Raw genomic sequence first — 225609 nt, 5'->3', positions numbered from 1 at the left:
GATGCGCAGGAACAGCTCGGTGTCGAAGGCGTTCGAGTGCGTGACGAAGGGTCGGGCCGAGGCGCCGCCGTGCTGGGTCTGCAGCATCGGGGTCTCGACCTCGAGGTAGTCGTGTCCAGTGAACGTCTGTCGCAGCGAGGACATCACGGCAGCACGGGCGCGGACGGTCTCGCGGGCCTGGTCGCGGACGATCAGGTCGAGGTACCGCTGGCGGACCCGGGTCTCCTCGTTCAGTTCGTTGTGCAGGTTCGGCAGCGGCAGGATCGCCTTCGCCGCGATCGCCCACTCGTCGACCATGATGCTCAGCTCGCCACGACGCGAGGAGATCACACGGCCGTGCACGAAGACGTGGTCGCCGAGGTCGACGAACTCCTTCCAGCGGGCCAGGGACTCGTCGCCGACCTCGGCCAGCGAGACCATCGCCTGCACGCGGGCGCCGTCACCGGACTGCAGCGTCGCGAAGCAGAGCTTGCCGGTGTTGCGGGAGAACACGATGCGCCCGGCGAGCCCGACGACGTCCTGCGTCTCCTCGCCCGTCTCGAGGTGCGCGTACTGCTCGCGGACGGCGGGGATCGTCGTGGTGATCGGCAGCTCGGCCGGGTACGCCTCGATGCCGGCGTCCAGCAGCTTCGCCCGCTTGTCGAGCCGCACCTGTCGCTGTTCGCTGGTCTCGGCGGCGGCGAGCTCCTCGGCGGAGGGGCCGTCGCCCGAGGGCTCGGTGGCGGATGCGGTCTCGTCGGTCATGCTGTGCGGCTCCGATGGGGTCGTGGGGATGCACCGATGGTACCGGCCGCTCCGCTCCCGCCCGTCCCCGTTCCGACCAGCGGCGTGCAGGGCCCGCCCGGTGTCGGCGGGGAGCGGGCGCTAGTGGCCCGCCTGACCGTCGGCCGCGGCGAGCGCGTTGTCGACGGCCGAGCGCACGAGGGCGCCGAGCACGCGTCCGGGGCGCTCGACGCCGATGCCGGACAGCGTCCCGGCGGACTGGTCCACGATGGCGGTCGAGAACGACACCGCGGCGCGCACGGCATCCGCGTACGCCGGCCGGTCCTGCTCGGACACGACGAACGGCTCCGCACCCATCTCGACCACGAGCGCCTGGGCGATCGGCAGCACGGGCGCCGGGGCGGTCACCGCGCAGTGGGCGTCCCGGAGCCGGGCGAGGTCGACGCTCGTGCCGGTGAAGGCCATCGCCGGGTGGATCGCGAGCGGGATCGCGCCGGCCGACAGGGCGGGCCGCAGGACCTCGACACCGTGGTCCGGACTGGTGTGCACGACGAGCTGGCCCGGCTGCCAGATCCCGGCGTCCGCCAGGCCCTGCACGAGTCCGGCGAGCTGGTCGTCCGGGACGGCGAGCAGCACGAGCTCGCTGCGCTCGACCAGGTCGGGGGTCGCGAGGACGGGGGCACCGGGGAGCATCGCCTCGGCGCGGTCGCGGCCCGCGTCGGACACGGCCGTCACACCGACGACGGCGTGCTCGGCGTTCGCCAGGGCCGCCCCGAGCACCGGTCCGACCCGGCCCGCGCCGACGATGCCGACGCCGAGTCGTCCGGCCCTCACCGGGGCGCTCCGGGCGGCGGCACGTCGGACCAGCGGCCGGGAGGCACGGCCTGCGTCCCCCCGTCGGCCCGCCACGTTCCCGTGGGAGCTGCGTCGGCGGCGGTCGCCACCACCTGTCCGTCCGGGGCGTGCGTGGCGGGGGTGCGGCGGGCCTCCCGGGCGCGCCAGCGGTGCGTGGTGTCGACCGCCGCGGCCTCGACGGCGCGGTGCGCGCTCTCCGACCAGAGGCGCTGGGCGTCGAGCGCGTCCAGCGCGCCGATCCGCGCCGAGACCGGACCGGACACGGTGTGGACGTGTGCGGTCGCGAGCCGGAGCACCCGCTCGAGCGGCCCCTGCTCGACCTTGACGCTCTGCACGCGCGGCAGCGGCACGATCACGAGCGAGCGCCAGACGGCTCCGAGACGGAGCAGCACCGCACCCTGCACGAAGCGGTAGCCGTTGCGGCGGAACGAGAACGGGCGGAGCCACGCGCCGCGCCGCGGGGAGTGCACGAACCCGCCGCGGTCCCCCGTCGTCGTGAGGCTGTCGTCGACGACGTTGACCGCCTCGGAGGAGCCCTCGCGGAGCTCCTCGCGCGACGCCGTCGGTCCGACGACCGCGGTGCCGACGAGCCCCGGCAGGATGATGTCGAGGACCTCGCGGACGTCCTCGGCGCGACCGACCGGCAGCACGATCGAGGACACCTGCTGGTTGTTCGACGCCCCGTTGCCGGCGTTCGTCGCACGGTTGATGCGGACGTCCCACCAGCCGAACGGACGCCAGAGCAGCGGCTGCGCGACGCTCACCGCGTGGATGCGCCCGGGCGGCAGCGTCTCGTTCGACGTCGAGACGAGACCGAAGCCGATCCGGATGCCGTCGCGGGTCTCGGCGATCGTGTACTGCAGCGAGCGCGAGAACTTCCGGATGGTGTAGCCGCCGGCGCCGATCACCACCGGGAACAGACCGATCAGGATGCCGTACTCGCCCGTGATCGCGATGCTGACGATCATCGCGACGATCACCACGACGAAGAACACCGTCGTCCCGGAGAGCAACATCGACGCGATCAGGCGTCCGGGGTGCACCTTGACGATGCGCGTCGCGTGCACGGCGGCCGGGTCGAGCTCCGGCGAGAAGAGCTCGCCGACACGGTCCTGCAGCACGCCGTTCGAGTCGCGGCGGGCCGTCTCCTCGTCGTCCTGCGCGCCGGAGGCGAGCACGAGGATGCGCTGCCGGAGGTCGTCGGCTGCCCGCGCACCGAGGTACGCGAGCTGCACGTTGGCGTCGTTGCCGGCCTGGGCGATCTCGAGCTTCGCCGTCCCGAAGATCCGCGGGACCACGGGCCGCGAGATGTTGATGCCCTGGATCCGGTCGAGCCGCGCCTTGCGGTGGCTGCGGAACAGCACGCCCGAGCGGACCTCGACCACGTCGCCGGTCACGCGGAACTCGTGCATCCGCCAGGAGACGTAGAAGAGTCCGATCAGCACGACCAGGAGCACCACGATCCCGAGCAGCACCCAGCCGACGGCGCCGTGCTCCCAGACGTAGCGGACCGGGTCGCCGTCGTCCTGCGGTGCGCCGCCCGGGACGAAGAACTCGAGGAGCTGGTCCCGCAGGTTGTTGAGCACGTACCCGAGGACCACGATGAGGAAGATGCCGCCCTTGAGCAGCGGCGTCAGCGGGTGCAGGCGGTGCCACTCGCCGTCGGTCAGCGGAGCGGCAGCGGCAGCATCGCCACGCCGCGGTGGTGCGGGCGGCGGCGGTCCGGGTCGGAACGTCACGACGACTCCCTAGAGCCCGGCGCGGCGGGACTCGGCGAGCTCGACGAGCCGGTCGCGCAGCTCCTCGGCGTCGGCGGCGGGGATGCCCGGGATCCGCACGTTGGTCGCGGCGGCCGCGGTGACGAACTTCAGCTCACTGAGCCCGAGGATCCGGTCGAGCGGTCCGCGGTTCACGTCGACGAGCTGCATGCGGCCGTACGGCACCGCGGTGAAGCGCTGCCACATGAGCCCGCGGCGCAGCACGAGGTCGTCGTCGCGCAGGGCGTAGCCGATCGCTCGGACCCGACGGGGCGTCAGGACGGCGGTGACCAGCGCGACGAGGGCGACCACGATCGCGACGCAGCTCCACACCGTGCCGGCGGCGCCCCCGAACCCGCCGAAGAGCACCGCGAAGAGCACGCACCCGGCGGTCACGACGACCCCGACCACGATCGTGCTGACGAGCTCCGTCCAGACGAGCTTCGGCGACACCCGCGTCCACGTGGTCCCGGTCAGGCCGAGGCCCGGCTCGTCGAGTCGTTCCAGCGGCATCACGGCCTCCTGCGGTCGTCGGTCAGTTCGCCGTCGTCCCACCCCGCGGCAGGTCGTCGTCGTCGTCGCCCGGTGGCGGCGCCATGCACATCCGCTCGGCGACGAGCGCACACACCACGAGCACGAGACCGCCCCCGACCGCGACGGCGTTCGGCAGGACCGAGCCTAGCGGCGGCAGGGCCGACCTGGTCAGGAGGTACAGCAACAGTCCGGCCGCGAACGCCCCGAAGAGCGCACCGGCCAGGCTCGAGGCCTTCGCCAGGACGACCACGCGCGTGGCGTAGAGCGGGTCGACGGGGTGCTGCCGGGTCGCGCCGTCGCGGGCGTGACGGCGCACGGGTCGGGCCATCGCGACGACCGCGACGCCGATCAGCGCGAGCGTCACGCCGAGGGGCGTCGAGAGCAGCAGGGTGGGCGCCTGGCGCGAGGCCAGGACGGCGTCGAGCGCGAACCCGGCGACGACGGCGACGACCGCGACGCTGATCAGGGTGGAGGCGCGGGTGGGGTTCACGCGGCGGACCCCGACCCGGGCACGGCGTCGAAGAGCCGGGGCTCGTCGACGCGCTCGGTGTCGTCGCCGAGTCCGTCGAGCAGGTCCGCGACGCGTCCGGCGCCGGGCAGGACCGCGTCCGGGTCGGCGTCGAGCCACGGTGCGAGCACGAACGCGCGCTCCCCCGCCCGCGGGTGCGGGACGGTGAGCGTCCCGGAGTCGATCAGCAGGTCGTCGACGGCGATCACGTCGAGGTCGAGGGTGCGGTCGCCCCAGCGGACCTCGCGGGTGCGTCCGTGGTCGTCCTCGATGCGGTGCAGGGCGTCGAGCAGGTCGTGCGGCGCCAGGTCGGTGTCGACCACGACGACGCCGTTGCGGTACCGGGGCTTGCTGTCGTCGAGCCCGCCGAGCGTCAGGGCGACGGACTCGACCTCGTGGCTCGACGCCACCGGCCGGATGCCCGGCACGGCCACGATCGCCTGCGCCGCGGCCCGCAGGGTGCTCCCGCGGTCCCCGAGGTTCGCACCGAGGGCGATGACCGCCCGGCTCACTCTTCTTCCTCGTGGGACACCGATCCACCGCGGGTGCGGCGGATCGTGATCGAGACGTCGGAGAACGGCACCGTGATCGGCGCCTGGGGCTTGTGCACGGTGACCTCGACCGCGAGCGCCGCCCGGTGGGTGAGGACCGCGGACGCGATGCGCTCGGCGAGGGTCTCGATGAGGTCGACGGGCCCGCCCTCGATCTCGGCCACGACCTGCTCGGCGACGACCCCGTAGTGCACGGTGTCGGCCAGGTCGTCGGACCCCGACGACACCCGGGCGTCGACCTCGACCGCGACGTCGACGACGAAGTCCTGGCCGTCGGCGCGCTCGTGGTCGAACACGCCGTGGTTCCCCCGGGCACGGACCCCGGTCAGTCGGATGGTGTCCCTCACGATCGTGCTGCCCTCCAGGCATCCCAGACGTCGAGCACCGCACGGGTCGGTGCGGGGTCGTGCACTCGCACCCCCCACGCGCCGCGTTCGGCGGCGAGCAGGCTGATGGCGGCGGTGGCGAGGTCGCGGTCGCGCGGCGGTGCACCGGCAGCACTGCCGACACCGTCGAGGAACCGCTTGCGGGAGGCGGCGACGAGCACCGGCAGGCCGATCGAGGCGAAGCGCTCGTACCCGGCCAGGATCTCCCAGTTCTGGGCGCCGTGTTTGGCGAAGCCGAGGCCGGGGTCGATGACCACCTGCTCCTCGCGGACCCCGAGGACGATCAGTTCGGCGACGCGGAGCTCGACCTCGCGTCGAACCTCCTCGACCGCGTGCGCGTACTCGGCGTTCCGGTGCATCCGGTCGCTGTGCCCACGCCAGTGCATCACGACGAAGCCGGCACCGGTGTCGCGCACGACCCTGGCCATGTCGTCGTCGGCGAGGCCGCCCGAGACGTCGTTGACGATCGCAGCGCCGGCCTCGACCGCGCGCTCGGCGGTCGACGCGTTCATGGTGTCGACGCTCACCGCGATGCCCTCGGACACGAGCTGGCGGACGACCGGCAGGACGCGCTGCTGCTCGACCGCCACGGGCACCCGGTCGGCACCGGGTCGGGTGGACTCGCCGCCGACGTCGACCAGGTCCGCTCCGGCGCCCACGAGGTCGCGGGCGTGCGCGATCGCGGCGTCGACCGCCAGGTGCAGGCCACCGTCGCTGAACGAGTCCGGCGTGACGTTGAGGATGCCCATCACCCGCGTGCGGTCGTCCGGTCTGCCGGCGCTGCCGCTCGACGCGCGGTCACGCCGACGGCCGGTCACGATCTCGGGCACCGGTGCCGGCGCACGGAGGTCGATCGCGACCGTCGGCGGTTCCGCCGCGGCGGTCCGCGCCTCGTGCTCGGCGGCACGGGCGCGGTCCGCCTCGGCGAGGCGACGGGAGCGTCTCGTCGGCAGGTCGGTCATGCCGGCCTACGCGGGGGCGATACCGGGGTTGCCGAACGGGCGACGACGGGGCTTCGACGACGACTCGGTGTCGCCCTGCTCCGCCGCGGTCGACGCAGCCTTGCCCGGGAACTCGATCGCGGGCAGGTTCGAGACCGGACGACGGTCGCTCGAGAGCCACTGCGGGCGCTCCGGGAGCTTGCGGACGTCCTTGAAGATCTCGACGAGCTCCGGCGCGTCCAGCGTCTCCTTGTCGAGGAGCTCGCCGGCCAGGCGGTCGAGGATGTCGCGGTTGTCGTTGAGCACCTGGTAGGCCTCGTCGTGCGCCGCCTCGAGCAGGGCACGGGTCTCGGCGTCGACCGTCTCGGCGATGTTCTCCGAGTAGTCGCGTCCGCTGCTGCCGCCCATCTCGCGGCCGACGAACGGCTCGCTCGAGCCCGACCCGAGCTTGACGGAACCGACGGCACGACTCATGCCGTACTCGGTGACCATCTTGCGTGCGGTCGACGTGGCCTTCTCGATGTCGTTCGACGCACCCGTGGTCGGGTCGTGGAACACGATCTCCTCGGCGACGCGGCCACCCATGGCGTAGGTGAGCTGGTCGAGGAGCTCGTTGCGGGTCACGGAGTACTTGTCCTCGAGCGGGAGCACCATCGTGTAGCCGAGGGCGCGACCACGCGGCAGGATCGTGATCTTCGTCACCGGGTCGGTGTGGCGCATCGCGGCGGCGGCGAGGGCGTGACCACCCTCGTGGTACGCCGTGATCAGCTTCTCCTGGTCGGACATGATCCGTGTGCGGCGCTGCGGGCCCGCCATGACGCGGTCGACGGCCTCGTCGAGGGCGCGGTTGTCGATGAGCTGCGCGTTCGACCGGGCGGTGAGCAGAGCGGCCTCGTTGAGGACGTTCGCCAGGTCGGCACCGGTGAAGCCCGGCGTCTTGCGGGCCAGGAGCTCGAGGTCGACGCTCGCGGCGAGCGGCTTGCCCTTCGCGTGCACCTCGAGGATCTGCTTGCGACCCTGCAGGCTCGGGGCGTCGACGCCGATCTGGCGGTCGAAGCGGCCCGGACGCAGGAGCGCGGGGTCGAGGACGTCGGGGCGGTTCGTCGCCGCGATGAGGATGACGTTCGTCTTGCCGTCGAAGCCGTCCATCTCGACGAGGAGTTGGTTCAGCGTCTGCTCGCGCTCGTCGTTGCCACCGCCGATGCCGGCGCCACGGTGGCGGCCCACGGCGTCGATCTCGTCGATGAAGACGATCGCGGGGGCGTTCTGCTTGGCCTGCTCGAACAGGTCACGGACGCGGCTCGCACCGACACCGACGAACATCTCGACGAAGTCCGAACCGGAGATCGAGTAGAACGGCACGCCGGCCTCGCCCGCGACGGCGCGTGCGAGCAGGGTCTTGCCGGTGCCGGGAGGGCCGTACAGCAGCACGCCCTTCGGGATCTTCGCGCCGACCGCCTGGAACTTCGCGGGCTCCTGCAGGAACTCCTTGATCTCGTGGAGCTCCTCGATCGCCTCGTCCGAACCGGCGACGTCGGCGAAGGTGACCTGCGGGTTCTCCTTGTTGTTCATCTTCGCGCGCGACTTGCCGAACTGCATGACCTTCGAGCCGCCACCCTGGGCACTCGAGAGCAGGAACCAGAACAGGGCGCCGATGATGAGGAACGGCAGGATGATGCCGAGGAGCGACAGGAACCAGTTGCCCTGGTTCACCACGTCGTTGTACCCGTCGGGCAGGTTCGCGTCGTTGACGGCCGAGACGACCTCTTCGCCACGCGGCGTGGAGTAGTAGAACTGCTCCTTCGCGTTGCCGTCCTTGAGGGTCAGGTCGACGCGCTGCTCGGTCGAGTTGACGACCACGGACGAGACCTTGCCGTCGGCGAGCTGCTCGAGACCCTTCTGGGTGTCGATCTGCTGCGTGCCGGACTGTGCGATCACGCTCCAGCCGATGAAGATGCCGACCAGCGCGATGAGCACGTAGAGGTACGGGCCGCGGAAGATGCGCTTGAAGTTCATGTGATCCGGGCGCGATGGCCCGACACCTTTCTCTGCCGGAGTTGCGTGGAGGTCAGCATACGGCGGTGACTCTGTGGCGAGAATGGGTGTCCTCTGCGGGCGAACTCCACCCGTGCCCGGAGGGAGCCGTACGGGCCGCCCGTGGTCCGGACGGCCCGGCGGGCCTCAGGAGTAGACGTGCGGCGCGAGGACGCCGATGCCGCGCAGGTTGCGGTAGCGCTCGTCGAAGTCGAGGCCGTAGCCGACCACGAACGCGTCAGGGATCTCGAAGCCGGCGTACTTCACGTCGACCTCGACCTTGGCGGCCTCGGGCTTGCGGAGCAGCGCGACGATCTCGACGCTCGCGGCACCGCGGGACTCGAGGTTCTGCTTCAGCCAGGACAGCGTCAGGCCGGAGTCGATGATGTCCTCGACGATGATGACGTCGCGGCCGTGCAGGTCGGTGTCGAGGTCCTTGAGGATCCGCACGACGCCGGACGACTTCGTGCCGGAGCCGTACGACGAGACCGCCATCCAGTCCATGCGCGCCTGCATCTTGAGGTGCCGCGAGAAGTCCGCCATGACCATGACGGCGCCCTTCAGCACGCCGACGAGCAGCGGGTCCTTCCCCGCGTAGTCACGGTCGACCACCGCGGCGAGTTCGGCGAGCTTCTCGTCGATCTGCTCGGGGGTGAAGAGCACTTCGGACAGGTCTGCCTGGACGTCGGAGAGTTCCACCAGAGCACTCTAACGGGCGGCGAACGCGATGCGCTCGCCCTCGCGCGACGCCCGGACCCCCGGCAGGTCGACCGGGCCCTGCCCGCGCCAGTCGGTCACGAGCCGGCAGACCTCGAGCGTCTGCGTGCGGGACAGCGTCACGCCGAACTCCCCCTCGACCGCCAGGCGGACGAGTCGCTGCCGGAGCGCCGGCGGGTTCGCCAGCAGCTCCGGCACGGAGAGCGAGATGCCTGCCTCGGAGTGCTCGGCGAGGTCCTCCGCCATCTCCTCGGCGAAGTGGTCGAGTGCCGCGGCGTCCTCGCGGAGCTGCTCGGCGGTGCGGGCGAGCGCCTCGGGCACCCCCGCACCGAGCTCCCGCTCGAGCGCCGGCATCAGCGTGTTCCGGACGCGCACCCGTGCGTACGCGGGGTCGTCGTTCTGCGGGTCGTCCCACGGCACCAGGCCCGCGGCGACCGCCGCCTGCCGGGTCGTGTGCCGGCGGACCCCGAGGAGCGGCCGGCCGTACGCCGGCCCGGTCGCGCGTCGCACGAGCGGCGGCATGCCGGACAGCGCGTCCGGCCCGCTGCCCCGCAGCAGGCCGAGCAGCACGGTCTCGGCCTGGTCGTCGAGCGTGTGGCCGAACAGCACCAGGGGTGACCCGGTGTCGGCGGCGACCTCCGCGACGGCGGCGTGCCGTGCCTCCCGGGCGGCGCCCTCCGGACCACCGTCCGTGCCGACCGCGACCCTGCGGACCGTCACCGGGTCGAGACCCACCGACGCGGCCGTCCGGGAGGCACGGCTCGCCACCGCCTCGCTGCCCGCCTGGAGCGCGTGGTCGACCACGACCGCGCCGGCCCGCAGGTCCTGCTTCGGTGCCTCGAACGCGGTGGCCGCGGCGAGCGCGAGCGAGTCCGCTCCCCCGCTCAGCGCGACCGTGACCAGGTCGCCGCGGTGCAGCAGCCCTTCGTCACGAGCCTGGGCGAGGAGCGTCCGGACCGCCAGCCGGGTCGCGGCGACGGCCGGGTCCAACCGGGGACGCGGAGTGTTCACCCGGTAACGTTAGCCGCGCTTTCTTCCCGCACATGAGACCAGGAGCGCACCATGACCGCGTACGACGTCGTCGTCGAGATCCCCAAGGGCAGCCGCAACAAGTACGAGGTCGACCACGAGACCGGTCGTGTGTACCTCGACCGCGTGCTGTTCACGTCCTTCGTCTACCCGACCGACTACGGGTTCTTCGAGAACACGCTGGCCGACGACGGCGACCCCGTGGACGCGCTCCTGCTGCTCGAGTACCCGGTGTTCCCGGGCGTCGGCGTGAAGGTCCGCCCCGTCGGTGTCTTCAAGATGAGCGACGAGGCCGGCAACGACGCGAAGGTCCTCGTGGTCCCCGCGAAGGACCCGCGCTGGCAGCACATCCAGGACATCTCGGACGTCGACGAGCAGACCAAGGCCGAGATCGCGCACTTCTTCGAGCGCTACAAGGACCTCGAGCCGAACAAGTGGGTCAAGGCCGACGGCTGGGGCGACGCCGCCGAGGCCGAGGCGATCGTGCAGGCCGGCCAGGCCGCGTACGTGCCCGCCGGTCACTGACGCTCGCACGCACGACGGCGCCCGCGCTCCCCTCGGGGAGCGCGGGCGCCGTCGTTCATCCCGGTCGCTCGGGCGCCGGTCGCTCGGGCGCCGGTCGCTCGGGCTAGAGTGAGCCGCTCGGGCGGGCGACGTACGGCAGGAGCTGGTTCGGCAGCCAGATGCCGCGCTCGACCACGCCGACACCGGGGCGGGCGGCCTCGACCATCGTGCCGTAGCTCGTGACGATGCTGTCGTGGTAGGCGCCGGAGACGCTGCCGTTCGACGAGTAGAAGAGGATGTCGCCCGGCTGGCGCTGCGACAGCGGGACGAGCCGGCCGATCGACGCGAAGTGGTTGTACTGCCAGACGACGTTGTGCCCGCCGGTCGCGATGCCCTGCGAGTTGTACGCCATCATCACCAGGCCGGAGCAGTCCCAGGTGCTCGGGCCCGCCCCGCCCATCAGGTACGGCTTGCCGAGCTGGGCGCGGGCGTACGCGATGGCACCGGCGGCCTTCGACGGGCTCGAGACCGGTGCCGGTGCGGGGGCCGGAGCAGGGGCCGGAGCAGGCGCGGGCGCCGGAGCCGGAGCCGGACGTGACGGGGTCGTGTTCGGCTGCGTCGTGCTCGGGCGCGACGGGCTCGTGCTCGGGCGCGAGGGGCTCGTGTTCGGCTGTGTCGTGCTCGGCTGGTTCGAGCTCGGGCGCGACGGCACGGACGGCGACGCGGGGTCGCTGCTGCCACCGGAGTCGCCGGCGCTGGGTGCCGTGTCACGGGAGGCGGCGGCGGTCCTCGCAGCGAGCTGCTGCTCGGCCCGCTTCGCCTGCTGCTCGTTCCAGTACGCCGTCTCGGTCGCCTTGCTCGTCCCCTTGAGGAACGCCAGCTGGTCGAGCACCTCGGACTGCTCGTCCTGCTGCTGCTGCACCCGGGCACGAGCCGAGGCGGACGCGTCGTTGGCGTCGTCGAGGGCACGCTCGGACTTCGTGGTGGCTGCGGCGAGGGCCTTCGTCGCCGCCGACTGCTGCGCGGCGATCGACTCGACGGTGTTCTGGTCGGTCTGTGCCTGCGCGAGCACACGGGCCGAACGCTCGGACAGGTGCGAGACCGTTCCCACGCGGTAGAGCAGGTCCTTCGCGTCCGAGGCGTCGACGAGCATCGAGGTCGACAGGTCGCCACCGCCCGTGCGGGAGAGCTCGACCACGAGCCCGGCGACCTGGGCCGCCGACTCGTCCGCCCGCCGCTCGGCGCGCTTCGCCTGCGCCGTCAGGTCGTCGAGGGACGCCTGCGCCTCCTGCTGCTGCGAAACCGCCATCGCGTAGTCCTGCGCCGCCTGGAGCTCGGAGACCTCGGCGCTGTCCGCGGCGTCCTGCAGCGTCTGCAGCCGGGCACTCAGCTCGTCCGCCGTCGTCTGGGCCTGCGCCGTGTCGGCCTTCGCCTGGCGCACGTCGTCCCAGCTCGGGGCCGAGGGAGCTGCCTGGGCGGGACCGGCGAGGACGACCGACAGACCGATGCCGAGGACGGCGACGACCGCGGTGCAGCCGGACAGGGTGGAGGACTTCATGTCTCGCTCAGGGCCTCTCGACGGCGCTGTTGCTCATACCGAGATCCCCCGCGCTGCCATGAAGGGGACCGGGTCGACGGCGGAGCCGTTCACCCGGGTCTCGAAGTGGAGGTGGCACCCGGTCGACCAACCGGTCGAGCCGATCTTCGCGATCTGCTGTCCGGCCTCGACGTGCTGCCCGACGGAGACGAGGATGCCGCCGTCGACGATGTGCCCGTAGGCGGTGGAGATGCCGCCGCCGTTGTCGAGGACGACCTCGTTGCCGTAGCCGCCGCCGTTGGCCGCGAACGTCACAGTGCCGGCGTGGGCTGCGTAGATCGGGGCGTAGCAGGCGGGCGCGAGGTCGACGCCGGCGTGCAGTGCCCGGTAGTGGGTGTACGGGTCGACGCGGTAGCCGTAGGGGCTCGTCTGGTACCCGCCGGCGGGACGGACCCACCCGGAGGAGTTCGGGGCCCCGCCGCCGGAGCCGCCCTGGCCCGTCGCGGCCGCCTGCTCGGCAGCCTTCGCGGCCGCCGCAGCCCGGGCCGCCTCACGGGCCTTCTCGGCAGCGACGCCCTTGTCGTACTCGGCCTCGACGTCCTTCGCGTTCGTGGTCAGCAGGGTGAGCTGCGCCTCGAGGCGGGCCTTGTTGTCCGCCTGCGCGTCGACCGCGGTCTGTGCCCGGTCAGCGGCGTCCTGGGCCGCCTGCATCTTCGCCTGGGCCGCGTCGGCGAGGGTGCCGAGGGCCTCCTTCGCCTGCTCGGCGCGGTCGGCGAGGCCCTGGGCGACGCCGCGGTCCTGCGAGGCCTGCGAGTAGATGCCGTCGGCCTGCTCCGTGAGCTTCGACATCGCGCCGAGCTCGTAGAGCAGGTCACCCGAGTCGGACGGGTGCGTGAGGATGTCGGTCGTCACGTCGTTCGCACTCGCGCGACCGAGCTGCGCGGCGAGCTGCCCGGCCTGCTCCTCCGAGCGCTTCGCCGTGCGGTCTGCTTCGTCCGCCTGGTGCTGCAGCGTCTGCTGCTCGAGCGTCGCCGCGTCGTACTTCGTCTGCGCCGTCTGGTACGCCGTGCCGGCCGCCTCGGACTCCTGCTGCGCGGCCGATGCCTTCGCGGTCAGGTCCTGCAGGAGCGCCTTGATCTCGGTGACCTTGGCCTGCTGGGCGTCCTTCGATGCCTTGGCCTGCTCGACGTCCGACCAGCTGGGGTACTCGGCAGCCGATGCCGCGGAGACCGGGCCGACGGCGGCGAGTGCCCCGGCGGAGAGCACGACGGCGACCGCGGCGGCGATCACGCGGCGGCGGGAGCGGGGGCGGGGGATGCGGTGGGGTGCAGGCGACATGGTCTCGGTTTTGTAACGGTGCGGCGAGGCTCGGGCACGCCACACTGTCAACAGACGCAACAGTAACAACACGGGTCACGGCAGGGACACCCCCGAGCGAGGGCCTCGGCCGCTCATGATGGTCGCACCGAGCGCCCGGCCGATGCGCATCAGGACAGCGCGACACGCCGGGGATGCACGCTCGGGGGCACTCGATTTGTGCATCACGCAGAGCGTCCGTATGCTTGACTCCCGGTAGCGCACGGCGCAGCTTGCGGCCCTATCGTTTAGTGGCCTAGGACACCGCCCTTTCACGGCGGCAGCACGGGTTCGAATCCCGTTGGGGTCACTCCACGTGAGTGAGCAAGCAGCAGTACGACACCGAACACAACACAATATGGCCCTGTAGCGCAGTTGGTTAGCGTGCCGCCCTGTCACGGCGGAGGTCGCGGGTTCAAGTCCCGTCAGGGTCGCCACGGCTGGATAGCTCAGTTGGTAGAGCGTTCGACTGAAAATCGAAAGGTCCACGGATCGATGCCGTGTCCAGCCACGGTGAAGAGCCCCTCACGAGAGTGAGGGGCTCTTTTGCGTTCCCGGGCGCGGGCTGCGGGGGCTCCCGCGCACGGTGCTCGGCCGCGCTCGTCATCCGGCGCTCGTCGCACTTCGGTGGCTCGATCTGCTCGCGCACAACGAGAAGCACGTCGCGCCACGGACTTCTCTGGCGCGACGTGCTTCCGGTTGTGCAGCGGGACCGCTGCGGCTTCGCAGCCTCAGGCCTCGCGGGTCTTCGGGCTGCTGTCGTTCGTCTTCGCCGGGTCGCGCTCGACGACCGACCCGAGGGTGTCGTCGATGCGGGACATCAGCTCGGCAGGGATCTGCACCCCGGCAGCGCCGGCGTTGTCGTGCACCTGCTCCGGACGCGAGGCACCGATGATGGCGGACGCCACGTTCTCGTTCTGCAGCACCCAGGCCACCGCGAGCTGCGCCATCGACAGGCTGAGCTCGTCCGCGATCGGCTTGAGCTCCTGCACCGCCGAGAGCGTCTCGTCGTTCATGAAGCGCTCGATCATCTTCGCGCCGCCCTTGTCGTCGGTGGCACGCGAGCCCTCGGGCAGCGGCTGACCGGGCTGGTACTTGCCCGTCAGGACCCCCTGGGCGATCGGCGACCAGACGATCTGCGAGATCCCGAGCTCCTGCGACGTCGGGACGACTTCGCCCTCGATGACCCGCCAGAGCGCCGAGTACTGCGGCTGGTTCGAGATGAGCTGGAACCCGAGGTCCTTCGCGAGCTCGGCCCCGGCCCGGAGCTGGTCCGCGGTCCACTCCGAGACGCCGACGTACAGGACCTTGCCCTGCCGCACGACGTCGGCGAAGGCCTGCATCGTCTCCTCGAGCGGCGTCTCGTGGTCGAAGCGGTGCGCCTGGTACAGGTCGACGTAGTCGGTCTGCAGCCGCTCGAGCGAGCCGTCGATCGACTCGAGGATGTGCTTCCGGCTCAGCCCGGTGTCGTTGTGCCCCTTCGGGCCGGTCGGACCGAAGACCTTCGTGGCGATCTCGAGGGACTGGCGCCGCTCCCCCTTGAGCGCCTCGCCGAGGACGGTCTCGGCCCCGGTGTTGGCGTAGACGTCGGCGGTGTCGAACGTCGAGATGCCGACGTCGAGCGCGGCCCGGACGCAGGCGATCGCCGCGTCGTTCTCGACCTGGGATGCGTGGGTGAGCCAGTTGCCGTAGGTGATCTCGGAGACCTTGAGGCCCGAGTTGCCGAGGTAGCGGTACTCCATGTGCGTGTCACTCCTGTCGTGGAGCGCGTCGGTGCGCCCCGACCCGTGACGGTACGCGGGCCGCGTGGGGCAGGATCGCAGGGGCGCGGTGCACAGCGGCACCGCCGGGAGCAAGGGAGCATCCATGTCGGGACCGAGCGTGCTGTTCATCGGCGGCAGCGGCATCATCAGCGCCGCGTGCGTCCGCGAAGCCGTCGAACAGGGGTACGACGTCACCGTGCTCAACCGGGGCACGACCGACAAGCGGCCGATCCCGGATGCCGTGACGCGCCTCCAGGCCGACGTGTCCGACCGCACCGCGCTGGAAGCCGCGATCGGTGACCAACACTGGGACGTCGTCATCGACTTCGTGGCGTTCACGCCCGACCAGGTGCAGCGGGACATCGAGGTGTTCACCGGTCGGACGAACCAGTACGTCTTCATCTCGTCGGCCTCGGCGTACCAGACGCCCGCGACGCACCTGCCGATCACCGAGTCGACGCCGCTGAAGAACCCGTTCTGGCAGTACTCCCGCGACAAGATCGCGTGCGAGGACCTGCTCACGAAGGCGTACCGCGAGGACGACTTCCCGATGACGATCATCCGGCCGTCGCACACCTACGACGAGACCCTCGTGCCGTTCTCGGGCGGGTGGACGGTGCTCGGACGGATGCGCGCCGGGAAGCCGATCGTCGTGACCGGCGACGGCAGCTCGCTGTGGACGATCACGCACGCGCGGGACTTCGCGGTCGGGTTCGTCGGGCTGCTCGACCGTGCCGAGGCGATCGGCGAGGCGTTCCACATCACCGGCGACGAGGCCCCGACCTGGGACCGCATCGCCCACGAGCTGGCGGCGGCCGCGGGGGTCGAGGACCTGCAGCTCGTGCACGTCCCGGCCGACGCGATCGACGCGCTCGACGCCGACTGGGGCGCGAGCCTGCTCGGGGACAAGGCGAACACCTCGGTCTTCGACAACACGAAGGTGCAGACGCTCGTGCCCGAGTTCGCGCAGACGACGTCGATCCGGCAGGGGGCGCGGGACATCGTCGCGTGGTTCGACGCCGACCCGTCGCGCCAGGTGACGGACGAGCGGCTCGACGCGCTGATGGACCAGCTCGTCGAGCGGTGGCAGGTGCGCTGACGCGGGGCGACGCGGGCGCGGCGCGCGCGGCGCACGGTGCGACGTGCCAGTGCACAACCGGCGGCACGTCGCGCCACGGAATCGCGTGGCGCGACGTGCCTCCGGTTGTGCAGACGGGTGCAGACGCGCGCGGTGAGCGACGCGGGCGCGGTGGGCGACGCGGGCGCGGCCGAGCGCAACGGACGGGAGGCGCGGCACCCGCTGGCACCGTGCCTCCCGTCCGTCGGGTGATCGCGTCTAGCGCGCGGCCAGCACCTCGCCGAGGGTCCCGATCGCCAGACGCACCTCGTCGTCGGTGACGACGAGCGGCGGCGCGAAGCGGATCGTCGACCCGTGCGTGTCCTTCACGAGCACGCCGCGGTCGGCCAGGTCGTGCGCGATCTCCTTGCCGGTGCCGAGCGCGGGGTCGATGTCGATCCCCGCCCAGAGCCCGGCGACGCGGTGCGAGACGACCCCGTGCCCGGCGAGCTCGTCGAGCAGCCCACGGAGCAGCGGTTCGCCGTCGAGCGCGCGCTGCTGGAACGTGCCCTCGCCGAGCATCGCGACGACCTCGGACCCGACGGCAGCCGCGAGCGGGTTGCCGCCGAACGTCGACCCGTGTTCGCCGGGACGCAGGACGCCGAGCACCTCGCGGGAGCCGACGACCGCGGATACCGGGACGATGCCACCGCCGAGGGCCTTGCCGAGCGTGATCAGGTCGGGCGTCACACCGACCCGCGAGACCGCGAGGGTGTGCCCGGTGCGCCCGAGTCCGGACTGGATCTCGTCGGCGACGAACAGCGCACCGAACTCGTCGCAGACCGCGCGGACCTCGGGCAGGTAGGACTCGGGCGGGATGACCACGCCGCCCTCGCCCTGGATCGGCTCGAGCAGGACGGCGACGACGGTCTCGTCCATCGCCTCCCGCAGGGCCGCTGCGTCGCCGTACGGCACCGTGCGGAAGCCCGGCGTGTACGGCCCGAAGTCCTCGCGCGCGGACGGGTCGTCCGAGAACGACACGATCGTGGTGGTGCGCCCGTGGAAGTTCCCGGACGCGACGATGATCGTGGCCTGCCCCGCCGGGACGCCCTTGACGCGGTAGCCCCACGCACGCGAGACCTTGATCGCGGACTCGACGGCCTCGGCACCGGTGTTCATCGGCAGTACGAGGTCGGTGCCGGTCAGCGCGGCGAGCGCCGACGCGAACGGGCCGAGCCGGTCGTTCACGAACGCGCGGCTCGTCAGGGTCACCCGGTCGAGCTGGGCCCGGGCGGCGTCGAGCAGCCGGGGGTTGCCGTGGCCGAAGTTCACCGCGGAGTACGCGGCGAGTCCGTCCAGGTAGCGCTTGCCGTCGACGTCGGTCACCCACGCACCCTGGCCGGACGCGATGACGACCGGCAGCGGGCTGTAGTTGTGGGCGAGGGAGCGGTCTTCGACGGCGAGCGCGGCGGCGGTGGCACCACCGGCTGCGGTGGCGTCGCCGGACGCGCCGGCACCCGCGTGGGTGCCGGCTCCGGTCGCGGTGCTCACGGTTACCGCGCGACCGAGGTGCCGGTGCCGACGGGGTGCAGGTCGAGCGTGCAGCACTTCACGCCGCCGCCGCCGAGCAGCAGCTCGGACAGGTCGACGCCGATCGGGTTGTAGCCCTTCTCGCGCAGCTGCTCGGCGAAGGTCGTCGCACGCGATGCGATCACGACGTTGTAGCCGTCGGAGTACGAGTTGAGGCCGAGGATCGCGGCGTCCTCCTCGGTCGCGATGACCGCGTCGGGGAAGCGCTCGCGCAGGATCGCCAGCGAGGGCTCGTCGAAGGCGCTCTCCAGGTAGGCGATGTTCGAACGACCCGACGCGTCGGGCTCCGGGTCGAGCACGGCGATGGCGGTGTCGAGGTGGTAGAAGCTCGGGTTGATGAGCTTGAGGGTGACGACCTCGCGGCCGTAGATGCGGGCGAGCTCCTCGTGCGAGGTGCTGTCGGAGCGGAAGCCGGTGCCGGCGAAGATGGTGTCGCCGATGAGCAGGAAGTCACCCTCGCCCTCGTTGGTCTCCTCGGGCTCGGCGACGGTGAGGCCGGCGCTCCGGAACCAGTCCATGTACGCGGGGCCCTCGGGCTGGCGCTCGGGGTACTGGAACTTCGCGCCGTACGCGACGCCGTCGAGCACGAAGCCGCCGTTGGCCGCGTAGACCATGTCGGGCAGGCCCTCGATCGGCTCGATGTACGAGATGTCGAAGCCGAGCTGCTCGTAGACGTCGACGAGCGACTGCCACTGCTCGACGGCCTTCGACGTGTCGGTCGGCTCCTCGGGGTGCATCCACGGGTTGATCCGGTAGCTCACCGTGTAGTGCGTCGGCTTGCACATCAGGATCGTGCGCTTCGTGGCGACACGGGCCGGTGCGGCCTGCGGTTCGGTTGCGGTGTTCGACATCAGTCCTCCTGGGACCGGGGCCCGAGCCTGCCAGGAACCACCACGGGTGAAGCACTCCGATGAGATGCAGGCTCACTCACCGCAGCGGACCAGGTCGACGCCAGCAGCAGTCTGACACGAACGGTCCGGTCGGTGCAGTACCCCGTCCACGAGCGCATGGCACCCGTTCGGGTGACGCACGATTCCTGCGTCGGACGCACCTGGCTCGCAAGAACCCCGCGTACGATCGACGAACATGGACACGCTCGACCACCGCATCCTGGACCAGCTCCGGGAGAACGCCCGAGCCGGCTACGGCGACATCGGGTCGGTGGTCGGTCTCTCCGCGTCGGCGGTCAAGCGTCGGGTCGACCGCCTGGTCGCCGACGGGGTCATCCAGGGGTTCACGATCAAGGTCGACCCCGCGGTCGAGGACCGTGGGACCGAGGCCTGGGTCGAGCTGTACTGCCGCGGCACCGTTTCCCCCGACGAGCTCCGCACGCTGCTCGACACCGTGCCCGAGGTCGTGGACGCCGGGACCGTCACCGGCAGCGCCGACGCCGTCGTGCACATGCGCTCCCGTGACCTGCCGGCGCTCGAGCTCGCACTCGACCGGGTGCGCCTGGCCCCGCAGGTCGACCACACCCGCAGCGCCATCGTCCTGTCGAAGCTCGTCTCCCGCGAGTCCGCGTAGCCCCCGTCTCCTCCGCGGAACGCAACGTCGGCGACGGTGCGCAGCGGCACAGCGGTGCGAGGGAGCGCGCACGTTGCGTCTTGCGAGCGTCCCGCGCGTAGGGTCGCGGTCGTGGGGATCGGGAGGACGGCCGGGAGGCGCGGCGCCACGCCCACGCGTCCGCCGGCGGCCCGCCGCCTGGTCGCCGCAGCCGCCGCCGCGTACGTCGCGAACTGCCTCTGGGGCACCGCGGTCGCGGTCCGCGCGATCCGCACGGAGAAGCTCCGCGTCGTGCACCACGGCCTCTTCGTCGTGACCGCGACCCTGACCGGGGTCGCCGCGACCACCCCGGCCTGGACACGGGACCGCTCCGCACTGTTCCTGCTGCCGGCGCTCGTCCCCCTCGCCCTCGCTCCACGCACGAACCCCCGCTCCGGAGCACACTGGAGAGTTGCGGTCGCCGCCGCACCGTCCTACCTGGGGGCGTTGCTCGCACGACGCTGACCGCGACGACGAGACACGAGGGATGCAGTGGAGCTCTTCGAGGCCATCCGACGCCGGCGCACGACCAACGGGGCGTTCCTGCCCGACCCGGTGTCCGAGGAGCACCAGCGGCTGCTGATGGAGCTCGCAGGACGTGCACCCTCGCAGTTGAACAGCCAACCGTGGCGCTTCGTCATCGTCGAGGAGCGCGACACCATCGACCGCATCGCCGACATCAGCGGCCGGTCGATGACGCAGACGATGGCCGAGGGATCGTTCTTCACGCGCTACCGCCCGTACTTCCGGTTCTCGCAGGCCGAGATGGACGAACGTCGGGACGGGATGCTGTTCGACAAGCTGCCGGGACCGCTCAAGCCCTTCACGAAGCAGGTGTTCACCACGCGCGGGCAGCTCCTCATGAACACGCTCCGGGTACCGCAGACCCTCGGCGAGGAGAACCGGAAGCTCGTCGCCGGGTCGCCGCTCCTGCTCGGGGTGATGCTCGACCGCGACGAGTACCGGAAGGAGGCGCGCAACGCCTTCTACTCCGTGTTCAGCATGGGCGCGGCGATGGAGAACGTCTGGCTCGCGACGACCGAGCTCGGCCTCGGGATCCAGTTCGTGTCCTTCCCGATGGAGGTCGAGGAGGCCTGGGCCGAGATCGAGCGGCTCCTCGCGGTGCCGCCGGAGCTCGAGCTGATGGCCGTCTACCGGATCGGCTACCTGCCGCCGGAGCGTCGACGTCCCGCCATCGACTGGGTGTCGAACGAACGGAAGCGCCCGTCGCAGTACGTGTTCCGCGGGACCTGCGCCACCCCGCAGCAGGGGTGGGACGACCTGCCGGACGCTGCCCGCGCGACCGACGGGACCGTCTCGTGACCGCCGGACAGCGGGCCGGGGGCGAGCCGGACCTCCCGGCCGTCTCGCCGGAGGCACCGCCCCTGCGCGGGACGCCGTGGATCTCGCAGGACTGGCTCGACGTGGTCTTCGTGCACTGGCGCGTCGACGTTTCGGCGGTGGCACCGCTGCTGCCCGCCGGAGCGCACCCGGACACGATGGCGCCGGACGGGACGGACGACGGCGTGACCACCTGGGCGGGCCTCATCGGGTTCCGGTTCACGGACACGCGCTTCCCGCCGCTCGGCGGGCTCGGACGGGCCGGCAGCGTCGGCGACTTCGTCGAGGTCAACGTGCGCGTCTACACGCGCGACGACCAGGGCCGTCGGGGCGTCGCGTTCCTGTCACTGGACGCCGGGAAGCTCCTGCCGACGATCGGCGCACGGGTCGCGACGGGCCTGCCGTACTGGTGGGCGCACGCGGCGATCCGGAAGACCGACGGCCGGGTGGGCTACGCGATGCGTCGGCACGGGACGCACCTGCGGTCGACCTTCGACGTCCGGGTGGGCGACGCGGTCGACGAGCCGACGCCCCTCGAGACGTTCCTGACGGCACGGTGGGGCATGCACGTGCGGCGGGTCGGCGCGACGCGCTACTGGCCGAACGAGCACGAGTCGTGGCCGCTGCACCGGGCGTCACTCGTGTCGCTGCGGGACGACCTGGTGGCGGCTGCGGGGCTGCCCTTCGGACTGTCCGGACTGGAACCGGACTCGGTGCTGTACTCGCCGGGGGTGACCACGCGGTTCGGGCGGGGACGCTGACGGTCGTGCCGATCGTGCCGGCCGGGAGGGGCGGGGCGGCTCCTGAGACCGTCACGGTGGGCGGTGGGTAGCCTCCTCCGCGTGACCGGTGGAGCGCAGCAGCAGGACGTCCGACGCCGAGCGGGATGGCTCCCGCAGGACCAGAGCGGGCTCGAGGCCTGGCTCCGCGGGCGTCGCGAACGCCACCAGGAGCGCGACCCCGACCGGGCCCTGCACCCGGCGGTCTCGGCCCTCCGCGACCTCGTCGAGGGCGACCCCGTGCTGCGGATGCACGCGCACCAGATGATCGAGCAGGTCCCCGCTGGTCGCGCGTACCAGGACCGGCACCTCGAGTCGTTCGGGGAGCTGCTCGAGCTCGTCGACGAGGTCATCACGACCGCGCCCGAGTACAGCGACGAGCAGATGGTGATGACGCCGCTCGACGGGGTGCTCGACTGGACGAAGGCGACCCCGGCGGGCTTCGCCTTCTACCGGGACCCGCGCGTGAACGACGCGCTCCGGACGATCCTGCAGGGGTGGTGCGACTTCCTGTCGAGCGACAAGTCCCTCGAGGTGCTCGTGGACGCACCCTCGGGGTGGTGCAGCGATGCCGCTCGTCGGGCGGTCGGCATGGACCGGTTCGAGCACGATGCCGATGCCGAGCACTGGGGCTTCGGGTCGTGGAACGACTTCTTCACGCGGCGCTTCCGGGACGGCGAGCGCCCGGTCACCTCGCCCGACGACGACGCGGTCGTGGTGAGCCCCTGCGAAGCCACCCCGTACCGGATCGCCAGTCGCGTCCACCGGCTCGACGCGTTCTGGGCGAAGGCGGAGCCGTACTCGGTCGAGGAGCTGCTCGCCGGCGACGAGACCGCCGACCTGTTCGTCGACGGAACCGTGTGGCAGGCGTTCCTCAGCGCACTCGAGTACCACCGCTGGCACAGCCCGGTCGCCGGGACGGTCCTGCGCGCCTGGGTCGAACCGGGGACCTACTACTCCGAGGCCTCGTCGCAGGGCACCGACGCCGCCGAGCCGCAGCTGTCACAGGGCTACCTGGCACACGTCGCCACCCGCGCCATCGTGCTCATCGACGCCGACGACCCCGCGATCGGGACGATCGCGGTCGTGTTCATCGGGATGTCCGACGTCTCCTCGTGCGTGATCGGCGAGGGGATCTCGGCCGGTGCGCACGTCGGCAAGGGCGACGAGCTCGGGTACTTCCAGTTCGGCGGGTCGTCGGTGTGCGTGCTGTTCGGGCCGGACGTCGTCGAGTCGTTCTCGCTGGGGGCGCTGCCGCAGGCGCCGGAGGAGGAGCCGGCGGTCCTGCCGGTGCGGTCGCACCTGGCGACGGCGCGGCGGCGGTCGTCCGACTGACGGCAAGACCCAGCGGTCACTCCAGCGCTGCACGGGCGACGGCACGGGACTGCAGGATCGCGACCACCGCCGTGAAGACACCGATGAGCGGAACGACCCGGGTCCAGACGGTCACGCGCCACTCGGGTACGGCGCCGGCTGTCAGACCGACGACCACCAGGACCAGGGACACCGCCGCGACGACGGCGCAGGTCACCGACACCGCCAGTCGGTCGAAGCGGGTCAGTGAGCGCGCAGACCACATCATGATGGGTAGCCCGCCGAGGGCGCCCGCGGCGACCCCGACCGTGCCGCCACCGATCATGCTCGCGACCAGCACCGCCGCGCCGCTCGCGCCACCCGTCACGACCGTGGTGCGGTGCAGGTCCCACGAGGCGCCGCGGGTCTGTTCCCCGTACGCACGCCATCCTGCTGAGGCCAGCGCCACTGCCCCGGTCGTCACGACGACCGCAGCCGTCGTCCAGACCACGCGCGCGAGCAGGTCCCCGGCTGCGATCCCCGCGACCATGACGAACGCGGCGACGGCGACCGCGACCAGCGGCAGGGCCCACACCTCGTACGTCCGTGTCGGGGTCCGCAACACCCAGCCGGGAGGTGCCTCCTCGGCCTGCGCCTGGTCACCCGTCTCCACCGCGCCATCCTGCCCCACGCCGTCCGGCGGCCGGGGGACAGCGGCTGGACCGGTGCGGACACGAGCCCGCGTACAACGGACAGCATGACGCGCGTGGCAGTGGTGACCGGTGGTTCGGCAGGGCTCGGACGGGCGACCGTCCGCGAACTCGCGGCCCGGGGGTGGGACGTCGCCGTCCTGGCCCGTGGACGCGACGGGGTCGACGCCGCGGTCGCCGAGGTCGAGGTCGCGGGACGCCGAGGCCTCGCGCTGATCGCCGACGTGGCCGACCGACAGGCCGTCGAGGCCGCCGCCGAGCGCGCCGAGCAGGAGCTCGGACCGATCGACCTCTGGGTGAACTGCGTGATGGTCGGGGTCTTCGGGCGCTTCACGGACACCGGCCCCGGCGACTTCGAGCGCGCTGTCGACGTCAACTTCCTCGGCTTCGTCAACGGCACCCGCGCGGCGCTGGCCCGGATGGTCCCCCGTGACCGTGGGCACGTCATCCAGGTCGGTTCCGCACTGGGCTTCCGGGGCATCCCCCTGCAGGCCGCCTACTGCAGCGCGAAGCACGCCATCGTCGGGTTCACCGAGTCGGTGGTGTCCGAGCTCACGGAACAGGGCAGCAGGGTGGCCGTGAGCCGCGTCGACATGCCCGCGCTCAACACGGTGCAGTTCAACTGGGTGAAGTCGCTCCTGCCGCACCACCCGCAGCCCGTCGCACCGATCTACCAGCCCGAGGTCGGCGCCCGCGCGATCGCCGTCACCGCGGAGCGGCCGCGCCGCCGCACGTGGGTGGGCGAATCGACGGTCTACACGATCCTGGGCAACCGGATCAGTGGACGCTTCGCCGACTGGTACGCCGCGAAGACCCTGGTCAGCGGACAGCAGGCCGAGCAGAAGGACGGACAGTCGCTGCCGACGAACCTGCACGAGCCCGTCCCGGGCGACCACGGTGCACACGGGGTCTTCGACGACTCCGCGCACGCCTGGTCGCCGCAGACCTGGTGGGTCGAGCACCGCAGGCTCGGCAACGGGATCATCGGAGCCGCCGTCGGCGTCGCGGGCGCGATCGCCCTGGCCGCGGGGAAGCGCCGATGAGCCGCCGCTCCCGCAGGGACCGCCGGCAGCGTGCGCGGTGGGTCGAGGGGCTCCGCGCCGGCATCGGCATCGCACACCTGCTTGCCTCGCGTGGGTCGACGGGCCGGGTGGCCGTGTTCGGTCGGGTGCTCGGCGCCCGGCAGCTCGTGCAGGCCGCACTGCTCACGCGCGCAGCGTCACCGGAAGCCCACGTCCTCGGCGCAGCGGTCGACGCCACGCACGGCGTCTCGATGGTGCCGCTCATCGCCCTCGACCGGCAGACACGGGGGTTCGCGGCACGGCAGCTCGTCGTCGCCGTGGCCCTCACCGTGCTCGAGGTCGGCCTCGTCGGCACGGGACACGGTCGCCCCGGCCGACGTTGACCGCCGCTGCCTACTCGACCTCGTCGTTCGGCTGCTCCTCCTCGACACCCGTCTCGTCCATCCGGTCGCGCAGGTGGTCGGCCATGGCGCCGGCGCCCTCGTGTCCGTGGTCGTGATCGACCTGCTCGACCAGCCCGGCGAGCTTCTCCTCGTTGGTCGCCTCGGTGGCACCGTCCATCACGGGGGCGGTCTGGACCTCGTCGTCGTTCGCTCGTGCGTTCATGCACGGGACGCTACGCCGCTCGGCCCGCGCGTCGGCGGCGGACGGTCAGGCACCGCCGCACAGCGGAGCGCGCAGACCCCGCTGCTAGCCTTGCCGGATGTCCGACCTCGGGATCGAGTCGCGGACCGGATCCGATCCCGCGCCGGTCACGCGCCGTCGCGCCAGGGGGCCCCGTCGCTCCCTGCTGGCCGCTGTCCTGGTGGGTCTGATCGCTGCAGCCGTGTCCTTCGCCGGCGCCTGGAGCACCCCGTCCGCGCTGGACGAGGCGGCCACGATGAGTGCCGCGAACCGGTCCCTGGTACAGCTGTGGCAGATGGCACAGCACGTGGACGGCGTGCACAGCCTGTACTACGCCCTGGTGCACGTGTGGCTCGACGTCGTGCCGTTCGAGTTCTGGACACTGCGACTGCCGGGTGCCGTGGGCATCGGGGTCGCCGCCGGGCTGCTGGTGGAGCTCGCGCGCCGTCTGGTCGACCTGCGGACCGGGATCGTCGCCGGGCTGGTGTTCGCGGTCCTCCCCCGGGTGACGTCGGCCGGCATCCAGGGGCGCTCGTACGCGTTGACGACCACCACGGCGGCCGCCCTCACGCTCGTCCTCGTCATCGCCGTGGACCGCTCTCTCGCCCGGCGGCGCAGCGCTTGGGCCTGGTGGTCCGCGTACGTCGTCGTCGGCGGACTGAGCACCTACCTCTTCCTCTACTCGGCGCTGCTCGTCGTCGCGCACGCCGTCGCGGTGGTCGTGTGGTTGCTCGTGCGGCGTCGGCGCTCCGACTGGATCGAGGTGGCCCTGCCCTTCGCGGCCGCGACGGCCCTGGTCGCTGCATCCACCGTGCCGCTCGCCCTCCTCACCTCCGGGCAGGCATCCGAACAGCTCTACTGGATGAGCTCGCGCCTCGCCCTCGACGGACGGCTCGCGGACTCGGTCTTCGTCCAGCAGTACTTCGCCCGGTCGCTGCCGCTCGCGCTGGTCGGATGGGCCCTCGCGGTCCTCGGGGTCGTCGCCGCGTTCGTCGACCGCCGGTCGCGCTCCCGACGGCCCGCAGTGTGGCTCGCCCTCTGTACCGTCGTCGTCCCGACCGCAGCCGTCATCGTCGTGTCGGTGGTCGTGCAGCCGTACTACAACTCCCGGTACCTGACCTTCGCCGCACCCTTCGTCGCCCTGCTCGTCGCCCTCGGCGCGACGTCCTTCCGCGCGCGGCTCGTGGCACCCTTGGCGGTCCTCGCCGTCGTGGCACTCGCCACGCCCGCGATCGTCGCGCAACGGGCCGGCGAGGGATCGCCGGGGGGCGAGTGGGAACGGGTCGCGGCGTACGTCGCCGCGGACCGGGCCGCCCACGACGACGGGGACGGCCTCGACGCCGTCTACTACGGACCGTTGCCCGGGCACCCGAAGCGGACGACGGAGTACGTGTCGTCCTCCTACCCGGCCGCCTTCGCCGGCATGCGCGACCTGACGGTGGTCCGCAGTGCTGCGAGCATCGGCCAGCTGTGGGCCGACCGACTCGCTCCGGGGGACGACCTGCCGCTCGAGGGTGTCGAGCGTGTCTGGTACGTCGGCGGACGGACGAGCGTTCAGCCCGCTGCTGCACGCGAGGCGCTCGCACGGGCCGGCTGGTCGGAGGACGACCGGGAGCGCATCGGCGACTTCTACGTGATCGCCTACACCCGGTGAGGCCCGGACGAGACGGTGGGTCGTCGACCGGACGGTAGGCTCGGCTCCGTGCGCCGATCCCTGACGACCAGGGACGCGGGATCGGACGACGTGTCCGACGTGCCCGCGTCCGACACCACCCGACCGGCCTGGCGTCACCCCGCGGTGCCGGCCTCGCTCGTCGGCATCGCGGCGTTCCTGGTCTCCTTCGCGGGGACGTGGGCTGCGCCGGCAGGGATCGACGAGGCCGCGACCATGTCGTCCGCGCGCCGCTCCCTGCCGGAGCTGTGGCACATGGCGCACAACGTCGACGGGGTGCACAGCACCTACTACGCGCTGATGCACCTGTGGTTATCGGTCGTGCCCTACGACATGCTCACCCTGCGGCTGCCGAGCGTGATCGCCTCCGCCGTCGCGGCAGCGCTCCTCGTCGAGCTCGGCCGACGGGTCGCCGACGCTCCGACGGGGGTCGTGGCGGGACTCGTGTTCGCCGTCCTGCCGCGCGTCACCTCCGCGAGCGGCCAGGGGCGCTCGTACGCGTTCAGCTTCACGTTCGCGGTCCTGCTCACCCTCGTCCTGGTCGTCGCCGTGCAACGCACCCGCGACCGTGTGCCGCGCGCCTGGGTGTGGTGGCTGGGCTACGCGCTCGTCGCCGCAGTCGGCTCGTACTTCTTCCTGTACTCGGCGCTGCTGGTCGTGGCGCACGGTGTGACGGTCCTGGTCTGGCAGCTGACCCGCCGTCGGCCCGCCGGGATCCTGCGTGCCGGGCTCTGGTGGCTCGGCGCTGCGGCGGTCGCGGGGCTCCTGGTGCTGCCCCTCGTCCGGATGACCTCGGGGCAGGCGGACAAGCAGCTCTACTGGATCGGCACCACGTTCGACTTCAACCGCAAGGTGGTGCAGTCGATCCTGGTCGAGCAGTACTTCGGCGACTCGGAACGTCTCGCACTGGTGGGGATCGTGCTCGCCGTCGTGGGCGTCCTCGTGACGGTCGCGGTCCCGCGTCTCCGCCGACGGGTCCGCGCCGTGGAGCTCGCGGTCCCCGCCGTCGTCGTGCCGCTCGTCGCGGTCCTCGCCGTGTCGATCCTGGTGAAGCCGCTGTACAACGCGCGGTACCTGACCTTCACGACCCCCTTCGTCGCTCTCGCGATCGCGCTCGCCCTCACCGCGTTCGGTGCACTCCTGCGCTGGCGTCTGACCCTCGCCCTCGCGACCGCGGGGGTGGTGGTCATCGCCCTGCTCGCCTACCCCGTCATCGCCGCACAGCGCGCACCGATCGGCAAGACGGGCACGCACTGGAAGATGGCGACGGACCACCTGGCCGCCGAGCGCGCGCAGGAGCCCGCCGGCAGCCGCGACGGCATCTACTACGGTCCGCTGCCGCGGCACGAGATCCGGACGACCGAGTACGTCTCCTCGGCCTACCCCGACGCGTTCGCGGGCATGCGCGACCTGACGCTCGTGCGCCCGGCATCGGAGATCGGCGAGCTGTGGGCAGAACGCGAGCCACGCGACCGCGAGCCCGACGTGTCGGGGCTCGACCGAGTCTGGTACCTCGGTGCCGAGACGAGCAGCCAGCCCGCGACGCTGACCGCGCAGCTCGAGGCCGACGGATGGCGGGTCGAGTCGCGGAAGTCCGTGCAGACGCTGGAGATCATCAGTTACGTCCGCTGACGGAGGTCGGCAGGCGCGAGGGCAGCAGGCCGAGGACGGCCGGCTGAGGACGCCCGCCGCACGCCGCTGGCCCGTCAGAGCCGGAGGCGGCTGACGACCCGGGAGACGTCACCGTGACGGTGCGCGGTGACGGACACCGTCTGCTCCCGCAGGAAGTGCAGCATCTCGACGATGCCGGACTCCACCACGGGGTCGTCGTGGATGGTCGTCTCGGTGCCGGCGCCCAGGGCCTCCTCGAGGGCACGGGCGTCACCGCCGAGCAGCCGGACGCGTGACCCGGGGCCGCCGAAGGCCGCGTGCCGTCGGGGCTCCGCTCCCTGCGCGAGCACCAGGTCGATCGGGTCGACCTCCGGCTCAGCGCCGTCCGACCACCCGTCCTGCAGCAGGGTGCCCGCCGCAGCCCGTCCCAGGAACGTGGCGTCGTCCTCGACGACCTGGTCGACCACGTCGAGGGGCGAGCGCGCCGTCGAGAACAGCGGCAGGAGCTCGGCGGGCAGCGGACGGGCGGTGCTGAGGAGCACGTGCGCGCGCGCTGCGGTCGCGGCGACGAGCACGCGGACGAGGTCGCCGGCGCCGACCCCCGAGGACTGCCGGACCACGACCGACTGCGGGCGGAACCGGATGACGTTCCGCTCGACGACCAGGTCGGCCGTGTCCCGCGATCGTCCGTACAACGATGCCCGGGCAGCGGCATCGCTCTCGGCCCCGGCACGGACGCGGTCGAACTCCTCGAAGGACAGTCCGGCCCGGGCCGCCTCGATGACGGCGGTGACGCGGTTGCCGAGTCCCTGCAGCTGGATGTTCCGGTGCGGCTGACGTCGGGTCGGGTCCCACCGGTCCGCCCCGATCACGGCCAGCGGCCCGCCGCGGTGCACGGTCGGACCGACCGCGGTCCCGCGCCACCCGCCGACGGGCTGGCGTCCCGGCCGGGCCCCGGTGGTCGGGCGGTCGACCACGAGCACGCCGGCCCGGGTCCGGTCGGACCAGGTCGCGACCTCGTCGGGGTCGAGGGTGTGGAGCGCCGCGACGGAGCCGCCGTCGACGGAGTGCTGCAGGGCGATCGCCTCGTCGAGGGTCTCCACGCGGACGACGTCGAGGACGGGTGCCGGCACGGCCGTCCGCGCGAGGTCGCCCGTGGCGCGGACGCCCTCCCGCACACCCGGCGACCAGAGTCGGCCGGTGTCGTCCAGCGCGACCGGTTCGACGAGCCAGGACTCCCCCGGGCGCAGCTCGGTGAGCGCGGTCCGGACGGCGCCGGTCGGCTCGGCGACGAGCGGCCCGACCTGGGCGGTCGCGTCCGTCGGCCACGCGGTGCGCAGGCCACGGACGGCATCGGCGAGCTGCTCGCGGAAGCGCGGGCTCTCCCCCACGGACCCGACGAGCACGAGCAGCGACACCGCCGACGACGCCTGTCCGGAGCGGGCGAAGGCGGAGGCGACGACGTCGCGCACCGCCTGGTCGAGGTCGGCCGAGGGGGTGACGACCGCGGTGACGACCCCGGTGAGCTCCGCCACGAGGGGCAGGTCCGCGCGCCACCAGCGGTAGGACCGAGCGGTCTCCGGGGTGCCGGTCAGGACGACGCGGTCGACGGCGGGGTGCGCCACGAGGTCGCGTGCGAGGTCGCTGCCGTCGAGGTCGACGAGCTGGAGCAGGGAGTGCGGGACACCGGCGTCCCAGAGCACGTCGGCGAAGACGGCACCGGTGCGTCGGGCGGCGGTGGCGGGCTGGAGCACGACCCCGCTGCCCGCGGCGAGCGCGGTGAGCACACCGTCGGCGGCATCGAGGAGCGGGGCGTTCCACGAGGGCACGACGACCGTCAGGCGTGGCGGGACCGGGACCGCCCCGTTGATGTCCTCGAGGTGTCGCGTGCGGTCCGCGGCGTGCGTGGCGGCGTCGACGGCCCGGCTGACCTCGCCGTCGGCGTCGGTCAGGGTGAGCCCGAGCTCGGCGATCATCGTCTCGACGAGTGCACCGCGGTGGGTCTCGAGCGCGTGGCCGATCAGGTCGAACAGCTCGGCACGGTCCTCCGGGTCCTGGCGGCCCCAGTTCACACCGGCCTGGGCGGTGCGGGCGACGAGACGCTCGAGGCGTCCGCGGTCGGTGATGCGGGCGGCACGGATCGTCCTGGTGCCGCGCTGCGACTCCGGTACCCGGGCGAGCACCTCGGCGGCCCACGCGCGGTTGCCCGGCGTGGAGGGGTCTGTGTCCTGCGTGTTCTCGGCAGCCGAGCGCAGCACAGGGTCACCCGGCGGCCGTCGGCGGTCCTGGATGCGGCGCGTGGGCGGCGCGGGACGGAGGAGCGCGGCCACGGCGTCGACGTGCTCGGCGGTGGCACGCTCGACGGCAGCGGTGTCGTCGGTCGAGCCGGTCGTGTCCGCCGCCGTCGACCCGGCCGTGGTCGAGCCGCCCACCGGGCGGTGGCCGGCGACCTCGCGCAGTCGACGAGCGAGGTACGGGACGGCAGCGTCGAACTCGTCGGGCCGCACCAGTGGCACACCGAGGACCACGTGGCCGAACGCCGTGCGCAGCACCTCGGCGTACCGCGTCGTGCCGAGGAGCAGCTCGGGTCCGACGACGTCGAGCACGCCGCGGCGCTCGGCGAGCACGTGCGCGGTCGCGAGGGCGAACGGGTCGTCGGTGGCGACACCGACGTGCACTGCGTCGGTCCGCTCGGGGTCGATCGCCGTGTCGAGCAGGCGCAGGAACGCGGTGTCCGTCGTGCGGGTGTCCGCGGTCACGGCGAGCGGCCGGCTCTCGAGCACGGCGTCGACCCCTTCGGTGGCGAGGAGCGTGCCCTTGGTGAAGCGGACGCGTACGGGTGCCCCGCCGGATACCCGACGCTCCCGTGCTGCGGTCGTCACCCGGTCGAGCAGGTCGAGCGACTCGGGGAGTTCGGCGGGCAGGGTCACCCCGAGGGTGAGCTCCCGCGTGCCGTCCTGCTCGAGCAGCGCGCACAGGACCGCGACGGCGCGTTGGACGCCTCGGGCCCGGCCGGACTGCAGGGTGACCACGGGCGGTGTCGGCCGGCTCGCCGCGGTGTGCAGGAGCGGTGCGAGGTGCCGGATCGCGTCGGCGACGGTGGCGTCGAGGTCCCACGGGGACACCGGCGGCAGCACGGCGTCGAGGTCGACGGTGACGGCGGCGACCTCGTGGTGGAGCAGGTCGTCGAGTGCCGCGAGCCGTCGGTCGCGACCGGCCGGTCCGAGCACGGCGGGGCCGAGGAGGTCGACGTCGAGTCGGGTGTCCGGCCCGCCGACCTTCGCGAGTGCCGCGGGGGTCCGGGCGGGCGTGGCGTCGACGACGAGGTGTCCCGCGAGTCGCCGGAGCACCTTCCGCGCGGAGGGGACGACCGCCCACGGCGCCATGGTCGCGAAGCCGCCGCCCACCGTCACCGCGCCGCGGAGGTACCAGGCGAGGTCGTCCGGTACCGCCCGGCTCGCACGCTCGAGGTTCCGGGCGACGACCTTCGGGTCCTCCGGCCGGACCACGACGTCGACGAACGCGCGGGCGAACTCGGCGCCACGGGGGTCGGCGAGCAGCTCGGCCAGACGTGCGGCCGCGGGCTCCGGCTTCACCCCGCGGGCGGCCTCGATCCACCCCTGTGCCCGCATGACCGCGTCGTCGGTGCAGTCTCGGAGGTGCGGGGTCGGCATGGAGTGATCGTATTCCGGGCGTCCGACGTGACCTCTGAGCGCGCCGAGTGCCGCCCTGGAGTCAGCCGAACGGATGATCCTCGGTCCCGCGGCACGCCCGCTGGTTACGCTGGCGGTCATGGCGGAGCAGGGCGGCGAGGGGCACGACTGGGCGACCTGGGACGCGTTCCACGACGTCTGGCGTCGGCTCGACCGGGCGCTCGACCAGGCCGTCCAGCAGGGTGCCGGCATCTCGATCCCCGAGTTCGAGATCCTGATCGGCCTGCACCGTGCTCCCGACCACCGGTTGCGGGTCCGTGACGTCGCCGCGGGCATCGGGTGGGAGAAGTCGCGCGTGAGCCACCAGGTCACGCGGATGGTCGGGCGCGGGCTCGTCGCCCGCGCGGACTGCCCGGCGGACGGGCGTGGCAGCTGGGTGACGATGACGACCGAGGGTCGGCGCGCGGTGCTCGCCGGCATCCGCGCGCACACCGCGGCACTCGAGGAGCTGTTCTGGAGGCCCGTGGCTGCGGATGCGGACACCCTGCGGTCCGTCTCCCACCGCGTCCTCGACGCACTCGGTCCGGTCGAGCCGGAGGCCTGAGGAGCGCCCGCTCGGCGGGACCGGCTCAGCTGGACCCTGCGAGCACCTCCGCGACGGCCGCGGCCGTCACGTCGGCACGCTCGTGGTCGTCCGCGGTGAGGGTGACGACGGCGTCGGCGACCGGGTCCAGGAGCACGAGCTGCCCGTACGCCCCGTGCAGGCGCCAGGTCCGCCCCGGGCCGCCCCAGCCCGCGAGGGCGTAACGGTCGTACGACGGTGACGACCCCGCCGCGACCCAGTCGGTGTGCATCGCGTCGACGACCGCAGCGGGCGCGAGCTGGCGCCCGTCCGACGCTCCGCGGTCCCGCAGCAGCCGGCCGATGCGCGCGACCTCGGCGGTGCGGAGCCACAGGCCGCCGCCGGCGACGACGTGACCGAGCGGGCAGCGGTCCCAGCGGACGTCGTCGATGCCGAGCGGGGTGAAGATGCGGTCCTGCGCGTACGCGCCGACGTCGCCGACCCGTGCCGCCAGGGCCCGCGCGGCCGTGTAGGTGCTGGCGTTCGCGTACCGGAACGACCGTCCGGCGGTCGGGCGTCCGAGGAACTCCCGTGCCAGGTCCGGCCAGTCCGTGGTCTGCGTCGGCGACCACGGCATGTCGATGCCGCTCGTCATGGTCAGCAGGTGTCGGAGCGTGACGTCCCGCACACCCGGTCCGAGCACGACGTCGGGCAGCAGCGTGCCGACGGACTCGTCGAGCGCGAGCAGCCCGTCGTCCACGGCGGTCCCGACGGCCAGGACGACCACGCCCTTCGCGACGGAGTGCACGTCACGGCGGACGTCGGCGGACCAGTGGTGCTCGGCGGTGTCGTCGCCGACCAGCACGTGCAGGCCGTGGGCGCGGAAACCCGTCCGCGCGACCGCGCGGACGACGTCGTCGAGCACTGGTGCGGCGCGGTCCACCCCGCCATCATCCCGTGTGTCGAGCGAGGTCGGTGCTCACCAGGGACCCGCGTTCGCCGCGCAGTCGGACCTGCACCTCGGCGATGTCGTCGCGCGGCACGTCCGTCGACGCCGACAGCCCGCGGGCCTCGGCCCCGGCTGCCGACCACGAGGCCACGGTCTGCACGGAGCCGTCCTTCCGGACCACCACGAGGTCGTACATCACCGAGCCGTCCGCCGACCACTCCCTGCCGCGGTACGAGCACCCCCAGTCGAAGCGCGTGCCCCACTGCTCGCCGCTCACGGCCAGGTCGACGTCGAGACCCTGCGACCCGGACATCGTGTAGCGGTCACCCGCGGTCGTCGGTGCGGACGCCGTGGGCGCGCCACCGGCCTGCACCGTCGCACCTCGTCCACCGGCCGTGCCGACGGCGAGCCCGCCGAGCACGGCGGCGACGACCGCCAGCCCCGCGGTCACGGCGACCCATGTCCGACGGCGGCGGCGGCGGTGTCGGACGCGGTGCGCGACGGCGGCGAGGGTGCTCTCGGGACGCGTGTCGGGCCTCCCGTCCGGTGCCGCGATCTCGACCGCCTGGTCGGCCGGGAGCTTCGCGAGCAGACCGGGCAGGCCGACGAGCTCGGCGACGGCCGCCGTGCAGCGGTCGCACGTCTCGAGGTGCCGCTCGTACTCGAGCCGCTCGTCGGGCGTGAGCGAGCCGAGGACGTACGCCGCGTCCCACTCCGCGTACCGGTCCTCGCTCATCGGGTCACTCCTCGTTCCTGCAGTGCGAGCCGGAGGGCCCGGAGCCCGTAGTGCAACCGCGACTTCGCGGTGCCCTCGGGGATGTCGTGTCGTCGTGCGATCTCCGGCACGGTGTGGCCGAGCCAGTAAGCGTCGACCACCACGCGGCGGTGGTCCGGGCTGAGCGACGCGAGTGCGTCCGCCACGACGATGCGGTCGAGCACGGCGTCGGTGCGGTCGGCCTCGGCACGGTCGACCGGGTGCTCGGACCCGTGCTCACGCCGGTTGCGTGCCGACCGGGCGTCGTCGACGACCAGGTTCCGGGCGACCGTGAAGAGCCAGGCCCGTGCGCTGTCGGGCGCCCGCTCGAGCACCGCCGGACGCTGCCAGGCGCGGACCATGGTCTCCTGCACGACGTCCTCGACGGTCGAGCCGTCCCGCGTCAGGTGCCGGACGTACCGGGTGAGCGCGTCGCCGTGCTCGCGGTACAGCGTCGCCAGCAGCTCGTCGGCGGAACGGCTCGTCACGGTCACTTCGCCAGGTCGAGGGAGAACTCGACCGAGCCCTTCCCGTCCACGGTGACGAAGCCGAGCGACGGGGCCTCGACCCCGTAGTCGGCGAAGGTGATCGGGACCGAGCCGACGACCTGGACGCCGCCGTCCTGCGTCACCGCGACCTGCGCGTCGGCCGTGACCGGCTTCTCGACGCCGTGCAGGTCCATCGTGCCGGTGAGCGTGACGTCCTGGGTGCTGCCGCCGAGGGCCTTCGAGACGTCGACCGGCTCCGTCAGCGCGAACATCGCCGTCGGGTAGCGGTCGGTCTGCAACGCGGTGCTCCGGAAGTACTCGTCACGGGCCGATTCGGGCGTCGTGATCGTCGCGACCTGCACCGTGACGGTCGCCTTCGTGAGCGAACCGCCGTCGACGGTCGCCGTGCCCTGCACGTCCTTCGTCCGACCGACCACGTCCACATCATTCCCCTGCAGGACCTCGTGCACGCGGTACCCGGCGTACGAACTGCTCGTGCTCGTCCAGGTGCCGTCGGCCTGGCGGGCATCGAGCATCCCACCGGAGCCGGACGGGGCGGCACTCAGCGAGGGGGCGGCGGCGGCCTGGCCGTTGACGGTGTTCGCGTAGATGACCGGGCCGGCGGTGACGGCTGCGGCGCCGATGACGACGACACCGGTGGCGATGCCGATGACGACCTTCGTACGTGTGCGGAGTCCCATGCCCTGACGACGAGACAGGGGACCAGATCGTTCACCCGGACGTGCGGAAGGCGCCGCTCCCGTGGTCGGGAGCGGCGCCTTCTCGTGGTGGTGCGGGTGCGGCGGGTGTGCCGCGGGGTGCTACTTGATCTGCGCGGTGATCGTGGCGGTGCCGACGAGCATGCCGCGCTTGACGGCGTCGGTGCTGAAGGTCTTGTTCAGCAGGCCGGCAGCGTCCTCGGAGATGTGGACGGTGGTGCCGGTCAGCACCGCGTTGTCACCCTCGAGCTGCAGCGGCTTGAGCGAACCACCCCAGAGCTCGAACAGGTAGGCGTTCGACGCGGCGACCTCGCCGTTGACGAGGACGTCACCGTAGAGCTTCGACGAGCCCGGGTTCACGACGAAGTTCTCGAGCGTGACCGTGGTGTCGCCGGCCTTGAGGGTCAGGCCCGAACCGTTGTGGTTCAGCAGGCCCTGCACGTAGGGGCGGTAGTCGCCGTCCGGGCTCCAGTAGGTGACCGAGCCGGCGGTGATCGGGAACGACACGGCGCCGTCCTCGAGCTTCGCGTCGCCCGAGACGCCCGGGGTCAGACCCAGCGAGGTCAGCGCGTCGGTGAAGCTGCTGTCGAGCGCGACCGAGGTGTCGCCACCGAGGACGTCCGGCACGGATGCGACCGGGGCGGGGATCTTCGACGCCTCGGACGAGGAGGACACCGTCTGCACGTTCGGGGTCGCGGCGTTCGCCGTGCTGATGCCGAACGCGGCACCACCGAGGACGAGGGCGCCGGTGGTGGCGAGGGTGATCGAGGTCTTGAGGGACTTGCGCATGAGATGCGTTCCTTTCGTCGTCGCGCTCGGCGCGGACACTGTGTGTGCGCCGAACACACCCCGGAAAGGGGTGGAGAACCAGCTACCTGCGGCTGGTGAGCGCTCCGGGTGTTTCCCGGTTGATGCAGGTGATTCGGGACCCTCCGCCGAAGGGTTTGGACGAGTTCTGAGTCGTTATCTCCCCGTTACAAACCCGGGGGACGCGCAGGAGCTCCGCGCCACAGAGGTACGCTCCGACCGTGCCCGAGATCATGGAGGTCCGCGACGTCCTCGCGGTGATCCGGCCAGCCGTGCTCGCGATGCTCCGCGAGCACGAGGCCGCCACGCTGCAGCTGTTCCTCATCGCCACGGGGGACACCGACCTCACGCCACTGGCGGAACACGACGTCGTCATCGAGAACGGCGCCATGGCGCGTTGGTCGGTCCTGGGCGAGGACGGCGGCTCGAGCTCGTTGTGGATCGAGGGCGGAGCGGAGCAGCTCGTGGCCGACGTGTAGAGCGACCTGCAGGACTTCATCGCCGAGAGCGGCTTCGCGTGGGGTGAACTCCGCCCGCTGCCTCCCCGATGACGACCACCGTGCTCGCGCGCAGCCGGACGGTGGTGGAGGCGCTCCCGCGTAGCGTACGCCACATGAGCGACCAGCAGCACGAGAACACCCCGACCGACGGCTCCACCGACGCCCCCGAGAGCGAGTTCCAGCGCACCGAGGACCTGCCCGACGGTTCGTCCACCGGCAACGCGACCGAGGACCCGCAGCAGGACAGCGACGTCGACTCGGGCGGCGAGCCCGAGTCGCCGGACAACGAGCAGGTCTGACAGCCGACGGCCCGGGCCCTCGCGCTCGGGCCGCTCCGACGCTCACCTGACAAGCTCAGGGCATGCAGCACCGCTCCCCCGTCGTCATCGCCGGCTGCGGCGACCTCGGTACCGAGGCCGGCCTGCGCTTCGCAGCGCTCGGCCACCCGGTCACCGGGCTCCGCCGTCGCGCCGAGCGCATCCCCGCCCCGATCACCGGCCGCAGCGTCGACCTCCGTCAGGAGGTCCCGACGATCGATCCGGAGACGGGCGTGGTCGTCGTCGCCTCCGCCGCCGGCTCCCGTGCCGTGGACGAGTACCGCGCGACCTACGTCGACGGCCTGCGGAACGTGCTCGACGGCATCGCGGCGTCCGGCGCCTCGCCCCGGCTGCTCGTCGTGTCCTCGACCGCGGTGTACGACGTCGACGACGGCAGCGACGTGACCGAGGAGACCCCGGCGCGGGCGAGCACCCCGACCGCCGGCGTCCTGCTCGAGGCCGAGGCGCTGCTGCGGGAGCGGGCACCCGAGGCCGTGCTCGTCCGGCTGTCGGGCATCTACGGGCCCGGCCGCGAGCGACTGATCGACCAGGTGCGGTCCAGGCAGGCCCGGCTGTCGTCCGGCACGTCACCCCACACGAACCGCATCCACCGGGACGACGCCGCCGCGGCACTCGTCCACCTGGCGGGGGTGGACGACCCCGCACCGACCTACATCGGTACCGACGACGAACCGGTCCGACTCGACGACGTCCTGACGTTCCTGGCGTGCGAACTCGGCGTCGAGCAGCTGCCGAGCGCCGAGCCCGAGGGGCGGCAGGCAGGCGGCGACAAGCGGCTCGCGAACGCCCTGCTGCGCTCGACCGGCTGGGAGCCGCGGTACCCGACGTTCCGCGAGGGCTACCGGGCCGTGCTCGCCGGCGAGGGCACCCGGCACCTGTGAGCGCCACTGCGCGGACGCCGGCCGGGAGGCACGTGGCGGCTCCGCCACGCCCCTCCCGGCCGCCGCCGGTCACGTCAGTGCCGCTCAGTGCTCGTCGTAGTGGTCCTCGTGACGCGCGTGCCGGTGGCCGTCGTGCACGAAGTCGACGTGGTCGCCGTGCTCGACGGTCTCGTGCTCGCCGCCGTCCTGCTCGTGGTCGTGGTCGGCGACGTCGTGCTCGGCGACGCGGTGCTCCTCGGCCTCGGCGGCGGGGGTGGTGTTCGGGTCCGACATGGTTCCTCCTCCGTGAGATCGGTTCTCACATGGAGCCTACGTCGCAGCTCCGGTCCTGTCCGGGCTCAGTGCCAGCGGTGGTCCTGGATCGTCATCCGCGGGCCGAACGTCGGCTTCCGGAAGCCCGAGCCCCCGATCAGTCGGACGATGCGCTCGCGGTGCCCGCGCCAGGGCTCGAGGAGCTCGAGCATCCCGTCGTCGTCGACGGGGCCGCCCGTCAGCGCCCACCCGACGAGGGCCGGCACGTGGTAGTCGCCCACGCTCGGTGAGTCCGGGTCCCCGTGCGCCCGCTGCGCCGTCTCGGCAGCGGTCCACTGTCCGATGCCCGGGACGGACTGCAGCCGCTGCGACACGACCGCGCCACTCCCAGCTCGGGGTCCGCGCCCACTGCTCGGGGGCCGGCGGGACGAACATCTCCGCGGGCGCCGGACCGGGTGCCGGCTCGCCGAAGCGCCGGAGCAGGTACCGCCACGCGCGCCAGGCCTGTCGCGAGGTCACCTTCTGCTCCGTGATCGCCGGCACGAGCATCGCCACGACCGTGTTCGTCCGGAGCAGCCGTTCCTACGGGCGTGGGTCCCCGAGGGGCGCGCTCATCTGCACCCGCCGCCCGTACCGATCGAGACCGTGCTGCGCCTCGACCTCGAGCAGCGACCGGTGGAAGGACGTGGCCGGCTCCTCCTCGAGGAAGCCGACCGTCGCGTAGAAGGGAGCGTTCCACGGCACGTCCGCGTAGGTGCGGAGGGAGATGCGTGCGTACCCACGCTCGCGGGCTCCGTCCTTCGCGGCCTCCACGAGCGCTCGGCCGAGGCCCCGCCGCGACAGCAGCGGGTGGACCGACAGCTGTTCGAGATGGCAGACACCGTCCACCTCCAGGACGTGCGCGAACCCCGCGACCTCGCCGTCGGCCTCGGCGACGAGCAGGAAGCCGGGTTCTGCGAGCCGCGCACCGCCGTGTGGAGCCGGAGACCAGACGTCGGCGCGGAGGCGGTCGACCAACAGCAGGTCGGCATCGTTCTCGATCCGCTCGACGGCCTCCGCGTCACTCGACCGAGCGGAGCGGATGAAGGTCGTCATGCGGCCAGCGTAGGAGGCCCGAGGCCGCACGGACGGCGGCGGGGAGGCACGTGGCGGCTCCGCCACCCCCCTCCCAGCCGCCGCCGGTGACGCCAGTGCCGCCCGGTGCTCGTCGTGGTGGTCCTCGTGGCCGGCGTGCCGGTGGCCGTCGTGCACGAAGCCTCCTTCGAGGACCAATGATGCACAGGACGAGATCGATGTGCCAGCCGGAGATCGAATCCACAAAGTGGGCGGAAGTGCGGACTTGACGCCTTCCATCAGGACCTATAAAGGCCAGATTTCATGTGATTGTCATCCTTGACAGGCATCGATTCCGCTCCTACGTTTTCTCCAACGAAGCCGAAAGGGGGGAACCATGAACATCGAGACCATCGTCCGCGAACTCCAGGACACCGCGGCAGTATTCAGCACCAGCCAGGTCGTCTGGCGCCACTGAAATCCAAAGCGGGTGCGGCGTGAGCCGCACCCGCTTCTCTTTCCCTGGAATAGTGATGATCCTCGAAACACCACTGACAGAACTGGCCGATGAACTCGCCTCTGCACCTGCGCATCTTGCCTTGCGAGAGCGTGCGACGATTGCCCGGTTGGCAAGAGTGCCGTTGACGCGGTCACACCGCGCGCCCAACCACGCAAGTGATCTCGGTCTACGGCGCAACGACGACCCCGCAGAATTCCTGCGAGATGCCGCCGCTGCTGTGGGTATCGACTCATCGCGTGCTTGTGCGTCGTACGATCCAAGCGCAGTCGCTGACGCGTGGATCGGAGACCAGATATCTGAAGCCGAGCTTGCGGGCCACATCGACGTGACCATCAACCTGGCTGGACTCTGGGACGCAGCCGGGCACATCGCCCGTGTACTCGTCGATGCGTCGAGGCTTCCGTCGCAGCCTCGGGCGCTCACCTACGTTGCAACCGCTCTCGCGGCCACTGGTGATGATCGAGCCGAAGTGATCTTCAAGACCTTGGCAGAGGGAACCACCGCCAGTGAAGCAGAATCAGCCATGGCAAGCGTGCGTCGCGCGGCATGGCTCACCAAACGCAGGGGGCAACACGAACGTGCCGCAGCTCTTCTGGTTGGACTTCGCGGAGACCTCGACAGGTACGCCGCTCAGCGTCGCATCGCGCCTGGTGATCGAGATGCACTCGCTGGAGTGACCTTCAACCTGGAAGCGTTGACCGCTGTGCGACGAGGACAGCATTCGCTCGCCGCGGAACTCCTGGACCAGGCGGTGCGGCTGTTGTCTGCGGGAGCCGTCGCCATGGTTGACGAGGATCAACGTCGACGGTACCTCGCGCAGGTACGCGTGAACGACGCGCAACTCACCGCGCAGGACCCCCACCGCTTGGAGGAAGCAAGCTCGAAGCTTGACGAGCACCTCGAATGGACTCGGGCACATCATCGGGAGTCCCTGTCAGAAGCTGTGGCCCTGTCCGGTTACCTCCACTACCGATGCGAACGCTGGAACAGCGCTGCGGAGCTGCTTCACGAAGCCGAGGGCTTGATTGCGGATGAGGGTGCGCCCAGTCGCCTCCTGAGTGTGCGGAAGAACCTCGTGGCGACCTTCGCCGGTGCTGGCAGTACGGCCGCTGCGGAAGACGTGATGGCGCGGATCTCCAAGGACCCGTCCGGCATGGACCCGCGGACCTCGTGACTCCAGCAACACTCGAGATGCGGGGCGTCCGGCGCGCCTTCCGAGCATCGGGCAAGGTTGTCGAGGCAGTCCGAGGGATTGATCTCACGATCAGTCGCGGCGAGGTCGTGGCCGTCCTCGGACCGAACGGAGCTGGAAAGACGACGACCGTGAAGATGGCGGCGACTCTGCTCGAACCCACAAGCGGAAGCGTCCGTGTTGCGGGCGTCGATGCCGTCCGACAACCGAGAGCGGCGCGACGACACCTGGGCCTCGTCCTCGGTGGCGACCGAGGGTTCTACATGCGGGCGACCGCCCTGCAGAACCTGCGTTTCTTCGGAGGACTCCAGGGCGTCAGCGGACCCAGAGCCCGTGCACGAACCGTTGCAGTCCTCGAGACAGTAGGTCTCTCCGGACGAGGAGACGATCGCGTCGAAACGTACTCGAGAGGCATGCGCCAGCGTCTGCACATCGCCCGCGCCCTCATGTCCGATCCCGAACTCCTGCTGCTCGACGAACCGTCGATCGGCCTCGACCCCGAGGGCGCGGAAGATCTTCGCAACATCATCCGCCGCCTACGGACGAATGGTCATGCCGTCCTTCTGACTACTCATCACCTGCGGGACGCGGACGATCTTGCCGACCGGATCGACATAGTTGCGGGGGGTCAGATCGTCGCACGTGGAACTTCGGCTGACATAGCCGCGGCAGCAGGGATAGGCACCGTGACGTCGCTCACGGTGCAGTCAAGGACAGACCCGTCGCCGCTCTTCCGATCACTTGCCGGTGTCGCGCATGTGCACAGCGAAGATCGCCGAGGGCTGTGGTGGGTGGACATTCTCTGGGCACATCGAGCTCCGCTCGTCGATCAGACCGACCTCGATGCCCTTGCGGACATTCGATCGGTCATTTCCCGGCCCACGACCCTGGAAGAGTCCTACCTCGCCTTCCTCCGCAACAACGACGGTATCGCGAGTGACCGATGACCGCGGTCCTGCGGATCACACTCTTCCATTGCTTCGCGCTACTTCGGACCCCATTCTTCGTGCAGCAGGCGATTGCCGCCCCTGTCGTATTCGTCCTGTTCCGACTCATCGGGGCGCTCGGTGCTGGGGCACACGTGCCAGAGGACCTCTGGCTCCACGGCTCGGTTGCGGGACTCTGGGCGTCGACGACGACCGCGGTGGGGATCATCGGCTACCAACGCTTTCAAGGAACCCTCGAGCACATGGCGATGAGTGTGCTCCGACCCGGTGTCGTCTTCGGCGGCCTCTGCGCTTCGGCCGCCATGATCGGACTGATCGGCGTGCCGGTTGCGCTGGTGCTGCAACTCATACTGACGGGCGGCTTGAGAACAGAACCAGCTGCTGCTCTGACACTCCTGGGTGCCCTGCTCGCGTGCGTGAGCTCTGGGTGCGTACTTGCCGCGGTCTTCGTCGTGAGCCGAGCAGCCACCGTCTTCGAACCACTTCTGCTCACCCCCATCTGGCTACTGAGTGGCATCGTCATCCCGTTCTCGTCACTGCCAGGTTGGGTTCTCCCAGTCGCATCCATCCATCCGCTCCTCGGCGCGGTTGCCTCGTACCGGACAGACGGCACCACCGACTGGTTCTGGTTGGGTCAGTCGGCCGTCATGTCGCTCCTCTGGACAGGCGGCGCTGCAGCCCTGCTGGGTGCTGCCCTACGGAAAGCTCGTCGCGATGGTTCGTTGGCGCTCGCATGAGTAGCTTGCTTCCCGCTTTCAGGTCCGGCGCCGCCGTTGCCTGGGCGACATTGCCGGAGTCGACCAGTACTGCGGTGCGTCTGGTGCGCCTGGGCCTGATCCCGCTGTTGACTTCCCTCTTCTACCTTGCAATCGCCTCCGGCGCCGGGCTGCGGGCGCCGACGACCGGCGATGCCGTAGCAGCCGCTCTGGCAGTTGGATCAGTGACAGCCAGCGTCGCAGTCGCAACGCTGATGGCTGAAGATCGATTCGAAGGTACGACGGCATTCCTGTTCATTGCGCACACGAACAGGATCGCCTCTTGGGTCGGGCGGTTCGTCGTCGTGTCCGGCCTCGGAGTCTTCGTCGCCTGCATCGGGCTCGTGCCCAGCCTCCTCGTGGTCGGTGTACCGCAAACCGGTTCGACGTGGATCGCGATCCTCCTCACGGTCAGCGCAGTCGCTCCGACTGCCGTCGGCATCGGATTCCTGCTCGGGGCAGTCAGCCTGTTCCTTCGGGACAGCCTCGTGCTCGCGAACCTGTCCGAGTACCTGATTCCACTCCTTGCCGGAGTGGTGGCACCGATCGAGATCCTCTGGGACCCCGTCGCCGCCGTGGCAAGAGCGATCCCGCTCACAAGTCTCATCGCATCTGCGCGGATCGGGGTCACCGCAGAGGGCCTCGCGGGAAGCTTCTGGCTGAACTACTCCGGTGCACTCCTCATGGGACTGCTCTGGGCCGGTGCCGCAGCCGTCACTTGGCACGCATCCGAGAAGAGCGCCAGGAGAGGCGGGACAGTCGACACGCTTCTCTTCTGACCGTCCCGCGACGACCGGAACGAGTCATCGGCTCGCGCGCTCAAGCGGCGGGGTGATCGGGTTCGGCGAGTGTCACCCATTCCTCATCCCGCACGTACCCGAGGCGGGCGTTCGCACCGATGATCGCGGCATTGTCCGCAGACCCTCCGGTGCGGAACAGCAACGCACCTTCCCCGAGCAGCGCCAGGATCGAGTACGCCTTCACTGCTGCTCCGAGACCGGTACGGCGGAAGCCCGCCCGCACCACAGTGAAGTCGGTGTCGACCACACCGCCCTCGACCTCGCCCTCGACCTCGACCTCGACGAACGTCATGGCAAGGAGGACCCCTTCCTTGTCCACAGCTCCGAATGCGCGTCGGCGATCCGTCGGCCGGGCTTCGTCAGCGGTCATCTGCTCGTGCTGCGTGGCGACGCTGCCCGGGTAGTCGTCAGCAGTGGCCTGATCGAGCTCGAGAATCATGTTCGCATCACCGGCATCGAGTTCCGTGAGCTGTACGGGGTCGCTGATCTTGCCGATCTGCTCCTGCAGGACAGTCTGATCCACGTCGGCAGCTTCGAGTCGCGCCCCGAAGGATCGCGCGATGACCACCCATCCCTCGCTCTCAAGCTCTCGGCGACGTGCATCTTCGGCTCGCATGACGACAACGTTCCCCATGCGGTCGATCCTGACACAGCAGAAGCAGGTGCATGAACAAGTGCCACTCATGGTCGAAACGGGCTCAGTGCCAGCGGTGGTCCTGGATCGTCATCCGCGGGCCGAACGTCGGCTTCCGGAAGCCCGAGCCCCCGATCAGTCGGACGATGCGCTCGCGGTGCCCGCGCCAGGGCTCGAGGAGCTCGAGCATCCCGTCGTCGTCGACGGGGCCGCCCGTCAGCGCCCACCCGACGAGGGCCGGCACGTGGTAGTCGCCCACGCTCGGTGAGTCCGGGTCCCCGTGCGCCCGCTGCGCCGTCTCGGCAGCGGTCCACTGTCCGACGCCCGGGACGGACTGCAGCCGCTGCGACACGACCGCGCCACCGCGACCGAGCCCCAGCGTCCGCTCGAGCGCGGGCGCGACCTTGACCGCCCGCATCACCGTCGCCGAGCGACCGGGCTCGATGCCCGCCCTGTGCCACTCCCAGCTCGGGATCCGCGCCCACTGCTCAGGGGCCGGCGGGACGAACATCTCCGCGGGCGCCGGACCGGGTGCCGGCTCGCCGAAGCGCCGGAGCAGGTACCGCCACGCGCGCCAGGCCTGTCGCGAGGTCACCTTCTGCTCCATGATCGCCGGCACGAGCATCGCCACGACGGTGTTCGTCCTGAGCAGCCGTAACCCCGGCTGCCGGTGTCGTGCCTCGGCCAGGAAGGCGTGCGCGCTGACGTCGAGGTCGGACCAGTCGTCCCCACGTCCGAGCAGGTCCGGTGCGTGCTCGACCGCCCAGGCGGCACCGGCACCCCACGCGGAGACCGCGACGGCATCGCTGCCCGCACGGCGCACGAGCACCGAGGCAGCCCCCGCCGGCGTGCGCAGCGCGAGCCACGTGTCGGACCCGACCACCTGGAAGGCGGGGTCACCGGAACCGCGCTGCAGGGGCCGGAGGGTCGCGCGGACGTCCACCGCGCCTCCAGGCCGATACACGGTGTCGACCCGGACCGCCGCAGCGGAGGTCTGGCCGGACCCGGAACCCCGGCCGGACGCACCCGGCCGCCGACCGGACGGACCGGATGCGACGGAGGACGGCAGGGACACACGGGGATGGTAATGCCACACCACCGTCAGACATGATGGGGAGGTCCCCGCAACCCGACGACGTTGGAGTCTCCGTGCGCATCGGCATCCTCACCTCCGGAGGCGACTGCCCCGGCCTCAACGCGGTCATCCGCGCCATCGTGCTCAAGGGCATCGCGATCCACGGCCACGAGTTCGTCGGGTTCCGCGACGGCTGGCGGGGCGTCGTCGACGGGGACATCGTGCCCCTCGGCCGCAAGGACATCCAGGGCATCGCCAAGCAGGGCGGCACCATCCTCGGAACCAGCCGCACGAACCCCTTCGAGGGGCCGAACGGCGGTGTCGAGAACATCACGAAGACCCTCGAACGGCACGGCATCGACGCCATCGTGGCGATCGGCGGCGAGGGCACCCTGGCCGCGGCGAAGCGCCTCACCGACGCCGGCCTGCGGATCGTCGGCGTCCCGAAGACCGTCGACAACGACCTCGGTGCCACCGACTACACGTTCGGCTTCGACACCGCCGTCGCGATCGCGACCGAGGCCATGGACCGCCTCCGCACCACGGGTGAGTCCCACTCGCGCTGCATGGTCGCCGAGGTCATGGGCCGGCACGTGGGCTGGATCGCGCTGCACTCCGGCATGGCCGCGGGCGCGCACGCGATCCTCATTCCCGAGCAGAAGACGAGCATGGAGCAGATCGCGGCGTGGGTGCGTGCCGCCTACGACCGGGGACGGGCGCCGCTCGTGGTCGTCGCCGAGGGCTTCGTGCCGGACCACGAGGACAACGCGCACACGGAGCGCGGCCTCGACGCGTTCGGGCGGCCGCGGCTGGGCGGGATCGGCGAGCGTCTCGCGCCGATGATCGAGGAGATGACGGGCATCGAGACCCGCGCCACGACGCTCGGGCACATCCAGCGCGGTGGGACCCCGACCGCGTACGACCGGGTGCTGTCGACGCGGCTCGGGCTCGCGGCGATCGACTCCGTGGTCGAGGGGCGGTGGGGTCGGATGGTCGCGCTCCAGGGCACGGAGATCGTGCACGTGTCGTTCGAGGACGCCCTGGGCGAGCTCAAGACGGTCCCGCAGGCGCGGTACGACGAGGCCGCCATCATGTTCGGCTGAGCGGCGCGGCGCAGTTCCGCGCGTAGGAGGCCGTTCCTTCCTGCTCACCATGCGCAGATCGTCCTTCCATCCTCCGTGCGATGGGTCGGAACGACGGCCGGGAGGCACGGGGTAGCGTCCGGTCCATGACGCGCGCAGTCCTCGTCTCCCGTTCGACCCCACCCGCGATCACGCAGGTCGACCTCCCCGACCCAACCGAGGGCGAGGCGTGCGTCGACGTCACGTACTCGAGCGTGAACTACAAGGACGGGCTCGCCCTGGCGGGCAACCCCGGCGTCGCCCGGATCGACCCGCTGGTCCCGGGCATCGACGTCGTCGGCACCGTGTCGGCGCTCGGCCCCGGGGTCCACGACGTCGCGATCGGTGACCGCGTGGTGTGCAACGGCGCCGGCCTGGGCGAGACGCGGCACGGCGGGTGGGCGGAGCACGCCGTCGTGCCCAGCGGTTCGCTCGTCGTGCTGCCGGACACGGTCGAGGACTCGTTCGCGGCGGCGATCGGCACCGCCGGCTTCACCGCGATGCTCTCCGTCCTCGCCCTCGAGCGGACGGTCTCCCCCGAGGACGGGTCGGTGCTCGTGACGGGGGCGTCCGGCGGCGTCGGCACGGTGGCGATCGCCCTGCTCGCCGCCCGCGGGTACCGCGTGACCGCCTCGACCGGGCGGCGGGCGAACGAGGCATCACTCCGTGCCCTCGGCGCGTCGGACGTGGTCGACCGCGCGGCGATCGCCGAGCTCGGCAAGCCGATGCAGCGCGCGACCTGGGCCGGCGCCGTGGACAGCGTCGGCGGCGCCACGCTCGCGAACGTCCTCGCCGCGACGAAGTGGGGTGGCGCGGTGACGGCGTGCGGCCTGGCGCAGGACTCCGCCCTGCCGACGTCGGTGATGCCGTTCATCCTGCGCGCGGTCTCGTTGCTCGGCATCAACTCGGTCGAGGCGCCGCTGCCACTGCGACAGCGGGCGTGGGAGCGGCTCGCGACCGACCTCGACCCGGCACTGCTCGCCGACGTCACCCGCACGGTCGACCTCGAGCACGCCGTCGCGGTCGGCGCCGAGGTGATCGCCGGACGGGTGCACGGCCGGACTGTGGTCGACCTGCGACGCTGATGCGATTCCCTTTCAGGTGATTTTCCGAACGCTTGCCAACTGACACGCTAGGTTTGGCACACAGAACATCCGAACCTGTGAGGAGCAGCCATGCCGGTACCCAAGTCGTCGATGGAGCCGTCCCCCCGGAAGCTCCTGCGCGATGTCGTGCTCGAGAAGATGCTCGCCGCGATCCAGGACGGCACACTGCAGGCCGGTGAACGCCTCAACGACGACGAGCTGGTCGCGTGGCTCGGCGTCAGTCGGACCCCGATCCGCGAGGCCATCGCGAAGCTCGTCGACTTCGGGCTCGTCGAGATGGAGGCGAACCGGTACACCCGCGTCGTGTCCCCGACCCGCGAGCAGTACGACGACGCGTTCCAGCTGCTCTTCGGCTTCGCCGAGCTCGCCGCCCGATGGGCCGTGCCGAACCTCGACGAGACCGCCGTGCAGCAGCTCGGCAAGCTCCTCGACCAGGCCCGTGAGCATGCGAACGCCGAGGACCGTGCCCTGAACGACGACGCCGGCGCGCTCATCGCGTTCCTGGTCGAGCACTCGGGCAACGAGCTGCTCATCAAGACGGCCGAGGGCGTCGTCAACCGCGCGAAGTTCGTCCGCCTCCAGCAGCCGGAGTTCGTCTTCTGGGACGTCGAGCACGGGCTCGAGTCGTTCCGCGCGGCGGCGAAGGCCCGCGACGGCGAGGCCGCCGGTGCCGTCATCCGCGGCATGTCCCGCGCGATGGCCGAGCACATGGCGGAGATCCGCGCCGCGAACGCCGACGCCGACGCGACCGCCTGAGACGGGCTGGCCGGGGTACCCGACCGGGCAGACTGGCCGGGTGACCGACGTCCTGCTCAGAACCGAAGCCCTCCGTGTCACCCGCTCCGGGCGGGACCTGCTGCACGACGTGGCGTTGACCGTCCGCAGCGGCGAGCACTGGGCGCTGCTGGGTCCGAACGGCGCGGGCAAGTCGACCCTGCTCGCCGTCCTCGGCGCGAACGGGCAGCCGACCGCGGGCACCGTCGAGCTGCTCGGGCGTCGGCTCGGCCGCGTCGACGTGCGGGAGCTCCGCGAGCACATCGGGCACGTCGACCCGCGGCACCGCATGCTGTCGCCGCTGACGGTCACCGAGACCGTCCTGACCGGGCTGACCGGCACGACGGACCTCATGATGCGGTGGGAGCCGACGCCGGACCAGCTCGAGACCGCCCGACGGCACGTCGCGGACGTCGGCCTCGCGGCACGGGCCGACGCCCGGTGGCCGGTGCTGTCGCAGGGCGAACGCGGGCGGACCCTCATCGCCCGGGCGTTGATGAGCGAACCGCGCCTGCTGCTGCTCGACGAGCCGGCCACCGGACTCGACGTCGCCGCGCGCGAGCACCTGCTCGAGACGGTCGACGCCCTGCGCCAGCGCCAGCCGGACATCGGCAGCGTGATGGTGACCCACCACCTCGAGGACCTGCCCGCGTCGACCTCGCACGCGATGCTGCTGCGCGACGGCGCCGTGGTGGCCCAGGGCCCGGCCGACGAGGTCGTCACGTCCGAGGCGGTGTCGCACGCCTTCGCCTTCCCGCTGGCCATCGAGCGGACCGCTGGCCGCTGGCAGGCGCGCCGCGCGGAGTAGCCGCACCGCGCCTCCCGTCCGCCACCTGGCCCGCGAAACGCAACGTCGGCGGCATCCCGCAGCGCTGTACTGCTGCGAGGAACCGCCGACGTTGCGTCTTGCGGAAGGGAGCGGGCGCGCTACGCCGTGGCGGCCGCCGCTGCCCGCGCGGCCGCGGGCAGCGCGTCGAGCACGCGACCGACGGCCTCGTCGTCGTGCGCCGCCGTGACGAACCACGCCTCGAACACGCTCGGCGGCAGGGTCACGCCCTGGTCGAGCATGCTGTGGAAGAACGGCGCGTAGCGGAAGGCCTCCTGCGCGCGGACGTCGTCGTAGTTCCGCGGTGCCTGCTCCACGAACGCGAACGAGAACAGGTTGCCGGCGTGCTGCACGGTGTGCGCGACCCCCTCGGCGGACAGCGCGGCGCTCGTGGCGTCGGCGATCGTCGCCGCGGTGCGGTCCAGGTGCGCGTACACGTCGGGCGTCGCGGCCCGGAGCGTGGCGGTGCCGGCCGCGACCGCGAGCGGGTTCCCGGACAGCGTGCCCGCCTGGTAGACCGGCCCGAGCGGGGCGAGGAAGTCCATGACCTCACGACGACCACCCAGCGCGGCGAGGGGCATGCCGCCGCCGATGACCTTGCCGAAGGTGACCAGGTCGGGCTTCCACCCGGTGCCCTCCGGGACGGTGCCGTCGGCCTCGAGGCCCCACCAGCCGGCCGGGCCGACGCGGAAGCCGGTCAGGACCTCGTCGACGATGAGCAGCGCACCCTGCGCCCGCGTGATCTCCGCGAGCGCCCGGTTGAACCCGGGCTCCGGCGCGAGGACGCCCATGTTGGCGGCGGCGGACTCGACGATCACGGCGGCGATGCGCTCGGAGTGCTCGTCGAACGCGGCGCGGACGGCGTCGAGGTCGTTGTACGGCAGCACCAGGGTCTGCGCGGCGGTCTCGGCGGTGATGCCCGCACTGCCCGGGAGCGCGAGCGTCGCGACACCCGATCCGGCCTCGGCCAGCAGCGAGTCCGAGTGCCCGTGGTAGTGCCCGGCGAACTTCACGAGGAGGTCACGGCCGGTGTACCCGCGAGCCAGGCGGATGGCGGTCATCGTCGCCTCGGTGCCGGTCGACACCATGCGGAGCTTCTCGATCGGCCCGTCGCCGTCGACCTGCACGCGCTGCTTCACGAGCTCGGCGAGCTCGGTCTCCCCCGGGGTCGACGCCCCGAAGGACAGGCCGCGGGATGCCGCCTGCTGCACGGCCTCGACCGTGCCGGGGTGCGCGTGCCCGAGGATCGCGGGGCCCCAGGACGCGACGAGGTCGACGTACTGCCGCCCCTCGGCGTCGGTGACGTAGGGGCCGTTCGCCGCGGTCAGGAACCGGGGCGTGCCGCCGACCGAGCCGTACGCGCGGACGGGCGAGTTCACCCCGCCGGGGATGCTGTCCTTCGCGCGGCCGAACAGCTCGTCGTTCGACACCGGAGCGGTGCCGGTGGAAGCGGTGGTGGTGGTCATTCGGGGGCCTTCCCGGTCGAGGCGACGCCGGACACCGCCGCGGTGCTGCCGGACGTGCGCAGGCCGGCCTCCTGGTTGAGCTTCCGTGCGATGTCCACGGCGAAGTACGTCAGGATCGCGTCCGCACCGGCGCGCTTGATGCCGACGAGGGCCTCCATCGCGGCGGCGTCCCGGTCGATCCACCCGTTCTGGGCGGCGGCCGTGATCATCGCGTACTCGCCGGAGATCTGGTACGCCCAGACGGGGACCTCGGAGACGTCGGCGGTGCGGGCGAGGACGTCGAGGTAGCTCATCGCAGGCTTCACCATGACGATGTCGGCGCCCTCCTCGATGTCGAGCAGGACCTCGCGCAGGCCCTGCCGGCCGTCGGCGGCGTCGATCTGGTACGTCCGTCGGTCGCCCTGCAGGGTCGATGCGACGGCCTCGCGGAAGGGACCGTAGAACGCGGACGCGTACTTCGCCGAGTACGCGAGCAGCGCCGTGCCGCTGTGGCCGGCGGTGTCGAGCGCGTCGCGCGCGGCGGCGATCTGGCCGTCCATCATGCCGCTCATGCAGACGAGCTCCGCGCCCGCCTCGGCCTGGGCCACCGCCATGTCGCGGTACCGCAGGAGCGTCGCGTCGTTGTCGACCGAGCCGTCCGCCGCCAGCACGCCGCAGTGGCCGTGGTCGGTGAACTCGTCGAGGCACAGGTCGGACTGCACGACGAGTGCGTCACCGACCTCCTCCTTCGCCACGCGGATCGCGACGTTCAGGATGCCGTCGGGGTCGGTCGCACCGGAGCCCTCGGCGTCCTTCGACGTCGGCACGCCGAACAGGTTCACACCGCCGACGCCCTGCGCCGCGGCCTCGTGCAACGCCCGGCGGAACGAGTCGAGCGAGTGCTGCTGCACGCCCGGCATGCTCGAGATGTCGATCGCATCGGTGGCGCCCTCGCGGATGAACATCGGCAGCACGAGCTCGGCGGGGTGGATCCGCGTCTCGGCGACGAGTCGTCGCATGGCGGGGGTGGCCCGCAGTCGGCGGGGGCGGACCTGGGGGAAGCGTCCGGTCACGATGACCTTCCTGTTCTGGGGTTCGGGTGGAGGGTCTCGACGACGGCGTCGAGCAGGGCTTCGGCGGACCGAGCGGCGGCGACCACGTGCACGGGGAGTCCCGCGGCACGGGCGGCGTCAGCGGTGGACGGTCCGATGCACGCGACGTGCGTGCTCGGGTCGAGCGGGGTCATCCGCGCTGCGACCTGTCGGGCGACGCTCCCGCTCGTCACGAGCACGGCGTCCGGTGGGGGGTCGAGGACGATCGGATCGTGGCCCGTCCCCACGGTACGGTACGCCACCACCTCCGACACGGCGATGCCGCGGGCGCGCAGTGCGTCGACCAGGGTGGTCGCGGCGATCTCGGATCGGGGGAACAGCACGGGTGCGGCGTCCGTCGGCAGGGCCGCGGCGAGCCCGGCGGCGGACTCCTCGTCCGGCACCAGGTCGACCGGCCACCCCGCCTGCCGCGCAGCACGCGCGGTCGCGTCACCGACGCAGGCCACGCGGACGCCGGCCGGGAGGCGCGGCACGCGCCCGGCGACCACGCGCACGGCCGTCGCACTGGTCACGACGAGCCAGGGGGCACCGGAGCCGGCTTCCCCGGGACGCGTGCCGACGGCGGGTGGTGCGTCGTGCCTCCCGGCCGGGGCGTCGACGACGGACGGTCCCGACGCGTGGTCGACGGACGGGGCGAGCGCGGCGTCTGCGAACCGGACGAGCGCCGCGTCGAGATCCGCCGGGTCGGCGGGCGGAGCGTCCGTGATGAGCGGGACGACGACGGGCGCGAGCCCGCGCTCCCGGGCCGCGGCGGCGACCGCGTCCCCCCACGCACCGCCGCGCGGGACGAGGACGACCGGGGGCCGTGCCTCGTCCGCGACGCGAGCGGTGTCGTCCGTGGTGACCGCCTAGGCCGTCGTCGTGGAGGTGTCGTCCGCCGGCTGCTCCGCGGCGGGGGTGGCGAGACCGGGCCCGGCGGAGTGGTCACCCTCGGCAGGGGCACCGGACACCGTCGACGCCAGGTCCGCCAGCTCGGCGGCACCGTTCTCGAGGAGCTCGGCGGCCACGCGACCGGCGACCTCGAGCGCCTCGTCGAGACGGTCCTGCGCAGACCCGTCGAGGTGTGCCGCGTGCGACGCCGTGCGGTACTCGGATCCGTCCGGGCGGTAGACCGTCGCGGACACGAGCAGCAGCTCGGCGTCGACCACGGCCGTGGCCCCGATCGGTGCCGAGCAGCCGGCCTCGAGCTTCGCGAGGACCTCGCGCTCGGCCGTCACCGTGAGGCGCGTCAAGGCGTGGTCGAGCTTGCGGAGCGCAGCGAGCAGGCCCTTGTCGGTCTCGTCCGCCCGGATCTCGACCGCGAGTGCTCCCTGGCCGGGCGCACTCGGCCAGAAGCCGAGGTCGAGGAGCTCCGTCGCCGCGTCGAGCCGATCGATGCGCCCGAGCCCGGCGGCGGCGAGCACCACCGCGTCGAGGTCGTCGTCGACGCGGCCCAGCCGGGTGTCGATGTTGCCGCGGATGTCCACGACGTCGAGGTCGGGACGCTTCGCCCTGAGCTGCGCGACGCGGCGGGGCGACCCCGTGCCGACCTTCGCGCCCTCGGGCAGGGTGTCCACCGTCGCGCCGTTCCGGGCGACCAGGACGTCACGGGCGTCCGCGCGCTTCGGCACCGACGCGATCGTGAGCCCGTCGTACGGAGCCGTGGGCAGGTCCTTCAGCGAGTGCACGAGCACATCGACCTCGCCGGCGACCAGGGCCTCGCGCAGGGCGCTGGCGAACACGCCGGTGCCGCCGAGGCTCGCCAGCGAGGCGCGGTTCGTGTCGCCCTCGCTCGTCACCGTGACGAGCTCGACCGGACGCCCCGCCGCCTTCGCCAGGCGGTCGGCGACGTCCTGCGACTGCGCCACCGCGAGCCGGCTGGCACGGGTGCCGAGCCGGATCGGGGCGGGACCGTCGGCCGCGGGACCGTCCGTCACGGGGCGACCCCGGCGGCCGCCGGCTTGAACCCGGCGCGGACGTTCTCGCAGCAGCCCGGGCGGCAGACGTCGTACCAGGGGCCGATGTCGGTCAGGTGCGGGCGCTCGGCCTTCGGCGTGCCGTTGACGCGCTCGAGCACGAGGTCGACGAGACCGGACACGTAGGCCGGGTCGACGCCGGGCGTCTGCGTGCGGAGCGACCAGAAGCCGAGTTCACCGGCGGTCTCGGTCGCCTCTTCGTCGAGGTCCCACATGACCTCCATGTGGTCGCTCACGAAGCCGAGCGGGACGATGAGCACGGCACGGGTCGGGCCGCCCTTGAGCTCCTCGTTCATGTAGTCGTTGATGTCGGGCTCGAGCCACGGCTGCGTCGGGGGGCCCGACCGCGACTGGTAGACGAGCTTCCACGCCGGCTTCGACGTGCCCTGCAGGTGGGCGAACTCCGGCTGCTCGAGCAGCTCGTTCCACGCCTGGTCGAGGACGACCTCGCCGACGGCCAGGTGCTGCGCCTCGTACGCACCGTGCTCGTCGAAGCCCCGGTAGTCCGGACCGGACTTGGCCGCGTCGGTCGACGGGATCGAGTGCGTCGAGAACAGCACGTGCAGCTCGGTGGCGACGTCGATGCCCTCGTTCTCGGTGATCGCGCGGGCCATGCCGTCGCGGACACCGTCGACGAACGGGCGGACGAAGCCCGGGTGGTCGAAGAACTGCCGGACCTTGTCGATCTGGATCGTGTCGATCAGCCCGGTCTCGGTCAGCACGCGGGCGTAGTCCTCGCGGTACTGCCGGCAGCTCGAGAACGACGAGTAGGCGCTCGTCGCGATGGCGATGAGCTTGGTGTACCCCTTGTCGGCGGCCTCGGTGAAGGCTTCCTCGAGGTAGGGCGCCCAGTTGCGGTTGCCCCACAGCACGGGCACGTCGATGCCGCGCTTCGCGAGCTCGCCCTCGAGCGCTGCCTTGAGCGCACGGTTCTGCGCGTTGATCGGGCTGACGCCGCCGAAGTGTCGGTAGTGGTGTGCGACCTCCTCGAGACGCTCGTCCGGGATGCCCCGGCCGCGCGTGACGTTGCGGAGGAAGGGGATGACGTCGTCCTGGCCCTCGGGGCCGCCGAAGCCGGCGAGCAGGATCGCGTCGTACGCGGTCGGGACCTCGACGTGCTCGGGGCCGTCCGCCGCGGCGGGGGTCGCGGCGAGGACCTTCCCGTTGGTGATCTGGCTGGTGTCGGTCACGACAGCACCTCCGGCAGTTCGGCGGTCGTCACTCGACGACCGGTGAAGAAGGGGACCTCCTCGCGCACGTGCAGGCGCGCCTCGGTGTAGCGCAGGTCGCGCATGAGGTCGACGAGGTCGACGAGCTCGGGGCTCTCGAGCGGCAGGATCCACTCGTAGTCGCTGAGGGCGAAGGTCGCGATCGTGTTGGTGAGCACGCGGCGGTACTTCGCGCCGGCGATGCCGTGGTCGCGGAGCATCTTCGAGCGCTCCTCCTCCGGCAGGAGGTACCACTCGAAGGACCGGACGAACGGGTACACCGTGATCCAGGCCTCGGGGTCCTTGCCGCGCAGGAACGCCGGGGTGTGGCGCTTGTTGAACTCGGCCTCGCGGTGCATGGCCATCGCGTGCCAGACCGGCTCGGCGTCCTGGAACAACGCCGTGCGACGGAGATCGCGGAGCGCAGCCTGGATCGCCTGCGCGTCGTCGCCGTGCAGCCAGATCATGACGTCGGCGTCGGCCCGGAAGCCGGAGACGTCGTAGAAACCGCGGATCGTCACGCCCTGGCCGGCGGCGCGGGCGACCGCGGCGTCGAGCTCGGCGACGGCGTCGTCACCGACGCGGTGGATCGGCCCGAGCGGACGCCGGAACACGGCCCACAGCGCGTACGCCGTGAGGAGGTTCGGGTCGATCCCGCTCGCCGGGTCGGTCTCGTGCGCCGGGCTGCCGCCGTGCGCGGCGGCGTTGTCGGGGACGTTCTCGTGCGTGGCTGCGTGCACGTCGGAGCTCATGGTTCCTCGTCTTGTCGGTTGCCTGGGTCGTGGCTGCGCGCCGCGTCCGGGAGACCACCGATCAGAGGCGGTCTACCGCCGTCGGAGCACCGCTACGACGATACTCCCGACCACCGCCACACCGGCTGCGAGGCCGGCCAGGTACGGCACCGGCTTCTCGTCGATCCCCTGCTTGACCCTGGACGCCGCGATGCCGAGCTGCTTCGGGACGTTGAGCTTGTCCTCGATGGCGTCGAGGGTCTCGAACAGCTGCGTGCGGGTCGCCGCGACGCGGTTCGCCAGGTCGTCGTGCTGATCGGTCACAGGGGTCCTCCGGTGGGGGTGTCGGTCGCCCCGCTCAGGAGCGGGTGATCCGGTCGTGCTGGCCGGGCTTGTTACCCATGCCCTTCACGGCGTTGATGTCGTCCTTGACGCTGTCGATCGTGCGCTTCGGGGTGAGGGGCAGGCCCTTCTTGAAGCGCTTCCAGCCGACGAATCCGAGGATGCCGGCCACGATGAGCATGACGACGGCGAGCAGCAGGGCTGCGAGCCACGCCGGCATCACGGTCGCGAGGCCCATCACGGCAGCGGTCAGCAGCACGCCGATCGCGTACAGCACGATGACGAGCGCGCCGATTAGGAGCCCGGCGGCGAGGCCGAACACCTTCGCCTTGGCGATCATCTCGGCCTTCAGCAGGTCGATCTCGCCCTTGACGAGGTTCTTGACCAGCTTCGGGATGTCCCCGACCAGACCGAACAACGATCGCGACTTGCGGTCGCGGGTGTCGGTCATGAGGTGGTCGAGTCCTTCTTCTGGCTGACCTTGCGGACGACCTTCTTGGTCTGCTCACCGACGAACTCGGCGACGTCCGGGCCCTTGTCCTGGATGAACTCCTCGGCCTGGTGCACGCCCTTCTGGACGTTGCCGTTGTTCCAGATCTTGCCGCTGACGGTCTTGATCTGCTCGTACCGCGCCCGTCCGGCTCGCGATCCCAGGACGTACCCGAGTGCGGCGCCGGCGACGAACAGGAGCTTGCCTCGCATGTGCGATCCTCCGTTGTTGAGGGTGTGCGGTGGTCATGCGCCGAACGGAATACGTCCGGCGTGGTCCACAGTAGCCCTCGGGTGCTCCTCGGTCCGCTCAGGATCCCAGGATGCGTGCAGCGGACGCGCGGGCGGCGGCGACGATGCCCGCCAGACCGCGGCCGGAGGAGGTCTCGCCGATGCCGACGACCCCCTCGGCCAAGCCGGCTGCGGTCAGGTCCGGCCCGTACCAGCGGACGCGGGCGGCGCCCTGCACACGGTCCGCGGTCACGGGGACGCCCAGGAGCGCGGTCGCGTCCCGGACGGCGCGGGCGCCGACGGTGTCCTCCGGGTCGACCGGGAGGCTCGTCCCCACCCCGTCGTCACTGGTCACCGGATCGTGGGGTGCGGTCGCGTAGCTGAGCCGCAGGACGTGGCGGCCCGCGGCCGCCTCGGCCAGCCAGGGCCACTTCACCGTCGCGTGCGTCAGGGCCTTCGCCCCGACCCCGGCGGCCTCCGGGTGCACGAGCATCCCGGTCCCGCGCGGCCCGGCGTCGAGCTCGGGCTGGTCGACGACCAGGGTGACGAGCTCGATGCCGGTGCGGTCGGCCGCCGCGGTCCGGCCCGGGTCGGCCGTCGACGCGAGGACGTGCTGTGCGGGCAGGCGCTCGCGGGTACCGTCCGCTGCCACGGTCTCGACGGCGAAGCGCTCGACCGCGGTGGCGCGGGTGCCCGTCCGGACGTCGACGCGGTAGGTCTCGAGGTCGGCCACGAGCTCGTCCACGAGCCGGGCGATGCCGCCGCGGATGCCCTGCACCGCCGAGCCCGCGGTGGACCGGGAGCGCAGGGCGAGCACGGCGCGGGCGAGGGAGCCCTCGCGCTGCAGGGCCGCACGGAGCCCGGGGGCGACGCGATCGGGGTCGAGCTGGTCGGGGTGCGTCGAGTACACGCCGCCCGCGACCGGGACGACCAGGTCGTCGAGCACGCGCTCCCCCATGCGCTTCCGCACGAGGGCGCCGAGCGACTGCGCCCGGGCACCGACGGGCGACGGCAGCAGCGAGTCCATCTGTGCGCGGAGGCCACCGCCCTGGCCGACCACCGCGAGGACGTCGGCGGCCATCGGGCTGCCCGGGATCCCGAGGAAGCCGGTCTGCGGGATCGGGGCCGTCCGGCCGTCTCGCGTCATCAGCCACGCACCGCGGGGGTCGGGCGACACGACGTCGTTCCCGAGGCCGAGCTCGGCCGCGAGCCGCTCGACGGCGTCGGTGCGGGTCGCGAAGGACTCCGCGCCCATGTCGAGGTCGAGCCCGGCGACGGTGTGCCGGCGGATCATCCCGCCCAGGCGCTCCCCGGCCTCGACGAGCACGACGTGCGCGCCGCCCTCGGCCAGGTCACGGGCGGCGACCAGGCCGGCGACCCCACCGCCGACCACGACGACGTCGGTCACGCCGCGGCTCCGGTCCCGTCGCCCCGGCCGTCGCCCAGCCCGTGGACCAGTTCGACCACGCGGGTGAGCACGGTCGGGTCGGTCTCCGGCGGGACACCGTGGCCCAGGTTGACCACGTGCGCCCGGGCAGCGCCGCCACGGCGGACGACGTCGCGCACGTGGGCCTCGAGCACCTCCCACGGGGCGGCGAGCATCGCGGGGTCGATGTTGCCCTGCACGGTGACGCCGGTGCCGACGCGGCGGACGGCCTCGTCGAGCGGGACACGCCAGTCGACGCCCACGGCATCGACCGCGACGGCGTCCGACGGGTCGCCGAGCGTCGTCATCTCGTGCAGGACCTCGCCGCTGCCGACGCCGAAGTGGATGCGCGGGACACCGAGGTCCGCCACGTGCGACAGCGCCGTCGCCGAGTGCGGGGCCACCGAGGCGACGTAGTCCCGGCGGGAGAGCGAGCCGACCCACGAGTCGAAGAGCTGCGCGGCCGAGGCACCGGCCGTCACCTGCGCACGGAGGAAGGCGCCCGAGACGCCGGCGGCCCAGTCGAGCAGCCGTGCCCAGGTCTCCGGGTCGCTGTGCATGAGCGTGCGCGCGCGGATGTGGTCCTTCGAGGGGCCGCCCTCGACCAGGTAGGCGGCGAGCGTGAACGGTGCACCCGCGAAGCCGATGAGCGGGGTGTCCCCGAGCTCGGCGACGGTGCGCTGCACGGCCTCGGTGATCGGCGCGAGGGCACCCGGGTCGAGCGGGGCGAGCGCGTCCACGTCGGCCGCCGTGCGGATCGGGGACCCGAGCACCGGGCCACGGCCGGGGACGATCTCGACGTCCACGCCCGCGAGCTTGATCGGCACGACGATGTCGCTGAAGAAGATGCCGGCGTCGACCCCGTGCCGACGGACCGGCTGCAGGGTGATCTCGGACGCCAGCGCCGGGTCGAGGCACGCGTCGAGCATCGCGGTGCCGACCCGCAGCTCCCGGTACTCCGGCAGTGATCGGCCGGCCTGCCGCATGAACCACACCGGCAGCGTCTCCGGACGGTCCCCGCGGAGCGCCCGGACGAGCGGTGACCCCGAGGTCCTGCCGGTCACGAGCGGGTGGCTGTCGGGCAGGGCGGCGGGTGCGGCGGAGGTCACCCGTCGATTGTCCCATCCGCGGCCGAGCACGACCCGCCCCGGACACGGGCGCCACCGCACAGTCTGCTGTGCACGCGGAGGGCGAACAGCCGGTGGCCCGAGCGCGAGTTACGATGGAAGACGTGCTCATCTGTCTCACGGCGTCGCACCGCAACGCCAGCTTCGACCTCCTGGAGCGACTGAGCATCGGCGCACCGACCGCCGCGAGCCGTCTGGTGACGGACTCCGACGTGCTCGACGGAGCCGTCGTCCTCGCCACCTGCAACCGCTTCGAGGCCTACCTCGACATCGCGGGCGACGACCGTGACTCCGCCGTGTCGGCCACCGTCGACGCCGTCGCCACAGCCAGCGACCTCGTCCCCGCCGAGGTCCTCGACTCCGTCAGCGTGCTCGGCGGCGGGGACGTCGTGCAGCACCTGTTCGCCGTGTCCAGCGGGCTCGAGTCCGTCGTCGTCGGCGAGACCGAGATCTCCGGCCAGGTCCGCCGGGCACTCGAGGACGCCCGCGCCAACGGCACCACGACGTCCGACCTGGAGCGCCTGTTCCAGGAGGCAGCGCACACCTCCCGCGGCGTCAAGACCCGCACCCGCATCGGTGCCGCCGGCAGGTCGCTCGTCCGTCTCGGGCTCGAGCTCGCCTCGTCGCGGATCACCGACTGGGCCCGGACCCGCGTGCTGCTCGTCGGCACCGGCAGCTACGCGGCCACCACCATCGCCGCGCTGCGTGACCGCGGCGCCGCCAACATCCAGGTCTTCTCGCCGTCCGGCCGCGCGCCCTGGTTCGCCGCGAAGCACGACCTGGTCGCCGCGACCGACCTGCGCCAGGCGATCGGCACGAGCGACGTCGTCATCACCTGCACCTCGAGCGAGGTCCCGGTCGTCGAACCGGCCGACCTCGCCGACGGCCAGCGCCGCATCGTCATCGACCTCGGGCTGCCCCGCAACGTCGACCCCGACGCGGCCCACGTCGAGGGCGTCGAGCTGCTCGACCTCGAGACGATCAGCATCCACGCGCCGATCGCCGAGCTGAACGCCGAGTCCGAGGCGCGTCAGATGGTCGACGACGCCGTGTCGCGCTTCCGTGCGCAGGCGCTCGAGCAGTCGACCACGCCGGCGCTCGTGGCCTTCCGCAAGCACGTCTTCGACATCCTCGACGACGAGATCGACCGCGCGAAGCGTCGCGACGGCGACCCGGAGTCCGTCGAGCAGACCGAACGGGCCCTCCGGCACCTGGTCGGGGTCCTGCTGCACCGCCCCTCGGTGCGTGCGCGTGAGCTCGGTCGCGCCGGTCGCGGCGAGGAGTTCGTCGGGGCGCTCGACGCCCTGTTCGGCGTGCACCCGGAGCCCGAGGCGGAGCTGCCGTCGCCGATCGTGCCGCTCGCGGAGCGCACCGCGCCCGAGTGCCCCGTCTCGACGGACCGCACCGGCGAGGCGGACGCGAGCTGAGCCTCCCGGCAGTCCCCCGCACGTTGCGCGTCAGCGCGCTGCTGCTGGTCCGTGACCGGCAGGTCCTGATGGTGCGTGCCCGCGGACGCGACGTGCTCTACCTGCCCGGCGGCAAGGCGGAGCCGCACGAGACCGACGTCGAAGCTGCGATCCGCGAGGCGCGCGAGGAGACCGGGCTGCACCTGACCGAGGCGGACCTCGAGCCGTTCGGCACGGTGACCGAGGCCGCGCACGGCCAGGGCGAGGGGACGATGGTCGCCATGGCCCTGTTCCGGGTCCGGCCGGGAGGCACCGCCGATGCCGCCTCGCCCGTCGCCTCCGCAGAGGTGGACGAGGTGGAGTGGGTCACCGCGGCGGACGCGGACCGGTGCCCGCCGGCGGGCGTCGAGACGCTCCGCCGGCTGGTCGCCGCCGATCTGGTCGACTGAGCTCCTGTCGCCTGAGGATCCGGTCAGCTCCGACCGGTGCCCCTCGGCGCCTCACTCGTCCTTGTCGACGTAGTGCCCGGCCTCGCCGTCCGGCGTGGGCTCGGCCTCGCCGGGGATGTCCGACTCGACGTACTCACCCTCGTCCGCGCCGCCCGCGCCCTGGGGCCGCGTCTCGCCGGGGATGTCGCTGGAGACGAACTCTCCCGCGGGCTCGTGCGACTCGACGTGCTGCTCGCCCGGGATCTCGCTGTCGGTGAAGGCGCCGGCGCGGGTGTCGACGCCGTCCGCCCGACCGTCCTCGCCGCGTGCCTGCTCGTGCTTGCCTGCCATGTTCCGACCTCCGTCGCTCGTGTTCCTGGCTGTGACGCGAGTGTGCCCGTGACGACTGGACGCTCACCGAGTCCCGAGGACCGCGGCGGGTGTTGCGTCGAGGCATGCACCGCAGCACACGTTCCGCCATCGTCCTCGCGAGCACCGGGGTCGTGCTCGCGCTCGCGCTCTCCGGCTGTTCGTCGGGCGGCCCGGGCCCGGCGCCGACGGCGACCCAGACCGTGACCGCGTCGGCCGGGGGCTCGTCGCCCTCCGCCGCGACCTCGGCTCCGTCCTCGTCGTCGGCGGCGTCCTCGTCGTCGGCGTCGTCCTCGTCGTCGGGCGGCTCGGCGGGTGGCGGGTCCGGCGGGGACGGTGGCCGGTGCACCACCGCGTCGCTCGCGGGCAGCGTCGAGTCCGGCAGCGGTGGGGCCGCCGGCAGCACGTACGTGCACCTCGCGCTCCGCAACACCGGCTCCACGACCTGCACGCTGCAGGGGTGGCCCGGGGTCTCCTTCGTCGGCGGCGGCTCGGGTGAGCAGATCGGCGCCCCGGCCACCCGTGACGAGGCATCGGCGCACCCGACCGTGACGCTGGCGCCCGGCGCGGTGGCCGTCGCACCGCTGAAGATCACCCAGGCGGAGAACTACCCGACGGCGACGTGCGACCCGGTGTCCGCGGACGGGTTCCGCGTGTACCCGCCCGGGTCGACCGAGTCACTGTTCGTGCGGGACTCCGGCATCACGGCGTGCCGGTCCACCGACGCGGGGCTGCTCAACGTGCAGGGCCTGGTGCCCGAGGGGCAGGCGGCCGACTGAGCCGTCGCGCCCGCCGGCGCCCGTCTGCGCCCGCCCGTCCGTGCTCGTCCGTGCTGGTCAGCGGCGGGCGGGGGTGTGCACGGCCTCGAGCACCTCGGTGCCCATCGTCCGCAGGGCCTCGACGACCGCGAGCCGCCGCTGCAGTGTGGCGTCGTCGAAGGTCACCGTGACCGCGTAGCTCACCGACGATCCGGGTCCCCGGAGGATGCCGGCCTCGGCGCGGACCCCGGTCGACGAGCCGGTCACGACGACGGCCTGCAACCCGTGGTCCAGCGCACGGTGCGCCAGGGGGTCGAGGCCGAACGAGGCCGCCACGAGCGTGGTGTCGCTGGCCAGGCTCAGCCAGCCGAGCACCCGGTTCGACACCGCCTCGTCGACGACCTCGCCGAGGGCCAGGCCGCGCATCAGCCAGGCGAGCTCGCCTGCCGGCGCCACGGAGGCGTCGGGGGCGTCGTCGGGACCGCGCCGGTCCCGCACGCGGTCGATGAGTGCCGTGCGGTCGATGCCGAGCGCCTCGGCCCGCTGCCGCACCGCGTCGATGCCGACGGTCGACAGCAGTGCGTTCATCGCCCACGCGTCCGCCGTCGCCCCGACCAGGGTCGCCAGGTCCGGCACCTGCATCGTCGGTTCCTGCAGGAACTGCCACAACCCGGCACCGGTGGCGGTGTCCCGTGCCATCCGCTGGAGCCGGTCGCCGTGCAGCCGGCCGTCCTCGAGCTGCGCCGCGACCTCGATGAGCAGGAGCACGCGACCGAGGCTCGCGACCGGCTGCACCAGGGTGTCGTCGACGGCGAGCAGGGCCTTGCCGGTCGACGTGTCGATGATCGACGCGCTGACGGCGGCACCGTCACGGGCGACCGAACCGAGGGCGTCGACCGTCGCGCCGAACCGCTCGTCGGCCCCGCCGCGGTGGCGTCCGCGCGCACGAGCGCCGTTCCCGCCGCCGACCTGGTGTCGGCGGCGGGGACGGCGGGCGGCACCGGTGTCGGCACCCGGCGCCTCGCCCGGCGCAGCGCTGGGCGTCCCGCTGTGGTCAGCGCTCGGCTCGGACGACGGAGCCGCGTCCGGCTCGGTCATCACCAGATCGCGACGCGCTCGGCCGGGTCGAGGTACATCGTGTCCGACTCGGTGACGCCGAAGGCCTCGTAGAAGCCGTCGATGTTCCGCACGATCTGGTTGCAGCGGAACTCGTTCGGCGAGTGCGGGTCGATGCTCAGCAGACGCGCTGCCTCCTCCGGACGGATCGCCATCCGCCAGGCCTGTGCCCAGCTGAGGAAGAAGCGCTCGGCGCCGGACAGCCCGTCCACGACCGGGGGCTCCTGGCCGTCGAGGGACAGCAGGTACGCCTTCCACGCGATCGACAGCCCGCCGAGGTCACCGATGTTCTCGCCGATGGTCAGCGCGCCGTTGACGTGCCCGTCCGGCACCTCGGTCGGCACGAGCGCGTCGTACTGGGCGATGAGGGCCTTCGTGCGCTCCTCGAACGCCGTGCGGTCGGCCTCGGTCCACCAGTTCTGCAGTCGGCCGTCACCGTCGTACTGCGAGCCCTGGTCGTCGAAGCCGTGTCCGATCTCGTGCCCGATGACGGCACCGATCGCGCCGTAGTTCGCGGCGGCGTCGCGCGACGCCTCGAAGAACGGGAACTGCAGGATCGCCGCCGGGAAGACGATCTCGTTGAACCCCGGGTTGTAGTACGCGTTGATCGTCTGCGGGGTCATGAACCACTCGTCGCGGTCGATCGGCTTCCCGATCTTGCCCAGCTCGCGGTCGACCGCGAAGCTCGCGACGGCCCGGACGTTGCCGATCAGGTCGTCGGGGCTGACCGACAGGGCCGAGTAGTCGCGCCACGTCACCGGGTAGCCGATCTTCGGCGTGAACTTGTCGAGCTTGTCGAGGGCACGGGCGCGGGTCTCGTCGGTCATCCAGTCGAGCGCGGTGATGCTCTGCCGGTACGCCTCGACCAGGTTGGCGACGAGGTCGTCCATCTCGGCCTTGGACGTCTCGTCGAAGTGCTCCTGCACGTAGATGCGACCGACGGCCTCGCCCATCGCGCCCTCGACCAGCGAGACGCCGCGCTTCCAGCGCTCGCGCTGCTTCGGCGCACCGGTGAGCGCCGTGCCGTAGAACGAGAAGTTCGTGGCGGACATCGCGCTCGTCAGGTACGCCGCGGAGCCGCGGATGACCTGCCAGCGCAGCCAGTCCTTCCACGCGTCCAGCGGCTGGGAGCGCAGGAGCTCGGCCAGGCCGGAGATGAACGACGGCTCGCGCACGACCACGGTCTCGAAGGCGCCGGCCGGGGCACCGATCGCCTGCCACCACAGGTGCAGGTCGGCGCCGTTCGCGAGCGCGGCGACCTCGTCCCAGGTCATCTTGTTGTAGGTCTTCTGGCTGTCGCGGGTCGTCACGTTGTCCCAGTGCGCCGCGGCGAGCGCCGTCTCCAGCGCGATGACGGCCTCGGTGCTCTGCCCGGCGTCGGCGAAGCCCGCGAGCGGGAACATCGACGCGACGAACTCGCGGTACTTCGACCGGATGTCGGCGAAGCGCTCCTCACGGTAGTACGACTCGTCGGGCAGGCCCAGGCCGGACTGCTCGAGGAAGACGACGTACGACTCCGGGTCACCCGGGTCGTTGTCGACGAAGAGCTGGACGAAGCCGGGCAGGCCCAGGCGCTCGAAGCGTCCGACCATCGCGATGACGTCGTCGGTGGTCTCGACGGCGTCGATCTCGCCGAGCAGCGGGTCGATCGGTCCGGTGCCGAGGGCCTCGAGTCGCTCCTCGTCGGTGAAGGACGTGTACAGGTCACCGACCTTGCGCTCCTCGGTGCCGGGTGCGGCCTGCTGGGAGCGCTCGACGATCTCACGCACGGCGACCTCGGCGTCCTCGGCGAGCACGGTGAACGAGCCGTACCGCGCCTTGTCGTCGGGGATCGGCGTCTGCGCGATCCACGTCCCGTTCACGTGCCGGTAGAGGTCGTCCTGCGGGCGGACGGCCGGGTCGAGCTCGTCGGTGTGGATCCCTGAGGTGCGTGCGACGTCGGTCATGCGCTCCACGATAGCCACCGGGTCCGCGTCGGGACGGAGCCAGCAGCCGCGCAGCCGCTACGGTGCTGCCATGGGACTCGGCTGGAAGCTGCACGGTGACGGCGCGACCGTCTCCTCCTCGACCATCGTGGCGCCGGACGAGCGCCTCTCCTGGGGTCGCACCATCGGGCTCGGCGTCCAGCACGTCGTCGCGATGTTCGGTGCCACCTTCCTCGTGCCGCTCATCACGGGCTTCCCGCCCTCGACGACCCTGCTCTTCAGCGGCGTCGGCACGATCCTCTTCCTGTTGATCACCGGCAACCGGCTGCCGAGCTACCTCGGCTCGTCGTTCGCCTTCCTCGCGCCGATCGGCGCCGCGACGAAGATCGGCGGCATCCCGCTCGCGCTGTCCGGGATCATCGTGGTCGGCGTGCTGCTCGCCCTGGTCGGCGCGATCGTGCACCTCGCCGGGGCCGGGTGGATCGACCGCCTGATGCCCCCGGTGGTGTCGGGAGCGATCGTCGCCCTGATCGGCTTCAACCTCGCGCCGGCCGCCCGCGACAACTTCGCGAAGGCCCCGGTCGTCGCGCTGGTCACCCTCGCGGCGATCATCCTGGTCACGGTGCTGTTCAAGGGACTGCTCGGTCGCCTGTCCATCGTCATCGGCGTCCTCGTCGGCTACGTCGCCGCCCTGCTCTCCGGCCAGGTCGACCTGTCGACGGTCAGCGCGGCCCCGTGGATCGGCCTGCCGACCTTCACCGCCCCGGCCTTCGACCCGGGCCAGCTCGCGATCTACCTCGGCTTCGTGCCGGTCGTGCTCGCCCTGGTCGCCGAGAACGTCGGTCACGTCAAGGGCGTCGGACAGCTCACCGGCCGTGACCTCACCCCGCTGACGGGTCGCGCGCTCTTCGCCGACGGCGTCTCGACCGTGCTCGCCGGTGCCGGCGGCGGTTCCGCCACCACGACCTACGGCGAGAACATCGGCGTGATGGCCGCGACCCGCGTCTTCTCGACGGCCGCGTACTGGGTCGCCGCGATCGTCGCGATCCTGCTGGGGCTGTCGCCGAAGGTCGGCATGGTCATCTCCTCGGTGCCGGCCGGGGTGCTCGGCGGTGCGACCACCGCCCTGTACGGCCTGATCGGCGTCATCGGCATCCGCATCTGGGTCGAGAACCGCGTCGACTTCGCCAAGCCGAAGAACCAGCTGACCGCCGGCATCGCGCTGATCATGGGCATCGCCGACTTCACGTTCTCGTTCGGCGGCGCGACCTTCGGCGGCATCATCGTCGGCACGGTCGCCGCGATCGTCGTCTACCACCTCATGGACCTGGTCGGGCGGGCCCGCGGCACGGACCCGGCGACGCCCCGGGCGTCGGACGAGGCGCGCGCCGCCACCGGGGCGATCCCGGCAGAGCCGCGCGCGGACTGACGGCGGGACCACCGGACGGGAGGCCCGTGGCGACCCCGCCACGGGCCTCCCGTCCGTTCCGTCCCCGGTCCGGTCCTGCGCGCACCCGCCCTGTCGGCCAGCGTCAGCGGAGACCGACCACGCCGACGGTGAGCTGGACCACCGCCAGGACGGCGAGCACCGCGACCAGTCCGACGGATCCCCACCGGGCGATGCCCGCGCGCATCGCGGCGAGCGGACGGCGAGCGCGACGACCGGCCGCGAGCACGAGGACCACGGGCAGCACCGTCGTCGACGCGGCGACCACGACGAAGGCTGCGCCGGCGAGCAGTGCCTCGCCGAGGTCGGGCTCGGCGCCCCCGAACGCGAGCCCCGCGGTCAGGGCGAGCACGACCGCCTTCGGGTTGCAGAACAGCAGCATCCCGAGCCCGAAGCCGTGCACCGGACCGACCCGCTCGACCACGTCCGCCCAGCGGGTGCTCGACGGGGAGCCGTCCGGCAGCCGGCGGACCGTCCACTGCCAGACCGCGAGCGCGGCGAGCACCACCCCGGCGACCACGGCGACGATCGCCTGGACGGACGAGCCACCGGCCGTCTGCACGGGGAGCCGCTCCCCCACCGCGACCGCCAGGACGAGCGCCGCGGCGACGGCCACGGTCCAGCCGGCGGCGCAGGCGACGGCCGGGGCGGAACCGCGACGGTGCCCGAGCAGGACGACCACGGACGCGACGGGCAGCGGGCTCAGGGCGATGCCGACGGCGCCGGGCGCGAGCGCGAGGAGGTCCACGCGCGCAGCGTACCGACGGCGGGACGGACCGGTGCTGCTCCGACTCCGGCAGGATGGTCCGGTGCCACGACCGACCTCGCCCGCCGCGACGACCGAGCGTCGGTCGGTCGACCGGGACATCGTCCGGCTCGCGCTGCCGGCACTCGGCGCGCTCGTCGTCGAGCCGCTCTTCCTGCTGACCGACACGGCGCTCGTCGGACACCTCGGGGCGACGGCGCTGGCTGCCGTGGGCCTCGCGAGCGTCGTGCTGCAGACGGTGACCGGACTGCTCGTCTTCCTGGCGTACTCGACGACCCCCGCGGTGGCCCGGGCGCTGGGCGGCGGCGACCGTCGCGGAGCGGTGCACGCCGGCATCGACGGCATGTGGCTCGCGCTCGGGCTCGGTGTCGTGCTCGCACTCGTCGGCTGGCCGCTCGCCGGACCGCTCGTCGAGCTGTTCGGCGCCTCGGCGGAGGTCTCGACCGCGGCGACCGCGTACCTGACGGTGTCGCTGATCGGGCTCCCCGGGATCCTGGTCGTGACGGCCTCGACCGGACTGCTGCGGGGCCTGCAGGACACGCGGACACCCCTCGTCGTGGCGACGATCGGCTTCGTGGCGAACGGGCTGCTCAACGCCGTGCTCATCTACGGTGCGGGCTGGGGCGTCGAGGGGTCTGCCGCGGGCACCGTGATCGTGCAGTGGGCGATGGCCGCCGTGTACGTCGTGATCGCCGTGCGTGCGGCCCGGGCATCGGGTGCACCGCTGCGACCGGGGGCGTCCGGCGTCGTGCGGGCGCTCCGGTCCGGGGCATGGCTGTTCCTGCGCACGGCGTCGTTGCGCGTGGCGATGCTCGCGACCGTGGCGACCGCCTCGGGCCTGGGCACGACCGGCCTGGCGACGACCCAGGTCGGTCTCACGGTGTTCTCGACCCTGGCCTTCGCACTCGACGCCCTGGCGATCGCCGGACAGGCGCTCGTCGGCCACGGGCTCGGCGCGCGCGATCCGGCCCGGGTGCGGCTGGTCACGCGCCGGCTCGTGCTGCTCGGCATCGTCGGCGGGACACTGCTCGGGGTTCTGACCCTCGCGGTGAGCGGACTGCTCGGACCGGTCTTCTCCGACTCCGCCGCGGTGCGCTCGGCCCTGCCGCTCGTGCTCGTCCTCATCGCCGTCGGGATGCCCGTCGCCGGCTACGTGTTCGTGCTCGACGGCGTGCTCATCGGTGCCGGGGACGCGCGCTACCTCGCCGTCGCCGGGCTCGTGAACCTGGTCGTGTACCTGCCGCTGCTCTGGTGGGTCGGCGGGACGCTCGCCGGGCTCTGGGCGGCCTTCGCGCTCGGCTACATCGGCGTCCGGGCGGTGACCCTCGGGGTGCGGGCGCACCGTCGGGGCTGGGTCGAACAGGCGCTGGCGCGGTGAGCGGGCACACGCGCGGGCGCGCGCACGGGCACGGGCGCGTCGCGTCGTCGGCGCTGCTCGCCACCGTCGGCATCGGCGTGCAGGGGCTCGCGAAGCTGCTCGTCACCGTCGTCGTCGGCCGGGTGTTCGGCACCGAGACCCTCGGGCAGACCACCGCCCTGCTCTCCCTGTCGGTCTTCACCGCGCTGCTCTGGCCGAACGCCGCGGGGAACACCGCGTCGAGGGTGCTGGCGATCGCTCTGCGCGGACGTCGCTCGGACACCGCGGTGAACCGGCTGCTCGGGGCCTCGATGGCGGTGTCGAGCGCCGTGCTCGCCGCCGTGACCGTGCCGGTCGCGCTCGCCTGGGGAGCGAGCCCGGGCATGGTCGTCGGCGGGGTCGGGGTCGTCGTCGGGTACGGCCTGTACTGCTACGCCCGCGGAGCGCAACTCGGGTACGACCGTGCGCCACGCGTCGCACTGTGGGACACGGTCACGAGCCTGCTCGCCCTCGGCCTGCTCGTCGCGGCGTGCGTCACCCGCCTCGAGCCGCTCGTGCTGCTGCCCCTGGCGATCGGCTACACCGTGTTCGCGATCGCCTGCTGGCCGCGGGGGAACCGCGCCGTCGGCGCACCGGAACCGACCGCGGGGGTGCTCGCCTTCGCGGCCTGGAACGTGCTCGCGGTCGTGACCTCGAACGGGCTGCTGCAGCTGACGATGATCTCGGCGCAGGTCTCCGTCTCGGCGCACGAGGCCGGTGTCTACGCGGCGGCGTTCACCCTGGCGACCCCGGCGTCGATGGTCGGCCAGGCGCTGGGCCAGGTCCTCGTGCCCGCGTTCGCCCACCGCTCGGACGGCGGGTCGCTGCGCTCACGCGGGGTGCTCCTGCTCGTCGGGGGCTTCACCGGCGGGACCGCCGTGGTGTTCGGGCTCGTGGCGTGGCTCGCCGGGTGGTTCCTGCCGCTCGTCTACCCCGCCGAGGGGGCCGAGGCCGTGTCGGACCTGCGGTACCTGATGGTCGGCGTGTGGGTGTTCACCGTCGGGCTCGTGCCCGCGGCACTGCTGCTCGCGTCCGGGCGGTCGCGGCAGGTGGCACTGGCGTCGGTCGCCGGGTTCGTCGTCGGGGTGGTGCTCATGGCGGTGCTCGCTCCGACGTGGGGCGTGGCCGGGGGCAGCACGGGGTTCCTGGTCGGGAGCGCGGTGAACCTCGTCGCCGTGGTCGTGCTCGGGCTGCGCGGGCCGCGGGTGGGAGGAGTGCGATAGATTGTTATGAAAGACGTCTTTCATAACAGATCATCGGAGGCCCATGCAGCCGAGCCCCTACACACCGGGTGAGATCGCCCGCACCGTTCCCGGGCGCGCCCTCCAACTCGCCGATCTGGACGAGCGCCTGTCAGTCCTGGTCGACCTCCACCGTCTGGTGGGTCGGATCCGGGTGGACCACGCCGCGCGAGGCTTCGGGAAGACGTCACTGCTCCGCGAGTACCAACGCCGGGCTTCTGCGCGCGGCGCGGCCACCGTGTGGGTGACGGCAGGTGAACCGCAAGGGCTCGTCGAGCAGATCCTCGACGAGTTGCGGCGGACCGTCGGAGCTACCGGCGCCCCGCACGGCAGGGCTCTCCGCGAGAAGGTCGAGTCACTCCGGCTCTCGCTCGGGGTGCCGGGCGTCGCCACCGCGACGGGGACCTTCCGCTCGAGGGCTCCGGAGGACGAGCGCGCTCGTGCGGGCGCCCGCGGCCTTGAGGACGTCATCCAGGCCGCCACGACGGAGCGCCCGCTCGTCATCTTCGTCGACGAGATCCAGTCAGCGGACGCGGCAGGCCTCCGCACGCTGGTCTACGCCTGGCAACACCTCCAGGCGGAGGGCACGGACGTCCCCGCCGCGGTCTTCGCTGCTGGACTGCCGAACGCGCCGGAGACCATCGCCGAGATCGTCACCTTCAGCGAACGCCTCGCGTACCGACCGCTCGGCCCCCTGCATCGTGATGCCGAGGAGATCGCGCTGGTCGGACCGGCTCGCCTCCTCGGAGTGCAGTGGACGCCGGAAGCCGTCGACCGCGCGTTGTCGATCGCGCAGGGTTACCCGTACTCCGTCCAGCTCATCGCCGACTCCGCGTGGGCGGCTGCAGGGCGGCCCGATCCGGGAGCGGTGATCGACGTCGGTTCGGTCGAGACCGGACACCGTTCCATGCAGGCCGACCTGGAGGCGCTCTTCCGGGCGAGGTGGTCGGCGTGCTCGACCTCGGAACGGCGTCTGCTGACGGCGATGGCACGGCTCGGCGACGGTCCGACTTCGCGGGCGTCGATCGCGGAGGCGCTGGGGACCGGGACGAACCAGCTCTCCACGCCGCGGGCGCGGCTCATCGACAAGGGACTCGTGCAACCAGCCGACCGGGGGATGCTCCAGTTCACGATCCCCGGATTCGCCGCCTTCATCCGTTCCGAGTACTCCTGAGCGACCGGCGGCCGGAGCCCTCGAGTGGCGAGCGAGCCGTCAGGACGCCGCGAGTCCCACGCGCGGCTCCAGCCACGCCATCCCGGCAGCGATGGCCGCGCGTGCCATCGCCCAGTCGTGCCCACCTCCCGGCACGATCCACCGCGTCACGTGCATGCCCGCCGCAGCAGCGTGCGCGGCGACCACGGGCATCGCCGGACCGTAGTGCCGGTCCAGCTGCGCAGCGGTGAAGAACGCGGACGTCCCGGTGTAGGAGCCGTGCTGGGCCATCACCGCGATCGGTTGCGCCGCACGCCAGGCCGCGACGCTGCCACCGAACCCGTGCAGGGTCTCGGCGCGGGTCAGCTCGGTCGGGCCCAGCTCACCGGAGACGTCGATCACGTTGCCGAAGCGCTGTGGGTCGCCCGCCCCGAGCTGGATCGCGCAGGTACCGCCCTGCGAGAAGCCGCCGACGGTCCACGCCGTGGCACCGGTCTGCACGCGCAGGTGACTCGTGATCCACGCGGGGACGTCCTGCTCGAGGTACGTCCGGCTGTTGCCGAGCGGCCCGTCGACGCACATCGGGTTGCCCGATCGTGGACCGAGCTGATCGGGCACGACGACGATCGGCGCGAGGCCGCGGTGCAGGCCGGCGAGCGCATCCATGGTGTGTGCGATGTGCCCGCCGGTCTCGACGTCGTCGGGGCCGGCGCCCCGTGACTGCCCCGACATGAGGACGGTGACGGGGAGTGGCGGCGGATCGGCGACCAGTGCCGCCGGTGGGAGCCAGAGCAGGGCGTCCCGCGCGACGAAGTGCGACCGGGTGCCCGGGATGGCGACGTGCAGCAGGCGCCCCTGCTGCGGGAGGTCGGCGGGCGGGGTCCACGTCGTCGCGAGGTCGACGCTCGACGGTTCGTGCGACGTCGGGCGCTCCGTGGCGGGGATGCCGCGGGAACTCGTCGGCACACTCCGGGTGCGCTGCGGCGCGATCAGCGTCGCGCTCGGTGCCGGAGCAGCAGCCGCCTGGTCCGACGACCCCACCGATCGCACGACGACGACGGTGAGCGCGACCGAGACGAACGCGACCACGAGGACCACGACGAGCCACACCAGGTCCCGGGAACGATCGATCGGCTGCACGTGACGGAGCGTAGGGAGCGCTCCTCGTGAGCAGTCGGTGGCAGGGGCCTGCGGCGCTGAGGAAACCCCCAACCGACACCCAGCCGGGGCCGCGCTCTGCCATCCGCTACCGTTGGGGCACGCGACAGCGGACTCGACGAGGGGGAACCGATGAGTGACGACCAGCACCCGGGCCAGGGGAACCAGGGCCAGCACCAGCCGCAGTACGCGCAGCAGCAGCAGTACGCGCAGGCACCGCACTACGGGCAGCCGACGCACGTGACGGTCGGCTACCAGCCCGCTCCGCCGCGTGGTCTGAGCATCGCGAGCATGGTGCTCGGCCTGGTGTCGATCGTCCTGGGGTTCACCTTCCTCGTGCCGCTGGTCGGGTTCGTCCTCGGCATCGTCGGCCTCCGGAAGGAACCCGCCGGTCGCGGGATGGCGGTCACCGGTCTGATCCTGAACGGGCTCTTCGTCGTGGGGTGGGCGCTGCTCGTCATCTTCGTGATCGGCATCGGCGCAGCAGGCATCGCCACCAGCGGCACCTCGGGCGCCTAGCCCCCAGCGCTCCAGCAGGAGGCGCGCGGGTCGCGGACCCGGGCGCTCAGTCGCCGATCGCCCGGCGCACCGGCCCCGTCGTGTCGCCCACGCGCAGCTCCGACCGGAAGGCCGCCGGCTGGGGCTCGTCGCCCTCGAGCATCGCGAGCGCGGCGCGTGCGGCGGCGCGACCCTTCTGCTCGAACGGCTGCACCAGCGTCGTGAGCTGCCGGATCGGCGAGCGGTGGAGCAGGCTGTCGTCGACCGTGATGCCGTCGAAGCCGACGACGCTGACGTCCTCGGGCACCCGGAGTCCCGCGTCGAGCGCTGCCGAGACCACCCCGACGGCGAGCAGGTCGCTCTGTGCGATCACCGCGCTCGGGACCGGTCCGTCGCCGGTGAACAGTGACTGTCCGGCGATCCGGCCCTCCTCGACGGAGCTGGCGGCGGCCTCGACCGCGACGGCGTCGGGGTAGACGCCGCGCACACCACGGAGACGCTCCAGGGTGGTGTGGGCGACCCCCTCCGCCTCGCGCGCTGCGTCGACGGGGCCGCGGCGGCGCTCGGCGTCGAGCGGGAGGGTGACGACGGTGACCGCGGTGTGCCCGAGCTCGCGCAGGTAGTCGGCGGCACGACCGGAGGCCTCGCGGTTGTCGAGCTGGACGGGGACCGCGCCCTCGATGTCGTCGGCCTCGATCGCGACGACGGGCATCTGCCGTCGGCGGAGCACGGCGACCGCAGGGTCGATCCGCACGTTGCACCCGACCAGGACGACGGCGTCCATCGGGGCGTCGACGATCGGCCCGGCGCCGTGCTCGTCGTCGAGGGGACTGCGCACGAGGAGCAGGGAGGCGCCCGCCTCGCCCGCGACCTCGGCGATGCCGTCGAGCGTCAGGACGTTGACCGGGTCGCGGAACGCATCGCTCAGCCGCTCGTCCATCACGACACCGATCACCCCGGACCGGCCCCGGCGGAGCGAGCGCGCCCGCGGGTCCGGGCCCCCGTAGCCGAGCTCGGCAGCGGCGGCGAGCACCCGGGCCCTCGCGTCCTCGGACACCGGGCCGGCACCGCTGAAGGCGAGGGAGGCGGTCGACGGTGCGACCCCCGCTGCACGGGCGACCGCGGCGAGCGTCGGTCTGGGCCCACGGCGCACGGGACCGTCGGCGTGGTCGCGGGGGTTCGTCGCCCCGGACGCGCCGGGTGCTGTTGCCGGGTGGTCCATCGCCCGTTAGCGTAGTCACATGAACCGGTCGAATCGATTCGACCGGACAGCCGCAGGCAGGAACCCGATCAGGGACGGCCTCGCCGGCGGCCCACGACACGACCAGCACGAGACCGGAAGCTCCGCATGACGACGACGTCCACCCGAACCGCCCCGACGACCCGCACCTGGATCATCGCGGTCTTCGTGGCCTTCACGCTGTCCGGTCTGGCCATCGCCACCTGGCTCGGCCGCATCCCCAGCGTGCGCGACTCCCTCGGTGCCACCACCTTCGAGATGGGGCTGCTGGTGCTCGGCATGGCGGTCGGTTCGATCGGCGGCCTGACCTTCGCCGGCCACATCGTCGCGAAGGTCGGCGCCCGCCGGGGCGTGCAGGTGGCGTCGGCTTGCCTGGCGGTCGGCCTCGTCTTCGCGGGCGTCGCCGTCTCCGCCGGCTGGGGCTTCGCCGCGATCTGGATCGGTCTCATCGCGTTCGGCTTCGGCAACGGACTGGTCGACGTGTCGATGAACGTCTCCGGCGCCGCCGCCGAGAAGGCCGGTGGGCGCACGATCATGCCGCTCTTCCACGCCGCGTTCAGCGTCGGCACGCTCGCCGGTGCCGGGCTCGGCGCCCTGACCGAGGCGCTCGACGTCCCCGTCGTGCTGCACTTCGCGGTGCTCGGCGTCGTGGTCTGCCTGGTCATGCTCGCGGCGGCGTCGCGCTTCGGGGACGAGCACCGGTACGAGGAACACGAGTCCACCGCGACCAGCCCGACCCCGGTGCAGCTGACGCGCTGGCAGGTCTGGGCACAGCCGTCGACGCTCCTCATCGGTGTGATCGTGCTCGGCATGGCGCTGGCCGAGGGCTCCGCCAACGACTGGCTGCCCCTCGCCATGATCGACGGGCACGGGCTCGACAACGCCGCCGGCTCCGCCGTGCTCACGGTGTTCCTCGCCGCGATGACCGCCGGACGCATCGCGGGCAGCCCGCTCATCGACCGGTTCGGCCGGGTGCCCGTGCTCCGCGTGAGCGCCGCCGTCGCCGTGGTCGGCCTCGGGCTGCTCATCTTCGTGGACGTGATCCCGATCGCGATCGTCGGTGTCGTCCTCTGGGGCCTCGGTGCGAGCCTCGGCTTCCCGATGGGCATGTCCGCCGCCGCCGACGACCCCCGCTCGGCAGCGCTCAAGGTCAGCGCCGTGGCGACGATCGGCTACGTGGCGTTCCTCGCCGGTCCGCCGCTGATCGGGTTCCTCGGCGAGCACATCGGCCTGCTCGGCGCGCTGCTCGTGGTGTTCGTGTTCATCATTGCCGCCGGCCTGGCATCGGGTGCGGCGCGCGAGACCGGCGCGGCGGCCGAGACGCTGCGGAAGCGGCGCGGACGCGACGACGGTGACCACGGGGCGGCACGCGACCAGCAGCCGGACGCGGCGCAGTCCGGCGGGGGCGAGCCGCGCCTCCAGACCGACCGCCCGCACCACGGGACGGACGACACGGTGGCGGACCCCGCCGCGTCCGGTGGGACGCGCACCGACCGTTAGGATCGCCGGGTGCGTCTCGTCATCGCCCGCTGCTCCGTCGACTACGCCGGACGCCTGTCGGCCCACCTGCCGCTCGCGACCCGTCTGCTCATGCTCAAGGCGGACGGCTCGCTGCTCGTCCACTCGGACGGCGGCAGCTACAAGCCGCTGAACTGGATGAGCCCGCCGTGCTCGATCGAGATGACCGAGCCCGACGAGGAGCAGGCGAGCGCCGGCATCACCCAGGTCTGGACCGTCACGCAGAAGAAGACGCAGGACAAGCTCATCGTCAGCCTGTACGAGGTCGTCGCGGACGAGAGCCACGACCTCGGCGTCGACCCCGGTCTGGTGAAGGACGGCGTCGAGGCGCACCTGCAGCAGCTGCTCGCCGAGCAGATCGAGCTCCTCGGCGACGGGCACACGCTCGTCCGACGTGAGTACATGACGGCGATCGGTCCGGTCGACATCCTGGCGCGCGACGACGCGGGCGCGAGCGTCGCGGTCGAGATGAAGCGCAACGCCAACATCGACGCCGTCGAGCAGCTCACGCGGTACCTCGAGCTCATGAACCGCGACCCGCACCTGCGGCCGGTGCAGGGCGTCCTGGCCGCGCAGACGGTCGCACCGCAGGCCCGCACGCTCGCCGAGGACCGCGGCATCCGCGTCCTCGTGCTCGACTACGACGCGATGCGCGGCATCGAGGGCGGGCACACCCGCCTGTTCTGACGGTCGCCTGGCGTGCTCGGCACGCGTTCTGCGACACCGCACCCGTCGATCGACGCGTGCGATGTCGCAGGACCGGCACCGAGCCGGGAGGCTCGCCCCACCGCCCTGCGCGCCCACCGGCCCGCCCCGTGGCCGGCCCCACCGCCGCGACTAGGCTGGTCAGGACATGACGCGCCCCTACACCGCCATCCTGTTCGACCTCGACGGGACCATCAGCGACTCCGCCCCGGGGATCCTCGAGAGCATGACGCACACCTTCCGCACGGTCGGCGTGCCCGTGCCGGACCACGCGACGCTGATGTCGTTCGTGGGCCCGCCGATCATGGACACCTTCCGGACGGCGATGGGCATGGACGACGCCGGTGCGGAGCGGACGCTCGCCGTGTACCGCGAGCACTACCTGTCGCACGGGGCCCTCGACTCGGCGATGTTCACGGGCGTGGACGTCGTGCTCCGCACCCTGCACGAGGCCGGACTGCCGATGTCCACCGCGACGAGCAAGCCCGAGACACCGGCCACGGTGATCCTCGACCACTACGGCCTGACCGGGTACTTCGACTTCGTCACCGGTGCGAGCGACGACGAGGTCCGGAGCGCCAAGGCCGACGTCGTCGCCGAGGCCCTGCGACGACTCGAGGCGGCCGGCCACGACGTCAGCCGCCCGGTGCTCGTCGGCGACCGGCTGCACGACGTCGAGGGCGCCCGCGTGCACGGCGTGCCGGTCGTCTTCGCCGAGTGGGGCTACGGCTCCCCCGCCGAGGCCGAGGGCACCGTCGCCCGTGCCGCCACCCCGCTCGACCTGCTGCCGATCCTGCTGCCGGACGCGGCGGCGTGAGCAGGGACCGGTGAACACCGTCGCCCGTCGCGGACTCCGCGGTGCGGCCTGGCTGCTGCCGGCGGCGATCGTCCTCATCGCCCTCAACCTGCGCGGGCCGATCGTGGCCCCGGCGCCGGTCATCGGCGACCTGCGCGTGGACCTCGGGCTGACCGCGACGATCGCCGGGCTCCTGACGACGATCCCGGTCCTGTGCTTCTCGCTGGCGACGCCGTTCGCCAGCTGGGTGATCGCGAAGGCCGACCCGGAGCGTGCGGTGTCGCTGGCGCTCGTGATCGTGCTCGCGGGCACGGTCGTCCGGTCGACCCCGTCGGCGGCGGCGCTCCTGGTCGGCACCGCGATCATCGGCATCGGCATCACGATCGGCAACGTCGTGATCCCGGTGGTCATCCGACGGGACACCTCGCCCGAGCGCGTCGGGCTGGTGACCGGCGTGTACACGTCGGCGCTCAACGTCGGGTCGATGATCACCTCGCTCGGCACCGCCCCGATCGCTGCCGCGTGGGGGTGGCCGGTCGCCATCGCCGTGTGGGCGGTGTTCGCCGTCGTCGCCGGGGCCGCGTGGACGTACGCGGTCGGGGCGCGCGCGGCGTGGCTCCGGCCGTCCCGGGTCGAGCCCGTGGTCGCGACGGGTCCGGTCGAGCTCCTGACCGAGACCGGGTCGATCCGCACGCTGCCGGCAGCGTCGGAGCCCGTCCGACCCGCGCGCCGGCTCATCACGTGGGGGCTGACGCTGGCGTTCGGCGGGCAGGCGTTCTCGTACTACGCCCTGACCGCGTGGATCCCGACGCTGCTGCACGACGAGATCGGCTTCTCGGCGGAGTCCTCGGGCGCGAGTTCGTCCGTGTTCCAGATCCTGGCGGTGGTCGGCGCGCTCGGCGTCCCGGTGCTCGCGACCCGCTGGGCGCCCCGCGCGATCATCGCCCTCGTCGCCTTCCTCTGGCTCGCGATGCCCCTCGGGCTGCTGTTCGCGCCGCAGCTCTGGCTGCTCTGGTCGGTGCTCGGCGGAGCGGCGCAGGGCGGCGGGATCACGGTCGTCTTCATCATCGTCGTGCGGATCGTCACGAGCGACGACGACGCCCGGCGGATGTCCGCGTTCGTGCAGGGCGGCGGGTACCTGATCGGCTCGGCGGGACCCCTCGTCGCCGGGGCCCTGCACGGCGCGACCGGGAGCTGGACGGCCCCGCTGCTCGTCGTGCTCGTCGCGGTGCTGACGCTCGGCGTCGCGGGGACGCTCGCGGCCCGACGCGTGCGCTGACGCGGCGCAGCGGCGCAGCGCGACGCGGCGGCGAAGCGCGGCGATCGGCCCGTACTCGAGGACGTGGTTCGACGCGCTCGCGAACAACCGACGGCACGTCGCACCACGGAAGGACGTGGTGCGACGTGCCTCCCGTCGTGCAGCAGCACCCGCAGCAGTACCCGCGGTCGACACGGCGGACGCGCCCCGTGCCTCCCGGCCGGGTCAGTCCGCCTGCAGCACCTCGCGCAGCGACAGCGGCCGACGGCCGGTCACCCGCTCGACGTCCGTCGAGACGTGCGCGAGCGCACCCTCGGCGATCGCCGTGTAGGTGCTCACCCACGCGTCCGCCTGCCACGGTTCCGGGTTCCATCGCGCACGCGAGGCGTACGCCTCCGCCACCGTCTCCGGCTGGTACGTCACGGCGCGGCCGCGCACCTCGGACACGGTGGCGGCCGCCTGGGCGAGGGTGATCGCCTCCGGTCCGGTGAGCTCGTACGTCCGGTCGACGTGGTCCGACGGGTGCAGCAGCACCTCGGTCGCGACGCGCGCGACGTCCGCCCGCGCGACAGCGGCCATCGCGCCGACACCAGCCGGTCCGCGGATCACGCCGTCCTCGCCGACCAGGTCCTCGACGAAGTCCAGGTAGAACGAGTCCCGCAGGAACGTGTGCCGCATCGAGGTCTCCTCGATCGCCTGCTCGGTCGCCCAGTGGTCGCGGCCGAGGGTGAAGGTGGCGTCCGGTGCCGCACCCACGAACGACGTGTAGACGACGTGGGCGACGCCCGCGTCCGCGACTGCGGCCACGAAGGCGCGGTGCTGGTCGAGGCGGTCCTGCGCCTCGGCGCCGGAGACCATGAGCAGCAGGTCGGCGCCCTCGAGCGCGGCGCGGGACGCGGTCGCGTCGGCGTACGAGGCGACCGCGACCTCCGCTCCCGGCAGCTCGGGTGCCCGGGCCGCGTCGCGGACGAGCATGCGGATCGGCGTGCCCGCCCGGGCGAGCGCGCGGGCGACGGCCCCGCCGATGTTGCCGGTGGCTCCGGTGATGGCGATGGTCATGGTCGCTCCTGTCCTTCGGTGCTGCTGGTCGGGTGGCTCGGGTCGGGCCGCCCTGGTCGTCCGGCTCCGGTCAGGTCCGGACCGTCCGGGAGGCTCGGGTCACCGTGGCAGCGACCCTCGCCGCGTTCACGCCGTCGACCTCGAGCGCCCAGGTCCGGGCCGACTCGTGGTCGCGTCCGTGCCGCACGTGTCGGCCCACCAGACGGTCGACGCGGACACGATCGTCCACGACGCACGCCCACGTCTCGGTGAAGAGGTCGGGCAGCACGGACCACGGCGCGTCGGTGTCGAGCAGGTAGTTGCCCTCGGAGACGACGAGCCGGGTGCTCCGCGGCACGGCGATGCTGCCGGCGACGGGCTCGTCGACGCGGCGGTCGAAGTCCGGCGCCCAGACGACGTCGTCGTCCGCGACGACCAGACGACGGACGAGGGCGACGTAGCCGGCCGCGTCGAAGGTGTCGATCGCGCCCTTGCGGTCGTGCCGGCCGAGGGCGTCGAGTGCCGCGTTCGCCAGGTGGAAGCCGTCCATCGGGACCTGCACCGCGGTGCCGGGCCCGTGCGCGGCGTCGACGGCGACGACGATCCGGCGTGCCAGCGTCGACTTGCCCGCCCCGGGCGCCCCCGCGATGCCGAGCACCGCGCGGCCGGGAACCGCGGCGAGCGCCACCGCCCGCTCGACGGCGGCGTCGACGGACAGCTCGGTCGGGGTCACCGTCCCATCCTGACAGGAGCGGTGGTTCACTGGCCGCATGGTCGATGCGACGACGGCGTTCAGCGGGTTCTCGGTGCGTGACGTCCCCGGGGCGCGGGCGTTCTACGAGGGCGTCCTCGGGCTGCCGGTGAGCGAGGACCACGGCATGCTCGTGCTGCACGTCGGCTCCGGCGCCGGGGTGCTCGTCTACCCGAAGGGGCCCGCGCACGAGCCGGCGTCGTTCACGGTGCTGAACTTCCCGGTGCCGGACGTCGACGCCGCCGTGGACGAGCTGTCGGTGAAGGGCGTCACGTTCCTGCGCTACGAGGGCGTGACCGACGAGCGCGGGGTGAACCGGCACGGCGGTCCGCTCATCGCGTGGTTCACCGACCCGTCGGGCAACGTGCTCAGCGTGCTCGAGGGCTGATCCGGTCCCACGCGTCGCGCACGGGGCCGGGTGGCAGCACCGCGGCGACCTCGGCGGTCAGGCTCGCCAGGGCTGTCAGGTGCTCGGGCAGGAGCAGGTCCCACGGCGGGGGTGCGACACGCTCGAGCGACCGGAGCGTGGCGGTGTCGGGACCGGTGCCCCACTGCTCGGCGAGGGCGTGCACGAGGACGTCCTGCTCCAGGCGCAGCTCGCGCAACCGGTCGAGCAGCCGGCGGACGCGGTCGGGGTCGGGGTCGGCCGCAGCGGTGACCAGGTCGCCGAGCAGCGCCCGCTCGTCCCAGAGCCGGGCGGACAGGTCGGTGGCCTCGCCGCTCACGGTCGTCGAGCCCAGCCGAGGGCGATCGGCACGAGCAGCCCGTGCCGCCGGTGGGGCAGCTCGGCGACCGGGACCCACGCGGCCTCGTCGGTCGAGCCGTCCGTCTCGCTGCGCAGCTCGCCGCCGGTGACGGTCACGCGGAACACGACCTGCACCGCCTTCATCGGCCGCCCGTTGTCGTGCATCCGGCGCTCCTTCGGCACGATGTGGTGCCGGACGCCGAGGAGCGGACCGCACGTCGCCTCGTACCCGGTCTCCTCGAGGACCTCGCGCACGACGGCCTGCTCGACGGTCTCGTCGAACTCGACCCCGCCGCCCGGCAGCGTCCACGTGCCGGCCTCGGGGACCCGCAGTCGGGCCAGGAGCACACGGTCGCCCTCGGTGATCACGCCGTAGGCGGCGAGCCGGGTGTCGTAGTCCGTGTACTCCATCCGCCGACCTTGCCAGGATCCCCTGGAGGGCACACCCAGACGCGCCGCCCTCCACCGTCCGGTGCGGGGACGGTGCGGTCCTCCGCACGGTCGGCGGACCACCCGGGCCTGGCCGCTCGGACAGCTCCGGACCGTCGGCCGGCCACCCCCCGTGCAGGATCGCTCAGGATCAGCCGGGAGACCGCCGGGGACGGGCTCCCCGCTGCCGGTCCGGACACCTCGGCTCGCTACCGTCGCTGGACCACGCCGCTCCTGTCCCGTCACCCGCCGGGTGCCCGAGAGCGTCCCGACCGTCGGACCCGCCCGTGACCACCCTGCCGCTCCTGTCCGCCCACGTGCTGCTGCCCGTCGACGCCCTGACCCTGGTCGCCGCCGTCCTCGTCCTCACCGCCGTCCGCCGCTCCTGGCGCTGGGCAGCCGTCGCGATCGTCGCGGGTGCGCTGGTCGGGACCCTGCTCTCGTGGTTCCTCGGCGACGTCCTCGACGTGCTCGGCGTCCCGCCGACCTGGGTCGACCGGGTCTGGACGGGTGTGGTGTGCGCACTGCTCGGGGTCGCGGTCGTCGGACTCGTCCGCGGTGGCCGGGCACCGCGGCGCCGGTTGCTGACCCGGGTGGTCGCCGCGCTGCTGGTCTCCCTCGCCCTGGTGTCCGGCGGACTGGCGGTGAACCGGGACGCCGGGCTCTTCCCCACGATCGCCGACGCACTGGGGCAGTCACACGTGCCGCCCCTCCGCCTGCCGGACGACCCGGCCCCGGGATCGGCCCCGGTCGACGCCGCGAGCTGGCGACCGCCGCGCGACATGCCGGCCCACGGCCGTTACGGTTCGGTACGGATCCCGGGCACCGTGTCGCACTTCCACGCCCGACCCGCGATCGTCTGGCTCCCCCCGGCCGCCCTCGTCGAGCACGCCCCGGAGCTGCCCGTCGTCGTGATGCTCTCCGGGCAGGGACCCGGCGCCGCTCCGGCGAACATCGTCGAGGCCGGCCGCATGGCGACCCGGCTCGACGCGATCGCCCACCGGCACCGCGGACTCGCACCGATCGTCGTGATGCCGGACCAGCTCGCCCGGGCATCGAACAACCCGATGTGCGTCGACGGTCCGCTCGGGAACAGCGCCACCTACCTGACGCGCGACGTCCCGACCTGGGTCCACGAGCACCTGCACGCTGCCGCCGGCGGGGCGGACTGGGCCATCGCGGGCTTCTCGCAGGGAGGCACCTGCGCCCTGCAGCTCGGGGCCGGCCGGCCCGACCGGTTCGGTTCGTGGATCGACGTCTCGGGACAGATCGGGCCGGTCCTGCAGGGTCGCGACGACACCGTCTCGAGGGGTTTCCGCGGTGACCGGGCGGCGTACGAGGCCGCGCAGCCGCTCCGAGTGCTCGCCGAGCGGGCGCCGTACCGCGACTCCGCCGCGTTCGTCGCGGCCGGTGCGGACGACAGCCGGTACGGACCGGTCGTCCCGCGGGTCGTGGCGGCCGCACGTGCAGCCGGCGTCACGGTGACGGAGCGCATCATCGAGGACGGTGGCCACGACTGGCACACCGCCGGTGTCGCCCTGGCCGAGGGCGTCGAGTGGTTCGTGCACCGTACGCACCTGGCCCGATGACGAGGACGTGACGGTGCCCTTCACCGTCAGCCACGCGGTCGTCGCCCTGGCAGCACGTCGCCTGCCCGTGCCGGTCGCCGCCGTCGCGATCGGTTCGATGGCGCCGGACACGGTGCTGTTCGCGCCGTTCCTGCCGCCCTACGAGGACGCGCACTCGTGGTGGGGCGTCCCGACCATCGACCTCGCCGTCTCCCTCGTGGTGCTCGCCACGTGGTGGTTCCTCGTGCGGCCAGCATGGTCACCGGTCGTCCCGGGGCTGCGTCGGCGTCTGCCGCGGGGCTGGGGTCGCCGGCCGTCGCTCGGTGCACGCGACGTGCTGCCGGTGGTCGTGGGCTGCCTGCTCGGCAGCGTCACGCACGTCGTGTGGGACAGCTTCACCCACGAGCACGGCTTCGTGGTCCGGGCCTGGCCCGCACTGCGGGACGCCGCCGTCGGCGGGTACCCGCTGCCCTTCCTGCTGCAGGACCTGTCGAGCGTGCTCGGGCTGCTCGCCCTGCTCGTCGTCGCGGCGGTGTGGTGGCGACGCGCCGACGTCCGGCCGGTCGGGCCCCTGCGCCCCGTCGAGCGGGTCGTCCCGGTCGCGGCCCTGGCCGTGGTCGTCGTCCTGGCGCTGGCCGTCGGGGTGCGGTCGTTCCTCGCCGGCGGCGGGATCGGTGGCGTGGTCACCGCGCTGGCGTTCCGGGTGCCGGCACTCGTCGCGGTCGCCCTGGTCGTGGGTGCCGTCGTGCTGCTCGTCGGGCGTGGACTCCGCGGCCACGGGACACGCGGGTCCTAGGACCCGGCACCGGCAGGGCGCTGCGTGAACGTCCGGGTGCCCGCGGGTACCGGCAGGGCGCTGCGCGAACGTCCGGTGCCCGCGCTGCCGGCTCCCCTCAGGCTGCGACGGCGGCGGCGGCGGCCCAGCCGGCCCGCATGCGTGCGACCGCCCGGTCCCACCCGGCGAGCAGGTCGGCGTCGTCGCGGAGCATCGCCTGCAGCTGCAGCCCCTCGAAGAGCGCGACGAGCTGCTCGGCGGCGTGCCGCGGAGCAGCCCCGCGGGACTCACGACCGGCGACGACGTCCCGCACGAGGGCGAGGGTCACGTCCTCGAAGAGCATCGTGTACTGCTGCCGGAACCACCCCGACGCCGGGTGGCCCGGGGTCGAGGTCGCGCTGAGCAGCGCGACGCGGACCCGCACGACCGCGGGGTGTCGGTGTCCGCGGTCGAGCCGGGCTCGGAGGTACGCGACGGCCCCCTCCTGCTCGGCGACCCCGCGGAGCGCATCGCGGCCGTCCTTGGTCCACCGGTCGACGACGGCCACGACGAGCAGCTCCCACGACGGGAACACGCGGTGCACCTCGGCCACCGTGACGTCGGCGGCCCGGGCGACGTCGTCCGGGCCGACCGTGTGGAAGTCGCCGTCACGGAAGGCATCGGCGGCACCGGAGACGATGCGGGCGCGGAGGTCGGCGTCGGGCATGTGGTCGATCCTGCCCACGGAGCGGTGTGCGCGCGACCTCCCGTCCGGGGGCGAGCGACGTCGGGAGCAGCAGTGAGCGCCCCACGTCACGGATCGTCACCGTCGGACACAGTGCGACACAACCCTTCCGCGGCGGTCCCCTCGCTGCCACGGTCGTCGCCATGGCGTACATCTGCTTGGTGCTCTCCGGAGCGGCACTGCTCATCAACGGGCTCACCCTGCTCGGTCGGGTCCCCGGCCGTGACAGCGGTGTGTTCAACGTCCTGATCGGCGGGCTGCAGCTCGTGCTGTGCACGGCCGTCTCCGTCACGGCCGACGGGTCACTGCCCGTCCTGCTCTCGATCGCGGAGACGTTCCTCTTCGGCCTCACCTACCTGTACGTGGGGATCGACGCGCTCGCGGGGCTCGGCTCGACGGGGCTCGGCTGGTTCTGCGGCCTCGTCGCAGCGATCGCCGTCGTCTTCGCGGTCACGAACGTCACCGTCGACCCGGTCCTCGCCGTGCTGTGGGCGACCTGGGCCGGGCTCTGGACGCTCTTCTTCCTCCTGCTCGCCCTGGGTCGTGACCTCGGCCGGTACACCGCCTGGGCCCTCGTCCTCGCCAGCCAGACCACCACGACCGCGCCGGCGCTCCTCGGGCTCTCCGGTCGGTGGCCGGCCGGGGCCGCGTGGACCGTCGGCGCCGCCCTGGTCGCGCTCGTCGTCTTCGTCGGCGCGGCCGTGCTCTCCCGACGCGGGGGTCGCAGAGCACCGTCGACCCCCGCCCAGCCCCAGGTCGTCACACCGACGGCCACCGCCTGAACAGCACACGCAACCCGGAAGGCACGACACCATGACCGACACCACGGCCGACCAGCTCGGCACCGCCCAGACCACCGCACCGGTCGACTACGAGACCCTTGCCGGTCGCTTCCGGCCGATCTTCGACCGCATCGCCGCCGGCGCCTCCGAGCGGGAGCAGGACCATCGGCTCCCCTTCGACGAGATCCGCGAACTCGCAGCCGCCGGGTTCGGCGCGGTCCGCGTCCCCGTCGCGTTCGGTGGCGCGGGCGCGACCCTCCCGCAGCTCTTCCGCCTGCTCACCGAGCTCGCCGCCGCGGACAGCAACATCCCGCAGGCCCTGCGCGGGCACTTCGCCCTCGTGGAGGACCGTCTCGTCGGGCGCTCCGGTGAACGCGATGCCTGGCTCGGACGCTTCGGTCGGGGCGAGATCGCCGGCAACTCCTGGACCGAGGTCGGGGCCGTGCAGGTCGGCGACGTCGTCACGAAGGTCACGCCGCAGGACGACGGCACCTTCCGCGTCAGCGGGCAGAAGTACTACTCGACGGGCAGCATCTTCGCGGACTGGATCGACACGTACGCGGAGCGCACCGACACCGGCGAGCGGGTCATCGCGATCGTCGACGCACACCAGCCGGGGGTCGCCCACTCGGACGACTGGGACGGCTTCGGCCAGCGGACCACGGGCTCGGGGACGAGCACGTTCACCGACGCCGTCGTGCAGGCCGACGCGGTCGTGCTGTTCGACGACCGGTTCAAGTACCAGACCGCGTTCTACCAGGCGGTGCTCCTCACCGTGCTCGCCGGCTCCGTCCTGGCCGCCGAGCGGGAGATCGCGCTGCAGGTCAGGAACCGCAACCGGGTGTTCTCGCACGGCAACGCCGACACCTTCGCCGCGGACCCGCAGATCCTGCAGGTCGTCGGCGAGGTGTCCGCGGCCGGATTCGCGGCGACCGCGATCGTCGACCGGGCAGCCGAGGCGCTGCAGGCCGCGTACGAGGGTGCTGCCCTCGACGAGGCAGAGGACGAGCGACGCAACGACCGCGCCGAGCTCGCGACCGCACAGGCGCAGGTCTCGCTCACGTCCCTCGCGACCACGGCGACGTCACACCTGTTCGACGCCCTCGCGGCCTCGGGTGTGAGCACGACGAAGAACCTCGACCGGCACTGGCGGAACGCCCGCGCCGCGGGGAGCCACAACCCGTGGGTGTTCAAGGCCCGGATCGTCGGCGACCACGCCGTCAACGGGGTCGAACCGCCCCGGGTCTGGGCGATCGGGGCGACGCGTCGCGGCTGAGCACCGCGACACCGCAGCACACCGTCGCAGGGGTCGGGGCCGAGTGCCCCGGCCCCTCGCGGTGCAGCCGGTGCGGGCCCGGTGGAGGTCACCCCCGGTCGAACACCAGCGTCTCGTCGTCCGCCGCCGTCACCCGTCCGGTCCGCGCGAACTCCGCCCAGACCGCCCGGAACGCCCGCCCGCGCCGTTCGACCTCCGGCCAGTCCCGCTCCGGCACGAAGCGACTGCCCACCCACGCCGACCGACCGCCGAGCAGCAACGGCAGGTCGCTCATGTGCACCGCACCGACCGGCGCCACGGACGGGTGCCGCAGCAACCGGTAGACCGTCGCCCGTCCACCGGCGGCCCGGTGACGGTCGGCGAAGCGCCGCGCATCGCGGCCGTAGATCACCTCGGACAGGGGCCGCACGAGCAGCCAGCGCAGCAGGGGTCGGACCAGGCGGGACCGCGCGGCCGTCCGGAGCCCCGGGACGAGCGGCACGTACATGCCCGCCTCGTCCGAGCCGGACCCGATGAGCACGTCGACCTCCGGTGCGACCGACCGCCAGGCCCGGTCGGTGTCGCGCTCGGCGGGCAACGGTGCGAACCCGTACTGCGTGCCGAACGGCATGCCGCCGGCCAGGCCGTACCGGCCACCGGCCTTCGTCGCGAGGGCCTGCCGCTCGAGGACCTCGTCGAGCGACGTGTCCGCCGCGACCGACCCGACGGCCCGGACCATCGCCCGGTTCATCCGCGCCCGCCCTCGCGAGAGCCCGAGCGGCGCGCTCTGCACGATCGCGCGGCGGAACAGGCCGCGGGCGCCCTCGCTGATCATGAGGTGCGCGATCGCGTCGGCTCCGGCGGACTGCCCGGACGCGGTGACGGAGTCGGGGTCCCCGCCGAACGCGGCGATGTTCCGCTGCACCCACCGGAACGCCTCGACCAGGTCGAGCAGTCCGAGGTTGGCCGGCACCGTCTCGCCGTCACCGAGGAACCCGAGCACCCCGAGCCGGTAGGTCACCGTGACGACGACCACGCGCTGCTCGGTCACCAGGTCGTGGGCGTCGTGGATCGGCAGGTCACCGCCGCCGAGCACGTAGGACCCGCCGTGCACCCAGACCACCACGGGCAGGAGCTCGTCGGGTCGGACGTCCGAGGGCACCGTGATGCTGAGTCGCTGGCAGTGCTCGTCGACCTGCAGGTGGTCCATCGACGGCAGGAGCTGGTCGACGAACTGCGCGCTCGGCTGCGGTGGGACGGGCGCCGGGGTGTCCGCGCGGAACGGCCCGCTGAACGGCGGTTGCGGCGACGGCGGCGCGAAGCGGTCGGCCTGCGCGTAGGGGATCCCGAGGGCGCGGGTCACGTCGCCGTCGACGACCGCCTCGATCGTGCCGGCCGGGGAGTCGAAGGAACGGGTGTCGGTGGAGCGCACCGACCCACGGTAACGACGCGACCTGCGGACCGACGGTGGACGCCAGACGAACGGACCGGAGGCGCGGTGCCAGCTGGCACCGTCCTCCCTCGCAGGCTCGGTCGGCGCGCCCCGCCCAACGCTTCGCGTTGCCGCTGAGCGGGGCGCGCCAGTCCGTCAGTGCGACGGGCGTCAGCGGACCCGCTTGATCGGGATGACCACCAGCGCACCGAGCAGGGCGACGATGCCGGCGGCCCAGCACATGAGCTCGTAGTTGTCCGGGTGGCTGCTGCCGATCTTCAGGAAGAAGAGCGAGATCGCGGGTGCGAGCGACTGCGGCAGCGCGTTCGCGATGTTGATCACACCGAGGTCCTTGCCCGGGCGGTCGGCGTTCGGCAGGACGTCCACGACCAGGGCCGTGTCGATGGCCGAGTAGATGCCGTAGGCGAAGCCCATGACGACCTCGGCGACGTAGAAGCCCGTCACGGTGTCGGCGTGGGCGAGGATCACCAGGCCGACCGCGAACAGCGCCGTCGATCCGCCGACGAAGACCTTGCGGCGGCCGATGCGGTCCGACGCCCAGCCGGAGAGTGCCGCGCTGACGAGCAGGGCGAGCGTGTAGAGGAGCACGCCGAACGCGACCGCCTCGGTGGCCTCCTTCAGGTCCGCGATCCCGAGGTGCTCCTGCATGTAGAGCAGGCGGTAGGTCGTGAACATGAACGTCGCCAGGATGATCAAGAACCGCGACCACCACGCGAACGCGAAGTCGGGGTTCTTGATCGGGTTCGTCCAGAACGACGAGATGAGGTTGATCCAGGTGAACGGCTTGAGCTTGTAGGTGGGCAGGTCGTCACGGGCGACCAGGGCGTACACGACGACCAGGACGATCGCCAGGATGCCGGGAGCGATGAACAGCACCGGCAGGTTCGCGACGAAGAACACCGACAGGTAGGTGCCGGCGAGCACGGCGATGTTCTGCGCCAGGGCGATGATGCTCGACGCCCGGCCGCGCTGGAGCTGCGGCACGTTGTCGGCGAAGCTCGCGAGCAGGGTGGCGAGCGTGGCGTTCGCGGCGAGCTGCGCGAGCAGCCAGCCGAGCGTCAGGTTGAGGACGTCGGGCGCGTAGGCGATCCAGGCGAGCGCGATCGCGAAGACGACGACACCGCCGAGCAGCCATGGGCGGCGGCGGCCCCAGCGCGTGCGGGTCCGGTCGGACAGCGCGCCGGCCAGCGGGTTCATGATGAGTGCACCGAACGCGCCGATCGGCAGCACGGAGCCGATGACGTTCGCCGCGTCGTCGCCGACCAGGGCCTGTGCCTTGATCTGCATGCTGACGTAGACCGGGGCCATGAGCGCCACGAACAGGCCGAACTGTCCGAGGAACAGGGCGACCTGGTAGCCGATCCCCACCTTGACGGTGCTGACGGGCTGGGTGATGCCCGCTTCCGGGTCCAGCAGTGCGGGGCTGCCGGGTTCGGGTGTGCTCATGACGCCTCCTTGAGTCGATCGGAAACCTTGTACTGCAAGGTTTTCCGTCGGCGAGCATACATCGCCCGAGGGGTGATCGACACGTGTCGTCCAGACGGCGCGCGAGTGCGGCACCGGCGACGCGCGACAAAAACTACACAGCGGGTGGTTTTTGGGGTAGCGTCGGTCTCGATCTCGCCGGGGAGCATCGATCCTCGACGGGCCCCGACAACCTGACAGGACCGAAGGAGCCCTCTGCCATGCCCACCACCTCTGTGCAGCTGTACTCGCTGCGCGACGCCATCGCCGAAGACCTCGACAAGGCCATCGCCCGGGTGCGCGAGATCGGCTACGAGAACGTCGAGCCGTACGCGTTCGTCGAGCGCGCCGCCGACCTCGAGAAGGCCTTCGCCGCCACGGGCCTGAAGGCCCCGTCCGGCCACGTCGCCGTGATCGACGCCGAGGACACCGCCCCGATCTGGGACGCCGCGGAGCGCCTCGGCATCCAGACCGTCATCGACCCGTTCATCCCGACCGACCGCTGGCAGACCGCCGACGACGTCGCGAAGATCGCCGAGCGCGTCAACGAGCTCACCGCCGAGGCCACCGCGCGCGGCCTGAAGTTCGGGTACCACAACCACCAGTGGGAGTTCACGAACAAGGTCGACGGCGGGACCGTCTACGAGCTCTTCGTGTCGCAGCTCTCGCCGGAGACCGTCCTCGAGGTCGACACCTTCTGGGCGACCGTCGGCGGCGCCGACGCCCCGGCCGTCCTGCAGTCGCTCGGCGACCGCGTCGTCGCCATCCACGTCAAGGACGGCAAGGTCGACGGTGACATCCTCACCGCGCTGCCCTCGTCCGAGAGCGCCCTCGTCGTGCCCGAAGCACTGCAGCGCGCCTTCGAGAACCAGACCCCGGCCGGCCAGGGCGACGTCGACGTGCGGGGCATCCTCGCCGCCGCACCGCAGGCCATCCGCGTCGTCGAGTTCGACGCGTACTCGGGCGACGTCTTCCAGGGCATCACCGAGTCGCTCGAGTGGCTGAAGGGCAACGACAAGTGAGCCGCGTCGGAGTCGGCGTCATCGGTGCCGGCAACATCTCGGACCAGTACCTGACCAACCTGACGCAGTTCGCCGACGTCGAGGTCCTGATGGTCGCCGACCTCATCCTCGAGCGCGCGGCATCGCAGGCCGAGAAGTACGGCGTGCCGTCGTCGGGCACGGTCGAGGAGCTCCTCGCCCGCGACGACATCTCGATCGTCGTCAACATCACGATCCCGGCCGAGCACGCGAAGGTCGGCCAGCAGATCATCGCCGCCGGCAAGCACACCTGGAGCGAGAAGCCGGTCGCCACCACGGCCGAGGACGCCCAGGCGCTCCTGGCCGCGGCTTCGGCCGCCGGTGTGCGGTACGCGACCGCCCCCGACACCGTGCTCGGTGCCGGCATCCAGACCGCGATCCGTGCCATCGCCCGCGGTGACATCGGCACGCCGCTCACCGCGACGACGATGTTCCACGTGCCCGGCCCGGACCAGTGGCACCCGGACCCCGAGTTCCTCTACGCCGAGGGCGCCGGTCCGCTGTTCGACATCGGCCCGTACTACGTGACGACCCTGCTCCACGCGTTCGGCTCGGCCTCGCGCGTGCAGGCCGTGTCGTCGAAGTCCCGCGAGACCCGCGTGATCGGCTCCGGCCCCCGTGCCGGCACCGAGTTCGCGGTCGAGGTGCCCACGCACCACGCCGCGCTCATCTCGTTCGCCGACGGGCAGTCCGCACAGACGACCCTGTCGTTCCAGCACGCCCTGCCCCGCAACGGCTTCGTCGAGATCAACGGTTCCGAGGGCACGATCGTGCTGCCGGACCCGAACGTCTTCGACGGCGACAGCACGCTGTGGACGCTCGGCAAGGACGAACCGACGACCCTCGAGCACAAGGGCTCGACCTGGGGTCGCGGCACGGGCGTCGTCGAGATGGCACGTGCGATCGCCGAGGGCCGCCCGGAGCGCGCCTCCGGTGCCGTCGCGTCCCACGCGCTCGACGTCATGCTCGGCATCCGGGACGCCGCCGACTCCGGCCAGCCCGTCGAGATCACCTCGCGCATCACGAAGCCGGAGCCGCTGCCGGAGGACTTCGACCCGGCTGCTGCGGTGCTGGCGGAGGGCGCGAACGCCTAGCCAGCCATCTGACCGGACGGGAGGCGCGGTGCCAGCTGGCACCGCGCCTCCCGTCCGTCCGCGTCGTGGGCGCGTCCGGCCCACCGAGCGGGCCAGATCCGTCACGTCCGGAGCCGCGCACCGACGTCCTCCGCCCTCCGGGCGGAGGACGAGCGGCGTGTCCTGCCGGCTCGTGCGGAGCGGAGCGGGACGAGCCGACCGGCCGACCGGCCGTCGGCTTCGTCCCGCAGGGGGATGCCGACGGGAGCGCTGCCATGTCAGGGTCGAGCAAGGGGGATCCGACCGCTGTCGAAGGAGGCGCCACGGCCACGACGCACGACCGAGCGCCACGACGACGGGTCCTGCCGGTCCTCGTGTCCGCTGCCGCGCTGGCAGTCCTCGCCACCGGGGCCGGCATCGGCGTGCACCTCGAGCACGCTGCCGAGACCGCGCGACGCCTCCCTCCGGCGGGTGCCTCGTCGGAGCAGGTCCTCCGCGTCTACCTCCGCGCAGCCGAGGCCCACGACTGCGCGGTGACCGAAGCCCTCACGGCTGCGCACGCACCGTCATCACCCGACCAGGCGTGGTGCGGGCAGCGGCAGCCGACGTCCTGGTTCGACGAGCACCCGGACCTGCTCGTCCACCGGAACGTCGGCGCCGTCGAGCGGATCCCGGCCGACGAGCGCGGCGGGGTCGCCGAGGAGTGCATCCCCGTCGACGTCACGGAGACGAACATGAGCGGCGCCGACCCCGGGACTCTCGAGGGGTGGCAGTTCTGCTTCCGCCACACCGCCGACGGGTGGCGGCTGTACGACGAGGGCTACGGGTGAGCGGCTCGTTGCACCGAGCGGCTGACCTCGGCGATCACTCTCCGCCGGTGACGAGCGCCGACAACCGTGCCATCAGTCCGCGCGGGACGAACCGGTGGGCGTTCGCCGTCACGGCGTTGCCGAGGCCGGACACCACCGTCGGGCCGCCCTGCCGAGCGAACGCCCGGAGCCCCACGGCCGCGACCTGCTCCGCCGACTGCCGCCCGCGTTCCATGACGCCCGCCGATCCCGCTCCCCGGGCGGCCTCGTCGAAGAAGCCCGTCGCGGTGGGGCCGGGGCAGAGTGCGAGGAACCGGACCCCGCTCCCCCGGTTCTCCTGCCACACCGCCTCGGTGAACGAGAGCACGAACGCCTTCGTCGCGCCGTAGACGGCCATCTGCGGCGTCGGCTGGAACGCGGCCGTCGATGCGACGGTCATCACGCCACCGAGCCGGCGCTCGAGCATCCCGGGCAGGAACGCGTGGACGAGGCGGACGACCGCGGTGCAGTTGAGGTCGACCTGGGTCCGGAGGCGCTCGTCCGTCGAGGCGGCGAACGGGCCGTGGTCGCCGACGCCGGCGTTCGCGACGAGGATGTCCACCCGGGTGCCCCCGAGACACGCGACGACCCCGTCGACGCCGTCCGCCGTCGCGAGGTCCGCGGGGAGCACCGTCGCCGCCACACCGTGGTCGCGGCGGATCCGCTCGGCGAGCGCGTCGAGCCGGCCCTCGGACCGGGCGACCAGCACGACGTCGGCGCCGGCTGCGGCGAGCCCGAGGGCGAGCGCCTCGCCGATCCCCCCGCTGGCGCCGGTGACGAGGGCGCGGAGGCCACGGAAGGGGCTGCGGGGACGGCTCATGGGTCCTGCGTACACCCGGTGGTGGCGCGGTCGACCGCGATCGCGGTACAGTCACGCCCAGAGGGAAAAATCCCGCTCCGCTCCGGCGGACGGGAGCGTGCACGCGTCTCACGGGAGTCGCCACTTCTTCATCGAAGGAGTGCACCCGTGTCTGCACACACCCCACCCGCCCGTCTCCGTGACGCGTGGATCGCCCTGTCCGGGCTGTCCGCCGTGTTCCTGTTCGAGATGCTCGACAACTCGGTCCTCACCGTCGCCCTGCCGACGATCGGTCGGGACCTCGCCGCGTCCACCGCCTCGCTCCAGTGGGTCTCGAGCGCGTACTCGGTCGCGTTCGGCGGGCTCATGCTCCTGTTCGGGGCGGTCGCCGACCGGTTCGGCCGTCGCCGCACGATGCTCGTCGGGCTGGTGCTGCTCGCCGCGGCGAGCGCCGCGACCGTCCTGGTGACCAGCGTGGAGCAGCTCGTCGTCGTCCGGGTCCTCACGGGCCTCGCCGCCGCGATGACCACGCCCGGCTCGATGGCCCTGACCTTCCGGCTCTTCTCCGCCGACGACCTGCGCGTCCGGGCGTTGACCGTGGTGTCGACCGCCGGGCTCGTCGGGCTGGCGGTCGGCCCGACGATCGGCGGGTTCGTGCTCGCGGTGGCACCGTGGCAGGTGCTCCTGGTGGCGAACGTGCCGATCGCCCTCGTCGCGCTCGTCGGCATCCGCTCCGGGATCGTGGCCGATCGGCCGGCGGACCTGCACCGGCAGCCGCTCGACCTCGTCGGCGCCGTGCTCGGCACGGCCGCCGTCGTCGGCGTCCTGGTGACCCCGACGCTCGCCGTGTCCACCACCGGCTGGCCGACCTGGGCCGCGGCGACCGCCACCGTCGCCGCCGTCGCGGGCTTCGTGGTGCGGGAGCGGACGGCCCCGCACCCGCTGCTCGACCTCACCCTGGTGGCACGGCCCCTCGTCGCGAGCGGTCTGGCGTACAAGGCCGCCGCCGGGCTCGCCACCGCCGGGCTGTCCTACGCGGTGACCCTGCAGCTGCAGGCTGCGTGGGGGTGGCCGCCGGCCCTCGCCGCGCTCGGCACCCTGCCCCAGGTCGTGGTGCTCCTCGCGAGCGGCCGCTTCGTCGGGCCCTTCGTCCGGCGGGTCGGGCTCGATCGGGCCGCGTGGACGAGCGCGACCGCCGTCGTCGTCGGGCTCGCCGTGTTCACCCTGTCCGGGCGCACCGGGTACCCGGCGGTCGCGGTCGCCCTCGTGCTCGTCGCGGCCGGGATGCGTGTCGTCGGAGCGGTCGCCGGGGCCAGCGTCCTGTCCGGGCTCCCGACGGACCGCACGTCGATCGGGGCGGCACTCGTCGACACCGCGAGCGAACTCGCCACGGCGGTGGGGATCGCTGCGACCGGGACGGTGCTCGCCGCGCTCGTCCCCGGCAGCGTGACCGTCGCCCGGACCACGGCAGCGCACGCTGCCGCCGTCGTCGGTGCGCTGCAGGTCGCCGGGGCCGTGATCACCGTGGTCGCAGCGCTGCTCGTCGCCGTCGGGGTGCTCCGCGCGCGACTCGGCGTCGGCACGCCGGAACCGACGCCGACCTCGACCTCGACCCCGCCGATGCCGTCCACGTCCTCTTCCTCTTCCTCTTCCTCTTCCTCGACCACTTCCACCGACCACCACCAGGAGTCCTCCCGTGCCTGAGACCACCACGCCCCGCCCGCCCTTCGACCCCGAACTCGGCGTCTTCCTCACCGCACTCGAGGCCCGCGGTCCCTTCACGATCGACGCCGCAGCCCTCCCCCGCATGCGTGCGCTCGAGATCACCGAGCACGAGCTCGACGACCGCCTGCGCGCCCGCGGGCTCGAGCGGCGGCGCGTCACCGTCCCCGGACACGGCGGTGACCCGATCGACCTCGCGGTCATCCAGCGCGCCGGCCGGACCGGTCCGACCACGGGCGTCTACACGATCCACGGCGGGGGCATGGTGATGGGCCACCACCTCGGCAACCTCGACTCGTACGACGACTGGCTGCTCGACCACGACGTCGTGCTGGTCAGCGTGGACTACCGTCTCGCCCCGGAACACCCCGACCCGACCCCGGTCGAGGACTGCTACGCCGGACTCGTCTGGGTCGCGGAGCACGCCGACGAGCTCGGCATCGACCCGGCGCGCATCGTCGTCGCCGGCCAGAGCGCCGGCGGGGGCCTCGCCGCGGGGACCGTCCTGCTGGCCCGGGACCGCAGCGGCCCCGAGGTCCTCGCGCAGGTCCTGGTCTCCCCGATGCTCGACGACCGCGACGCCTCCGTGTCGACCCGGCAGATCGACGGCGTCGGCGTGGCCGACCGCCAGGCGATGCACTTCAGCTGGGGCGCGTACCTCGGCGAGCGCCGGGGCACCGACGACGTCTCCCCGTACGCGGCACCGGCGCGCGCCGAGGACCTGTCCGGACTCCCCCGCACCTACGTCGACTGCGGCAGCGCCGAGGTCTTCCGCGACGAGACCGTGGCGTTCGCGAGCGCACTGTGGGCCGCCGGGGTCGACGCCGAGCTGCACGTGTGGCCGGGCGCGTTCCACGGCTTCACGAGCATGGTGCCGGGAGCGGCGGTCTCGCGGTCGGCGGTCGCGGCCCTCGCCGACTGGACGACCCGGCTGCTCGGGGAACCCGACCCGGCGCCGCGCACCTGACGCGCACGGACGGGAGGCACGGTGCGGGCCCGCACCGTGCCTCCCGTCCGTCGCGTCAGCCCTTCACCGCTCCCGCCGACATCCCCGAGACCAGGTTGCGCTGGATGATCATGAAGAACACCACGACCGGCAGCGAGAACAGCACGGACGCGGCCATCTGACCGGTGAAGTCGGTGCCGGTCGTCTGGGTGGTGAACGACGCGAGCCACACGGGCAGCGTGTAGTGCGCCTGGTCCTGCATGAACGTGTACGCGACGATGTAGTCGTTCCACGCGGCGATGAACGCGAAGACGCTCGTCGCGATCATGCCCGGCATCACCAGGGGGAAGAGCACCTTCGTCAGGACCTGCCACGTACTGGCACCGTCGATGCGCGCTGCCTCCTCGACCTCCATCGGGATCGCGAGGAAGAAGCCGCGCATGACCCAGATCGAGAACGGCAGCACCGCAGCCACGTAGGCCAGGATCAGCCCCGCGTAGGTGCCGGTGAGGCCGACCTGGTTGAAGATGAGGAACTGCGGGATGAGCAGTGCGGTCCCCGGCAGCATCTGGACGAGCAGGATCGTGACGAGGATCGTGCGACGGCCACGGAACCGGAACCGCGAGAGTGCCGCCGACGCCAGGATGCCCAGGGCCAGCGAGAGCACGACGGCCCCTGCCACGACGATGGTCGAGTTGCCCAGGTAGACCAGGAAGTCCGCTCGGGTGAAGGCCGTCACGAAGTTGTCGAGCGTGGGGTGAGCCGGAGCGAAGAGTGGGGTGCTGGTCAGGGCCTCGGAGCGGGGCTTGAAGGCCGTGTTGATCATCCAGTAGACCGGGAAGATCCAGACGACGCAGAACACGATCGCGATGGAGCTGCTGATCCAGCGCACGGGGCGCCGGCGACGGCGGATGCGTCTCGTCGCCGCGACGCCCTCGGGGGTGGGGGCGGCTGCGGGGACGTCGGCTCGGACGGGGACGCCCGTCGGCATCGCGGTGGTCACAGCTCTTCTCCCGATCGGACGAGGTTCCGGATGTAGAGGGCACTGAGCGCCATGAGGATCAGCGCCGCGATCACGGCGACCGCCGAACCGGTCCCGATGTCGTGCCCGACGAACGCGGTGACGTAGGTGAAGACACCGAGGGTGGACGTCGCACCGTCCGGACCACCCTGCGAGACGAGCCAGATCTGGTTGAAGACGTTGAAGTCCCAGATGATCGAGAGCATCGTGACGAGGAGCAGGGTCGGTCGGAGGTACTCGATCGTGACGACGCGGTACACCGTCCACTCGGAGCCGCCGTCGAGCCGGACGGCCTCCTTCACCTCGATCGGGATCTGCGTCTCGGCGGCGTACAGGGTGAGCGCGATGAAGGGCACCGCCTGCCAGACGACGAGCATCCAGATGGACGTGTACGCCAGGCCGGCGCTGTTGCCCCAGTCGGTGTCGGTCATGTCGCCGAAGACCCGGAGCTGCGTGAGCGCCCAGTTCACGACCCCGTAGCCCGGCTGGAAGAGCCAGTTCCACACGAGCGAGGACGCCACGTTCGGCATGCCCCACGCACAGATCAGGACGATCGTGACGGCGTAGCGGAGCACCACGCCCAGCCGGGTCATCAGGTGCGAGACGCCCGCGCCGATCAGGATGCTCCCGAGGACCATCGCCGCCGTGAACAGCACGGTGCGGACGAGCGATGCCCAGAAGGCCGGGTCGGAGAGGATCTGCCCGTACTGCGCCAGCCCGACGGCGTCGTACGCACCGGTGAAGAGCGAGCGCTGGTCGTAGTCGGTGAACGACGTGAAGACCAGGAAGACGATGGGGGCGACCGTCACGAAGACGAGCACGAGCCCTGCTGGGGTCAGGAGCCAGAGGGGGGCGAACGAGCGGGTTGCCCGGCGCTGCAGAGCGCCGCCGGGACGATCCCCGGGCGAGCGGTCGGGGCGGCTGCGGCGCTCCGTGCTCGGGCGGGTGGCTGAGACGGTCACGTCTGGCCTTTCCGGTCGGGGCGGGCGGTGCGGGAGCCGTCGCGTGACGACGGCGCCCGCACCGTCCTGGTGGGTCGTCCTACTGCTTGTTCAGGACGTCGTCGGCGGCCTTGTCGAAGGTCGCCGCGGCTTCCTCCGGCGTCTTCGAACCGGAGACGATGCTCGAGAACAGGGTGTTGATGCTCTGGTCACCCTCGAGGTCGGCCCACCGGGCGTTGGCCGGGGTCGCCTTCGAGTTCAACGCCGCGGTGAAGAAGGCCTTGTTGATCTCGCTCAGGCTGGAGTCGGCGGCCTTGATGCCCTCGGTGCTGTTCGGGATCCAGCCGTTGTCGCCGTAGACGTACTTGCTCTGGACGTCCGGGCTCGACGCGATCTCGACCCACTTGAGCGCCAGGTCGGTGTTGCCGGACTTCGCTGCGATGCCCCAGTCCGATCCACCGAGCATGACCGGCTGTGTCTTCCCGGACTTCCCCGGGAACGGGAAGGTGCCCATCGTGTCCGCCGTCATCTCCGGGTTCGCCTGCTCGATGAGGCCGAGCGTGCCGCTGGTGCTGAGGATGGCCGATGTCTTGCCGTCCGCGAAGACCTGGTTCATGTCCGGGCTGTCGGTGTTGAGGGTGGCCGAGGCCTTCGTCGAGTACGCGTTCGCGAACGCCCGGAAGTCCTCGAGGCCCTGCTGCGCCTTCGCGTCGCCGAACCCGGCCTTCCACGTCCCGCCGTCCTCGGTCGCGATGTCACCGCCCGCGTCCCAGACGAACTGCATCCCGGCGTACCAGTACTGACCGGGCATGTAGAAGGCGGAGAAGTCCTTCGCGGTGTTCGCTGCCTTGACCTTGTCGAGGTCGGCCGTCAGTTCCTCGTAGGTGGTCGGGACCTCCGTGATGCCGGCGTCCTTCCACATCTGCTTGTTGTAGATGACCGATCGGGCGCCGGCGAAACCGGGGACGCCGTAGAGCGAGCCCTCCACCGTGGCCGGGTCGGACAGGCCGTCGAGCCAGGTCTGCCCCTGAGCCAGGTCCGACTCGTACGGGGTGAGGTCCAGCAACGCGCCGTTCGCGGCGTAGCTCGCGACCTGCGTGTTGCCGAGGTCGAGGACGTCCGGCGGCGTGTTCGTGGCCAGCGCGGTCGAGACCTTGGTCGTGATGCCGTCCCACTGCTGGATCTGCACCTTGACCTTCGCGCCGGTCTCCTTCTCGAACTGGTCGTTGATCGCGGCGATGGTCTTGTCGGAGTAGTCCCCGGTCATCGCCCACACGGTCAGCGTCTTGCCGTCCCCCTTGACGTCCCCGATCTCCTTGGTGCCACCGCTGCCGCCAGCACCGGTGTTGCCGGCGCTGGAGCACGCGGTCACCCCGAGGGCGACGGTCAGGGCCACGGCAGCTGCTGCCGCGAACTTCTTCGTACGCATTGCTTCTCCTTGGTGGTCGTTCTGCTGTGTCGGATCAGCTGACCCCGAGCTCCGCGGCGAGCAGGAACGCTGCCCCGCCCCGGAGGATCAGGTCGCTGTTGGTGGACGTGGCCGTGACGGCGAGGTCGTCACCCACGCTCGCGAGCGTGCGGGCCGAGACGGTGTCGTGCACGGCTTGCACGAGGGGGCCCTCGACGAGGTCGGCGGGCCCGGTGACGACGATCTCGGTGATGTTCACGGCACTGACGATCGGAGCGAGCACCCGGCCGAGGGTGTCCCCCGCGGACCGGAGGAGGCCGGCACGGTCGCCGACGGGGGCAGCGTCGAGCCGCCGAGCCAGGTGGTCGGCCCCGATGATCACCTCGAGGCACCCGCGACGCCCGCAGGGGCACGGCTCGCCGTCCTCGTCGATCGTCAGGTGGCCGATCTCACCTGCCGCGTAGCGCTCACCGAGCACGAGTCGTCCGCCGAGCACCATCCCCGTCCCCACGCCGTGCTCGAGCGCGACGACGAGCACGTCCCGGGTCGGGTCGACCTCGAAGGCGTGGACGCCGAGCGCCGCGACGTTCGCGTCGTTGAGGACGTGCACCGGGAGCCGGAAGTGCTCGGCGAGCTGCCGCTGCAGGGGCAAGCCACCCCCGAGTGCGACCGAGTCGAGGACCGTGCCCGTCTCGTCGATGACACCGGGGCACCCGACGGCGATCCCGAGCAGGCGACGCGACGTCGTCGCCGCCAGGCGCTCGACGAGTCGGATGATGCGGTTGAGGGCCTGGTCCCCGACGGCACCGTCGACCTCGATCTTCGCGCTGTCGACGACGTCGCCACGCAGGTTCGTGACCGCCCCGACGAAGTGGTCGGGGACGGAGAGGTCCACGACGACGATGTGGAAGGCGTCGACGTTCAGGTTGATCAGGGTTGCGGGCTTCCCGACGCGCAGGTCCTCGCGGGGCCCGAGCTCGGTGACGAGGGCATCGGCCTCGAGTTCGGCGACCAGACCGGAGACGGTCGGCCGGGTGAGCCCCGAGTGCCGGGAGAGGTCCGCTCGGCTCATCGCGCCGTCGGTGAAGAGCGTCTGCAGGATCAGGGAGCGGTTGAGCGCCCGGCTGTGCTGCGGCAGGGCCTTGCTCCGTTGACGCCGTACCTGCGCCGCGAAGGGTGCCGGAGCATCCGTGTCGTTCGCCAATGGGGTTCCTCCCTCCGAGTGGTTGCCTTAGTAAAGGACCGTTCCTAATCCGATGTCAAGCACCGATCTGGAGCCGTAACAGCCCCGTGATCTCGCGGAAACACTGCTCGACACGCTCTTGCCAGCGTCGAGTTAGGCGTGTTTACTAACCCGCATGCGCAGCCTTGACGCCGCGTCCTCGCTGACGAGGCCGCGCACCCCCAGGACGGGAGCACCATGAGGATCGGCCTCGACATCGGCGGGACGAAGATCGACGCCGTCGCCGTCTCACCGGCGGGCGACGTGGTCGATCGGGTCCGGGTCCCGACCGGCTTCGGGCCCGACGCGGTGGTGGCCGAGACGCTCGCCGTCGTCCGGTCGCTCGAGGTCCGGACGCGCTCGACCGCGGACACCATCGGCATCGGTGTCCCCGGTCTGGTCGACCACGAGACCGGCTGGGTGCGACACGCTGTCAACCTCGGGCTCTCGGAGGTCGCACTCGGTCCGCTGGTGGCCGCTGCGACGGGCGCGGCGGTCCAGGTCGAGAACGACGTGAACGTCGCCGCGCTCGGTGCCGCGCAGGCGATGCAGCTCGACGGGCCGCACGCGTACCTGAACATCGGGACGGGACTCGCCGCCGGACTCGTCGTCGACCGGCGCCTGTGGCGCGGAGCACGGGGCAACGCCGGCGAGGTCGGGCACATCCCGGTCGTGCCGGACGGGCAGCCCTGCGTGTGCGGTCAGCGCGGCTGCCTCGAGACCCTCGCATCGGGGTCCGCCCTGGCAGTCGCGTGGCCGGGCCACGGCAGCTCCGCAGCGACGGCCCTGTTCGACTCGGCCGACGCGGGTGATCCCGCTGCCGTCGCCGTCCGCGACCGCTTCGTCTCGGGCCTCGCATCGGCCGTGCGCATCCTCGTCGTCACGGCCGACGTCGAGTCGGTCGTCGTCGGCGGTGGGCTCGCCACCCTCGGCGAACGCCTGCTCGCCCCCGTGCGCGCCGGCTTCGACGGCGCCGCGCGCACGTCCCCCTTCGCCGCCTCGCTCGACCTGTCGTCCAGGGTCCACATCGCCCCCGTCGACCGTCCGCTCGCCGCGCTCGGGGCCGCGTTCCTCGCGCCCGCGCCAGCCGTCTCGACCGCCTGACCGCGGTCGACCGGCCGCCCGCACCACCGAAGCCTCGAACCCACCGATCGCGTCCCGACGCAGCGGAAGTGAGCACGCCATGACCGGACCATCCCGTCCCTCCGACCACGACAGCCCCCGAGCGAGCGGCACGCTGACGCGCCGAGGGATCGTGCTCGGCGCCGCGGCGACCGTCGCGTCCGCCGCGGTCACGCTCGGCGCCCCGGGCATCGCCGCCGCGACGCCGCCGGCCGTACCGCGCGGGGGTGCTCGACCCCCGACCGGTCCGGTGTCGCACGCCCGTTCCCGCGACCTCGCCTACGAGTACCTCGACCTCCGCATGGACGAGTACGGCTCCGGCACGGAGCTCCGCCTCCCCCGCAGCTACTTCGGTGGGTACTTCGCGTCGCTGCCCACCGAGTTCGTGTCGTCGTTCGCCTACGACGATGCCCTCATGGTGCTGGCCTGGCTCGGCCGGGGCCGGCACCGCGACGTCCAGCGGGCCACGGTGCTCGGGGACACCCTGCTGGCGCTGCAGGCTGCGGACCCGATCGGCGACGGTCGGACCCGGGCCTCGTACCAACCCGACACCTTCCCCGTCGCGACGCCCCCGCGTCCGATCGACATCGGTTCCCCCGCCGCCTACACGGGGAACCAGTCGTGGGTCGGCATGGCGTTCTGCCGCTTGTTCGTGGTCACCCGGGAACGTCGGTTCCTCGACGGCGCGCTCCGGCTCGGCGCCTGGATCGAGACGAACGCCCGCGACGACGTACGGCAGCCCGCCGGGTACACGGGCGGACGGAACGCCGACGACCAGCCGATCACCTACAAGTCGACCGAGCACAACATCGACGTGACGGCGTTCTTCACCCAGCTCGCCCGGCTCACCGGCGACCGCACCTGGTCCCGACGAGCGACCCTGGCGGAGACCTTCGTCCGCGCGATGCAGGACCGGACCGACGGGCACCTCTGGACCGGCACCGACCCGGACGGCACGACGATCAACCGCACGCCGATCCCCGAGGACGTGCAGGTCTGGGCGTACCTCGCCACGCTCGATCGCCGGTACTCCGCATCGGTCACCTGGGTGCTCGACCACCTCATCGCCCACGACGGTCCGTACACCGGCCCGTCCTTCTCGGACACGGACGTCAGCAAGGTCTGGTTCGAGGGGTCCGGTCAGCTGGCGCTCGCCCTGGAGGCGCGGGGCACGCGAACGGACCGCACCCGGTCCGCCTCGGTCCTCGACAGCGTCCAGCTCGCGCAGCGCACGCAGGCGAACGGCGACGGGAAGGGCATCGTCTCGGCGTCGTCCGACGGACTCGACACCGGGTTCGGCGACCTCTACCACTCGAGCCTGCACACCGGTGCGACGGCCTGGTACCTGCTCGCCGTCACCCGCACGAACCCGTTCCGCCTCTGACCATCCCGATCCGTCCCCGACCACCCCGGAAGGACATCACCGCATGCTCATCCCCAGCCCCCGCTCCCGCGTCGACGGCGCCGGCTCGTTCACCCTCGACGAGCGGACCCGCGTCACCGCCGACCCCGCGGCCGAGCCGGTCGCGCAGTACCTGCAGCAGGTCCTGCGCGCCTCCACCCGTCTCCCCCTGTTCGGCGCCGCCGGCGCGACCGACGTCCCCCTGGTCGCCCTCCGGATCGCCGCCGATCCGAGTGACCTGCCGGAGGGCCCCGGCGGTGACCGCTCGGAGGCCTTCCGGCTGGAGGTCACCACCGAGGGCGTCGTCGTCACCGGCGGCGGCCCCGCCGGCGTCTTCTACGGCGTCCAGGCACTGCTCCAGCTGCTCCCCGCCGACGTGTACCGCCGCGGCCAGGTGCGCACCGAGGGGTGGATGCTCCCGGTGACGGTCGTCGAGGACGCCCCGGCCTTCGCCTGGCGCGGCGTGATGCTCGACGTCGCCCGGCACTTCCGCACGAAGGCGGAGGTCCTGCGCCTCGTCGACCAGCTCGCCGTGCACCGGCTCAACCGCCTGCACTTCCACCTGACCGAGGACCAGGGCTGGCGCATCGAGATCACGAAGTACCCGCGGCTCACCGAGGTCGGGTCGTGGCGCACCGAGTCGCAGGTCGGCGCACACGTGCCGGACGCGGACGGCACGCTCCGGGTCGCAGGGAAGGACGGACGCCCGCACGGCGGCTCCTACACCCAGGACGACATCCGCGAGATCGTGGCCTACGCGGCCGACCGGTTCGTCACGGTCGTGCCGGAGATCGAGACACCCGGACACGTCCGCGCCGCGCTGGCCGCGTACCCGGAGCTCGGCGTGCACCCGGAGCGGCAGCTCGACGTGTGGACCGAGTGGGGCATCGCGCACGACGTGATGAACGCCGAGGACAGCACGGTGCGGTTCTTCACGGACGTGCTCGACGAGGTCGTCGCGCTCTTCCCCTCCGAGTACATCGGCCTCGGCGGCGACGAGTGCCCGAAGGACCAGTGGGAGGACGATCCCCGCACCCAGGAGCGCATCCGGGAGCTCGGCCTCGCGGACGAGGAGCAGCTGCAGGCCTGGATCGTCGGGCAGCTCGCGGCGCACCTCGAGTCGCACGGACGCCGGGCGTTCGGGTGGGACGAGATCCTCGAGGGCGGCACGCTGTCCCCGTCGGCGACCGTCGTCTCGTGGCGCGGGTTGCAGGGTGCGATCACCGCCGCACGGCGTGGGCACGACGTCATCTCGACACCGGACGACCAGGTCTACCTCGACTACCGGCAGAGCGACCTGCCGAACGAGCCGATCCCGGTGTCGATCGTGCTCACCGTCGACGACGTGTACGCCTTCGACCCGGTGCCCGCGGAGCTCACCGAGGCGGAGCGGGCACACGTCATCGGTGGGCAGGCGAACATGTGGACCGAGCACGTCGACACCGTCGGCCGACTCGACTACCAGCTGTTCCCGCGCGTGGTCGCCCTGTCCGAGGCGCTCTGGTCGGCGGACGTCGCCCGCCCTCGCGACATCGAGGAGTTCCGGCAGCGGTTGACGCACCACCTCGCCCGGCTCGACGCGCTCGGCGTCGCGTACCGGCACGAGTCCGGCCCGCGCCCGTGGGAGGAACGGCCCGGTGTGCCGGGTCGCCCCCAGACGCGCGCGGAGCGCGCTGCGTACATCGACGCGGTCACCGCGAACATCGCGGACGGCGCGTCGACGCCGTAGTCGCGACCGGGCGGCGGACGGGAGGCTCGTGGCGGCACCGCGCCGCGCCTCCCGTCCGCCACGCGTCGAGACGGAGCCGTGGTCGCGTCGCCGGGACCGGCGTCAGTCCTCGGCTGCGGGGATGATCGACTCGAGCAGGCGGAGCACCCGCTCGCCGTCGACCGCCTCCGGGTCGAGCAGCCACTGCACCTGCAGGCCGTCGGACGCGGCGATGCCGAGGCTGGCCAGGTCGACCGGGTCCAGGTCGGCCCGGATCCGTCCGGCGGCCTGGTCCGCGGCGATCAGCTCGGCGAGGTCGGCGCGGAGCCGGGTGAAGCGCTCGCGCATGAAGTCGCGCGTTGCGGGGTGCCCCTCCTGCACGGCGTCGGCCGCAAGCGTCGTGTAGAGCTGCACGAGCCCGGGGACCGCGCGGTTCCGCGACGCGCTCTCCCGCATGTCGCCGATCGCGGACCGCAGGCGGTCCGGGGCGTCCTGCTCACGCACCTCGTGCTCGCGGTAGACGGCGAGCAGCAGTTCGTCGCGGCTCGGGAAGTAGTGCCGGAGCGCCGCGTGGGTGATCCCGAGCGCGTCGGCGACCGAGCGGAGCGACGACGCGTCGACGCCCTGCGCCGCGACCATGCGGATCATCTCGTCGAGGATCTGCGCACGGCGTTCGGCGCCCTTGCGGTACCCGCCGCGCCGGGGCGGGGTCGCGCCGTCCTCGTCGACCTCGTGCGTCATCCCCCCAACTTACCGCTGGAAGGTTTTCGCACCACCCTGCGGTCGCCGCTAGGAGTCGTTCGGCTCCGCAGCGCCGTCGGGGTCGACCGTGTACTCGTCGACGGGTGTCGGGGTCCCGACCGCGAGGGCATCGGTGATCTGCGACAGGCAGCGCGCGAGCACCTCGTTGTCCTCGCTCGACAGGTGGTCCATCACGCCGACCACGGCCTCGTGGAACCGGGCGTACGACGAGTCGATCTTCTCGGCGGCCTGCACCGTCGGCTCGAGCACCTGCGCCCGTCGGTCGGTGGGGTGCGGGACGCGGACGATGTCGCCCTTCGCCGCGAGCCCGTCGACGATCTTCGTGACCGACGCGTTCGAGACGTTGAGCATGACGGCGAGGTCCTTCGGGCCCATCGCCCGACCGTCCCGGTGCGCCTGCAGCATGTACCGCACCGTCAGGAACTCGTTCTTCGTCAGGCCGCTCTCGGTGCGGGCCTGCTCGAGCTGCTGCTCCTCGACGTGCTGCAGACGCAGGAGCGCGTCGACGGCGACCTTCGCGGCCTTCGACCGCGGCTCCCTGGCGTAGAGGTGGACGTGCTCACGGCGGACGACGGTCAGGGGCATCGGCTGGTGGGGTCTCTCTGTCGGGCGGATCCGGTCGGAGCGGGTGGCTACGCGGTGGGCGCCGTGAAGAAGTCAGCGTACGACGGTTCGCTGCGCGTCGACAGGAGCGACGGGTCCTGGATGCGCCGGGACACCCAGGCGTCGATCACGGCGGGGTCGGTCAGGCCGACCCGCGTGTGGGTCGCGGACATCCGTGTGGTGCGCGGCATCCCGGAGTACGTGCTGTGCATGACTGATCCCGCCTTCCTACGTCGTTGCCGTCCTGGTCGGACGACTGAACTGTTTCACGACGCGAACGATCAGTGCAACGAACCTTTCGCGTTCTGTACGGTTCGCGCGGCACTCGACCGGGCGAGGCCAGGATGGGTCCCATGTCCTACATCGCCGCGGACGACCGCTACGACTCCATGCCCTACCGCCGGACCGGCCGCTCCGGCCTCGACCTGCCACTGCTCTCGCTGGGTTACTGGCACAACTTCGGCGACGACAAGCCCTTCGAGACGCAGCGGGCGATCAGCCGCCGGGCGTTCGACCTCGGCATCACGCACCACGACCTCGCGAACAACTACGGCCCGCCCTACGGCGCCGCCGAGGTGAACTTCGGTCGGCTGATGCGGGAGGACTTCCGTCCCTACCGCGACGAGATGGTGATCTCGACGAAGGCGGGCTGGGACATGTGGCCCGGGCCGTACGGGCAGGGCGGCGGCTCGCGGAAGCACGTGCTCGCCTCGCTCGACCAGTCGCTCGAGCGGATGGGCCTGGACTACGTCGACGTCTTCTACTCGCACCGCCTCGACGCCTCGACCCCGCTCGAGGAGACCATGGGCGCACTCCACACCGCGGTCCAGCAGGGCAAGGCGCTCTACGTCGGGATCTCGTCCTACGACGCGGAGCGCTCCCGACAGGCCGCCGAGATCCTCCGCGACCTGGGCACGCCGCTCCTCATCCACCAGCCCTCCTACTCGATGCTCAACCGCTGGATCCAGGACGAGGGCCTGCTCGACGCCGCGGGCGACCTGGGCTTCGGCGTGATCGGCTTCACCGCGCTCGCGCAGGGCCTGCTCACCGGGCGGTACCTCGACGGCGTGCCGGAGGACTCGCGCGCCGCCGCCGGGAAGTCCCTCGACGCCGGGTCCCTGACGGACGAGGTCGTCGGACACCTGCGGGCGTTGAACGACATCGCGTCCGACCGCGGGCAGAGCCTCGCGCAGCTCGCACTCGCGTGGGCACTGCGCGACGAGCGGGTGACCTCGCTCGTCATCGGGGCGTCGCGCGTCGAGCAGCTCGAGCAGAACGTCGCGGCGCTCGGCAACCTGTCCTTCACGGACGACGAGCTGCGCCGCATCGACGAGCACTCGGTCGGCGTGCTCGACGTCGACCTGTGGTCGGGAGCCCGTTCCGGTCAGGTGAGCTGACCCCGGACCGGCTCCGTCCGGCCTGGCCCGGCGCGGATCACGGAACGCAACGTCGGCGGTCGCTCGCAGCGCTGTACCGCTGCGAGTTGCCGCCGACGTCGCGTCGTGCGGGACGGTGGCGTCAGCGCAGGCCGAGCCGCTCGTCCAGCAGCGCCAGGAGCCGCTCGCGGAAGGGCACCGAGGACCAGGCGTGGTCCGCACCGTCGACGACCGTGAGTCGCGCACCCGGCAGGAGGTCGGCGTACCGGCGACCGTACGACACCGGCACGATCGCGTCCTCGCTGCCGTGCACCACGTCGGCCGGTCCGCCGTAGCCCGACACCGGCCCGTACACGTCGAGGTCGTCCTGCACGTCGGCGATGAACGCGCCACCGAGGGGCATCCCGCCGAAGTCGAACCAGCCGCGCTCGCGCACCGGGGCGAGCGGCTGCCCCTGGATCACGTCGTGCTCCGTGATGTCGTCCACGACGACGCCGGCGGGCGACCACAGCGTGAGCGTCCGGACGAGCGAGGGCTCCCGCGCCGCGGCGAGCGCCGACTCGACGGCCCCCAGGCTGTGCGCGACGACGTGCACGCCCTGCCCACGGTCGGCGGCGCGGATCATCGTGACGACCTGCTCCACCTCGTCACGGATGGTGATGTCCGCGAACTCCCCGTCACTGACGCCCTGTCCGAGTCGGTCGTGGCTGCGGACGACCGCGCCTCGGGCGACCAGGTGCCGCGCGGTCTGCACGAACAGCTGGTGCCCGCCGAGCGCACTGTCGCTGAAGCCGTGCACGAGCAGCACGACGGGCGCATCCGCGGCCGCACCGTCCTGCGGCTCCCACTGCCATCCGCGGACCGTCCGACCGTGGTGGTCGAGCGTGGTCGGGGTGGTGCGGGGATCGGCGCCCCGCAGCGGCACGACGGACATCAGTTCGTCCGGTCCGCCCAGCCGGCCGGCAGGTCACCGGGAGCGGTGTCGATCACGGTCTCGTCGTCCGCGCCGACGTGCTCGAACAGCGTGATGTGCGCGAACTCCGGCACGACGTAGATCGGGTAGATCGGACCCTCGTCGCGGAAGCGCTGCATGTCGTCCAGGTGGTCGTTCTGGAACAGCACGGTCTTCTGCCCGTCGAGCTCGATCCAGCGCGGGAAGAAGATCGTGCCGTGCAGGACGCGCTGCTCCGGAACGACGTTGACGACGACGCTGGTGCCGGTCGGCTCGTTCCAGGACACCTTGTAGACGCCGGGGGCGAGGGCGACGAGGTCGACGGTCTGGTCCTTCACCCAGCGACCGCCGACGTGGCCGGTGTGGATGCGGTAGTCGATGGTCGTCGCGTTCTTGACGTACATCTCGTACTGCCAGCCGTTGGCGTACGTGTAGACGAACCGGTGGCCGACGATGCCGGTGAGGTCCTGGGGCGGTTCGGGGTGCTCGACGGAGGTCTGCGTGGTCATGCGTCGAGTTTGCTCCCGAACTGGTTTTGTTGCAAACAAACCTCGCTGCTAGGTTGCCGTGTGTGCAGGGTACGGACGGACCGGGCGGCACGACGCAGGTCGCGCGCAGGCTGAGCGACCGCATCGGCCCGTTCCGACGCGCCCTCCTCCGCACGTCGCGCGAGGTCGCCGACCTGCCGGACCTGCCCGACGCCCAGGTCGAGGTGATGCGGGCCCTGACGGGGACCACGACCACGCCCTCGGCCCTCGCCGGCCGACTCGGACTCGCTCGCTCGACGGTGAGCAACCTCGTGTCGGCGATGGAGACCGCCGGGCTCGTCGAGCGACGACTGGCAGCGGGTGACGGACGCCGGACCGAGCTCCGCCTGACCCCCCTGGCCGAGGAACGGCTCGCCGCCTACGACGACGCCTCGACCACCGTGCTCGTCGAGGCGCTCGATCGACTGTCCCCCGAGGACCGAGCCGCGCTGGCCGCAGCGCTCCCCGCCCTCGAGCACCTCCACCGCGAGATCGCGCACCGCGGCGACCACTGATCGTCGGCGACCCGGTGCTCCCAGCGCCCTCCGAGCGTTCTCTTGGCACTCCTGAGGGGAGAGTGCTAGAACATGACGCAGTTGAGTCGAAGGGACTCAACGAGGACCACGAAGGAGTTGATCTCGATGACGATGCAGTTCGACCCGTTCCGCGAGCTCGACCGACTCGCCGGCTCCCTGCTCGGTGCCGGCGCCGGTGCTCCCCGCTCGATGCCGATGGACCTGTACCGGACCGGCGACCACTACGTCCTCGACGTCGACCTGCCGGGCATCGACCCCGGATCGGTGGACGTGGACGTCGACGGCTCGGTGCTCACCATCCGCGCCGAGCGCACGCTCGGCGCCCCCGAGGGTTCGCAGTGGCTGACCCGCGAGCGCCAGCCGGGCACGTTCGTCCGGCAGCTGACGCTCGGTGACCACCTGGACACCGCGCGCATCAGTGCCGCCTACGACAACGGCGTGCTGAGCGTCACGATCCCGGTCAAGGAGTCCGCGAAGCCCCGGAAGATCGACGTCACCACCGGTGGTGGGGCGCAGCAGCTCGCGGTCGGCAGCGGTTCCGCCGAGTAGTCCGGGGGCGTGCGGTGACGACGATCATCAACGCCTTCCTCGCCGTCGCGGTCGTGACGGGAGCGCTGGTCGCGACGAGCCTGGACCGTCGGGTGGCCGTGCTCCTCGGCGCGGCCGGCAGCACGGTGGGGAACTTCCTCACCTGGCTGGTCGCGCCCGGTGCGTGGGCACAGGTCCCGCTCGTCCCCTGGCTCGCCGCGGTTGCCGGCACGGTCGCGCTCATCGCACTCTGGAGCGCGACGCGCCTCTGGTCCGGCATCTTCGAGCCACCGCGCGCACCGCGCGACGACGACACCGCCGCGCTGGCGACGGTGGGCGTGGAGTCGTGACGGCGTGACCACGTGACGGACGGGAGGCCCGGTGCCAGCTGGCACCGGGCCTCCCGTCCGTCTCCCGGTCGCGTCGGGTGGTGACGCCGCGCGACCGGCGGACCGTCACTCCTTGTTGAGCTTGTCCTGCACGAGCCCGGCGGTCTTCTCGACGACGTTCGGCAGCTCCGTCGTGCCGTAGAACCGCACGTCCGGGTGCGTGGGCGGCGGCATCGGCACCGACGACGTGGGGCCGTCGTGGTACGAGTACTCGCCCTTGCCGTCGAACGACGGGCCGCTCGCCCAGGGGCCGTCGCCGGCCTCCTTGCCGTCCGAGAAGTTGAGGTACTGGTAGCTGAACTCGGTGTGCTCCTTCGACTGCGGGAAGTTGCTCGGCACCGGGAAGCCCTCGACGCCCTTCTCGCGGAGCTCGGCTGCGGCGGTCGCCCACATGTTCTGGTGCATGGTGTCGCGGGCGATGAGGAACGACAGCAGGTCCCGCACGCCGTGGTCGTCGGTCATGTGGTAGAGCCGGGCTGCCTGGACACGGCCCTGCATCTCGGCGTTCTCGTTGGCCGTGAAGTCCGCGAGCAGGTTGCCCGACGCGGTGATGTAGGAGCCCTGCCAGGGGTTGCCGTTGCTGTCGACCGGACGGGCACCTGCACCCGCGACGATGGCGTGCTGCACGTCGGTGCCGCCGACGATCGCGGCCACGGTCGGGTCGTCCTGCAGCGCGTCCTCGGTGATGCCGAGCGGGCTCTTCTCGAGCAGCTGCGCGATCATCGTCGCGAGCATCTCGACGTGGCCCATCTCCTCGGCCCCGATGCCGAACACCATGTCGCGGTACTTGCCCGGGATGTGCATGTTCCACGCCTGGAACTGGTACTGCAGGGCGACGGAGATCTCGCCGTACTGACCCCCGAGCACCTCCTGCAGCTTGCGCGCGTACACCGCGTCGGGCTTGTCGGGGGTGGCCTTGAACTGGAGCTCCTGCTTGTGGAAGTACAACTCGTTCTCCTGTCTCGATGGTCGTCACGCCGTCGTGGTGCACGGCGGCGCGGCGGGGTCCGTCGTCGTGGCCGACGCTCCGCTCGGATGACTGGGCGGGCGTTCGGGGTGGACGGATCGCGCGGGTCCGTTGGCCGGATCGCGCGGACGACGTCCCGCTGCCCCCGGTCCGAGCGCGGGTGATCGGCCTAGCGTGTGGCGCATGGACCTCGAACTCACCGGCCGTGTCGCCCTCGTCGTCGGCGGACGGGGGTACATCGGCTCCGTCGTCGCCGAGACCCTGCGTCGCGAGGGCGCCCGGGTCGTCGTCGCGTCGCGGAACGCCGACGGGGACGACGCCGTGGCGATGGACACCGCGTCGCAGGAGTCGGTGGACGCCGGGGTCGCCCGCGTCCTCGACCAGCACGGACGCATCGACGTCCTCGTCGTCACCGCCGCGCCGGCGGCCGGGACCCTCGACCCGGAGCGTGCGTCGGACCCCGAGCAGGTCGCCGCGGCGATCGACGGCAAGGCACTGGGCTTCCTCCGGGTCGCGAACGCCGTGCTGCCCGTGCAGCGCGAGGCGGGCTTCGGCCGCGTGGTGGTGGTGAGCGGGCAGAACGCCTACCTGTCCGGCAACGTCACGACCTCGCTCCGGAACGCGGCGACGAGCATCATCGCGGGGAACCTGGCCGACCAGTCCGTCGGCACGGGGGTCACCGTGAACGTGGTGAACCCCGGTGCGGTGACGGACGAGCCCGCCAGGACGGTGCAGCCCGGGGCCGGTGGCGAGTCCAGCCCGCAGCAGATCGCCGACCTCGTCGCGTTCCTGTCGTCCCCGCGCTCGGTCGTCAGCGGGGAGTCGGTGTCGATCGGGCACCGCGTGCTGGGACAACTGACGATCTGACGGGTTCGTCCTGCAGGACGACCCCGTTCGTCCCTCCGCACGATGCCCGACGACCGGGTCGACCGACAGGCTCGGTGGCATGGAGAGCTCGACCAAGCACGTGATCGCCACCCTCGCCACCTGCGCGGCGATCATCGTCGTCACCGCGGTGGCCCTCGTCGCGATGTCCCCCGTGCCGTGAGCCCGCGTCGTGCGATGATCGAGCCGTGACGGACCGGCGCACGTTCCTCCGGCCGATGCGGACCCGGTCGGTCGTCGTCGACCTCCTCTGGGCGGGCCTCGCCGCGCTGGTGTCCGCCGCCCCGATCGACGTCGAGCTCGAGCACGCCAGCCCCCTCGCCGTCGCGATCGCCACCGTCGCCATCGCCGTCCGCCGCCTCTCGCCGAGCGCGGCGATGACCGCGACCGTCGCCCTGGGCGCGGTGCAGGTGGCCGGCGGCGAGCGACCGTCGTTGGTCGACCTCGCCATCGCCGTCGTCATCGGCACCGTCGCCGTCGTCGGGACGCGGTTCGAGGCCGTGCTGGCCGGTCTGCTCGCCGTGGTCGCCGGGGCTTCGGCGTCGATGTACCTCTCCACGACCGGTTACCGCTACGCACTGCTGCTGAACGGGCCGCGTGACCAGGTCGTCCTCGTCCTGGCCGCCCCGGCACTCGTCCTGCTCTCCTTCTGGGCGGCTGGTCTCGCCGGTCGGGCGATCCGGTCGCAGAACGCCGAGGCCGTCCGGCGCGCCGACGCCGAGGCCGCCGCCAGCCGGGCGGAAGCGGTGGCCAACCGTGCCGAGGCCGTGGCCACGCGCGCGGTCGACGAGGCCGAGGCGGAACGCATCCGTGCAGACATCGCCCGCGACGTGCACGACGTCGTCGGCCACTCGCTCGCGGTCATCATCGCGCAGGCTGACTCGGTGCCCTTCCTCGACGACGAGGCGCGGATCCGCGAGGTCAGCGCCACCATCGCCAGCACCGCCCGGAGCTCCCTGGTCGAGGTGCGACAGGTCCTCGGGCACATCGACGGGTCGGACACCGCGAGCGACCCGACGTCCTTCGAGGAGATCGTCCGCGGCATCCGCGACGCCGGGGTGGACGTCGAGCACGCCGTGCGCGGTGTCGCCCGACCGCTCGGCGCGGTGCACGGCACGGCTGCCCGCCGGGTCCTGCAGGAGATGCTCACGAACGCCCTCCGGCACGGGGCGCCGGGCGGTGCCGTCGAGGTCCGGGAGACCTGGCGGTCCGCCGACCTCGTGCTCGAGGTGGAGAACGCCGTCCCGTCGGACGCGCTGCCGGTCGGTCCCGGGCTCGGGCTCGAGGAGCTCGCCGCGGCGACCACCGGCGCCGTCCCCGTCCGCGCGACCGCGACCGCGACCGCAGGACAGCCGACCGCGACCGCCGAGCAGCCGACGGTCACGTCGACCCGTGGCTCCGGCCGGGGCCTGACCGGCATGCAGACCCGACTGACCACGATCGGCGGGTCGTTCGACGCCGCCGTGCTGGACGCCGTGTTCGTCGCGCGCGCCCGCATCCCGTTCGACGTCCGAGGGGGGACGACCCGATGACCGACCCGATCCGCATCCTGCTCACCGACGACCAGGCGCTCTTCCGGGCGGGCCTGCGCGTGGTGCTCGACGCGCAGCCCGACATGCAGGTGGTGGGCGAGGCCTCGGACGGCGCCGAGGCCCTCGACCGTGTCCGGGAGCTGCGGCCCGACGTCGTCCTGCTCGACATGCGCATGGCCGGGATGGACGGCGTCGAGACGGTGCGCCAGCTGTTCTCCGGCGCCGTCCCGGGGCCGCTCCCCCGCGTGGTGGTGCTCACGACGTTCGGCCTCGACCCCGCTGCCGCCACCGCAATCCGGCTCGGTGCGAGCGGGTTCCTGCTCAAGGACACGACACCGCCGTTCCTGTTCGCCGCGGTGCGGGCCGTGCACGAGGGTAGCTCGGTGATCGCCCCGAACGACCTGTCGCAGCTGTTCGGCGCCGACGTCGACCGTGCCCCTGCTCCCCAGCCCGAGGCGTTCCAGACCCTGACGGACCGGGAGCGCATCGTCTTCGGGTGGGCGTCCCGAGGGCTCTCGAACGCCGAGATCGCAGCGAAGGAGTTCGTCACCGAGTCGACCGTCAAGTCGCAGATCTCGAGCATCCTCGGCAAGCTCGAGCTCCGCGACCGGGTGCAGCTCGTGGTCTACGCGCACGACCACGGGCTGGCGGGCGCCCGGGAGGGGTGACCGGCGACCCGGTCAGGACGCCAGGGCCGCCGCCTCGTCGAGCACCGCACCGACCGCCGCGGGATCGTGCGCGAAGCGCCCGAGGAACAGTCCGCTGATCCGCCCGCGTCCCCGGGTGAGCAGCCCGGGTCCGGCGCTGCCCCCGTAGACCACCCGCGACCCGGCGAACGCCGGCCGGGCCGCCAGGGACTGCTCGATCCCCTCGAGGACCCCGACGACGTGCTCGTGCGGCGCCGGCTCGGCGGCGCCGATCGCCCACACGGGCTCGTACGCCACGGTGACCCGTCCGGTCGTCCCGGCCGCCGCGGCCACCGCCAGCGCCCGGTCGAGCTGCCCGGTGACCTCCGCCACGGCCTCCGCACGGGAGGCGCGGACGGCCTCACCGACGCACACCAGCGGTTCGAGGTGGTGCCGGAAGGCCGCGTGCACCTTGCGCGCGACGACCTCGTCCGTCTCGTGGAACCGGGAGCGCCGCTCGGCGTGCCCGATCTCGACGAGGTCGACGCCGATCTCGCGGAGCTCGGCGCCGGACACCTCGCCGGTGGACGCGCCCTCGTCCGACGCCGACAGGTCCTGGGCCGCGAGCCGGATGCCCGACCCGGCGAGCAGCTCGCGCACCGGGACGAGCGCGGGGAAGGTCGGCGCGACGAAGAGCTCCACCGCGCCGGCGGCGACCGCGGGGTGCCGCCGGGCGACGTCCGCCACCGCGCTCGCCCACGAGAGCGTCTGCGCGTGCGAGAAGTACATCTTCAGCGACACCCCGACGATCGTCATGCGCCCGGGTCCGTCCCGTCCCCAGGGGCGTCGGTACCGACCGGCGCGGAGCCGTCGTAGCCGCAGATCGCGGCGACCTTCTCCGCGCTCGCGCTCGACGGGTCGAACGTGTACCCGAGCCACTCCTTCGCCATGCGCCGGGCGACCTCGACACCGATCACGCGCTGGCCCATGCAGAGCACCTGCGCGTCGTTCGACAGCACCGACCGCTCGACGCTGAACGAGTCGTGCGCCGTGACGGCCCGGATGCCGGGGACCTTGTTCGCGCTGATCGCGACCCCGAGCCCGGTGCCGCAGACCAGGATCGCCCGGTCGGCCTCACCGTCCGCGACCATCCGGGCGGCGTCGACGGCGACGTGCGGGTACGCCGTGTGGCCGTCCGCGTCGACGCCCACGTCGACCACGCTGGCCACGCGGTCGTCGGCCTCGAGGTCCCGCTTGATGACCTCCTTGTAGTCGAAGCCCGCGTCGTCCGAGCCCACCACCAGTCGTAGCGTCATGCGTCCACTCCTTCCTCGTCGATCGTCGCCGTCAGGGTCTCGACGACGAGCGCGAAGGACACCGCGCCCGGGTCGGGGGTCCCGACGGCCTGTTCCGCGTGCGTCCGCGCGCGGCCCTTCCGCGGCAGCAGGTCCGCGCTCGCGTCCGCTGCCCGGCGGGCGGCGTCCACCGCCGTCCGCCACGCGGCGCCCAGGGCATCGCCGGCCTCGAGCCGGCGCCGCAGTTCCTCGTCGAAGGGGACGAGGGCGTCCACCATCGTCTTGTCGCCGGGCACCGCCCCGAAGGCCAGCACCGCCTCGGTGGCGGCCCGCACCGCGTCCGCGACCGTCGCCGACGTCGGACGCGCGTCGTCCCCGACGACGCGACCCAGCGCCTCCAGGGCGGCACCCCAGATCGCACCGGACGTCCCGCCTGCCCGGTCGGACCAGGCGTCCCCCGCGACCCGCAGGAGCGTCCCCGCGCCCGCACCCCGGGCGCGCGCGTCCGCGGCGGCGGTGTCCGCCGCGTGCGAGCCGCGCTGCATCCCGATGCCGTGGTCGCCGTCCCCAGCGACCTGGTCGATGCGGCCCAGTTCGTCGGCGTGGTCGTCGAGCACCGCGCGCACGGCGCTGATGCCCGCTGCGATGCGACCGGCCGCGGCACGCGAGTCGTCGCCCGCCGGACCGATCACGATGCCCTCCTCGTCGGCGGCGACCACGTCCTCGGCGACCCGCTCCTGCGGGACCGCCCCGCCCTTGCGGACGGCGGGCGTGTCCGCGGGTGCCGACCACAGCTCCTCGAGCTCGTCGTCGAGCCAGAACAGCGTCAGCGAGACCCCGGCCATGTCGAAGCTCGTGACGAGCTCGCCCACCTCCGGCTCCACGATCACGACACCGGCGTCCCGGAGCCGTCGCTGCACCGAGCCGTAGACGACGAAGAGCTCCTCGTACTTCACGCTGCCGAGCCCGTTGAGCACCGGGACCACCCGGGCGCCCTCGACCGTGACGCCCGCGGGCACCTCGTCGAGCAGCCGCTCGACGAGCAGCGCCGCCAGACCGTCGGCGCTCGGCACGTCGGTCTCGTCGATGCCGCGTTCACCGTGGATGCCCATGCCGATCGCCATCCGTCCCTCGGGCACCTCGAACAGGGGCTCCTCGGCACCGGGCAGCGAGCAGCCCGAGAACGCGACGCCGAAGCTCCGGGTCCGGTCGTTCGCGCGGGCCGCCACGGCGGTGACGTCGTCGAGCGGGCGCCCCTGCTCGGCCGCGGCCCCGGCGACCTTGAACACGCAGAGGTCGCCCGCGATCCCGCGCCGGTCGGCCTCGGAACCGGCCGGGGCGGACACGACGTCGTCGGTCACCCGGACCGTGCGGACGGGGATGCCCTCGTCCTCGAGCGTGCGGGCCGCGGCGTCGAAGTTCAGCACGTCGCCGGCGTAGTTGCCGTAGCTGAGCAGCACACCGCCACCGTGCTCGGCGGCACGGCAGACCGCGGCGACCTGCTGCGCGGACGGGCTGGCGAACAGGTTCCCCATCGCCGCGCCGGCGGCCAGCCCGTGCCCGACGAGACCGCCGAACGCCGGGTAGTGCCCCGAGCCGCCGCCGATCACGACGGCGACCGTGCCGTCCGGACTGGTGGTCGCGCGGGCGACACCGCCGTGCACCCTGCGGACCCATCGTTCGTTCGCCGCGACGAAGCCGTCGGTGGCCTCGTCGGCGAAGGCTGCCGGGTCGTTGTACAACCGGGTCATCGCGTCGTCCCCTTCGTCGAGGTGGTGGCCACGTGCGAGGTGTCGAGCAGCTCGTCGGCCTTCGCGCCCCGGAAGAACCTGGTGCAGGAGATCATCACGGCGGCGACGAACGCCAGGACGCCGAGCGACACGATGCCGAAGGCCCCGCTGTCGGTCGGGACCGCCTCGTTGATCGCGGTGCGCATGATCGGGGCGACGAAACCACCGAGGTTGCCGAGCGAGTTGATCAGGCCGATGCCCGCGGCCGCCGCCGCACCGGTGAGGAACGCCGTCGGGTAGGCCCAGGTGATCGGGCCGACCGCCAGGAAGCTCGCGACGGCGAGGGTGATGAACAGGATGCCGAGGACCGGCTGGCCGTTCGCACCCGCCCACGCCGACCCGAGGATCGACAGTCCGGTCGTGATGTAGAACATCGTCCCCCAGCGGCGGCGACGACCCACGGTGTCGGCCTTCGACCCGACGAGGTAGCAGGCGACCAGGCCGACGAGCCACGGGATCGCCGCGACGAGGCCGACCTGCCAGCCGACGTCCTGCCCGAGCAGCGACGACACCTGCTGCGGCAGGTAGAACGTCGTGCCGTACACGGCGACCTGCAGGCAGAAGTAGATGATCGTGAAGTACCAGACGCGGCCGCTCGCCATCGCCTTCCAGATGCCCTTCGGGCCGTCCTCGTTGCGGGCGGTGTCCTCACGGTCCATCGCCGCGGTGAGCGACTGCTTCTCCCCCGGTTCCAGCCACTTCGCCTGCTGCGGGCTGTTCGTCAGGAAGAACAGCGCCGCGACGCCGGCCAGCACCGCGAGGATGCCCTCGCCGAAGAACATGACCTGCCAGCCGTGGAACGGGGTGACCTGGTCACCGACGCTGATGAGCCCGCCGGACAGCGGTGCGCCGATCATCTGCGAGAACGGCTGCGCGAGGTAGAAGATCGCGAACATCCGCACGCGGACCTTGTTCGGGAACCACTCGGACAGGTACATGATCACGCCCGGGAAGAGTCCCGCCTCGGTCACACCGAGCAGGAAGCGCAGGACGATGAACATCGTGTCGTTCGTCGTGAACGAGAACAGTGCGGCGACGATGCCCCACGTGACGGCGATCCGGGCGAGCCAGAAGCGCGCCCCGAAGCGCTTGAGCAGCAGGTTTGACGGGATCTCGAAGATCGCGTAGCCGATGAAGAAGATGCCGGCGCCGAGGGCGAAGGCCGCGTCGGAGATGTTCCGGTCGACGCTCAGGGCCTCCTCGGCGAAGCCGACGTTGGTGCGGTCGAGGAAGGCGACGAAGTACAGGATGACCAGCATCGGCATGAGGTGCTTGGTCGCCTTGGCGATCGCGGACCTCAGTGCCGGGTCGTGGGTGGACCCCAGGGCGGGGCTGCTTGCGGACACGAATCGCTCCTTCGCGATCATGAGTGGTCGTTCTGGTGGTCGGAGCCGTCGGCTCCGGTGCGTGCCGTCGGGTTCAGTGCATGTAGAGGCCGCCGTCGACGTTCAGGGTCTGACCCGTCACGAACCCGGCGTCGGCGCTGACGAGGTAGGCGACCGCGGCGGCGACGTCCCGCGGCGTGCCGATGCGCGGCAGGACACCGTCGGCAGCCATCTCGGCCTTGCGCTCCTCGGAGAGGGTGCCGCCCATGATGTCGGTGTCGATCGGGCCGGGCGCGATGGCGTTCACCGTCACGCCGTGCTGCCCGAGCTCGCGGGCCATCCCGCGGGTGAGGCCGATCACGCCGGCCTTCGCGACCGAGTACGGCGTCTTGCTGAACGTCCCGCCGCCGCGCTGCGCGGAGACCGACGACAGGTTGACGATGCGGCCGTACCCGTTCCGCACCATCGACTCGGCTGCCCGGAGACCGGCGAAGTGCACCCCGTCGAGGTTGATGCTCAGCACCCGGTGCCACTCCCCCTCGGGCAGGTCGAGGTAGGCGTGCGCCGACGAGACACCCGCGAGGTTCACGAGTGCCGCGATCGGCGGGAGCCCGGCCTCGATGGTGTCGAAGGCGGCCCGGACGGCGGCCTCGTCGGCGACGTCCGCGCCCGCGCCGACGGCCTGCACGCCGTGCTGCTCGCGGAGCTCGGCGGCGACGGCCTCGCTCGCGGCCTGGTCGAGGTCGACGATCCCCACGTTCCAGCCCTGCTCGGCCAGGTGGTGGGCGGTCGCACGGCCGATGCCGCGCGGCGACGCTGCGCCGGTGAGGACGACGGTCTGCTGCTCGTTGCGCATCGTGCGCTCCTTCAGTGGATCGGGGCCGGGCCGAGCTCGTCGAGGAGCTCCTGCATGGCGACGTAGGCCTTGTTCCGGTACGCGACGAGCTCCGGCGTGCGGTCGGCGGGCACGTCGAGGTAGCCCGATCCGGTCTTCGTGCCGAGCTCGCCGGCGTCGACGTGCTGCTGCAGCGTCGGCGGGGTGGCGAAGCGCTCGGGCCAGCGGGTCTGCAGCGACTCGAAGCAGAACGCGTAGACGTCGAGTCCCGCCATGTCCGCGATCGCGAACGGGCCGAAGAAGGGCAGGCGGAACCCGAAGGTCGTCCGGACGATCGTGTCGATGTCGTCGGGGCTGGCGATGCCCTCGTCCGCGATCTTCGATGCTTCCTCGAACAGGGCGTACTGCAGGCGGTTCAACACGAACCCGGTCGAGTCCTGCACCCGTGCGGACTGCTTGCCGGTCGCCGCGACGACTGCTTCGCCGACGGTGACGGCGTGCTCGCCGGTGGTGGGGTGCGGGATGAGCTCGACACCGGGGATGAACGGCGCCGGGTTCGAGAAGTGCACCCCGAGGAAGCGCTCCGGACCGGTGACGGCCTCGGCGAGGCTCTCGATGAGGATCGTCGACGTGTTCGAGCCGATGACGGCGTCGGGTCGGGCGGCGGCGCTGATCCGACGCAGGGTCTCGTGCTTGATCGCGAGCTTCTCGGGGACCGCCTCCTCGATGAAGTCGGCGTCCGCGACGGCGGCCTCGATCGACTCGGCGGCACTGAGGTGCGCGGTGACCCGCTCGACGGCGTCGTGTGGGAACAAGCCGTCGGCGACGAACTGGCCCGTCTCCCGGATCAGCCGCTCGAGGTTCTGCTGCGCGATCTCGGCCGAGACGTCGGCGATGCGGACGGTGTGACCGGCGAGGGCGAGGACCTGGGCGATCCCGCCGCCCATGTACCCGGACCCGACGACGGCGATGTCGAGGGTGCTCATCGGACTGCTCCTCCGTGCTTCGTGCCGATGCTCGTCGTGGCGAGCACCGACCGGATGTACTGCTGGTTGGTGGCGCAGACGCCGAGGCTGTCCCCGCCGTACTGCTCGGTCATGACGATCCCGCGGAAGCCGTCGGCAACCGCGTCCCGGAGGACCTGGCGGTAGTTGATGAGCCCGGTCTCCATCGTGCTCGGCGCACTCGTCGCCCAGCTGCCGTCGCCCGCCTCGTCGCGCGTGTAGTTCTTCACGTGCAGGTAGTTCGTGTGGGGCATCGTCTTCGCGAAGAGCTCCCGCCAGTCCTCGACCGGACGGTGCAGACGGATGAGGTTCGCCACGTCGGCGTTGAGACCGACGGTGTCGAGCCCGATCTCCTCGACGAGCCGGACCGCGCTGTCCGCGGTGCCGAGGTAGGTGTCCTCGTACAGTTCGAGGGCCATCGGCAGGCCGACGCTCGCCGCGTGCTCCCCGAGTTCGCGGAGGCGACGGACGGCCGCGTCCCACACGTCGGGGTCCTCGGGGTCCTTCGGCCCGGGAGCCGTCCAGAACCAGAGCGCGCGCTGCTGAGCCTCCGAGAACGGCTGGTGCAGTCCGGTCGAGAACACCTGCATGCCCCACTCGGCCGCCGCGTCGATCGTGCGGTGGGCGTAGGCGAGGTTCTCCTCCTCGTGCCCGGGTTGGATCACGCTCCGACGCTGCAGGTGCACCGACGGGATCCCCACGCCGTGGGCCGCCGCGACCGCGAAGAGCTCGTCGCGCCGGGACCGTTCGAGGTCCGCGGGTCGGACGTGGCTGTCGGCCATCTCGGCGAGCGAGAACCCCGCTGCGGCGATCTGGGCGAACACGTCGTCCCACACCTCGGCGGGGGCGTCGTGGAAGGCGGCGCCGTCCCGGGTGACCCGGTCGAAGCCGTGCAGGCAGACGGCGATCGGCCACGTCCGGTCGGTCCAGCTGTCCGGGTCCCAGTCCTGCTCGACCCAGTCCTGCGGTGTGCTCACGGAATGCTCCCTTGCATGACGCGGTTCATCCTTGAACCTCTTTCCTATAGGAAAGATACTCGCGCTGAGCCAGAGCGCAACCCCGTTCTGTCAGGCGGAGTGTGACGCGTCGGCCCGGGAGCGCACCCGCACCGCGTCGATGTGGTGCCGCATCGCCGCCACGGCGGTGGGCGCGTCCACGGCGAGGGCATCGAGGACCGCACGGTGCTCGGCGACCGCCCGCTCGGTGTCGTCGTCCCCGCCCTCGACGATCTGCCGCATGCGGTGCACCCGCGTCGTGATGATCGCGGACATCTCCTCGAGGAAGGGGTTCCTCGTCGCGTCGAACACGAGCTGGTGGAACCGCCAGTCGGAGCGGAAGAACCGGGCCATCAGCTCCTCGGACGCACAGCGGGCACCGACCCGGGCGACCTCGGCGGCCACGGCCTCCTGCTCGGCGAGCGCCACAGCGAGCCGCTCCCGCAGCACGGCCACGTCCCCGCGTGCCGCGAGCTCGACCGCCCCGCTCTCGACGATGAGCCGCGCGTCGAACAGCGCCTCGAGCTGGTCGCCGGCGAGCGGCGGCGCGACGCGGTACCCCTTGTTGGCCTCGCGCGTGACCAGGCCGGTCCGCTCGAGCTGCACGAGGGCCTCGCGCACCGGGGTCGGGGAGACGCCGAGCGTCCGGGCGAGACCGTCGATCGACAGGCGCATCCCGGGCTCGACGTCGTGCCCCATGAGCACCTCGAGCACCCGGTCGTACACGCGGTCGCGCAACCCGATCTGGGTGATCCGCGCGGAGCCGAAGCCCGGCATCGTGCTCGTCATGCGGTCGATCCTAGAGAGTGCAGGGTCCTGCGACCTGCGCGTCGGGCGGCGGCGGTGGCCGGTGTGCGCCGGCGCCGGGCACCGGTGGCGATCGTCAGTACCGGGCGTCGATGCCCAGGGCGTCCCCGAGCCCGAGGCTGCGCTGGGCGACGTCGCACGGCGCGGCCGCGGGCTTCATGACGAGGGCCGACGAGGCTGCGGTGTGGCCGAGGCCGTACGCGTGGCCCCACTCGTGCGTCGCGACGCCGCGCAGGTCGTACCGGTTGCCGGAGCACGTCGCCGTGGACGACCACGCGTACCGGGTCGAGTAGCGCTGGTCCGCCTCGACCGCGATGCCGTCCTGCGACCACACGCACGTGGTCGCGAGCGTGCGCGTGGGCAGGGAGCCCCAGCCGGTGACGCTCCGACGGTCGGGGTCCCCGCAGCCCCCGGTGCTCGAGACCGCGGGGGTCTTCGCCGTCGTGCTGACCCAGGTGTTCGCCGCACTCGACGTGATCGAGCGCCCGCAGGTGCCGAGCCGTCCGCTCCACGCCGTCGCACCCGCACGGATCGCCGCACGGTCCGCAGTCTTCGCTCCCGTCGGGTTCGACCACCACCGGACGTCCCTCGTCCAGCGGTACGCCAGGAGCGTGTACGACCGGTCGGTGCAGCTCGAGGCCGCAGATCCGGTGCCGGTCGAGGCCGCACCCGCACCGGCGTCGTGCCCGGCGGCGATGCGGCCCTCACGCAGTGCGAGCACCCGCCGGACGGCAGCAGGGGCGCCGGACCAGCGCCCGTCGACCGCCACGGCGATGCCTGCCGCGCCGGTGTTCGTCACCGAGGCGTCCCCGGGATCACCACCGGTCGTCGTCGCCACGGGCAGCGCGGTCACCGTCGTACCGGCGTCGGGCACCGCGAAGACGCGACCGTCGGGGAGCACGACCGAGCCCGACGCGACGACGCAGCCACCCGACAGCTCGGCGACCGTGATCCGGTCACCGCGGCACGACGGCGCGGCGTGCGCGGGGGCGACCCCGACGCTGGTGGTGACGACCGCGACGAGCGCGGTCCCGAGTGCGACCACGGCAGCGGTCACGGACGACGTCCGCATGGGTCCTCCAGGAGCAGGCGCACCGGCCCGACCCGGTACGACGCCGATCAGTGTGCGGAGAGCGGCAGCGGAGGGGCAACCCCCAGAACGGGCAGGCCGGCGGTCGCCACCGGGTCGGTGTGCCGACCCGGTCGGCGCGCCGAGGGGGACCCGATCCGTGCACGGCTGCGGCCGACGGACGGAGGTGGGACGAGCCTCCAGGCCGGTCGTGGGGAGCGTCGCGCCGGAACGCGGAACGGCCCCCGGATTCCTCCGGGGGCCGTTCCTCATACCTGGTGCGCGAGGGGGGACTTGAACCCCCACGCCGTTTCCAGCACACGGACCTGAACCGTGCGCGTCTACCAATTCCGCCACTCGCGCCAGCCCGGCAACACTAGCACGCGACAGAGGGTGCCCGTGACCACGCACAGACGGGCACGAGCGCCACCCACTACCATGCAGTGGTCCCTGACCGACGAACACGGAGACACATGGGCCTCTTGGACAGCTTCGAGCGAGGGTTGGAGCGCGCCGTCAACGGCACCTTCGCGAAGACCTTCCGCTCCGGCGTGCAGCCCGTCGAGATCTCCAGCGCGCTGCGGCGGGAGCTCGACACGAAGGCCGCCGTGGTCTCCCGCGAGCGGATCCTCGTCCCGAACGAGTTCACGGTGCGCCTCGCGCCACCGGACCACACGCGGATGAACGACATCGGGCGCCCGCTCATCGACGAACTGTCGCAGATGGTGCAGCAGCACGCGGTGGCCCAGAACTACTCCTTCTCCGGACCGGTCTCGATCACGCTGCAGCAGGACGGCACGCTGTCCACCGGCATCCTGCAGGTCGACTCGTCGACGGTGCAGCGTGACGTCGCCTGGGTGGCCGTGCTCGACATCGGATCGCAGCGCCACCGGCTGCACCGCGGCCGCACCGTGATCGGGCGCGGCACCGACGCGGACATCACCGTCGCCGACACCGGGACGAGTCGGAAGCACGTCGAGATCATCTGGGACGGCAAGCACGCGCAGGCCAACGACCTCGGGTCCACGAACGGGTCGAAGCTGAACGGCGAACGCTTCCAGCAGGCCATCGTCGAGCCGGACTCCACCATCGAGATCGGTCGTACCCGTATGGTGTTCCGGGTGATCCCGGAGAACGACGGAGGTGCGCGATGACCACGGGCCTGACCCTGCTCGTCCTGCGCTTCGCCTTCCTCGCGGTGCTGTGGCTGTTCGTGTTCGTCATCGTCTTCGCCCTGCGGAGCGACCTGTTCGGCCAACGTGTCCGCACCATCCCGACCGACCCGAAGGCCGGGGCGTCCGCACCGACGACGCCGACCGTGCCCGCCACCGCAGCTCCTGCCGCCGCAGCGCCCGGCGCGTTCACGGAGCTGATCGGCCAACCCGCGGGCCCGACACAGCAGCAGTCCGGCTCCGCACCGCCGACCGGCGTCGCGACGCGCCTCGTCATCACCGAGGGCTCCCGCGAGGGCATGGAGATGCCCCTCGGCGGCGGTCCGATCACCATCGGACGCTCCAGCGAGTCGAACGTCGTCATCCGCGACGACTACACGTCGACCAACCACGCCCGCCTCGACCTCCGCGGCGAGGGCTGGGTCCTGTCCGACCTCGAGTCCACGAACGGCACGTTCGTCAACGGTCAGAAGGTGACCGGCCCCGTGACCATCGCGGAACGGACGCCGATCACGATCGGGACGACGACGTTCGAGCTGCGGCGGTAACCGGGACATGACGGCTCGCACGCTGAGCGCCGCTGTGTCCCACGTGGGGCGCATCCGCGCCAACAACCAGGACTCCGGCTACGCCGGCACGCACCTCTTCGCCGTCGCGGACGGCATGGGCGGCCACGCCGGCGGCGACGTCGCGTCCGCGATCGCCATCCGCCGCATCCGCGAGGTCGACCGCGAGTTCCCGTCCGCGCACGACGCCGAGTTCGCCCTGCAGTCCGCGCTCATCGCCGCGAACCAGCTCATCACCGAGACGGTGTTCGAGCACCAGGAACTCACCGGCATGGGCACCACGGTGTCCGCACTCATCCGGGTCGGCGAGCAGATCGCCATCGCGCACATCGGCGACTCCCGCATCTACCGCCTGCGCGACGGCGAACTGCAGCAGATCACGTCCGACCACACCTTCGTGCAGCGACTCGTCGACAGCGGTCGCATCACGCCGGAGGAAGCCGCCGTCCACCCCCGGCGCTCGGTGCTCATGCGCGTGCTCGGCGACGTCGACGCCGCCCCCGAGGTCGACACCGCCGTCATGGACATCCAGACCGGCGACCGCTGGCTGCTCTGCTCGGACGGTCTGTCGTCGTACCTGGCCGAGGAGCGGATCCGGCACGCGCTCGCGTCGACCATGGACGCGAACCAGGTGACGCAGCGCCTGGTCAAGGAGACGCTCGACCACGGTGCCCCGGACAACGTGACCGTCGTCGTGATGGACGTCACCGACACGGAACCCGAGGACGACGACGCCGCCGCCACCACGGTCGGTTCCGCCGCGGCACCCCTGACCTTCGAGGCGTCGACCGGTCGCAAGCCGATCCGCCTCCCCACGATCCTGCTCCACCCCCTCAAGGTGAGCGCCGTGCCGGAGGACTCCCACTTCGAGCCCGAGTCCGACCAGTACTTCGCCGAGCTCATCGCCGAGGACCGCCGTCGCCGCATCCGGCGTCGCGTGGCCTGGTCGATCGCGCTCGTCGTCGCCGTCGCAGCCCTCGTGGGGGCGGTGTTCCTCGGTTGGCGGATCACGCAGGCGCACTACTACGTCGGCACCGACCGCGGCACGGTCGCCATCTACCAGGGCGTGCAGCAGTCGATCGGGCCGATCGCGCTGTCGGACGTCTACGAGGACACCGACATCTCGGTCACGTCGCTCCCGGACTACACGCGCGAGAACGTGCGGTCGACGATCAACGCGACCTCGCTCTCCGACGCGCGCGACATCGTGGACCGGCTGCGGAAGGCCGCCGAGACCGGCCAGGACCAGGCCGGCACGGGCGGCGATGCGGATTCGTCGCCGTCGCCCACCCCGACCCGGTCGGGGTCACCGTCGGGCAGCGCCTCGCCGTCCGGCAGCGCCTCGCCGTCCGAGAGCCCGGGGGACGGCCGATGAGCACCGCGACCGCGCAGTCCTTCACGCAGGCGATCACCATCAAGCTGCGGGAGCCGGCCCGCGCCCGGAACCTCGAGCTCGTGCTGCTCGTCATCGCGTGCGGCATCTGCGCCGGCGCGATGGTGCTCGTCCAGCTCGGCACCAAGGGCCGCATCTTCGACACCGGTGTGCTCTGGGTCGGCGGCGGGATCCTCGGCCTCGCGCTCGTCATGCACGTGGTGCTCCGCGTCGTCGCGAAGCACGCGGACCCGTTCGTGCTGCCCATCGCCCTGGTGCTCAACGGCATCGGCATCGCCGAGATCTACCGCATCGACGTGCACAACGGCCTGACCGGCTGGGACGCCATCGGGGTGAAGCAGATCGTCTGGACGATGCTCGCGATGGTGCTCGCGACGATCACCGTCGTCGCGGTCCGCAACCACCGGTTCCTGCAGCGGTACCGCTACATCTTCATGTTCGCGACGATCGCGCTGCTGCTCCTCCCGATGCTCCCCGGGATCGGGGCGAACGTCGGGGGCGCCCGCGTGTGGATCCGCATCGGCCCGTTCTCGTTCCAGCCCGGCGAGCTCGCGAAGATCACGATGGCGCTGTTCTTCGCCGGGTACCTCGTCACCGCCCGGGACTCGCTGTCCATCGTCGGCAAGAAGTTCGCGGGCATGACGTTCCCGCGCGCCCGTGACCTCGGCCCGATCCTGGTGATGTGGGCGTCGGCCATGGCCGTCCTGGTGTTCCAGCGCGACCTCGGCACGGCGCTGCTCTACTTCGGCCTGTTCCTCGTGATGATCTACGTCGCGACCGCCCGGCTCGGCTGGGTCGTCATCGGCCTCGGGCTGTTCGTCGGTGGTGCCCTCGTCGCGCAGTCGGTCCTGGTCTACGTGCGGGGTCGCTTCGAGCAGTGGCTCGACCCGTTCGACCAGGCGATCTTCGACCGACAGACCCAGGGCAGCTACCAGCTCGTCCAGGGCCTGTTCGGCTTCGCGAACGGCGGGATCACGGGCACCGGCCTCGGTCAGGGCCGTCCGTACATCACACCCGTCGCCAACGCGGACTACATCGTCGCGTCGCTCGGCGAGGAACTCGGGCTGATCGGCGTCTTCGCGATCCTCGCCCTGTTCATCGTCCTGGCGTCGCGGGGCCTCCGCGTGGCCTTCACGGCGCAGGACGACTTCGGCAAGCTGCTCGGTGTCGGCTTCGGCTTCATCATCGCCCTGCAGGTCTTCGTCGTCGTCGGCGGCATCACCCGGATCATCCCGGTGACCGGTCTGACCACACCCTTCATGGCCGCGGGTGGCTCGTCGCTCATCGCGAACTGGATCATCGCGGCGATGCTGCTGCGACTGACCGACTCGATCCCCGCAGAACAGCGCGTCCAGCAGGGCGCGGTCCCCGCCGCCCGTGGCCGTTCCGGACGCGGTGCGACGACCAGGAAGGAGCGCACCCGGTGAACCGACAGCTCCGCGGAGTCTCGACCGTCATCGTGCTCATGTTCGTCGCGCTCTTCGTGTCGACGACCTCGATCCAGTTCTTCGCCGCCGACACCCTGCGTGCCGACTCGCGGAACTCCCGCACGATCCTGGACAGCTACTCGACCAAGCGCGGCGCGATCCTGGTCGACGGCAGCCCGATCGCCGAGTCGACCCCCTCGGACGACCAGTACCAGTACCAGCGCAAGTACACGAACGGTGCGCTGTACTCCGCCGTGACCGGCTACTTCACGATCGGCCAGGGCAACACGGGCATCGAGAGCGCCGAGAACGCCGTGCTCTCCGGCAACTCCGACGCATCGTTCTTCCAGAACCTCAACGCGATCCTCACCGGTCAGGACGTCCAGGGCGACAACGTCAACCTCACCATCGACCCGGACGTGCAGCAGGCCGCGTACGACGCACTCGGCGAGAACAGCGGTGCGGTCGTCGCGATCCAGCCCAGCACGGGCAAGATCCTGGCGATGGTGTCGAAGCCGGCGTACGACCCGAACGCCCTGACCTCGCACGACACCGCGCAGGTCAAGCAGCAGTACGACGCCCTGCTGCAGCAGACCCCGACCCCGCTGCAGAACCGCGCGATCGGCGGCGACCTGTACACGCCGGGCTCCGTCTTCAAGCTCGTCGTGGCCTCCGCCGCGCTCAAGGACGGCAAGTACTCGCTCGACTCCGAGTTCCCGAACCCGTCGCGCCTGCAGCTGCCGGGCACCAGCTCGTACATCAACAACGCCGAGGGTGGCTCCTGCGGTGGTGGCGACACGGTGAAGCTCCGGACGGCGATCCAGTTCTCGTGCAACATCCCGTTCGCCGAGCTCGGCCAGAAGCTCGGGTACGACCGGATCAAGTCCGTCGCGGACGAGTACGGCTTCGGTGACGCGATCGAGGTCCCGATGCGCGCCACCGCGAGCCAGTACCCCGACGTCGACTCGACCGCCCAGCTCATGCTGAGCGCGTTCGGGCAGGCCAGCGTGCGCGTCTCGCCGCTGCAGATGGCGATGGTGTCGGCCGGCATCGCGAACGGCGGCAAGGTCATGCAGCCCTCGCTCGTCGACTCGATCACCACGAGCGACCTGAAGACGGTCGAGTCGTTCTCGCCGAAGCAGTACAGCGACCCGCTGTCCGGCTCCGAGGCCGCCGACCTGACCGAGGCGATGCAGAGCGTCGTGAGCGGCGGGACCGGCACCAATGCGAAGATCGACGGAGTCGACGTCGCCGGCAAGACGGGTACGGCGGAAGGCGGTACGGGTGATCCGTACACGCTGTGGTTCACGGGGTTCGCCCCGGCGAAGAACCCGGAGGTGGCCGTCGCGGTCGTCGTCGGGAACGGCGGCGGACTCGGGCAGTCCGGCGTCGGCAACACGGTCGCGGCCCCGGTCGCGAAGAAGGTCATGGAGGCGGTGCTGAACAAATGAGACCCACCAGCGGACTCACCTTCGGTGGGCGGTACCAGCTCTCCTCGCGGGTCGCGATCGGCGGCATGGGTGAGGTGTGGCAGGCGACCGACCTCGTCATCGGCCGGACCGTCGCACTCAAGATCCTCAAGGACGAGTACCTCGGCGACCCGGGCTTCCTCGAGCGCTTCCGGGCGGAGGCGCGCCACGCTGCCCTCGTCAACCACGAGGGGATCGCCAACGTCTTCGACTACGGCGAGGAGGACGGCAGCGCCTACCTGGTGATGGAGCTCGTCCCGGGCGAGGCCCTGTCCACCATGATCGAGCGGGAGCACACGCTGCCGGTCGACAAGGTGCTCGACATCGTCGCCCAGACGGCGAACGCCCTGCAGGCCGCGCACGCCGTCGGCCTGGTGCACCGCGACATCAAGCCCGGGAACCTGCTCATCACGCCCGACGGCCGCGTGAAGATCACCGACTTCGGCATCGCGCGCATCGCCGACCAGGTCCCGCTCACCGCGACGGGCCAGGTGATGGGCACCGTCCAGTACCTGTCCCCGGAGCAGGCGAGCGGCCACCCGGCATCGCCGTCGACCGACATCTACTCGCTCGGCATCGTCGCGTACGAGTGCCTGGCCGGGCGTCGTCCGTTCACCGGTGAGTCCCAGGTCGCGATCGCGATGGCGCACATCAACGAGCAGCCGCCCGCGCTGCCCGGTGACGTGCCCGAGCCGGTCTCGGCACTCGTGCTGTCCTGCATCGCCAAGAAGCCGGCGGACCGTCCGGCGACCGCGGCGAACCTGGCCCGCGCGTCCCAGGCGCTGCGGCGCGGGGACGTCGCCGCAGCGACCGTCGCCGTCCCAGCTGTCGGCGGCGCGGGCACCGTCGCGTTCAACCCGCCGCAGCGTCCGGGCAACGACGCGGCGACCGCGCTCATCGGCACGCAGGCCGGAGCCGTCGCCGGCCCTCCCGGCACGCCGCGGTCACCGGCAGCGCCGGAGGACGAGGAACCGAAGAAGAAGCGCGCCTGGATCTGGTGGCTCGTCGGGGTCCTCGCGGTGCTGCTCATCGGCGGCGCGATCGCCGCGTTCGCGCTCGGCGGTCAGGGCGAACCCGACCCGGCACCGTCCTCGTCGCGGCCGGCTCCCTCGCAGTCCGCGCCGTCGTCGACCCCGTCGCCGACCGCGGACCGGGTGTTCATCAACAAGGGCGACTACGTCGGCCGCAGCGCCGACGAGGTCCGGAACGAGCTCCAGGGCCGCGGCTTCGAGGTCACCGTGCAGGACGGCAGCCCCGCGCCGACCGCGGAGCAGGCCGGCACCGTCGCGGACCTCACCCCGACGGGCAGCGTCGTCGAGGGCACCCTCGTGACGCTCACCCAGTACACGACCCCGCCGACGGCCAACAAGCCGAACACCCCGACCGCGGGGACGGTGTCCGAGTCCGGCCAGGTCACCTTCAGCTGGTCGGGCGCGACGTGCCCCGACGGCTACGACGTGTCGAAGTACACGTGGACGGTCACGGGCGGCAAGGACGCCTCGGGAGCCACCTCCGGGGACACCAGCTCGACGGCCGTCACCATCCAGGCGGACGCCGTGGACGACGAGGTCTCGTTCACCTACACGGTCACGTGCGGCTCGCTCGCTGCCTCTGAGTCGTCCGACGCCGCGACGGCGACGTGGGAACAGGCGGAGGACCCGACGCCCTCGGGCACCCCGACCCCGACCCCGACCGGCCCGCAGGACGCCAACTGATCGTCACCCGAACGGGGGCTGTCGACACCGTTGTGTAACGGTTCGTCGGCAGCCCCCGTCGTCAGCGTTCGGGCAGGAACCCCTGCCGTACACTTGCCCGGACGAACATTCGGAGGAGTACGTGCCAGAAGGTGTGACCGCGGGGATCACGCTCCTCGCCGACCGCTACGAGATCGGTGACGTCATCGGTCGTGGGGGCATGGCGACGGTGCACGTGGGCACCGACACGCGACTCGGTCGCAAGGTGGCGGTGAAGCTCCTCAAGCCGAGCCTCGCCTCGGACCCGACCTTCCGGATCCGCTTCCGGCAGGAGGCCCAGGCGGCGGCCCGCATGGCGCACCCGACCATCGTGCGCGTCTACGACGCGGGCGAGGAGACGGTCACCGAGCCCTCCGGCGCCCAGGTCCAGGTGCCCTACATCGTCATGGAGCACGTCGACGGTCGCGCACTCTCCGACGTGCTCGACGACGGCCCGCTCGACCCGGCCGAGGCGGTCCGCTTCACCGAGGGGATCCTCACCGCCCTCGAGTACTCGCACCGCGCCGGCGTGGTGCACCGCGACATCAAGCCCGCGAACGTCATGGTGACGCACAGCGGCCAGGTCAAGGTGATGGACTTCGGCATCGCCCGTGCCATCACCGACACGTCCGCGACGGTCGCGCAGACGACCTCGATCCTCGGGACGGCCTCGTACTTCTCGCCGGAGCAGGCCCGCGGTGAGACCGTCGACGCCCGGACCGACCTGTACTCGACCGGCGTGCTGCTCTTCGAGCTGCTCACCGGCCGCCCGCCCTTCGTCGGCGACTCCCCGGTGGCCGTGGCCTACCAGCACGTGAGCGAGCAGCCGGTCGCGCCCTCCACGCTCGTGCCCGAGGTGTCCCCGGCGCTCGACGCGGTGACGCTGCACGCCCTGGTGAAGGACCGCACCCGTCGCTTCCAGACCGCCGCGGACTTCCGGACCGACCTGCAGCAGGCCGCCGCCGGCAAGGTCCCGGTGTCCACGCGCACGCTCCAGCAGAACGCGGCACACGACGCGTCCACGATGCTCTTCGGCGTGAACCCCCGCACCACCTCGAACCCTGCGGTGGCGTTCCGCGAGCTCGACGACGACGCGGCCGACCACCGACCGCAGCGCACGCAGAACCGCCCTCCGGTCGCCTGGATCTGGCTCGGCATCATCCTCACCGCCGCCGTCATAGCGGGCGTTGTGTTCTTCGTCGCGAACCTGCAGCCCGGCAAGGCACCGGTGTCGTCGTCGGTGTCCGTACCGAACGTCGTCGGCGCCACGTGGGACTCGGCGCGGACCGAACTCGAGAAGCGGGACCTGAGTGCCGTCGAGGTCGGCGAGAACTCCGACGACGTCACCAAGGACACGGTCATCCGGACCGAGCCCGGGGAGGGCACGAACGTCGCCCGCAAGCAGAGCATCCGCGTCGTCGTCTCCCTGGGACCGGAGCAGGTCGCCGTCCCGGACGTCGCCAACCAGACGCAGGACGCGGCGGAACAGGCACTGAAGGACGCCGGGTTCGCGGTCGGAGCGATCAACAGCGACTACTCGAGCGACGTGCCCGAGGGCACCGTGATGAGCAGCGACCCGGGGAGCAGCACGCAGCTGACGAAGGGTTCCGTCGTCAACCTGACGGTCTCCAACGGCAAGGTGCAGATGCCGGACGTCACGCAGCAGCCGATCAGCGCCGCCAACGAGGCACTCGCGAACCTCGGGCTGAAGGTCGTGGCGTCCCCGACCTACACGTGCACGGGCAGCACCGTGGTGCAGCAGAGCGTGCCGCAGGGCGACGTCGCGCAGGGCAGCACCATCACGCTGACGTACTGCGCAGCTTCGGCACAGCGGCCGTCACAGGCGCCGTCCGTCCCCGAGCAGGGTGGCGACGACAGCAGCGGCAGTGACGGTGGCGGCGGCGGGGGCAGCGGGACCGTCCAGGGCGGCGGCGGACAGTAGTCCACTCCGTCAGGTCGGCTGCGGCGGGCTCCGTCCGTCGGCCTGGAGGCACGCGGCACCATCCCCGCGGGCGTCGCCTGCGCCGGTGGTCATCGGACGCGTCGGCGGTCGTACCGCTCCGGCGTCAGGACCGGTGTTCGGCGATCAGCGGGTTGAGCGCTGCGGCCCGCTCGGCAGCACCGGTCAGACCGGTGGTCTCGAGCCAGTTGCCGACCATCCGGTACCCGCCCTCGGTGAGGACGGACTCCGGGTGGAACTGCACGCCGTACACTGGGTGGTCACGGTGCTGCACGCCCATGATCACCCCACCTGCGGTCCGCGCCGTGACGGTGAGCTCGTCGGGCACCGTCCCGTCGACGATCGCGAGCGAGTGGTACCGCGTGGCGGTGAACGGGTGCGGGACACCGGCGAAGAGCACGCTGTCGTCGTGGTCGACCTGCGAGGTCTTCCCGTGCATGAGTTCCTCGGCGTGGGTCACCGTGGCACCCATGGCCTCGGCGATCGCCTGGTGCCCGAGGCACACGCCGAGCAGCGGGGTCTCGGCATCGACGGCGGCACGCACGGTCGGGATCGAGACACCGGCGTCCGCGGGGGTGCCCGGCCCGGGCGAGAGCAGCACTCCGTCGTAGTCGGCGATGCGCTCGGCGAGCTCGTCCTCGGGGAACGCGTCGTTCCGGACGACGTCGGTGTCCGCGCCGAGCTGCTGCAGGTAGCCGTTGAGCGTGTAGACGAAGCTGTCGTAGTTGTCGACGACGAGGATCTTGGTCATGGTCGGATCACCGTACTCGTGGGGGATGTGCGCGGGCTGCTGAGGGTCTTCCCACAGACGTGGTCACGGTAGGATACCGGCCATGGCCAAGGACAAGGACCGCACCAAGCCCGCCCGGAGGACCCGAGCCGACTCGGTCGACACGGCGGGCGACCAGCCCAACCCCGTGTGGTTCAAGCCGGTCATGTTCGGCTTCATGCTCATCGGCCTGGCCTGGGTCATCGTCTTCTACATCTCGAACACGACCCTGCCCGTACCGTCGCTCGGGTCGTGGAACATCCTGATCGGCTTCGGGATCATGTTCATCGGGTTCCTCATGACCACGCGGTGGCGCTGACCGCCGCCCAGCATCTCCCGACGCCCGTCGTACCGCCAGGTACGGCGGGCGTCGTCGTTCGTCCCGGCCTGCCGGGCCCGTCCCCGCCCGGCCCGTCCCGTCCCGTCCCGGATCGGATCCCGGCTCGCTCTCCACAACCCCGACAGCACCCGGACGCATCCGTCCACACCCGGGACCGCATTCTCCACAGTTGTCCACACTTTCCACACAACCATCCACACCGTGGCCCCCGAGTTGTCCACAGGCTCGTCCACAGTGGGGATAATCACACCCGTGTAACTCACCGAGTTGTCCCCAACTGTGGAGAACTCACCGGAGGGCTGTGGAGAGCGGCCTCTGGAGACGCAGAACGCCCCGCCCCACACTGTGGTGGGACGGGGCGTTGCGTGCGGCGGCGAACTCGTCAGCCGATCGCGTAGCCACCGATGCTGATGTACGCGGCGCCGATCCCAGCCACGAGCAGGACCGCTTCGGCGACGAGCAGCCCGATCTGCAGGCCACGCTGCCGGACGTTCCGGGTCTTCGAGAAGACGAAGCCCGTGAGGAACCCGAGCACGATGCCGCCGACGTGGGCCTGCCACGAGATGTTGGTCCCGGGCAGGAAGCCGACGACGAGGTTGAGCCCCATGATGACGAGCAGCTGGACGGCGTTGTAGCCCAGGCTGCGCTGGATCACGAAGAACGCCGCGAACAGACCGAAGATCGCACCCGAGGCGCCGACCACCGGCGTACCGGGGGTCAGCAGGGACACCGCGAGGTCACCGCCGAGGCCCGCCAGGAAGTACAGCGCGACGAAGCGCCACGTGCCGAGGAGGTTCTCGAGGATCCGCCCGAAGATGAACACCGCGAGCATGTTGAACCCGATGTGGAAGATCGACGAGTGGACGAACAGCCCCGTGACGAGGCGCCACGGCTGTGTCCCGACCAACGGTGTCCAGTAGCTGAGCCACTGGTTGACGACGCCGCCGGACAGCAGGTTCAGCAGCCAGATCACGACCGAGACGGCGATGATCACCGTGGTCGCCTTCTGGTCCATCATCGCGAACCGACGGCGGGCGACGGTCAGGCCGCCCGGGGCCCCGGAGGCACGGCGGTTCGCCTGGAACTGTGCGCGCTGTTCACGCACGCACTCCGGGCAGTGCACGCCGACGGCCGCCGGTGTCTGGCACTCGGTGCAGATCGTCCGCCCGCACCGCTGGCACAGGATGAAGCTCTGCCGGTCCGGGTGTCGGTAGCAGTAGTTGTCCCGCCCCGGGGCCTGGTCGGTCACCGGGTTCAGACGTCCTCGACGTCGATGCTCTCGATGACGACGTCCTCGACGGGCTTGTCGCGACCGTCGGTCGGGACGCCCTCGATCGCGTCGACGACCGCGCGCGACTCGTCGTCGGCGACCTCACCGAAGATGGTGTGCTTGCCCTGCAGCCAGGGGGTCGCCACGGTCGTGATGAAGAACTGCGAGCCGTTCGTGCCGCGCCCGCCCTGGATGCCGGCGTTCGCCATCGCGAAGATGTACGGCTCCTGGAAGGTGAGCTCCGGGTGGATCTCGTCGTCGAAGCGGTAGCCCGGACCACCGATGCCCTGACCGAGCGGGTCGCCGCCCTGGATCATGAAGTCCTTGATGATGCGGTGGAAGACGACACCGTCGTAGAGCTTGTCGGTCGAGACCTTGCCCGTGCCGGGGTGCGTCCACTCCTGCTTGCCGGTCGCGAGGTCGACGAAGTTCTTGACGGTCTTCGGGGCGTGGTTGCCGAACAGGTTGACGCGGATGTCGCCCTTGTTCGTGTGGATCGTTGCGACAGCGGTGTGCAGAGACATGTGTCGATTCTCGCATGCACTCCTGACGGTGACACCGATCACACAGCCGACGATCCGTGACCTGTCAGGGTGCTCGGTGGCAGGATGGGGTCACGCCGATCCGATGGAGGTACCAGATGACGACGATCGAGATCCCGCGCAAGCGTCGGAAGCAGATCAAGAAGCTCAAGGGCAAGACGGCCTCGCTCCTCGGCGAGCAGCGCAAGGTCCTCGAGCACGCGAACGCGATCCTCGCCGAGGCCCGCACGCACGCTGCTGACGCAGCCCGGAAGGACATCGCCCCCCGCGTGCAGAACGCGATCGACAACGGGATCCGTCCCGCCGTCGCGACGGGCGTGCACGCAGCGACCTCGGCCGCGCACAGCGCGTCGCACCGCTTCCAGACCGAGGTCGTCCCCGGCCTCGTGGCGACCGCTGGTTCGGTGATGAGCGTGAAGGACCTCGCGAAGGACCCGCGCGTCAAGAAGATCGTGAAGGACGCCCAGAAGAAGGGCAAGAAGGCGAAGAAGGCCGCGGCGAAGTACACGCCGGGGCAGCAGAAGAAGGGCCTCGGGTTCGGTGGGGTCGCCCTCATCGTCGTCGGTGTGGTCGCCGTTGCCGGTGCCGCGTACGCCGCCTACCAGACGCTCCGCGCCGACGACGACCTGTGGGTCGCCGACGACGCCGACACGGCGGAGAAGCCCGCCGCCTGACCTCCCGGTTCGTACGAAGGGCCCCGGCACCGCGCCGGGGCCCTTCGTCGTCCCCGGCTGTCCCGTGCGCCGCAGAACCTGCCCCTGGCCCCGTGCGCGTGCCACCTGCCCCGAGCCGCGAACGGGCGAAATACGGCCCGCTCACCGCCGAGACTCGACGAGAAGAACCCCCTCGACGCCCCGCTCGCGGCACGTCCTGCCCGCTCGCCAGCCCCAGCCTCAGCCTCAGGCACAGCACCGGTCCCAGCCTCAGGCACAGGCCCGGCCCCAGCCACCAACTGGAGGCATGCCCCCCGTCCCGTCAGCCGCTGATGCGCCGTCGCGCAACATGCCGCGGTCGCTCGCCCAGGTGCCACGACATGCCGCGTCGAAGCACCACAGACGGCAGGTCGTGCGCCAGCGCCGGGCCGAACGCCCGCAGTGGCGACACCTCACGCCCGAAGACCACCGAGGCGACCACCCCACAACGGCCACACCTCACGCCCGAAGACCACCGAGGCGACCACCCCACAACGGCCACGCCCGGAGGAAGACGACCATCGCGGAGCGGCGCGCCGGAGGCGCCGGCCAGCACAGAACGAAGCCCCCGCGAAGCGACGAAGTCGCGAGCAGGGGCTTCTCGAGTGGAGCCTGGGAGAATCGAACTCCCGACATCCTGCTTGCAAAGCAGGCGCTCTACCAACTGAGCTAAGGCCCCGTGAGGACCAGCGTACTGGTCCCGGTGGGAAGTGGTGGGGCTACAAGGACTTGAACCTTGGACCTCTTCGTTATCAGCGAAGCGCTCTAACCGCCTGAGCTATAGCCCCTCAGACCAGATGAAAGCCTACCGTACCGATCTCGGAGAACGAAATCGAGGGGCGACTGCCGTCCGGCCCGGGTGTGTCAGTTGTTCGTGAAGCCCACGAGCAGGCCGCCCGTGATCCGCACACTGAGGTTGTAGAGGACGCTCACGATCGCACCGAGCACGGTGCCGACGACCACGTTGAGGATGCCCACCACGACCGAGAACCCGAGGACCTGCCCGAGCGAGAACTGGTCCATGATCGAGTAGCTGTTCTGCCCGGTGACGTCCTTGAGCAGGGCGTCGATCTGGGTGAACACGCCGGTCTGGTTGAGGATGACCCAGACCAGCGCGGTCGCGACGATGATCACGATCGAACCGGCGAGCGCGATGAGGAAGCTCAGCTTCACCATCGACCAGAAGTCGAGGTACACCAGACGCAGGCGGACCTGCCGGGTACCGCTGGGACGTTTCGCCTTCTTCTGGAGCTTCTCGGCGACACTACTCATTGTTCGACTGGTCCTCTCCGGCCTCGTCCTCGACAGGCTCGGTGTCGGCGGTGTCGGCGGGGTCGGGGGCCGCTTCGTCAGGGCTCACCGTCTCCACCGGGCCCGCAGGCTCGATCTCGGGGTCGGCGTCGTCCTGGTCATCCAGGTTCCGCTCGCTGTTCCGGGCCACCGCGATGATCCGGTCGTTCTCCGCGAACCTCGCGAAGACCACACCCATCGTGTCGCGACCCTTGGCGGGCACCTCGGACACGGCAGACCTTACCACCTTGCCCGATTGCAGCACGACGAGCACCTCGTCGTCCTCGCCGACGATGAGCGCCCCCACGAGGTCGCCCCGATCGGCGGCCAGCTTGGCCACCTTGATGCCGAGACCACCGCGGCCCTGCACCCGGTACTGGTCGACCGAGGTGCGCTTGGCGTAGCCGCCCTCGGTCATCACCCACACGTAGCCGTCGTCCGACACCACACGTGCGGCGAGCAGTGCGTCGTCGCCGCGGAAGGACATGCCCTTCACGCCGGAGGTCGACCGGCCCATCGGACGGAGGGTGTCGTTGGTCGCGGTGAAGCGGAGCGACATGCCGTGCTTCGACACGAGCAGCAGGTCGTCGGTCTCGTCGACCAGCAGCGCCTGGCGGAGCTTGTCGCCCTCGCGGAGGTTGATCGCGATGATGCCGCCGGTGCGGTTGGTGTCGTACTCGTTCAGCGCGGTCTTCTTGACCAGACCCTGCTCCGTCGCGAGCACGAGGTACTGCGCCGCCTCGTAGTCGCGGATGTCGAGCACCTGCTGGATCTGCTCGTCGGGCTGCATGGCGAGCAGGTTGGCGACGTGCTGCCCCTTGGCGTCACGGCTCGCCTCCTGCAGCTCGTACGCCTTGGCGCGGTACACGCGACCCTGGTCGGTGAGGAAGAGCAGCCAGTGGTGGGTCGTCGTGACGAAGAAGTGCTCGACGATGTCGTCCGCGCGGAGCTGCGCACCCTTGACGCCGCGACCGCCGCGGTGCTGCGACCGGTAGTTGTCGCTCCGCGTGCGCTTGACGTACCCGCCGCGGGTGATGGTGACGACCATCTCCTCCTCGGGGATGAGATCCTCGATGGACATGTCACCGTCGTAGCCGAGCATGATCTCGCTGCGACGGTCGTCGCCGAAGCGGTCGACGATCTCGGCGAGCTCGTCACCGATGATCGTGCGCTGCCGGGTCTCCGACGCCAGGATGTCCTGGAAGTCGGCGATCTTGCGCTCGAGTTCCTCGGCCTCGTCGTGGATCTTCTGGCGCTCGAGGGCGGCCAGGCGGCGGAGCTGCAGCTCGAGGATCGCGCGTGCCTGGATCTCGTCGACGGACAGCAGGTCCATCAGGCCGGTCCGCGCCTCCTCGACGTCGGGCGACCGACGGATGAGCGCGATGACCTCGTCGAGGGCGTCGAGCGCCGCGAGGTAGCCGCGCAGGATGTGCGCGCGCTTCTCGGCCTCGCGGAGCCGGTACTGGGTACGGCGGACGATGACGTCGATCTGGTGGTCGACCCACGCCGAGATGAAGCCGTCGAGCGACAGCGTGCGCGGCACCCCGTCGACGATGGCGAGCATGTTCGCGCCGAAGTTCTCCTGCAGCTGCGTGTGCTTGTACAGGTTGTTGAGCACGACCTTCGCCACCGCGTCGCGCTTCAGCACGATGACCAGGCGCTGACCGGTGCGGCCGGAGGTCTCGTCGCGGATGTCCGCGATGCCGGCGAGCTTGCCGTCCTTCACGCCCTCGGCGATGCGGATCGCCAGGTTGTCCGGGTTCACCTGGTACGGCAGCTCGGTGACGACCAGGCACGTGCGACCCTGGATCTCCTCGACGTTGACGACCGCGCGCATCGTGATCGAGCCACGACCGGTGCGGTAGGCGTCCTGGATGCCCTTCGTGCCGAGGATCTGCGCGCCGGTCGGGAAGTCCGGGCCCTTGATCCGCTGCATGAGCGCGCCGAGGAGCTCCTCGCGCGTCGCGTCCGGGTGTGCGAGCGCCCACTGGGCGCCCTCGGCGACCTCGCGCAGGTTGTGCGGGGGGATGTTCGTGGCCATGCCGACCGCGATGCCCACCGATCCGTTGACCAGCAGGTTCGGGAAGCGCGCCGGCAGGATCGACGGCTCCTGCGTGCGGCCGTCGTAGTTGTCCTGGAAGTCGACGGTGTCCTCGTCGATGTCCCGGACCATCTCCATGGCGAGCGGTGCCATCTTGGTCTCGGTGTACCGCGGGGCCGCGGCGCCGTCGTTGCCCGGGGACCCGAAGTTGCCCTGGCCGAGCGCGAGCGGGTACCGGAGCGACCACGGCTGCACGAGGCGGACGAGCGCGTCGTAGATCGCGCTGTCGCCGTGCGGGTGGAACTGGCCCATGACGTCACCGACGACGCGGGAGCACTTCGAGAACGCCCGGTCCGGCCGGTAGCCGCCGTCGAACATCGCGTAGATGACGCGGCGGTGGACCGGCTTCAGGCCGTCACGGACCTCCGGCAGCGCACGTCCGACGATGACGGACATCGCGTAGTCGAGGTACGACCGCTGCATCTCGAGCTGCAGGTCGACCTGCGAGATGCGGTCGCCGGAGACCACGATGTCGCCTACCTCGCCGTGCACGATCTCGGGCTGCTCGTCGGCGCCGTTCTCGTTGTCGTCAGCCATGTGGCTTGGTCACCTTTCTGGTGGCCCTCCGGTCGTCGGCCGGGAGGCACTGGTTCCGTCGGTCGCGCCGGGCGCGACCACAGGGGGTCGGGACTGGTCGACGCGGTTGGCACCGCGCCTCCAGGCCGGTACTAGATGTCGAGGAAGCGGACGTCCTTGGCGTTCTGCTGGATGAACTGGCGTCGCGACTCGACGTCCTCACCCATCAGCGTCGCGAAGACGCTGTCGACCGCGGCGGCGTCCTCGAGCGTGACCTGCAGGAGCGTGCGGGTGTCCGGGTTCATCGTGGTGTCCCAGAGCTCCTTGTAGTCCATCTCGCCCAGACCCTTGTAGCGCTGGATCCCGTTGTCCTTCGGGATGCGCTTGCCGGCGGCGATGCCCGCCTGCATCAGGGCGTCGCGCTCCCGGTCGCTGAACACGTACTCGTGCGCCGCGTTCGACCACTTCAGGCGGTACAGCGGCGGCTGTGCGAGGTACACGTACCCGCGCTCGATGAGCGGACGCATGTAGCGGAAGAGCAGCGTGAGCAGCAGCGTCGTGATGTGCTGGCCGTCGACGTCGGCATCGGCCATCAGCACGATCTTGTGGTACCGGGCCTTGTCCGGGTCGAAGTCCTCGCCGATGCCGGCGCCGAACGCCGTGATCATCGACTGGATCTCCTGGTTGGCCAGGGCGCGGTCGAGACGGGCCTTCTCGACGTTGAGGATCTTGCCGCGCAGCGGCAGGATCGCCTGGGTCATGGGGTTGCGACCCTGCACGGCGGAACCACCGGCGGAGTCGCCCTCGACCATGAAGATCTCCGACAGCGTCGGGTCCTTCGACTGGCAGTCCTTGAGCTTGCCGGGCATGCCGCCCGACTCGAGCAGCCCCTTGCGCCGGGTGGTCTCGCGGGCCTTGCGGGCGGCGAGCCGGGCCTGCGACGCCTGGATCGCCTTCCGCACGACGTCGCGCGCCTGGGACGGGTTGCTCTCGAACCAGTGGGTGAGCTCGGTGCCGACGACGCGCTGCACGAACGACTTCGCCTCGGTGTTGCCGAGCTTGGTCTTCGTCTGGCCCTCGAACTGCGGCTCGCCGAGCTTCACGGAGATGACGGCGGTCAGCCCTTCGCGGATGTCGTCACCCGTGAGGTTGTCGTCCTTCTCCTTGATGATCTTGGTCTCGCGGGCGTACCGGTTGACCAGGCTCGTCAGGGCCGCACGGAAGCCCTCTTCGTGGGTGCCGCCCTCGTGCGTGTTGATCGTGTTCGCGAAGGTGTGGACGCTCTCCTGGTAGGAGGTGTTCCACTGCATGGCGATCTCGAGCGCGATCTTGCGCTCGGTGTCCTCGGCCTCGATCGCGATGACGTCGGGGTGGACGAGGTCGGCCTTCTTCTGCGCGTTGAGGTACTCGACGTAGTCGGGCAGCCCGCGCTCGTAGCGGAAGGAGTCACGGCGCGACTCCTCGCCCTCGTCCGGGGTGCGCTCGTCGGTGAGGTTGATGCGGAGGCCCTTGTTGAGGAAGGCCATCTGCTGGAAGCGCGTGCGCAGCGTCTCGTAGTCGAACTCGACGGTCTCGAAGATGTCGGCGTTCGGCCAGAACGTGATCGTGGTGCCGGTCACGTCGGTCTCCTCGTCCTTCGAGACGGGGGCGACCGGGACGCCGTCGGTGTAGCTCTGGCGCCAGACGTGGCCCTGGCGGCGGACCTCGACGTCGAGCTCGGAGCTCAGGGCGTTCACGACGGAGGAGCCCACGCCGTGCAGACCACCGGACACCGCGTACCCGCCGCCACCGAACTTGCCGCCGGCGTGCAGGACGGTGAGGACGACCTGGAGCGTCGAGACGCCCTCGGCCGCGTGGGTGTCGACCGGGATGCCACGGCCGTTGTCGACCACGCGGACGCCGCCGTCCTCGCGGATGGTGACGTCGATCGTGTCGCAGTAGCCGGCCAGTGCTTCGTCGACGGAGTTGTCGACGATCTCCTGCACCAGGTGGTGGAGACCACGCGGACCCGTCGAACCGATGTACATGCCCGGGCGCTTGCGGACCGCCTCGAGCCCCTCCAGCACCTGAATCTGGTCTGCGCCGTACGATGGTTCCGTCGGTGGAGCCTGCTCGGTCTCGTCCTGCGGGATCGTCCGGTCGTCGTCAGATTCTGATGCCATGTCGGGATTGCTCCTGCCTGCGCGCGGAACGCCCGCACACTGCACTCGCCAGTCTACCGCAGGAGCCCCTCTCCACGGGGCTCATCCGCCCGCTGGACGGGTGTTCTTCATCCCCGAGGACGATTTCGTCGCGTCAACCGTAGGTGTCGCGAGGACCACGCCCCTGGACGGTCCTGGGACCGCGTTTCCAGGTGGGGACGTCCGGGCCGGAAACCCGGATCGACTGCACGCCCGCTCCCGGGTGCCGTTCGGCGATCGTCGTCGTCACGGTCGCGCGCATCAGACGGAGCTGCGTCGCCCACGCCGTCGAGTCGCAGCGGATGACGAGCGTCCCGTCGTCGATCGTCATCGGGCGGGAGTGCTTCGCGAGTTCGTCGCCCACCACCGCGGGCCAGTCGACGAAGAGCTCCGAGCGCGCCAACGGCTCCGACCACCCGAGTTCCTGGGCCAGCGCGCCGACCACGTCACCGAGCCCCCGGGGTTCGCGACCCTTGCCGTACGGGACCGTGTCGGCGTCGAGCTCGCGGGACCGGCGGCGTCGAGCGTCGACGGTGCGGAGGGACGGGTCGCCGAACACGGCGCGCAGGTGCCGGTACACCCGCGAGGGCTCGGAGGGCTTCCACGGCTTGGGCATCAGGCGCGAGCCTCGTCCGTCACGATCGTGCCCGCCTCGATCCGGACGGTGTGGGCGGCGAGCTGGTCGGGCACGTCCCCGAACACCGCGGCGGTGATGAGCACCTGCTCGTAGTCGGCGACCGCCCCCGCGAGCCGTTCACGCCGTGACTCGTCGAGCTCGGCGAACACGTCGTCGAGGATGATGATCGGATCGCCGAGCGTCGACTCCGCCCGGAGCACCGCGGCGCCGGCGAGCTTGATCGCGAGGGCGAACGACCACGATTCTCCATGGCTGGCGTACCCGCGCGCAGGTAACCCGTTCAGCTGGAAGAGCACGTCGTCGCGGTGCGGTCCGACGAGGGTCAGTCCGCGGTCGAGTTCGTCCCGACGCCGACGCTCGAGCGCACCACGGAAGGCCTCGGCCGCAGCGGAGACGGACACCGGTTCGTCCGGCGTCCCGAGCACCGGGTCGGTCGCGGCAGCGTCCTCGGGGTCACCGCCGCGCACGCTGAGCACACCCGAGATGGTCGCCTCGTGCCGTTCGCCGGCGACCGTGGCGTAGGCCTCGGTGACGAACGGCGCGAGCCGACGGGTGAGGTGGTCACGGGCCGCGATGATCTCGGAACCGAACGCGACGAGCCGGTCGTCCCAGACGTCCAGCGTCGCGAGGGACCCGGACCGCGCACCGGTCGCCCGTGCCGACTTCAGCAGGGTGTTCCGCTGCTTGAGCGTCCGGTCGTAGTCGGCGAGCACGCCCTGCATCCGGGGTGCGATCTGGCCGAGCAGCTCGTCGAGCATGCGCCGACGGCCCGAGGGCTCACCGCGGACGAGGGCCAGGTCCTCGGGGGCGAAGAGCACGCTGGTGCAGTACCGCGGCAGTTCGCGGGGCTTGATCGCGGCCCGGTTGACCTGGGCTCGGTTCGACCCGGTGCGGTTGATCTGCACCTCGGCCAGGATGCTGCGGTCCTCGTGCGCCAGTCGAGCGCGCACGATCGCGGCGTCGCAGCCCTGACGGACGAGGGCGGCATCGGTCGGCACCCGGTGCGACCCGAGGGTCGAGAGGTAGCCGATCGCCTCGACCAGGTTGGTCTTGCCCTGTCCGTTCCGCCCGACGAACAGGTTCGGCCCGCGTGCGAGGTCGACGTCCGCCTCCCGGTAGTTCCGGAAGTCGGTGAGTTGCAGGTGGTCGACGTGCACGCGGGCCGGGACGAGCTCAGGTGGTGACCTGAACTACGCCTTCTTCACGGCGTGACCGCCGAACTGGTTGCGCAGGGCCGCGACGGCCTTCATCGTCGGGGACGCGCTGCCCTGACGCGAGACGAAGCGCGCGAAGATCGACGCGGAGATGGTCGGCATCGGCACGGCGTGCTCGATGGCCTCCTCCACCGTCCAACGGCCCTCGCCGGAGTCGTCGACGTAGCCCTCGATGGCGTCGAGCTTCGGGTCCTCGTTCAGCGCGAGGACCATCAGGTCGAGCAGCCAGGAGCGCACGACGGTGCCGCGCTGCCACCCGGCGAAGACCGCGGGGACGTCCTTGATGATGTCCTTGGCCTCGAGGAGCTCGTAGCCCTCGCCGTACGCCTGCATGATCGCGTACTCGATGCCGTTGTGGACCATCTTGGCGTAGTGACCGGCGCCGACGGGGCCGGCGTGCGAGAAGCCCTCCTCGCGGGGGCCCTCGGGGCGGAGCGCGTCGAAGACCGGCATGGCGAACTCGACGTCCTCGGGGGCGCCACCGACCATCAGGCCGTAGCCGTTGTCCTTGCCCCAGACACCGCCGGAGACACCGGCGTCCATGTACCGGATGCCCTTGGCGTCGAGCTGCTCGGCGTGGATCGTGTCGTCCAGCCACTTCGAGTTGCCACCGTCGATGACGAGGTCGCCCTCGCCCAGGACGCCGGCGAGGTCCGTGATCACGTCGTCGGTGATCTTGCCGTGCGGGACCATGACCCACACGAGCTTCTTGCCCTCGGGCAGTGCGGCTGCCAGGGCGCCGAGGTCCGCGACGTCGGAGACGGCGGGGTTCGCGTCGTACCCGGTGACCTCGATGCCTGCGTTGCGGAGACGGGCACGCATGTTGTTGCCCATGCGACCGAGGCCGACAAGACCGATGTGCATGATTTCCTCTTCTGTTCGTCGTCGCGCTGGTGGCCAGAGGCGCGTCAGCGCAGTGGTACGGCTGTTGCGCTATCGCAGCAGGAGATTGGGCTGCAGCAGGTACCGGTATCCGTCCGTCGCCGCGGCCTCTTGCGAGGTCTGCCCGGTGATGAGCACCGGACCCGGCTTGTTGGGGTTCTCCGTCTTGGTGAAGGAGATGCGGACGAACTCGGAGTGCACCGCGTTCAACCCGTCCAGGAGGAAGGCGGGCTTCAGCGAGACCACCGTTTCCTCCCCGGTCAGCAACGCACTGATCGACTCTGACGCCTGCGCTTGTTCGGATCCGATCGCCTCGAGCGTGAGCCCGTCGACCGAGAAGGAGAACCGGAGCGCCGCTTCGCGCTCCAGGACGAGGGAGACCCGTCGGACGGCCTCGACGAGTTCGGCGGTGTTGATCACCGCGTGGTCGTTCACCGTCTCGGGGAAGAGCCGGCGGACCGGCGGGTAGTTGCCCTTGATGAGCAGCGAGGTCACGGTCTTGTCGTCGGCGTGGAACGCGATGAGTTCGCGGTCCGACGACCCGCTGATCGAGACCGACACCGTGGACGCCGACCCGAACGTGCGGCCGACCTCCTGCAGGGTGCGGGCGGGGACGAGCGCGTGCAGCGGGTCGGATCCGACACGACCGGAGTCCCACGCGATCGTGCGGACCGCGACGCGGTAGCGGTCGGTCGCGATGAGCGACAGGTCGTTGTCGCCGACCTCGAGCTGCACACCCGTGATGACCGGGGTGACGTCGTCGCGGCTCGCGGCGACGGCCACCTGGGACACGGCCTCGGAGAAGGCGTCGCCGGGGACGACCCCGGTCTGCTCACCGATCTCCGGCAGCGTCGGGTACTCCTCGACCGGCATGGACAGCAGCGTGAAGTGCGCCGATCCGCAGGTGACGGAGATCTTCGTGTCCTCGGTGGTGAAGGTCACCGGGGCGTTCGGCAGTCGGCTCGAGATGTCGTTGAGCAGACGGCCGGAGACGAGCACGGTGCCCGGTTCGTCGATCTGCGCCGTGATCGAGGTCTGCGCCGAGACCTCGTAGTCGAACGACGACAGCGTGAGCCGATCGCCCTCGGCGTGGATGAGGACTCCGGACAGGATCGGGAGGGTCGTGCGCTGTGGGAGGAGCTTCACCGCGAAGGAGACGGCTTCGGAGAAGACGTCCCGGTTGACCTCGAACTTCACAGCTGGGACCCCTGTCGATCGGTGCGGACTGTCCGGCCGCCCCATTGTGGCACAGCGGAGCAGGGCCCGGATTTCTTGTCATCCCGCCGTCCACAAGGTTGGCCCGCGGAACTTCATCGTTAACCAGGATCAATGGTGTTAACGCCTGTGCACAGTGTGGATAACTCTGTGCATCCCGCTTCTCCACAGGGAACTACACACGTGTGAGTTGTGAGTCCCGTGTTGGCAGCGTCCGGATGAACAAATCTCATCTATCCGCTTCCATCCCCAGTCTCCACAGGTGGGTACAGAACTGTGAACAACCGGACCGCGTGTCCTCCACAGTTATCCACAGGCTTTCCACACTGGGGGAAACTCGGCGCATGGAACCGTCTCAGATGGTGGATGCGCGCCGAGGCGGGCCGATCCGGGGCCGTGGGGCGGGCCTCCCGGTCGGACACCGGTGCGACGGATGTCGGGTCGAGGGGAGACGACGGACGGGAGGCACGGTGCCGTGTCGCACCGTGCCTCCCGTCCGTCAGCTGCTCGCGTCCGCGTCCTGCTCGCGTCCGCGTCAGCGGTAGCGGCGGTCCTGCTTGATGCGGCTCGTCAGCTCGGTGACCTGGTTGTAGATCGACCGTCGTTCCTTCATCAGCTCGGTGATCTTCTTGTTCGCGTACATGACCGTGGTGTGGTCGCGGTTGCCGAACAGCTGCCCGATCTTCGGCAGCGACAGGCTCGTCATCTCACGGCACAGGTACATGGCGATCTGCCGCGCGGTCGCGATCGCCTGCGACCGGGACGAGCCGTACAGGTCGTCGACCGAGAGCTTGAAGTACTCCGCGGTGTGGTTGATGATGTCCGTCGGCGCGATCACGTTGTCGTCGTCGAGGGTGATCAGGTCCTTGAGGACCGTCTGCACCAGGGCCATGTCGACGGCCGTCCGGTTCAGGCTCGCGAACGCCGTGACGCGGATGAGCGTCCCCTCGAGCTCACGGATGTTGCTCGAGACCTTCGACGCCATGAACTCGAGGATGTCGTCGGGGACCTGCAGGTGGTCGGACTGCGCCTTCTTGCGCAGGATCGCGATGCGCGTCTCGAGGTCCGGCGCCTGCACGTCCGTGATGAGGCCCCACTCGAACCGTGAGCGCATCCGGTCCTCGAAGCCGGTCAGGTGCTTCGGCGCGACGTCCGACGTGATCACGACCTGCTTGTTGTGGTCGTGCAGCGTGTTGAACGTGTGGAAGAAGGCCTCCTGCGTGGAGTCCTTCCCCTGCAGGAACTGGATGTCGTCGATCAGCAGGATGTCGATGTCGCGGTAGCGCTGCTGGAACTGGTTCGACCGGTTGTTCGCGATCGAGTTGATGAAGTCGTTGGTGAACTCCTCGCTCGACACGTACCGGACGCGGATGCCCGGGTAGAGGCTCTCGGCGTAGTGGCCGATCGCGTGGAGGAGGTGCGTCTTGCCGAGACCGGAGTCGCCGTAGATGAAGAGCGGGTTGTACGCCTTGGCCGGAGCTTCGGCGACCGCGACCGCGGCGGCGTGGGCGAAGCGGTTCGACGAGCCGATGACGAAGTTGTCGAAGTTGTACTTCGGGTTGAGTCGCGACTCGGGGCGACCGCCGGTGCCAGGGGAGTCGATCTGGCTCGGGACGAACGGTGCCTCGATGTACTGGCGGGGTGCCGCGCTCTGCTCCACCGGCGCCTGCACCGGCTCGGCGTACTCGGGGACGTGGCTCGGGACGACCGCGTCGACCCGCGGTTCCGACGCCATGTCCGGGTTCACCGTGATGGCGAAGTTCGCGACCGAGTCGTCACCGACCCGCGAGACGGCCTCGGTGATCGGGACGCGGATCCGCTGCTCGAGCATGCCCCGCGTCAGGTCGTTGGGGACCTCGAGGTAGAGGGTGCCGGCGAGCACGCCCTTCGGTTCGACCAGGTTGAGGAAGCCGTGCAGCTGCGGGGTGATGCGGTCGTCCTCGGAGAGGAGGCCCAGGACGGAGGACCAGAGGTCCTCGACGGGGTCGGCCGGCATCGTCATTCGCGCTGGTCTCCTGGTCTGGTGTCGGTGTGCTGGTGTCGTGGTGCCGGTCCCGTGCCGTGGTGCTCGCTACGGCGGGACACGGGCGCGCCCGGTCGGTGCCGTTCCGCGAGCAGTGTCCGGCGCGGCCGATCCACGGGCCGGACCGCCGTCACGCCGTGGCGGTGATCCACAGGGTTGTCCACAGTCCTGTCCACGGTGGCCCGGCTGCGGACGGTGAGGTGACTCCCCCGTCGCTCCGCGGAACGGGCCGATCGATCACACCACTGTAAAGGGTCCGACCGAGTCGTACCGAACGCACGTTTTCCCCAATGTGGATGATGATCGTGCGCTCACCTCGGACGAGGGCGGCCGTCGCCGCCGTTTGACCTCACCGCCGCTGTCACGTACCGTTAACCAGTTGACTGCGGCCACCTGGTCGCGCCCATCGTGTCGTTCGGCCTCGTCGAGCGGCTGTCCAGACATACGTGTCGGCTCGCGCTGAGCCCGTCCTCGAGCGCAGCCGTGTGGAGATCATCATGAGCAAGCGCACCTTCCAGCCGAACAACCGTCGTCGTGCCAAGAAGCACGGCTTCCGCGCCCGCATGCGCACCCGTGCCGGCCGCGCCATCCTGGCCGCGCGCCGCGGCAAGGGCCGCACCGAGCTCAGCGCCTGATCGGGCTGCGCCCCTCGGGGCAGCGCCTGATCCGGTCCCGAATCGGAACCCGGTAGCGATCGTGTTGGCTCGCGCCAACCGCATCGTCCGCGGTGAGGACTACCGGTCCGTCGTGCGTCGTGGTCGCAGGAGCGCCACGGCGCACGTCGTCGTATCCGTGGTCCGTCGACCCGTCGGGGCCGAGCCCGGTCCGGACGACCCGACCCGCTTCGGGTTCATCGTCGCGAAGACGGTCGGCAACGCCGTCACCCGCAACACGGTGCGACGTCGGTTCAAGGCGATCGCCCACGAGCTGCTGACCGAGGTGCCGAGCGGCCACGACGTGGTCATCAGGGCCTTGCCAGCCGCGGCGCAGGCCGGATGGCCTAGCCTGCTCGGAGACGTCTCGCGCTCCTTCGCGCGCGGGGTGGAGAAGGCAGCATGAACCGCATCCAGTGGACCCGGCTGGCGTTGAACCGACTGGCCTGGGTCGTCGCGTTGCTCCCGCGCAACGTGTGCGTCGTCGTGCTGCGCGCCTACCGCGCGGTCATCTCTCCCCTGTACGGGAACGTCTGCCGCTACCACCCGTCGTGCTCACGGTACGCGCTCGAGGCCATCCAGCAGTACGGCGTCGTGCGCGGGTCGGCGATGGGGGCCTGGCGGATCGCGCGGTGCAACCCGTGGGCCGCAGGCGGGATCGACGACGTGCGTGACCGCCGCCGTCCCTACCGCCTGACCCGGTTCGGGTTCGTGCTCCCCCCGTCCCAGCTGCACCCCCAGCCGTCCGGCGATGCCCGTCGTCCGGTCCTGCTCCCCCAGCGCACTCGAAAGGCGTGACCGTCCTCATGGACTTCATCGGAACGATCCTCTGGCCACTGAAGTGGGTGGTCTCGGCGATCCTCGTGGCCTTCCACTGGATCTTCGAGTCGATCGGCATGGACCCGTCGGCCGGCATCACCTGGGTGCTGTCGATCATCTTCCTCACCTTCGTGGTGCGGGCCGCGCTCATCCCGATCTTCGTCCGGCAGATCAAGTCGCAGCGACGCATGCTCGAGGTGGCGCCGCAGCTGAAGAAGATCCAGGACAAGTACAAGGGCAAGAAGGACCAGTTCTCGCGTGAGGCCATGAGCCGCGAGACCATGGCCCTCTACAAGGAGACCGGGACGAACCCGCTGAGCTCCTGCCTGCCGCTGCTCATCCAGATGCCGATCTTCTTCTCGCTGTACTCGGTGCTGCACGAGGCGCAGATCAACAAGACCGGCATCGGTCTGCTCACGAACACCCTGGCGCAGGACTTCGGCAACGCGGCCCTGTTCGGCGCTCCCCTGCACGAGACCTTCACGAACGCCTCCGGGTGGGAGGTCCGGGTCATCGCGGGCTTCATGATCGTCGTGATGACCGCGTCGCAGTTCGTCACCCAGCTGCAGCTCGTGGCGAAGAACATGTCGCCGGAGACCAAGGCGTCGCCGATGTACCGCCAGCAGAAGATGATGCTGTACATCCTCCCGCTGGTGTTCGTGATCTCGGGTCTGAGCTTCCCCCTCGGCGTCATGTTCTACTGGCTGGCCTCCAACATCTGGACGATGGCGCAGCAGTACTTCGTCATCCGCAGCATGCCGACCCCGGGTTCCGAGGCCGCACTCGCCCGTGAGGCCCGCCTGGCCAAGAAGGCCCAGCGTCGCGGCACCCCGGTGCTCGCCGAGGCCGGTGCTGGCTCCACCGCGGTCGAGGTCGAGCCCGTCCGCGTGACCACGCAGCGTCAGCAGCCCGTCGGCAAGAACCGCTCCAAGAAGAACGGGAAGAAGTAAGTGACCGAGCAGGACACCGCACCCACCGTCGACGCCGCGGCGGAGACCGAGACCGACGAGGTCCGCGACGAAGCGGACATCGCGGCGGACTACATCGAGGAACTCCTCGACATCTGCGACCTCGACGGGGACATCGAGATCGAGGAGCGTGGCGGACGGGTGTACCTGTCCGTGAGCGACGAGGGCGGCGCGCTGCGGGTGCTCTCGAAGCCGGACACGGTGTCGGCCCTGCAGGAGCTGACCCGCATCGCCGTGCAGGCCGAGACCGGCGAGTTCAGCCGCCTCATCCTGGACGTCGGTGGGTCGCGTGACGCCCGAGCGACGGAGCTCCAGCGTCTGGTCGACACGGCTGTCGAGCGCATCGAGAGCGGTTCGTCGTCGGCGGCGCTCCCCCCGATGTCGTCCTACGAGCGCAAGCTCGTGCACGACCTGGTTGCCGAGAAGGGCTTCCACTCGGAGTCCGAGGGCGAGGGACGAGACCGCCACACGGTCGTCACGCGATGACCGACGAGGTCACGCCGGTCCTCGAGCGGGAGCCGGCTGCCGCTGCGGAGCTGTTCGGCGACCGGATCGAGGTCGCGCGGTCCTTCACGGCCGAGCTCGCTCGTCGCGGCGAGGAACTGGGCCTCATCGGACCCCTCGAACTCCCCCGCCTGTGGACGCGACACATCCTCAACTCTGCCTTGCTCGCGCCGCTCCTGGAGGCCGATGGTCGCGTCGCGGACGTCGGTTCCGGAGCGGGGCTCCCGGGCCTGGTGCTCGCGATCGCCCGTCCCGACGTCTCCTTCACGCTCATCGAACCGATGGAGCGTCGCTGCGACTGGCTGAACGCCGAATCCGAGCGACTCGGGCTGGGGAACGTCACCGTCCTCCGCGGGCGGGCTGAGGACGTCGCAGACTCGGTCGTCGTCGACCAGGTCACGGCTCGTGCGGTGAGTGCGCTGTCGAAGCTCATCCCGCTCACGGTCCCGCTGGTGCGGTCGGGTGGTCAGCTCATCCTGATGAAGGGTGCGCGGGTCGACGAAGAGATCGAGAAGGCTCGGAAGGTGATCCTCCGGAAGCGCCTGGCCGATGTCGAGGTGCTCGAGCTCGGAGACGGTGTGGTCGAGGAGACCACGCGAGTCTTCCGGGCTACAGTTGACTGACGCCGCGGCTGGGTCCGGCTGTGCTGGACCAGAGAGCCCGACGTTCCACGTGGAACACTGACCCGGGGAAGAGGTCTTCGTTGAGTTCATCGACCGACTACGACTCGTCGACGCCCCTGGCTCGCGAGATCGCTGACCTCAACCGGCGGCGGCGAGCGATCGCCACGCAGCAGTTCCCGCTCCCCGCGAAGACTCGCGTGTTCACCGTGTCGAACCAGAAGGGTGGCGTCGGGAAGACGACCACCACGGTGAACCTCGCGGCTGCCCTCGCGCACGGTGGTGCCCGTGTCCTGGTGATCGACCTCGATCCGCAGGGCAATGCTTCGACCGCGCTCGGGGTCGAGCACCAGGCCGAAGTGACCAGCGTCTACGACGTGATCGTGGACGAGGCGCCGATCGCCGATGCTGTTCAACGATCGCCAGAGTCCGAGACGCTCTGGTGTGTCCCGGCGACCATCCACCTGGCGGGCGCCGAGATCGAACTCGTCTCCCTCGTGGCGCGCGAGCAGCGGTTGCGCACGGCGCTCGACCAGTACCTGTCGTCGCTCGAGAAGCCGTACCACTACGTCTTCATCGACTGCCCGCCTTCGCTCGGCCTCCTGACGATCAACGCATTCGTCGCCGCGCAGGAGGTGCTGATCCCGATCCAGACCGAGTACTACGCGCTCGAGGGCCTCAGCCAACTCCTGCGGAACATCGAGCTGATCGAACGGCACCTCAACCCGAACCTCCGGGTGTCGACGATCCTGCTCACGATGTTCGACGGGCGCACGAACCTGTCCAACCAGGTTGCAGCGGATGTCCGTGAGCACTTCGGCGAGCAGGTGCTGAAGGCCGTGATCCCCCGGTCGGTGCGCGTCAGCGAAGCACCGAGTTACGGACAGAGCGTCGTGTCGTACGACGTCAACTCGTCGGGCTCGCTCTCGTACCTCGAGGCAGCCGCCGAGATCGCAGCACGAGGAGCGCAGGACTGATGGCACCCAAGCGAACTGGACTCGGACGAGGCATCGGCGCCCTGATCCCGACGGCGTCGGACCAGCAGGACCGGCCCGTCGACGTGTTCTTCCCCACGGGCGGCTCCCCGGCCTCGGCGCCCTCCGCCGGTGCGACCGCTGAGGACCTCGTCGCCGTTCCCGGCGCACGTCTGGCGAACCTCAATCCGCTCGACGTCGTGCCGAACGCACAGCAGCCGCGCAAGGAGTTCCGCGAGGAGGAGCTCCAGGAGCTCGTCCACTCGATCCGCGAGATCGGTGTGCTCCAGCCCATCGTCGTCCGTCCGATCGCCGGCGCATCCGGAACCGAGGCGCAGTACGAGCTCATCATGGGCGAGCGTCGTCTGCGTGCCACGAAGGAGCTCGGGCTCGCGACCATTCCCGCGATCGTCAAGGATACCCCTGATGACGCCATGCTTCGGGATGCGCTGCTCGAGAACCTGCATCGTGCACAGCTCAATCCGCTGGAAGAGGCGTCGGCGTACCAGCAGCTGCTCGCAGACTTCGGGATCACGCAGGAGCAACTCGCGCAGCGTATCGGCCGGTCGCGTCCGCAGATCACGAACACGATCCGTCTGCTCCGGTTGCCCTCCCCCGTTCAGCGCCGCGTCGCTGCCGGGGTGCTGTCCGCGGGACACGCACGTGCCATCCTCGCGGCGCCGGACGCCGAGGCGATGGAGTACCTCGCCGAGAAGATCGTCAACGAGGACCTGTCCGTGCGGGCCGCAGAGGCGATCGCGCAGCAGTTGTCGGCGAAGACGCCGGTGAAGCCGAAGGCGGAGCCGACGAAGCGACAGGCGCACTTCAACGACCTCGCCGAGCGCATCGGTGATCGGTTGAACACGCGCGTGAAGATCGCGGTGGGTGCTCGCAAGAGCTCGGTGACGATCGACTTCGCGAACGGCGATGATCTCAACCGCATCCTCGGCGAGCTGGGCATCAGCGACATCGCTGGCTAGTCGCGCTCGGAGGCCGTCGTTGGTGCAGGGACGGCGCCCTGTGGCCGTGTGCGGGGCGTACCGTGCGTCCCCGTCATCCAGTCCACGATCGGACCTGTTCGGCCGCCTGCGGGGCGTACGGCGGCGTTGACGAGGCGCCGAGGGCGACAGCTGCGCTCGCGCGTACGCCAAGGCCGTCCGAGGCAGTGTTCCACGTGAAACGTCTGGATCCGGTTGTTCAGGTCAGCCGTCTCGTCTCGCGAGGTTGCTCGGGCGCTCGCGGCCTGCACATCTCGACGATGTGACGATGTGCCTGCTTGCCTGCCGGTGGTCCCTGCAAGCTGGAGAAGGCTGCGTACGTCGCCGAGTTCCTCAGGTGCTACCGATCGGAGTCTGCGCCGGCGTACGGCTCGCGGAGTGCAGCTGGGGTGAGCGGGCGGCAGTACGCGGATCGCATGGTCGGTAAGCGATGAAGGGCCACCGGACGTGCTGGCAGCATCACTGCTCCATGGTCTCTCTCCCTCTTGTCCTCCGAGTGCGTCGGTCGTCGACCTCGACCACGATCCTCGTGTTCGCGGTACCGGCGGTGCGCCCATCCAACGAGTGGTCCTACGCGACAGAAACGGCTTGGTGCTCGGCCTCCCTGGCAACGGCGACGGCGACGGCGCAGCGATGCTTGTGACGGCGTTCGATCGGAACACCCGGAACGGGTGCGACGCCGGACCTCGGGCGGACGACGGCCGCGTGGCTTGGTGCTGAGACCCGACCTCACCCCGTAAGCGGGCAGCGCATCCTTCGTCCTCACGCTGGCGGCACGAGCGAGCGGGCGCTGTGGACTTCGAACTGAGTAGGTCGGCCCAATCCGGATGTGCGCAAGGTGTGACACCGAGCGGTCCGTCTGCGGCTACGGGTGGCACGGCTCCCTGGCCGTCGGCAGCACCGTCGGGCGCCGCGGACGGTCGGCGGTGGTGCGACGACCTCGACGGCGCCAGGTGATGCCTACCTCGCAGCCTGGTGACGGTAGCGGGACGTCCGGGATGAGGATGCAGATGCCCGGACCATCCACGGGAGGCGACCTGCGAAGGGTGTCGTGCGGATGGCCCGCATCCCGTGGCTGCGCTGCATCAGGGTCGGAAGGGGCTCGCTCTACTCGAACTCGTCCGCACTGATCGTTCTGCAGCGCCGCCCTCCCCCGCTCGGCCCGCGACGCGTGCGAAGTGAACCGGGCCGCGGGATACGGCTCTGGGCTGGCGGGGGTTCATCGAGGAGGACGAGGATCGCTGCGACCGACGGCATCGGCTCAGGTGAGGCTCGAGCCAAGCCGTTCGGAGGTGCGAGCGCGAACCCGATGCATCCTGCGACGCCCGTAGGCCACCGTCAGGGTCGACCAGGACCGGAGCGATGTGCGGCACCTGTGCTCCGGATGCACCAATTCACGACCGGCTTGCCCGTGGTGCACGAGGCGCCCTGAGTCCGCTCCTGAAACAATGCGAGGGTCGGGGCTGCACGAAGGGTCGAGGTTGGAGACTCGGCGGCGCGGTGCACCTCGACGACGCCGTCGTGCGAGAGCTGTCCGCACCCGGTCAGCAGCAGAGGGACCGATCGGCGCAATCTCCGCTTGGGAACCGGCAATGCAGTAGCCCTACCGCGCTGGCGAGCGTGACCGGCCTCCGCGCCCCTCGCCCGATGGAGATGACGAACGCACGCCGGCTCTGTTCACCGCGTCCGGATCACCTGGTTCGGCGCGCTCCCCGGAGACGTCCTCGTCAACCGTCCCACGACGGGCGACAGTGCATCCGGCGACCAATCGCCGGGGTGTTTCACGTGGAACGGCGCGTCCGCAGGAGCTTCCAGATTGCGACGGCGGCGAAGACCGGCTTCGCCCAGAGCATCTCTCCGACGCGATAGTCCAGCGCTGGGGCCAGTTTCGACGCCAGATTCGCGTCCTGGCGGCGGAGGTACGTTCGCCCCTTCGCGGCGTGGAGTCCGTTCGAGCAGATGACGACGCGGTCTGCGGCGGCGATCATCGGCCTCGCGTTCGCGATGTTCTCCCATGTGGAGACGCTGTCGCGGTCCTTCCTGACCGCACCGGTCCACCCGAGCCGGCGCACCGCATTCTCGAGCAGATCAGCCTCAGGGAACGCCCCGCGCACCGCTCCGCCGCAGCACACGATGATGGCCGTGTCACCCGCTGCTTCGTACCGCCGCGCGGTGCGCACGGCGATACGGGCGCGCCATCGGTTCACCGCGTTCGGGTCGGGGCCTGCATTCGCGAAACCGAGGACGACGATGGCCGTCACCGCTCCGGTGCCCGCTGTCCTCCCTGCGGTGCGAGTCCGAATCGTGCCGAGCGCGCGCCGCGCAGTCATCGCCGCCACAGCATGAGCAACCTCGCCGACGATCGCGGCAGCGCCCAACGGGACGGCCACAACGAGCAGGGGCAGTGTTCCACGTGGAACACTGCCCCTGCGTCGTACTGACATGGTCAGCTGCGGTGGTCGCGGATGGCCTGTTCCGCGAGCTCCGCGTAGGTCCAACCGAGGTCGAAGCCGGAGGCACTCAGCGCCTGCGGAACGAGGGAGGTCTCGGTCAGACCCGGGAGGACGTTGGCTTCGAGGAACCACGGCGTCCCTGCCGCATCGATGATCAGGTCGACGCGCGAGATGTGGCGGAGACCGAGCGCCGTGTGCGCTGACACGGCTGCGTCTGCGGCGGCGGAGGCGAAGTCGCCCGACAGTCGGGCGGGCGTGAAGAAGGTCGTCTCCCCCGCGTTGTAGCGCGCCTCGAACCCGTACGTCCCGCTCTTCGGGACGATCTCGACCGCCGAGAGCGCCACCGGGCCGTCACCCGTGTCGATGATCCCGACGGCGACCTCGGTGCCGCGGATGAGCTGTTCGACCACGACGTCGTCGCAGTAGGTGTACGCGCTGACCATCGCACGCGGGAGATCGTGTGCGTCCTCGACGAGCGTGACCCCCTGTGCGCTCCCGCCTCGTGCCGGCTTCACGGCGAGCGGCACCGGGTGTTCCGCGGCGATGGCGTCGAGGACGCCCACGGCACCGAGCTCGCGGAAGACGTCGTGCGACAACGTGACCGACCGAGGGGTCCGCACACCGGCCCGCGCGACGAGCGCGGACGAGGTGGGCTTGTCCCATGCAAGCCGGGCTGACGTGGAACGGGAGCCGACGAACGGGATGTCCAGCGCCTCCAGGATGCCCCGCAGCGCGCCGTCCTCGCCGGACGCGCCGTGCAGGGCCGGCCAGACGACGTCCGGGCGTGACTCGCGCAGCGCGGGCAGGAGCGACGCGTCGGCATCGCGCAGGTCGACCGTCCAGCCGTAACCGGTCAGTGAGTCGGCGACGCGTCGCCCTGACCGCAGGGAGACGTCTCGTTCGTGCGAGATCCCTCCCGCGACGACGACGACGTGACGACGGGTGAGCTCGGCCATGCGAGGGTCCTCCGGGAAGAGCGAACGGTGAAAGTGCTGATCAGGACACGTTCGGCGGCGGCGCGACGACGGTGGAGCGCGACTCGGACACCGCGCTCGGACGGGTTGTGTGTCCGAAGGTCTCGAGGAGCTCGAGCTCGTCGTTGATGACGGTGGCGAGGCGCTTGACGCCGACCCGGATCTGATCGGGGGTCGGGTAGCAGAAGGACAGGCGGATGTTGCCGCCGCCACGGCCGTCGGCGTAGAAGGCGGTCCCCGGTGTGTACGCGACGAGTTCCTTCACGGCACGGGGCAGCATGCCCTTCGAGTCGAGGGCGTCGGGCAGCGTCAGCCAGACGAAGAACCCCCCGTTCGGCTTCGTCCAGGTGAGGTCCGGCAGGAACTCCCCCAGGGCGGCCATCATCGCGTCCCTGCGCTCCGCGTAGAGGCCCCGGAAGGTGTCGACCTGCCCCTTCCAATCTGCGGCGTCCAGGTAGGCGTTGACGACGTACTGACCGAAGGAGTTCGGCGCGAGGACGGCCGACTCGTTGGCGAGCACGAGCTTCTCGCGGATGGCGTGCGGGGCGAGGGCCCAACCGACACGGAAGCCGGGAGCCAGGGTCTTCGAGAAGGACCCGAGGTACACGACGCCCTCGTCGTCGATCGATCGGATCGCCTGCGGAGCGGGCTCGTCGAACCAGAGCAGTCCGTACGGGTTGTCCTCGAGCACGAGGATGCCGTTCGAGCGGCAGATGTCGAGGACCTCGATGCGGCGCTCACGGCTCATCGTGACACCCGCCGGGTTGTGGAAGTTCGGGATCGTGTAGAGGAACTTGATCCGCTTGCCCTGCGTGCGCAGGTTCGCGATCGCCTCACGCAGCGCTTCGGGGACCAGGCCGTGCTCGTCGGTGGTCACGTGGACGGTCTCCGCCTGGTACGAGCGGAAGACGCCGATGGCGCCGACGTACGACGGCGACTCGGCGAGCACGACGTCGCCCGGATCGATGAAGAGCCGCGTGACGAGGTCGAGCGCGTGCTGCGAGCCGGTGGTGACCACGACGTCCTCGGCGCTGGCACGGATGCCCTCGAGGCTCATCACGTCGACGATGTGCTCACGGAGGGAGCGCAGGCCCTGCCCACCGCCGTACTGCAGCGCCATCGCGGCGTCCTCGGTCATCACGCGGTCGATGGACCCCGTGACGAGCTCCCGCGGGAGCGCCGAGACGTACGGCATGCCGCCGGCGAGCGAGACCACCTCGGGCCGCGATGCCACGGCGAACAGGGCTCGGACCTCGGAGGCGCTCAGCCCGGCGGTGCGCTGGGCGTAGGAGTCGTACCAGGGGTCGAGGCTGTTGCCGTTCGTCATCGTGTGCTCCGTTCAGTGGGACATTCCCGCCACACTACGACATGCGTTGCCGGATCCGCGGTGGGAGGCGGGGGCCGATCCTGAAGCTGTGGCCCTGGCGCGCGCAGCCGGCATCCGGGAACGGCGACGGCCCCGCCCTCCGAGGAGAGCGGGGCCGTTCGCGGTCTGTCGGTCGGACTACGCCAGGAACTCGGCGAGGTCGGCCTCGAGCGCCGGCTTCGGCTTGGCGCCGATGACGGTCTTGACGACCTCGCCGCCCTTGAACACCTTCATCGCCGGGATCGACGTGATCTGGTAGTTCATGGCCGACTGCGGGTTGTCGTCGACGTTGAGCTTGACGATCTCGATCTTGTCGGCGTGCTCCGCGGCGATCTGGTCGAGGATCGGGGAGACGGCGCGACACGGGCCGCACCACTCGGCCCAGAAGTCGACGAGGATGGTCTTGTCGGACTTGAGGACCTCGTCCGAGAAGGTGGCGTCGGTGACGGCCTTTGCGTTGGACATGTGTGCTCCTTCGAGAAGTTCAGTTGGTGCAACGGCTGGGCCGCTGCGGTATTCCGGTCTGGGTCAGGCCCGTGCGGCCTCGACGTCGATGATCGCCGGCCCCGCGGGCGTGACGCCCTCGGCCTGGTCGACCAGCGCGTCGTCGAGTTCGGCGAGGTACTTCTCCGCGTCGAGGGCGGCGACGGTACCGGAACCGGCTGCCGTGATCGCCTGGCGGTAGGTCGGGTCGATGACGTCGCCCGCGGCGAAGACCCCGGGGAGGTTGGTCTTCGACGAACGACCCTGGACCGCGATCGTGCCCTCGGGAGCGAGGTCGATCTGCCCGTGGATGAGGTGCGTCCGCGGGTCGTTGCCGATCGCGATGAACAGGCCGTCGAGCTGGAGCGAGGACTCCTCCCCGGTGACCGTGTCGCGGAGGGTGACGCCCTCGACCGAGGAGTCACCCGTGATGCCGGTGACCTCCTTGTTCCACGCGAACTCGATCTTCGGGTCGTTCATCGCACGGTCCTGCATGATCTTCGACGCGCGCAGGCTGTCCTTGCGGTGGATGACCGTCACCTTGTCGGCGAACCGGGTGAGGAACGTGGCCTCTTCCATCGCGGAGTCGCCGCCGCCGACGACGGCGATGTTCTTCTGCCGGAAGAAGAACCCGTCGCACGTGGCGCACCAGCTGACGCCGTGGCCGGAAAGACGCTCTTCGTCGGCGAGACCGAGGTGGCGGTACGCCGATCCGGTCGCGTAGATGACCGCGAGGGCCTCGTACGTCTCGCCGGACCCGACGGTGACCTTCTTGACCTCACCGGTCAGGTCGACCGAGACCGCGTCGTCGTACAGGACCTCGGCGCCGAACTTCTCGGCCTGTTCCTGCATCTTGATCATGAGGTCCGGGCCCTGGATCCCCTCGGGGAAGCCCGGGAAGTTCTCGACCTCGGTGGTCTTGGTGAGCTCGCCGCCGGTCTCGACGCTGGACGCGACGATCAGGGGCTTGAGCTCCGCGCGCGCGGCGTAGATGCCGGCGGTGAACCCGGCGGGACCGGAACCGATGATGATGAGCTGGCGCATGCCTCGCTGCCCTTCCGTTGAGTGCTGACCGGGTCAACACATGGTAGCGGCGGGACATTCCGGCCCACCGGTGAGCGGACAACCGATGAGCGGACAGCCGATGTGCGGACGATCGGCGGTCAGCGTCCGAGCCGCTTGCGGAGCAGCGCGACCGCGTTCGCGATCTCGCCGTTCTTCGACACGACCAGGGCGCCGAAGTACACGAGCGCCATGACGGCTCCGGTCAGCGCGATGGTGACGAGCGCGCCCGTCCGGTCGGACATGGCGAAGCCGTCGGGCGAGAAGGTCCCGAGGGCGGTGACGACGGCCGCCCCGGCGACGCCGGCGATGAGTGCCGCGATGACGAACTGCACGTGGGAGCGGGTGACCACGGGGCCCTCGATGCCGTTCAGGCGACGACGGACGAGCACGAGCGCGATGATCGTCTGCGCCGTGCCGGCGAGCGTCGTGCACGCCGCGATGGAGACGCCGACGATGCTCTGCGGGAACGTCGCGACGGCCAGGGCTCCGATGACGAACAGCACCGACTGCACGCACTGCATGAGGAACGGCGTGCGGTGGTCGTGCATCGCCCAGAAGACGCGCTGGATGATGAACAGCATGCTGAACAGCACCAGGCCGGGCATGTAGGCGAGGAGCACCGCGCCGATGGAGAGCGCCTGCTCGAAGGTGCCGGCGAACATGCGACCGAACGGCACGGAGACGACGATCAGCGCCACCGACGCGAACACCGTGAACAGTCCGACGATCCGCAGGGACAGCGACAGGTTGCGCCGGACGGCGTCGAGGTCGCCGCGGCCGGCGTCGTGGCTCATCCGCGTGAAGTACGCCGTCGCGATCGACACCGCGAAGATCGAGTGCGGCAGCATGAACAGCAGCCACGCGTTCTGCAGCACCGCGTTGCCTGCGGCGCCCGTACCGAGCGACGCGACGCGCGACTGCACGATGCCCGCCAGCTGCGTCACGAGGATCATCGCGAACAGCCAGCCGGCCGCCGTGCCCGTCGCCTTGAGGCCCACGCCGCGCCAGCGGAAGTCCGGGCGGAACGACAGGCCGGCGCGCCGCCAGAAGAACGGCAGGAACGCGGCCTGCGCGAAGACGCCGAGCGAGGCACTCCCCGCGAGCACCGCGATCTTCAGCGGTGTCCAGCCGTCGACCGAGGAGTTGACGTCCTGACCGCCGAACATCGCGATGAAGACGACGAGACCGGCGATGGCGATGACGTTGTTGATGAGCGGTGCCCACGTGAAGGGGCCGAAGACCTGCTTGGCGTTGAGGACCTCACCGAGGAGCGAGTACAGCGCGTAGAAGAGGATCTGCGGGAGGCACCAGAAGGCGAACGCCACGGCCAGGTCGGTCTGTGCCGGCGTGAAGCCCTTGCCGTCCCCGGTCGCCTGCTGGCTGTAGACGAACACGAGGAACGGCGCGAGGACCGTCGCGACGATCGTGATCACCACGAACACCGTCGCGCCGAGCGTGACGATCTTGTTGACGTAGGCCGTACCGCCGTCGCTGCTCTCCCGCATCGACCGGACGATCTGCGGGATGAGCACCGCGGAGAGCAGACCACCGGCGATGAGCGCGTAGATGTTGTTCGGCAGCTGGTTCGCGAGCGCGAACGCGTCGGCGCCGGGCGACTTCGCCTGACCGATCGCGTAGGCGAGCACGAACGTCTTGCCGAAGCCGAGGACCCGCGAGAGCATCGTGCCCGCCGCGAGCATCGCGCTCGCCCGACCGAGGTTCCGTTCGGCCGCGGGCTCCGCGTCGACGGCGGGTTGCTGCTGCGTGCTGATGGTCGGCTCCTCGGGATCTGGCGGGGTGTCGTCCTGGTCCGGACGGCCGGCCTGGAGGCGCGGCTCGCCGCCGTCGCGCACCGTCGCGTCCGCAGGGCGTGCACCGGCCTGCTGCGGTGCGACGCGCGCGGGACCGGACGCGCCAGTGGTGCCGACCACGGCGGCGGCGGGCGCCGCCTGTGCGACGTGGGACGGGCCTCCCGATCGGGCAGGGGCGCCGGGGGCATCGGGCTGGACCGCGAGCGGACGGTTCGGGTCGTCGTCGTCCTCGTCGTCGAGCTCGCCGTTGCGGCGGCGGATGCGCTTCCGGATGCTGCGGAAGATCCCGAAGCCGAAGATCGCGACGAGGCCGATCGCGGCCACCGCGGTGATCACGGTCTCCCACTGCGCCTGCACGTTGAGCTCGACCGTGGTGGGCTGCGACACGGTGACCCCGGTCGGCGTGGTCAGGGACATCGTCAGGTTGACCGTGCCGTTCGCGACCGACCGGACCGGGATGGTCGTGCGGGCGGAGGACTGCGGCTGGAGCTTCACCTCGATGTCGTTCCGCACGACCTGCAGCGCCGAGCTCGACGGCTGGACGTTGAGGCGCACGGTGACCGGGTAGTCCGTCCGGTTGCGGACCGACACGGGCAGCGACGATCGGTCCCCGAGCAGCGTCAGCGAGCTGGAGTCGGGGATGCTCACCTGGTCGGTGGTCTGCGTCCAGGACCGGGCCTGCCGGTCGACGGCGGTGGTGAGGGCGTCGGGTTCGTCCCGCCAGGCGTTCGACGCCAGGGCGAGCAGCTGGAGCCGCGCAGGGGCGGTGACGGTCGCGGGGTCGTCGACGGCCGATGCGAAGGCGACGAGCTCGCGCTCGCTGTCCACCAGGGTCCGCAGGCGGTCGAGGCGGGCGTCGCCGTCGTCGGCCGGCGCCAGGGTGAGCGAGCCGGCGGTCGCCTTCGCCGCGGTCGACAGGTCCGAGGGCGACACCCACGGGGTGTCCTCGAGCGCGTCGAGCACGGCGCTCAGTCGACCGGTCTCGGTCGGCCAGCTGCGGCCGAGGGTCAGGAGCACGGGGCTCTGCGCGGTACCGGCACGCGCCGCCGTCGCCAGGGTCGCGGTGAGCTCCGCCACGGACGCGTCGTAGGCGCGCTGGTCCGTGGCGTCGGCGGCGTCCCGCAGCAGGGCAGACATGCCCTGGTCGGCGACGAGGACCTTCTGGTCGCCGATGCGCTCGGCGGCGGAGACGGTGGTGTCCGGGCCGGCGGAGGTGTTGCCGCTCGCGATGATCGTCGTCTCGGTGCCGGCCTTCGCGAGTGCGGGCAGGTCGTCGGTGGCCACGGTGTTCTCGACCGGCCACGCGACGTCGTCGAGTGCGTACGGGAAGTCCAGCAGGCTGGCGGTGGTCGGCAGCGTCGTGGTCGTGCCGTCGGTGTCGTCCTGCCCCGAGCCGTCCTGACCTGTGCCGTCCTGGGTGCCGGCGGTCGCGTCGTCCGAGGGGGTCGGTGTCGCGTCCGGGGTCTCGTCGACGGGGGCACCCGCGCTGGCCGAGGCCGTCGGCGTCCCGGTGGCCGTCGGGGTCGGGGTCGGCGTGCTGGCACCGGGGAAGTTCTGCTCCTTGACCGCCTGGTCGAGCGAGATCACGCCCGGGATCCCGTCCGCGCCGGCCTGGCGCAGCCCGGTGACGTCGGCGTCGGCGTACGACAGCGCGAAGGTCTCGTTCCGGAGCCCCTCGAGCCGGTCGAGCCAGTTGCGCGCACTCGACGGGGCGTTCTCGCCGAGCAGCCGGATCGAGGCGATGATCCTCGGGTCGACGCCGACGGCCACGTTGTGGTCCACGGCGGCGTCGAGCTGCTGCGTGAGGGTGCCGTCCACTGCGGTCGCCGCCGCGAGGTCGTTGGCACCGATCACGCCGTCAGCCGTGCTCGGCAGGGTGATCGGCATCGCGACCGAGACACCGACCGGGGTCTGCTGGAAGTCCGGGTACCAGGTGATCGCGGACCGGGCGACGGCGAAGGTGTCGCCCGCGGTGTACTCGGCCGCGATGCGTCGGGCGCCGAAGGACGAGTAGCCGCCGAGTGCGACGTTGCCCGGCACGATGGTCACCGTCTGGGTCACCGAGCGGTGCGCCGGGACGATCGGGACGTCCGCCGAGTCCATCGGGGCGCCGAGGTAACCGGTCGTGGTGGTGTCGGACAGCCAGTCGGAGAGGACGTCGCGCGTGCTCTCGGAGCGGAAGATGTCGAGCTCGACCGACCCGGCGGGGACGTCCGTGTCGGTGTCGTTCGTCACCGTGACGCTGACCTGGAGGTCCTCGTCCCGTCGGACGATCCCGCGGTCGGCCGGGGCGATCGACACGGTGGTCTTCCCCTGGTCGGCTGCGGCCGGAGCAGCGGTGCGCGTCGTGGTGCGGTCGACCGAGGCGGCGTGCGCCGGGTCCGGACCTGCGGGCGTGACGACGAGGCCGACGGCGACGAGGGCCGTGGCAGCGGCGGCGAGCGTGGAGCGGAGGATGTGCATACAGGAGGGCCCGAGGGTCGGTTCCGGCCGAGCACGAGTGTACGAGGGGCGGACGGGGACGATCCCGTGCGCGCGGGCCGTGTGGAGAACTCGGCGCACCGATCTGGGAGGATGAGGTCCGTCATGCAGTCCGTTGCCCAGGCCGTCGAACGACTCGACGCACTCGCAGCCACCGAGCCCGTCGCCGTCCTCGCTCGGGCGTTCGCCGACGCCGGACACGAGCTGGCGCTGGTCGGCGGCCCCGTCCGCGACGCCTTCCTCGGCCGTGCCGTCACCGACCTCGACTTCACGACCGACGCCCGCCCCGACGACGTCCTGCGCATCGTCGAGCCGATCGCGAGCGCGACGTGGGACGTCGGTCGGCAGTTCGGCACCATCGCCGCCCGGGTCGCCGGCGAGCAGGTCGAGATCACGACCTACCGCAGCGACGTGTACGACGGCGAGACCCGCAAGCCCGAGGTGGCGTTCGGCGACACCATCGAGGACGACCTGCTCCGCCGTGACTTCACGGTGAACGCCATGGCGCTCCGCCTCCCCCAGCGTGAGCTCGTCGACGTGCACGGCGGGGTCGAGGACCTGCTCGTCGGGCGCCTGCACACCCCGCAGGCGGCGCCCGTCTCGTTCCGCGACGACCCCCTGCGCATGATGCGCGCCGCACGCTTCACCGCGCAGCTGGGCTTCACGGTGTCCGGCGAGGTGCGTGCCGCGATGACGGACCTCGCCGACTCGATCGACATCGTGTCGGCCGAGCGGGTGCGTGACGAGCTCGTGAAGCTGCTGAACACGTCCGAGCCGGTCCCCGGCATCCGTCTGCTCGTGGACACGGGGCTCGCCGAGCGCTTCCTGCCCGAGCTCCCCGCGATGCGGCTGGAGATCGACGAGCACCACCACCACAAGGACGTGTACGAGCACTCGCTGACGGTGCTGTCCCAGGCCATCGGGTACGAGGCCGAGCGGCACCCGGGCGAGGCCCCCGACACCGTGCTCCGGCTCGCGGCCCTGCTGCACGACATCGGCAAGCCGGCCACCCGCAAGCTCGAGCCCGGCGGTGCCGTCAGCTTCCACCACCACGACCTGGTCGGCGCGAAGCTCGCGAAGAAGCGACTGCGGGCGCTGCGGTTCGACAACGACACCATCGCCGCCGTCTCCCGACTGATCGAGCTGCACCTGCGGTTCTTCGGCTACACCGAGGGTGCCTGGACCGACTCCGCCGTCCGCCGCTACGTCCGGGACGCCGGCCCGCTGCTCGAGCGCCTGCACGAGCTCACCCGCTCGGACGTCACGACGCGGAACCGCCGCAAGGCCGACCGGCTCGGCTTCGCGTACGACGACCTCGAGGACCGCATCACGGCGCTGGCCGACCAGGAGGAACTCGACTCGATCCGTCCGGACCTGACGGGCGACGACATCATGCGGATCCTCGACATCCCGCCGGGGCGTGCTGTGGGCGAGGCGTACCGCCACCTGCTCGAGGTCCGCATGGACGAGGGTCCCCTCGGCACCGACGAGGCCGAGCAGCGCCTGCGCGCCTGGTGGGCCGAGCGCGACGCGACCACCTGACGGCGCGACCGCCTGACGACGCCGGCCGCTCTGCACGACCGGTGGCGCGCCTCCAGGCCGTGGGCTAAGCTACTCGAGTTGTCCACGCGCTCCTGCGCGTCCGGACACATGCATCAACCCTCCTGCTCCGGGAACCGCCCGGAGCCGCCGAGACCAAAGGAGGTGGGTTCCGCATGCACCAGTACGAACTGATGGCGATCCTCGACCCCGAGATCGACGAGCGCACCGTCGCTCCCAGCCTGGACAAGTTCCTCGCGGTCATCCGCAACGACGGTGGCACCGTCGACAACGTGGACGTCTGGGGCCGTCGTCGCCTGGCCTACGAGATCGCGAAGAAGTCCGAGGGCATCTACGCCGTCGTCGACTTCACCTCGACGCCCGAGGCCGCCAAGGAGCTCGACCGTCAGCTCGGTCTCTCCGAGGCCGTGCTCCGCACGAAGGTCCTCCGCGCCGAAGAGGCGATCGCCCAGGTCGCCGCGCAGAAGCAGCGCGACGAGGCCCGCGCGGCCCGCAAGGCCGCGAACGCGACCGCGAGCGCCGAGTAGCTCATGGCCGGCGAAACCGTCATCACGGTGGTGGGCAACCTCACCGCAGACCCGGAGCTGCGGTACACGCAGAACGGGCTCGCGGTGGCGAACTTCACCATCGCCTCCACCCCTCGCACGTTCGACCGTCAGGCGAACGAGTGGAAGGACGGCGACGCGCTGTTCCTCCGTGCGAGCGTGTGGCGCGAGTTCGCCGAGCACGTGGCGGGCTCGCTGACGAAGGGCTCGCGCGTCATCGCGCAGGGTCGTCTCCGTCAGCGCTCCTACCAGGACCGTGAGGGCCAGCAGCGCACGAGCATCGAGCTCGAGGTCGACGAGATCGGCCCGTCGCTCCGCTACGCGACCGCCCAGATCACCCGCGCTGCGGGTGGCTCCGGTGGCGGTCGTGGCCAGGTCGGCGGCGGCAACGCCTCCGGCGGTGGCCAGGGCGGGAACGGCGGCGGCGGCTGGAACAACAGCGGCGGCGGTCAGTCGGACGCACCGTGGTCGCCCCAGGGCGGCCAGCAGGGCGGCAACGCACAGTCGAACGACGTGTGGAGCCAGCCCGGCGGCTCGTACGACGACGAGACCCCGTTCTGATCCTCAGCGGTCTGACGGACACACAACTTCTTCTTCTCTAAGGACAAACAATGGCTGGAAAGAGCACCGGCGACCGCCGGAAGCCTCGCGGCAAGGGCGGCAAGAACGCCGCTCCCGCGAAGTCGATCAAGGTCGGCGTCATCGACTACAAGGACGTCGCGACCCTGCGCAAGTTCATCTCGGAGCGTGGCAAGATCCGCGCCCGTCGCATCACCGGCGTCTCCGTCCAGGAGCAGCGCCTCATCGCCCGTGCCGTGAAGAACGCCCGTGAGATGGCGCTCCTCCCCTACGCCGGCTCCGGCCGCTGATCAGGAGGATCACCATGTCGAAGCTCATCCTCACCCACGAGGTCTCCGGCCTCGGTTCCGCCGGTGACGTCGTCGACGTCAAGAACGGCTACGCCCGCAACTACCTCATCCCCCAGGGCTTCGCCGTCGCGTGGTCCAAGGGCGGCGAGAAGCAGGTCGAGTCGATCCGTGCGGCCCGTGCCGCTCGCGAGCTCGCCACCATCGAAGAGGCCCAGGACCTCAAGATGAAGCTCGAGAACGCGACCATCAAGCTGACCGTCAAGGCCGGCAAGGACGGCCGCCTGTTCGGCTCGGTCCGCCCGGCGGACGTCGCCGACGCGGTCCAGGCGCAGGGCGTCGGTTCGCTGGACAAGCGCAAGGTCGAGGTCCCCGCGACCATCAAGACCGTCGGTGACCACGAGGCCACCGTGCGTCTGCGCGAGGACATCACCGCGGTGATCTCCCTGCAGGTCGTCGCCGCCAAGTAAGCAGCGTCACCACGTCGAAGGGCGGGTCTCCTCCGGGAGGCCCGCCCTTCGTCGTGCGCGCGGCTCGCCGCGCGCGGGTGTTGCTGTGGGACAGGTGTTGCTGCGTTGGCCGGTTACCCCTCGCGCCCGTCCGGGCTTGCTGGGAACGAACCGAGAACGCTCCCCACAGGAGGGCCTGTTGTCAAGTCGTTTTACACAGTCGAAACGCCCCGAATCGGAACCTTCAAGGTGTACTTGAACCGCGGTTCTCCACACACGGTGTGGAACGGAAAAGCGCAGGTCAAGGGCAAGAACACGTGTTCGAACGCCGACTTGTCCACACGTCCATCCACAGTTGTGCACATGCGTGTCCGGCGTGTTCCGCATCCTCTCCACAGAGTTATCCACAGGGCCGTTTGCTGGGGATAACTCTGTCCCCGTAGCTTGGCCCAGCGACTCGGCGGAGGGCAGGGGATGTCGGTCGTCCGGGGTAGGAAAGCCGGTGTGGGCCGAGGCCCGCACCGTCACGACAAGAGGGAGTCCGTGTGTCGATCGCGCATCTCGATCCGTCCCCGCAGGACCTGTCCGAACGGGGTTCGGAACGGACGCCGCCGCACGACCTGCTCGCGGAGCAGTCCACCATCGGCGGCATGCTGCTGTCGAAGGACGCCGTCGCCGACGTCATCGAGACCGCGCGCGGGGTGGACTTCTACATCCCGAAGCACGAGGTGATCTTCGACGCGATCCTGTCGCTGTACTCGCACGGCGAGCCCACCGACGTGATCGCCGTCACGGACGAGCTGACCAAGACCGGACTGCTCTCCCGCGCCGGCGGTGCCGAGTACCTGCACAGCGTCACGAGCATGGTGCCGACCGCGGCGAACGCCGGGTACTACGCAGCGATCGTCGCCGAGAAGGCCGTCCTCCGCCGTCTGGTCGACGCGGGCACCCGCATCGTGCAGATGGGCTACGCGTCCGAGGGTGAGGTCACCGACCTCGTGAACAGCGCGCAGGCCGAGGTCTACAACGTCGCCGGCGGCGTGCAGACCGAGGACTACGTGCCCCTGACCGACGCCATCGGCGCCGCGATCGACGAGATCGAGGCCGCCAAGGGGCGCGACGGTCAGATGACCGGCGTCCCGACGGGGTTCAGCGGCCTCGACGCCCTGACGAACGGCTTCCACCCCGGGCAGCTCATCATCGTCGCCGCCCGCCCCGCGCTCGGCAAGTCGACGCTGGCCCTCGACCTGTGCCGCGCCGCAGCGCTCAAGCACGACCAGACCGCCGCGTTCTTCTCGCTCGAGATGGGTCGCGCCGAGATCGCGATGCGTCTGCTGTCCGCCGAGTCGAGCGTGCCGCTGCAGAACATGCGCAAGGGCACCGTCGACTCCCGTGACTGGACGACCATCGCGCAGACCCGCGGGCGCATCAACGACGCCCCGTTCTTCATCGACGACTCCCCCAACATGACCCTGGTGGAGATCCGGGCGAAGTGCCGCCGGCTCAAGCAGCAGCACAACCTCAAGCTCGTGGTCATCGACTACCTGCAGCTGATGACCTCGGGCAAGAAGGTCGAGAGCCGTCAGCAGGAGGTCTCGGAGTTCTCGCGTGCGCTGAAGCTCATGGCGAAGGAGCTCGGCGTGCCGGTCATCGCGCTGTCACAGCTGAACCGTGGTCCGGAGCAGCGCGCCGACAAGAAGCCGATGATCTCGGACCTGCGTGAGTCGGGCTCCATCGAGCAGGACGCCGACATGGTCATCCTGCTGCACCGTGAGTCGGCGTACGAGAAGGACAACCCGCGTCAGGGTGAGGCGGACCTGATCGTGGCGAAGCACCGCAACGGTCCGACGGACACGATCACGGTGGCGTTCCACGGGATGTTCTCGCGGTTCGTCGACATGCCGCAGTAGGGCGTCGTTGTTGTCGTCCGCCAGCTGACTTGTCCGACTGCCAGACAACGTGTCTGGAGTACGGATGTGGGCACGTTGTTCGGCAGCACGGAGCAGCCACGTCGACGAACGTCCAGCTCAGCGCTGGTGCGTCAAGAGGCGTCCGTACGGGGTGCGTGAACTGAGATGGTTCGCGGACCACCTATGTGAGACAGGGTTCGCACCGGAGTGGGTCCGTAGGGGTCCGAAGCTCCCGCAGGCGAGCCGTGACCCACTGGTGGACCGGCATTCGCACACGTCCTCGGGGTCTGGTGTGCGTATCCGCTCGCTGGTGCTGCGCGTCCATGATCGGTAGACAAGGAGCTACGGCCAACGAAGGAGTCGTCGATGCTGGTCCAGATCTGCGGGCTTCCCGGTGCAGGGAAATCGACGCTGTCTGCCGCGATCGCTGAGTTGACGCCCTCGCTGACCCTCCGCGTCGACGCGATCGAAGGCGCCATGTGGAAGTACGGTATCCCACGCGAGCAGTCCGGGATCGCCGCGTACTCGATCATGCATGCCATCGCAGTACCCAACCTGCGGCGAGGACAGACGGTCATCGCGGACGCGGTGAGCGGCGTAGCGGCCGCTCGGGCTGGATGGATGTCGACAGCAGATGCCGCCGGTATACCGCTTCGCGTGATCGAGGTCGTGTGCGCGGACGCCGACGAACACCGCCGCCGCGTGGAACAGCGTGCGAACGACCTGCCAGGGTTCACGTTGCCGACGTGGGACGAGGTACAGCGCACCGCCGACGAGTACGAGCCCCGCACGGACGAGCGGCTCGTCATCGACAGCACCCGTGCGCTCGAAGAAACGGTCCGCCAGGCACTCGACTACCTCGAACTCCGCGCCCGGTAGCCGATCAGCTGTCGGACACGGATCTCAGGTCGATTCCGCTCCGGCGCTGGTTCTGCGGACTTCTGCGCGGCGCACAACGAAAGAGCCGATCGTTGCAGGGACCGCGAGGAGCACGGAACTCAAGGAAGCGCCGGAAGCGATCACGAGGGACCGCTCGGCGCGCTCAGGGTCCTCCCCGGGGAGGTTGCCGATGACGGCGAGCAAGTAGATCGGCAGCGCAAGCGCGAGGAGCCAGAAGAATCTGGCGACGAGCGCCAGCACGAGTGCCAGGTTGGGCATGCGCGTGTTCGGTTCTCCGGGTTGTCGTCGCACAGTTCATCAAACCAGTCGGCAATGCAGGCTACGGCTCGCATCTCGACAGCCAATCCGTTCAACATGCGGCGAGTGCTTAGCGGTGGGTCAGGGGTGCGGGGCTGGTGGGGGTCTGGGGGTGCTGCTGGGGCACGGACAGGCTTCGAGAGTGATGGTGGCCGGCAGGCCCGAAAGGAGGGGTGACCCGAGCGGGAGTCGGCTCGGAGAAAGGGGTGTGGGACAGGTCGTGGGCCGCGGCGGGAAAGGGGGACCCCGCCGTGACCCATGCCGGGGTTTAGAAGGACGAGAGCATGTCCTTCATCTGGGTGATCTGCTCGGTCTGGCCCGACACGATCGACTTCGCCATTCTCACGGCGTCGATGTTCGCGCCCTTGGTGACTTCGGTCTTGGCCATGTCGACGGCGCCCTCGTGGTGCTGGACCAGCTGCTCGAGGTAGAGCTGTCCCGCGTTCTTCGCGGACGACTTGTCGAGGTCGCTCATGTCGGAGTCGGACATCATGCCGGACATGGAATGCCCCATCCCGAGGTGCCCCGACTCGGTCGGCTCACCCCAGCTCTTCAGCCAGCTGGTGAGCTGCTTGATTTCCGGGGACTGCTCGGCCTTGATCTGCTTCGCGAGGTCGGTGACGCCGGTGTCGACGCCCGAGCCCTTCGCGAGGAGCATGTCGCTCATCTCGACGGCTTGCTTATGGTGCGGCAGCATCATCTGCGCGAACATCACGTCCTGGTCGCTGTGCGCCGACGCCGACGCCGACGCCGACGCCGACGCCGTCGACGTCGACGACGAGGACGAGGACGAGTCGGCGTCGGAGCTGCTGCTGCCGGCGGAGCAGCCGGCGAGGGTGAGGCCGAGGGTCAGCGCGGCAGCGATAGCGAGCGTGCGCGTGGTGGTGGTGTGCATGATGATCTTTCCGTTCCCGTGGATGCGTCAGGTGTTCCGGGTAGGCGGACGCCTCCCGGATCTGGGCATGCGAGAGCCGCCCTTCGGGGGTGGGTTCCCGCAAGGGGCGGATCAGATGCGGATGATCTGCAACGCCGTCAGAGACGGTGGTTTCGGCGCCGCGATGCGGCGCGGCACCCGGTCAGCGAGCGCGAGCAGCCGCGCGATCAGGTAGAGGATGCCGCCGGTCCGTGCGCGCAGCAGCACCCACATGAACAGGGCGACCGTCAGCGCACACGCCATCCCCATCAGGGAGCACATCAGCGCGCACAAAGCGCTGTCACAGCCAGTATCGGTGAGGACGGTCATCACCGCAGTCACGGGAGCCGCGTGCTCGTCGTCGCCAGCGGCCGCGACGTGGCTGTGCTCGGCGGTGCCCGCGGGAGCAGCCATCGGGTGCTCGTGGCCAGCGGTGTGCCCGGCCGTCGAGTGCATCAGGACCGTGAACCCGACCAGGAGCAGCAACGCCAACGTCGCCGTGGGCTGCAACAGCAGCCGACGACGCGGAGAGGCGGTGGTGGCGAGCATCAATCTTTCAAGCAAACGGGTCGAATGAGCGCTTCCATGGTGCGGTACCCCAGACGGCGACGGCAACCCGGTGTCCGAATCTCACCGAACCCGCCGCGACCGGGCGGATCGGGAACACAGAAAAGAGTTCTGCGTTACAGCGCATGGTACCCCCCAGGGGTATCGGTGAACTGTTGGCGTCAGCCGCGTCAGATCGGAGCAGCATGGACACGCACGAGCACCACCAGATGAGCGCACACGAGCACGCCGACCACGGAACGACGACGTGGTCGATGGCAGCGCAAGCGACGCTGCACTGCCTCACCGGGTGCGCGATCGGTGAAGTCTTCGGCATGGTCATCGGCACCGCTGCTGGCTTCCACAACGCCGGCACCATCGTCCTGTCGATCGTCCTCGCGTTCATCTTCGGCTACGCACTCACCATGCGCGGCGTCATCAAGTCCGGCCTGACACTCGCAGCGGCGTTCAAGGTCGCTCTCGCAGCAGACACGGTCTCGATCGCGGTCATGGAGATCATCGACAACACGGTCGTGATCGCGATCCCGGGAGCAATGGACGCGCAGCTCAACCAGTGGCTGTTCTGGGGGTCCCTCGCACTCTCCCTCGCCGTCGCGTTCGTGGTCACCACCCCCGTGAACCGGTGGATGATCAGCCGCGGCCTCGGCCACGCCGTCGTCCACGGCCACCACTGATTGGGTCTCGATAGCCGATCGGTCAGCGAGACCGCTGCTCGGCATCGGCTGACGGCCAGACGGCCGCCGTTTCATCAGCCGATCGCTACGCAGTGTCCTTTCGGGGCAGGATCAGGAGTACTGCCGGGAGGGCGGCGGCGCAGATGATTGCCACACCGGTGATGTCGGAGCTCAAGCTCTGACCGGTCAAGATGTCGATCGGCTCGCCGATACAACCGAGGGCAACGATGAGTCCGAGGGGGATGAGCGCTGGAAGCCCCCTCGCGCCGCGCCATGCTCGGACGCTGCCCGTCATCAGCAAAGCAGCGCCGGCGATACACGCAACGATGAAGTACACGACCCCGCGAGACGCAGCGAGGCTGTGGAGGTGGCCGACGTTTCCTCGATGGAGGGCCCAATCCGTGGCGAGCACGATTGCCAGCGCGACGAGCGAGAAGCCGTACGCGGCGGCGAGCACCGCTGCGATCCGTACCGCCGGAGTCAAGCGAAGCGGTGCATTGCCATGCCCGGTACTCATGGGCTGAAGGTAACAGCGGTCTGACGGCCTGACGGTCGTCTGAGTCAACGAGAAGCATCCGCTCGCGCCGCCCCGAACGCCGGATCGAGATGCTGCGTCGCGCAGGGGGCGCTGCCCGGGGGGGGGGCGTGCTGGCCCGACTCCCGCCTGGTCGGCTCGCGAAGGTGTGAGCACCGTCGCACCGCAGGGCGCTCGGGGACCCGACGTCCGCGGACCGGTCCGCCCTGCCCGATGATGGGTCCGTGAACCGCACCGACCGCCTCTACGGCATCGTGGAGGAGCTCCGGGCCGCCGCACCCCGGCCGCGGAGCGCACGCCGTCTCGCGGAGCGGTTCGAGGTGTCCGTGCGGACCGTCGAGCGGGACCTGGCGGCGCTGCAGCAGTCGGGTCTGCCGATCTGGGCCGAGCCCGGCCGCACCGGCGGGTACGTCATCGACGCATCGGCGACGCTCGGCCCCGCCGGCTTCACGCCGGACGAGGCCCTCGCGGTGCTGATCGGCCTCGGCGCCCTCGGCAACAGCCCGTTCCGGCAGGCCGCCCGGACCGCGGCACGCAAGGTGCTCGCGGTCATGCCGGACCGCGACGCGGCTCGCGCTGGTGCCGCTGCGTCCCGGGTGCACTTCCTGGAGGCTGACGAGGACCCCGTCACGCCGGTCGCCTTCGCGGAGGCGCTGGGTGCGGACCGGGTGGTGCGCCTGCGGTACCGGGCTGCGGACGGCGCGGTCTCGATCCGGGACGTCGAACCGCTGGGATCGATCGAGAAGGACGGGCAGTGGTACCTGGTCGCGTGGTGCCGACTGCGTGACGGCGTCCGTGCGTTCCGCGCCGACCGGATGGTGGCGATCGAGGTCACCGACGAACGACCACCGAGGCGCGTGCTCCGGACCGAGGACCTGGGCATCGCGTACGGGCGGCTGCGCCCGGTCGTCGACTGACCGCGGCCGCGACCGCACGACGGGATCGCGCGGACACCGACGGGATCCCGCGAACACCGACAGGACGGTGTCGCGACCTCCGGTGAAGCTGGGCGCCGACCACAGCAGCACCATCACCACCGGAGGAACCCCTTGTCGTTCGCATCCATCCGCATCGTCACCGACGACCTCGACCGCCTCGTCGCCTTCTACGAGCGGGTCACCGGCCAGCGCGCCGAACGCCCCGCGCCCGTCTTCGCGCAGTTCACCGGACCCAGCGCGACCCTCGCGATCGCCGGTACCGCCACCGTCGCGATGCTCGGCGGGGCCCTGGCGCCCGCCACGAACCGGTCGGTGTTCATCGAGTTCGCGGTCGCCGACGTCGACGGCGCCTTCGCGGAGCTCCGGCTCGGACCGGAGGACGTCGTCCTCGAGCCGACCACGATGCCCTGGGGCAACCGCTCCGCGCTGGTCCGTGACCCCGACGGCAACGTCGTCAACCTGTTCAGCAGGCCGGCGCCCGACCGCGCCCGGTGACCACGAGGTCGGGCCGCGCCCCTCCCGGCGGACCGGCTACAGCGCCGGTCCGAGCAGTGCCCGTGCGGCTGCCGCTGCCGCCCGGGCCCACGGTCGGGACGGGTCGGCCTGCGCACTGGCCATGGCGCCGTCGTAGAGCAGGCAGAGCTGGAGCGCGGTGCCGTCGACGTCCGCGGAGCCGGCTTCTGCCAGGAGGCCGCTGAACAGTCCGCGCACCCAGTCGCGGTGCTCGAGCGTCACCTCGTGCGTGGGGTGTCCGGCGCCGTACTCGGCCTCGACGTTGATGAACGGGCACCCGCGGTAACCGGGCTCGTCGAACCACTCGCCGAGCAGCGCGAACACGGCGACGATCCGCTCCTGCGGTGTCGCCCCGCGCTGCGGGAGCTCGGTCGCGACGTGGTCCTGCCAGGCGGTGCTCCGGCCGCGCAGGTAGCCGAGCACGAGGTCGTCCTTCGTGCGGAAGTGCGTGTAGAGGCTCGCCTTCGAGATGTCCGCTGCTGCCGCGACCTGGTCGACCCCGACGGCGTGGATGCCCTGCTCGTAGAACAGCCGGTCGGCGGTCGCGACGGCGCGTTCGTACGCGGGACGGCGGCGTGTCTTGGTGGGCTCGGCCATGGTTTGACTTTACTGCACCGATCTGTACAGTTACCAGCACCACAAACCAAACAGATCTGTTCAGTTAGGACTGTCCCATGAGCACCACCGCCCTCATCACCGGTTCCACCAGCGGCATCGGCCGCGCGACCGCCGAGCTCCTCGCCTCGCGCGGCGTGCACGTCGTCGTGTCCGGCCGCAGCGCCGAGCGCGGCGAGGAGGTCGTCCGCGGCATCCGCGCGGCCGGCGGTACCGCAGACTTCGTGCGCGCCGAGCTCGGCGACGCGGAGAGCGCCAGGGCCCTCGCCGCTGCGGCGCTGCGCATCGGTGACGGTCGGGTCGACGTGCTCGTGAACAGCGCGGGCATCTTCCCGTTCGGCCCGACCGCCGACACCACGCCCGAGGGGTTCGACGAGGTCTACGACCTCAACGTCAAGGCGCCGTACTTCCTCGTCGCAGCGCTCGCGCCGGGCATGGCGGAGCGTGGCACGGGTGCGATCGTCAACGTGACCACGATGGTCGCCGAGTTCGGCGCCGCCGGCATGGGCCTGTACGGCTCGACCAAGGCGGCGCTGGTCCTGTTGACGAAGTCGTGGGCGGCCGAGTTCGGTCCCTCGGGCGTCCGCGTGAACGCGGTCAGCCCCGGACCGACCCGTACCGAGGGCACCGCGGCCATGGGTGAGGCACTCGACCAGTTGGCCGCGGCCGGTCCGGCGGGTCGCCCGGGCTCCGCGCAGGAGGTCGCCGAGGCGATCGCGTTCCTCGCGGCCGACGCGGCGTCCTTCGTGCACGGCGCGGTCCTGCCCGTCGACGGCGGCCGCATCGCCGTCTGACCCACCTGTCCACGGACGCGCGACGGCCCCGCTGCGTCCGGGAGGGACGTGGCGAGGCCGCGGGAGGAGCCTCCCGTCCGTCAGGTGGGCACCTGACGGACGGGAGGGACCGGGTCAGGAACGGGCGCGTCGACGACGCAGCGTGCGTGCGCCGATCAGGCCGGCACCGGCGACGAGCAGACCGAGTGCCCATGCGATCGGCGAGGTCTCGTCGGCGCCGGTGTAGGCGAGCCGGCCGTGGCCCTTCGGCGCCGACGCGGTGCCGTGCTGCACCGCAGCGGGGGTCGTGGTGCCGCCCGGGACGGCCGCGACCGGCGTCGGCGTCACCTGCACGTCGAACGCGGTGCTGAAGTCGGACGCGCTGACCGTCAGGCGGTGCACCGAGGCGTGCGGGAAGGTGACCCCGACGAAGCCCGAGTCACCGAGCAGGGAGTCCTGTTCCACGACGTCGGACGCGACGTTCGAGCGGACGTCGATGGTGGTCACGCCGAGGTCGTCCTCCTCGTCCTCGACCGCGTTGCCGAACTCGTCGACCAGGGTGCCGGACAGCAGCAGCGTGCCGCCCTGCGGGACGGTCGGGGTGCCGCCGGGGACCTCGTCGATGAACTCCGACCCGGCGAAGGGCGTCTGCTCCCAGTCGGTGTGCTCGGTGACGACCGACCCGTCGGCCTTGATGATCCAGGACCGGAGCGAGCCGGACTTCTTCGTCTCCTCGTCGTCGAACCAGCCGACCGGGAAGCCGGCCTTCGCGTAGTCGATGAAGTCGGCGCGGTCGACCGCGGTCGCCTCGAGCCCGACCGGTGCGGCGGCCTGCACGTCGAGCTCGACGGTCTGCGTCACGGTCTCGGTCCCGCTCGTCGCGGTGACGGCGAAGTCCCAGTACGAGGCATCGACGGTCGTCCCGCTGAGCACGCCGGTCGCCGGGTCGAACGAGATCCCCTCGGGCAGCTGGTCGGCCGGGGTCCAGCCGTCCGCGTCCTCGCCGTCCTCGGTGTTGTAGTAGTCGAGGGCCAGCACGGGCTTCGGCGAGCCGGTCGCGCGGAAGGTGTACGAGAACGCCTCGCCCGCGGTCGCGGTGAGGGCCAGGTCGCCCTCGGTCGTGGTGCCGTCGGTGACCGGCTCGCCGTCCTCGTCGACGAAGACCGGGGCCTGCGTGATCGGGTCGGTCTGGGCCGACTCGGACTCGACGGCGATCCCGCCCTGCGTGTTCGTGACGGTGACCATGACGACCTTGCCGGCGTCGGTGGGCTTCACCACGTAGCTCTGGCCCTGGCTGACGGACGTGCCGTCGACGGTCCACGAGTAGCTGAGGTTCGTCGGGGCGGTGAAGCCCGAGGGCTCGGCCGTGAGCTTCGACCCGACCGCGGCGACGCCGTCGATCGTCACGGTGCCGGCGGCCGCGGGGCGGTCGGCGGTCGTCGAGGAGCCGGTCGGCTCGTCGCCCTCGGACGGGGTCGGCGCGTCGGTGGCGGGGGTCTCGGTGGCGGGGGCGTCGGTCGTCGGAGCAGCCGTCGACGGTGCATCGGTGGCGGGGGCGTCGGAGGTCGGGGTCCCCGTCGCGGGTGCCTCCGTGCTCGGCGCGTCGGTACTCGGGCTGTCGGTGCTCGGGGCGACCGTCGACGGGGCGTCGGTCGACGTGGTCCCGCCGTCCGCGACGGCGGTGCTCGTCGTCGGCTCGACGGCGGAGGCCGACGTCGCGGTCATGATGCCGAGGCCGGTCGTGAGGCCGACGAGGGCGATGGTCGTGCCGACGGCGCAGGCGCGTCGGGCGGTGGAGGTGCTACGGCGCACGGGTTCCCCCAGGGGTCAGGTGACAGAACGGGAATCTGTCGGTTCGCGCAGAGTAGGAGGATCCTGGGCGCGCGGCTGGTCCCCCGCGCGAGGGGCAGAGGGGAAAGTCCCGGTCAGCACCGGTCGTTCCACCGTGGGCTGAACGGGGGCTCAGGCAAGATCCTCCGCGCGGATGACCCGGGTGGCCGGGTGGCGATGCGCGAACCGGCGCACCCGCACACCTCGGGACGACCTACCCTGTACGGATGCTCTCCCGCCGTGACGCCGCGATCCGGCTCGACATCCCCCTCGAGATGGCCGCTCGCCACGGCATCCCGTCGCACATCGGCGAGGCCGAGCTCGAGCGCATCGAGCAGGACCCGCCCGCCTGGCTGGTGCAGTCCCGGGGCAACCGCACGGGGACGAAGAAGGTCTGGACGCACCTGGAGTGCGCCGTCTGCGGGTTCTCCGAGCAGGAGCGGCCGAAGAAGTGGTGGCCGGACTGGACGCTGCTCGTGTGCGACGACCACGACCAGGTGCCGCCGCCCGCGGCCGGGACGACGCGGCACCTCGTGTACGGCGTCGGCAGCCGGTTCACCGCCCTGGTCGACGAGCCGTCCTGATCGTGACGAGTCGGGCTGATCGCGACGACTCCTCGGTCAGTCGTCGAGCGTGACGGCGTCCCACGCGAACGTCGTCACCCGACCCGTCTCCCAGTCCCGCCGGAGGACGCCGTACGCCACCGACGCCAGCGGTGCTCCGCCCTCGACCGGCCACGACTCCCGGTAGTGCGCCTCCTGCACCCACCCGGCGCGCAGGAACACGCGTCGCATCGCGGTGTTGTCCTCGCGCGTCTGCCCCTCGAAGCGCGTCACGTCGGGCATGGTGCGGAACACGTGGTCGGTCACCGCTCGGAGCGCCGGCACCCCGAGTCCCTGCCCACGGAACGCCGGGGCGAGCCGCAGGTCGAGCAGCGGTGCCGGGTCCTGCAGGTCCTCGAGCACGACCAGCCCGACGCGTCCGAGGCGCTCGTCGTCGAGCCACCACGAGTCGTGCTCGTCGTCGCGGAACGCACCGCGGTCGATCGCGCGCTCCAGGTCGACGCGGGTGGGCTGCGGACGGACGTGGAAGGGGAAGCGGGCCGACGTGTGGAAGGTGACCAGGGCCTCCCGGTCGGCGCCCTGCGGGTCGGTCCTGGTCAGCGTGATCGTCACGCCCCCACGGTACGACCCGGGGATCACCGTCCGGGTGGGGTCGCGAGCAGGAGCTGTGCGTCCAGCACCGGGTCCGCGACCGCGGTGCGCGCCAGCGCGTCCGCCGCCGTGCGCACGGCGGACCGCTCCTCGGGGGTCATCCGGCGCAGCGCCGCCCGGAACTCGACGGCCCGACGCGCCAGCACGTGCTCGACGAGCGCGAGGGCGTCGTCACCGGCGGTGACCAGGACCTCGCGACCGGAGGTCCTCCGGGTCACCCACCCGTCGCGGACCAGACGGTCCACCATCCGGGTGATGCCGGACGGGAGCAGCCCGAGCTCGACGGCCAGGTCCCCGGCCCGCAGCGGCCCACGGGTGGCCAGGAGGACGAGGATCCGGTACTGCTGCAGCGTCACCTGCTCGAGCGCGGGAGCGAGGGAGCGGAGCACGATGCCGAGCCCGACGACCGACGCGTCCACGACGGACGACTCCGTTCGTGACTGCTGCTCATCGTCGTCGCCCACCGGGCCAGCCTACGGCGACGTGGCCCGGTCGACGCTGCGGTGGTCGGGCCGGAACCCGTGGTCGGTCCCCCACAGCACCGCGTCGACCCTGGTCCGGGCGCCGATCTTGCTGTAGAGCGTGCGGATGTGGGTCTTCACCGTGTTCGGGCTGAGGTGCGTCAGGTCGGCGATCTCGTCGTTGCGCTTCCCCTGGGTGATCAGGGCGAGGATCTCGGACTGCCGGTCCGAGATCCCGAGCTCGCGGCCGGGCCAGTCGACACCCGGCCCGCTCGCCACCCGACGTCGCGGCTCGTCCAGCACCCGCTCGCCCGCCGCGACGCGGAGGAGCCCGTCGGCGAGCTGCTCGGCGGTCGAGCTCTTCGCGAAGTAGCCCGTCGCGCCACGGGACACGGCGGCGTCGATGAGGTCCTGGTCCATCTTCCACGTGAAGACGGCGACGGCCCGGATGCGGGGGTTCGCGGCCAGCCGGGTCACGTCCTCGTCGTCGGGCTGCGGCTGGGCGAACGTGTCGTAGAGCGCCACGTCGACGTCCACGGTCACCCGGTGGCGGGCGTCGAGCTGCACGACCTCGAGCCGGTCCGAGAACGGGGCGAGCAGGTCGGCGAGGCCGCGCAGGACGAGCTCGTAGTCGTTGACGAGTGCGACGCGGATGCGCTCGGACATCTGGATCCTCTCAGGACCACCCCTGGGGGTGAGACGGGCGCGATCGTGCCCTGGTTCGTTCGGGATCACCACGCTACGGACGGCGCTGTACCCCATCCGCAGCCGGGCCTGGGAACCGCGACGGTTGCCCAGGAGCAAGTTTTCCTGGTCGGCGGCGTCCCGCTGACCCTCGATCCCCCGGAAGGACCCCCATGTCGGATGCACTCGCTCCGTGGAACGCGACGCTGACGCTCGCGGAGCACACGCTCATCGTCTACGCACTCTCGGTCGCGGGACTCGCGCTCTTCGCGTTCTTCGTGAAGTCGTGGGTCTCGGTCAGCGAGGTCACCGGCCGGTACCGCAGCGGCGTGTACGCGGGGTTGTGCATCACCGGCATCGCGTTCCTGTCGTACGTCCTGCTCGTGCTCGAGTTCGCCATCGGCTACGACCGCAAGGGTGCGTCCTGGGTGCCGAACGCGAACGCGATCCTGTCCTGGGCGCCGCGCTACTTCGACTGGACCGTCACCGTGCCGCTGCTGGTGATCGAGCTCATCGCCGTCGCCACCCTCGCCGGTGCCGCGGCCCGTCGACTGCGTGCGGTGGGCATCGCTGCCGCGTTCCTGATGATCAGCACCGGCTTCGTCGGCGGCGTCGTCATCGACTCCGGCACGAACACGGGCGCGCTCTGGACCTGGGGCGTCATCTCCGGCGTCTTCATGGTGATCCTGTACGTCCTCGTCGTCTACGTCGTCGTCAAGGGCGGCCGTGACCTCACGGGGACCGAAGCCGCCGGGACGCTCCGCAACGCCGGGATCCTGCTCATCGTCACGTGGATGGCGTACCCGGTCGTCTTCGGCCTGCAGGGCTGGGGGCACGGGGGCGCGGTCATCACGTGGATGCAGATCGTCCTGTCGGCAGCCGACATCGTCGCGAAGGTCGGCTTCGGCTCGATGATCCACAAGATCGCCAAGCTCCGCTCCGCCGAGGACGTCCGCACCGGCGTCGACACCCTCCCCGAGGCGCTCTGGATCTCGTCCGAGAAGCTCTCCGACGGCACGCTCCCGAACACCGCCACGGCGCACCACTCGCAGCACGCCACCGCCCCCGGTGCGCAGCGTGCTCGTCGCTGACCCGACGGTCGCGACCAGCCAGGGGGTCGGAGCGCACGGCGTTCCGGCCCCCGGCCTCGTCCGTCCGGCCCTGCCCGGCACCGTCGACGTCGCGATCGTCGGGGCCGGCTGTTCCGGCCTGGCCACCGCGATCCGGCTCGCCGAGGCCGAGGCCGAGGCCGAGGCCGCGGCCGAGACCGGTGCCGGTGTCGGTGCCGGTGTCGGTGCCGGTGTCGGTGCTGGTGCCGAGGCCGGCGCACCGACCGTCCTCGTGCTCGAGGGGCGCTCGACGTCCGACCCGCGCTCGTGGTGCTCGTGGGACGACGGCAGCGATCCCCTGCCGGAGGCACGGTCGGCGAGCTGGGACCGGTGGGAGGTCCGCACGGACCACGGGACGAGCACCGGGACCGACCCCGCACACCCCTACGTGCTCGTCCGGGCCGCCGATCGTCGGGAGGCCGCCGAGCGACGGATCGCCGCGGGTGGCCACGACACCGCCGGGACCGTCCGCGTCGTCGGCGGTGCCCCCGTCTCGACGGTCGTGCGCACCGACGACGGGTGCGTCGTGACCTCCCGGCTCGGGACGGTGCGCGCACGGCAGGTGCTCGACGCCCGTGGCCCCCGGTGCCCGGACCACGTCGGAGCAGGCCGCGTGCTCCTGCACCAGCGGTTCGTCGGACACTGGGTGACCGCCGACCGACCCGTGTTCGACACGTCGACCGTGACGCTCATGGACTTCACCGGGCAGGACGCCGTCGGACCCGTCCGGTTCGTCTACGTCCTGCCGGTCTCCCCCACCGAGGCGCTCGTCGAGAGCACGGTCTTCACCCCGGACGCCGCCCACCCGTTCGACCACGAGGGCCACGTCGCCGCCTACGTCGGGCGACGGTGGGGGCTCGGTCCGGACGAGTGGCGCGTGGTCGACGAGGAACGCGGGTGCATCCCGATGACCGACGCACCGGCACGGCCCGACGCCCGGTGGTCGGCAGCGACCGCCGTCGTGGGGACGACCCGACCGAGCAGCGGCTACGGCTTCGCCCGGAGCAACCGGCACAGCGCCGTCGTCGCGCAGCACCTCGCCGCCGGGACCGCGGTGCCGCCGTTCGTCGACGGGTGGCGGACGCGCTTCCTCGACGCGGTGTTCCTGCGGTTCCTGCGGGACCGGCCGGAGCAGGCAGCGGAGGCGTTCCGGCGGCTCTTCGCGCTGCCCGGTCCCCTCGTCGTCCGGTTCCTGTCGGAGCGGTCGGGCCCGATCGACGAGCTGCGCATCGTCCTGGCGCTGCAGAAGCGCCCGTTCCTGGCGGCACTGGCGCGGACCGTCCGTGACGCGGCCGTCCGCAGCCGGACGGACCGGGACACGGTCGCCCGGACCCGGACGGACCGGGACGCGCTCGCCCGGACCCGGACGGACCGGGACACGGCCGTCCGGTCCGGGGGCCGATCGTGACCGCGGTGCCGGCGGGCGTCCTGCCCGACCGCGGGCTCGCAGCGCCGCCCGCCCTCCGCACCTGGGTCGCCGACCGCGTGCTCGCGCCGGTGACCGCGGTGCTCGCGCTCGTCGCACTCGCCTGCGCCGTCACGACGCTCAGCGGCGCTGCCGTCCCCGTGGCGGTGCAGCTCGTGCCCTTCGCGGTGAGCGTGCTGGTCTTCGGGCTCCCCCACGGCGCCCTCGACCACCTGGTCCCCGCGCGCCTGCGTCCGGGGACGAGCACCGCGCGGTCGGTCGTCACGGTCGTGGCGCTCTACCTCGTCGTCGGCGCGGCGACGGTCGCGCTCTGGACCACCGCACCGCTGCTCGGCTTCGCGGTGTTCGTCGGGATCACCTGGTTCCACTGGGGGCAGGGCGACCTGTTCGTCGACCGGCTGCTCGGCGACGGAGTGCCGGGTGCGCTCGGGTCCACCCTGACCGTGGCGGTGCGCGGAGCCCTGCCGATGACCGTGCCGTTCGTCGCGCAGCCGGGTGCCGCCGCGCACGTGGTCGTCGAGTCGGCGGCGGTGGTCGACGGCGGGCTCGACGGCGCCGTGCTCGTGGTGCCCGGCGCGGTCCGGCTCGCCGGCGCCGTCCTGGTCGCCGCGCTCGTCGTGCTGCACGTCGTGGTCGTCGCCCGTGCCGGCGGACCGCGCTGGCGGCAGGTCTCCGAGGACCTCGTGCTCGTCGCGTTCTTCGCCGTCGTACCGCCGGTGCTCGCGGTCGGCCTCTACTTCACGCTGTGGCACGCGGTCCGGCACATCCTGCGCCTCGAGCTGACCGAGCCGACGAGCGCGGGACAGCTGCACCGCGGGCGGCTGCTCGCGCCGTTCCTCCGCTTCGCCCGCCAGGCGTGGCCGATCACCGCGATCGCGGTGGCGATGCTCGTGGCACTCGCCGTCGTGGTCCGCCGAGCCGACCTCGGCGTCTACCTGGTCCTCATCGCGGCGCTCACCACCCCGCACACCGTCGTCGTCACGTGGATGGACCACGTGCAGCGCACCTGGGCCCGACGCACACCGGACCACGTGACGCACCCCCGTGCCGAGCGCTCGACCGCTCCCGCGGCACCAGCACCCCGAACGAAGGACACCCCGTGACCACCACACCCGCTCCCCGCCCGTCCGGCCTGCGCACGGGCGCGGTGTTCGCCGGTCGCATCCTCGTCATCGCGGCGGCCGTCGGTCTGGTCGGGTGGATCGCCTTCACCCTGTCGAACGTCGTGGTGCCCCTGCTCATCGGGCTGGTCGTCGCCGCGCTGCTCGTGCCCTTCAGTGCCCTGCTGCAGCGTCACGGTGTCCCGGGGTGGCTCGCGATCGTCCTCGCGCTGCTGTCGCTCGTCGTCGGGATCGCCCTGCTCGTCTTCCTGGTCGTCTGGCGCGTCAGCGAGCAGCTCCCGAGCCTCGAGGACCGCACGGTGGCGCTCATCGGCACCGTGCAGGACCTGCTGCGGCACCCGCCGTTCGGCCTGCCGTCGGTCGACCTCGACACGCTCTCGACGGACGCCAGGACCTTCGTCGAGCAGCACGCCGCCGAACTGCAGCAGGGCGTCGTCGTCGCGGGCGCCACCCTCGTGCACCTCGGCGAAGGGCTCTTCATCGTGACCTTCGTGACGATCTTCGCGCTCACCGGCGGGCGGCGGATGTGGGAGTGGGTCGTCTCGCTCTTCCCCCGAGCCGCGCAGCACCGGATCGGCGTCGCCGGCGAGGCGGGGTGGACGACCCTGACGCACTTCATCCGCGTGCAGGTCGTCATCGCGGCGACGGACGCGATCGGCATCGCACTCGGCGCGTTCCTGCTCGGGGTGCCGCTCGCCGGGCCGATCGGTGTCGTGGTGTTCGTCGGGGCGTTCATCCCGGTCGTCGGGGCCTTCGCCGCCGGGGCCGTCGCGGTGCTCCTGGCACTGCTGTTCAAGGGCTGGGTGGTCGCCCTGGTCATGCTCGGGGTCGTCGTGCTCGTGCAGCAGCTCGAGGGCCAGGTGCTGCACCCGTTCCTGACCGGGTCCGTCGTCGCCGTGCACCCGCTCGCGGTGCTGCTCGCGGTGATCGCCGGCACGACGATCGGCGGGATCGCCGGCGGGTTCTTCGCCGTACCGCTCGCCGCGACCGCGAACTCGATGATCCGGGCGGCCCGGCAGGACGACCCCGACGTCGAGATCGCCCTGCCGATCCCGCAGAGCGCCGAGCCCGCCGCCTGACGCGGCCGCCCGGTCAGCGCCGACCGACCACCGCGGCCCGGACGGTCAGCGCCCGCTGACCACCGCGTCCCGTCGCATCCGCACGAGGCTCGCACCGGTCGCGCCCGCCATCGCGACGAGGATCACCACGAGGGACACCCACGTCGGGATCTCCGGCGCCCACGAGAACCCCTCGCCCCCGTTGAGGAACGGCAGCTCGTTCTCGTGCAGGGCGTGCAGCACGAGCTTCACCCCGATGAACGCCAGGATGAGCGCGATCCCGTACTTCAGGTAGACCAGGCGCTCGAGCAGCCCGCCGAGCAGGAAGTACAGCTGCCGCAGACCCATCAGGGCGAACACGTTCGCGGTGAAGACGATGAACGCGCTCTCGGTGATGCCGAAGATCGCCGGGATCGAGTCGAGCGCGAACAGCAGGTCCGTCGTGCCGATCGCGATGAGCACGATGAGCAGCGGTGTGAAGTGCTTCGCCCCGTCCTGGGAGACGCGGAACTTCATGCCGTCGAACTCGTCCGTGATGCGCACCCGACGGCGCAGCAGGCGGACGAGGGCGCTGTCCTGCTGCTCCTCGTCGTCGTCCTCGCGGAGCTGCTGGACCGCGGTCCAGATGAGCCACGCGCCGAACAGGTAGAAGATCCAGGTGAAGTCCTCGATGAGCTGCGCGCCGACCAGGATGAACACCCCGCGCAGGACCAGGGCGATGATGATGCCGAGCATCAGCACCTCCTGCTGGATCGCCTTCGGCACGCTGAACCGCGCCATGATGATGACGAAGACGAACAGGTTGTCGATGCTCAGGCTGTACTCGGTCAGCCAGCCGGCGACGAACTGCCCCGCGGCGTCCCCGCCGGCGAAGACGAGCATGAGCACCGCGAAGACGAGCGCGAGCCCCACGTAGACACCGACCCACGCGCCCGATTCGCGCAGGCTCGGGACGTGCGGTCGGCGGGCGACGATGAGCAGGTCGACGAGCAGGATCGCGACGAGCGCGATGATGGAGCCGACCTCGAAGACGACGGGGAGCTGGGGCATCGTTCCAGTCTGGGGCATGCGGACGGGAGGCGCGCGGCGGGCCCGCGCCGTGCCTCCCGTCCGTCGCGTCCCGGTTCAGTCCCCGCGGACGCCGATCGCGTCGGCCGCCTGCTCGTACAGGCTGGTCGCCAGGGAGTTCAGCACCTCGTGGAGCTCGCCGCCGTGCGCGCCGTCGACGGCGCGCAGCATCGCGCCGTAGCGCGTGCGGTAGTCGTCGACGACGGCGTCGCCAGCCGGGAGCAGGCGCAGCAGGGACCCCCGTCGGTCCGCGGGGTTGGGTGCGCGCTCGATCAGCCCGGCGGCCGTCATGCGGTCGATCATGTTCGTCACCGCACCCGAGGTCAGCCCGAGGTAGCCGGCGACCTCGGTGGGGGTCGAGTACCCGGTGTCGCTGACGAGCACGAGCGCACGCAGGGCGTTCTCGTGGATGCCGGCGCGCGCGCTGAGCTGGCCGACCAGGCTCGTGTTCGCGCGGACGACCGCGGCGAACGCCGCCATCAGGTCGGCGTCGTCGGTGGAGGGGGCCACAGGACCTGCTTCCGTCGAAGGGGGGGACACGGGGCGTCCCCCGCTCTGGGGTAAGTATACGAGTGGTCAAATTGGTGAACAACTGACTATCTTGATCATTGAAGCAAGTGAGCCCGAACCTCTTGCTCCGACTGCCCGCACCACCACCGAACGATGAGGTACACCGTGTCCACCAAGCTCCGCACCTCCGCGATGAAGCGGATCCGTTTCGCCCCCGTGGCACTCCTCGCCGGCATCTTCGCCGCCGTCCTGCTGTCGCTCTCGCTCACCGGCACCCTCTCCGGGTTCGCCGCGAGCATCACCAACTCGAGCAACACCGCCGCGACCGGCACGCTGGTCATGCAGGAGCAGAACGCCGGCGCGACCGTCACCTGCCTCAGCACCGACGGTGGTTCGGTCTCCACGAACGCGGCGACCTGCTCCACCATCAACAAGTTCGGTGGCAGCACGACGATGACGCCCGGCAACACCGTCAACACCGCGATCTCGATCAAGAACACCGGTACCGCGAACGCCGCGACCTTCACGCTGACCCCGGGTGCGACCTGCACGCAGTCGGCCAACGGCACGCAGAACGGCACCGCGACCGACCTGTGCGCGAAGATGAACCTCGTCATCACCTCGGGCTCGACCACCGTCTTCAGCGGCACCCTCGCCAGCTTCAAGGGTGCGCCGGCCTCGTCCTTCACGATGCCCCAGGCCCCCGCCGCCGGCGCCACCGTGCCGTTCAACTTCGCGGTCACCCTCGACCCGTCGGCCGGCAACACGTACCAGGGCCTCGCAGCGTCCGTCCCGATGACCTGGACCTTCACCGCCTGACCCGCAGGGAGCGAGCCGGCGTGACGCCCTGATCCCGTCCCGCCGGCACAGCACCCCCCGCTCCCAGACCGAACTCCACAGACCGACGCCCCTCGACCGGCCTCCCCCCCTTCCGGCCGGGTGACGTCACCCCCGGCGCAGTCCGACCGTCATCCCCCCGTCCGGTCGGACGCGTCCACCCCGGCGGCGCTCGGACGTCCCCCCACGCCCGAGCGCCGCCCCCCTTCCCCACGCACTCCCCGCACCCGCACCACCCGCCGTCCCTCCGGGGCGGCCGACCCCATCGGAGCAGCAGATGAGCCAGACCGCAGCGATCCCGCTCAGCGGCACGCTCGACCGTCCGGTCCTGCGTGGTCGTGCCGTCAGCCGCTCCGAGACCGTCCTCGCCTGGACGGTCGCCGCGGTCGCCGCCGTGCTGCTGACGGCCGCGGTGCTGTTCCTGTCCGCCGGTGGTCGCTGGTTCGTCGTCGAGACGCCCTCGATGGGCGTGGCCGCCCCGGTCGGCACCCTCGTGCTCGACATGCCGGTCGACGTGGACACGCTCGCGGTCGGCGACGTCGTCTCGTTCGCGACCGATGCGAACCCCGGCGTCGTCTACACGCACCGCATCATCGGCATCGACGCGCAGGGCCTGCACACCCGCGGGGACATCAACGGTGCCACCGACCCGTGGACGCTCACACAGCACGACGTCATCGGCGCACCGGTGCTCCTCGTGCCCCACCTCGGCTGGCTGTTCCGCGCCGCACCGATCCTGCTCGTCGGCACCCTGCTGATCTGGACGCTCACCAGCGCCTTCACCGACCGCGTGACCCGCACCTGCCTGCGCATCGCCGGTGGTGCCCTCACGACCTCGTACGCAGCCTTCGTCCTCAAGCCGTTCGTGAACGTGACCACGATCACGAACACCTCGAGCCCCGAGGGTGTCGAGGCGACCATCGTCTCCTCCGGGATGTTCCCCGTCCGCGTCGAGGCCCACGGCGGCACCACCGTGCACCTGGTCGACGGCCAGGTCGGACGCGTCGTCATCCACGAGCTCACGGCGAACGGGCACTACCAGCTGACCTCGAACATCCACCTCGACCCGGTCGGCTGGGCTGCGCTCGTCCTGGTGTGCCTCGTGCCGCTCGTGCTCTGCCTGGCCGTCGGCCGTGTCGAACCGGTGCGTGCCTCGTGAGGGCCCTTCGCCTCCGCGACGGCCGGGTCGTCGCCGCACTGCTCGTCGTCGCCCTCGCCGTGGTCGTGCTGCTCAACCAGTTCGCCCCGACGCGGTCCGCGTACAGCGCGACCGTCACGAACAGCGGCAACACCGCGGCGACCGCGCCGTACTTCACCTGCGGTGCCGCAGCGCTGGCCGACGCCTCCGGCGCGCTGTTCGCCTACGACCTCGACGAGGCTGCCGGCGCGAAGACCGCGGCGGACTCGTCGGGCAAGGGCAACGCCGGCACCTACCAGGGGTCGATGACCACGACCGCGAACCCGGCAGCGTGCTCCCGCGACGGTGGTCCGGCGTACACGCTGAACGGGTCGACGAGCTTCGTCTCGACGCCGCGGGCCTACGCGAACCCGACGACCTTCAGCGAGGAGGTCTGGTTCCGCACCACGGTGGCCGGTGGACTGCTCATCGGCTTCGGCAGCAACCAGGTCGCCACCTCGGGGCAGCACGACCGGCAGATCTACGTCAACACCTCGGGGCAGCTCGTGTTCGGCTCGTACAACGGCACCACGCAGGTGATCACGTCCCCGAAGGCCGTCACCGACGGTGCGTGGCACCACGTCGTGTCGACGATGTCGCCGACGAACGGGATGCGCCTGTACCTGGACGGCACCCTCGTCGCGTCGAACACCGCGTTCAAGGCCCCGGAGAACTACACCGGGTACTTCCGCATCGGGTACGACACCATCAGCGGGTGGCCGGGGGCGCCGTCCAGGGAGTACTTCACCGGGTCGATGCGGTACGCCGCGGTCTACTCGACGGAGCTGTCCGCGACGCAGGTCGCGAACCACAACGCCGCCGGTCGCTGACCCACCGACACGGCGGACGGGAGGCGCGTGGCGGGGTCGCCGCGCGCCTCCCGTCCGTCCGTGGGCGGGTGGGGGAAACCCCCACCCGATCGTGCGGTCACCACCGTCGAGCGGTGCTCGCGTCCGCCCCTACTGTGAAGCCGTGCAGAAAGCGATCGCCCTCTGGAGCTCCGCCGTGGACCTCCTCCTCGACGCGTTCCTCGGCCTCGTCTGGACCGTCCTCCTCGTCACGTTCCTCGCCACCTCGATCGGCAGCATCCCCGCCGCCGGGGTCGGGGTGCTCCTGCTGGTGGCCACGACCCTGACGGCCCGGTGGGCCGCCGAGCTCGAGCGCCGCCGCGCCGCGGCCCTCCGCGACGTCGAGATCCCGCGGCCGATCCGCCGGACGACCCGCACGACCGGGCTCTGGCGTCCCGTGGTGCAGGCGTTCGTCGACCTCGCCGACCCGGTGACCTGGCGGGCGCTGGCGCACCACCTGGTGTCCACCGTCCTCGGGTGGGGGTTCCTCTCGCTCGTGACGCTCGCTCCGTTCATCGTGACGACGGCTCGATCCGGTCCCCTGCCGGGACTGCTCCCCGGTGGCACGGCCGGTGGTGTCACGGCGAGCGTGGTGCTCCTCGTGGTGACCGTGCTCTACGTGTGGGGCGCCGGCAGTCTCGACCGGGCGCTCGCACCGCTGCTCCTCGGCTCCAGCCGGACCGCGGCGCTGCAGGACCGCATCCACGCCCTCGCCGACGCCCGGCAGGGTGCGGTCGACGCCGCGACCACCGAACGACTCCGCATCGAGCGCGACCTGCACGACGGCGTCCAGCCCCGGCTCGTGGCGCTCGCGATGACCCTCGGCATGGCCCGGTCGCGCTTCGACAGCGACCCCGCGGCCACCCGGGAGCTCCTCGACCAGGCGCACCGCGACGCGAAGGACTCGATCACCGAGCTCCGACAGCTCGCCCGAGGCATCCACCCGGCGATCCTCACCGACCGGGGGCTCGACGCCGCGCTGTCCGCCGTGGCCGCACGCAACGCCGTCCCGACGACCGTCGACGTGGTGCTCACCGGTCGACCGCGGCCCGAGGTCGAGGCGGTCCTCTACTTCGCCGTCGCCGAGGCGTTGACGAACGTCGCGAAGCACTCCGGTGCCACGCGGTGCTCCGTCACCGTCGACCAGGTGCCCGGCGGTGTCCGGACCGTCGTGTGGGACGACGGGGTCGGTGGCGCCGGCACCGACGGTCACCCCGGCGGCGGACTGAGCGGGATGCGCGACCGCGTCCGCGCCGCCGGCGGCACCCTGCTGACCGAGAGCCCCGTCGGCGGCCCGACCCGAGTGACCGTGGAGCTCCCGTGCGCATCGTGATCGCCGAGGACGCCGTCCTCCTGCGGGCCGGACTCGTCCGCCTGCTGACCGACGCCGGGCACGAGGTGACGGCGGCCGTCGACACCGCTCCCGCCCTCCTCGACGCCGTCGCTGCCGACCGCCCCGACCTGGCGATCGTCGACGTACGGATGCCCCCGACCTCCACCGACGAGGGGGTGCGCGCCGCGGTCCTCATCCGCGCGCAGCACCCCGGGGTCGCGGTGCTCGTGCTCTCCCAGTACGTCGAGGAGCGCTACGCGGCCGACCTCATCACGAGCGACACCGCAGGACTCGGGTACCTGCTCAAGGACCGCGTGGTCGAGGTCGACGAGTTCCTCGGCGACGTCGCGCGGGTCGGTTCGGGTGGCACCGTGTTCGACCCCGAGGTGGTCGCGCAGATCCTCGCTCGCTCGCGCCGCACGGACGGCATCGACACCCTGTCCCCGCGGGAGCTCCAGGTCCTGCAGCTCATGGCCGAGGGTCGGTCGAACAGCGCGGTCGCCGCTGCGATGCACATCACCGAGAGCTCGGTCGAGAAGCACGTCTCCGCCGTGTTCACGAAGCTCGGCGTCCCGGCCGAGGGCACCGGCAACCGCCGCGTGCTCGCCGTGCTCCGCTACCTGTCCGAGGCCGCCGGCCGGGGACGCTGACCGCGCACCCGCCCCGCCCGCCCATCCCGCACCAGCACCCGAAGGAACGAGATCCCCGTGACGACCACCGCCCCGCCCACCAGCTCCACGCCCCCACCGGCTCCCCGACGTCCCCGCACCCTGCGGACCGTCCTGCTCGTGGTCGGCTCCGTGCTGCTCGTCGCACTGCTCGCCGTCGTCGTGGTGCAGTCCGTCGCCGCCAGCGACCGGCAGGACCACTCACGGACGAGTGCCGTCGACGAGTCCTTCGACCGCATCCGGATCGAGACCGGAGCCACCGACGTCCGCGTCGAGCGGGTCGACGTGGACCGCACGGAGGTCGTCTTCGTCGCCGGTGACACCCGACTCCGTGAACGGCACGCGGTCCGCGACGGGGTGCTCGACCTCACGGTGTCCGGTCCGGCGTGGAGCATCGTCGACCTCTCCGTCGGGGTCCGACAGGGCGCCCACCTGACCGTGCGGGTGCCTGAGGACGCCGCGGACGTCCCGGTCGAGGTCGACGCCACCGCCGGCGACGTGCTGCTCGCCGGCAGCTGGGGTGACGTCGCACTGACGAGCACCGCCGGTGACGTCACGCTCGACGGGCGGGCGGACGCCCTCGCCGTCGAGGCGACCTCGGGCGACGTGCAGCTCACCCTCGCTGCGGCGCCGCGGAGCATCACGGTCGAGACGACGTCGGGCGACCAGGTGGTCAGCCTGCCGGACGGCGACTACCGGATCACCGCCGAGGCCACCGTCGGCGACGTCGACAACGAGCTCGGTACCGATCCCGGTGCCGCGCAGCAGTACCGGTTCACGGCGGTAGCGGGCGACGTCGAGATCCAGCGCGGGACCGACCGCTGACCGGTCGGCGGACGGACGGGAGGAGCGTGGCGGGGTCGCCACGTTCCTCCCGTCCGTCGCCACCGTCGTTCGCCGATCGGACAGCGTGTCCCTCGGACACCCGGGTCGTTCCGGGGTGTCCGGCGTAGCCATGACCCTCACCGTCCGACCACGGGAGGAACCCACATGACCAAGGACGCGAACGCCGCCACGCAGGAGAAGCTCGGCGGGATCCTCGAGGCCCGCGACTGGGGTCGCATGCACGAGGCCTGGCACGAGGACGTCGTCGACCACGACCCCGCACCCGGGCAGGCGCCCGGACTCGCCGGCATCGTCGACTTCTGGACGGAGTTCACGACGGCGTTCCCCGACGTCACGCTCGAGGCCGACCCGCTGATCGTCACCGACGACTTCGTCACCGCGGTGTTCACGATCCACGGCACGCACACGGGTCCGTTCCAGGGGCACGAGCCGACCGGACGCTCGTTCACCGTCCGTGGCATCCAGGTGTCGAAGTTCGTCGACGGCAGGATCGCGGAGCGCTGGGGCTCGACGGACCAGCAGGGCATCGAGGAGCAGCTGCAGCTCGGCTCGTCCGACGTGCAGTTCGTCAGCAAGGGCTGACCGGGCCGCTCTGCCGGACGCCCCGGGTACGCTCGGGGCGTCCGGTACCAGCCGGGTCCGCCCTCGTCGAAAGGCACCCGTGCGTCTCCGAGCCCTCCTCGCCACCGTCGTCGTCGCAGCGCTCGCGCCCGTCCTGTTCGTCGCCGGACCGGCATCGGCCCACGACGTGCTGGTCGCGTCCGACCCGGTGGCCGACGCGACGGTCGCGGGTGACCTGGACCGCATCACCCTGACCCTCTCCGAACCGCCGCTCAGCGGCCTGCAGACCGGCATCGTGATCAGCGTCACCGACGCCCAGGACGCCGAGCACACGTCCGGCGAGGTCACGGTCGAGGGCAACACCATCGGCAAGGACCTCGACATCTCCGAAGCGGGGTCGTACTCGGTGCGGTGGCGGAGCGTCTCCGTCGACGGGCACCCGATCTCCGGCGAGTACCGGTTCGCGTCGAGCGGCCCGGCAGCGCTCGACTCCTCGACGACCTCGGGCATCGCGGAGACGCCGACCCCGACCGCTGCTGCGTCCTCCGCAGCGCCGACCGCGACGGCGACGGCGGACGCCGCGTCCGGCACCTCCGACGAGGTGTCGGCCACCCAGGCGGCCGCCGCCCCGGTCGACCACCGACACCACACGATCCTGCTGCTGATCGTCGCGCTGGTCGTCGTCGTGTTCGCCGGCGTCGTCGGCGTCCGCGCCCTGCTGGCCCGTCGGAACGGTGTCCCCGCCGCGGGACCGGACGTCGAGGACGGCACCGCCGGGCACGACTCCGGCGAGCACGGCACGGTCGGGCACGGCACGGACGAGGGCGGCGCACGGCGGTGACCCGGGCGGCGCAGGTCCCGCTGGCCGACGCTGCCCGCGCGGCGCTCGCCGCCGTCGCCGGTCCCGACGCCGCCCCGTTCGTGCCCGCGATGCCGAGCACGCCGGACCCCCGGGCGGCGGCCGTGCTCATGCTCTTCGGTGTGCTCGACCGCACCCCGAGCACACGCCCCGCCGTCGCCGACGCCGTGCACCGTGACCTCGACGTCCTGCTGCTCGCCCGCGCCTCGACCCTCCGCTCGCACCCGGGCGAGATCGCGTTCCCCGGCGGGCGCATCGACCCGGACGACGTCGACGCGCCCGCTGCGGCCCTGCGGGAGGCCCGCGAGGAGACCGGGCTCGACCCGTCCGGTGTCGAGGTCCTCGGCGCACTGCCCGCCGTACCGCTCGCGCACTCGAACCACCTGGTGCGGCCCGTGCTCGGGTGGTGGCGCGAACCGACGCCCGTGCGGGTCGTCGACGAGCGGGAGTCCGCCGCCGTCTTCCGGACGCCCGTGGCCGACCTGCTCGACCCGGCGAACCGCGGGGTGACCGTCCTCCGCCGCGGCGGCCGGGAGTGGCGGGGGCCGGCCTTCACGGTACGGTCGGACCACGGCGTGCACACGCTCTGGGGGTTCACGGCGATGCTGCTCGACGCGCTCTTCGACCGGCTCGGCTGGACGGAGCCGTGGGACGCGGCGCACGAGCTCCCGCTCCCTGCGCACCGAAGGACCTGACCCCTGCTCTCCACCCTGCTCGTCGAGGTGCCCTGGCTCGCCTTCGGCGTCCTCGTCCCGGTGGTGTTCCTGGCCGGGCTGCGCACCGGCCGGCCACTGCTGACGGCGGCTGCCGGCATCGGCCTGTCCGCCGGTATCGAGGCGGTGCAGGCGTTCGTGCTCGGCATCGGCCGGGCCTGCGACACGAGCGACCTGGTCACGAACGGCATCGGCGCGGTGATCGGCGGCCTGCTCGCGGCAGCGGCGCTCGGGCTCGTGCGACGCCGGGCCACGCGACGTCGCTGACCGGACGTCGTAGGGTCTGGGCATGACCGTCGTCGCCCTGGTGCTCGCCGCCCTCGCCGCGCTCCTGCACGTCTGGATCTTCGTGCTCGAGTCCGTCCTCTGGACCACCCCGCGTGCGCGGAACACCTTCGGCACCTCCGAGCAGGAGGCCGCGGCCACACGCTCGCTCGCGTTCAACCAGGGCTTCTACAACCTGTTCCTCGCCGTGCTCGTCCTGGTCGGCATCGTCGTCGTCGCGTCCGGTGGCACCGCCGTCGGCCTGACCCTCGTCGTCGCCGGCACCGGGAGCATGCTGGCCGCCGCGCTGGTGCTGTTCACGAGCGACGCGACGAAGCGCCGTGCCGCCACCACGCAGGGCGCGCTGCCGCTCCTCGCGCTGCTCCTGCTCGGGATCGCCGCGCTGGTCTGAGTGAGCGGTCGCGGCGCTGGTCTAGAGCAGCTCGGCGAGCAGGGCCTCGACCCGGCGGCGGACCTCGTCGCGCACCGGGCGCACCTGGTCGATCGGCAGGCCGGCCGGGTCGGTGAGCGCCCAGTCCTCGTATCGCTTGCCCGGGAAGACCGGGCACGCGTCCCCACAGCCCATCGTCACGACGACGTCCGCCTGGTGCACCGCGTCGGTGGTCAGGACGGCGGGCTGCTCCCCCGCGATGTCGATGCCCTCCTCGGCCATCGCCTGCACCGCGACGGCGTTGATGCGGTCGGCGGGCTCCGACCCGGCGGAGAAGACGTCGACGCGGTCGCCGCCGAGGTGCCGGAGCCACCCCGCTGCCATCTGCGAGCGGCCGGCGTTGTGGACGCAGACGAACAGGACGGCGGGCTTCTGGTCGGGCACGGTGACTCCGGGGGTCGTCGGGACGGGGTGGGGTCATCCTGCCGCACCGAGGTGGACGAACGGGCCCGGCGGCGGACGGGAGGCCCGTGGCGGGCCGGCACCGTGCCTCCCGACCGTCCCGTGGCGCGTCCAGATCGTGACCCACCCGAGCGGGTGCGGTAGCGTCCGCGGGGTGATCGTGTGGATCAACGGCACCCACGGAGCCGGCAAGACGACGACGGCCCGCCTGCTGCAGCCGATGCTGCCCGACGCCCACGTGCTCGACCCGGAGAAGATCGGCGAGGTCCTGATGGACGTCCGACCGGCGCTGCCCGACCACGGGGACTTCCAGCACTGGGCCCCGTGGCGCCCCCTCGTCGTCGAGACCGCGCGACGGGTGCTCGACCACATCGGCGGCACCCTCGTCATGCCGCAGACCGTGCTGGTCGAGGCCTACTGGCGGGAGATCGCCGACGGGTTCGCGCAGCACGGGATCCCGGTGCGGCACGTCGTCCTGCACGCCGATCAGGACACCCTGCGCCGACGGATCGAGGACGACGCCGTCGTCGGCTACTCGACCTTCCGGATGAGCCGCCTCGCCCCGTACGCCGAGGCGGCGGACGGCTGGCTGCACGAGGCCGCCGAGGTCGTGTCGACCGTCGGACGCACGCCCGAGCAGGTCGCCCGCGCCATCGCGGACGGTCAGCCCACGGCGGTCCCGACGAGCCCGACCGCCGCGGGCTGACAGCGGGGACACCACCAGACGCGTCGGGGCGCTGAGCCGACCACCTCGACGTCGTCGCGGGCGCGCACCCGCGTGCCGCAGCGCAGGCACGGTCGCCCGGCCCGCCCGACGACCCAGTGGCGCTCCCCACGACGGAGCACCCCCGTCGTCACCTGGTAGGCGTCCGGTGTCGTCGCCGAGTGGCGGAGCATCCGCTGCGCGGTGTCGAGCAGGGTCCCGACGTCGACCGTGCCGATCGGTCGGTCCGGGTGCAGCCCGCGGACGAAGCCGAGCTCGTTCGCCCAGAGGTTGCCGAGCCCGGCCACGCGCCGCTGGTCGAGCAGGACCGTGCGCACGGGCAGGTCCGGGTCGGCCGTGCAGCGTCGGACGGCCTCGTCGCGGTCGAAGTCCTCGTGGAGCAGGTCCGGTCCGAGGTGTCCGACCGCCAGGTACTCGTCGCGGGTGGGGAGCAGCTCGACCACGGGCAGCGCGATCCCCCACACCGTCCGTCCGTCGTCGAGGGCCATGCGCACCCGGGCGTCCTGCGCGGCGCGGACCGGCAGCCGCTTCCCCGCACCCGTCGTGGTCCACGAACCGGTCATCCGCATGTGGGTGTGGAGAGTCGTGCCGTCGTCGAACCGCGTGAGCAGGTGCTTGCCGTGCGTGGCGTGCTCGACGATGCATCGACCGCCGAGCGGGGTGCCGGCGTCGGCGCCGCCGCGGAGCTCGCCGCGGGCGACCAGGGCCCCGTCGACGGCACGGAGTCGAGCTGCCAGGCGGTGGACGGAGTCACCCTCGGGCATGCCCTCACGCTAGGCGGGGCCACCGACAGCGTCGGCGTCCCTCAGGCCGCGGCGGCGTGCTCCCGGAGTGCCGGACAGTGCTCGGGCGTCGGGTGCTCGGTGATCGCGATGACCTCGTCGAGCCGGTCGCGGGCGGTCTCGAGCTCCGCGAGCTGTGCGGTGATCCGGTCGCGCTCGGCGACCAGCAGCGCGAAGGACTCCGGCGTCGCCACCCCCGCGTCGACGCACGGCAGCAGCTGCACGATGGTCCGGCTCGGGAGTCCGGCGGCGAAGAGCTGCTGCACGAGCTGCACCCGTTCGACGGACGCCGCCGCGTAGGACCGCTGGCCACCCGCGGTCCGCTCCGCGCTGAGCAACCCCTGCTCCTCGTAGTACCGCAGCGAGCGCACGCTCGCACCCGTCGCCGCAGCGAGGTCACCGATCCGCACGTCGTCTCCGATCCACACTTGCACCTGACACCGATGTGAGGTCCTACCGTAGCCGAGCCGCCGCGGGAAGTGCCCGCCCGGCAGGAGGACACCATGGACATCGCCGGATCCGTCGCACTCGTCACCGGGTCGAACCGGGGCATCGGCCGCCGCTTCGTCACCCAGCTGCTCGAGCGCGGCGCGACCAAGGTCTACGCGACCGCTCGCCGCCCCGAGCTCGTCGACATCGACGGCGTCGAGGTGCTGCCGCTCGACATCACCGACGAGACGTCGGTCGCCGCTGCGGCTGCCGCCGCGCAGGACGTCACGCTGCTCGTCAACAACGCCGGGATCGCCGGGACCGGCTCGCTCCTGCGCGACGACCTCGCCGACGCGCACCGGCTGCTCGACACCCACCTCTGGGGCACCCTGTCGATGCTGCGGGCCTTCGCACCCGTCATCGAACGCAACGGTGGTGGCGCGGTGGTCAACGTGCTCTCCGCGCTCTCCTGGTTCGCGTACCCGGGGTCGGGTGCCTACGGGGTGGCGAAGGCCGCGGAGTGGAACATGACGAACGCGGTCCGGCTCGAGCTGCGCGACGCCGGGATCACGGTCCAGGGGCTGCACCTCGGTGCGGCCGACACCGACATGATGGCCGGGTACGACGGCCACATGACCGACCCGGCCGACGTCGCACGCGCGTCGCTCGACGGGGTCGAGCAGGGGCTCGCGGAGGTCGTCGTCGACGAGTGGAGCGCGATGGTCAAGGCGTCGCTCCAGCAGACGCCGGACGTGCTCGCGGCGCAGCTGGGCTGACGGCAAGACGGACGGGAGGCGCGGTGCCAGCCGCCACCGCGCCTCCCGTCCGTCACCCGGTCGCGTCAGGACCCGGGCCGCTCCTCCGGTCGGCCAGCGGACGTCTCCGCGGGTGCCGGGTCGAGGGTCGCGTCGACACCGGGGTCCGCCGAGACCGTGTCCGTGTGGGCGACCGGGGTGTCCGAGGTCGCCGTGCCGCCCCCGTTCGGCTCCGACTCCACCCGGCCGCGCAGTCGGCGGCGCAGCGCGCGGAGCGGGCCACCCCCGGCGGTCCGTTGCGCGGGGGCCTCGACCTCGAGGCCGTAGTAGGCGCCGACGTGCTCGAGCAGCACCTCGCGCTCGGCCCGGTCGTAGGCACGGCGCTCCCGTCGGAAGGCGATCACCATCGACCAGCAGGTCAGCAGCAGCACCACGCTGAAGGGCAGCGCCGTCGTGATCGCCGCGGTCTTCAGCGCGTCGAGCCCGCCGGTCAGGAGCAGGGCGATGGCGAGCAGGGCGGTCACGAGTGCGAAGAACACCCGGAGCCAGTTCTTCGGCTCGAGGTCACCGCCCGAGGCGATCATCGCCATCACGAGGGACCCTGAGTCGGACGAGGTGACGAAGAAGATGCCGATGAGGATGATCGCGCCGAAGGTCAGCACGACACCGGCGGGCAGGTCCTGGAGCAGACCGAACAGTGCCCCCTCGACGTCGACGGTGCCGTCGGCTCCGACCAGACCGCCCCGGCCCGAGACCTCGCGGTTGATCGCCGCACCACCCAGCACCGAGAACCACAGGAAGGTCAGCAGGGTGGGGACGAGCAGCACGCCGAAGACGAACTCGCGCACCGTACGGCCCTTCGACACCCGGGCGATGAAGATCCCGACGAACGGGGCCCACGACATCCACCAGCCCCAGTAGAACGTGGTCCAGGCGCCCTGCCACTGTTCGCCGGCGGCACCCTGCTGGGCGGTGACGTTGAAGGACAGGCCGACGACGTTCTGCAGGTACGCGCCGATCGACTGCACGAAGTCGCGGAGCAGGTACTGGGTCGGTCCGACGATCAGGACGAACACGAGCAGCGCGGCGGCGAGCAGCAGGTTGACGTTCGACAGGATCTTCATGCCCTTCGCCACACCCGTGACGAGCGACACGATGGTCAGCGCGGTGATCACGGCGATGATCGCGATCTGGCTGACGGTGCTGCTCTCCGCGATGCCCGCGCTCTCGAGGCCGGCGCCGATCTGCAGCACACCGAGGCCGAGCGACGTCGCGACGCCGAACAGCGTGCCGATGAGCGCCACGACGTCGATGACGTTCCCCCAGCCGCCGCGGACGCGGTTGCCGAGCAGGGGTTCGAGGGCCCACCGGATCGACACCGGTCGGCCGCGGCGGTGGATCGCGTACGCCAGGGCCATGCCGAGGACGACGTAGATCGCCCAGGCGTGCAGGCCCCAGTGCAGGAAGGTCTGGGTCATGGCCTCCTGGGCCAGGTGCTGCTCCGACCCGGAGACACCGGGACGCGGATCGGCGAAGTGGCTGAGCGGTTCGGAGACGCCGTAGAAGACGAGGCCGATGCCCATGCCGGCGGCGAAGAGCAGCGAGAACCACGACCGCGTGCTGAACTCCGGCTCGTCCTGGTCCTTGCCGAGCTTGATGTCGCCGTACCGGCTGAAGCCGACGAAGAGCGCGAACGCGACGAAGAACGCCGCCGCCAGCACGTAGTACCAGCTGAAGTTCCGCACGATGCCGGCCTGCAGGGTGGTGAAGACGGCCTCCGCCGATGCCGGAGCGACCAGCGTCCAGGCCACGAACGCGAGCACGATGACGGCGGCGGGCCAGAAGACCCAGCGGGAGAGCCCCGGCGTGGTCCGGACGGGCTCTCCGGGGCGGAGTTGGTCGGCGGCGGGTGCGGGTGGTCTCGTCGTGGCCATCCGTCCATGGTGCCCGACGACCTGTGGGACCGTTCAGCCAGGCGTACCCGGACCGCGGTCGGCGTGGTGCGGGCGCATCGTCGCGACGAGTCCGCGCCGCGGCTGGGACGCCTGCTGCTCGAGCCGATCGGCCAGCCTGTCGGCGGCACGCTCGACGAGCGGCTGCCCGGCGCCGTAGTGGCCGACGGTCGCGAAGAGGCCCGCCACGAGGTCCTCCGGTGCCGGCCAGTGCTGCAGGACCCGCGGCGCTCCGTCCGGTCCGAGCAGTGCCGTGACGGCCGCCCGGTCCCGCCAGAGCGGCACCAGGACGGGCGTCGCCATGTCCAGGGCGCTGACCGCGGTGTACGGGTCGTTCGATCCGGAAGCGAGCCCGCGGACGGCGATCTCGACCAGCTGCTGCAGGGCGAACTCGACGTCCTGCACGGGCGTCCTGGCGGTGCCGAGGACCACCGCGGCGCGCAGCGTCCGAGCGGTGGCGGTGTCGACCGTCGGCCTGCTGCCCCCGTCCGCGCGGACGCGGACGACGACGTCGCCCTGGATCACGTACCGGCCCGGGGTCGCGACGACGTCGACCAGACGGTCGTTGCGGCCCGCCCAGGCCGTCAGGGCCCGCCACTCCACCGACTGCACGGAGCCGTCGGCCGCAGCCCGGACCGCGGACCACCCGTCCTCGGGCACGACGACGGGGGCGATCGTCCGTCGATCGTCGTCGCCGTCCCGGTAGGCCTCGTCGACCGCTGCACGCAGGTCGGTCTGCACCTGCCGCTGCAGCGACGTGATCTGCGTGCTCGACGCGATGTGGTGGATGAAGAAGACGAGCACGCCCACGTCGAGCACGGCGAGCAGGACCGCGACGTGGATCGCGACGACGGGGACGAACGGGTCGCCGTCGTCGACGTCGGTGTGCACCGTCCGCAGCACGACCATCGCGTAGAGGAACGTCGACGTGAACGCCGCGAGCACGAGCTGGTTCGCCCGGTCGGCCGTGAAGTTCCGCACGAGCCGCGGGCCGTACGTCGAGGACGTGGTGGCGAGGACCGAGATCGTGATCGAGAACGACGTCCCGGCGACCGTGAGCATCGCCGTGCCGATCGTCGTCAGGATCGACCGACCGCCCCCGGCGCTCAGCGCGTCGAGGAACGGCACCGCGGGGACCCGCCCGTCGAGGACCTCGCGGTCGAGGGTGACGAGCAGCTGCGCGGCGACGATCGCCACCACACCGAGCACGGCCGGCAGGAACCAGAAGGACTCCCGGATGCGGACGAGGAGAGCGTGCATGGACTGGTCCGTTCGTCCCGGTGGTCAGGAGTCTCGCGACGTTTCGGTGACGGGGCCCCCGATCCGTCGGAGGTGGACGCGCCGCACGAGCCGGATGACCAGCTCGTGGTCCCCGATCTCCAGCGTGAGCGACCGGGGGGCGTCCGCCACGCGGTCAGCCCCGGAGGAAGTCGGCGATCGCCGTGTCGCCGCCGTTGAAGCGGATGGTCCGACCGGCCGTCGACGGGTCCTCGAGCACGTCCGCGACCACGTGGGCCACGTCACCGCGCGGGACCTGCGACGCCGAGCCGTCCCAGTCGACCGAGCCGGTCGGCTCGTCGTCGGTCAGGGTGCTCGGCGCGACGACCGTCCACTGCAGCCCGGAGTCCCGGAGCACGGCGTCGGCGATCATCTTCGACTGCGCGTACGCGAAGAAGTCCTGGTCCTGGGGGATCCCGTGGTCGAGCTTCGACCCGGACCACGAGACCATCACGTAGCGGTCGACCCCGGCCTGCGCGGCGCCCTGCACGGACAGGACGGCGGCGTCGCGGTCGATCGCCCAGGTGCGGTCCGCGGAACCGCCGCCGGCACCGGCCGACCAGACGACGGCGTCGTGCCCGCGGACCAGGTCGGCGAAGTCGGTGAGCGACTGCTCCTGCACGTCGGCGACCCGGGGCTCGCCGCCGTGGGCGCGCACCTCGTCCTGCTGGTCGGGGTCGCGGATCACGGAGGTCACGCGGTGCCCGCGCTCGGTGAGGATCCGGGTGGCGAGGAGCGCGACCTTGCCGTGGCCGCCGAACAGGATGACGTTGCTCATGGCCCGGACGGTACGCGGTGCGGCTCGGAAGGGCGGGAGCGGGTCCGTCCCCCAGCGCCCGGCGAGTACCGTCCGGTGCGACACGACGGGAGAACCGATGAGCAAGCACGACGAGCAGCACACCCTGGTCCGCACCCTGGCACTCGGGTTCCTCAGCGGTGGACGGAGCAGCACCCCGCTGGCCGTCCTCGCGCTGAACCACGACAACAAGGCCGTCAAGGGCGACTGGCAGCAGTGGAAGGCCTTCAGCTCGCCGCTCGGCCGCGGCCTGCTCGTCGCGTCCGCCATCGGCGAGCTCGTCGGCGACAAGTCCCCGAAGGCCCCCGCCCGCATCTCGCCGCTCGGCCTGGTCGGCCGCATCGGTGCCGGTGCGTTCGCGGGTGCGGCGCTCGGGACGACCGGTCGGCGGGACCTCCGACTCGAGGGCGCGATCCTCGGAGGCGTCGGCGCGATCGTCGGCAGCTTCGCCGGGTGGGCCGCCCGCAAGCTCCTCAGCAGCTCCGGCCTGCCCGACCCGGTCGGCGCGCTCGCCGAGGACGCGGCGGTCATCGCCGGCTCCGTCAAGGTGGTCAGCGGGTCCTGACCGGACCGACACCGGACGGGAGGCACCTGGCGGACCCGCCACGCGCCTCCCGTCCGTCCGGTGTCCGGTCCGTCGCCGTCCCGCCCGCCGGGGAGCACCGGCAGGGCCTGCCGCACACGGGGACGCGCGCCTAGCGTGGCCCGCATGGACATCGTCGTCATCGGAGCCACCGGCCACATCGGCACCTTCCTGGTCCCCCGCCTCGTGCGCGCCGGGCACCACGTCAGGGTCGTGACGCGCGGCACCAGCAGCCCGTACGCGGAGGCTCCCGAGTGGGAGCAGGTCGAGCGGATCACCGCCGACCGCGAGCAGGAGGACCGGGACGGCACGTTCGGCGACCGGATCGCCGCTCTCGGCGCCGACGCCGTGGTCGACCTCGTCTGCTTCACGCTCGGGTCGGCCGAGCAGCTCGTCCGGGCGCTCCGCGGCAGCCGGACCCACCTGGTCCACTGCGGGTCGATCTGGCGCGCCGGCGTCTCGCACGTCCTGCCGATCACCGAGGAGACCGCCACGCCGCCCTTCGGCGAGTACGGCACGCAGAAGGACGCCATCGCCCGGATGCTCCTGCAGGAGACCGCCGACGGCGGGGTCGTCACGACGTCGATCCACCCCGGGCACATCAGCGGTCCGGGCTGGATGCCGATCGGTCCGCTCGGCAACCTCGACCCCACGGTGGTCGAACGGCTCGCCGCGGGCGAGGTCGTCGAGGTCCCGGGCCTCGGCGCGGAGTCGATGGCCCACGTGCACGCCGACGACGTCGCGCAGCTGTTCCAGCTCGCGGTCGAGCAGCGGGACGCCGCCACCGGGCAGGACTTCTTCGCGACCGCCCCGACGGCGCTCACGGTGCGCGGGTACGCCCACCTGGTCGCGTCGTGGGCCGGCCGGGAGGCACGGCTCGAGTCCGTCGACTGGGACCGGTTCCGGCAGACCACGGCTCCGGAGCACGCCGACGCGAGCTGGGAGCACCTGTCCCGCAGCCAGGTGTTCAGCACCGAGAAGCCGCGGCGGGTCCTCGGGTACGCACCGGCGTACACGGCGTCGGCGACGGTGCGCGATGCGCTGCGGTGGCAGGCGGAGCACGGCGACCTCGACGTGCCGGAGTCGTTCCGCCCCTGATCCCGCGGCGCGCCGACGTCAGCCCGGGCGCTCGGCCCTCAGTCCGCCTCGGTGAGCGGCACGGACAGGATCCGGTCGTCGCCGTCGCGTGGGTCGCCGCGGCCGTCGGTGTTGTTCGTCACGAACCAGAGGGTGTCGTCGGGGCCGGGCAGCACCGTGCGGATGCGCCCGTGCTCGCCCGGGAAGTACACCGTCGAGCTCGACGGGTCGGAGACCGGGACGGCGCGGACGGACTCCCCCTTGAGGTTCGCGACGAACACGGTGTCGCCGATCACGGTCAGCCCGCTCGGCGAGGCCTCGTCCGTCGACCACTGCTGCACCGGGTCGACGAACCCGCGGTCCTCGCCGCCGGTGCCCTCGACCTCGGGCCACCCGTGGTTCCCCCCTGGCTCGATGACGTTGAGCTCGTCCCAGCGGTTCTCCCCGAACTCCGCGGCGAACATCGTGCCGTCCTCGGCCCAACCCATGCCCTGCACGTTCCGGTGCCCGAGCGACCACACCGGCGAACCGTCGAGCGGGTTGTCGTCGGGTACCTGGCCGTCCGGGGTCAGCCGCAGGATCTTGCCCGCCAGGGAGCCGCGGTCCTGCGCCTCGGACCGCTGCCCCGCGTCGCCGACGCTCGCGTAGAGCATGTCGTCGGGGCCGAACGCGATGCGCCCGCCGTCGTGGAAGGTGTTCGCGGGCAGCCCGTCGATGACCGTCGTCACCGCACCGAGCCGGTACGAGCCGGTGTCCCCGGTCAGGTCGTACCGCTGGATCCGGTTGCCGTCGTCGGCGGTCGAGTAGACGAACAGGTCTCCGTCGTGCAGGGCGAGGCCGAGGAGTCCGCCCTCGCCGCCGTGCCGGACCCCGTCGACGGTCCCGACCTCTCGCGTCGACCCGTCCGCGCGGAGTTCGAGCACGCGCGCCGAGTCCCGCTCGCTGACGAACGCGTCGCCGTCGTCGCCGACGGGGACCACCGACCACGGCGCCTCGAGGCCCGAGACGACGTCCGTGGTCCGGCCGTCCGGCGCCAGCTGGCCGGCAGCGAGGTCGGCGGGCGGGCTCGCGGTGCTGCCCTGCCCGGCGGGGTCGCCCGGACCGGTCGGCGCGCGGTCGTCCGAACAGGCGGTCAGGCCGAGGGCTGCCACGGCGGCCAACCCGAGGGCGGACCAGGTGCGGCGGCTGCGGCGTGTGCGGGTGGTGTCCACGGTGATCCTCCCGGGTCGTGCCCCGAGTCCACACGGCCCCGTCGGGAAACGGCTGGGGGTTCCCGGCGGAACCCCTCACCGCTGCGCGCCGCGGCCTACCGTCGGCGCCACACCCACGGAAGGACCACCGCATGACCACCATCGCCATCGTCGGCGCCGGCAAGGGCCTCGGGCTCGCCGTCGCGGACCGCTTCGGCCGCGAGGGCTTCGACGTCGCCCTGATCTCCCGCAACCAGGACCGGCTCGACGCACTCGCCGCCGAGCTCCGGTCGTCGGGGTACCGCGCGCAGGGCTTCGCCGCGAACGTCCGCGACGGGGACTCGCTCCGCGCCGCGCTCGAGGCCGCCACCGAACAGCTCGGCCCGATCGAGGTGCTGCAGTACAGCCCGCTGCCCGCGAAGGAGTACATGCGCCCGGTGCTCGAGACCACCGCCGAGGACCTGGTCGGCCCGGTCGAGTTCTCGGTCTACGGCTCGGTGAACGCCGTGCGCCAGGTGCTCCCGGGCATGCGGGCGATCGGGACGGGCACGATCCTCTTCGTCAACGGCGGCAGCGCGGTCCGACCCGGCGCCCGGGTGACGGGCACGTCGGTCGCGTTCGCGGGCGAGAGCGCCTACGCGCAGCTCCTCCACGACGCGGTGGCCGACGAGCACGTGCACGTCGGTCAGCTGATCATCCCGTTCGGCATCGACGACGGACAGGACGACCACTCGTCGGCTGCGGTCGCCGAGCGGCTCTGGAGCATCCACACCGAGCGCGGGGACTTCCGGACCTACGCCGAGCCGCTGCCGGAGTGAGCGACGACGGACGGGCGCGGCCCGCTGAGCGGTGACGCGCCAGCGTCACGCGGGCCGCGCCGACCGAGCCTGCGAGGGAGGCCCGTGGCGGGATCGCCACGGGCCTCCGTCCGCCGCACGGTGCGTCGCTGCGCCCGAGCCGGCAGCGTCAGCGCGCGGTGCGCTCGATCGCGTCGGCCATCGCCGCGGCGACCGAACGGTTCGCCTCGGCCGTCGGGTGGATGCCGTCCGGCGTCGTCCCCGCCACGTAGGCTCCGTCGGCCGCCCGGAGCGAGCGGAACGGGTCGACGAACGCCCACCCGTGGACGTCGGCATCCGCGTGCAGCGCATCGGTCAGGACGATCTGACCCGAGCGACGGTCGGCACCCCACCGGCTCCACGTCCAGTCGGAGGGCGGACCGGCGACGACGAGGACCCGCGCCGCACCGACCTTGCGGACGATCGCGTCCACACCGGCGATCGTCCGGTCGAGCGGGACGGCCTGGTTGACGTCGTTCGTGCCGACCTCGACCACGAGCACGCGCGCCTGCGGGACCGGACCGATCTCCGCGAGGACCTGGTCGGCACGGTACCCGCTGTGCGCGTAGCCACCGACGGCGCGCAGCCGGTCGTCGGACTCCAGCTCGTGCAGCCACGAGTCGGGTCGGGCGGTGATCGAGTCGCCGGCGTACGCGAACGGCACGGCGTCCGGCAGCGCCGGGGTGCTGAGCGCTCCGGAGACCACCTGGTCCGGCGTGCTCGGACGAGCGAGGTCCGTGGTGCCGCGTTCGACGCGGGTGTCGGCTGCTGCGGCGACGGGGCGGTCCTCGGCGCTCGCCGTGTGGGGTGCGGCGACGACGAAGACGCCGGCCCCGACGAGGCAGACTGCGGAGACGATGCTCGCGACGACGGCGAGACGGGTGGTGCGGGTCACGGGTACAGGTATCCTCCGGATCGCCCGCCGGGACCAGGCCCCAGACCTGGGGAACGCGCAGCGTCGCTGAGGGTCCTCGCGGCCGTTCTCAGGTTCGGGCTCACGGGGCACGGCGCACCACCGGGCGGGAGCTGCGTCCGGCGGTCGCCCAGGTGCCCGCCGTCACGACGAGCGGGAGGCCGAGGGCGAGCAGCGCCAGCACCGGCCAGTCCGCCACGAACGGCAGGTGCGTGGTCCCCGTCGGGCCGCCGTCGAACCGCAGGGTGAGCGCCCGGATCGGCAGCAACCCGAGCAGCGTGCCGACGACCGCGCCGACCGTGGTGAGGATCGCCGCCTGCCACGCCGACACGCGGCGCCGCAGGACCGGTTCCGCCCCGATCGCGTCGAGCACCTCGTCGTCCCGGCGTCCGTCGGAGCGGGCGAGCCCGACCGCGACGGCGGTGGCACCGATCGTGACGGCGGCGGCCAGTGCGAGGACGAGGGCCTGCACGGCGGCCTGGTCGTCGACCGGACCGCGCTCGTAGGCGAAGCCCGGACCACCCCACCGTTCCCGGTCAGCGCCGCCACCGCTCTGCCACGCGGACGACAGCGCGTCGTACTGCGCCGGGGTCAGGTCCTGCGGCAGGTGCATCGCGAGCAGGCCGTCGACCAGCGGGACCCCGTGGGCCGCTGCCGTGTCCCGGGTCATGAAGACCCCGACCTTGATCCGTGGCGTCTGCACGTCGACGACGGCCGGGATCGTCGTCGAGGCATCGGGGCGGGTGTCCTCGAGCTGCGCGGTGTCGTCGATCGTGCGGTTCCGGAAGGTGTCGATGCGGACCGCTCCGTCGCGGACGTACTCGGGCCAGAGCGACACGGCCTCGCCGTCCTCGAGCGCCCGTCGGACCTCGGCGGACGGACGGTGCCCGGTGAGCAGGGCGTAGTCGTCGACCGTCCCCGCCGCGATGTGCGGCTCGCCGCTCCCGACGCTCTGCAGGAACTCGGCGCAACCGGTCGTGTCGTACGTCTGGCAGTCCCGCTGCACGAAGTCGTGCGGCGTGGTGATCGTGGTCGGACCCTTCCCCGGATCCTCGCGGTCCACGGCGAGCACGTGCAGCCGGACGCCGTCCAACGCTCCGGAGAGCACGCGCGCTGCCCGGTCGGTGACGGCGGCGTCGTACCCGTCGCTGTACCCGTCGCGGTCGGTCAGCGAGACGTTCGCGGTCGCGACCCCGACGGCGGTCGTGTACTCGTACCCCCGGACGAAGCGGGCGTGCTCCGAGGCGCTCCACGTGATCACGACCGAGGCGACGAACACGACGCTCATCACGCTCGCGAGCACCGGGACCGTGCGGACCGGGTTGCGTCGAGCGTCCCGCGCGGCGATCCGGGCGGACAGGCCGAGGCGCGCCGAGAGCCGTGCGACGCCGGCCAGGACCCACGGCGACGCGAGGGCCACACCGAGCTGCACCAGGCACGGCCCGAGCGCGACCCCGACACCGGCGAGCACGGCCCACCGGTCCTGCTGCACGGGTCGGTCGTTGAGCAGGAGCACGCCGACGCCGCACGCCAGTGTCATCGCCGTCCCGCTGACGACCAGCACGGGGACCCAGGTCCGCCGCCGCCGTTCCGCTCGGGGACGGGGTGCAGCGGGGCGCAGGGACCCGCGGAGGGCCGCGAGGACGTCGATCCTGGTCGCTGCACGTGCCGCGACCAGGGCCGCCACGAGCCCGGCGACGACGGCGACCGCCGCGATCGTGACGAGGGCGAGTGCCGGCACGTGCAGCCCCGGCCAGGTCCCGACGTTGCCGTCGTCGAGCAGGTGGAACGCCAGCACACCGATCCCGGTGCCCAGGGCCGTCCCGAGCACGGCGCCGACGAGACCGAGCACCAGCCCGGAGCCGGCGACGACCGCCCGCACGAAGCCGCGCTCACCGCCGAGGCTCGTGACGATCGCGTACGTGCGGGTGTCCGCCCGGGTGCCGACCAGGAACGCGGCACCGGCGAGCAGTGCGACCTCGAAGGCGGCGAACACCCCGACCAGCGCCAGGGCACCGAGGTACGCGTTCACGGTCGTCCCGGTCGGGACGCCCTCGAGTCGGTCCGCCGGCGGGTCGAGCACGACCGGACGGGACTCGACGACGATCCCGTGCGCGTTGAGCGCGCGGATCTCCGACCACGTCGGGGCGACCTCGGGCAGGTACACGGTCGTGTCCGACCCACCCCGCTGCACGGAGTACGGGAGCTCGGCCGGCAGGGACCCGGGCGGCAGGAACACCCCCTGGGCACCCGGGCCTGAGGCGGCGTCGCGCATGGTGCCCGTGACGGTGAACCGCTCGCGGACCGGATCGGTCACCGTCAGGGTGTCGCCGACGGACAGGTGGAGGCGCTCGAGCGTCGCGGGGGTCAGCATCGCCTGGTCGGGGGAGGTCGGTGCACGGCCGGACAGCACGTGCCAGTGTCCGTCGAGGGCGGGCGACCACGTCGCTCCCTCGTCCGCGGAGACGGCGACGGGGACCCCCGGGCCGGCGACGACGACCTGCGTGGTCCGGACCGGGATCGCCTCGGCTCCCGCCGGCACGTGGTCGAGCAGGTCGGCCCAGGGGGAGTCCTCGTCCGCCCTCGTCACCGGGCTGTCCCGCGCCGAGTCGGTCAGCTGCCACTGCAGGGGGTCCTGCCGCATCCCGGGCAGGTCCGGGCCGGACAGGCGCATCTGGGCGGCTGCGTGGCCGAGGTCGTACCGGAGTTGCTCCTGCACGGTGGGCAGTGTGGACTGGATCACCACGGCCGCCGCCGCGAACCCCGCGGTGGGGATGCCGATGAGCGACACGATCAGCACCGCGCGGCCGATCTTCGCGAAGGCCAGGCGGCGACCGAGTCGGAGCGCCGGCCAGAGCCTCACGAGGCTGCTCGGCCGACGAGCGACTCGACGCCGGCGTAGACCGTCTCGTCGACGACCCGACCGTCGCGCAGGAAGACGACCCGGTCCGCCCAGGCGGCGTGCCGTGCGTCGTGCGTCACGAGCAGGGCGCCCGCTCCGTTGTCGACGTGCCGGCGGAGCATCCGGAGCACCACCTCGCCGGTCTGCGAGTCGAGCGCACCGGTCGGCTCGTCCGCCAGCACCAGTCGCCGGTCACCGACGACGCCACGGGCGATGGCGACGCGTTGCTGCTGCCCGCCGGACAGGTCGTCGGGGAAGGCGTCGGCGCGGTCACCGAGCTCGACGTTCTCGAGCGCGAGTTCGGCCGCGCGGCGGGCCTTGCTCGCCTTCCACCCGTCGAGCTCGAGCGGGAGGGCGACGTTCTCGACCGCCGTGAGGGACGGGATGAGGTTGAAGTCCTGGAACACGAACCCCACGAGGCGTCGGCGCAGCGCCGCGAGCTCCCGCGCCGGGCGGTCGGAGACCCACTCGCCGCCGATGCGCACCTCGCCGCTGGTCGGCGGCAGCAGCGTTCCGGCACACGCGAGGAGGGTCGACTTGCCGGACCCGGAGGTCCCCATCACGGCGACCATCTCTCCTCGTCGGATCGTCAGGTCGACACCCGCCAGTGCGGTTACGGACCTTTCACCGGAGCCGTACTGGACGCTGACGGCATCCAGGGTGAGGAGCGCCTCGGTGTCGACGGCGCTCATCGGACGCCCTCGTGTGCCGTGTCGGCGATGGACTCGACCGGTGCCTTCGGTAGATGTGCCGCCGACGGCATGTACCGCGCGACGGAACTCTCCACGTGGTCGAGCCACCGGACCTCGGCCTCGGCCTGGAAGACCATCGACTCGAGGACGAGGGACCACGCCAGGTCCTCCGCCGGGTCGGCGGAGCGCTTCAGCCGCGTCAGGTCCTGCAGTGCATGCATCGCCGAGGCGCGCTGCACCTGCACCAGTCGAGGGACGTCGATGCCGGGGACCGTGACGGCCAGCGCGCACTTGATCGCGAGCTCGTCGCGACCGCGCTTCGCGGGCACCGGCTCGCTGAACCAGCGTGCGACCTCCTCGCGGCCCGCGTCGGTCGCCGTGTAGACGACGTGTCCGTCGTCGTCGGCGTCGCCGCGGGCCACGAGTCCGTCCCGTTCGAGACGGTCGAGCGTCGTGTAGACCTGGCCGATGTTGAGCGGCCAGCTCCCCCCGGTGCGGTGCTCGAACTCCCCCCGGAGCTGGTACCCGTACCCGGGTCCTCCCACCAGCAGCGCGAGTACGCCCATCTTGACGCTCATCGTGACTCCCCCGCCTCGGTCCCTCTCGGACATACCGAGTATGCACATACCGGGTAGCCCCCGACAAGCCCAGACGGGTCACGAAGTGGTCACGAGACGTGACGGGAGGCCCGTGGCGGTGTCGCCACGGGCCTCCCGTCCGGTGCCTGGTGGGGTCACTCCCCCAGCTTCGACAGCTCCGCGAACTCCTCGTCCGTGAGCTCGATCGTCGCGCCCTGCATGTTGTCCTCGAGGTGGTCGACGCTCGAGGTGCCCGGGATCGGCAGCATCACGGGCGAGCGCTTCAGCAGCCACGCGAGCGCGAGTTGTGCCGGCGTGGCGCCCTTGCGCTGCGCGATCTCGGTGAGCGGCGAGTCCTCGCCGGTCAGTCCACCGGTCGCGAGCGGGAACCACGGGATGAAGCCGATGCCCTGCTCCTCGGACCAGTCGAGGAGCTCCTCGGCGTCGCGCTTCTGCAGGTTGTAGAGGTTCTGGACGGTGACGATCTCGGCGTGCTCCTGCGCGGCCTTCACGTCGTCGACGGAGACCTCGGACAGGCCGATGTGGCGGATCTTGCCCTCGTCCTGCAGCTTCTTCAGCTCGCCGATCTGGTCCTCGAGCGGGACCTTCGGGTCGATGCGGTGCAGCTGGAACAGGTCGATGCGCTCGAGGCCGAGGCGGCGGAGGCTCATCTCGGCCTCCTGGCGGAGGTACTCCGGGCGGCCGACCGGCGGCCACTCGTTCGGGCCGGTGCGGGTCAGGCCGGCCTTGGTCGCGATGACGATGTCGTCGCCGTAGGGGTGCAGGGCTTCACGGAGCAGCTCCTCGGCGACGTACGGGCCGTAGGAGTCGGCCGTGTCGAAGAAGTCGACGCCGAGGTCGACCGCGCGCTTGAGGACACGGACGGCCTCGTCGTGGTCCTTCGGTGGCCCCCAGACGCCCGGGCCGGTGAGCTGCATGGTGCCGTAGCCCAGGCGGTGGACCTCGAGGTCACCGCCGATGCGGAACGTGCCCGAGGCGGCGGCAGGACGGTTCGTGGTGTCGGTACCAGTGGTCATGACCCCGGTCTACGCCCGTGGAGTGACCCGTTGCTGGATCGGTGTCCCCCTGGCGCGTGCGACGGGCAGCGCGGGCGCCCTGGTCAGCGACCCGGGCGTGGGTACGGCGTCTCGCCGGTCGCGAGCCCGGCGACGAGCTTCGCGATCCGGTTCGCCCGTGCGGAGACGCTCGGTGCCGTGACGACCCGGTGCAGCACGGCGTACCGGTTCGTCGCGTCGAGCTCGGCGAACAGCGCGGCCGCAGCGGGTGCGGCGTCGAGCGCGGCCCGCAGGTCGTCGGGCACGGTGGCGGTCGCCGCTCCGGCGTAGGCGCGGTCCCACCGTCCGTCGCCCTTCGCGCGGTCGACCTCGGCGCGACCGCGTGGGCGCATGCGGCCGGCGTCCTCGAGTGCCGCGACGAGCCCGATGTTGCGCTGGGACCAGAGCGACGCCCGGCGGCGCGGGGTGAAGCGCTGCCGGAAGGTCGCCGTGTCCCGGCCGCGCTTCTGCCCGTCGATCCACCCCGAGCACAGGGCCTCGTCGAGCGCCTGGTCGTACGTCAGCGACGTCGGCTCCGTCGTGCCCTTCTTGGCGAGCACCAGCCAGACGCCGTCGGGATCGTCCTCGTGCTCGTCGAGCCAGGCACGCCAGGCGGCTGCGTCGGGGAGCACCAGGTCGTCGTCGTCCACGCCGTCATCGTAGGACGGGCACCGCGGCCGCGGGCGGACCGGTCAGCGAACGCCGCCGCCGCTGCTGATCCGCACGGCGTCGGCCCACTCGTGCACCCAGCCGGGCAGCGTGAGGTCACGCGCCGCGCCGCCCGCCGCGGCCACCACGTCGTCGGGTGTCACCTGGCCGCCCTCGCGCCGCAGGAACCGTGCCTGGACGACCGCCCGAGCGACGACCGCGCCCTGCCGGACGAAGGTCTGCTCCATGTACACGGCGCGCTCGTCGACGCCGAGCACCCGGGTGTGCAGGGTGAAACGTTCCCCGAGCGTCAGGGAGCGCTTGTACGTGATCGTCTGCGCAGCGACGACGGCGTACCAGCCGCGGCGGGCGGACTCCTGCCAGAAGCCGGACCCGTACAGCAGGTCGTAGCGGCCGAGGTCCATCAGCGTCAGGTACCGGCCGTTGTTCACGTGCCGCAGCGTGTCCAGGTCCGTCGGCAGCACGCGGAAGGGCGTGCGGGCCTCGTCCCACAGCGAGGGGCGCCGCCCCGGTCGCAGGGCGGCCAGCCGGAGGCGCAGACCGAGGAGGAAGAGCCGGAGGTACAGGTTCACGGGTCGATCACACCAGTGCCGGGCTGTGCGTCCGATCCCGTTGGAGGAACCGCACGAGCGCGTCCGGTGTCGAGTGCAACACCGTGCAGCGGAACCTGCAACCGCCTGGTCGGGGCGGTTCAGCCGAGCGGGCCGCCCCCGGCGCCGCTGATCCCCGGGTGCGCCGACTTCGCCACGCCTTCGATGATCGCGTGCTCCCCGGATGCCTCGGACATCGCGCGCTCCCCGACGCGCGGGTCGACGGGCTCCAGGTGCGCCAGGGCCTTCCGACGCCGGGCGTTCTGCACCTCGAGCACGACGAGCAGGGCGCCGACGACCACCACGAGGCCGATGACGATCCAGACCACGGTCATGACGTTCCCCTTCCGTCGCGGACACTGTCCGTGCCCTCAGCGTAGCCGTGCCGGTACCTCCCTGACGAGGTGCCGGCAGGAGTAGACCTGCACCCATGCAGACACGCAAGCTCGCAGACCTCGAGGTCGGTTCCGTCGGCCTCGGCACCATGGGCATGAGCGCCTTCTACACGGGCGCCGGCACCGACGACGACGAGTCGATCCGCACGATCCACCGCGCGATCGACCTCGGCGTCACGCTCTTCGACACCGCCGAGGCCTACGGCCCGTACACGAACGAGGAGCTCCTCCGTCGTGCCCTCGGCGACCGCCGCGACCAGGTCGTGATCGCCACCAAGTTCGGCCTCTACCGGCACGAGGCCGGCGAGCAGACCCCCACGCAGCAGCGCGGCATCTCCAGCGCGACCGAGTCCGTCCGCGAGGCGCTCGAGGGCTCGCTCCGCCGCCTCGGCACCGACCACATCGACCTCTACTACCAGCACCGCGTCGACCCGGCCGTCCCGATCGAGGACGTGGTCGGACAGCTCGCCGGCTTCGTGCAGGAGGGCAAGATCCGCCACATCGGGCTCTCCGAGGCGAGCGCCGCCACGATCCGCAGGGCGCACGCCGTGCACCCGATCACCGCGCTCCAGAGCGAGTACTCGCTGTGGACGCGCGACCCGGAGGGCGACGTGCTCGACACCCTCCGCGAGCTCGGCATCGGCCTGGTGCCGTACTCGCCCCTCGGCCGCGGCTTCCTGACCGGCGCCATCACCAAGCCGTCCGACCTGGACGAGGACGACTTCCGCCGCCAGAACCCCCGCTTCGCGGAGGAGGCGTTCGCCGAGAACATGCGGATCGTCGACGCCGTCACGGCGATCGCCGACGAGGTCGGCGCGAAGCCCGGGCAGGTGGCGCTCGCCTGGCTGCTCGCGCAGGGCGACGACGTCGTGCCGATCCCCGGCACCAAGCGGGTCTCGCGGCTCGAGGAGAACGTGGGCGCCGCCGACGTGACGCTCTCCGCCGACCAGCTCGCGCGCCTGTCGGCGCTGCCCGTGCCGACCGGTGACCGGTACCCCGACATGTCGTCCATCGGTCGCTGACGCGACCACGAGACGGACGGGAGGCGCGATGTCGGCCGACACCGCGCCTCCCGTCCGTCACGGTGTCGGCGGTCACTCCGGAACGCGCGTTCCGGGGCGGCGGTGCGTGATGCGCGCGACCCGTGCTCGTCACGGGGCGGAAACAGGGGCTCCCTAGCGTCGAGGTGACACGTGACCGGCACCGCGACGGGGGCACCATGACCAGCACGACACCACCACGCACGACCACCGGACCGGACGGGGTGGACACGGTCCCGCCGCTCGGTCGGCTCCTGCCGCTGGGCCTGCAGCACGTCCTGGCGATGTACGCCGGGGCGGTCGCCGTCCCGCTCATCGTCGGTGGGGCGCTCGGGTTCGACCGGGCCGACCTGGCCTTCCTGATCAGCGCCGACCTGTTCGTCGCCGGGCTGGCGACCATCGTGCAGTCCGTCGGCTTCTGGCGCTTCGGGGTCCGCCTGCCACTCGTGCAGGGCGTGACCTTCGCCGCCGTCGGTCCGATGATCGCGATCGGCAGTGCGCACGGCATCACCGCGGTCTACGGGGCGACGATCGCCTGCGGGGTGTTCATGGTGCTCGTGGCGCCGTGGTTCTCGCAGCTCGTGCGGCTGTTCCCGCCGATCGTCACCGGCACCGTGATCCTGATCATCGGCGTCTCGCTCACGAGCGTCGCCGCCGGGTGGATCACCGACGGTGGGGAGGACGGCGCTGCCGATCCGCTCGACGTGGCCTTCGCGGCCGGCGTGCTGCTGGCCGTCGTGCTCGTCGAGCGCTTCGCACCGCGCGGGCTGGCCCGGGTCTCGGTGCTGTTCGGGCTCGTCCTCGGCACCGTCGCGGCGCTGTTCGTCCCCGGCATGGTCGACGGGTCGGGGATCGGTGACGCCGCCTGGTTCGCCGTCGTCACGCCGTTCCACTTCGGGCTGCCGACGTTCGACCTCGCGTCGATCGTGTCGATGCTCGTCGTCGGGCTCGTCATCATGACCGAGACCACGGGGGACATGGTGGCCGTCGGCGAGGTCGTCGACCGTCCGGTGTCGCGCCGCACGCTGGCCGACGGACTGCGGGCCGACGGCCTCGGCACCGTGCTCGGCGGGGTCTTCAACACGTTCCCGTACACGGCGTTCGCGCAGAACGTCGGGCTGGTGGCCCTGACCGGGGTGCGCTCCCGGTACGTGGCGACGGCCGCCGGCGGCATGCTCGTCGTGCTCGGACTCGTGCCGAAGGTCGCAGCGGTCGTCGAGGCGGTGCCGCACGCGGTGCTCGGCGGTGCCGGGGTCGCCCTGTTCGGCATGGTCGCGGCGAGCGGCATCCGGACGCTCTCCAAGGTGCGGTTCGACAACCGGAACGTGCTCGTCGTGGCGCTGCCGCTCGCGATCGCGCTGCTGCCGACCGTCGCGCCGGAGATCTACGGGGCGTTCCCGACGTGGTTCACGCTCGTGTTCGACTCGGGCATCTCGGCCGGAGCGATCGCCGCGATCCTGCTCAACCTGCTGCTCGGGTCGCGCGGGCTGCGGGAGCGCTACGGCGCCGACCCCGCCGTGGGGTCGTACGACGCGGTGCGCTCGACGGCGCCGGTCGCGACGGTCGGCGACGGCCGGTCCTGACGCGCGGCGCGCCGCGCGGGCGTGCCGCCGCCGCGCGCGCCGCCGCCGCGCCGGGCGCGCCGCCGCCGCGCCGCGCCGCCGCCGCGCCGCGCCGCCGCGGCTCCCGCGAGACTCGGCTCCGCGGACACGTTCGCGGTCGTGGGACCACGAACGTGTCCGCCTGGGCGAGACTCGGCGCCGGGCGCCGGGCGACCGCCTGGTCAGCTGCCGCGGTAGGTGCTGTGGGCGAAGGGGCTGAGCAGCAGCGGCACGTGCAGGTGGTCGGTCCCGGTCACCGTGAACGCGACGACGACGTACGGGTGGAACGTCGGGACCCCGGCGGCGCGGTGGTGGGCGCCGGTGTCGAACCGCAGCTCCAGGTCCCCACGGGGCAGCACGTCCGGCCCGAGCCCCGCACGCCCGTCCGCGTCCGTCTCCCCCGTGGCCAGGACCTCGCCCTCGGGGGTGCGCAGTGTCAGCGCGACACCGACGGCCGGGGTGCCGGTGCGGGCGTCGAGCACGTGCGTGGTCAGGTGCGGGACGCCGAAGGTCGCTCGGATCCGGTGCACGGCGATGTCGGCCAGGGCAGCGGTGGCCTCGGTCACCTCGGCGTCCGGCTCCCCCGCGAGGCGCCGCTCGAGCTCGGCGAGGAGTTCCTCCGGCGTCCGCCCGGCGGCACGCACGAGGAACACCCGGCCGAACCGGTCCTCGTACGCGGCGTTCCCGCGGGCGATGGCCGCTGCGACGTCGTCCGCCGCCGTCGCCATCGCGCCCTGCTCGCGGGCCGACGACGCCTCGGTGGTGCGCTCGCCGATGCGGGGGTGCTCGGCGAGGGCGGTGTCGAGGTCCGCCGCGGTCCACTGCGCCGCCGCCTCGGTGGCCGCTGCGACCAGGGCCGGCACGGTGCGGAACGGTCGAGCGGCCACCAGGGCGTCGGCCCACGCCGTCACCGCTGCCCAGTGCAGGGCGGTCCGTCGGGCGTCGTCGGCGGGGGCGGAGTCGAAGTCGCGGAGGTCCACCCGCCACACCCTAGGGACCGCGCGTTACGCCGGCGTTTCCCGCGGCTTCGGCGGGCTCAGAGGTCGGCGGCGAACGAAGCCGCGCGGAGCTGCAGGTCCTCGATCCGGCGGACCCGGGCGGCCTCGACGTCGTAGCCCTCGTACGCCGGGGGCACCGGGCGTCGGACGTTGCGGGAGCACTGGAAGTCCTGGCAGACGAGCGTGCCGACGGTGTTGCCGTTCCGCCCGGCCTTCCCCGAGCGCTTGGCGGCGTAGAAGACGACGTCGTTGGGCAGCTTGACGTCCTGGCACCACGAGCACTGCGCCCGTGCACGCGGCGACGCCTCGGCCTGCCGGAACAGGATGCCGACGAGGTCGCCCTCGAGCGTCGGGACGACGGCGTAGGCGCGGCGCGCGGTCTTCGGGTCGCGCCAGCCGAGGAAGTCGAGCGACTCCCAGTCCAGCGTCTCGAGGTCGGTCGGCAGGGTCAGGTCGGTGACCTCCTTGCGGGAGGCGTTGACGAAGGACGAACGGATGGTCTTCTCGCTGATGGGCAGCACGGTGTGGTCGCTCTCGACGGGCCCGGGCGCGGGTGCGCGCCGCACGGGCGGAGGTGTGGTCAGGGTTCGACGGACGCGGCCGTGCCGGACGGCACAGCCGGGGGCGTCACGCCCTGATGCCGGCGCTCTGCGCGCCGACCACCTCCTGCTGACTCACGGTCCCAGCCTACGACGGCGTGTCAAGCCGGGCGTGTCACGTCGTCGACCTGGTCGGGGAGTCGCCGTCGCTCCGGTCGGGGAGTCGTCGTCGACCCGGTCAGGGAGTCACGGAGTGGGCCGCAGCAGGACGACCGACCCGTCGAGCGCGGGCCGCCGGCGGAGTGCCCCGTACCGGCTGTCCCACTCGCCCGACGCGAGCGCGCTCCGCAGGGCGGCGACCGATCGGCGAGCGGTGAGGTCGTCGACCAGGCTCCACGCCGGGTCGGCGGCGCGGACATCGGCGTCGAGGAGCCGTTCGGGTCGCGCGTAGTAGCCCTCGCCGAAGCCGTCCACGCAGGTGAACGGCACCGGGAGGCGCACGACCTCGACGGACGGCCCGACGAGCGTCGCCAGCCGCTCGACCGTCGGCAGCGTGTCCGCCTCGGCGGCGACCACCGCGGACGCGTACTCGGCGAGCCAGCCGGTGCGGAGCCGGTCCGGGTCGCGCGCGAGCACGACGACCCGGCCGTCCTCGGGCCGTGCGAGCCCGGCGACGGTGTCCACGCTCGGGAAGGTCAGCAGCACCGCGTCGGCGTCCCCGTCGGAGACGACCTGCCGGTCCGCGGGCACGTACGAGACCGGACCAGGCCGTTCCTCGCGCACGGTGCGGGCATCGGCCAGGGACCCCGCGACCGCACGGACGAACGTCGGCTCCGGGCGGCGGTGTCGTCGCAGGAACGCCGCTGTGTCCTCGTCCACCGGCATCCTCGTCACGGCCCCACCCTACGAACGCTCCCTGCTAGCGTCGTCGCATGGTCTCCGGGGGATTCGCCGTCGTCAGCATCGTCTACCTGGCGGTCGTGCTGCTGTTGCTCGTGCTCGTCGTCGCACTCATCGTGCTCGTGTTCGCCGCGATCCGCGTGCTGCGGTTGACCGCGACCGAGAAGGAACTGCGCATCGACCGGCTCCGCGTGGACTCGCTCGTCGACACGCTCGGGAGCGACGACGTCACCGACGGCACCGACGCCACCGACGGCACCGACGGCACCGACGGCGCCGACGGCGCCCCTCGCCCCGAGGGACCCGCAGGACCGACCGCGCCGTGACGACCGACCGCTGACCACGGCGGTCGTCCGGGCGGCCCGTCAGTCGTCCAGCTCGGCCTCTCCCGCGCGCACGGCGGCGAGCCGCTCGGACCGCTCCGTCGCGGCCCAGGTCCCCAGCAGCGCGAGCGACCGCTCGGACTCGCTGCCCGGCTCCGCCGAGTAGGTGAACATCGTCAGGCCCGGGTCGGCGACGAGCTCGAGCGCCTCGAAGTCCAGCTGCAGCTCCCCGACGACGGGGTGCGCGATGCGCTTGCCGCCCCGTCGGTGCACCCGGACGTCGTGGGCAGCCCACCAGCCACGGAACTCCTCGCTCCGTGTGGAGAGCTCGCCGACGAGCGTCACGAGACCGGGCTCGCAGGGGTTCGCGACGGCCGCGGCGCGGAGGACGGCGACGGCCTCGCGCGCGGTGGCCGACCAGTCGGGGAAGAACTCGCGCGCGGCCGGGTCGAGGAACGTGAACCGTGCGGTGTTCACGGGGCGCCCGGGGCCCGCGAACATCGGCGCGTACAGGGCCCGGCCGAGCTCGTTCGTCGCGACGACGTCGCCGCGCTCGTTCCGCACCCACGCGGGCGCGCCGGTGATCGCGTCGAGCAGGCGCTGCACGCCCGGTCGGACACGCGTCGGTACGTTCCGGTGCATCACCTTGACGCCGGCGTTGGCCAGACGGGCGAGGTCGAACAGGTGCGTCCGTTCGTCCTCGTCGAGCTGCAGCGCGCCCGCGAGTCCCTCGAGCACGCTGTCCGAGACGCCCTTGAGCGAGCCGCGCTCGAGCCGCGTGTAGTAGTCGACGCTCACCCCGGCGAGCATCGCGACCTCGTGCCGACGCAGACCGGGCACCCGGCGGACGCCGCCGCCGAACGACGGCATGCCGACCTCGTCGGGGGTGAGCCGCGCCCGCCGCGAGGACAGGAAGTCACGGATCTCGTTGCGCACGTCGATACCCATGGCACGAGCGTACGTGGCGGCACCGTCGCGACGACAGGCACCGGCGGTACCCGTGACGGACGGGAGGCGCGGTGCGGGTCGGCACCGCGCCTCCCGTCCGGTGGTGGCCCGGCTAGGAGACGGGCGGGACCGCGTGCACCGGCTCGGTGGCCGCCGGCGCCGCCGTGGCGGCGTCCGCCGCTCGGGGAGTGACCCGCACACGCGCCACCCGGTGCCCGTCCATCTCGGTGACCTCGAGGCGGTGCTCGCCGGTCTCGACCACGTCACCGACCTCGGGCACGCGGTCGAGGTGCACCTGCACGAGCCCGCCGACGGTCTCGTAGTCGCCGTCCGGCAGCAGCGGACCGCCGTCGGCCGCGAGGTCCTCGAGCACGGTCGCACCGTCGATCCCGTCGGACTCGGCGGCCGGCGGGTCGTACTCGTCCCTGATGCGGCCGACGAGGTCCTCGAGCAGCGCCTCGAGCGTGACCATGCCCGCACTGCCGCCGTACTCGTCCACCACGAGCGCGATCTGGTGTCCCTCGGTGCGCATGTCCGCGATGGCACTCGACAGCGACTTCGTCTCCGGCAGCGCGAGCACGGGGCGCACGAGCGTCGAGACGGGTGCCGTCGGGTCGGTCGGGCGGAGCAGGTCGCGGAGGTGCACGAAGCCCGCGACGTCGTCCCGCGAGCCCTCGGTGACCAGGTACCGGGTGTGGCCGACCTCGATGGCGTGGTCGGTCGCGTCGGCGATGCTGAGCGAGGCGTCGATGGTCGAGACGTCGTACCAGGGGCGCATCGACTCGCGGAGGATCCGGTCACCGGCGTCGAGGGCGCTGCGGGCGATGCGGCGGCCCTGCGCGTCGATGGCGTCGTGGTCCTCGACCAGACCGCGGAGCTCCTCCGTGCTCATCGACTCGCTGCGGGCGTCCGGGTCGCCACCGAGCAGCCGGACCACGCCGTTCGTGGTCTTCGACAGCACCCAGATCACCGGGCGCATCGCGGTCGCGAACCGGTCGAGCGTCGGCGCGACGGCCATCGAGAAGCCCTCGGCGCGCTGCAGGGCGAGGCGCTTCGGCACGAGCTCGCCGAACACGAGCGACAGGTAGGCGATGACCAGGGTCATCAGGACGAGGGCGACGGCCTCGGCCGCCCCCTGGTCGAGTCCGAGGCCGGACAGCAGCGGCGCGACGTCCGGCGCGATCGACGACGCACCGTACGCGGCCGAGAAGAACCCGGCGACGGTCACGCCGATCTGCACGGCGGACAGGAAGCGGTTCGGGTCACGCCCGAGCGCGGCGACCCGGGCTCCGCGGGAGCCACGTCGCTCGAGCTGCTGCAGCTGTGACTCGCGGAGCGAGACGAGGGCGATCTCCGCCGCGGCGAAGACACCGCCGACGAGCACGAAGAGGATGACGAGCCCGAAGGCGATCCAGGTGTCGGCGTCCATCAGCGGGACACCACCGTGGGTCGGCGACGGGCGGGCGGTCTGTGGTGATCGTCCATGCTGTGATCCTGTACAGCCATGCTGGGACGCCGCCGCGCCGGTGCTGCACGAGTGCTGTGGGTCCGGGGTGCACGGACCGGGACGTCAGCGGTCCCGACGATCCGCCGGGTCGCCCGGGTCGGATCGAGCCCGGGTCGGATCGTGCTCGGGCCGGGTCGTGCTCGGGTCAGATCGTGAGCGAGCGGCCGATGCGGGCCTCGAGCCAGGCCTCGGGGTCGATCGGCGTGACGCCGTCCATCAGGACCTCGAGGTGGAGGTGTGCGCCCGTCGAGACGCCGGAGGAGCCGACGCTGCCGATGAACTGGCCGGCCTCGACGGTGTCGCCGGCCCGCAGCGGCGACGACCCGGGGATCATGTGCCCGTACAGGGTCGAGACCCGGCGGCCCTCGATCACGTGGTCGATGATCACCGTCGTGCCGTACGAGAAGTACGTGCCCGAGACGCGGACGGTGCCGGCGGCGACGGCGCCGATCGGGGCGCCCATGCCCGGGTTGAAGTCGAGACCCTGGTGGAGCGAGGAGCACGCGGCGCACGGAGCGGAGCGGTACCCGAACCCGGAGCTCATGCGCACCGGGCCGGGGAACGGCGAGCGGACCTCGCCACCGTACGACACCGCGCCCTCGGCGCCGCCGTCACCGGCGACGACGACCTGCTGCCCGCCGCCGACCGTGAAGTCGTCGCGGTCGAGGGCGGCCGCCGTGACCGCCTGGGTGACCGCGTAGTCCTGGGTGCGGACCTGCGGCGCGAGCGTGGACGTCGCTGACGAGGTGCCGGCGCTGGCGTGGGCGGGCATCGCGGACGCGGCGAACATCGCGAGTGCGGCAGCGGCGCTGGTCAGCGTGATGCGGCTCGCGCGGTGCGAGCGGGACGGGCGCGTTGCACGTGCCGCGGGCGTCGCGGCGACCGGCAGCGCGGCACTCCGTCGACGGACGACCCGGGTGATCCGCGCGTCGACGTGCTCGGTGGTGGCCCGGGCCTCGGTGGTGCGACGTCCCGACCGCGCAGCGACCGGGACGGTGTGCGGAGCCGGAGCCGGAGCCGGAGCCGGAGCGGCCGACGACTCGGGCGTGCGTCCGGGCGCCGGTGCGGGGGAGACGGTCGCGACCGCCGGGGCCGCGTCCGAGCGGGACGGGCGGGGAGCGCGGGTGCGACGCGCTGCCTTGCCAGCCGCTGCGCGCTCGGCCTCGAGGGCAGCGCGACGGGACAGGTGCACGACCGGGGTCTCCGGCTGCTGCTGGTCGGTGTCGTGTGTCGTCGTCATGGCCGCAGACCATTCTGCACGAGTCTGTCGCTTTGTACAGGGGTGATCGTGATCTTCCCGTTACCGAACGGCTGGCAGTCCGCTGACGTGTCACCGCGGTTGCGTGCCCGCTGGACGTTGCGTCGGTAGTGTCCGAGACCAGCGACCGGAAGGACCTGCGCCATGGCCCGAACGCCGCGGGAACGCCACGAACCCATCGACCTCGCGACCGCCGAGGTCGTGCTCGCCGGCACCCAGGAACTGCTCCCCGTCCTCCGGGCGTCGGCCGTCCGTGCGGGCGTCGACGCCGCCAGGATGCGGGTCGTCGGGGTGGACGACCTCCCCGATCCCCACGAGCACGCCGATGCCGACCTCGCGGTGATCGCGATCCGCCGACCGGGCGACGACCCCGCGTTCCACCGGGCACAGGAGGCCGCGGAACTCATCGCGCCGCTGCTCGCACCGAACGCCGTGCGCATCGTCATCACGGTCTCGGGGGTGACCCGGCTCGCCCCGAAGGTCGAGCGGACGCTGACGTCCGAGGTGCTCCACCAGATCGGCGTGGCCTCGGCCCGCTCGGGCTTCAAGCGCCCCTTCCGGAGCATGCGGACCCGCCTCGGCACCGCCGGACTGCGGGCCGCCGGGGTGCGGGTGTTCCGGATCACGATCTGACCCGACCCCACGGCAGTGCCCGACCGGGTATCTTGACGTCGAGAGAAACCGCGCCGCGAGTACCGTGGACGGACCGAGGTCCGGCACGGTCGAACAAGGGAGTACCCGCCAGCATGGCCAAGATCATCTACACGCTCACGGACGAGGCACCGTTCCTCGCCACCCACTCGTTCCTGCCGGTCGTCGAGGCGTTCGCGCGCACCGCGGGGGTCGACGTCGAGACCCGCGACATCTCGCTCTCCGGTCGGATCATCGCCCAGTTCCCGGAGCGGCTCACCGACGAGCAGCGCCTGGACGACGCCCTGGCGGAGCTCGGCGAGCTCGCGGGGACGCCCGAGGCGAACATCATCAAGCTGCCGAACATCTCGGCGTCGATCCCGCAGCTCAAGGCGGCGGTCAAGGAGCTCCAGGCGCAGGGCTACGACCTGCCCGCCTACCCCGACGAGCCCACCACCGCCGAGGAGCGCGACGTCCGGGCCCGCTACGACCGCGTCAAGGGCAGCGCCGTCAACCCGGTCCTGCGCGAGGGCAACTCCGACCGCCGCGCGCCGCTGTCGGTGAAGAACTACGCCCGCAAGCACCCGCACCGCATGGGCGCCTGGAGCCACGAGTCGCGGACCAACGTCGTGACGATGGGCAAGGACGACTTCCGCTCGAACGAGCAGTCGTGGATCGCCCCCGCCGACGACACCCTGACGATCGAGTTCGTGGCCGCCGACGGCGACACCACCGTGCTCAAGCAGTCGATCCCCGTCCTCGCGGGCGAGGTCGTCGACGGCACCGTCCTGCACGTCCGCGCGCTCGAGGCGTTCCTGCAGGACCAGATCCGTGCCGCGCAGGACCAGGGCGTCCTGTTCTCGGTGCACCTCAAGGCCACGATGATGAAGGTCTCCGACCCGATCATCTTCGGCCACGTCATCCGGGCGTTCTTCCCGACCGTGTTCGAGCGCTACGGGGCCGACCTCGCCGCCGCCGGCCTGAACCCGAACGACGGCCTCGGCTCGATCCTCGCCGGGCTCGACAGCGTGCCGAACGGCGCGGAGATCACGCAGGCGTTCGCCGACGGGATCGACGCAGGCCCCGAGCTCGCGATGGTCGACTCGGACAAGGGCATCACCAACCTGCACGTGCCGAGCGACGTCATCGTCGACGCCTCGATGCCCGCGATGATCCGCACCTCCGGCCA

At 71.7% G+C, this 225609-nt stretch carries 230 protein-coding genes, 6 tRNA genes and 2 pseudogenes (2 of these 238 cut by a window edge); 112 read left to right on the top strand and 126 right to left on the bottom strand.

Translation table 11 applies throughout. The features are described from left to right. From lysS to tilS, 11 genes are all read right to left on the bottom strand, one after another. Positions 1-744, bottom strand: the beginning of a protein-coding gene (gene lysS / locus ACIQFY_RS12590; RefSeq protein WP_400340332.1) for a lysine--tRNA ligase. The gene continues 792 nt to the left of window position 1, outside the view; the window shows 744 of its 1536 coding nt (coding positions 1-744); it begins with the start codon at positions 742-744; its stop codon lies beyond the left edge, outside the window. 120 nt (positions 745-864) lie between these two features. Then, positions 865-1557 carry a Rossmann-like and DUF2520 domain-containing protein gene (locus ACIQFY_RS12585; protein ID WP_400340331.1) on the bottom strand — a complete coding sequence of 231 codons (693 nt, stop codon included), beginning with the start codon at positions 1555-1557 and terminating at the stop codon, positions 865-867. Further along, entirely contained in the window at positions 1554-3317 is a 1764-nt protein-coding gene (locus tag ACIQFY_RS12580) for a PH domain-containing protein (RefSeq protein ID WP_400340330.1), read from the bottom strand. The genes ACIQFY_RS12585 and ACIQFY_RS12580 overlap by 4 nt, the downstream gene beginning before the upstream one ends. Positions 3318-3326: 9 nt before the next feature. Further along, complete coding sequence (locus ACIQFY_RS12575) at positions 3327-3848, bottom strand: PH domain-containing protein (protein ID WP_400340328.1); 522 nt, start codon at positions 3846-3848, stop codon at positions 3327-3329. A 22-nt stretch (positions 3849-3870) separates the two neighbouring features. After that, positions 3871-4359, bottom strand: a complete 489-nt coding sequence (locus tag ACIQFY_RS12570) for a DUF3180 domain-containing protein (RefSeq protein ID WP_066651410.1) — start codon at positions 4357-4359, stop codon at positions 3871-3873. Further along, positions 4356-4889 (bottom strand): 2-amino-4-hydroxy-6-hydroxymethyldihydropteridine diphosphokinase, encoded by a 534-nt coding sequence (gene folK, locus ACIQFY_RS12565; RefSeq protein ID WP_400340327.1) that lies wholly within the window; start codon positions 4887-4889, stop codon positions 4356-4358. Before folK ends, ACIQFY_RS12570 begins: the two co-directional genes overlap by 4 nt. After that, positions 4886-5275 (bottom strand): dihydroneopterin aldolase, encoded by a 390-nt coding sequence (gene folB / locus ACIQFY_RS12560; RefSeq protein WP_066651406.1) that lies wholly within the window; start codon positions 5273-5275, stop codon positions 4886-4888. Before folB ends, folK begins: the two co-directional genes overlap by 4 nt. Further along, the gene (gene folP, locus ACIQFY_RS12555) at positions 5272-6276 is read right to left on the bottom strand and encodes a dihydropteroate synthase (RefSeq protein ID WP_400340325.1); all 1005 of its coding nucleotides are present in this window, start codon (positions 6274-6276) and stop codon (positions 5272-5274) included. The genes folB and folP overlap by 4 nt, the downstream gene beginning before the upstream one ends. A gap of 6 nt (positions 6277-6282) precedes the next feature. Further along, complete coding sequence (ftsH, locus tag ACIQFY_RS12550; RefSeq protein WP_066651404.1) at positions 6283-8271, bottom strand: ATP-dependent zinc metalloprotease FtsH; 1989 nt, start codon at positions 8269-8271, stop codon at positions 6283-6285. Between the two features lie 165 nt (positions 8272-8436). Then, a complete protein-coding gene (gene hpt, locus ACIQFY_RS12545; RefSeq protein WP_031272831.1) occupies positions 8437-8988 on the bottom strand; it encodes a hypoxanthine phosphoribosyltransferase in 552 nt (183 codons plus the stop codon). Positions 8989-8997: 9 nt separating this feature from the next. Further along, entirely contained in the window at positions 8998-10017 is a 1020-nt protein-coding gene (tilS, locus tag ACIQFY_RS12540; protein WP_400340322.1) for a tRNA lysidine(34) synthetase TilS, read from the bottom strand. A gap of 51 nt (positions 10018-10068) precedes the next feature. Between tilS and ACIQFY_RS12535 the strand changes: the two genes are divergently transcribed. Next, on the top strand, positions 10069-10560 hold the full coding sequence (locus ACIQFY_RS12535; protein WP_066651400.1) for an inorganic diphosphatase: 492 nt from the start codon (positions 10069-10071) through the stop codon (positions 10558-10560). Positions 10561-10663: 103 nt separating this feature from the next. Here ACIQFY_RS12535 and ACIQFY_RS12530 read toward each other — a convergent pair whose 3' ends face one another. Next, a complete protein-coding gene (locus ACIQFY_RS12530) occupies positions 10664-12097 on the bottom strand; it encodes an NlpC/P60 family protein (RefSeq protein ID WP_400340320.1) in 1434 nt (477 codons plus the stop codon). A 33-nt stretch (positions 12098-12130) separates the two neighbouring features. Next, positions 12131-13414, bottom strand: a complete 1284-nt coding sequence (locus ACIQFY_RS12525; RefSeq protein ID WP_400340318.1) for a peptidoglycan DD-metalloendopeptidase family protein — start codon at positions 13412-13414, stop codon at positions 12131-12133. Between the two features lie 255 nt (positions 13415-13669). Between ACIQFY_RS12525 and ACIQFY_RS12520 the strand changes: the two genes are divergently transcribed. The 3 genes from ACIQFY_RS12520 (at position 13670) to ACIQFY_RS12510 (ending at position 13943) form a co-directional block, all read left to right on the top strand. After that, positions 13670-13742: transfer RNA gene (locus ACIQFY_RS12520), tRNA-Glu, on the top strand. A gap of 50 nt (positions 13743-13792) precedes the next feature. Further along, a tRNA-Asp gene (locus ACIQFY_RS12515) sits at positions 13793-13869 on the top strand. Between the two features lies 1 nt (position 13870). Further along, positions 13871-13943: transfer RNA gene (locus ACIQFY_RS12510), tRNA-Phe, on the top strand. Between the two features lie 220 nt (positions 13944-14163). Here ACIQFY_RS12510 and ACIQFY_RS12505 read toward each other — a convergent pair. Beyond that, complete coding sequence (locus tag ACIQFY_RS12505) at positions 14164-15174, bottom strand: aldo/keto reductase family protein (protein ID WP_326497119.1); 1011 nt, start codon at positions 15172-15174, stop codon at positions 14164-14166. Between the two features lie 124 nt (positions 15175-15298). Between ACIQFY_RS12505 and ACIQFY_RS12500 the strand changes: the two genes are divergently transcribed. Beyond that, positions 15299-16294 carry an SDR family oxidoreductase gene (locus tag ACIQFY_RS12500; protein ID WP_400340316.1) on the top strand — a complete coding sequence of 332 codons (996 nt, stop codon included), beginning with the start codon at positions 15299-15301 and terminating at the stop codon, positions 16292-16294. Positions 16295-16531: 237 nt separating this feature from the next. Here ACIQFY_RS12500 and rocD read toward each other — a convergent pair whose 3' ends face one another. Next, the gene (rocD, locus tag ACIQFY_RS12495; protein ID WP_400340315.1) at positions 16532-17803 is read right to left on the bottom strand and encodes an ornithine--oxo-acid transaminase; all 1272 of its coding nucleotides are present in this window, start codon (positions 17801-17803) and stop codon (positions 16532-16534) included. Between the two features lie 2 nt (positions 17804-17805). Continuing rightward, positions 17806-18693: a dimethylargininase gene (gene ddaH, locus ACIQFY_RS12490; RefSeq protein WP_326497116.1), complete on the bottom strand. Its 888-nt coding sequence runs from the start codon at positions 18691-18693 to the stop codon at positions 17806-17808. 235 nt (positions 18694-18928) lie between these two features. On the opposite strand from ddaH, the gene ACIQFY_RS12485 reads away from it, so the two are divergent. The 5 genes from ACIQFY_RS12485 to ACIQFY_RS12465 all read left to right on the top strand — a co-directional run bounded on the left by ACIQFY_RS12485 (position 18929) and on the right by ACIQFY_RS12465 (position 22839). Further along, a complete protein-coding gene (locus tag ACIQFY_RS12485; protein ID WP_058729711.1) occupies positions 18929-19366 on the top strand; it encodes an Lrp/AsnC family transcriptional regulator in 438 nt (145 codons plus the stop codon). Between the two features lie 111 nt (positions 19367-19477). After that, positions 19478-19849: a hypothetical protein gene (locus ACIQFY_RS12480; protein WP_400340313.1), complete on the top strand. Its 372-nt coding sequence runs from the start codon at positions 19478-19480 to the stop codon at positions 19847-19849. 27 nt (positions 19850-19876) lie between these two features. After that, on the top strand, positions 19877-20707 hold the full coding sequence (locus ACIQFY_RS12475) for a nitroreductase family protein (protein WP_400340311.1): 831 nt from the start codon (positions 19877-19879) through the stop codon (positions 20705-20707). Then, positions 20704-21486 (top strand): YqjF family protein, encoded by a 783-nt coding sequence (locus ACIQFY_RS12470; RefSeq protein WP_400340310.1) that lies wholly within the window; start codon positions 20704-20706, stop codon positions 21484-21486. Before ACIQFY_RS12475 ends, ACIQFY_RS12470 begins: the two co-directional genes overlap by 4 nt. Positions 21487-21567: 81 nt before the next feature. Further along, the gene (locus tag ACIQFY_RS12465) at positions 21568-22839 is read left to right on the top strand and encodes a phosphatidylserine decarboxylase family protein (protein ID WP_400340308.1); all 1272 of its coding nucleotides are present in this window, start codon (positions 21568-21570) and stop codon (positions 22837-22839) included. Positions 22840-22855: 16 nt separating this feature from the next. Here the strand turns inward: ACIQFY_RS12465 and ACIQFY_RS12460 are convergent, their stop codons facing one another. Further along, the gene (locus ACIQFY_RS12460) at positions 22856-23470 is read right to left on the bottom strand and encodes a hypothetical protein (protein ID WP_400340306.1); all 615 of its coding nucleotides are present in this window, start codon (positions 23468-23470) and stop codon (positions 22856-22858) included. Positions 23471-23554: 84 nt separating this feature from the next. On the opposite strand from ACIQFY_RS12460, the gene ACIQFY_RS12455 reads away from it, so the two are divergent. Both ACIQFY_RS12455 and ACIQFY_RS12450 read left to right on the top strand, forming a co-directional pair. Further along, on the top strand, positions 23555-24550 hold the full coding sequence (locus ACIQFY_RS12455) for an SDR family oxidoreductase (protein WP_326497112.1): 996 nt from the start codon (positions 23555-23557) through the stop codon (positions 24548-24550). Beyond that, entirely contained in the window at positions 24547-24912 is a 366-nt protein-coding gene (locus ACIQFY_RS12450) for a hypothetical protein (RefSeq protein WP_326497111.1), read from the top strand. The genes ACIQFY_RS12455 and ACIQFY_RS12450 overlap by 4 nt, the downstream gene beginning before the upstream one ends. A gap of 10 nt (positions 24913-24922) precedes the next feature. Here the strand turns inward: ACIQFY_RS12450 and ACIQFY_RS12445 are convergent, their stop codons facing one another. Continuing rightward, positions 24923-25135: a hypothetical protein gene (locus tag ACIQFY_RS12445; protein ID WP_066651373.1), complete on the bottom strand. Its 213-nt coding sequence runs from the start codon at positions 25133-25135 to the stop codon at positions 24923-24925. Between the two features lie 97 nt (positions 25136-25232). Here ACIQFY_RS12445 and ACIQFY_RS12440 point away from each other — a divergent pair, with 97 nt between their 5' ends. After that, positions 25233-26807 (top strand): glycosyltransferase family 39 protein, encoded by a 1575-nt coding sequence (locus tag ACIQFY_RS12440; RefSeq protein WP_326497110.1) that lies wholly within the window; start codon positions 25233-25235, stop codon positions 26805-26807. 48 nt (positions 26808-26855) lie between these two features. Further along, a complete protein-coding gene (locus ACIQFY_RS12435) occupies positions 26856-28457 on the top strand; it encodes a glycosyltransferase family 39 protein (protein ID WP_400340304.1) in 1602 nt (533 codons plus the stop codon). Positions 28458-28531: 74 nt separating this feature from the next. Here ACIQFY_RS12435 and ACIQFY_RS12430 read toward each other — a convergent pair whose 3' ends face one another. After that, positions 28532-32110, bottom strand: a complete 3579-nt coding sequence (locus ACIQFY_RS12430) for a proline dehydrogenase family protein (protein ID WP_400340303.1) — start codon at positions 32108-32110, stop codon at positions 28532-28534. A gap of 118 nt (positions 32111-32228) precedes the next feature. On the opposite strand from ACIQFY_RS12430, the gene ACIQFY_RS12425 reads away from it, so the two are divergent. Continuing rightward, the gene (locus tag ACIQFY_RS12425) at positions 32229-32693 is read left to right on the top strand and encodes a MarR family winged helix-turn-helix transcriptional regulator (RefSeq protein WP_158407717.1); all 465 of its coding nucleotides are present in this window, start codon (positions 32229-32231) and stop codon (positions 32691-32693) included. 25 nt (positions 32694-32718) lie between these two features. On the opposite strand, the gene ACIQFY_RS12420 is transcribed toward ACIQFY_RS12425, so the two are convergent. The 5 genes from ACIQFY_RS12420 to ACIQFY_RS12400 form a co-directional block, all read right to left on the bottom strand. Then, a complete protein-coding gene (locus ACIQFY_RS12420; RefSeq protein WP_326497107.1) occupies positions 32719-33594 on the bottom strand; it encodes a serine hydrolase in 876 nt (291 codons plus the stop codon). A gap of 7 nt (positions 33595-33601) precedes the next feature. Beyond that, positions 33602-34336 carry an anti-sigma factor family protein gene (locus tag ACIQFY_RS12415; RefSeq protein WP_400340300.1) on the bottom strand — a complete coding sequence of 245 codons (735 nt, stop codon included), beginning with the start codon at positions 34334-34336 and terminating at the stop codon, positions 33602-33604. Next, the gene (locus ACIQFY_RS12410; RefSeq protein ID WP_326497105.1) at positions 34333-34848 is read right to left on the bottom strand and encodes a sigma-70 family RNA polymerase sigma factor; all 516 of its coding nucleotides are present in this window, start codon (positions 34846-34848) and stop codon (positions 34333-34335) included. The genes ACIQFY_RS12415 and ACIQFY_RS12410 overlap by 4 nt, the downstream gene beginning before the upstream one ends. Next, a complete protein-coding gene (locus tag ACIQFY_RS12405) occupies positions 34845-35543 on the bottom strand; it encodes a YceI family protein (RefSeq protein WP_400340298.1) in 699 nt (232 codons plus the stop codon). Before ACIQFY_RS12405 ends, ACIQFY_RS12410 begins: the two co-directional genes overlap by 4 nt. Before the next feature lie 120 nt (positions 35544-35663). Continuing rightward, complete coding sequence (locus ACIQFY_RS12400; protein WP_326497103.1) at positions 35664-36350, bottom strand: hypothetical protein; 687 nt, start codon at positions 36348-36350, stop codon at positions 35664-35666. 239 nt (positions 36351-36589) lie between these two features. On the opposite strand from ACIQFY_RS12400, the gene ACIQFY_RS12395 reads away from it, so the two are divergent. The 3 genes from ACIQFY_RS12395 to ACIQFY_RS12385 all read left to right on the top strand — a co-directional run bounded on the left by ACIQFY_RS12395 (position 36590) and on the right by ACIQFY_RS12385 (position 38087). Continuing rightward, positions 36590-36847, top strand: coding sequence for a hypothetical protein (locus ACIQFY_RS12395; protein ID WP_400340296.1), 258 nt, complete (start codon positions 36590-36592; stop codon positions 36845-36847). Between the two features lie 134 nt (positions 36848-36981). Then, positions 36982-37167, top strand: coding sequence for a hypothetical protein (locus ACIQFY_RS12390; RefSeq protein ID WP_058729353.1), 186 nt, complete (start codon positions 36982-36984; stop codon positions 37165-37167). A gap of 62 nt (positions 37168-37229) precedes the next feature. Further along, a complete protein-coding gene (locus ACIQFY_RS12385; protein WP_400340294.1) occupies positions 37230-38087 on the top strand; it encodes an NAD-dependent epimerase/dehydratase family protein in 858 nt (285 codons plus the stop codon). 84 nt (positions 38088-38171) lie between these two features. Here the strand turns inward: ACIQFY_RS12385 and ACIQFY_RS12380 are convergent, their stop codons facing one another. The 3 genes and pseudogenes from ACIQFY_RS12380 to ACIQFY_RS12370 all read right to left on the bottom strand — a co-directional run bounded on the left by ACIQFY_RS12380 (position 38172) and on the right by ACIQFY_RS12370 (position 39434). After that, positions 38172-38360 carry a hypothetical protein gene (locus tag ACIQFY_RS12380; RefSeq protein WP_058750533.1) on the bottom strand — a complete coding sequence of 63 codons (189 nt, stop codon included), beginning with the start codon at positions 38358-38360 and terminating at the stop codon, positions 38172-38174. A gap of 65 nt (positions 38361-38425) precedes the next feature. Continuing rightward, positions 38426-38918, bottom strand: a pseudogene (locus tag ACIQFY_RS12375) (DNA-3-methyladenine glycosylase family protein); the annotation flags it as partial. A gap of 3 nt (positions 38919-38921) precedes the next feature. Next, positions 38922-39434: a GNAT family N-acetyltransferase gene (locus ACIQFY_RS12370; protein WP_400340292.1), complete on the bottom strand. Its 513-nt coding sequence runs from the start codon at positions 39432-39434 to the stop codon at positions 38922-38924. 488 nt (positions 39435-39922) lie between these two features. Here ACIQFY_RS12370 and ACIQFY_RS12365 point away from each other — a divergent pair, with 488 nt between their 5' ends. From ACIQFY_RS12365 to ACIQFY_RS12350, 4 genes are all read left to right on the top strand, one after another. Then, complete coding sequence (locus ACIQFY_RS12365) at positions 39923-41086, top strand: hypothetical protein (protein ID WP_400340291.1); 1164 nt, start codon at positions 39923-39925, stop codon at positions 41084-41086. Positions 41087-41103: 17 nt separating this feature from the next. Continuing rightward, entirely contained in the window at positions 41104-42051 is a 948-nt protein-coding gene (locus tag ACIQFY_RS12360; RefSeq protein ID WP_326497315.1) for an ABC transporter ATP-binding protein, read from the top strand. After that, positions 42048-42788, top strand: a complete 741-nt coding sequence (locus ACIQFY_RS12355) for an ABC transporter permease (RefSeq protein ID WP_326497312.1) — start codon at positions 42048-42050, stop codon at positions 42786-42788. Before ACIQFY_RS12360 ends, ACIQFY_RS12355 begins: the two co-directional genes overlap by 4 nt. An 83-nt stretch (positions 42789-42871) precedes the next feature. Continuing rightward, positions 42872-43585, top strand: coding sequence for a hypothetical protein (locus ACIQFY_RS12350; RefSeq protein WP_400340288.1), 714 nt, complete (start codon positions 42872-42874; stop codon positions 43583-43585). 40 nt (positions 43586-43625) lie between these two features. Here ACIQFY_RS12350 and ACIQFY_RS12345 read toward each other — a convergent pair whose 3' ends face one another. Beyond that, complete coding sequence (locus ACIQFY_RS12345; protein ID WP_400340286.1) at positions 43626-44240, bottom strand: acetyltransferase; 615 nt, start codon at positions 44238-44240, stop codon at positions 43626-43628. Positions 44241-44304: 64 nt separating this feature from the next. Beyond that, a complete protein-coding gene (locus tag ACIQFY_RS12340; protein WP_400340389.1) occupies positions 44305-45204 on the bottom strand; it encodes a DNA-3-methyladenine glycosylase family protein in 900 nt (299 codons plus the stop codon). A 185-nt stretch (positions 45205-45389) separates the two neighbouring features. Here ACIQFY_RS12340 and ACIQFY_RS12335 point away from each other — a divergent pair, with 185 nt between their 5' ends. From ACIQFY_RS12335 to ACIQFY_RS12320, 4 genes are all read left to right on the top strand, one after another. Next, positions 45390-46418 carry a 6-phosphofructokinase gene (locus tag ACIQFY_RS12335; RefSeq protein WP_251154335.1) on the top strand — a complete coding sequence of 343 codons (1029 nt, stop codon included), beginning with the start codon at positions 45390-45392 and terminating at the stop codon, positions 46416-46418. A 125-nt stretch (positions 46419-46543) separates the two neighbouring features. Continuing rightward, positions 46544-47521, top strand: a complete 978-nt coding sequence (locus ACIQFY_RS12330; protein ID WP_400340285.1) for an MDR family oxidoreductase — start codon at positions 46544-46546, stop codon at positions 47519-47521. A gap of 90 nt (positions 47522-47611) precedes the next feature. Further along, positions 47612-48298, top strand: coding sequence for a GntR family transcriptional regulator (locus ACIQFY_RS12325; RefSeq protein WP_400340283.1), 687 nt, complete (start codon positions 47612-47614; stop codon positions 48296-48298). Positions 48299-48338: 40 nt separating this feature from the next. Next, positions 48339-49124: an ATP-binding cassette domain-containing protein gene (locus ACIQFY_RS12320; protein ID WP_326496091.1), complete on the top strand. Its 786-nt coding sequence runs from the start codon at positions 48339-48341 to the stop codon at positions 49122-49124. A 119-nt stretch (positions 49125-49243) separates the two neighbouring features. Here ACIQFY_RS12320 and hemL read toward each other — a convergent pair whose 3' ends face one another. The 11 genes from hemL to hemE all read right to left on the bottom strand — a co-directional run bounded on the left by hemL (position 49244) and on the right by hemE (position 59190). Further along, the gene (gene hemL, locus ACIQFY_RS12315; protein WP_251154343.1) at positions 49244-50608 is read right to left on the bottom strand and encodes a glutamate-1-semialdehyde 2,1-aminomutase; all 1365 of its coding nucleotides are present in this window, start codon (positions 50606-50608) and stop codon (positions 49244-49246) included. Continuing rightward, positions 50605-51660, bottom strand: a complete 1056-nt coding sequence (hemB, locus tag ACIQFY_RS12310) for a porphobilinogen synthase (protein WP_326496090.1) — start codon at positions 51658-51660, stop codon at positions 50605-50607. Before hemB ends, hemL begins: the two co-directional genes overlap by 4 nt. Beyond that, positions 51657-52406 (bottom strand): uroporphyrinogen-III synthase, encoded by a 750-nt coding sequence (locus ACIQFY_RS12305; protein WP_400340387.1) that lies wholly within the window; start codon positions 52404-52406, stop codon positions 51657-51659. Before ACIQFY_RS12305 ends, hemB begins: the two co-directional genes overlap by 4 nt. A 141-nt stretch (positions 52407-52547) precedes the next feature. Beyond that, the gene (hemC, locus tag ACIQFY_RS12300) at positions 52548-53615 is read right to left on the bottom strand and encodes a hydroxymethylbilane synthase (RefSeq protein ID WP_400340280.1); all 1068 of its coding nucleotides are present in this window, start codon (positions 53613-53615) and stop codon (positions 52548-52550) included. Further along, positions 53612-54844 carry a ferrochelatase gene (locus ACIQFY_RS12295; RefSeq protein WP_400340278.1) on the bottom strand — a complete coding sequence of 411 codons (1233 nt, stop codon included), beginning with the start codon at positions 54842-54844 and terminating at the stop codon, positions 53612-53614. Before ACIQFY_RS12295 ends, hemC begins: the two co-directional genes overlap by 4 nt. Next, the gene (gene hemQ / locus ACIQFY_RS12290; protein ID WP_326496087.1) at positions 54841-55614 is read right to left on the bottom strand and encodes a hydrogen peroxide-dependent heme synthase; all 774 of its coding nucleotides are present in this window, start codon (positions 55612-55614) and stop codon (positions 54841-54843) included. Before hemQ ends, ACIQFY_RS12295 begins: the two co-directional genes overlap by 4 nt. Positions 55615-55686: 72 nt before the next feature. After that, on the bottom strand, positions 55687-55917 hold the full coding sequence (locus tag ACIQFY_RS12285) for a DUF3618 domain-containing protein (RefSeq protein ID WP_066651325.1): 231 nt from the start codon (positions 55915-55917) through the stop codon (positions 55687-55689). 34 nt (positions 55918-55951) lie between these two features. After that, the gene (locus ACIQFY_RS12280; protein ID WP_066651323.1) at positions 55952-56386 is read right to left on the bottom strand and encodes a phage holin family protein; all 435 of its coding nucleotides are present in this window, start codon (positions 56384-56386) and stop codon (positions 55952-55954) included. Continuing rightward, positions 56383-56637, bottom strand: a complete 255-nt coding sequence (locus ACIQFY_RS12275) for a hypothetical protein (protein ID WP_066651317.1) — start codon at positions 56635-56637, stop codon at positions 56383-56385. Before ACIQFY_RS12275 ends, ACIQFY_RS12280 begins: the two co-directional genes overlap by 4 nt. Before the next feature lie 97 nt (positions 56638-56734). Continuing rightward, positions 56735-58063 (bottom strand): protoporphyrinogen/coproporphyrinogen oxidase, encoded by a 1329-nt coding sequence (locus ACIQFY_RS12270; RefSeq protein WP_400340276.1) that lies wholly within the window; start codon positions 58061-58063, stop codon positions 56735-56737. Next, complete coding sequence (hemE, locus tag ACIQFY_RS12265) at positions 58060-59190, bottom strand: uroporphyrinogen decarboxylase (protein WP_326496082.1); 1131 nt, start codon at positions 59188-59190, stop codon at positions 58060-58062. Before hemE ends, ACIQFY_RS12270 begins: the two co-directional genes overlap by 4 nt. A gap of 122 nt (positions 59191-59312) precedes the next feature. Between hemE and ACIQFY_RS12260 the strand changes: the two genes are divergently transcribed. Together ACIQFY_RS12260 and ACIQFY_RS12255 are read left to right on the top strand one after the other, a co-directional pair. Then, a complete protein-coding gene (locus ACIQFY_RS12260) occupies positions 59313-60635 on the top strand; it encodes a glutamyl-tRNA reductase (RefSeq protein WP_066657578.1) in 1323 nt (440 codons plus the stop codon). 23 nt (positions 60636-60658) lie between these two features. Continuing rightward, a complete protein-coding gene (locus ACIQFY_RS12255; RefSeq protein WP_326496080.1) occupies positions 60659-61063 on the top strand; it encodes an NUDIX domain-containing protein in 405 nt (134 codons plus the stop codon). Between the two features lie 51 nt (positions 61064-61114). Here ACIQFY_RS12255 and ACIQFY_RS12250 read toward each other — a convergent pair whose 3' ends face one another. Then, positions 61115-61393 carry a hypothetical protein gene (locus tag ACIQFY_RS12250; RefSeq protein ID WP_209684668.1) on the bottom strand — a complete coding sequence of 93 codons (279 nt, stop codon included), beginning with the start codon at positions 61391-61393 and terminating at the stop codon, positions 61115-61117. A gap of 104 nt (positions 61394-61497) precedes the next feature. On the opposite strand from ACIQFY_RS12250, the gene ACIQFY_RS12245 reads away from it, so the two are divergent. Continuing rightward, positions 61498-62190, top strand: coding sequence for a DUF4232 domain-containing protein (locus ACIQFY_RS12245; protein ID WP_326496079.1), 693 nt, complete (start codon positions 61498-61500; stop codon positions 62188-62190). Between the two features lie 57 nt (positions 62191-62247). Here the strand turns inward: ACIQFY_RS12245 and ACIQFY_RS12240 are convergent, their stop codons facing one another. Beyond that, the gene (locus tag ACIQFY_RS12240) at positions 62248-63267 is read right to left on the bottom strand and encodes a serine hydrolase (RefSeq protein ID WP_400340273.1); all 1020 of its coding nucleotides are present in this window, start codon (positions 63265-63267) and stop codon (positions 62248-62250) included. Beyond that, a complete protein-coding gene (locus ACIQFY_RS12235) occupies positions 63267-65231 on the bottom strand; it encodes a M13-type metalloendopeptidase (protein WP_326496077.1) in 1965 nt (654 codons plus the stop codon). The genes ACIQFY_RS12240 and ACIQFY_RS12235 overlap by 1 nt, the downstream gene beginning before the upstream one ends. Before the next feature lie 70 nt (positions 65232-65301). Between ACIQFY_RS12235 and ACIQFY_RS12230 the strand changes: the two genes are divergently transcribed. Further along, a complete protein-coding gene (locus ACIQFY_RS12230; protein WP_326496076.1) occupies positions 65302-66639 on the top strand; it encodes a solute carrier family 23 protein in 1338 nt (445 codons plus the stop codon). Positions 66640-66742: 103 nt separating this feature from the next. On the opposite strand, the gene ACIQFY_RS12225 is transcribed toward ACIQFY_RS12230, so the two are convergent. Further along, positions 66743-67405: a GAP family protein gene (locus ACIQFY_RS12225; protein WP_326496075.1), complete on the bottom strand. Its 663-nt coding sequence runs from the start codon at positions 67403-67405 to the stop codon at positions 66743-66745. A 61-nt stretch (positions 67406-67466) separates the two neighbouring features. Here ACIQFY_RS12225 and ACIQFY_RS12220 point away from each other — a divergent pair, with 61 nt between their 5' ends. Genes ACIQFY_RS12220 through ACIQFY_RS12210 form a run of 3 tightly spaced genes read left to right on the top strand, consistent with a single transcriptional unit; the run spans position 67467 to position 71234 of the window. Further along, the gene (locus ACIQFY_RS12220) at positions 67467-68801 is read left to right on the top strand and encodes an MATE family efflux transporter (RefSeq protein ID WP_326496074.1); all 1335 of its coding nucleotides are present in this window, start codon (positions 67467-67469) and stop codon (positions 68799-68801) included. Further along, a complete protein-coding gene (locus tag ACIQFY_RS12215) occupies positions 68798-70042 on the top strand; it encodes a hypothetical protein (protein ID WP_326496073.1) in 1245 nt (414 codons plus the stop codon). Before ACIQFY_RS12220 ends, ACIQFY_RS12215 begins: the two co-directional genes overlap by 4 nt. Positions 70043-70085: 43 nt before the next feature. Beyond that, a complete protein-coding gene (locus ACIQFY_RS12210; RefSeq protein WP_326496072.1) occupies positions 70086-71234 on the top strand; it encodes an ATP-binding protein in 1149 nt (382 codons plus the stop codon). 39 nt (positions 71235-71273) lie between these two features. Here the strand turns inward: ACIQFY_RS12210 and ACIQFY_RS12205 are convergent, their stop codons facing one another. Next, positions 71274-72353, bottom strand: a complete 1080-nt coding sequence (locus ACIQFY_RS12205; RefSeq protein WP_400340270.1) for an alpha/beta hydrolase — start codon at positions 72351-72353, stop codon at positions 71274-71276. Positions 72354-72503: 150 nt separating this feature from the next. Between ACIQFY_RS12205 and ACIQFY_RS12200 the strand changes: the two genes are divergently transcribed. After that, the gene (locus tag ACIQFY_RS12200; protein ID WP_326496070.1) at positions 72504-72890 is read left to right on the top strand and encodes a DUF4190 domain-containing protein; all 387 of its coding nucleotides are present in this window, start codon (positions 72504-72506) and stop codon (positions 72888-72890) included. A gap of 46 nt (positions 72891-72936) precedes the next feature. Here ACIQFY_RS12200 and ACIQFY_RS12195 read toward each other — a convergent pair whose 3' ends face one another. Further along, on the bottom strand, positions 72937-74091 hold the full coding sequence (locus ACIQFY_RS12195; RefSeq protein WP_400340268.1) for a substrate-binding domain-containing protein: 1155 nt from the start codon (positions 74089-74091) through the stop codon (positions 72937-72939). Positions 74092-74217: 126 nt separating this feature from the next. On the opposite strand from ACIQFY_RS12195, the gene ACIQFY_RS12190 reads away from it, so the two are divergent. From ACIQFY_RS12190 to ACIQFY_RS12175, 4 genes are all read left to right on the top strand, one after another. Next, positions 74218-75609, top strand: a complete 1392-nt coding sequence (locus ACIQFY_RS12190; protein ID WP_326496068.1) for an MFS transporter — start codon at positions 74218-74220, stop codon at positions 75607-75609. Positions 75610-75618: 9 nt separating this feature from the next. After that, positions 75619-76314: an endonuclease NucS gene (nucS, locus tag ACIQFY_RS12185; RefSeq protein WP_066651293.1), complete on the top strand. Its 696-nt coding sequence runs from the start codon at positions 75619-75621 to the stop codon at positions 76312-76314. A 166-nt stretch (positions 76315-76480) separates the two neighbouring features. Beyond that, positions 76481-77149 carry an HAD hydrolase-like protein gene (locus tag ACIQFY_RS12180; RefSeq protein ID WP_400340266.1) on the top strand — a complete coding sequence of 223 codons (669 nt, stop codon included), beginning with the start codon at positions 76481-76483 and terminating at the stop codon, positions 77147-77149. Positions 77150-77159: 10 nt separating this feature from the next. Further along, the gene (locus ACIQFY_RS12175) at positions 77160-78407 is read left to right on the top strand and encodes an MFS transporter (RefSeq protein WP_326496066.1); all 1248 of its coding nucleotides are present in this window, start codon (positions 77160-77162) and stop codon (positions 78405-78407) included. Positions 78408-78611: 204 nt separating this feature from the next. Here ACIQFY_RS12175 and ACIQFY_RS12170 read toward each other — a convergent pair whose 3' ends face one another. Then, positions 78612-79445 (bottom strand): NmrA family NAD(P)-binding protein, encoded by an 834-nt coding sequence (locus tag ACIQFY_RS12170; protein ID WP_400340263.1) that lies wholly within the window; start codon positions 79443-79445, stop codon positions 78612-78614. 70 nt (positions 79446-79515) lie between these two features. Continuing rightward, positions 79516-80157, bottom strand: coding sequence for a nucleoside/nucleotide kinase family protein (locus ACIQFY_RS12165; protein WP_326496064.1), 642 nt, complete (start codon positions 80155-80157; stop codon positions 79516-79518). Positions 80158-80194: 37 nt separating this feature from the next. Between ACIQFY_RS12165 and ACIQFY_RS12160 the strand changes: the two genes are divergently transcribed. After that, positions 80195-80563 (top strand): VOC family protein, encoded by a 369-nt coding sequence (locus ACIQFY_RS12160; RefSeq protein ID WP_400340261.1) that lies wholly within the window; start codon positions 80195-80197, stop codon positions 80561-80563. On the opposite strand, the gene ACIQFY_RS12155 is transcribed toward ACIQFY_RS12160, so the two are convergent. Both ACIQFY_RS12155 and ACIQFY_RS12150 read right to left on the bottom strand, forming a co-directional pair. Then, entirely contained in the window at positions 80544-80900 is a 357-nt protein-coding gene (locus tag ACIQFY_RS12155; protein WP_326496063.1) for a hypothetical protein, read from the bottom strand. The two genes, ACIQFY_RS12160 and ACIQFY_RS12155, sit on opposite strands and share 20 nt — an antisense overlap. After that, positions 80897-81331 (bottom strand): NUDIX hydrolase, encoded by a 435-nt coding sequence (locus ACIQFY_RS12150; protein WP_066651264.1) that lies wholly within the window; start codon positions 81329-81331, stop codon positions 80897-80899. The genes ACIQFY_RS12155 and ACIQFY_RS12150 overlap by 4 nt, the downstream gene beginning before the upstream one ends. 305 nt (positions 81332-81636) lie before the next feature. Here ACIQFY_RS12150 and ACIQFY_RS12145 point away from each other — a divergent pair, with 305 nt between their 5' ends. Then, the gene (locus tag ACIQFY_RS12145) at positions 81637-82938 is read left to right on the top strand and encodes an alpha/beta hydrolase-fold protein (RefSeq protein WP_400340259.1); all 1302 of its coding nucleotides are present in this window, start codon (positions 81637-81639) and stop codon (positions 82936-82938) included. Positions 82939-82951: 13 nt separating this feature from the next. Continuing rightward, positions 82952-83713: a DUF4184 family protein gene (locus tag ACIQFY_RS12140; RefSeq protein ID WP_326496061.1), complete on the top strand. Its 762-nt coding sequence runs from the start codon at positions 82952-82954 to the stop codon at positions 83711-83713. Positions 83714-83810: 97 nt separating this feature from the next. Here the strand turns inward: ACIQFY_RS12140 and ACIQFY_RS12135 are convergent, their stop codons facing one another. Beyond that, on the bottom strand, positions 83811-84398 hold the full coding sequence (locus ACIQFY_RS12135) for a TetR/AcrR family transcriptional regulator (RefSeq protein ID WP_400340257.1): 588 nt from the start codon (positions 84396-84398) through the stop codon (positions 83811-83813). A gap of 161 nt (positions 84399-84559) precedes the next feature. Here ACIQFY_RS12135 and ACIQFY_RS12130 point away from each other — a divergent pair, with 161 nt between their 5' ends. Then, complete coding sequence (locus ACIQFY_RS12130) at positions 84560-85198, top strand: AmiS/UreI family transporter (protein WP_400340255.1); 639 nt, start codon at positions 84560-84562, stop codon at positions 85196-85198. Positions 85199-85229: 31 nt separating this feature from the next. Beyond that, a complete protein-coding gene (locus ACIQFY_RS12125) occupies positions 85230-86474 on the top strand; it encodes an acyl-CoA dehydrogenase family protein (protein WP_326496059.1) in 1245 nt (414 codons plus the stop codon). Between the two features lie 88 nt (positions 86475-86562). Here ACIQFY_RS12125 and ACIQFY_RS12120 read toward each other — a convergent pair whose 3' ends face one another. Continuing rightward, a complete protein-coding gene (locus ACIQFY_RS12120) occupies positions 86563-87885 on the bottom strand; it encodes a carboxylesterase family protein (RefSeq protein ID WP_400340253.1) in 1323 nt (440 codons plus the stop codon). Between the two features lie 171 nt (positions 87886-88056). After that, on the bottom strand, positions 88057-89352 hold the full coding sequence (locus tag ACIQFY_RS12115) for an MFS transporter (protein ID WP_066651247.1): 1296 nt from the start codon (positions 89350-89352) through the stop codon (positions 88057-88059). A gap of 239 nt (positions 89353-89591) precedes the next feature. Here ACIQFY_RS12115 and ACIQFY_RS12110 point away from each other — a divergent pair, with 239 nt between their 5' ends. The 3 genes from ACIQFY_RS12110 (at position 89592) to ACIQFY_RS12100 (ending at position 92313) form a co-directional block, all read left to right on the top strand. Beyond that, complete coding sequence (locus tag ACIQFY_RS12110) at positions 89592-90392, top strand: sugar phosphate isomerase/epimerase (RefSeq protein ID WP_326496057.1); 801 nt, start codon at positions 89592-89594, stop codon at positions 90390-90392. Further along, the gene (locus tag ACIQFY_RS12105; protein WP_326496056.1) at positions 90389-91504 is read left to right on the top strand and encodes a Gfo/Idh/MocA family oxidoreductase; all 1116 of its coding nucleotides are present in this window, start codon (positions 90389-90391) and stop codon (positions 91502-91504) included. Before ACIQFY_RS12110 ends, ACIQFY_RS12105 begins: the two co-directional genes overlap by 4 nt. Before the next feature lie 254 nt (positions 91505-91758). Beyond that, a complete protein-coding gene (locus tag ACIQFY_RS12100; RefSeq protein ID WP_400340251.1) occupies positions 91759-92313 on the top strand; it encodes a hypothetical protein in 555 nt (184 codons plus the stop codon). Between the two features lie 34 nt (positions 92314-92347). On the opposite strand, the gene ACIQFY_RS12095 is transcribed toward ACIQFY_RS12100, so the two are convergent. Then, positions 92348-93151, bottom strand: a complete 804-nt coding sequence (locus ACIQFY_RS12095; RefSeq protein ID WP_400340249.1) for an SDR family NAD(P)-dependent oxidoreductase — start codon at positions 93149-93151, stop codon at positions 92348-92350. 147 nt (positions 93152-93298) lie between these two features. Here ACIQFY_RS12095 and ACIQFY_RS12090 point away from each other — a divergent pair, with 147 nt between their 5' ends. Next, positions 93299-94834 carry an MFS transporter gene (locus tag ACIQFY_RS12090; RefSeq protein ID WP_400340247.1) on the top strand — a complete coding sequence of 512 codons (1536 nt, stop codon included), beginning with the start codon at positions 93299-93301 and terminating at the stop codon, positions 94832-94834. Next, a complete protein-coding gene (locus ACIQFY_RS12085; RefSeq protein ID WP_326496052.1) occupies positions 94827-95819 on the top strand; it encodes an alpha/beta hydrolase in 993 nt (330 codons plus the stop codon). The genes ACIQFY_RS12090 and ACIQFY_RS12085 overlap by 8 nt, the downstream gene beginning before the upstream one ends. 55 nt (positions 95820-95874) lie before the next feature. Here ACIQFY_RS12085 and ACIQFY_RS12080 read toward each other — a convergent pair whose 3' ends face one another. The 4 genes from ACIQFY_RS12080 to ACIQFY_RS12065 all read right to left on the bottom strand — a co-directional run bounded on the left by ACIQFY_RS12080 (position 95875) and on the right by ACIQFY_RS12065 (position 100372). Further along, complete coding sequence (locus ACIQFY_RS12080; RefSeq protein WP_326496051.1) at positions 95875-96801, bottom strand: carbohydrate ABC transporter permease; 927 nt, start codon at positions 96799-96801, stop codon at positions 95875-95877. After that, positions 96798-97781 (bottom strand): carbohydrate ABC transporter permease, encoded by a 984-nt coding sequence (locus tag ACIQFY_RS12075; protein WP_400340245.1) that lies wholly within the window; start codon positions 97779-97781, stop codon positions 96798-96800. The genes ACIQFY_RS12080 and ACIQFY_RS12075 overlap by 4 nt, the downstream gene beginning before the upstream one ends. Before the next feature lie 79 nt (positions 97782-97860). Then, positions 97861-99189 (bottom strand): sugar ABC transporter substrate-binding protein, encoded by a 1329-nt coding sequence (locus ACIQFY_RS12070; RefSeq protein WP_066651228.1) that lies wholly within the window; start codon positions 99187-99189, stop codon positions 97861-97863. A gap of 34 nt (positions 99190-99223) precedes the next feature. Beyond that, positions 99224-100372, bottom strand: coding sequence for an ROK family protein (locus ACIQFY_RS12065; protein WP_400340242.1), 1149 nt, complete (start codon positions 100370-100372; stop codon positions 99224-99226). 216 nt (positions 100373-100588) lie between these two features. Between ACIQFY_RS12065 and ACIQFY_RS12060 the strand changes: the two genes are divergently transcribed. From ACIQFY_RS12060 to ACIQFY_RS12050, 3 genes are all read left to right on the top strand, one after another. After that, positions 100589-101494 (top strand): ROK family protein, encoded by a 906-nt coding sequence (locus ACIQFY_RS12060; protein ID WP_326496049.1) that lies wholly within the window; start codon positions 100589-100591, stop codon positions 101492-101494. Between the two features lie 79 nt (positions 101495-101573). Next, positions 101574-102896 (top strand): hypothetical protein, encoded by a 1323-nt coding sequence (locus ACIQFY_RS12055; protein WP_400340241.1) that lies wholly within the window; start codon positions 101574-101576, stop codon positions 102894-102896. Positions 102897-102939: 43 nt separating this feature from the next. Next, complete coding sequence (locus ACIQFY_RS12050; RefSeq protein ID WP_326496047.1) at positions 102940-104643, top strand: beta-N-acetylhexosaminidase; 1704 nt, start codon at positions 102940-102942, stop codon at positions 104641-104643. Between the two features lie 102 nt (positions 104644-104745). Here ACIQFY_RS12050 and ACIQFY_RS12045 read toward each other — a convergent pair whose 3' ends face one another. Genes ACIQFY_RS12045 through ACIQFY_RS12035 form a run of 3 tightly spaced genes read right to left on the bottom strand, consistent with a single transcriptional unit; the run spans position 104746 to position 106199 of the window. Continuing rightward, on the bottom strand, positions 104746-105363 hold the full coding sequence (locus ACIQFY_RS12045; RefSeq protein ID WP_326496046.1) for a TetR/AcrR family transcriptional regulator: 618 nt from the start codon (positions 105361-105363) through the stop codon (positions 104746-104748). 48 nt (positions 105364-105411) lie between these two features. Further along, a complete protein-coding gene (locus tag ACIQFY_RS12040) occupies positions 105412-105969 on the bottom strand; it encodes a MarR family winged helix-turn-helix transcriptional regulator (RefSeq protein ID WP_066651217.1) in 558 nt (185 codons plus the stop codon). Positions 105970-106016: 47 nt separating this feature from the next. Beyond that, complete coding sequence (locus tag ACIQFY_RS12035; RefSeq protein ID WP_066651213.1) at positions 106017-106199, bottom strand: hypothetical protein; 183 nt, start codon at positions 106197-106199, stop codon at positions 106017-106019. 141 nt (positions 106200-106340) lie between these two features. Here ACIQFY_RS12035 and mgrA point away from each other — a divergent pair, with 141 nt between their 5' ends. Beyond that, entirely contained in the window at positions 106341-107384 is a 1044-nt protein-coding gene (gene mgrA, locus ACIQFY_RS12030) for an L-glyceraldehyde 3-phosphate reductase (RefSeq protein ID WP_400340238.1), read from the top strand. Positions 107385-107505: 121 nt separating this feature from the next. Here the strand turns inward: mgrA and ACIQFY_RS12025 are convergent, their stop codons facing one another. Beyond that, positions 107506-108297 carry an alpha/beta hydrolase gene (locus ACIQFY_RS12025; RefSeq protein ID WP_400340236.1) on the bottom strand — a complete coding sequence of 264 codons (792 nt, stop codon included), beginning with the start codon at positions 108295-108297 and terminating at the stop codon, positions 107506-107508. Further along, on the bottom strand, positions 108297-108824 hold the full coding sequence (locus ACIQFY_RS12020; RefSeq protein ID WP_400340234.1) for a phenolic acid decarboxylase: 528 nt from the start codon (positions 108822-108824) through the stop codon (positions 108297-108299). Before ACIQFY_RS12020 ends, ACIQFY_RS12025 begins: the two co-directional genes overlap by 1 nt. A gap of 62 nt (positions 108825-108886) precedes the next feature. On the opposite strand from ACIQFY_RS12020, the gene ACIQFY_RS12015 reads away from it, so the two are divergent. The 3 genes from ACIQFY_RS12015 to ACIQFY_RS12005 all read left to right on the top strand — a co-directional run bounded on the left by ACIQFY_RS12015 (position 108887) and on the right by ACIQFY_RS12005 (position 110256). Next, positions 108887-109357 carry a MarR family winged helix-turn-helix transcriptional regulator gene (locus ACIQFY_RS12015; protein WP_400340233.1) on the top strand — a complete coding sequence of 157 codons (471 nt, stop codon included), beginning with the start codon at positions 108887-108889 and terminating at the stop codon, positions 109355-109357. 126 nt (positions 109358-109483) lie between these two features. Then, positions 109484-109927 carry an Hsp20/alpha crystallin family protein gene (locus ACIQFY_RS12010; protein ID WP_111228184.1) on the top strand — a complete coding sequence of 148 codons (444 nt, stop codon included), beginning with the start codon at positions 109484-109486 and terminating at the stop codon, positions 109925-109927. Positions 109928-109941: 14 nt separating this feature from the next. Continuing rightward, complete coding sequence (locus ACIQFY_RS12005; protein WP_400340230.1) at positions 109942-110256, top strand: hypothetical protein; 315 nt, start codon at positions 109942-109944, stop codon at positions 110254-110256. A 105-nt stretch (positions 110257-110361) separates the two neighbouring features. Here ACIQFY_RS12005 and ACIQFY_RS12000 read toward each other — a convergent pair whose 3' ends face one another. After that, a complete protein-coding gene (locus ACIQFY_RS12000) occupies positions 110362-111243 on the bottom strand; it encodes a manganese catalase family protein (RefSeq protein WP_400340229.1) in 882 nt (293 codons plus the stop codon). Between the two features lie 202 nt (positions 111244-111445). On the opposite strand from ACIQFY_RS12000, the gene ACIQFY_RS11995 reads away from it, so the two are divergent. The 3 genes from ACIQFY_RS11995 (at position 111446) to ACIQFY_RS11985 (ending at position 114347) form a co-directional block, all read left to right on the top strand. Further along, a complete protein-coding gene (locus ACIQFY_RS11995) occupies positions 111446-112129 on the top strand; it encodes an SDR family oxidoreductase (protein ID WP_066651198.1) in 684 nt (227 codons plus the stop codon). A gap of 206 nt (positions 112130-112335) precedes the next feature. After that, the gene (locus ACIQFY_RS11990) at positions 112336-113679 is read left to right on the top strand and encodes a sensor histidine kinase (RefSeq protein WP_400340227.1); all 1344 of its coding nucleotides are present in this window, start codon (positions 112336-112338) and stop codon (positions 113677-113679) included. Then, positions 113676-114347 carry a response regulator transcription factor gene (locus ACIQFY_RS11985; RefSeq protein ID WP_066651190.1) on the top strand — a complete coding sequence of 224 codons (672 nt, stop codon included), beginning with the start codon at positions 113676-113678 and terminating at the stop codon, positions 114345-114347. Before ACIQFY_RS11990 ends, ACIQFY_RS11985 begins: the two co-directional genes overlap by 4 nt. 12 nt (positions 114348-114359) lie before the next feature. On the opposite strand, the gene ACIQFY_RS11980 is transcribed toward ACIQFY_RS11985, so the two are convergent. The 10 genes from ACIQFY_RS11980 to ACIQFY_RS11935 all read right to left on the bottom strand — a co-directional run bounded on the left by ACIQFY_RS11980 (position 114360) and on the right by ACIQFY_RS11935 (position 123788). Beyond that, the gene (locus ACIQFY_RS11980) at positions 114360-115121 is read right to left on the bottom strand and encodes a triose-phosphate isomerase family protein (protein ID WP_326496037.1); all 762 of its coding nucleotides are present in this window, start codon (positions 115119-115121) and stop codon (positions 114360-114362) included. Next, positions 115118-115621 (bottom strand): ribose-5-phosphate isomerase, encoded by a 504-nt coding sequence (locus ACIQFY_RS11975; protein ID WP_066651184.1) that lies wholly within the window; start codon positions 115619-115621, stop codon positions 115118-115120. Before ACIQFY_RS11975 ends, ACIQFY_RS11980 begins: the two co-directional genes overlap by 4 nt. After that, positions 115618-117351, bottom strand: a complete 1734-nt coding sequence (locus ACIQFY_RS11970) for a dihydroxyacetone kinase family protein (protein ID WP_326496035.1) — start codon at positions 117349-117351, stop codon at positions 115618-115620. Before ACIQFY_RS11970 ends, ACIQFY_RS11975 begins: the two co-directional genes overlap by 4 nt. Then, on the bottom strand, positions 117348-118736 hold the full coding sequence (locus tag ACIQFY_RS11965; protein ID WP_311205679.1) for an MFS transporter: 1389 nt from the start codon (positions 118734-118736) through the stop codon (positions 117348-117350). Before ACIQFY_RS11965 ends, ACIQFY_RS11970 begins: the two co-directional genes overlap by 4 nt. A 73-nt stretch (positions 118737-118809) precedes the next feature. Then, positions 118810-119571 (bottom strand): SDR family NAD(P)-dependent oxidoreductase, encoded by a 762-nt coding sequence (locus ACIQFY_RS11960; RefSeq protein ID WP_209684746.1) that lies wholly within the window; start codon positions 119569-119571, stop codon positions 118810-118812. Positions 119572-119582: 11 nt separating this feature from the next. Then, a complete protein-coding gene (locus ACIQFY_RS11955; protein WP_326496034.1) occupies positions 119583-120536 on the bottom strand; it encodes a 3-hydroxyacyl-CoA dehydrogenase family protein in 954 nt (317 codons plus the stop codon). Further along, complete coding sequence (locus ACIQFY_RS11950) at positions 120533-121531, bottom strand: sugar phosphate isomerase/epimerase family protein (RefSeq protein ID WP_400340223.1); 999 nt, start codon at positions 121529-121531, stop codon at positions 120533-120535. The genes ACIQFY_RS11955 and ACIQFY_RS11950 overlap by 4 nt, the downstream gene beginning before the upstream one ends. A 90-nt stretch (positions 121532-121621) precedes the next feature. Next, positions 121622-122338, bottom strand: coding sequence for a GntR family transcriptional regulator (locus tag ACIQFY_RS11945; RefSeq protein WP_326496032.1), 717 nt, complete (start codon positions 122336-122338; stop codon positions 121622-121624). 94 nt (positions 122339-122432) lie between these two features. Then, entirely contained in the window at positions 122433-123428 is a 996-nt protein-coding gene (locus ACIQFY_RS11940; RefSeq protein WP_400340221.1) for a matrixin family metalloprotease, read from the bottom strand. Positions 123429-123701: 273 nt separating this feature from the next. Further along, positions 123702-123788, bottom strand: a tRNA-Leu gene (locus ACIQFY_RS11935). A 110-nt stretch (positions 123789-123898) separates the two neighbouring features. On the opposite strand from ACIQFY_RS11935, the gene ACIQFY_RS11930 reads away from it, so the two are divergent. From ACIQFY_RS11930 to pknB, 7 genes are all read left to right on the top strand, one after another. Continuing rightward, positions 123899-124579 carry a DUF3662 and FHA domain-containing protein gene (locus ACIQFY_RS11930; RefSeq protein ID WP_066651163.1) on the top strand — a complete coding sequence of 227 codons (681 nt, stop codon included), beginning with the start codon at positions 123899-123901 and terminating at the stop codon, positions 124577-124579. Then, positions 124576-125145, top strand: coding sequence for an FHA domain-containing protein (locus tag ACIQFY_RS11925; protein WP_400340220.1), 570 nt, complete (start codon positions 124576-124578; stop codon positions 125143-125145). The genes ACIQFY_RS11930 and ACIQFY_RS11925 overlap by 4 nt, the downstream gene beginning before the upstream one ends. A 7-nt stretch (positions 125146-125152) precedes the next feature. Then, a complete protein-coding gene (locus ACIQFY_RS11920; RefSeq protein ID WP_066651160.1) occupies positions 125153-126538 on the top strand; it encodes a Stp1/IreP family PP2C-type Ser/Thr phosphatase in 1386 nt (461 codons plus the stop codon). Next, entirely contained in the window at positions 126535-127983 is a 1449-nt protein-coding gene (locus ACIQFY_RS11915) for an FtsW/RodA/SpoVE family cell cycle protein (RefSeq protein WP_326496030.1), read from the top strand. The genes ACIQFY_RS11920 and ACIQFY_RS11915 overlap by 4 nt, the downstream gene beginning before the upstream one ends. Continuing rightward, the gene (locus ACIQFY_RS11910; protein ID WP_326496029.1) at positions 127980-129434 is read left to right on the top strand and encodes a penicillin-binding protein 2; all 1455 of its coding nucleotides are present in this window, start codon (positions 127980-127982) and stop codon (positions 129432-129434) included. Before ACIQFY_RS11915 ends, ACIQFY_RS11910 begins: the two co-directional genes overlap by 4 nt. After that, positions 129431-131167 (top strand): protein kinase domain-containing protein, encoded by a 1737-nt coding sequence (locus ACIQFY_RS11905; protein WP_326496028.1) that lies wholly within the window; start codon positions 129431-129433, stop codon positions 131165-131167. Before ACIQFY_RS11910 ends, ACIQFY_RS11905 begins: the two co-directional genes overlap by 4 nt. A gap of 121 nt (positions 131168-131288) precedes the next feature. Beyond that, the gene (pknB, locus tag ACIQFY_RS11900; protein ID WP_400340217.1) at positions 131289-133127 is read left to right on the top strand and encodes a Stk1 family PASTA domain-containing Ser/Thr kinase; all 1839 of its coding nucleotides are present in this window, start codon (positions 131289-131291) and stop codon (positions 133125-133127) included. A gap of 124 nt (positions 133128-133251) precedes the next feature. Here pknB and ACIQFY_RS11895 read toward each other — a convergent pair whose 3' ends face one another. Next, positions 133252-133896 (bottom strand): aminodeoxychorismate/anthranilate synthase component II, encoded by a 645-nt coding sequence (locus tag ACIQFY_RS11895; protein ID WP_326496026.1) that lies wholly within the window; start codon positions 133894-133896, stop codon positions 133252-133254. An 82-nt stretch (positions 133897-133978) separates the two neighbouring features. Between ACIQFY_RS11895 and ACIQFY_RS11890 the strand changes: the two genes are divergently transcribed. Further along, positions 133979-134233 carry a cell division protein CrgA gene (locus tag ACIQFY_RS11890; RefSeq protein WP_022907010.1) on the top strand — a complete coding sequence of 85 codons (255 nt, stop codon included), beginning with the start codon at positions 133979-133981 and terminating at the stop codon, positions 134231-134233. A gap of 403 nt (positions 134234-134636) precedes the next feature. Here ACIQFY_RS11890 and ACIQFY_RS11885 read toward each other — a convergent pair whose 3' ends face one another. Beyond that, on the bottom strand, positions 134637-135503 hold the full coding sequence (locus ACIQFY_RS11885) for a rhomboid family intramembrane serine protease (protein WP_400340213.1): 867 nt from the start codon (positions 135501-135503) through the stop codon (positions 134637-134639). Between the two features lie 5 nt (positions 135504-135508). Further along, positions 135509-136048 (bottom strand): peptidylprolyl isomerase, encoded by a 540-nt coding sequence (locus tag ACIQFY_RS11880; RefSeq protein WP_066651135.1) that lies wholly within the window; start codon positions 136046-136048, stop codon positions 135509-135511. Positions 136049-136164: 116 nt separating this feature from the next. Between ACIQFY_RS11880 and ACIQFY_RS11875 the strand changes: the two genes are divergently transcribed. Beyond that, entirely contained in the window at positions 136165-136740 is a 576-nt protein-coding gene (locus ACIQFY_RS11875) for a hypothetical protein (RefSeq protein ID WP_400340211.1), read from the top strand. 624 nt (positions 136741-137364) lie between these two features. On the opposite strand, the gene ACIQFY_RS11870 is transcribed toward ACIQFY_RS11875, so the two are convergent. From ACIQFY_RS11870 to dnaA, 10 genes are all read right to left on the bottom strand, one after another. After that, a tRNA-Ala gene (locus ACIQFY_RS11870) sits at positions 137365-137437 on the bottom strand. A gap of 32 nt (positions 137438-137469) precedes the next feature. Next, positions 137470-137546, bottom strand: a tRNA-Ile gene (locus ACIQFY_RS11865). Between the two features lie 76 nt (positions 137547-137622). Beyond that, positions 137623-138030, bottom strand: coding sequence for a DUF3566 domain-containing protein (locus ACIQFY_RS11860; protein WP_066651132.1), 408 nt, complete (start codon positions 138028-138030; stop codon positions 137623-137625). Further along, complete coding sequence (gene gyrA, locus ACIQFY_RS11855; protein WP_400340209.1) at positions 138023-140686, bottom strand: DNA gyrase subunit A; 2664 nt, start codon at positions 140684-140686, stop codon at positions 138023-138025. Before gyrA ends, ACIQFY_RS11860 begins: the two co-directional genes overlap by 8 nt. 131 nt (positions 140687-140817) lie before the next feature. Continuing rightward, on the bottom strand, positions 140818-142827 hold the full coding sequence (gene gyrB / locus ACIQFY_RS11850) for a DNA topoisomerase (ATP-hydrolyzing) subunit B (RefSeq protein WP_245172033.1): 2010 nt from the start codon (positions 142825-142827) through the stop codon (positions 140818-140820). 133 nt (positions 142828-142960) lie between these two features. Continuing rightward, complete coding sequence (locus ACIQFY_RS11845; RefSeq protein ID WP_066651128.1) at positions 142961-143461, bottom strand: DUF721 domain-containing protein; 501 nt, start codon at positions 143459-143461, stop codon at positions 142961-142963. Beyond that, positions 143461-144639, bottom strand: a complete 1179-nt coding sequence (gene recF, locus ACIQFY_RS11840) for a DNA replication/repair protein RecF (protein ID WP_326496022.1) — start codon at positions 144637-144639, stop codon at positions 143461-143463. Before recF ends, ACIQFY_RS11845 begins: the two co-directional genes overlap by 1 nt. 33 nt (positions 144640-144672) lie before the next feature. Continuing rightward, the gene (gene gnd, locus ACIQFY_RS11835; RefSeq protein ID WP_066651124.1) at positions 144673-145560 is read right to left on the bottom strand and encodes a phosphogluconate dehydrogenase (NAD(+)-dependent, decarboxylating); all 888 of its coding nucleotides are present in this window, start codon (positions 145558-145560) and stop codon (positions 144673-144675) included. A gap of 69 nt (positions 145561-145629) precedes the next feature. Then, entirely contained in the window at positions 145630-146775 is a 1146-nt protein-coding gene (gene dnaN / locus ACIQFY_RS11830; protein WP_066651122.1) for a DNA polymerase III subunit beta, read from the bottom strand. Positions 146776-147328: 553 nt separating this feature from the next. Then, positions 147329-148795, bottom strand: coding sequence for a chromosomal replication initiator protein DnaA (gene dnaA, locus ACIQFY_RS11825; protein WP_400340207.1), 1467 nt, complete (start codon positions 148793-148795; stop codon positions 147329-147331). A gap of 518 nt (positions 148796-149313) precedes the next feature. Here dnaA and rpmH point away from each other — a divergent pair. From rpmH to ACIQFY_RS11785, 8 genes are all read left to right on the top strand, one after another. Beyond that, positions 149314-149451 carry a 50S ribosomal protein L34 gene (rpmH, locus tag ACIQFY_RS11820; RefSeq protein WP_043595303.1) on the top strand — a complete coding sequence of 46 codons (138 nt, stop codon included), beginning with the start codon at positions 149314-149316 and terminating at the stop codon, positions 149449-149451. A gap of 61 nt (positions 149452-149512) precedes the next feature. Continuing rightward, positions 149513-149875, top strand: a complete 363-nt coding sequence (rnpA, locus tag ACIQFY_RS11815) for a ribonuclease P protein component (protein ID WP_400340204.1) — start codon at positions 149513-149515, stop codon at positions 149873-149875. Next, complete coding sequence (yidD, locus tag ACIQFY_RS11810; protein ID WP_081985178.1) at positions 149872-150267, top strand: membrane protein insertion efficiency factor YidD; 396 nt, start codon at positions 149872-149874, stop codon at positions 150265-150267. The genes rnpA and yidD overlap by 4 nt, the downstream gene beginning before the upstream one ends. An 8-nt stretch (positions 150268-150275) precedes the next feature. Further along, positions 150276-151238 carry a membrane protein insertase YidC gene (yidC, locus tag ACIQFY_RS11805; protein ID WP_066658860.1) on the top strand — a complete coding sequence of 321 codons (963 nt, stop codon included), beginning with the start codon at positions 150276-150278 and terminating at the stop codon, positions 151236-151238. Beyond that, positions 151239-151742 (top strand): R3H domain-containing nucleic acid-binding protein, encoded by a 504-nt coding sequence (locus ACIQFY_RS11800; RefSeq protein WP_209684765.1) that lies wholly within the window; start codon positions 151239-151241, stop codon positions 151740-151742. It begins immediately after the preceding gene. Then, positions 151739-152383 carry a 16S rRNA (guanine(527)-N(7))-methyltransferase RsmG gene (rsmG, locus tag ACIQFY_RS11795; RefSeq protein ID WP_400340202.1) on the top strand — a complete coding sequence of 215 codons (645 nt, stop codon included), beginning with the start codon at positions 151739-151741 and terminating at the stop codon, positions 152381-152383. Before ACIQFY_RS11800 ends, rsmG begins: the two co-directional genes overlap by 4 nt. A gap of 80 nt (positions 152384-152463) precedes the next feature. Next, entirely contained in the window at positions 152464-153357 is an 894-nt protein-coding gene (locus ACIQFY_RS11790) for a ParA family protein (RefSeq protein WP_400340200.1), read from the top strand. Then, positions 153357-154334, top strand: a complete 978-nt coding sequence (locus tag ACIQFY_RS11785; RefSeq protein ID WP_066657537.1) for a ParB/RepB/Spo0J family partition protein — start codon at positions 153357-153359, stop codon at positions 154332-154334. The genes ACIQFY_RS11790 and ACIQFY_RS11785 overlap by 1 nt, the downstream gene beginning before the upstream one ends. 1799 nt (positions 154335-156133) lie before the next feature. Here ACIQFY_RS11785 and ACIQFY_RS11780 read toward each other — a convergent pair. The 6 genes from ACIQFY_RS11780 to ACIQFY_RS11755 form a co-directional block, all read right to left on the bottom strand. Further along, positions 156134-156613 (bottom strand): YdcF family protein, encoded by a 480-nt coding sequence (locus ACIQFY_RS11780; protein WP_400340198.1) that lies wholly within the window; start codon positions 156611-156613, stop codon positions 156134-156136. Between the two features lie 185 nt (positions 156614-156798). Beyond that, complete coding sequence (locus ACIQFY_RS11775; protein WP_066657533.1) at positions 156799-157761, bottom strand: D-alanine--D-alanine ligase; 963 nt, start codon at positions 157759-157761, stop codon at positions 156799-156801. 40 nt (positions 157762-157801) lie between these two features. Further along, positions 157802-159106, bottom strand: coding sequence for a PLP-dependent aminotransferase family protein (locus ACIQFY_RS11770; RefSeq protein ID WP_209684773.1), 1305 nt, complete (start codon positions 159104-159106; stop codon positions 157802-157804). 177 nt (positions 159107-159283) lie between these two features. Beyond that, positions 159284-159610 carry a thioredoxin gene (gene trxA / locus ACIQFY_RS11765; RefSeq protein ID WP_022832611.1) on the bottom strand — a complete coding sequence of 109 codons (327 nt, stop codon included), beginning with the start codon at positions 159608-159610 and terminating at the stop codon, positions 159284-159286. A 63-nt stretch (positions 159611-159673) separates the two neighbouring features. Continuing rightward, the gene (gene trxB, locus ACIQFY_RS11760; protein WP_066657530.1) at positions 159674-160672 is read right to left on the bottom strand and encodes a thioredoxin-disulfide reductase; all 999 of its coding nucleotides are present in this window, start codon (positions 160670-160672) and stop codon (positions 159674-159676) included. Between the two features lie 119 nt (positions 160673-160791). Beyond that, positions 160792-164967 (bottom strand): DUF6049 family protein, encoded by a 4176-nt coding sequence (locus tag ACIQFY_RS11755; RefSeq protein ID WP_400340196.1) that lies wholly within the window; start codon positions 164965-164967, stop codon positions 160792-160794. Between the two features lie 123 nt (positions 164968-165090). On the opposite strand from ACIQFY_RS11755, the gene ACIQFY_RS11750 reads away from it, so the two are divergent. From ACIQFY_RS11750 to ACIQFY_RS11720, 7 genes are all read left to right on the top strand, one after another. After that, positions 165091-166527 carry a CCA tRNA nucleotidyltransferase gene (locus ACIQFY_RS11750; protein ID WP_400340194.1) on the top strand — a complete coding sequence of 479 codons (1437 nt, stop codon included), beginning with the start codon at positions 165091-165093 and terminating at the stop codon, positions 166525-166527. A gap of 173 nt (positions 166528-166700) precedes the next feature. Beyond that, positions 166701-167072: a 30S ribosomal protein S6 gene (rpsF, locus tag ACIQFY_RS11745; protein ID WP_058728349.1), complete on the top strand. Its 372-nt coding sequence runs from the start codon at positions 166701-166703 to the stop codon at positions 167070-167072. A gap of 3 nt (positions 167073-167075) precedes the next feature. After that, entirely contained in the window at positions 167076-167651 is a 576-nt protein-coding gene (locus tag ACIQFY_RS11740) for a single-stranded DNA-binding protein (protein WP_400340192.1), read from the top strand. 50 nt (positions 167652-167701) lie between these two features. Beyond that, a complete protein-coding gene (rpsR, locus tag ACIQFY_RS11735) occupies positions 167702-167959 on the top strand; it encodes a 30S ribosomal protein S18 (RefSeq protein WP_017887834.1) in 258 nt (85 codons plus the stop codon). A 14-nt stretch (positions 167960-167973) separates the two neighbouring features. Beyond that, positions 167974-168426: a 50S ribosomal protein L9 gene (gene rplI / locus ACIQFY_RS11730; RefSeq protein WP_058728351.1), complete on the top strand. Its 453-nt coding sequence runs from the start codon at positions 167974-167976 to the stop codon at positions 168424-168426. A gap of 524 nt (positions 168427-168950) precedes the next feature. Continuing rightward, positions 168951-170315, top strand: coding sequence for a replicative DNA helicase (gene dnaB / locus ACIQFY_RS11725; RefSeq protein ID WP_066657525.1), 1365 nt, complete (start codon positions 168951-168953; stop codon positions 170313-170315). A gap of 366 nt (positions 170316-170681) precedes the next feature. Then, a complete protein-coding gene (locus ACIQFY_RS11720; RefSeq protein WP_326495970.1) occupies positions 170682-171194 on the top strand; it encodes an ATP-binding protein in 513 nt (170 codons plus the stop codon). Between the two features lie 24 nt (positions 171195-171218). On the opposite strand, the gene ACIQFY_RS11715 is transcribed toward ACIQFY_RS11720, so the two are convergent. The 3 genes from ACIQFY_RS11715 to ACIQFY_RS11705 form a co-directional block, all read right to left on the bottom strand. After that, positions 171219-171473 (bottom strand): hypothetical protein, encoded by a 255-nt coding sequence (locus tag ACIQFY_RS11715; RefSeq protein ID WP_400340189.1) that lies wholly within the window; start codon positions 171471-171473, stop codon positions 171219-171221. Between the two features lie 307 nt (positions 171474-171780). After that, positions 171781-172407: a DUF305 domain-containing protein gene (locus tag ACIQFY_RS11710; protein WP_400340187.1), complete on the bottom strand. Its 627-nt coding sequence runs from the start codon at positions 172405-172407 to the stop codon at positions 171781-171783. Between the two features lie 111 nt (positions 172408-172518). Beyond that, positions 172519-172974 carry a hypothetical protein gene (locus tag ACIQFY_RS11705; RefSeq protein WP_326495967.1) on the bottom strand — a complete coding sequence of 152 codons (456 nt, stop codon included), beginning with the start codon at positions 172972-172974 and terminating at the stop codon, positions 172519-172521. 203 nt (positions 172975-173177) lie between these two features. Here ACIQFY_RS11705 and ACIQFY_RS11700 point away from each other — a divergent pair, with 203 nt between their 5' ends. Continuing rightward, positions 173178-173666, top strand: a complete 489-nt coding sequence (locus tag ACIQFY_RS11700) for a DUF4396 domain-containing protein (protein ID WP_326495966.1) — start codon at positions 173178-173180, stop codon at positions 173664-173666. 85 nt (positions 173667-173751) lie between these two features. Here the strand turns inward: ACIQFY_RS11700 and ACIQFY_RS11695 are convergent, their stop codons facing one another. Further along, positions 173752-174183 carry a hypothetical protein gene (locus tag ACIQFY_RS11695; protein WP_400340185.1) on the bottom strand — a complete coding sequence of 144 codons (432 nt, stop codon included), beginning with the start codon at positions 174181-174183 and terminating at the stop codon, positions 173752-173754. Between the two features lie 242 nt (positions 174184-174425). Between ACIQFY_RS11695 and ACIQFY_RS11690 the strand changes: the two genes are divergently transcribed. Together ACIQFY_RS11690 and ACIQFY_RS11685 are read left to right on the top strand one after the other, a co-directional pair. Next, the gene (locus tag ACIQFY_RS11690; protein WP_066657501.1) at positions 174426-175118 is read left to right on the top strand and encodes a YafY family protein; all 693 of its coding nucleotides are present in this window, start codon (positions 174426-174428) and stop codon (positions 175116-175118) included. A gap of 132 nt (positions 175119-175250) precedes the next feature. Next, the gene (locus ACIQFY_RS11685) at positions 175251-175634 is read left to right on the top strand and encodes a VOC family protein (RefSeq protein WP_400340183.1); all 384 of its coding nucleotides are present in this window, start codon (positions 175251-175253) and stop codon (positions 175632-175634) included. A 36-nt stretch (positions 175635-175670) separates the two neighbouring features. Here the strand turns inward: ACIQFY_RS11685 and ACIQFY_RS11680 are convergent, their stop codons facing one another. Then, positions 175671-176249, bottom strand: coding sequence for a TetR/AcrR family transcriptional regulator (locus ACIQFY_RS11680; protein ID WP_326495963.1), 579 nt, complete (start codon positions 176247-176249; stop codon positions 175671-175673). Positions 176250-176326: 77 nt separating this feature from the next. Between ACIQFY_RS11680 and ACIQFY_RS11675 the strand changes: the two genes are divergently transcribed. Then, on the top strand, positions 176327-177061 hold the full coding sequence (locus tag ACIQFY_RS11675) for an SDR family NAD(P)-dependent oxidoreductase (RefSeq protein ID WP_144411401.1): 735 nt from the start codon (positions 176327-176329) through the stop codon (positions 177059-177061). Positions 177062-177175: 114 nt separating this feature from the next. Here ACIQFY_RS11675 and ACIQFY_RS11670 read toward each other — a convergent pair whose 3' ends face one another. Next, positions 177176-178852, bottom strand: a complete 1677-nt coding sequence (locus tag ACIQFY_RS11670; RefSeq protein ID WP_400340180.1) for a putative Ig domain-containing protein — start codon at positions 178850-178852, stop codon at positions 177176-177178. A 245-nt stretch (positions 178853-179097) separates the two neighbouring features. Between ACIQFY_RS11670 and ACIQFY_RS11665 the strand changes: the two genes are divergently transcribed. Further along, positions 179098-179454, top strand: coding sequence for a hypothetical protein (locus ACIQFY_RS11665; protein ID WP_251160770.1), 357 nt, complete (start codon positions 179098-179100; stop codon positions 179452-179454). 36 nt (positions 179455-179490) lie between these two features. Here ACIQFY_RS11665 and ACIQFY_RS11660 read toward each other — a convergent pair whose 3' ends face one another. Genes ACIQFY_RS11660 through ACIQFY_RS11650 form a run of 3 tightly spaced genes read right to left on the bottom strand, consistent with a single transcriptional unit; the run spans position 179491 to position 181211 of the window. Then, entirely contained in the window at positions 179491-180045 is a 555-nt protein-coding gene (locus tag ACIQFY_RS11660; protein ID WP_326495960.1) for a GNAT family protein, read from the bottom strand. Positions 180046-180068: 23 nt separating this feature from the next. Then, positions 180069-180548, bottom strand: coding sequence for a MarR family transcriptional regulator (locus ACIQFY_RS11655; RefSeq protein WP_326495959.1), 480 nt, complete (start codon positions 180546-180548; stop codon positions 180069-180071). 9 nt (positions 180549-180557) lie between these two features. Next, positions 180558-181211 (bottom strand): response regulator transcription factor, encoded by a 654-nt coding sequence (locus ACIQFY_RS11650; RefSeq protein WP_326495958.1) that lies wholly within the window; start codon positions 181209-181211, stop codon positions 180558-180560. 191 nt (positions 181212-181402) lie between these two features. On the opposite strand from ACIQFY_RS11650, the gene ACIQFY_RS11645 reads away from it, so the two are divergent. From ACIQFY_RS11645 to ACIQFY_RS11630, 4 genes are read left to right on the top strand one after another with little or no spacing between them, the layout of a single operon-like run. Then, positions 181403-182320 (top strand): bacteriorhodopsin, encoded by a 918-nt coding sequence (locus ACIQFY_RS11645; RefSeq protein ID WP_326495957.1) that lies wholly within the window; start codon positions 181403-181405, stop codon positions 182318-182320. Further along, a complete protein-coding gene (locus ACIQFY_RS11640; RefSeq protein ID WP_400340178.1) occupies positions 182307-183746 on the top strand; it encodes a lycopene cyclase family protein in 1440 nt (479 codons plus the stop codon). The genes ACIQFY_RS11645 and ACIQFY_RS11640 overlap by 14 nt, the downstream gene beginning before the upstream one ends. Beyond that, a complete protein-coding gene (locus ACIQFY_RS11635; RefSeq protein ID WP_400340176.1) occupies positions 183743-184867 on the top strand; it encodes a Brp/Blh family beta-carotene 15,15'-dioxygenase in 1125 nt (374 codons plus the stop codon). The genes ACIQFY_RS11640 and ACIQFY_RS11635 overlap by 4 nt, the downstream gene beginning before the upstream one ends. Then, positions 184864-185964, top strand: coding sequence for an AI-2E family transporter (locus ACIQFY_RS11630; protein WP_209684795.1), 1101 nt, complete (start codon positions 184864-184866; stop codon positions 185962-185964). Before ACIQFY_RS11635 ends, ACIQFY_RS11630 begins: the two co-directional genes overlap by 4 nt. A gap of 45 nt (positions 185965-186009) precedes the next feature. Here the strand turns inward: ACIQFY_RS11630 and ACIQFY_RS11625 are convergent, their stop codons facing one another. Then, the gene (locus tag ACIQFY_RS11625; protein WP_400340174.1) at positions 186010-186993 is read right to left on the bottom strand and encodes a TerC family protein; all 984 of its coding nucleotides are present in this window, start codon (positions 186991-186993) and stop codon (positions 186010-186012) included. Between the two features lie 75 nt (positions 186994-187068). Next, entirely contained in the window at positions 187069-187521 is a 453-nt protein-coding gene (locus ACIQFY_RS11620) for a MarR family winged helix-turn-helix transcriptional regulator (protein WP_400340172.1), read from the bottom strand. 165 nt (positions 187522-187686) lie between these two features. Here ACIQFY_RS11620 and ACIQFY_RS11615 point away from each other — a divergent pair, with 165 nt between their 5' ends. The 11 genes from ACIQFY_RS11615 (at position 187687) to ACIQFY_RS11565 (ending at position 196039) form a co-directional block, all read left to right on the top strand. Beyond that, positions 187687-188340, top strand: a complete 654-nt coding sequence (locus tag ACIQFY_RS11615; RefSeq protein WP_209684798.1) for a hypothetical protein — start codon at positions 187687-187689, stop codon at positions 188338-188340. Positions 188341-188635: 295 nt separating this feature from the next. Beyond that, positions 188636-189517 carry a S26 family signal peptidase gene (locus tag ACIQFY_RS11610; protein ID WP_209684801.1) on the top strand — a complete coding sequence of 294 codons (882 nt, stop codon included), beginning with the start codon at positions 188636-188638 and terminating at the stop codon, positions 189515-189517. Next, positions 189514-190365 (top strand): LamG domain-containing protein, encoded by an 852-nt coding sequence (locus ACIQFY_RS11605; RefSeq protein ID WP_400340170.1) that lies wholly within the window; start codon positions 189514-189516, stop codon positions 190363-190365. Before ACIQFY_RS11610 ends, ACIQFY_RS11605 begins: the two co-directional genes overlap by 4 nt. 142 nt (positions 190366-190507) lie before the next feature. Further along, complete coding sequence (locus ACIQFY_RS11600; protein WP_209684804.1) at positions 190508-191716, top strand: sensor histidine kinase; 1209 nt, start codon at positions 190508-190510, stop codon at positions 191714-191716. Further along, positions 191704-192366: a response regulator transcription factor gene (locus ACIQFY_RS11595; RefSeq protein WP_209684806.1), complete on the top strand. Its 663-nt coding sequence runs from the start codon at positions 191704-191706 to the stop codon at positions 192364-192366. Before ACIQFY_RS11600 ends, ACIQFY_RS11595 begins: the two co-directional genes overlap by 13 nt. Before the next feature lie 57 nt (positions 192367-192423). Further along, positions 192424-193209, top strand: coding sequence for a DUF4097 family beta strand repeat-containing protein (locus tag ACIQFY_RS11590; protein ID WP_326495952.1), 786 nt, complete (start codon positions 192424-192426; stop codon positions 193207-193209). A 165-nt stretch (positions 193210-193374) separates the two neighbouring features. Beyond that, entirely contained in the window at positions 193375-193812 is a 438-nt protein-coding gene (locus tag ACIQFY_RS11585; protein ID WP_066657448.1) for an ester cyclase, read from the top strand. A 79-nt stretch (positions 193813-193891) separates the two neighbouring features. Beyond that, positions 193892-194632: a copper resistance protein CopC gene (locus tag ACIQFY_RS11580; protein WP_400340167.1), complete on the top strand. Its 741-nt coding sequence runs from the start codon at positions 193892-193894 to the stop codon at positions 194630-194632. After that, the gene (locus ACIQFY_RS11575) at positions 194629-195345 is read left to right on the top strand and encodes an NUDIX hydrolase (RefSeq protein WP_400340165.1); all 717 of its coding nucleotides are present in this window, start codon (positions 194629-194631) and stop codon (positions 195343-195345) included. The genes ACIQFY_RS11580 and ACIQFY_RS11575 overlap by 4 nt, the downstream gene beginning before the upstream one ends. 27 nt (positions 195346-195372) lie before the next feature. Continuing rightward, complete coding sequence (locus ACIQFY_RS11570) at positions 195373-195630, top strand: VanZ family protein (protein ID WP_400340163.1); 258 nt, start codon at positions 195373-195375, stop codon at positions 195628-195630. A 22-nt stretch (positions 195631-195652) separates the two neighbouring features. Then, a complete protein-coding gene (locus ACIQFY_RS11565; RefSeq protein ID WP_209684815.1) occupies positions 195653-196039 on the top strand; it encodes a DUF1304 domain-containing protein in 387 nt (128 codons plus the stop codon). Positions 196040-196060: 21 nt separating this feature from the next. Here the strand turns inward: ACIQFY_RS11565 and ACIQFY_RS11560 are convergent, their stop codons facing one another. Then, positions 196061-196462, bottom strand: a complete 402-nt coding sequence (locus ACIQFY_RS11560) for an arsenate reductase ArsC (RefSeq protein WP_400340161.1) — start codon at positions 196460-196462, stop codon at positions 196061-196063. A 172-nt stretch (positions 196463-196634) separates the two neighbouring features. On the opposite strand from ACIQFY_RS11560, the gene ACIQFY_RS11555 reads away from it, so the two are divergent. After that, the gene (locus tag ACIQFY_RS11555) at positions 196635-197186 is read left to right on the top strand and encodes an AAA family ATPase (RefSeq protein ID WP_400340160.1); all 552 of its coding nucleotides are present in this window, start codon (positions 196635-196637) and stop codon (positions 197184-197186) included. Here the strand turns inward: ACIQFY_RS11555 and ACIQFY_RS11550 are convergent. Both ACIQFY_RS11550 and ACIQFY_RS11545 read right to left on the bottom strand, forming a co-directional pair. Further along, positions 197144-197968 carry a DNA-formamidopyrimidine glycosylase family protein gene (locus tag ACIQFY_RS11550; protein WP_400340158.1) on the bottom strand — a complete coding sequence of 275 codons (825 nt, stop codon included), beginning with the start codon at positions 197966-197968 and terminating at the stop codon, positions 197144-197146. The two genes, ACIQFY_RS11555 and ACIQFY_RS11550, sit on opposite strands and share 43 nt — an antisense overlap. A 41-nt stretch (positions 197969-198009) precedes the next feature. Next, positions 198010-198420, bottom strand: coding sequence for a MerR family transcriptional regulator (locus tag ACIQFY_RS11545; protein WP_400340156.1), 411 nt, complete (start codon positions 198418-198420; stop codon positions 198010-198012). Between the two features lie 69 nt (positions 198421-198489). On the opposite strand from ACIQFY_RS11545, the gene ACIQFY_RS11540 reads away from it, so the two are divergent. Continuing rightward, positions 198490-199191 (top strand): SDR family oxidoreductase, encoded by a 702-nt coding sequence (locus ACIQFY_RS11540; RefSeq protein WP_400340155.1) that lies wholly within the window; start codon positions 198490-198492, stop codon positions 199189-199191. A gap of 65 nt (positions 199192-199256) precedes the next feature. Here the strand turns inward: ACIQFY_RS11540 and ACIQFY_RS11535 are convergent, their stop codons facing one another. From ACIQFY_RS11535 to ACIQFY_RS11525, 3 genes are all read right to left on the bottom strand, one after another. Then, positions 199257-201104: a BCCT family transporter gene (locus ACIQFY_RS11535; protein WP_326495943.1), complete on the bottom strand. Its 1848-nt coding sequence runs from the start codon at positions 201102-201104 to the stop codon at positions 199257-199259. Between the two features lie 33 nt (positions 201105-201137). Beyond that, entirely contained in the window at positions 201138-202382 is a 1245-nt protein-coding gene (locus tag ACIQFY_RS11530; protein WP_400340153.1) for a DUF2254 domain-containing protein, read from the bottom strand. A 154-nt stretch (positions 202383-202536) separates the two neighbouring features. After that, the gene (locus tag ACIQFY_RS11525; protein ID WP_066657413.1) at positions 202537-203178 is read right to left on the bottom strand and encodes an SDR family oxidoreductase; all 642 of its coding nucleotides are present in this window, start codon (positions 203176-203178) and stop codon (positions 202537-202539) included. 97 nt (positions 203179-203275) lie between these two features. Here ACIQFY_RS11525 and ACIQFY_RS11520 point away from each other — a divergent pair, with 97 nt between their 5' ends. Both ACIQFY_RS11520 and ACIQFY_RS11515 read left to right on the top strand, forming a co-directional pair. Then, entirely contained in the window at positions 203276-203761 is a 486-nt protein-coding gene (locus ACIQFY_RS11520) for a DUF4126 family protein (RefSeq protein WP_066657411.1), read from the top strand. Positions 203762-203905: 144 nt separating this feature from the next. Beyond that, on the top strand, positions 203906-204877 hold the full coding sequence (locus ACIQFY_RS11515; protein WP_311205626.1) for an NAD(P)-dependent oxidoreductase: 972 nt from the start codon (positions 203906-203908) through the stop codon (positions 204875-204877). A 38-nt stretch (positions 204878-204915) separates the two neighbouring features. Here ACIQFY_RS11515 and ACIQFY_RS11510 read toward each other — a convergent pair whose 3' ends face one another. Further along, positions 204916-206067: a PQQ-dependent sugar dehydrogenase gene (locus tag ACIQFY_RS11510; RefSeq protein WP_400340152.1), complete on the bottom strand. Its 1152-nt coding sequence runs from the start codon at positions 206065-206067 to the stop codon at positions 204916-204918. 131 nt (positions 206068-206198) lie between these two features. Between ACIQFY_RS11510 and ACIQFY_RS11505 the strand changes: the two genes are divergently transcribed. Beyond that, positions 206199-206864 carry an SDR family oxidoreductase gene (locus ACIQFY_RS11505; protein WP_251155611.1) on the top strand — a complete coding sequence of 222 codons (666 nt, stop codon included), beginning with the start codon at positions 206199-206201 and terminating at the stop codon, positions 206862-206864. Between the two features lie 148 nt (positions 206865-207012). Here the strand turns inward: ACIQFY_RS11505 and ACIQFY_RS11500 are convergent, their stop codons facing one another. The 8 genes from ACIQFY_RS11500 to ACIQFY_RS11465 form a co-directional block, all read right to left on the bottom strand. Next, positions 207013-207777, bottom strand: coding sequence for an SGNH/GDSL hydrolase family protein (locus tag ACIQFY_RS11500; protein ID WP_400340150.1), 765 nt, complete (start codon positions 207775-207777; stop codon positions 207013-207015). Between the two features lie 100 nt (positions 207778-207877). Then, positions 207878-210658 carry a hypothetical protein gene (locus tag ACIQFY_RS11495; protein ID WP_400340149.1) on the bottom strand — a complete coding sequence of 927 codons (2781 nt, stop codon included), beginning with the start codon at positions 210656-210658 and terminating at the stop codon, positions 207878-207880. Beyond that, positions 210655-211389, bottom strand: coding sequence for an ABC transporter ATP-binding protein (locus ACIQFY_RS11490; RefSeq protein ID WP_400340147.1), 735 nt, complete (start codon positions 211387-211389; stop codon positions 210655-210657). The genes ACIQFY_RS11495 and ACIQFY_RS11490 overlap by 4 nt, the downstream gene beginning before the upstream one ends. After that, positions 211386-211967, bottom strand: coding sequence for a PadR family transcriptional regulator (locus tag ACIQFY_RS11485; RefSeq protein WP_400340145.1), 582 nt, complete (start codon positions 211965-211967; stop codon positions 211386-211388). The genes ACIQFY_RS11490 and ACIQFY_RS11485 overlap by 4 nt, the downstream gene beginning before the upstream one ends. Positions 211968-212122: 155 nt before the next feature. Beyond that, entirely contained in the window at positions 212123-213004 is an 882-nt protein-coding gene (locus ACIQFY_RS11480) for an aldo/keto reductase (RefSeq protein WP_251155606.1), read from the bottom strand. Positions 213005-213087: 83 nt separating this feature from the next. Then, positions 213088-213672: a YdeI family protein gene (locus ACIQFY_RS11475; RefSeq protein ID WP_066657359.1), complete on the bottom strand. Its 585-nt coding sequence runs from the start codon at positions 213670-213672 to the stop codon at positions 213088-213090. Between the two features lie 42 nt (positions 213673-213714). Continuing rightward, on the bottom strand, positions 213715-214263 hold the full coding sequence (locus tag ACIQFY_RS11470) for an acyl-CoA thioesterase (RefSeq protein ID WP_400340143.1): 549 nt from the start codon (positions 214261-214263) through the stop codon (positions 213715-213717). A gap of 119 nt (positions 214264-214382) precedes the next feature. Then, positions 214383-214616, bottom strand: a complete 234-nt coding sequence (locus ACIQFY_RS11465) for a hypothetical protein (protein ID WP_400340141.1) — start codon at positions 214614-214616, stop codon at positions 214383-214385. Positions 214617-214711: 95 nt separating this feature from the next. On the opposite strand from ACIQFY_RS11465, the gene ACIQFY_RS11460 reads away from it, so the two are divergent. After that, positions 214712-215698, top strand: a complete 987-nt coding sequence (locus tag ACIQFY_RS11460; protein ID WP_400340139.1) for an aldo/keto reductase — start codon at positions 214712-214714, stop codon at positions 215696-215698. A gap of 197 nt (positions 215699-215895) precedes the next feature. After that, positions 215896-217299 (top strand): nucleobase:cation symporter-2 family protein, encoded by a 1404-nt coding sequence (locus tag ACIQFY_RS11455; RefSeq protein ID WP_400340137.1) that lies wholly within the window; start codon positions 215896-215898, stop codon positions 217297-217299. Positions 217300-217499: 200 nt separating this feature from the next. Here the strand turns inward: ACIQFY_RS11455 and uraH are convergent, their stop codons facing one another. The 4 genes and pseudogenes from uraH to ACIQFY_RS11435 form a co-directional block, all read right to left on the bottom strand. Next, entirely contained in the window at positions 217500-217838 is a 339-nt protein-coding gene (uraH, locus tag ACIQFY_RS11450; RefSeq protein ID WP_251160700.1) for a hydroxyisourate hydrolase, read from the bottom strand. Next, positions 217839-218297 (bottom strand): annotated as a pseudogene (uraD, locus tag ACIQFY_RS11445) (2-oxo-4-hydroxy-4-carboxy-5-ureidoimidazoline decarboxylase); the annotation flags it as partial. A 56-nt stretch (positions 218298-218353) separates the two neighbouring features. Continuing rightward, complete coding sequence (locus ACIQFY_RS11440) at positions 218354-218836, bottom strand: FBP domain-containing protein (RefSeq protein WP_400340135.1); 483 nt, start codon at positions 218834-218836, stop codon at positions 218354-218356. 264 nt (positions 218837-219100) lie between these two features. Next, the gene (locus ACIQFY_RS11435) at positions 219101-219739 is read right to left on the bottom strand and encodes an SAM-dependent methyltransferase (RefSeq protein WP_400340385.1); all 639 of its coding nucleotides are present in this window, start codon (positions 219737-219739) and stop codon (positions 219101-219103) included. A 47-nt stretch (positions 219740-219786) separates the two neighbouring features. Between ACIQFY_RS11435 and ACIQFY_RS11430 the strand changes: the two genes are divergently transcribed. Then, the gene (locus tag ACIQFY_RS11430) at positions 219787-220080 is read left to right on the top strand and encodes a hypothetical protein (protein ID WP_400340133.1); all 294 of its coding nucleotides are present in this window, start codon (positions 219787-219789) and stop codon (positions 220078-220080) included. Positions 220081-220119: 39 nt separating this feature from the next. Here the strand turns inward: ACIQFY_RS11430 and ACIQFY_RS11425 are convergent, their stop codons facing one another. The 3 genes from ACIQFY_RS11425 to ACIQFY_RS11415 all read right to left on the bottom strand — a co-directional run bounded on the left by ACIQFY_RS11425 (position 220120) and on the right by ACIQFY_RS11415 (position 223772). Beyond that, a complete protein-coding gene (locus ACIQFY_RS11425) occupies positions 220120-221025 on the bottom strand; it encodes a helix-turn-helix transcriptional regulator (protein WP_400340132.1) in 906 nt (301 codons plus the stop codon). Between the two features lie 112 nt (positions 221026-221137). Then, entirely contained in the window at positions 221138-222454 is a 1317-nt protein-coding gene (locus ACIQFY_RS11420; protein ID WP_209684833.1) for a hemolysin family protein, read from the bottom strand. Positions 222455-222677: 223 nt separating this feature from the next. Next, positions 222678-223772: a M23 family metallopeptidase gene (locus ACIQFY_RS11415; protein WP_209684834.1), complete on the bottom strand. Its 1095-nt coding sequence runs from the start codon at positions 223770-223772 to the stop codon at positions 222678-222680. Positions 223773-223934: 162 nt separating this feature from the next. Between ACIQFY_RS11415 and ACIQFY_RS11410 the strand changes: the two genes are divergently transcribed. After that, positions 223935-224423 carry a hypothetical protein gene (locus ACIQFY_RS11410; protein ID WP_066657341.1) on the top strand — a complete coding sequence of 163 codons (489 nt, stop codon included), beginning with the start codon at positions 223935-223937 and terminating at the stop codon, positions 224421-224423. Positions 224424-224536: 113 nt separating this feature from the next. Next, positions 224537-225609, top strand: partial view of an NADP-dependent isocitrate dehydrogenase gene (locus ACIQFY_RS11405; RefSeq protein ID WP_209684835.1) — the start only. Its footprint extends 1138 nt past the window's final position; the window shows 1073 of its 2211 coding nt (coding positions 1-1073); it begins with the start codon at positions 224537-224539; the stop codon falls past the right edge of the window.

Source organism: Curtobacterium sp. NPDC092190 (genome assembly GCF_044755625.1).
Lineage (GTDB): Bacteria > Actinomycetota > Actinomycetes > Actinomycetales > Microbacteriaceae > Curtobacterium.
Note: the sequence above shows the minus strand (reverse complement) of the source record. Positions and strands in the feature narration are given on the sequence as shown.

Coding starts and splice junctions, on each gene's coding strand:
- ACIQFY_RS11700 (WP_326495966.1), top strand. CDS start 173,178: ATGGACACGCACGAGCACCACCAGATGAGCGCACACGAGCACGCCGAC.
- ACIQFY_RS12135 (WP_400340257.1), bottom strand. CDS start 84,398: ATGCCCGACGCCGACCTCCGCGCCCGCATCGTCTCCGGTGCCGCCGAT.
- ACIQFY_RS11430 (WP_400340133.1), top strand. CDS start 219,787: ATGGTCTCCGGGGGATTCGCCGTCGTCAGCATCGTCTACCTGGCGGTC.
- ACIQFY_RS12455 (WP_326497112.1), top strand. CDS start 23,555: ATGACGCGCGTGGCAGTGGTGACCGGTGGTTCGGCAGGGCTCGGACGG.
- ACIQFY_RS12345 (WP_400340286.1), bottom strand. CDS start 44,240: ATGGGGAACGTTGTCGTCATGCGAGCCGAAGATGCACGTCGCCGAGAG.
- ACIQFY_RS12380 (WP_058750533.1), bottom strand. CDS start 38,360: ATGTCGGACCCGAACACCACCCCCGCCGCCGAGGCCGAGGAGCACCGC.
- ACIQFY_RS11695 (WP_400340185.1), bottom strand. CDS start 174,183: ATGAGTACCGGGCATGGCAATGCACCGCTTCGCTTGACTCCGGCGGTA.
- rplI (WP_058728351.1), top strand. CDS start 167,974: ATGTCGAAGCTCATCCTCACCCACGAGGTCTCCGGCCTCGGTTCCGCC.
- ACIQFY_RS12110 (WP_326496057.1), top strand. CDS start 89,592: ATGCCCACCACCTCTGTGCAGCTGTACTCGCTGCGCGACGCCATCGCC.
- ACIQFY_RS11485 (WP_400340145.1), bottom strand. CDS start 211,967: ATGAGCGTCAAGATGGGCGTACTCGCGCTGCTGGTGGGAGGACCCGGG.
- ACIQFY_RS11995 (WP_066651198.1), top strand. CDS start 111,446: ATGGACCTCGAACTCACCGGCCGTGTCGCCCTCGTCGTCGGCGGACGG.
- ACIQFY_RS12055 (WP_400340241.1), top strand. CDS start 101,574: ATGACCGGACCATCCCGTCCCTCCGACCACGACAGCCCCCGAGCGAGC.
- ACIQFY_RS12200 (WP_326496070.1), top strand. CDS start 72,504: ATGAGTGACGACCAGCACCCGGGCCAGGGGAACCAGGGCCAGCACCAG.
- dnaA (WP_400340207.1), bottom strand. CDS start 148,795: ATGACGATGCCGGCCGACCCCGTCGAGGACCTCTGGTCCTCCGTCCTG.
- ACIQFY_RS11505 (WP_251155611.1), top strand. CDS start 206,199: ATGACCACCATCGCCATCGTCGGCGCCGGCAAGGGCCTCGGGCTCGCC.
- ACIQFY_RS12150 (WP_066651264.1), bottom strand. CDS start 81,331: ATGGAGTACACGGACTACGACACCCGGCTCGCCGCCTACGGCGTGATC.
- ACIQFY_RS12525 (WP_400340318.1), bottom strand. CDS start 13,414: ATGTCGCCTGCACCCCACCGCATCCCCCGCCCCCGCTCCCGCCGCCGC.
- ACIQFY_RS12130 (WP_400340255.1), top strand. CDS start 84,560: ATGGCGTACATCTGCTTGGTGCTCTCCGGAGCGGCACTGCTCATCAAC.
- ACIQFY_RS11680 (WP_326495963.1), bottom strand. CDS start 176,249: ATGGCCGAGCCCACCAAGACACGCCGCCGTCCCGCGTACGAACGCGCC.
- ACIQFY_RS11625 (WP_400340174.1), bottom strand. CDS start 186,993: ATGCCCCAGCTCCCCGTCGTCTTCGAGGTCGGCTCCATCATCGCGCTC.
- ACIQFY_RS11750 (WP_400340194.1), top strand. CDS start 165,091: ATGCAGTCCGTTGCCCAGGCCGTCGAACGACTCGACGCACTCGCAGCC.
- ACIQFY_RS11845 (WP_066651128.1), bottom strand. CDS start 143,461: ATGCCCAAGCCGTGGAAGCCCTCCGAGCCCTCGCGGGTGTACCGGCAC.
- ACIQFY_RS11455 (WP_400340137.1), top strand. CDS start 215,896: ATGACCAGCACGACACCACCACGCACGACCACCGGACCGGACGGGGTG.
- ACIQFY_RS11945 (WP_326496032.1), bottom strand. CDS start 122,338: ATGACGAGCACGATGCCGGGCTTCGGCTCCGCGCGGATCACCCAGATC.
- ACIQFY_RS12275 (WP_066651317.1), bottom strand. CDS start 56,637: ATGCGAGGCAAGCTCCTGTTCGTCGCCGGCGCCGCACTCGGGTACGTC.
- ACIQFY_RS12500 (WP_400340316.1), top strand. CDS start 15,299: ATGTCGGGACCGAGCGTGCTGTTCATCGGCGGCAGCGGCATCATCAGC.
- rpsF (WP_058728349.1), top strand. CDS start 166,701: ATGCACCAGTACGAACTGATGGCGATCCTCGACCCCGAGATCGACGAG.
- ACIQFY_RS12230 (WP_326496076.1), top strand. CDS start 65,302: ATGGGACTCGGCTGGAAGCTGCACGGTGACGGCGCGACCGTCTCCTCC.
- ftsH (WP_066651404.1), bottom strand. CDS start 8,271: ATGAACTTCAAGCGCATCTTCCGCGGCCCGTACCTCTACGTGCTCATC.
- ACIQFY_RS11715 (WP_400340189.1), bottom strand. CDS start 171,473: ATGCCCAACCTGGCACTCGTGCTGGCGCTCGTCGCCAGATTCTTCTGG.
- ACIQFY_RS12060 (WP_326496049.1), top strand. CDS start 100,589: ATGAGGATCGGCCTCGACATCGGCGGGACGAAGATCGACGCCGTCGCC.
- ACIQFY_RS12430 (WP_400340303.1), bottom strand. CDS start 32,110: ATGCCGACCCCGCACCTCCGAGACTGCACCGACGACGCGGTCATGCGG.
- ACIQFY_RS11420 (WP_209684833.1), bottom strand. CDS start 222,454: ATGGACGCCGACACCTGGATCGCCTTCGGGCTCGTCATCCTCTTCGTG.
- ACIQFY_RS11955 (WP_326496034.1), bottom strand. CDS start 120,536: ATGAGCACCCTCGACATCGCCGTCGTCGGGTCCGGGTACATGGGCGGC.
- rsmG (WP_400340202.1), top strand. CDS start 151,739: ATGACCGACGAGGTCACGCCGGTCCTCGAGCGGGAGCCGGCTGCCGCT.
- ACIQFY_RS11860 (WP_066651132.1), bottom strand. CDS start 138,030: ATGAGTAGTGTCGCCGAGAAGCTCCAGAAGAAGGCGAAACGTCCCAGC.
- ACIQFY_RS12210 (WP_326496072.1), top strand. CDS start 70,086: ATGCAGCCGAGCCCCTACACACCGGGTGAGATCGCCCGCACCGTTCCC.
- ACIQFY_RS11515 (WP_311205626.1), top strand. CDS start 203,906: ATGGACATCGTCGTCATCGGAGCCACCGGCCACATCGGCACCTTCCTG.
- ACIQFY_RS12020 (WP_400340234.1), bottom strand. CDS start 108,824: ATGACCACGCAGACCTCCGTCGAGCACCCCGAACCGCCCCAGGACCTC.
- ACIQFY_RS12100 (WP_400340251.1), top strand. CDS start 91,759: ATGTCAGGGTCGAGCAAGGGGGATCCGACCGCTGTCGAAGGAGGCGCC.
- ACIQFY_RS11710 (WP_400340187.1), bottom strand. CDS start 172,407: ATGCACACCACCACCACGCGCACGCTCGCTATCGCTGCCGCGCTGACC.
- ACIQFY_RS12400 (WP_326497103.1), bottom strand. CDS start 36,350: ATGCGCAAGTCCCTCAAGACCTCGATCACCCTCGCCACCACCGGCGCC.
- ACIQFY_RS11645 (WP_326495957.1), top strand. CDS start 181,403: ATGTCGGATGCACTCGCTCCGTGGAACGCGACGCTGACGCTCGCGGAG.
- ACIQFY_RS11775 (WP_066657533.1), bottom strand. CDS start 157,761: ATGGCCGAGCTCACCCGTCGTCACGTCGTCGTCGTCGCGGGAGGGATC.
- ACIQFY_RS11940 (WP_400340221.1), bottom strand. CDS start 123,428: ATGCGGACGTCGTCCGTGACCGCTGCCGTGGTCGCACTCGGGACCGCG.
- ACIQFY_RS11520 (WP_066657411.1), top strand. CDS start 203,276: ATGAGCAAGCACGACGAGCAGCACACCCTGGTCCGCACCCTGGCACTC.
- ACIQFY_RS11720 (WP_326495970.1), top strand. CDS start 170,682: ATGCTGGTCCAGATCTGCGGGCTTCCCGGTGCAGGGAAATCGACGCTG.
- ACIQFY_RS12415 (WP_400340300.1), bottom strand. CDS start 34,336: ATGAGCGAGGACCGGTACGCGGAGTGGGACGCGGCGTACGTCCTCGGC.
- ACIQFY_RS11665 (WP_251160770.1), top strand. CDS start 179,098: ATGCTCTCCCGCCGTGACGCCGCGATCCGGCTCGACATCCCCCTCGAG.
- ACIQFY_RS12180 (WP_400340266.1), top strand. CDS start 76,481: ATGACGCGCCCCTACACCGCCATCCTGTTCGACCTCGACGGGACCATC.
- trxB (WP_066657530.1), bottom strand. CDS start 160,672: ATGCGCCAGCTCATCATCATCGGTTCCGGTCCCGCCGGGTTCACCGCC.
- yidC (WP_066658860.1), top strand. CDS start 150,276: ATGGACTTCATCGGAACGATCCTCTGGCCACTGAAGTGGGTGGTCTCG.
- ACIQFY_RS12505 (WP_326497119.1), bottom strand. CDS start 15,174: ATGGAGTACCGCTACCTCGGCAACTCGGGCCTCAAGGTCTCCGAGATC.
- ACIQFY_RS11530 (WP_400340153.1), bottom strand. CDS start 202,382: ATGCACGCTCTCCTCGTCCGCATCCGGGAGTCCTTCTGGTTCCTGCCG.
- ACIQFY_RS12115 (WP_066651247.1), bottom strand. CDS start 89,352: ATGAGCACACCCGAACCCGGCAGCCCCGCACTGCTGGACCCGGAAGCG.
- ACIQFY_RS11740 (WP_400340192.1), top strand. CDS start 167,076: ATGGCCGGCGAAACCGTCATCACGGTGGTGGGCAACCTCACCGCAGAC.
- ACIQFY_RS12445 (WP_066651373.1), bottom strand. CDS start 25,135: ATGAACGCACGAGCGAACGACGACGAGGTCCAGACCGCCCCCGTGATG.
- ACIQFY_RS12330 (WP_400340285.1), top strand. CDS start 46,544: ATGACGCGCGCAGTCCTCGTCTCCCGTTCGACCCCACCCGCGATCACG.
- ACIQFY_RS11550 (WP_400340158.1), bottom strand. CDS start 197,968: ATGCCCGAGGGTGACTCCGTCCACCGCCTGGCAGCTCGACTCCGTGCC.
- ACIQFY_RS12025 (WP_400340236.1), bottom strand. CDS start 108,297: ATGTCCGTCGTGCCGCTGCGGGGCGCCGATCCCCGCACCACCCCGACC.
- ACIQFY_RS12325 (WP_400340283.1), top strand. CDS start 47,612: ATGCCGGTACCCAAGTCGTCGATGGAGCCGTCCCCCCGGAAGCTCCTG.
- ACIQFY_RS11785 (WP_066657537.1), top strand. CDS start 153,357: ATGGCACCCAAGCGAACTGGACTCGGACGAGGCATCGGCGCCCTGATC.
- ACIQFY_RS12370 (WP_400340292.1), bottom strand. CDS start 39,434: ATGACGACCTTCATCCGCTCCGCTCGGTCGAGTGACGCGGAGGCCGTC.
- ACIQFY_RS12160 (WP_400340261.1), top strand. CDS start 80,195: ATGGTCGATGCGACGACGGCGTTCAGCGGGTTCTCGGTGCGTGACGTC.
- rpmH (WP_043595303.1), top strand. CDS start 149,314: ATGAGCAAGCGCACCTTCCAGCCGAACAACCGTCGTCGTGCCAAGAAG.
- ACIQFY_RS12280 (WP_066651323.1), bottom strand. CDS start 56,386: ATGACCGACACCCGCGACCGCAAGTCGCGATCGTTGTTCGGTCTGGTC.
- ACIQFY_RS11925 (WP_400340220.1), top strand. CDS start 124,576: ATGACCACGGGCCTGACCCTGCTCGTCCTGCGCTTCGCCTTCCTCGCG.
- ACIQFY_RS12575 (WP_400340328.1), bottom strand. CDS start 3,848: ATGCCGCTGGAACGACTCGACGAGCCGGGCCTCGGCCTGACCGGGACC.
- ACIQFY_RS12450 (WP_326497111.1), top strand. CDS start 24,547: ATGAGCCGCCGCTCCCGCAGGGACCGCCGGCAGCGTGCGCGGTGGGTC.
- ACIQFY_RS12040 (WP_066651217.1), bottom strand. CDS start 105,969: ATGCCCCTGACCGTCGTCCGCCGTGAGCACGTCCACCTCTACGCCAGG.
- ACIQFY_RS12360 (WP_326497315.1), top strand. CDS start 41,104: ATGCGGGGCGTCCGGCGCGCCTTCCGAGCATCGGGCAAGGTTGTCGAG.
- ACIQFY_RS12425 (WP_158407717.1), top strand. CDS start 32,229: ATGGCGGAGCAGGGCGGCGAGGGGCACGACTGGGCGACCTGGGACGCG.
- ACIQFY_RS11880 (WP_066651135.1), bottom strand. CDS start 136,048: ATGTCTCTGCACACCGCTGTCGCAACGATCCACACGAACAAGGGCGAC.
- ACIQFY_RS12440 (WP_326497110.1), top strand. CDS start 25,233: ATGTCCGACCTCGGGATCGAGTCGCGGACCGGATCCGATCCCGCGCCG.
- ACIQFY_RS12235 (WP_326496077.1), bottom strand. CDS start 65,231: ATGACCGACGTCGCACGCACCTCAGGGATCCACACCGACGAGCTCGAC.
- ACIQFY_RS11960 (WP_209684746.1), bottom strand. CDS start 119,571: ATGCGCAACGAGCAGCAGACCGTCGTCCTCACCGGCGCAGCGTCGCCG.
- ACIQFY_RS11415 (WP_209684834.1), bottom strand. CDS start 223,772: ATGACGACGACACACGACACCGACCAGCAGCAGCCGGAGACCCCGGTC.
- gnd (WP_066651124.1), bottom strand. CDS start 145,560: ATGCACATCGGTCTTGTCGGCCTCGGTCGCATGGGCAACAACATGCGT.
- ACIQFY_RS11895 (WP_326496026.1), bottom strand. CDS start 133,896: ATGACCAAGATCCTCGTCGTCGACAACTACGACAGCTTCGTCTACACG.
- ACIQFY_RS11585 (WP_066657448.1), top strand. CDS start 193,375: ATGACCAAGGACGCGAACGCCGCCACGCAGGAGAAGCTCGGCGGGATC.
- ACIQFY_RS11755 (WP_400340196.1), bottom strand. CDS start 164,967: ATGCACATCCTCCGCTCCACGCTCGCCGCCGCTGCCACGGCCCTCGTC.
- ACIQFY_RS11970 (WP_326496035.1), bottom strand. CDS start 117,351: ATGACCCGGTTGTACAACGACCCGGCAGCCTTCGCCGACGAGGCCACC.
- ACIQFY_RS11975 (WP_066651184.1), bottom strand. CDS start 115,621: ATGACGCTACGACTGGTGGTGGGCTCGGACGACGCGGGCTTCGACTAC.
- ACIQFY_RS11890 (WP_022907010.1), top strand. CDS start 133,979: ATGGCCAAGGACAAGGACCGCACCAAGCCCGCCCGGAGGACCCGAGCC.
- ACIQFY_RS11425 (WP_400340132.1), bottom strand. CDS start 221,025: ATGGGTATCGACGTGCGCAACGAGATCCGTGACTTCCTGTCCTCGCGG.
- ACIQFY_RS12035 (WP_066651213.1), bottom strand. CDS start 106,199: ATGCACAGCACGTACTCCGGGATGCCGCGCACCACACGGATGTCCGCG.
- ACIQFY_RS12190 (WP_326496068.1), top strand. CDS start 74,218: ATGACGACGACGTCCACCCGAACCGCCCCGACGACCCGCACCTGGATC.
- ACIQFY_RS12535 (WP_066651400.1), top strand. CDS start 10,069: ATGACCGCGTACGACGTCGTCGTCGAGATCCCCAAGGGCAGCCGCAAC.
- ACIQFY_RS11480 (WP_251155606.1), bottom strand. CDS start 213,004: ATGACCACTGGTACCGACACCACGAACCGTCCTGCCGCCGCCTCGGGC.
- gyrA (WP_400340209.1), bottom strand. CDS start 140,686: ATGGCTGACGACAACGAGAACGGCGCCGACGAGCAGCCCGAGATCGTG.
- trxA (WP_022832611.1), bottom strand. CDS start 159,610: ATGTCCAACGCAAAGGCCGTCACCGACGCCACCTTCTCGGACGAGGTC.
- ACIQFY_RS12390 (WP_058729353.1), top strand. CDS start 36,982: ATGAGCGACCAGCAGCACGAGAACACCCCGACCGACGGCTCCACCGAC.
- gyrB (WP_245172033.1), bottom strand. CDS start 142,827: ATGGCATCAGAATCTGACGACGACCGGACGATCCCGCAGGACGAGACC.
- ACIQFY_RS11410 (WP_066657341.1), top strand. CDS start 223,935: ATGGCCCGAACGCCGCGGGAACGCCACGAACCCATCGACCTCGCGACC.
- ACIQFY_RS11535 (WP_326495943.1), bottom strand. CDS start 201,104: ATGGCCACGACGAGACCACCCGCACCCGCCGCCGACCAACTCCGCCCC.
- ACIQFY_RS12010 (WP_111228184.1), top strand. CDS start 109,484: ATGACGATGCAGTTCGACCCGTTCCGCGAGCTCGACCGACTCGCCGGC.
- ACIQFY_RS11610 (WP_209684801.1), top strand. CDS start 188,636: ATGAGCCAGACCGCAGCGATCCCGCTCAGCGGCACGCTCGACCGTCCG.
- hemL (WP_251154343.1), bottom strand. CDS start 50,608: ATGACCACCACCACCGCTTCCACCGGCACCGCTCCGGTGTCGAACGAC.
- ACIQFY_RS11915 (WP_326496030.1), top strand. CDS start 126,535: ATGAGCACCGCGACCGCGCAGTCCTTCACGCAGGCGATCACCATCAAG.
- ACIQFY_RS12250 (WP_209684668.1), bottom strand. CDS start 61,393: ATGGCAGGCAAGCACGAGCAGGCACGCGGCGAGGACGGTCGGGCGGAC.
- ACIQFY_RS12245 (WP_326496079.1), top strand. CDS start 61,498: ATGCACCGCAGCACACGTTCCGCCATCGTCCTCGCGAGCACCGGGGTC.
- ACIQFY_RS11460 (WP_400340139.1), top strand. CDS start 214,712: ATGCAGACACGCAAGCTCGCAGACCTCGAGGTCGGTTCCGTCGGCCTC.
- ACIQFY_RS12125 (WP_326496059.1), top strand. CDS start 85,230: ATGACCGACACCACGGCCGACCAGCTCGGCACCGCCCAGACCACCGCA.
- ACIQFY_RS12485 (WP_058729711.1), top strand. CDS start 18,929: ATGGACACGCTCGACCACCGCATCCTGGACCAGCTCCGGGAGAACGCC.
- ACIQFY_RS11930 (WP_066651163.1), top strand. CDS start 123,899: ATGGGCCTCTTGGACAGCTTCGAGCGAGGGTTGGAGCGCGCCGTCAAC.
- ACIQFY_RS12240 (WP_400340273.1), bottom strand. CDS start 63,267: ATGACCGAGCCGGACGCGGCTCCGTCGTCCGAGCCGAGCGCTGACCAC.
- ACIQFY_RS11770 (WP_209684773.1), bottom strand. CDS start 159,106: ATGACGAACGGCAACAGCCTCGACCCCTGGTACGACTCCTACGCCCAG.
- rpsR (WP_017887834.1), top strand. CDS start 167,702: ATGGCTGGAAAGAGCACCGGCGACCGCCGGAAGCCTCGCGGCAAGGGC.
- ACIQFY_RS11875 (WP_400340211.1), top strand. CDS start 136,165: ATGACGACGATCGAGATCCCGCGCAAGCGTCGGAAGCAGATCAAGAAG.
- ddaH (WP_326497116.1), bottom strand. CDS start 18,693: ATGTCGAACACCGCAACCGAACCGCAGGCCGCACCGGCCCGTGTCGCC.
- ACIQFY_RS12170 (WP_400340263.1), bottom strand. CDS start 79,445: ATGACCATCGCCATCACCGGAGCCACCGGCAACATCGGCGGGGCCGTC.
- hemQ (WP_326496087.1), bottom strand. CDS start 55,614: ATGAGCTCCGACGTGCACGCAGCCACGCACGAGAACGTCCCCGACAAC.
- ACIQFY_RS12050 (WP_326496047.1), top strand. CDS start 102,940: ATGCTCATCCCCAGCCCCCGCTCCCGCGTCGACGGCGCCGGCTCGTTC.
- ACIQFY_RS11565 (WP_209684815.1), top strand. CDS start 195,653: ATGACCGTCGTCGCCCTGGTGCTCGCCGCCCTCGCCGCGCTCCTGCAC.
- ACIQFY_RS11490 (WP_400340147.1), bottom strand. CDS start 211,389: ATGAGCGCCGTCGACACCGAGGCGCTCCTCACCCTGGATGCCGTCAGC.
- ACIQFY_RS11980 (WP_326496037.1), bottom strand. CDS start 115,121: ATGACGATCGTCGGGGTGTCGCTGAAGATGTACTTCTCGCACGCGCAG.
- ACIQFY_RS11435 (WP_400340385.1), bottom strand. CDS start 219,739: ATGCCGGTGGACGAGGACACAGCGGCGTTCCTGCGACGACACCGCCGC.
- yidD (WP_081985178.1), top strand. CDS start 149,872: ATGAACCGCATCCAGTGGACCCGGCTGGCGTTGAACCGACTGGCCTGG.
- ACIQFY_RS12070 (WP_066651228.1), bottom strand. CDS start 99,189: ATGCGTACGAAGAAGTTCGCGGCAGCAGCTGCCGTGGCCCTGACCGTC.
- ACIQFY_RS12045 (WP_326496046.1), bottom strand. CDS start 105,363: ATGACGCACGAGGTCGACGAGGACGGCGCGACCCCGCCCCGGCGCGGC.
- folP (WP_400340325.1), bottom strand. CDS start 6,276: ATGACCGACCTGCCGACGAGACGCTCCCGTCGCCTCGCCGAGGCGGAC.
- ACIQFY_RS11675 (WP_144411401.1), top strand. CDS start 176,327: ATGAGCACCACCGCCCTCATCACCGGTTCCACCAGCGGCATCGGCCGC.
- ACIQFY_RS11705 (WP_326495967.1), bottom strand. CDS start 172,974: ATGCTCGCCACCACCGCCTCTCCGCGTCGTCGGCTGCTGTTGCAGCCC.
- ACIQFY_RS11650 (WP_326495958.1), bottom strand. CDS start 181,211: ATGTCCGAGCGCATCCGCGTCGCACTCGTCAACGACTACGAGCTCGTC.
- ACIQFY_RS12355 (WP_326497312.1), top strand. CDS start 42,048: ATGACCGCGGTCCTGCGGATCACACTCTTCCATTGCTTCGCGCTACTT.
- ACIQFY_RS12405 (WP_400340298.1), bottom strand. CDS start 35,543: ATGGGACTCCGCACACGTACGAAGGTCGTCATCGGCATCGCCACCGGT.
- ACIQFY_RS11540 (WP_400340155.1), top strand. CDS start 198,490: ATGGACATCGCCGGATCCGTCGCACTCGTCACCGGGTCGAACCGGGGC.
- ACIQFY_RS12385 (WP_400340294.1), top strand. CDS start 37,230: ATGCAGCACCGCTCCCCCGTCGTCATCGCCGGCTGCGGCGACCTCGGT.
- ACIQFY_RS11465 (WP_400340141.1), bottom strand. CDS start 214,616: ATGACCGTGGTCTGGATCGTCATCGGCCTCGTGGTGGTCGTCGGCGCC.
- ACIQFY_RS11920 (WP_066651160.1), top strand. CDS start 125,153: ATGACGGCTCGCACGCTGAGCGCCGCTGTGTCCCACGTGGGGCGCATC.
- mgrA (WP_400340238.1), top strand. CDS start 106,341: ATGTCCTACATCGCCGCGGACGACCGCTACGACTCCATGCCCTACCGC.
- ACIQFY_RS11525 (WP_066657413.1), bottom strand. CDS start 203,178: ATGAGCAACGTCATCCTGTTCGGCGGCCACGGCAAGGTCGCGCTCCTC.
- ACIQFY_RS11985 (WP_066651190.1), top strand. CDS start 113,676: ATGACCGACCCGATCCGCATCCTGCTCACCGACGACCAGGCGCTCTTC.
- ACIQFY_RS12195 (WP_400340268.1), bottom strand. CDS start 74,091: ATGGACCACCCGGCAACAGCACCCGGCGCGTCCGGGGCGACGAACCCC.
- ACIQFY_RS12530 (WP_400340320.1), bottom strand. CDS start 12,097: ATGAAGTCCTCCACCCTGTCCGGCTGCACCGCGGTCGTCGCCGTCCTC.
- ACIQFY_RS11905 (WP_326496028.1), top strand. CDS start 129,431: ATGAGACCCACCAGCGGACTCACCTTCGGTGGGCGGTACCAGCTCTCC.
- ACIQFY_RS12095 (WP_400340249.1), bottom strand. CDS start 93,151: ATGAGCCGTCCCCGCAGCCCCTTCCGTGGCCTCCGCGCCCTCGTCACC.